The 186,615-nt window shown below is 73.2% G+C and carries 178 protein-coding genes, 5 pseudogenes and 1 riboswitch; of the genes and pseudogenes, 78 read left to right on the top strand and 105 right to left on the bottom strand.

Annotated features, from left to right (window positions below; translation table 11 throughout):
- The coding region (locus ACWDAS_RS22995; RefSeq protein ID WP_450393894.1) for an aldo/keto reductase at positions 1-1,082 on the bottom strand (1,082 nt) is incomplete at its 3' end.
- 634 nt (positions 1,083-1,716) lie between these two features.
- Positions 1,717-1,907, top strand: a riboswitch (cyclic di-AMP (ydaO/yuaA leader).
- Between the two features lie 2 nt (positions 1,908-1,909).
- Between ACWDAS_RS22995 and ACWDAS_RS22990 the strand changes: the two genes are divergently transcribed.
- The 3 genes from ACWDAS_RS22990 (at position 1,910) to ACWDAS_RS22980 (ending at position 6,251) form a co-directional block, all read left to right on the top strand.
- Positions 1,910-3,076, top strand: a complete 1,167-nt coding sequence (locus ACWDAS_RS22990) for a transglycosylase family protein (protein ID WP_450393891.1) — start codon at positions 1,910-1,912, stop codon at positions 3,074-3,076.
- 206 nt (positions 3,077-3,282) lie between these two features.
- Positions 3,283-4,098 carry an SAM-dependent methyltransferase gene (locus tag ACWDAS_RS22985; protein WP_450393888.1) on the top strand — a complete coding sequence of 272 codons (816 nt, stop codon included), beginning with the start codon at positions 3,283-3,285 and terminating at the stop codon, positions 4,096-4,098.
- Entirely contained in the window at positions 4,095-6,251 is a 2,157-nt protein-coding gene (locus ACWDAS_RS22980) for a putative bifunctional diguanylate cyclase/phosphodiesterase (RefSeq protein WP_450393886.1), read from the top strand. Before ACWDAS_RS22985 ends, ACWDAS_RS22980 begins: the two co-directional genes overlap by 4 nt.
- Positions 6,252-6,312: 61 nt before the next feature.
- On the opposite strand, the gene ACWDAS_RS22975 is transcribed toward ACWDAS_RS22980, so the two are convergent.
- Together ACWDAS_RS22975 and ACWDAS_RS22970 are read right to left on the bottom strand one after the other, a co-directional pair.
- Complete coding sequence (locus ACWDAS_RS22975) at positions 6,313-7,905, bottom strand: alpha/beta hydrolase (protein ID WP_450393884.1); 1,593 nt, start codon at positions 7,903-7,905, stop codon at positions 6,313-6,315.
- 91 nt (positions 7,906-7,996) lie between these two features.
- The gene (locus ACWDAS_RS22970) at positions 7,997-8,803 is read right to left on the bottom strand and encodes an alpha/beta fold hydrolase (protein ID WP_450393881.1); all 807 of its coding nucleotides are present in this window, start codon (positions 8,801-8,803) and stop codon (positions 7,997-7,999) included.
- Positions 8,804-8,938: 135 nt separating this feature from the next.
- Here ACWDAS_RS22970 and ACWDAS_RS22965 point away from each other — a divergent pair, with 135 nt between their 5' ends.
- The 5 genes from ACWDAS_RS22965 (at position 8,939) to ACWDAS_RS22945 (ending at position 12,709) form a co-directional block, all read left to right on the top strand.
- Positions 8,939-10,279, top strand: a complete 1,341-nt coding sequence (locus tag ACWDAS_RS22965; protein WP_450393878.1) for an aminotransferase-like domain-containing protein — start codon at positions 8,939-8,941, stop codon at positions 10,277-10,279.
- Between the two features lie 135 nt (positions 10,280-10,414).
- Complete coding sequence (locus ACWDAS_RS22960; protein WP_450393876.1) at positions 10,415-10,798, top strand: hypothetical protein; 384 nt, start codon at positions 10,415-10,417, stop codon at positions 10,796-10,798.
- Complete coding sequence (locus ACWDAS_RS22955) at positions 10,795-11,745, top strand: transcriptional regulator (protein WP_450393873.1); 951 nt, start codon at positions 10,795-10,797, stop codon at positions 11,743-11,745. Before ACWDAS_RS22960 ends, ACWDAS_RS22955 begins: the two co-directional genes overlap by 4 nt.
- A gap of 80 nt (positions 11,746-11,825) precedes the next feature.
- Entirely contained in the window at positions 11,826-12,218 is a 393-nt protein-coding gene (locus ACWDAS_RS22950; protein WP_450393870.1) for a roadblock/LC7 domain-containing protein, read from the top strand.
- Positions 12,219-12,334: 116 nt separating this feature from the next.
- The gene (locus ACWDAS_RS22945; protein WP_450393867.1) at positions 12,335-12,709 is read left to right on the top strand and encodes a hypothetical protein; all 375 of its coding nucleotides are present in this window, start codon (positions 12,335-12,337) and stop codon (positions 12,707-12,709) included.
- An 87-nt stretch (positions 12,710-12,796) separates the two neighbouring features.
- On the opposite strand, the gene ACWDAS_RS22940 is transcribed toward ACWDAS_RS22945, so the two are convergent.
- A complete protein-coding gene (locus ACWDAS_RS22940) occupies positions 12,797-13,390 on the bottom strand; it encodes a snapalysin family zinc-dependent metalloprotease (RefSeq protein ID WP_450393865.1) in 594 nt (197 codons plus the stop codon).
- Between the two features lie 180 nt (positions 13,391-13,570).
- Positions 13,571-14,002, bottom strand: a complete 432-nt coding sequence (locus ACWDAS_RS22935) for a hypothetical protein (RefSeq protein WP_450393862.1) — start codon at positions 14,000-14,002, stop codon at positions 13,571-13,573.
- A gap of 343 nt (positions 14,003-14,345) precedes the next feature.
- Between ACWDAS_RS22935 and ACWDAS_RS22930 the strand changes: the two genes are divergently transcribed.
- Entirely contained in the window at positions 14,346-15,524 is a 1,179-nt protein-coding gene (locus ACWDAS_RS22930; RefSeq protein ID WP_450393859.1) for an acyl-CoA dehydrogenase family protein, read from the top strand.
- Positions 15,525-15,583: 59 nt separating this feature from the next.
- Here ACWDAS_RS22930 and ACWDAS_RS22925 read toward each other — a convergent pair whose 3' ends face one another.
- Together ACWDAS_RS22925 and ACWDAS_RS22920 are read right to left on the bottom strand one after the other, a co-directional pair.
- Positions 15,584-16,021 carry a hypothetical protein gene (locus ACWDAS_RS22925; RefSeq protein ID WP_450393858.1) on the bottom strand — a complete coding sequence of 146 codons (438 nt, stop codon included), beginning with the start codon at positions 16,019-16,021 and terminating at the stop codon, positions 15,584-15,586.
- 227 nt (positions 16,022-16,248) lie between these two features.
- Positions 16,249-17,298, bottom strand: a complete 1,050-nt coding sequence (locus tag ACWDAS_RS22920; RefSeq protein ID WP_450393856.1) for a LacI family DNA-binding transcriptional regulator — start codon at positions 17,296-17,298, stop codon at positions 16,249-16,251.
- 140 nt (positions 17,299-17,438) lie between these two features.
- On the opposite strand from ACWDAS_RS22920, the gene ACWDAS_RS22915 reads away from it, so the two are divergent.
- The 7 genes from ACWDAS_RS22915 (at position 17,439) to ACWDAS_RS22885 (ending at position 26,930) form a co-directional block, all read left to right on the top strand.
- On the top strand, positions 17,439-18,743 hold the full coding sequence (locus ACWDAS_RS22915; RefSeq protein WP_450393854.1) for an ABC transporter substrate-binding protein: 1,305 nt from the start codon (positions 17,439-17,441) through the stop codon (positions 18,741-18,743).
- A 14-nt stretch (positions 18,744-18,757) separates the two neighbouring features.
- Positions 18,758-19,687 (top strand): carbohydrate ABC transporter permease, encoded by a 930-nt coding sequence (locus ACWDAS_RS22910; protein ID WP_450393851.1) that lies wholly within the window; start codon positions 18,758-18,760, stop codon positions 19,685-19,687.
- Positions 19,687-20,505 carry a carbohydrate ABC transporter permease gene (locus ACWDAS_RS22905; RefSeq protein ID WP_450393849.1) on the top strand — a complete coding sequence of 273 codons (819 nt, stop codon included), beginning with the start codon at positions 19,687-19,689 and terminating at the stop codon, positions 20,503-20,505. Before ACWDAS_RS22910 ends, ACWDAS_RS22905 begins: the two co-directional genes overlap by 1 nt.
- A gap of 47 nt (positions 20,506-20,552) precedes the next feature.
- A complete protein-coding gene (locus ACWDAS_RS22900) occupies positions 20,553-22,850 on the top strand; it encodes a beta-xylosidase/alpha-l-arabinosidase (RefSeq protein WP_450393904.1) in 2,298 nt (765 codons plus the stop codon).
- Positions 22,847-24,451 (top strand): glycoside hydrolase family 43 protein, encoded by a 1,605-nt coding sequence (locus ACWDAS_RS22895; RefSeq protein WP_450393847.1) that lies wholly within the window; start codon positions 22,847-22,849, stop codon positions 24,449-24,451. Before ACWDAS_RS22900 ends, ACWDAS_RS22895 begins: the two co-directional genes overlap by 4 nt.
- A 14-nt stretch (positions 24,452-24,465) precedes the next feature.
- Positions 24,466-25,437 carry an acetylxylan esterase gene (locus tag ACWDAS_RS22890; RefSeq protein ID WP_450393846.1) on the top strand — a complete coding sequence of 324 codons (972 nt, stop codon included), beginning with the start codon at positions 24,466-24,468 and terminating at the stop codon, positions 25,435-25,437.
- A gap of 149 nt (positions 25,438-25,586) precedes the next feature.
- A complete protein-coding gene (locus tag ACWDAS_RS22885; protein ID WP_450393843.1) occupies positions 25,587-26,930 on the top strand; it encodes a hypothetical protein in 1,344 nt (447 codons plus the stop codon).
- A gap of 71 nt (positions 26,931-27,001) precedes the next feature.
- Here the strand turns inward: ACWDAS_RS22885 and ACWDAS_RS22880 are convergent, their stop codons facing one another.
- From ACWDAS_RS22880 to paaI, 3 genes are all read right to left on the bottom strand, one after another.
- On the bottom strand, positions 27,002-27,799 hold the full coding sequence (locus ACWDAS_RS22880; protein WP_450393841.1) for an ArsR/SmtB family transcription factor: 798 nt from the start codon (positions 27,797-27,799) through the stop codon (positions 27,002-27,004).
- 121 nt (positions 27,800-27,920) lie between these two features.
- Positions 27,921-29,267 (bottom strand): phenylacetate--CoA ligase PaaK, encoded by a 1,347-nt coding sequence (paaK, locus tag ACWDAS_RS22875; RefSeq protein WP_450393838.1) that lies wholly within the window; start codon positions 29,265-29,267, stop codon positions 27,921-27,923.
- A complete protein-coding gene (gene paaI / locus ACWDAS_RS22870) occupies positions 29,267-29,677 on the bottom strand; it encodes a hydroxyphenylacetyl-CoA thioesterase PaaI (protein WP_450393901.1) in 411 nt (136 codons plus the stop codon). The genes paaK and paaI overlap by 1 nt, the downstream gene beginning before the upstream one ends.
- Before the next feature lie 110 nt (positions 29,678-29,787).
- Between paaI and ACWDAS_RS22865 the strand changes: the two genes are divergently transcribed.
- From ACWDAS_RS22865 to ACWDAS_RS22835, 7 genes are all read left to right on the top strand, one after another.
- A complete protein-coding gene (locus ACWDAS_RS22865; RefSeq protein WP_450393835.1) occupies positions 29,788-30,993 on the top strand; it encodes a thiolase family protein in 1,206 nt (401 codons plus the stop codon).
- Between the two features lie 110 nt (positions 30,994-31,103).
- Complete coding sequence (paaA, locus tag ACWDAS_RS22860; protein WP_450393832.1) at positions 31,104-32,087, top strand: 1,2-phenylacetyl-CoA epoxidase subunit PaaA; 984 nt, start codon at positions 31,104-31,106, stop codon at positions 32,085-32,087.
- Positions 32,084-32,392, top strand: a complete 309-nt coding sequence (gene paaB / locus ACWDAS_RS22855; RefSeq protein ID WP_450393830.1) for a 1,2-phenylacetyl-CoA epoxidase subunit PaaB — start codon at positions 32,084-32,086, stop codon at positions 32,390-32,392. Before paaA ends, paaB begins: the two co-directional genes overlap by 4 nt.
- A gap of 9 nt (positions 32,393-32,401) precedes the next feature.
- Positions 32,402-33,259: a 1,2-phenylacetyl-CoA epoxidase subunit PaaC gene (gene paaC, locus ACWDAS_RS22850; protein WP_450393827.1), complete on the top strand. Its 858-nt coding sequence runs from the start codon at positions 32,402-32,404 to the stop codon at positions 33,257-33,259.
- A complete protein-coding gene (gene paaD, locus ACWDAS_RS22845) occupies positions 33,256-33,777 on the top strand; it encodes a 1,2-phenylacetyl-CoA epoxidase subunit PaaD (RefSeq protein WP_450393824.1) in 522 nt (173 codons plus the stop codon). Before paaC ends, paaD begins: the two co-directional genes overlap by 4 nt.
- Positions 33,777-34,886 carry a 1,2-phenylacetyl-CoA epoxidase subunit PaaE gene (gene paaE / locus ACWDAS_RS22840; RefSeq protein ID WP_450393822.1) on the top strand — a complete coding sequence of 370 codons (1,110 nt, stop codon included), beginning with the start codon at positions 33,777-33,779 and terminating at the stop codon, positions 34,884-34,886. The genes paaD and paaE overlap by 1 nt, the downstream gene beginning before the upstream one ends.
- Positions 34,887-34,955: 69 nt before the next feature.
- Positions 34,956-35,897: an anti-sigma factor RsbA family regulatory protein gene (locus ACWDAS_RS22835; protein WP_450393819.1), complete on the top strand. Its 942-nt coding sequence runs from the start codon at positions 34,956-34,958 to the stop codon at positions 35,895-35,897.
- A 65-nt stretch (positions 35,898-35,962) separates the two neighbouring features.
- Here the strand turns inward: ACWDAS_RS22835 and ACWDAS_RS22830 are convergent, their stop codons facing one another.
- From ACWDAS_RS22830 to ACWDAS_RS22815, 4 genes are all read right to left on the bottom strand, one after another.
- Positions 35,963-36,148 (bottom strand): CsbD family protein, encoded by a 186-nt coding sequence (locus tag ACWDAS_RS22830; RefSeq protein ID WP_450393816.1) that lies wholly within the window; start codon positions 36,146-36,148, stop codon positions 35,963-35,965.
- A 53-nt stretch (positions 36,149-36,201) separates the two neighbouring features.
- Complete coding sequence (locus ACWDAS_RS22825; RefSeq protein ID WP_450393814.1) at positions 36,202-37,014, bottom strand: ribonuclease BN; 813 nt, start codon at positions 37,012-37,014, stop codon at positions 36,202-36,204.
- A gap of 8 nt (positions 37,015-37,022) precedes the next feature.
- Complete coding sequence (locus ACWDAS_RS22820; protein WP_450393811.1) at positions 37,023-37,283, bottom strand: hypothetical protein; 261 nt, start codon at positions 37,281-37,283, stop codon at positions 37,023-37,025.
- Between the two features lie 289 nt (positions 37,284-37,572).
- Positions 37,573-38,034, bottom strand: a complete 462-nt coding sequence (locus tag ACWDAS_RS22815; protein ID WP_450393809.1) for an SRPBCC family protein — start codon at positions 38,032-38,034, stop codon at positions 37,573-37,575.
- Positions 38,035-38,259: 225 nt separating this feature from the next.
- On the opposite strand from ACWDAS_RS22815, the gene ACWDAS_RS22810 reads away from it, so the two are divergent.
- From ACWDAS_RS22810 to fxsA, 6 genes are all read left to right on the top strand, one after another.
- The gene (locus tag ACWDAS_RS22810) at positions 38,260-40,665 is read left to right on the top strand and encodes a SpoIIE family protein phosphatase (protein ID WP_450393807.1); all 2,406 of its coding nucleotides are present in this window, start codon (positions 38,260-38,262) and stop codon (positions 40,663-40,665) included.
- A gap of 75 nt (positions 40,666-40,740) precedes the next feature.
- Positions 40,741-41,181 (top strand): Lrp/AsnC family transcriptional regulator, encoded by a 441-nt coding sequence (locus ACWDAS_RS22805; protein WP_431963055.1) that lies wholly within the window; start codon positions 40,741-40,743, stop codon positions 41,179-41,181.
- A gap of 95 nt (positions 41,182-41,276) precedes the next feature.
- Positions 41,277-42,935 (top strand): amidohydrolase, encoded by a 1,659-nt coding sequence (locus ACWDAS_RS22800; protein ID WP_450393803.1) that lies wholly within the window; start codon positions 41,277-41,279, stop codon positions 42,933-42,935.
- Positions 42,936-43,568: 633 nt separating this feature from the next.
- Positions 43,569-45,227 carry an apolipoprotein N-acyltransferase gene (gene lnt / locus ACWDAS_RS22795; protein ID WP_450393802.1) on the top strand — a complete coding sequence of 553 codons (1,659 nt, stop codon included), beginning with the start codon at positions 43,569-43,571 and terminating at the stop codon, positions 45,225-45,227.
- Positions 45,224-46,018, top strand: coding sequence for a polyprenol monophosphomannose synthase (locus ACWDAS_RS22790; RefSeq protein WP_450393799.1), 795 nt, complete (start codon positions 45,224-45,226; stop codon positions 46,016-46,018). Before lnt ends, ACWDAS_RS22790 begins: the two co-directional genes overlap by 4 nt.
- Positions 46,019-46,062: 44 nt before the next feature.
- Positions 46,063-46,701, top strand: coding sequence for an FxsA family membrane protein (gene fxsA / locus ACWDAS_RS22785; RefSeq protein WP_450393796.1), 639 nt, complete (start codon positions 46,063-46,065; stop codon positions 46,699-46,701).
- A 63-nt stretch (positions 46,702-46,764) separates the two neighbouring features.
- On the opposite strand, the gene ACWDAS_RS22780 is transcribed toward fxsA, so the two are convergent.
- From ACWDAS_RS22780 to ACWDAS_RS22765, 4 genes are all read right to left on the bottom strand, one after another.
- The gene (locus ACWDAS_RS22780) at positions 46,765-47,139 is read right to left on the bottom strand and encodes an RNA polymerase-binding protein RbpA (RefSeq protein ID WP_450393793.1); all 375 of its coding nucleotides are present in this window, start codon (positions 47,137-47,139) and stop codon (positions 46,765-46,767) included.
- A 255-nt stretch (positions 47,140-47,394) separates the two neighbouring features.
- Positions 47,395-48,783: an MFS transporter gene (locus ACWDAS_RS22775; protein WP_450393790.1), complete on the bottom strand. Its 1,389-nt coding sequence runs from the start codon at positions 48,781-48,783 to the stop codon at positions 47,395-47,397.
- Between the two features lie 223 nt (positions 48,784-49,006).
- The gene (locus ACWDAS_RS22770) at positions 49,007-50,197 is read right to left on the bottom strand and encodes a hypothetical protein (RefSeq protein WP_450393787.1); all 1,191 of its coding nucleotides are present in this window, start codon (positions 50,195-50,197) and stop codon (positions 49,007-49,009) included.
- Between the two features lie 290 nt (positions 50,198-50,487).
- Entirely contained in the window at positions 50,488-52,287 is a 1,800-nt protein-coding gene (locus ACWDAS_RS22765) for an acyltransferase family protein (protein ID WP_450393785.1), read from the bottom strand.
- Positions 52,288-52,490: 203 nt separating this feature from the next.
- Here ACWDAS_RS22765 and ACWDAS_RS22760 point away from each other — a divergent pair, with 203 nt between their 5' ends.
- Positions 52,491-53,756: a class F sortase gene (locus ACWDAS_RS22760; RefSeq protein WP_450393782.1), complete on the top strand. Its 1,266-nt coding sequence runs from the start codon at positions 52,491-52,493 to the stop codon at positions 53,754-53,756.
- Between the two features lie 22 nt (positions 53,757-53,778).
- On the opposite strand, the gene ACWDAS_RS22755 is transcribed toward ACWDAS_RS22760, so the two are convergent.
- Together ACWDAS_RS22755 and yczE are read right to left on the bottom strand one after the other, a co-directional pair.
- Positions 53,779-54,567 carry a glycerophosphodiester phosphodiesterase gene (locus ACWDAS_RS22755; protein WP_450393779.1) on the bottom strand — a complete coding sequence of 263 codons (789 nt, stop codon included), beginning with the start codon at positions 54,565-54,567 and terminating at the stop codon, positions 53,779-53,781.
- Entirely contained in the window at positions 54,564-55,244 is a 681-nt protein-coding gene (yczE, locus tag ACWDAS_RS22750; RefSeq protein WP_450393776.1) for a membrane protein YczE, read from the bottom strand. Before yczE ends, ACWDAS_RS22755 begins: the two co-directional genes overlap by 4 nt.
- Before the next feature lie 98 nt (positions 55,245-55,342).
- Here yczE and yczR point away from each other — a divergent pair, with 98 nt between their 5' ends.
- A complete protein-coding gene (gene yczR, locus ACWDAS_RS22745; RefSeq protein ID WP_450393773.1) occupies positions 55,343-56,833 on the top strand; it encodes a MocR-like transcription factor YczR in 1,491 nt (496 codons plus the stop codon).
- Positions 56,834-56,955: 122 nt separating this feature from the next.
- Here yczR and ACWDAS_RS22740 read toward each other — a convergent pair whose 3' ends face one another.
- From ACWDAS_RS22740 to ACWDAS_RS22720, 5 genes are all read right to left on the bottom strand, one after another.
- On the bottom strand, positions 56,956-57,342 hold the full coding sequence (locus tag ACWDAS_RS22740; protein ID WP_450393770.1) for a hypothetical protein: 387 nt from the start codon (positions 57,340-57,342) through the stop codon (positions 56,956-56,958).
- A gap of 124 nt (positions 57,343-57,466) precedes the next feature.
- Entirely contained in the window at positions 57,467-57,601 is a 135-nt protein-coding gene (locus tag ACWDAS_RS22735) for a hypothetical protein (RefSeq protein WP_450393767.1), read from the bottom strand.
- A 59-nt stretch (positions 57,602-57,660) separates the two neighbouring features.
- Positions 57,661-58,293: a hypothetical protein gene (locus tag ACWDAS_RS22730; protein ID WP_450393764.1), complete on the bottom strand. Its 633-nt coding sequence runs from the start codon at positions 58,291-58,293 to the stop codon at positions 57,661-57,663.
- A gap of 52 nt (positions 58,294-58,345) precedes the next feature.
- Positions 58,346-58,804: a MarR family winged helix-turn-helix transcriptional regulator gene (locus ACWDAS_RS22725; protein ID WP_450393761.1), complete on the bottom strand. Its 459-nt coding sequence runs from the start codon at positions 58,802-58,804 to the stop codon at positions 58,346-58,348.
- A gap of 162 nt (positions 58,805-58,966) precedes the next feature.
- Positions 58,967-60,286: a M28 family metallopeptidase gene (locus ACWDAS_RS22720; protein ID WP_450393760.1), complete on the bottom strand. Its 1,320-nt coding sequence runs from the start codon at positions 60,284-60,286 to the stop codon at positions 58,967-58,969.
- Positions 60,287-60,453: 167 nt separating this feature from the next.
- Between ACWDAS_RS22720 and ACWDAS_RS22715 the strand changes: the two genes are divergently transcribed.
- Complete coding sequence (locus ACWDAS_RS22715) at positions 60,454-60,831, top strand: RNA-binding S4 domain-containing protein (RefSeq protein ID WP_450393758.1); 378 nt, start codon at positions 60,454-60,456, stop codon at positions 60,829-60,831.
- A 159-nt stretch (positions 60,832-60,990) separates the two neighbouring features.
- Here the strand turns inward: ACWDAS_RS22715 and ACWDAS_RS22710 are convergent, their stop codons facing one another.
- The 3 genes from ACWDAS_RS22710 to ACWDAS_RS22700 form a co-directional block, all read right to left on the bottom strand.
- On the bottom strand, positions 60,991-61,131 hold the full coding sequence (locus tag ACWDAS_RS22710; protein WP_450393755.1) for a hypothetical protein: 141 nt from the start codon (positions 61,129-61,131) through the stop codon (positions 60,991-60,993).
- 187 nt (positions 61,132-61,318) lie between these two features.
- On the bottom strand, positions 61,319-63,631 hold the full coding sequence (locus ACWDAS_RS22705) for an ABC transporter permease (RefSeq protein ID WP_450393753.1): 2,313 nt from the start codon (positions 63,629-63,631) through the stop codon (positions 61,319-61,321).
- Positions 63,628-64,335 (bottom strand): ABC transporter ATP-binding protein, encoded by a 708-nt coding sequence (locus ACWDAS_RS22700; RefSeq protein ID WP_450393750.1) that lies wholly within the window; start codon positions 64,333-64,335, stop codon positions 63,628-63,630. Before ACWDAS_RS22700 ends, ACWDAS_RS22705 begins: the two co-directional genes overlap by 4 nt.
- Before the next feature lie 140 nt (positions 64,336-64,475).
- Here ACWDAS_RS22700 and ACWDAS_RS22695 point away from each other — a divergent pair, with 140 nt between their 5' ends.
- Positions 64,476-65,357, top strand: coding sequence for a sensor histidine kinase (locus ACWDAS_RS22695; RefSeq protein ID WP_450393748.1), 882 nt, complete (start codon positions 64,476-64,478; stop codon positions 65,355-65,357).
- Complete coding sequence (locus ACWDAS_RS22690) at positions 65,354-66,058, top strand: response regulator (protein ID WP_450393745.1); 705 nt, start codon at positions 65,354-65,356, stop codon at positions 66,056-66,058. Before ACWDAS_RS22695 ends, ACWDAS_RS22690 begins: the two co-directional genes overlap by 4 nt.
- 239 nt (positions 66,059-66,297) lie before the next feature.
- Here ACWDAS_RS22690 and ACWDAS_RS22685 read toward each other — a convergent pair whose 3' ends face one another.
- Positions 66,298-66,741 carry a YchJ family protein gene (locus ACWDAS_RS22685; RefSeq protein WP_450393743.1) on the bottom strand — a complete coding sequence of 148 codons (444 nt, stop codon included), beginning with the start codon at positions 66,739-66,741 and terminating at the stop codon, positions 66,298-66,300.
- A 117-nt stretch (positions 66,742-66,858) separates the two neighbouring features.
- On the opposite strand from ACWDAS_RS22685, the gene ACWDAS_RS22680 reads away from it, so the two are divergent.
- Positions 66,859-67,734 carry an ATP-grasp domain-containing protein gene (locus ACWDAS_RS22680; RefSeq protein ID WP_450393741.1) on the top strand — a complete coding sequence of 292 codons (876 nt, stop codon included), beginning with the start codon at positions 66,859-66,861 and terminating at the stop codon, positions 67,732-67,734.
- Between the two features lie 3 nt (positions 67,735-67,737).
- Here the strand turns inward: ACWDAS_RS22680 and ACWDAS_RS22675 are convergent, their stop codons facing one another.
- The 6 genes from ACWDAS_RS22675 to ACWDAS_RS22650 form a co-directional block, all read right to left on the bottom strand.
- Positions 67,738-68,508: a uracil-DNA glycosylase gene (locus ACWDAS_RS22675; RefSeq protein WP_450393738.1), complete on the bottom strand. Its 771-nt coding sequence runs from the start codon at positions 68,506-68,508 to the stop codon at positions 67,738-67,740.
- A 149-nt stretch (positions 68,509-68,657) separates the two neighbouring features.
- A complete protein-coding gene (locus tag ACWDAS_RS22670) occupies positions 68,658-68,807 on the bottom strand; it encodes a hypothetical protein (RefSeq protein WP_450393736.1) in 150 nt (49 codons plus the stop codon).
- Between the two features lie 8 nt (positions 68,808-68,815).
- Positions 68,816-69,619: a DUF3152 domain-containing protein gene (locus ACWDAS_RS22665; RefSeq protein WP_450393733.1), complete on the bottom strand. Its 804-nt coding sequence runs from the start codon at positions 69,617-69,619 to the stop codon at positions 68,816-68,818.
- Positions 69,620-69,719: 100 nt separating this feature from the next.
- A complete protein-coding gene (locus tag ACWDAS_RS22660) occupies positions 69,720-70,877 on the bottom strand; it encodes a sensor histidine kinase (protein ID WP_450393730.1) in 1,158 nt (385 codons plus the stop codon).
- Positions 70,874-71,530 (bottom strand): response regulator transcription factor, encoded by a 657-nt coding sequence (locus tag ACWDAS_RS22655; protein WP_450393727.1) that lies wholly within the window; start codon positions 71,528-71,530, stop codon positions 70,874-70,876. Before ACWDAS_RS22655 ends, ACWDAS_RS22660 begins: the two co-directional genes overlap by 4 nt.
- Before the next feature lie 155 nt (positions 71,531-71,685).
- Entirely contained in the window at positions 71,686-72,396 is a 711-nt protein-coding gene (locus ACWDAS_RS22650) for a TetR/AcrR family transcriptional regulator (protein ID WP_450393724.1), read from the bottom strand.
- Positions 72,397-72,512: 116 nt separating this feature from the next.
- Between ACWDAS_RS22650 and ACWDAS_RS22645 the strand changes: the two genes are divergently transcribed.
- A complete protein-coding gene (locus tag ACWDAS_RS22645; RefSeq protein WP_450393721.1) occupies positions 72,513-73,742 on the top strand; it encodes a saccharopine dehydrogenase family protein in 1,230 nt (409 codons plus the stop codon).
- On the opposite strand, the gene tgmB is transcribed toward ACWDAS_RS22645, so the two are convergent.
- The 3 genes from tgmB to ACWDAS_RS22630 all read right to left on the bottom strand — a co-directional run bounded on the left by tgmB (position 73,709) and on the right by ACWDAS_RS22630 (position 76,602).
- Complete coding sequence (gene tgmB, locus ACWDAS_RS22640) at positions 73,709-74,665, bottom strand: ATP-grasp ribosomal peptide maturase (protein WP_450393718.1); 957 nt, start codon at positions 74,663-74,665, stop codon at positions 73,709-73,711. The two genes, ACWDAS_RS22645 and tgmB, sit on opposite strands and share 34 nt — an antisense overlap.
- 14 nt (positions 74,666-74,679) lie before the next feature.
- A complete protein-coding gene (tgmA, locus tag ACWDAS_RS22635) occupies positions 74,680-74,871 on the bottom strand; it encodes a putative ATP-grasp-modified RiPP (RefSeq protein WP_450393715.1) in 192 nt (63 codons plus the stop codon).
- Between the two features lie 243 nt (positions 74,872-75,114).
- Positions 75,115-76,602 carry a cryptochrome/photolyase family protein gene (locus tag ACWDAS_RS22630; protein WP_450393712.1) on the bottom strand — a complete coding sequence of 496 codons (1,488 nt, stop codon included), beginning with the start codon at positions 76,600-76,602 and terminating at the stop codon, positions 75,115-75,117.
- Between the two features lie 180 nt (positions 76,603-76,782).
- Here ACWDAS_RS22630 and ACWDAS_RS22625 point away from each other — a divergent pair, with 180 nt between their 5' ends.
- Positions 76,783-77,274, top strand: coding sequence for a DUF427 domain-containing protein (locus tag ACWDAS_RS22625; protein WP_450393710.1), 492 nt, complete (start codon positions 76,783-76,785; stop codon positions 77,272-77,274).
- 281 nt (positions 77,275-77,555) lie between these two features.
- On the opposite strand, the pseudogene ACWDAS_RS22620 reads toward ACWDAS_RS22625, so the two are convergent.
- Together ACWDAS_RS22620 and ACWDAS_RS22615 are read right to left on the bottom strand one after the other, a co-directional pair.
- Positions 77,556-78,050: pseudogene (locus tag ACWDAS_RS22620) on the bottom strand (GNAT family N-acetyltransferase); the annotation flags it as partial.
- Between the two features lie 53 nt (positions 78,051-78,103).
- Positions 78,104-79,009, bottom strand: a complete 906-nt coding sequence (locus ACWDAS_RS22615; RefSeq protein WP_450393708.1) for an amidohydrolase family protein — start codon at positions 79,007-79,009, stop codon at positions 78,104-78,106.
- Positions 79,010-79,149: 140 nt separating this feature from the next.
- On the opposite strand from ACWDAS_RS22615, the gene ACWDAS_RS22610 reads away from it, so the two are divergent.
- From ACWDAS_RS22610 to ACWDAS_RS22595, 4 genes are read left to right on the top strand one after another with little or no spacing between them, the layout of a single operon-like run.
- A complete protein-coding gene (locus ACWDAS_RS22610) occupies positions 79,150-80,349 on the top strand; it encodes a CaiB/BaiF CoA transferase family protein (RefSeq protein ID WP_450393705.1) in 1,200 nt (399 codons plus the stop codon).
- A gap of 30 nt (positions 80,350-80,379) precedes the next feature.
- Positions 80,380-81,522, top strand: a complete 1,143-nt coding sequence (locus ACWDAS_RS22605) for an acyl-CoA dehydrogenase family protein (RefSeq protein WP_450393702.1) — start codon at positions 80,380-80,382, stop codon at positions 81,520-81,522.
- Between the two features lie 52 nt (positions 81,523-81,574).
- A complete protein-coding gene (locus ACWDAS_RS22600; protein ID WP_450393699.1) occupies positions 81,575-82,789 on the top strand; it encodes an acetyl-CoA C-acetyltransferase in 1,215 nt (404 codons plus the stop codon).
- A 54-nt stretch (positions 82,790-82,843) separates the two neighbouring features.
- Positions 82,844-85,027, top strand: a complete 2,184-nt coding sequence (locus ACWDAS_RS22595) for a 3-hydroxyacyl-CoA dehydrogenase NAD-binding domain-containing protein (protein ID WP_450393696.1) — start codon at positions 82,844-82,846, stop codon at positions 85,025-85,027.
- Positions 85,028-85,089: 62 nt separating this feature from the next.
- Here the strand turns inward: ACWDAS_RS22595 and ACWDAS_RS22590 are convergent, their stop codons facing one another.
- The 5 genes from ACWDAS_RS22590 to ACWDAS_RS22570 all read right to left on the bottom strand — a co-directional run bounded on the left by ACWDAS_RS22590 (position 85,090) and on the right by ACWDAS_RS22570 (position 90,532).
- Complete coding sequence (locus tag ACWDAS_RS22590; protein ID WP_450393693.1) at positions 85,090-85,866, bottom strand: MerR family transcriptional regulator; 777 nt, start codon at positions 85,864-85,866, stop codon at positions 85,090-85,092.
- Between the two features lie 221 nt (positions 85,867-86,087).
- A complete protein-coding gene (locus tag ACWDAS_RS22585) occupies positions 86,088-86,462 on the bottom strand; it encodes an STAS domain-containing protein (protein WP_450393690.1) in 375 nt (124 codons plus the stop codon).
- A complete protein-coding gene (locus tag ACWDAS_RS22580) occupies positions 86,459-87,556 on the bottom strand; it encodes a cobalamin B12-binding domain-containing protein (RefSeq protein ID WP_450393687.1) in 1,098 nt (365 codons plus the stop codon). The genes ACWDAS_RS22585 and ACWDAS_RS22580 overlap by 4 nt, the downstream gene beginning before the upstream one ends.
- Positions 87,553-89,145, bottom strand: coding sequence for a SpoIIE family protein phosphatase (locus ACWDAS_RS22575; RefSeq protein WP_450393683.1), 1,593 nt, complete (start codon positions 89,143-89,145; stop codon positions 87,553-87,555). The genes ACWDAS_RS22580 and ACWDAS_RS22575 overlap by 4 nt, the downstream gene beginning before the upstream one ends.
- A gap of 229 nt (positions 89,146-89,374) precedes the next feature.
- A complete protein-coding gene (locus ACWDAS_RS22570; RefSeq protein WP_450393680.1) occupies positions 89,375-90,532 on the bottom strand; it encodes a PP2C family protein-serine/threonine phosphatase in 1,158 nt (385 codons plus the stop codon).
- A 138-nt stretch (positions 90,533-90,670) separates the two neighbouring features.
- Here ACWDAS_RS22570 and ACWDAS_RS22565 point away from each other — a divergent pair, with 138 nt between their 5' ends.
- The 4 genes and pseudogenes from ACWDAS_RS22565 (at position 90,671) to ACWDAS_RS22550 (ending at position 93,275) form a co-directional block, all read left to right on the top strand.
- Entirely contained in the window at positions 90,671-91,165 is a 495-nt protein-coding gene (locus ACWDAS_RS22565; protein WP_450393677.1) for a MarR family winged helix-turn-helix transcriptional regulator, read from the top strand.
- A 214-nt stretch (positions 91,166-91,379) separates the two neighbouring features.
- On the top strand, positions 91,380-92,582 hold the full coding sequence (locus tag ACWDAS_RS22560; RefSeq protein ID WP_450393899.1) for a PP2C family protein-serine/threonine phosphatase: 1,203 nt from the start codon (positions 91,380-91,382) through the stop codon (positions 92,580-92,582).
- Between the two features lie 67 nt (positions 92,583-92,649).
- Positions 92,650-92,835: pseudogene (locus ACWDAS_RS22555) on the top strand (ATP-binding protein); the annotation flags it as partial.
- Complete coding sequence (locus tag ACWDAS_RS22550; RefSeq protein WP_450393674.1) at positions 92,832-93,275, top strand: response regulator; 444 nt, start codon at positions 92,832-92,834, stop codon at positions 93,273-93,275. The pseudogene ACWDAS_RS22555 and the gene ACWDAS_RS22550, both read left to right, overlap by 4 nt.
- Positions 93,276-93,306: 31 nt before the next feature.
- On the opposite strand, the gene ACWDAS_RS22545 is transcribed toward ACWDAS_RS22550, so the two are convergent.
- The gene (locus ACWDAS_RS22545) at positions 93,307-94,134 is read right to left on the bottom strand and encodes a DUF1206 domain-containing protein (protein WP_450393671.1); all 828 of its coding nucleotides are present in this window, start codon (positions 94,132-94,134) and stop codon (positions 93,307-93,309) included.
- A gap of 173 nt (positions 94,135-94,307) precedes the next feature.
- On the opposite strand from ACWDAS_RS22545, the gene ACWDAS_RS22540 reads away from it, so the two are divergent.
- The gene (locus ACWDAS_RS22540) at positions 94,308-94,571 is read left to right on the top strand and encodes a GlsB/YeaQ/YmgE family stress response membrane protein (RefSeq protein ID WP_450393668.1); all 264 of its coding nucleotides are present in this window, start codon (positions 94,308-94,310) and stop codon (positions 94,569-94,571) included.
- A gap of 311 nt (positions 94,572-94,882) precedes the next feature.
- Positions 94,883-95,389, top strand: coding sequence for a DUF6328 family protein (locus ACWDAS_RS22535; protein ID WP_450393665.1), 507 nt, complete (start codon positions 94,883-94,885; stop codon positions 95,387-95,389).
- 76 nt (positions 95,390-95,465) lie between these two features.
- Here ACWDAS_RS22535 and ACWDAS_RS22530 read toward each other — a convergent pair whose 3' ends face one another.
- From ACWDAS_RS22530 to ACWDAS_RS22520, 3 genes are all read right to left on the bottom strand, one after another.
- On the bottom strand, positions 95,466-96,137 hold the full coding sequence (locus ACWDAS_RS22530) for a hypothetical protein (RefSeq protein WP_450393663.1): 672 nt from the start codon (positions 96,135-96,137) through the stop codon (positions 95,466-95,468).
- Positions 96,134-96,778 carry a hypothetical protein gene (locus ACWDAS_RS22525; protein WP_450393661.1) on the bottom strand — a complete coding sequence of 215 codons (645 nt, stop codon included), beginning with the start codon at positions 96,776-96,778 and terminating at the stop codon, positions 96,134-96,136. The genes ACWDAS_RS22530 and ACWDAS_RS22525 overlap by 4 nt, the downstream gene beginning before the upstream one ends.
- 132 nt (positions 96,779-96,910) lie before the next feature.
- Complete coding sequence (locus tag ACWDAS_RS22520; RefSeq protein ID WP_450393659.1) at positions 96,911-97,318, bottom strand: ATP-binding protein; 408 nt, start codon at positions 97,316-97,318, stop codon at positions 96,911-96,913.
- Between the two features lie 175 nt (positions 97,319-97,493).
- Here ACWDAS_RS22520 and ACWDAS_RS22515 point away from each other — a divergent pair, with 175 nt between their 5' ends.
- From ACWDAS_RS22515 to ACWDAS_RS22505, 3 genes are all read left to right on the top strand, one after another.
- The gene (locus ACWDAS_RS22515) at positions 97,494-98,363 is read left to right on the top strand and encodes an RNA polymerase sigma factor SigF (protein ID WP_450393657.1); all 870 of its coding nucleotides are present in this window, start codon (positions 97,494-97,496) and stop codon (positions 98,361-98,363) included.
- 77 nt (positions 98,364-98,440) lie between these two features.
- Entirely contained in the window at positions 98,441-99,634 is a 1,194-nt protein-coding gene (locus ACWDAS_RS22510; RefSeq protein ID WP_450393654.1) for a low temperature requirement protein A, read from the top strand.
- Positions 99,635-99,984: 350 nt separating this feature from the next.
- Complete coding sequence (locus tag ACWDAS_RS22505) at positions 99,985-100,437, top strand: hypothetical protein (protein WP_450393651.1); 453 nt, start codon at positions 99,985-99,987, stop codon at positions 100,435-100,437.
- Here ACWDAS_RS22505 and ACWDAS_RS22500 read toward each other — a convergent pair.
- Positions 100,385-101,965: a hypothetical protein gene (locus ACWDAS_RS22500; RefSeq protein ID WP_450393649.1), complete on the bottom strand. Its 1,581-nt coding sequence runs from the start codon at positions 101,963-101,965 to the stop codon at positions 100,385-100,387. The genes ACWDAS_RS22505 and ACWDAS_RS22500 overlap by 53 nt on opposite strands.
- Positions 101,966-102,049: 84 nt before the next feature.
- Between ACWDAS_RS22500 and ACWDAS_RS22495 the strand changes: the two genes are divergently transcribed.
- Positions 102,050-102,379 carry a YkvA family protein gene (locus ACWDAS_RS22495; RefSeq protein ID WP_450393646.1) on the top strand — a complete coding sequence of 110 codons (330 nt, stop codon included), beginning with the start codon at positions 102,050-102,052 and terminating at the stop codon, positions 102,377-102,379.
- Between the two features lie 15 nt (positions 102,380-102,394).
- Here ACWDAS_RS22495 and ACWDAS_RS22490 read toward each other — a convergent pair whose 3' ends face one another.
- The 3 genes from ACWDAS_RS22490 to ACWDAS_RS22480 form a co-directional block, all read right to left on the bottom strand.
- Positions 102,395-103,852 carry an ATP-binding protein gene (locus ACWDAS_RS22490; RefSeq protein WP_450393643.1) on the bottom strand — a complete coding sequence of 486 codons (1,458 nt, stop codon included), beginning with the start codon at positions 103,850-103,852 and terminating at the stop codon, positions 102,395-102,397.
- On the bottom strand, positions 103,849-105,507 hold the full coding sequence (locus ACWDAS_RS22485) for an FAD-dependent oxidoreductase (RefSeq protein WP_450393640.1): 1,659 nt from the start codon (positions 105,505-105,507) through the stop codon (positions 103,849-103,851). The genes ACWDAS_RS22490 and ACWDAS_RS22485 overlap by 4 nt, the downstream gene beginning before the upstream one ends.
- 122 nt (positions 105,508-105,629) lie before the next feature.
- Positions 105,630-105,986 (bottom strand): DUF427 domain-containing protein, encoded by a 357-nt coding sequence (locus tag ACWDAS_RS22480; RefSeq protein ID WP_450393637.1) that lies wholly within the window; start codon positions 105,984-105,986, stop codon positions 105,630-105,632.
- Positions 105,987-106,146: 160 nt separating this feature from the next.
- Here ACWDAS_RS22480 and ACWDAS_RS22475 point away from each other — a divergent pair, with 160 nt between their 5' ends.
- The gene (locus tag ACWDAS_RS22475; protein WP_450393634.1) at positions 106,147-106,536 is read left to right on the top strand and encodes a helix-turn-helix domain-containing protein; all 390 of its coding nucleotides are present in this window, start codon (positions 106,147-106,149) and stop codon (positions 106,534-106,536) included.
- A gap of 15 nt (positions 106,537-106,551) precedes the next feature.
- Here the strand turns inward: ACWDAS_RS22475 and ACWDAS_RS22470 are convergent, their stop codons facing one another.
- The 4 genes from ACWDAS_RS22470 to ACWDAS_RS22455 all read right to left on the bottom strand — a co-directional run bounded on the left by ACWDAS_RS22470 (position 106,552) and on the right by ACWDAS_RS22455 (position 108,957).
- Positions 106,552-106,935 (bottom strand): GNAT family N-acetyltransferase, encoded by a 384-nt coding sequence (locus ACWDAS_RS22470; protein ID WP_450393632.1) that lies wholly within the window; start codon positions 106,933-106,935, stop codon positions 106,552-106,554.
- A gap of 161 nt (positions 106,936-107,096) precedes the next feature.
- Entirely contained in the window at positions 107,097-107,924 is an 828-nt protein-coding gene (locus ACWDAS_RS22465) for an endo alpha-1,4 polygalactosaminidase (protein ID WP_450393630.1), read from the bottom strand.
- Positions 107,925-108,022: 98 nt separating this feature from the next.
- Entirely contained in the window at positions 108,023-108,289 is a 267-nt protein-coding gene (locus ACWDAS_RS22460) for a hypothetical protein (RefSeq protein ID WP_450393627.1), read from the bottom strand.
- Positions 108,290-108,384: 95 nt separating this feature from the next.
- On the bottom strand, positions 108,385-108,957 hold the full coding sequence (locus ACWDAS_RS22455) for a TetR family transcriptional regulator (protein WP_450393625.1): 573 nt from the start codon (positions 108,955-108,957) through the stop codon (positions 108,385-108,387).
- Between the two features lie 191 nt (positions 108,958-109,148).
- On the opposite strand from ACWDAS_RS22455, the gene ACWDAS_RS22450 reads away from it, so the two are divergent.
- Positions 109,149-109,979, top strand: a complete 831-nt coding sequence (locus tag ACWDAS_RS22450) for an oxidoreductase (protein ID WP_450393623.1) — start codon at positions 109,149-109,151, stop codon at positions 109,977-109,979.
- A 57-nt stretch (positions 109,980-110,036) separates the two neighbouring features.
- Here the strand turns inward: ACWDAS_RS22450 and ACWDAS_RS22445 are convergent, their stop codons facing one another.
- The 3 genes from ACWDAS_RS22445 to ACWDAS_RS22435 all read right to left on the bottom strand — a co-directional run bounded on the left by ACWDAS_RS22445 (position 110,037) and on the right by ACWDAS_RS22435 (position 112,864).
- On the bottom strand, positions 110,037-110,189 hold the full coding sequence (locus tag ACWDAS_RS22445; RefSeq protein WP_450393620.1) for an MFS transporter small subunit: 153 nt from the start codon (positions 110,187-110,189) through the stop codon (positions 110,037-110,039).
- Positions 110,186-111,577, bottom strand: coding sequence for an L-lactate MFS transporter (locus ACWDAS_RS22440; RefSeq protein ID WP_450393618.1), 1,392 nt, complete (start codon positions 111,575-111,577; stop codon positions 110,186-110,188). The genes ACWDAS_RS22445 and ACWDAS_RS22440 overlap by 4 nt, the downstream gene beginning before the upstream one ends.
- A 423-nt stretch (positions 111,578-112,000) precedes the next feature.
- Complete coding sequence (locus ACWDAS_RS22435) at positions 112,001-112,864, bottom strand: chitosanase (RefSeq protein ID WP_450393615.1); 864 nt, start codon at positions 112,862-112,864, stop codon at positions 112,001-112,003.
- 240 nt (positions 112,865-113,104) lie between these two features.
- Between ACWDAS_RS22435 and ACWDAS_RS22430 the strand changes: the two genes are divergently transcribed.
- A complete protein-coding gene (locus ACWDAS_RS22430) occupies positions 113,105-115,255 on the top strand; it encodes a SpoIIE family protein phosphatase (protein ID WP_450393612.1) in 2,151 nt (716 codons plus the stop codon).
- Positions 115,256-115,273: 18 nt separating this feature from the next.
- Positions 115,274-115,384, top strand: a pseudogene (locus ACWDAS_RS22425) (DUF1348 family protein); the annotation flags it as partial.
- A 34-nt stretch (positions 115,385-115,418) separates the two neighbouring features.
- Here ACWDAS_RS22425 and ykgO read toward each other — a convergent pair.
- Complete coding sequence (gene ykgO, locus ACWDAS_RS22420; RefSeq protein WP_319140616.1) at positions 115,419-115,541, bottom strand: type B 50S ribosomal protein L36; 123 nt, start codon at positions 115,539-115,541, stop codon at positions 115,419-115,421.
- A 131-nt stretch (positions 115,542-115,672) separates the two neighbouring features.
- Here ykgO and ACWDAS_RS22415 point away from each other — a divergent pair, with 131 nt between their 5' ends.
- Complete coding sequence (locus ACWDAS_RS22415) at positions 115,673-116,179, top strand: DUF1003 domain-containing protein (RefSeq protein WP_450393609.1); 507 nt, start codon at positions 115,673-115,675, stop codon at positions 116,177-116,179.
- On the opposite strand, the gene ACWDAS_RS22410 is transcribed toward ACWDAS_RS22415, so the two are convergent.
- A complete protein-coding gene (locus ACWDAS_RS22410) occupies positions 116,180-116,449 on the bottom strand; it encodes a hypothetical protein (RefSeq protein ID WP_450393606.1) in 270 nt (89 codons plus the stop codon).
- Between the two features lie 26 nt (positions 116,450-116,475).
- Positions 116,476-116,667 (bottom strand): hypothetical protein, encoded by a 192-nt coding sequence (locus tag ACWDAS_RS22405; protein WP_450393603.1) that lies wholly within the window; start codon positions 116,665-116,667, stop codon positions 116,476-116,478.
- Positions 116,668-116,870: 203 nt separating this feature from the next.
- On the opposite strand from ACWDAS_RS22405, the gene ACWDAS_RS22400 reads away from it, so the two are divergent.
- Positions 116,871-118,637 carry an ABC transporter ATP-binding protein gene (locus ACWDAS_RS22400; protein ID WP_450393600.1) on the top strand — a complete coding sequence of 589 codons (1,767 nt, stop codon included), beginning with the start codon at positions 116,871-116,873 and terminating at the stop codon, positions 118,635-118,637.
- A gap of 87 nt (positions 118,638-118,724) precedes the next feature.
- Here the strand turns inward: ACWDAS_RS22400 and ACWDAS_RS22395 are convergent, their stop codons facing one another.
- On the bottom strand, positions 118,725-118,961 hold the full coding sequence (locus ACWDAS_RS22395) for a hypothetical protein (protein ID WP_450393598.1): 237 nt from the start codon (positions 118,959-118,961) through the stop codon (positions 118,725-118,727).
- A gap of 294 nt (positions 118,962-119,255) precedes the next feature.
- Between ACWDAS_RS22395 and ACWDAS_RS22390 the strand changes: the two genes are divergently transcribed.
- Entirely contained in the window at positions 119,256-120,455 is a 1,200-nt protein-coding gene (locus ACWDAS_RS22390; RefSeq protein WP_450393595.1) for a PP2C family protein-serine/threonine phosphatase, read from the top strand.
- Positions 120,456-120,827: 372 nt separating this feature from the next.
- Complete coding sequence (locus ACWDAS_RS22385) at positions 120,828-120,986, top strand: hypothetical protein (RefSeq protein WP_450393593.1); 159 nt, start codon at positions 120,828-120,830, stop codon at positions 120,984-120,986.
- Here ACWDAS_RS22385 and ACWDAS_RS22380 read toward each other — a convergent pair.
- The 3 genes from ACWDAS_RS22380 to ACWDAS_RS22370 form a co-directional block, all read right to left on the bottom strand.
- Positions 120,970-121,566, bottom strand: a complete 597-nt coding sequence (locus ACWDAS_RS22380) for a DUF5990 family protein (protein WP_450393591.1) — start codon at positions 121,564-121,566, stop codon at positions 120,970-120,972. The two genes, ACWDAS_RS22385 and ACWDAS_RS22380, sit on opposite strands and share 17 nt — an antisense overlap.
- A gap of 2 nt (positions 121,567-121,568) precedes the next feature.
- Positions 121,569-121,940, bottom strand: coding sequence for an ASCH domain-containing protein (locus tag ACWDAS_RS22375; RefSeq protein ID WP_450393588.1), 372 nt, complete (start codon positions 121,938-121,940; stop codon positions 121,569-121,571).
- Between the two features lie 134 nt (positions 121,941-122,074).
- Positions 122,075-122,377, bottom strand: a complete 303-nt coding sequence (locus tag ACWDAS_RS22370) for a PfkB family carbohydrate kinase (protein ID WP_450393586.1) — start codon at positions 122,375-122,377, stop codon at positions 122,075-122,077.
- Between ACWDAS_RS22370 and ACWDAS_RS22365 the strand changes: the two are divergent.
- Positions 122,363-122,962, top strand: a pseudogene (locus ACWDAS_RS22365) (RNA-guided endonuclease TnpB family protein); the annotation flags it as partial. The gene ACWDAS_RS22370 and the pseudogene ACWDAS_RS22365 overlap by 15 nt on opposite strands.
- A 13-nt stretch (positions 122,963-122,975) precedes the next feature.
- Here ACWDAS_RS22365 and ACWDAS_RS22360 read toward each other — a convergent pair.
- From ACWDAS_RS22360 to ACWDAS_RS22330, 7 genes and pseudogenes are all read right to left on the bottom strand, one after another.
- Positions 122,976-123,949, bottom strand: a pseudogene (locus ACWDAS_RS22360) (carbohydrate ABC transporter permease).
- Positions 123,950-124,223: 274 nt separating this feature from the next.
- Complete coding sequence (locus ACWDAS_RS22355; RefSeq protein ID WP_450393583.1) at positions 124,224-125,468, bottom strand: vWA domain-containing protein; 1,245 nt, start codon at positions 125,466-125,468, stop codon at positions 124,224-124,226.
- A complete protein-coding gene (locus tag ACWDAS_RS22350; RefSeq protein WP_450393581.1) occupies positions 125,458-126,360 on the bottom strand; it encodes an AAA family ATPase in 903 nt (300 codons plus the stop codon). The genes ACWDAS_RS22355 and ACWDAS_RS22350 overlap by 11 nt, the downstream gene beginning before the upstream one ends.
- Complete coding sequence (locus ACWDAS_RS22345) at positions 126,357-127,292, bottom strand: XdhC family protein (RefSeq protein ID WP_450393576.1); 936 nt, start codon at positions 127,290-127,292, stop codon at positions 126,357-126,359. The genes ACWDAS_RS22350 and ACWDAS_RS22345 overlap by 4 nt, the downstream gene beginning before the upstream one ends.
- Positions 127,289-129,667, bottom strand: a complete 2,379-nt coding sequence (locus tag ACWDAS_RS22340) for an aerobic carbon-monoxide dehydrogenase large subunit (protein WP_450393574.1) — start codon at positions 129,665-129,667, stop codon at positions 127,289-127,291. Before ACWDAS_RS22340 ends, ACWDAS_RS22345 begins: the two co-directional genes overlap by 4 nt.
- Positions 129,664-130,155, bottom strand: a complete 492-nt coding sequence (locus ACWDAS_RS22335; protein ID WP_450393572.1) for a (2Fe-2S)-binding protein — start codon at positions 130,153-130,155, stop codon at positions 129,664-129,666. The genes ACWDAS_RS22340 and ACWDAS_RS22335 overlap by 4 nt, the downstream gene beginning before the upstream one ends.
- 5 nt (positions 130,156-130,160) lie before the next feature.
- Entirely contained in the window at positions 130,161-131,051 is an 891-nt protein-coding gene (locus ACWDAS_RS22330; RefSeq protein ID WP_450393569.1) for an FAD binding domain-containing protein, read from the bottom strand.
- Between the two features lie 160 nt (positions 131,052-131,211).
- Between ACWDAS_RS22330 and ACWDAS_RS22325 the strand changes: the two genes are divergently transcribed.
- Positions 131,212-132,171: a LysR family transcriptional regulator gene (locus ACWDAS_RS22325; RefSeq protein ID WP_450393567.1), complete on the top strand. Its 960-nt coding sequence runs from the start codon at positions 131,212-131,214 to the stop codon at positions 132,169-132,171.
- Between the two features lie 139 nt (positions 132,172-132,310).
- Entirely contained in the window at positions 132,311-133,114 is an 804-nt protein-coding gene (locus tag ACWDAS_RS22320) for an SRPBCC family protein (RefSeq protein ID WP_450393564.1), read from the top strand.
- A gap of 299 nt (positions 133,115-133,413) precedes the next feature.
- Here ACWDAS_RS22320 and ACWDAS_RS22315 read toward each other — a convergent pair whose 3' ends face one another.
- From ACWDAS_RS22315 to ACWDAS_RS22295, 5 genes are all read right to left on the bottom strand, one after another.
- Complete coding sequence (locus ACWDAS_RS22315; protein WP_450393561.1) at positions 133,414-133,806, bottom strand: hypothetical protein; 393 nt, start codon at positions 133,804-133,806, stop codon at positions 133,414-133,416.
- Positions 133,807-133,839: 33 nt separating this feature from the next.
- Positions 133,840-134,406, bottom strand: a complete 567-nt coding sequence (locus tag ACWDAS_RS22310) for a cysteine hydrolase family protein (protein ID WP_450393559.1) — start codon at positions 134,404-134,406, stop codon at positions 133,840-133,842.
- Positions 134,407-134,506: 100 nt separating this feature from the next.
- A complete protein-coding gene (locus tag ACWDAS_RS22305) occupies positions 134,507-135,706 on the bottom strand; it encodes a glycoside hydrolase family 64 protein (RefSeq protein ID WP_450393556.1) in 1,200 nt (399 codons plus the stop codon).
- Positions 135,707-136,027: 321 nt separating this feature from the next.
- Positions 136,028-136,546 carry a GNAT family N-acetyltransferase gene (locus ACWDAS_RS22300; RefSeq protein ID WP_450393553.1) on the bottom strand — a complete coding sequence of 173 codons (519 nt, stop codon included), beginning with the start codon at positions 136,544-136,546 and terminating at the stop codon, positions 136,028-136,030.
- A 378-nt stretch (positions 136,547-136,924) separates the two neighbouring features.
- Entirely contained in the window at positions 136,925-137,152 is a 228-nt protein-coding gene (locus tag ACWDAS_RS22295; RefSeq protein ID WP_450393550.1) for a DUF5133 domain-containing protein, read from the bottom strand.
- 120 nt (positions 137,153-137,272) lie between these two features.
- Between ACWDAS_RS22295 and ACWDAS_RS22290 the strand changes: the two genes are divergently transcribed.
- A complete protein-coding gene (locus tag ACWDAS_RS22290) occupies positions 137,273-137,599 on the top strand; it encodes a DUF3040 domain-containing protein (RefSeq protein WP_450393547.1) in 327 nt (108 codons plus the stop codon).
- A gap of 390 nt (positions 137,600-137,989) precedes the next feature.
- Here the strand turns inward: ACWDAS_RS22290 and ACWDAS_RS22285 are convergent, their stop codons facing one another.
- Complete coding sequence (locus ACWDAS_RS22285; RefSeq protein ID WP_450393544.1) at positions 137,990-138,229, bottom strand: WhiB family transcriptional regulator; 240 nt, start codon at positions 138,227-138,229, stop codon at positions 137,990-137,992.
- A 698-nt stretch (positions 138,230-138,927) separates the two neighbouring features.
- Here ACWDAS_RS22285 and ACWDAS_RS22280 point away from each other — a divergent pair.
- Entirely contained in the window at positions 138,928-140,124 is a 1,197-nt protein-coding gene (locus tag ACWDAS_RS22280; RefSeq protein WP_450393541.1) for a damage-control phosphatase ARMT1 family protein, read from the top strand.
- Positions 140,125-140,136: 12 nt separating this feature from the next.
- Here the strand turns inward: ACWDAS_RS22280 and ACWDAS_RS22275 are convergent, their stop codons facing one another.
- From ACWDAS_RS22275 to ACWDAS_RS22255, 5 genes are all read right to left on the bottom strand, one after another.
- Positions 140,137-140,427 carry a DUF6295 family protein gene (locus ACWDAS_RS22275; RefSeq protein ID WP_450393539.1) on the bottom strand — a complete coding sequence of 97 codons (291 nt, stop codon included), beginning with the start codon at positions 140,425-140,427 and terminating at the stop codon, positions 140,137-140,139.
- Positions 140,427-141,164, bottom strand: coding sequence for a dienelactone hydrolase family protein (locus tag ACWDAS_RS22270; RefSeq protein ID WP_450393536.1), 738 nt, complete (start codon positions 141,162-141,164; stop codon positions 140,427-140,429). Before ACWDAS_RS22270 ends, ACWDAS_RS22275 begins: the two co-directional genes overlap by 1 nt.
- A gap of 274 nt (positions 141,165-141,438) precedes the next feature.
- Complete coding sequence (locus ACWDAS_RS22265) at positions 141,439-141,594, bottom strand: hypothetical protein (protein ID WP_450393534.1); 156 nt, start codon at positions 141,592-141,594, stop codon at positions 141,439-141,441.
- A 48-nt stretch (positions 141,595-141,642) separates the two neighbouring features.
- Positions 141,643-141,987: a hypothetical protein gene (locus ACWDAS_RS22260; protein ID WP_450393531.1), complete on the bottom strand. Its 345-nt coding sequence runs from the start codon at positions 141,985-141,987 to the stop codon at positions 141,643-141,645.
- Positions 141,984-142,331, bottom strand: coding sequence for an effector-associated constant component EACC1 (locus ACWDAS_RS22255; protein WP_450393528.1), 348 nt, complete (start codon positions 142,329-142,331; stop codon positions 141,984-141,986). Before ACWDAS_RS22255 ends, ACWDAS_RS22260 begins: the two co-directional genes overlap by 4 nt.
- A gap of 154 nt (positions 142,332-142,485) precedes the next feature.
- On the opposite strand from ACWDAS_RS22255, the gene ACWDAS_RS22250 reads away from it, so the two are divergent.
- The 3 genes from ACWDAS_RS22250 (at position 142,486) to ACWDAS_RS22240 (ending at position 146,725) form a co-directional block, all read left to right on the top strand.
- On the top strand, positions 142,486-143,244 hold the full coding sequence (locus ACWDAS_RS22250; protein ID WP_450393526.1) for an IclR family transcriptional regulator: 759 nt from the start codon (positions 142,486-142,488) through the stop codon (positions 143,242-143,244).
- Positions 143,245-143,342: 98 nt separating this feature from the next.
- Positions 143,343-144,479, top strand: a complete 1,137-nt coding sequence (locus tag ACWDAS_RS22245) for a PP2C family protein-serine/threonine phosphatase (RefSeq protein WP_450393523.1) — start codon at positions 143,343-143,345, stop codon at positions 144,477-144,479.
- 116 nt (positions 144,480-144,595) lie between these two features.
- Positions 144,596-146,725 (top strand): protein kinase domain-containing protein, encoded by a 2,130-nt coding sequence (locus ACWDAS_RS22240; protein WP_450393520.1) that lies wholly within the window; start codon positions 144,596-144,598, stop codon positions 146,723-146,725.
- Between the two features lie 473 nt (positions 146,726-147,198).
- On the opposite strand, the gene ACWDAS_RS22235 is transcribed toward ACWDAS_RS22240, so the two are convergent.
- Positions 147,199-149,631, bottom strand: coding sequence for a SpoIIE family protein phosphatase (locus ACWDAS_RS22235; protein ID WP_450393517.1), 2,433 nt, complete (start codon positions 149,629-149,631; stop codon positions 147,199-147,201).
- Between the two features lie 209 nt (positions 149,632-149,840).
- On the opposite strand from ACWDAS_RS22235, the gene ACWDAS_RS22230 reads away from it, so the two are divergent.
- Positions 149,841-150,440: a TIGR03086 family metal-binding protein gene (locus ACWDAS_RS22230; RefSeq protein WP_450393514.1), complete on the top strand. Its 600-nt coding sequence runs from the start codon at positions 149,841-149,843 to the stop codon at positions 150,438-150,440.
- On the opposite strand, the gene ACWDAS_RS22225 is transcribed toward ACWDAS_RS22230, so the two are convergent.
- Positions 150,403-151,284, bottom strand: coding sequence for a methyltransferase domain-containing protein (locus tag ACWDAS_RS22225; RefSeq protein WP_450393512.1), 882 nt, complete (start codon positions 151,282-151,284; stop codon positions 150,403-150,405). The genes ACWDAS_RS22230 and ACWDAS_RS22225 overlap by 38 nt on opposite strands.
- Before the next feature lie 328 nt (positions 151,285-151,612).
- Here ACWDAS_RS22225 and ACWDAS_RS22220 point away from each other — a divergent pair, with 328 nt between their 5' ends.
- The gene (locus ACWDAS_RS22220; protein WP_450393510.1) at positions 151,613-152,080 is read left to right on the top strand and encodes a lamin tail domain-containing protein; all 468 of its coding nucleotides are present in this window, start codon (positions 151,613-151,615) and stop codon (positions 152,078-152,080) included.
- Positions 152,081-152,598: 518 nt separating this feature from the next.
- On the opposite strand, the gene ACWDAS_RS22215 is transcribed toward ACWDAS_RS22220, so the two are convergent.
- Both ACWDAS_RS22215 and ACWDAS_RS22210 read right to left on the bottom strand, forming a co-directional pair.
- The gene (locus tag ACWDAS_RS22215) at positions 152,599-156,897 is read right to left on the bottom strand and encodes a discoidin domain-containing protein (protein ID WP_450393507.1); all 4,299 of its coding nucleotides are present in this window, start codon (positions 156,895-156,897) and stop codon (positions 152,599-152,601) included.
- 242 nt (positions 156,898-157,139) lie between these two features.
- Positions 157,140-158,198, bottom strand: a complete 1,059-nt coding sequence (locus ACWDAS_RS22210) for an AI-2E family transporter (protein WP_450393897.1) — start codon at positions 158,196-158,198, stop codon at positions 157,140-157,142.
- A gap of 254 nt (positions 158,199-158,452) precedes the next feature.
- Here ACWDAS_RS22210 and nagB point away from each other — a divergent pair, with 254 nt between their 5' ends.
- The gene (nagB, locus tag ACWDAS_RS22205; protein WP_450393504.1) at positions 158,453-159,235 is read left to right on the top strand and encodes a glucosamine-6-phosphate deaminase; all 783 of its coding nucleotides are present in this window, start codon (positions 158,453-158,455) and stop codon (positions 159,233-159,235) included.
- A gap of 13 nt (positions 159,236-159,248) precedes the next feature.
- Here nagB and ACWDAS_RS22200 read toward each other — a convergent pair whose 3' ends face one another.
- The gene (locus ACWDAS_RS22200) at positions 159,249-160,406 is read right to left on the bottom strand and encodes a TDT family transporter (RefSeq protein WP_450393501.1); all 1,158 of its coding nucleotides are present in this window, start codon (positions 160,404-160,406) and stop codon (positions 159,249-159,251) included.
- 70 nt (positions 160,407-160,476) lie between these two features.
- On the opposite strand from ACWDAS_RS22200, the gene ACWDAS_RS22195 reads away from it, so the two are divergent.
- Positions 160,477-161,502, top strand: coding sequence for a LysR family transcriptional regulator (locus ACWDAS_RS22195; protein WP_450393498.1), 1,026 nt, complete (start codon positions 160,477-160,479; stop codon positions 161,500-161,502).
- Here ACWDAS_RS22195 and ACWDAS_RS22190 read toward each other — a convergent pair.
- Positions 161,387-162,448: an NAD(+)/NADH kinase gene (locus ACWDAS_RS22190; protein ID WP_450393497.1), complete on the bottom strand. Its 1,062-nt coding sequence runs from the start codon at positions 162,446-162,448 to the stop codon at positions 161,387-161,389. The genes ACWDAS_RS22195 and ACWDAS_RS22190 overlap by 116 nt on opposite strands.
- A gap of 154 nt (positions 162,449-162,602) precedes the next feature.
- Here ACWDAS_RS22190 and ACWDAS_RS22185 point away from each other — a divergent pair, with 154 nt between their 5' ends.
- Both ACWDAS_RS22185 and ACWDAS_RS22180 read left to right on the top strand, forming a co-directional pair.
- On the top strand, positions 162,603-163,100 hold the full coding sequence (locus ACWDAS_RS22185) for a hypothetical protein (RefSeq protein ID WP_450393495.1): 498 nt from the start codon (positions 162,603-162,605) through the stop codon (positions 163,098-163,100).
- A gap of 109 nt (positions 163,101-163,209) precedes the next feature.
- Complete coding sequence (locus ACWDAS_RS22180; protein ID WP_450393492.1) at positions 163,210-163,404, top strand: hypothetical protein; 195 nt, start codon at positions 163,210-163,212, stop codon at positions 163,402-163,404.
- A 193-nt stretch (positions 163,405-163,597) separates the two neighbouring features.
- Here the strand turns inward: ACWDAS_RS22180 and ACWDAS_RS22175 are convergent, their stop codons facing one another.
- Together ACWDAS_RS22175 and ACWDAS_RS22170 are read right to left on the bottom strand one after the other, a co-directional pair.
- A complete protein-coding gene (locus tag ACWDAS_RS22175; RefSeq protein WP_450393490.1) occupies positions 163,598-166,039 on the bottom strand; it encodes a SpoIIE family protein phosphatase in 2,442 nt (813 codons plus the stop codon).
- Between the two features lie 177 nt (positions 166,040-166,216).
- Entirely contained in the window at positions 166,217-168,295 is a 2,079-nt protein-coding gene (locus ACWDAS_RS22170) for a SpoIIE family protein phosphatase (RefSeq protein WP_450393487.1), read from the bottom strand.
- Positions 168,296-168,484: 189 nt separating this feature from the next.
- Between ACWDAS_RS22170 and ACWDAS_RS22165 the strand changes: the two genes are divergently transcribed.
- Both ACWDAS_RS22165 and ACWDAS_RS22160 read left to right on the top strand, forming a co-directional pair.
- Positions 168,485-169,843, top strand: a complete 1,359-nt coding sequence (locus ACWDAS_RS22165) for a hypothetical protein (RefSeq protein WP_450393484.1) — start codon at positions 168,485-168,487, stop codon at positions 169,841-169,843.
- A gap of 67 nt (positions 169,844-169,910) precedes the next feature.
- Positions 169,911-170,864, top strand: coding sequence for a DUF5996 family protein (locus ACWDAS_RS22160; protein ID WP_450393481.1), 954 nt, complete (start codon positions 169,911-169,913; stop codon positions 170,862-170,864).
- Between the two features lie 39 nt (positions 170,865-170,903).
- Here the strand turns inward: ACWDAS_RS22160 and ACWDAS_RS22155 are convergent, their stop codons facing one another.
- Positions 170,904-171,185, bottom strand: a complete 282-nt coding sequence (locus ACWDAS_RS22155) for a helix-turn-helix domain-containing protein (protein ID WP_450393478.1) — start codon at positions 171,183-171,185, stop codon at positions 170,904-170,906.
- A gap of 66 nt (positions 171,186-171,251) precedes the next feature.
- On the opposite strand from ACWDAS_RS22155, the gene map reads away from it, so the two are divergent.
- Positions 171,252-172,019: a type I methionyl aminopeptidase gene (gene map, locus ACWDAS_RS22150; protein ID WP_450393475.1), complete on the top strand. Its 768-nt coding sequence runs from the start codon at positions 171,252-171,254 to the stop codon at positions 172,017-172,019.
- Here map and ACWDAS_RS22145 read toward each other — a convergent pair.
- Positions 172,006-172,920, bottom strand: coding sequence for a helix-turn-helix domain-containing protein (locus tag ACWDAS_RS22145; RefSeq protein WP_450393472.1), 915 nt, complete (start codon positions 172,918-172,920; stop codon positions 172,006-172,008). The two genes, map and ACWDAS_RS22145, sit on opposite strands and share 14 nt — an antisense overlap.
- Positions 172,921-173,016: 96 nt before the next feature.
- Here ACWDAS_RS22145 and ACWDAS_RS22140 point away from each other — a divergent pair, with 96 nt between their 5' ends.
- On the top strand, positions 173,017-174,522 hold the full coding sequence (locus ACWDAS_RS22140; protein WP_450393469.1) for a dienelactone hydrolase family protein: 1,506 nt from the start codon (positions 173,017-173,019) through the stop codon (positions 174,520-174,522).
- Positions 174,523-174,542: 20 nt separating this feature from the next.
- On the opposite strand, the gene ACWDAS_RS22135 is transcribed toward ACWDAS_RS22140, so the two are convergent.
- From ACWDAS_RS22135 to ACWDAS_RS22095, 9 genes are all read right to left on the bottom strand, one after another.
- Positions 174,543-175,061, bottom strand: a complete 519-nt coding sequence (locus ACWDAS_RS22135) for a universal stress protein (RefSeq protein ID WP_450393467.1) — start codon at positions 175,059-175,061, stop codon at positions 174,543-174,545.
- Positions 175,062-175,164: 103 nt separating this feature from the next.
- The gene (locus ACWDAS_RS22130) at positions 175,165-175,698 is read right to left on the bottom strand and encodes a hypothetical protein (protein WP_450393464.1); all 534 of its coding nucleotides are present in this window, start codon (positions 175,696-175,698) and stop codon (positions 175,165-175,167) included.
- Positions 175,699-175,806: 108 nt separating this feature from the next.
- Positions 175,807-177,750 (bottom strand): amino acid transporter, encoded by a 1,944-nt coding sequence (locus tag ACWDAS_RS22125; RefSeq protein ID WP_450393461.1) that lies wholly within the window; start codon positions 177,748-177,750, stop codon positions 175,807-175,809.
- A 162-nt stretch (positions 177,751-177,912) separates the two neighbouring features.
- A complete protein-coding gene (locus ACWDAS_RS22120) occupies positions 177,913-178,980 on the bottom strand; it encodes a zinc-dependent alcohol dehydrogenase family protein (RefSeq protein WP_450393459.1) in 1,068 nt (355 codons plus the stop codon).
- A gap of 86 nt (positions 178,981-179,066) precedes the next feature.
- Positions 179,067-179,714 carry a CBS domain-containing protein gene (locus ACWDAS_RS22115; RefSeq protein WP_450393456.1) on the bottom strand — a complete coding sequence of 216 codons (648 nt, stop codon included), beginning with the start codon at positions 179,712-179,714 and terminating at the stop codon, positions 179,067-179,069.
- 99 nt (positions 179,715-179,813) lie between these two features.
- Positions 179,814-180,734, bottom strand: coding sequence for a GerMN domain-containing protein (locus ACWDAS_RS22110; RefSeq protein ID WP_450393453.1), 921 nt, complete (start codon positions 180,732-180,734; stop codon positions 179,814-179,816).
- Between the two features lie 85 nt (positions 180,735-180,819).
- Positions 180,820-181,572 carry a class I SAM-dependent methyltransferase gene (locus ACWDAS_RS22105; protein WP_450393450.1) on the bottom strand — a complete coding sequence of 251 codons (753 nt, stop codon included), beginning with the start codon at positions 181,570-181,572 and terminating at the stop codon, positions 180,820-180,822.
- 250 nt (positions 181,573-181,822) lie between these two features.
- Entirely contained in the window at positions 181,823-182,632 is an 810-nt protein-coding gene (gene ppk2 / locus ACWDAS_RS22100; protein WP_450393447.1) for a polyphosphate kinase 2, read from the bottom strand.
- A 119-nt stretch (positions 182,633-182,751) separates the two neighbouring features.
- A complete protein-coding gene (locus ACWDAS_RS22095) occupies positions 182,752-183,531 on the bottom strand; it encodes a hypothetical protein (RefSeq protein ID WP_450393444.1) in 780 nt (259 codons plus the stop codon).
- Between the two features lie 394 nt (positions 183,532-183,925).
- Here ACWDAS_RS22095 and ACWDAS_RS22090 point away from each other — a divergent pair, with 394 nt between their 5' ends.
- The gene (locus ACWDAS_RS22090; protein ID WP_450393442.1) at positions 183,926-184,897 is read left to right on the top strand and encodes an aldo/keto reductase; all 972 of its coding nucleotides are present in this window, start codon (positions 183,926-183,928) and stop codon (positions 184,895-184,897) included.
- Between the two features lie 58 nt (positions 184,898-184,955).
- On the opposite strand, the gene ACWDAS_RS22085 is transcribed toward ACWDAS_RS22090, so the two are convergent.
- Positions 184,956-186,326 carry an FAD-binding oxidoreductase gene (locus ACWDAS_RS22085; protein ID WP_450393439.1) on the bottom strand — a complete coding sequence of 457 codons (1,371 nt, stop codon included), beginning with the start codon at positions 186,324-186,326 and terminating at the stop codon, positions 184,956-184,958.
- Between the last annotated feature and the right edge of the window lie 289 nt (positions 186,327-186,615).

Genomic DNA, 186,615 nt, shown 5'->3' with positions numbered 1-186,615 from the left:
CGAGCCGGACCTCGTCCGGTACGGCGTCGATCACCTCGTTGAAGGCCTGCTTGGCCGCCGACATGCGGGACCTGCCGTCGATGTCGTTGGCCCGCCTCCGCCGACAGGCGGTCGATCTCGGCGAGCTCGTCCGCGGTGAGCGGGCCCGCGTCGAGGGCGGCGAGGTTCTGGTCGAGCTGGGCGACGCTGCTCGCCCCGATGAGGACCGAGACGACCCGGGGGTCGCGGAGCACCCAGGCCAGGGCCAGCTGGGCGAGGGTCTGGCCGCGCTCGCCGGCGAGCTTGTTGAGGGCGTGCAGGAAGGTGAGCTTTCGCTCGGTCAGGGCGTCGCGCTTGAGGAAGTGGCCGAGGGCCATCCGCGAGTCACCCGGGACGCCGTCGAGGTAGCGGTCGGTGAGCTGGCCCTGGGCGAGCGGGGAGTACGCGATCAGGGCGGTGCCGGTGTCGCCGACGGCGTCCAGGACGCCGGCCTCCGGGTCGCGCTGGAGCATGTTGTAGGCCGCCTGGTGGATGAGCAGCGGGGTGCCCAGCTCGCGCAGGATCTCCGTGGCGCGGCGGTGCGCCTCGGCGGGGTAGTTGGAGATGCCCGCGTACAGGGCCTTGCCCTGGCGGACCGCGGAGTCCAGGGCGCCCATGGTCTCCTCCAGGGGCGTGTCCGGGTCGAAGCGGTGCGAGTAGAAGACGTCGACGTACTCCAGGCCCATGCGGCCCAGGGACTGGTCGAGGGAGGAGAGCAGGTACTTGCGGCTGCCCCACTCGCCGTAGGGGCCGGGCCACATGTCGTACCCGGCCTTGGTGGCGATGAAGAGCTCGTCCCGGTACGGGCGGAAGTCCTGGGCGAGGAGGGTGCCGAAGTTGGCCTCTGCGGAGCCTGCGGGCGGGCCGTAGTTGTTGGCCAGGTCGATGTGAACCACGCCGCGGTCGACGGCGCGGCGCAGCACCGCGCGCTGGGTCTCCAGCGGCGAGGTGTCGCCGAAGTTGTGCCACAGGCCCAGGGACACGACGGGCAGCAGGACCCCGCTGCGGCCGGTCCGGCGGTATTCCATCGAGGCGTAGCGGTCGTCGGCGGCGAGGTAGGGCACGCGAGGGCTCCTGGGAGATGTAAGAAAATGTGCGGGATTGGGAGGCTACCGTCGCTCAATCGGCCCTGTCACGTCCGCTCTCCGGACGCCGCCGGCCGTCCACGCCCTCTTCTCGCCCCGCCGGAGGGGGGATTGTGGCGCACGCCACACCCCGAGCCGCGCTGCCGGGCCGCCTGCGGGAATCGCCGGCACCCGTCGAGGGTTGGGTCATGGGGGTGTTCCTCCGGGCGGTGGCTCAGGACGCGTTGTCCCGGGGTGGTTTGGGCCGGTGCACGTCATGCCTTATCCGGCATTGAGGGTCCTAACCGGACATATGCGTCCACAGTGCATGCGTAGGGAATCGATGCGTGATGGGCGTCACGTGCCGAACACGGTGCGGAAAGTTTGGGCGACCCTGCGTCCAATTTCTCCCCCGATTTTCACCGGGCGGTATCGCGCGACTACGTCAGGTCAATTTTTCGCCTACGCAGAGCGGACGCTTCTCACGTTAAGTCACGGAAACGGATGATCGACTTGCGGGTTGCCGGAGTGCGTGATTCCGATCCTTGCCCGGGGGCGATTCCGTCGTTTAGCTTCCAGATCTCGCAGGACAAATTCCTGCGAGATTCTTCCGGGTAGAACGCCTAGTCCTGCCGCTGCCCGGACGCCGGATGACAAGACCGCACGGCAGGAGCGGGGGACCCAGGTAAGTGCCGTTCCCGTTGGTCACGGGACGGCTTGGGGTGAAGTCGCTGCGACATGCCTTTATTTGGCGTGCCCAATTGCGGCCGGGCATCTCCAGCCCGAACCCGACAGCTCACCTCGCAGGCGTCGGAGAGGAATTCGGCATGCCCGGTAAGGGAAAGCACCGTCGTCCCCGTAACACTCGCATCACCCGCATCGGCGCGCTCGCCGGTACGACCGGCGCCGCCGTGGCGCTGCCGATCGTCGGTGCCGCCGGTGCCCACGCCGCTCCCGTCAGCGTCTGGGACAAGGTCGCGGCCTGCGAGAGCACCAACAACTGGTCCATCAACACCGGGAACGGTTTCTACGGCGGCCTGCAGTTCACGCAGAGCACCTGGGCCGGTTTCGGCGGTACGAAGTACGCCCCGCGCGCCGACCTCGCCACCAAGGCGCAGCAGATCTCCGTCGCCGAGAAGGTCCTCGCGACCCAGGGCCCGCAGGCCTGGCCGGTGTGCGGTCCCAAGGCCGGCCTGACCAAGGCGATGGCCGACACCTCGGCCACCCCCGCGAGCGTCTCGGGCACCGCCGCGAAGCCCGCCAAGGCCGCCACCGCGGCCCCCGCCAAGAAGGCCGAGGCGCCGAAGGCCGCCTCCGCCGCGTCCAAGAGCGCCGGCGGCGCCTACAAGGTCGCGGGTGGCGACACCCTCTCCAAGATCGCTGACGCCCAGTCGGTCGACGGTGGCTGGCAGAAGCTGTACTCCACCAACAAGTCCGTCATCGGCGGCAACCCGAACCTGATCTACCCGGGCCAGGTCCTGTCCCTGGGTGACAAGGCCGCCGCCGCGCCGAAGGCCGCGCCCAAGGCCGCCGCGAAGGCCGCAGCCCCCGCCGCCAAGCCGGTCGCCGCCAAGGCCGCCGGCACCTCCGGCTACACCGCCCCGCTCGACCACGTCACCCTGGGGACCGCCTACCACCGGGCCGGCGCCATGTGGTCCAAGGGCTACCACACCGGTGTGGACTTCATCGCCTCCACCGGCACCAAGGTGAAGTCGATCGCCTCCGGCACCGTGGTCTCCGCCGGCTGGGGCGGCTCGTACGGCAACCAGGTCGTCATCAAGCACGCCGACGGCCGGTACTCGCAGTACGCCCACCTCTCCTCGCTGTCGGTCTCGGCCGGCCAGACCGTCTCCGCCGGTCAGCAGCTGGGCCTGTCGGGCGCCACCGGCAACGTGACCGGTCCGCACCTGCACTTCGAGGTGCGCACCACCCCCGACTTCGGCTCCGACATGGACCCGCTGGCGTACCTCCGCGCCCACGGTGTCAACGTCTGATCGAACTGATCCACCGTCATCCGGCGGTAGGCTGTGCCCTGTTCCCCGTTCGCGGGGAGCAGGGCACATGCCTTTGGTCTTTGACCGAAAACGGATCGAATATTTCCATTTCTTGTTTCCTCTCGAACGGTCGATCAGTAGCCTCTGACGCACATGGTCGTGTCCACGACCATGCACCCTGATCCCCCGACGAGCTGGAGCCGTTGATGGAGCGTCCTGCCTGGGCCCCCCATGGCATCGATCTGTCCGTGCCGAGCGTGTCCCGCATCTACGACTACTACCTGGGCGGCTCGCACAACTTCGAGGTCGACCGGGAGGCGGGACGGCGGGCGATCGAGGCATTCCCGGGGCTGCCGAAGATCATGCAGGCCAATCGCGCGTTCATGCGCAGGGCTGTGCGCTTCGCCGTGGACCAGGGCATCACGCAGTTCCTCGACATCGGCTCCGGCATCCCCACTTTCGGCAACGTCCACGAGGTCGCCCAGGCCGCCAGCCCCGGCGCACACATCGTCTACGTCGACCACGACCCGGTCGCCGTCGCCCACAGCCGCGTCGTGCTGGAGGGCAACGACGACACCGCCATCGTCGCGGCCGACCTGCGCTCCCCGCGCGACATCCTGGACAGCGCCGAGGTGGGGCGGCTCATCGATCGGGAACGCCCGGTCGCGCTCCTGCTCGTCGCCGTACTGCACTTCCTCGAGGACGCCGACGAGCCGGCGAAGGCAGTGGCCGAGCTCCGCGACGCCCTCGCCCCCGGCAGCCTGCTCGTCGTCACCCACGCCTCGGTCGAGGGCGGACCGCGCCGTCACGAGGAGGGGGAGCGGGTCGAGAACGTCTACCGCAGCGCCAGTTCGCCGCTGATCATGCGCTCGCGGGCCGAGGTGGAGCGCTTCTTCGACGGCTTCGACCTCGTCGAACCCGGCCTGGTCTCCTCGCCGTTGTGGCGTCCCGACGGCACGGACGACGACGAGCCGGACCCCGTCGTCTTCAGCGGGTTCGCGGGCGTCGGCCGCAAGGCGTGATCATGATCAGAGAACCCGGCCCGGAGCCGGAGCCCGTCGACAGCCTGCGGCGCTTCGCGATCATCTGGAGCCGGGCGATCTACCCGGCCACCGCCACCTCCATGACGCGTGGCGAGTTCGAGGAGTACCTGCTCCCGCTCGCGGCGCGTCTCAACGCCACCCTGCGCGCCCAGCCCTTCGACCCCCGCCCCGCCGCGGACGTCGGCGCCGCGCTCGTGGCCGCGCACTGCACCGACCCCGAGGCGCTGTCCCGCATCCTCGACGTCGTCGACGCCTATCTGCTGCTCTACTGCCCGCCCGGTCCCGCACTGACCGCCGAGGGGAGCCGCACCCGCTGCTCCCGCCTGCAGCACTGGATCGCCGCCGGTTACGCCCGCGCCCTCCAGGAGCGCACGCGGACCGAGCAGGAGGCCCTGTCGAAGGCCGCCCTCGCCGCCCGGGCCGCCACCGAGCAGGCCCTGTACGAGAGCGAGGTCCGCTTCCGCGCGGTCTTCCAGGGCGCCTCCATAGGCATCGGCATCGCGGACATGGACGGACGCATCCTGGACGTCAACGACGCCCTCACCACCATGTTCGGCGGCCTGGAACGCCACATCCGCAGCAAGAACGTCTACGACTGGGTGCACCCGGAAGACGCCCCCGAGGTCTGGGAACTGCAGCGGCAGCTCAACCGGGGCGAGCGCGACCACTACCGCATGGAGAAGGCGTACTACCGGCCCGACGGCACCGCCTTGTGGACCAATCTGACGGTCTCCCTGCTGCGCGACCCCGGCGGCACCCCGCAGTACATGCTCGCCCTGATGGAGGACATCACCGAGGAGCGCCTGCTCAGCGAGCGGCTGCGGTACGAGGCCACGCACGACGCGCTCACCGGCCTGGCCAACCGCAACCTCTTCTTCGAGCGTCTGGAGCACGCCCTCAACGGCCCCGACGGCGCGGGCGTCGGCGTCTGCTACATGGATCTGGACGGCTTCAAGGACGTCAACGACAGTCTCGGGCACGCCATCGGCGACCGGCTGCTGATCGCCGTCGCCGAGCGGCTCCAGGCCTGCGTCACCTCACCCGACCAGCTCGTGGCACGCATCGGGGGCGACGAGTTCGCCGCCCTGGTCATCAACCCGGCCAGCCGCGCGGACATCACCGGTCTCGCCGACCTGATCCTGGCCGCGCTCGCCGACCCGATCCGCGTGGACGGCCGCGACCTGTCCGTACGGTGCAGCATCGGCATCGTGGAGGGCAAGGCCGGCACCCTCGGGCCCGCAGAGGTGCTGCGCAGCGCCGACATCACGATGTACCGGGCCAAGGCCGCCGGCGGCAACCGCTTCGAGCTCGCCGACCCCGACTCCGACGCGCGCGCCATCACCCGGCACGGGCTCACCAACAGCCTGCCGACGGCCCTGGAGCGGGGCGAGTTCTTCATCGAGTACCAGCCGCTGGTTCGGCTCGGCGACGGCAGCGTCCGCGGCGCGGAGGCGCTGGTGCGGTGGTGCCACCCGGTGCACGGGATCCTCGGCCCCGACCAGTTCATCCCGCTCGCCGAGAGCACCGGGCTGATCGTGCCGCTCGGCCACTGGGTGCTGCAGCAGGCCGCCTGGCAGGCCCGGGACTGGCAGTTCCCGCGCAGCGACGGCCATCCGCTGCGGATCAACGTCAACCTCTCCCCGGCCCAGCTCGGCCATCCCGGCCTCGTCCCCGAGACCCTCGCGGTGATCAAGGACGCCGGGCTGGAGCCGACCGCGCTGTGCCTGGAGGTCACCGAGAGCGCGTTCATCGGTGCCGACGAGGAACTGCTGCGCCCGCTACGGGAGTTCGCCGAGCTCGGCATGGCGATCGCCCTCGACGACTTCGGAACGGGCTACTCGAACCTGGCCTCGCTGCGCAGGCTGCCGATCAGCACGCTCAAGCTGGACCGCTCCTTCACCCGCGGCATGCAGCAGCAGCCGGCCGACCCCGTCGACGTGAAGATCGTGGAGATCGTCGTCGACCTGGCGCACACGCTCGGGCTGTCGGTCACCGTCGAGGGCGTGGAGACCGGCGCCCAGGCCGAGCACCTGCGGGCGCTGGGCTGCGACACCGCGCAGGGCTGGTACTACGCCAGGCCCGGCCCGCCCGACCGCCTCCACTCGCTCTCGCTGGTCGACACCACGACCTGAGCGGGCGGGGCGGCCGGGCGCCCACCGGGCCACCGGCCCGTTGGCCTACGGGTTCACCGGCTCAGCGCTGCGTGCCGAGCAGGCCGTGCAGCCCGCGGTCGGGGGCCGCCGAGCCGGAGGCCTTCGCCTTCGCCGTGGCCGTCAGCGGCTCCGGGTCGGGCAACCGGTCGCACACCGCGTCGGCGGTGCCGTGGCCCCGCGGCACGGTGCCCTTGTCCAGGTAGGCCGACAGGTAGCCGTCCAGGCAGTCGTTGCCGCTGAGCGTGATGCCGTGGTTGCCGCCGCCCTTCTCGACCACCAGGCTCGAGCGCTTCAGCAGATGGTGCACCGTCACGCCGCCCTCGTACGGGGTCGCGGCGTCGTTCGTCGCCTGGAACAGCAGGACCGGCGGGAGTTCGCTGTTCCTGACGTTGACCGGGTGCTCGGACGCGACCGGCCAGAAGGCGCACGGGGCGTTGTACCAGGCGTTGTTCCAAGCCAGGAACGGGGCCTTGGCGTACACCTTGGCGGTGTCCTTGTGCCAGGTGCGCCAGTCGCGCGGCCAGGAGGCGTCCCGGCACTGCACCGAGGTGTAGATGCTGTAGCCGTTGTCGCCGCCGGCGCCGACGGCCGCGAAGTCCTCGTAGAGCGCGACCAGGGCGTCCTCGTCGCCGTTCTTCGCGTAGGCGGCGAAACCCTCCGCCAGGTAGGGCCAGTAGCCGTTGTAGTAGCCGCCCGGCACGAAGCTGTCCTCGAACTCGCCGGGGCCGACCTTGCCGCCGGCCGGCTTGGTGCGCAGCTTCTCGTGCACGCGGTACCAGAGTGCCTCGATCTTCGCGGGGTCCTTGCCGAGGTGGTACGTCGCGTCGTGCTTCGCCGTCCACGCCATGAAGGCCTTGTGGCGGGCGTCGAAGGCGTAGTCCTGGTTGATGTTGTCCTCGTACCAGACGCCCGTCGGATCGACGATGCTGTCCAGCACCAGGCGGCGGACGCGCTCCGGGAAGAGCTTGGCGTAGACCGCGCCCAGGTAGGTGCCGTAGGAGTACCCGAAGTAGTTGATCTTCTTCGCGTGGAGGGCGGCGCGTATCGCGTCCATGTCGCGCACCGCGCTGACCGTGTCGACGTACTTCAGCAGCGAGCCGTACTTCGTGCCGCACGCCTTGGCGAAGGAAGCGGCGCGCGCGACGTTCGCGGCCTCCTCCTTCGCGCCGTGCGGTACGGGGTCGGGGCGCACCGGGTCGAAGTACCCCGGCGAGCAGTCGAGCGCGGGCTCACTCCTGCCGACGCCGCGCGGGTCAAAGCCGATGACGTCGTACTGCGAGGCCACCGCGGGCGGCAGCGAGGAGGCGACGAAGCCGGCGAGCGTGAGACCGCTGCCGCCCGGGCCGCCGGGGTTGACCAGGAGCGGACCCTGGTAGTGCTTCGCCGTGTGCGGCACACGGGACAGCGCCAGGGTGATCGTGCGCCCGTGCGGACGGGCGTGGTCCAGGGGGACCTTGAGCGTTCCGCACTGGAGCGTGGGGTACGAGGTCGTACCGCAGTCCTTCCAAGCCACCGACGAGACCGCGGGGGCGGCCGCCGGGGCGGCGTCCCTCGCCGTGGCGACGGAGGGTGCGGAGGTCAGCAGGGCGAGCGCTGCCGCGAGCGCGGCGGCGGCCGATGCGGGTCTTTTCACCGGGCCTCCCGAAATGGTGGAACACGGTCGCGCATGACACCGACAGCGCCGATCCTGTCGCAAACCGCCCCGGGATGTGGGGGATTCACCGCTATCCGTACGTCTGACCGAGGAATCGCCGCAGCGCGTCGTTGAACTCGCCGGGCCGCTCCAGGTTCGGCAGATGCCCGGCGCCCTCGATCACCACGAGCCGCGAGCCGGCGACGGCGGCGTGCATCGCCTCGGCCTCGGCGACCGGGGTGTACTCGTCGTCCCGGCCGACGACGATCAGCGACGGCACCCGGACCGCGGTCAGCACGCCCCCGTAGTCCGGCCGTTGGGCACGGCCGCGCAGCGCCGCGGCGGCGCCCTCGGGGGAGGTGCCGCGCATCATGCCCAGGACGTGTGCCGCCACCCCGGGGAGCGCGGTCACGTTGTAGGGCGCGATCATCCGGTCCAGCACCTCGTCCGCGTACCCGGACATCCCCTCGGCCAGCAGCCGGTCCGCCATCGCGTTCCGGGCCCGCCGCCCCTCCTCCGTCTCGGCGCCGGGGAAGGTGTCGGCGAGGAGGAGCCCGGCCACCCGCCCCGGGAACAGCCGCTGGAACTCCATGGCGATCTGACCGCCCATCGACAGCCCGCCCACGACCGCCTCCGGCACGCCCAAGTGGTCGAGCAGGGCGGCGATGTCGCGGGCGAAGACCTCCAGCGGGGTGATGCCGGGGACCACCTCGCTCGCCCCGTAGCCCCGCAGGTCCGGGACGATCACCCGGCGGCCCGCGGCCACCGCGGCGGATACCTGCGGAGCCCACATCGAGCGGTCGAAGGGGTGTCCGTGGACCAGCACCACGGGGGTGCCGTCGCCGCTCCCCTCGTCGTCGTACGCCACCGTGACGCCGTTGACCACTGCCGTTGCCAAGGGGATCTCCTCGCCTCGCACGTGCCCCGTCCCGCAGGGGAGTTGATCGCGATGCTAGGTTCCCCGCCCGGCTCGGTGCAATAAGATCTTTGCTCTCGGTGCAATGCCGGACTTTGCTTCAGGAGGGGAACGACGATGGACGACTACCGCACGGTCGCCGACGCCGTGGCGGCCGACATCGCCGCGGGACGGCTCCGCCCCGGCGACCGGCTCGCCACGCAGCGCGCGTTCGCGCGGCAGCGCGGCATCGCCAACTCCACCGCGATCCGCGTCTACGCCGAACTCGCCCGCCGCGGGCTGGTCGTCGGGGAGGTGGGCCGCGGCACCTTCGTCCGCGCCGCACCGGCCGCCGTGGGACCCGCTCTCGTCGAACCCGCACCCCGGCGCATCGATCTGGAACTCAACTACCCCGTCGCCGAGGGCCAGTCCGAGCTGCTCGCCGCCGGACTCGCCGCCCTGCACCGCCCCGACGTCCTCGGTGCCGCCCTGCGCCCGCTGACGGTCTCCGGCACCCCCGCCGCGCGCGACGCCTTCGCGGACCTTCTCGCCCGCTCCGGCCCGCGCCCCGACCCCGGGCGGCTGCTCTTCGCGGGCAATGGGCGGCAGGCCGTCTCGGCCGCCCTCGCCGCGCTCGTTCCGCCGGGCGGCCGGCTCGCGGTGGAGGCGCTCACCTACCCCGTGGTCAAGGCCCTCGCGGCGCGACTGGGCGTCGGGCTCGTCCCCGTCCCCTGCGACGCGGACGGCATGCGCCCGGACGCCCTCGCCGAGCTCCACCGCGCCGCACCGCTGCACGCCGTCTACGTGCAGCCCACCCTGCACAACCCGCTGGGCGTCACGATGCCCGCCGCCCGCCGGGCCGAACTCGCCGACGTGCTCGGCCGGCTGGACCTGTGCGCCGTGGAGGACGCCGTCTGGGGATTCCTCGCCGCGGACGCCCCGCCCCCGCTGGCCGCCCTCGCCCCGGATCGCGTGGTCCTGGTCGACAGCCTCTCCAAGCGGCTCGCCCCCGGCCTCACCGCGGGCGTCGCCCTCACCCCGCCCGAACTCGCCGCCCCCGTCTCGGCCGCGCTGCGCTCCGCGGGCGCCACCGCCGCCGGCTTCGCGCTGGCCGCCGCCACCCGCTGGATCGCCGACGGCGCCGTGGACGCGGTGGTGGCGGCCAAACGCCGCGACGCGGCCGCCCGGGCCCGCCTCGCCGCCGAGCGCCTCGCCGGGTTCACCGTCACGGCCGATCCGCACGCCTACTTCTGCTGGTGGCGGCTGCCCGAACCCTGGCGGGCCGACACCTTCGTCGCGGCGGCCGCCCGGCACGGCATTGCCGTCACGCCGGCCGCCGCCTTCGCCGCGGGCCGCGGCAGCGCCCCGCACGCCGTGCGTATTGCCCTCGCCTCGCCGTCCCCGCAGGTCCTGGGTCATGCCCTGGGGGTGCTCGCGGGGATCGCCGGGGGCGGTCCGGAGGACATTTGCGCCGACTGATCACAAGGGCCGGCGAATCCTAGCGAGTCACCCGCACATGCCTCCGGAAAATGCCCCAACCCACCTGAATCGCGTACGGGATGGGTAACGTTCCGTGCTGTTCCGTATACCAGAAGTGGCGGCGAAGGGGTGGGCGTGCCCGGCATAGACGAGTGCCTTTCCGAGGCGCTGGCGATTCCCGGCGTGCTCGGTGCGAGCGTGGTCGACTGGGGCAGCGGCCTCCTCCTCGGGGCGGTCGGGCAGGAGCCGGGACACGGTCACGAGGCGGCCGCCGCGGACACCACCGAGGCGGCGCGGGCGGTCGTGGAGGGCGGCACCTTCACCGCGAAGGAGTCCGGACGGGTGCCGGTGGAGGACATCATCATCACGGCACCGGGGAGCTACCACCTGATCCGCTTCCTCGACACCTCCTTCGACAGCGACGTCATCCTCTACCTGTGGCTGGACCGGTCGGTGGCCAACCTCGCCGTCGCCCGGCTCGGTCTGCAGTCCATCGCCGAGCGGCTGGTGCTCGTATGACGGGCACGGAGGCGGGGCGGCCCGCGCTGGCCCTGCGCAGCCTGCCGCGGCGCACTCCGGCGCGCGGTGGCGCGCCCGCCCACGTCCGCGCCGGGGTGGTGGGGGCGTACGCCTTCACCGCGGCCCTGGCCCGGCTCGCGGAGGCGAGGGCCAGCGGGGCGCTGTACGGTTCGGCGGGGGCGGTCTACCTGCGCGACGGGGCGATCGTCCACGCCGAGAGCCCCTGCGCCCCCGACCTCGGGGTACGGCTCATGGCCTGCGGTCTGCTCTCCCCGGACCAGTGGCGCGAGGCGGTCACCACGGCGAGCACCGGCCGCGGGGTCGGCGGGCACCTCGTCGACACCGGCCGGGTGGCCCGCGGCGAACTGGAGCTGTGCCACCTGCTGGCGCTCTTCGACGCCGCCTACTTCACCCTGCTGCCCGACTCGGAGCCCGACCGGTTCCAGCCGGGCGCCACCTCCCGGCTGGGCCCCATATCCCGGCCGGTCCCGGCGCAGCGCGTGGCGCGGGAGGCGCAGCGCCGCCGCGCGCAGCTGGAGCGGGCCTGGCCGTGGGACGACACCGACGCCGGCCCCGTCGTCCCCCGCTCCACGGGGGAGGCGCGGGGCGGCCGGGCCAGGGCCCCCACGCCCGGCCAACTGGCCGTGCTGGAGGCTGCGGACGGATCCCGTACGCCCGTCCAGATCGCCTGGCACCTGGGGCGTTCCGCCTTCGCGACCCTGCTGGACGTACGCCGGCTGGCCGCGATCGGCCGGATCAGCACCCCGGTCCGCGCCGAGGCGACGGTGACCCCGGCCCCCGTGCCGCCCGCCCCGTCCCCGGCGGCCTCCGCTCCGGCGCTGCCGCCGCCCGCCCTCGGCGGACCGCAGCCGGCGGTCCTGCCGTCCTCCGACCCCTCAGTCGCCCTGTTGCTGCGACTTCGTGCCGCCCTGGAGGCCCGCCTGTGAGCGCCCTGCCCACCCGCCCGGCGCCCGCCGAACGACCGTGGAGGAAGGCTCTGCGGCAGCTCGCCGGAAGGAGACAGCTGGTGGCACTCGAAGCCGATGTGCTGGCCGAACTCCGCAGCCTGCGGGCGCGGGTGCCGCACCTGACGGGCGGGCTCGTCGCCAGCGTCGACGGTCTGGTCGTCGCGCACGACCTGAGCGGGCCGGAACCGGAGGGCGTCGCCGCGCTGACCGCCGCGGCACTGGGCGTGGCGGCCCGCATCACGGAGGCCACCGAACGCGGCGGCTTCCGGGAACTGCTCGTCAGGGGGGACAGCGGCTACGTGGCCGCGTACGCCGCCGGCGGTGCCATGGCCCTCGCCCTGGTCGCGGGCCACGACTCCAACGTGGGCCGACTGCACCTCGAGGCCCGCCGTTCCAGTCGACGGATCGAGGATCTCGTCGACCTCGCGCTCCAACGTCAGGAGCGGAAATGACCGTAGGACCCAGCTCGTCAGCCGACAAGCCGTCGGGCACCGGGCGCGGCCGCGCCGCCACCGGACCCAGGCATTCGTCACGTCAGAGAACTCAACGACAAGGAAGCGAGACCGCAATGGCCAACACCGAGACCGCGCTGAAGGATGTCATGACGTCGATCGAGGGCGTCCTGGGCGTCGCTCTCGTGGACTACGGCAGCGGTATGGCCCTGGGCACCCTGGGGGGTTCCAAGGACCTCGACCTGACCGTCGCGGCCGCGGGCAACACCGACGTCGTCCGCGCCAAGATGCGCACGATGGAGATGCTCAACCTCAAGGAGCACATCGAGGACATCCTGATCACGCTCAACACCCAGATCCACATGATCCGGCTGCTGACCGGGCGTTCGGGCAAGGGGCTGTTCCTCTACGTCGCGCTGGACAAGGACCGCGCGAACCTGGCGATGGCCCGCCACCAGCTCAAGCGCATCGAGAGCGACCTGGAGGTCTGACCCCGTCCCCACGCCCGCGGCCGACGGCGGCCCGGCACATCAGGCGCAGGCCGCCGTGTGCCGGGTCTCTCCCCGTCCAGGCCGCGCTCACGCGGGACCGGTACCGGGCTGAAGCGCGCCGAAGATGCGCTCGATCGCGCTTCGCTCGGCCTCATTGGGGCTGAGGTTGTGGCAGGAGGTGCCTGCGGTGCTTTCCGACGTCAGGCTGGTGCAGGGACCCGGTTTGACGTCGTCGAGACCGAGGAGGTGGCCCAGTTCGTGCGTGGTGATCCGCGCCGGGTCGTAACCCTCGGTGACCGCTTCCCGGCCGATGTAGGCGGTGCCTTGGCCGGGCGTGCCCTGCTCCGCGTGGGGCCAGCCGTCGAAGGCGACGAAGCGGATGTCCGTCGTGCGGCCCGGCTCGACGGGCCGCAGATCCACGTTGTCCAGCGACGCGGTCCAAGTGGCGACGGCGGTGGCGACCGAGTCGGTGAACTCCGCCGCCGCCCCGGCGTCGTAGGTCAGGGTCACCGGGCGGGACGCCGCCGCTCCCGGGGTCCTGACGCTCTCCGCGACCGTGGTGCCGTGCGGGGCGGGGTCCGCGACGGCGAAGGCGCCCGGATGTACCAGCGCGCCGGCCGCGCCCGCGGCCGCCGCGGCGGCCAGCAGTGCGTATCGCCGGGTTCGAGAGATGCGGGGCATGGCGGTTCCTTCGTCCGGAGGGGGGAGACGGTTGCCGGTCCTGCCGAGTCACAGGCCGCGCATGCCCTCAGTAAGCCGTGGCCCTTGCCTCACGTCACGCCGCTGATTCTCGGGACTTGACGGGTGGCCGCCGTGGCGCGTCAGCGTCACCGCGGACGGTGACGGGATGCACTCGATCCGTCACTGGCCGGTGGTGGACGCGGGGGCCGAGGGCGCCGCCGAGGAGTGCCCGTGGTGCGCCCCCTCCTCGACCCTGCCGCCCAGCTTCTCCCGCACCGGCTCCAGCGCCTCGGGCTCCGCCTCCACCACCCAGCGGTTCCCGATCAGATACGAGCCGCCGTACGGCTGGGCCTCCTCCAGCCACGACTTCTGGCCGGCCTCGCTGGCGAAGGTGAGCATCACATAGGCACCGCGTGCGGTCGTACACGCCCCCTGGCGCAGCTCCCGCACATCGGTCTGCACCTGCGGGGTGCATCCGACGGCCTCGCCGATCCGCTCCAGGGCGACGGGACCGCCCGCCGCGTCCGTGTCCTGGCCGCCGCAGCCCGTCCCCAGCAGCGCGACAGCCGCCACCGCGGCCACCCTCGGGCCCCAACCACGGGACACGGACACCGGCATCACCTTTCCTCGACTGCTGACGCGGGCCGCACACGCCCCGCACGCGCACCGCGCGCCCGACGACGCTAACCCGAACGGCCCAATGACCCGTACAGCCTTGCGAAAAGTCCCCCCGCGAGCGCGCCGTATGAAAAAATCCGCCGCTCCCCGCTCCGGCGGGCCGGGCACCCCGTGACTCCGGCGCCTCCGATCGGGCATACTCCAACGCGCCGAAGCCGCAGGTCGGACCACGCCGTGACCCGGCGGGAGACCATTGGTTGACGGTCGACAATCCGGTAGCGCCGCCACACCCTGAGCGGACGCCGCCGCAGCGCCCGACAGGGAGGAGAGTGCCGCCATGTCCCACGACGGCCTTCAGCCGGTGGACCGACAGCTTCCCACCGAGGAGGCCCGCGACCTGCTCGCGCTCGTGCGCGAAATGGCCCAGCGGGAGATCAAACCGAGGGCGGCCGAGGAAGAGGACGCGGGTGTCTTCCCACGCGAGGTCTTCCGCCTCATCGGCGAGGCGGGGCTGCTCGGACTGCCCTATCCGGAGGAGTACGGCGGCGGCGGCCAGCCGTACGAGGTCTATCTGCAGGTGCTGGAGGAGCTCGCGGCGGCCCGGCTCACCGTGGGCCTCGGGGTCAGCGTACACACCCTGGCCTGCCACGCGGTCGCCCAGTACGGCGGCAAGGAGCAGCGCAGCGAGCACCTGCCCGCCATGCTCGGCGGCGCGCTGCTCGGCGCCTACTGCCTGTCCGAGCCCGCGGCCGGTTCCGACGCCGCCTCCCTGCGTACCCGGGCCACCCGGGAGGGCGACGCGTGGCGCATCGACGGCACCAAGGCGTGGATCACCCACGGCGGTGTCGCGGACTTCTACACCGTGCTCGCCCGCAGCGGCGCCGAGGGTGCGCGCGGCATCACCGCGTACCTCGTGCCCGGCGACGCGGCGGGCCTCACGGCCGCGGTCCCCGAGAAGAAGATGGGCATGAAGGGCTCGCCGACGGCCCAGGTCCACTTCGACGGGGTGACCGTGCCGGACAGCAGCCGGGTCGGCGACGAGGGCCAGGGCTTCTCCATCGCGCTGGCCGCCCTCGACTCGGGCCGGCTCGGCATCGCCGCCTGCGCCATCGGCGTCGCCCAGGCCGCCCTCGACGAGGCGCTCGCGTACGGGATGACCCGGCAGCAGTTCGGCCGTCCCGTGGTGGACTTCCAGGGGCTGCGCTTCATGATCGCCGACATGGCCACCAAGATCGAGGCCGGCCGCGCCCTGTACCTCGCGGCGGCCCGGCTGCGGGACGCGGGGCGGCCGTTCTCCCGGCAGGCCGCCATGGCCAAGCTGTTCTGCACCGATGCCGCGATGCAGGTCACCACCGACGCCGTCCAGCTCCTCGGGGGCTACGGCTACACCGCCGACTTCCCCGTCGAGCGGTACATGCGCGAGGCCAAGGTGCTGCAGATCGTCGAGGGCACCAACCAGATCCAGCGCATGGTCATCGCCCGCAGCCTGGCCGGACCGGAGAGCAAGGAGCGCTGACACGACGGTGCCGCGCCGCCCCTCCCGGGCGGCGCGGCACGGTTCCTCCGATGCGCGGGTCAGGCCGCGCGCTGGAACGGCACCCGGATCGGCCGCGAGCCGGGCCCGCCCACGTGGGAGAACGGCTGCGTACGCCAGTCCAGCCCGGCGGGCAGCGTCAGCAGCGCGCCCCACTCCGGGTCGTCGGCGACACCGTCACCGGCGGTGGGCGAGGCCTCCGTGGCGGCACGTCCGGAGCCAGGGCAGACCGTCAGCCCGAACGGGTTCCACGGCGAGGCGCACAGGGCGTGCTGCGGCAGGACGTCCTCGTCGGCGAGGAGGGCGATCGGGCGGGCGCAGTCGGGGCAGTGCACCCGGAAGATCTCATGGCCCTCGTCGTCGAAGGCGTCGTCGGCGTCGTCCGCCGTCAGCAGCTCGAACGTCTCGCGGCGTTCGTGCTCCTCCTCGACCGCGGCCAGCGTACGTTCGCCGCGGCTGTGTCGTGCGTGGGTGCGCATGGGTGCATCTCCCCCTCAGAAGAACGCCCACCAGCGGGGCAGACCGGGCTCTTGGCCTCGGCCATAGCGAGCATTTCCCGCCACCCGCCCCTGGTAATCGCCGCCACTCCGAAGACCGTTGACATCGGGTGTGGCCTTCGTCACACAGCTGTCCGAGAAGGTGTCCCGCGCCCCCTCGGACGCTGCCGTGCGACCGCTCCGCGCCCTGCCCGGAGCCGCCCCGGGACTCAGCCCTCCCGCGCCGCGCCGGTGTCCCGCGGCGGCGCCGTGCTCTTCCTGACGACCAGTCTGACGCCCAACTCCATACGGGTGTTGCTCTTGTCGCCCGCATCATCGGGCTGCGACAGCCGCAGCAGCATCCGGGCGGCCTCCTCGGCCATCTCGACCAGCGGCTGGTTGACCGTCGTGAGCGACGGGCTCGCCCACTGGGCGAGCGGGATGTCGTCGTACCCCACCACGGACAGGTCGCGGGGCACCTGCAGGCCCTTCACGCGGGCCGCCTCCAGGACGCCGAGCGCCTGCAGGTCGCTGCCCGCGAAGATCGCGGTCGGCGGGTCGGGTTGCTCCAGCAGGCTGATGGCACTGTCGTGGCCGCCCTGGACGTGGAAGTCCCCGTACCGGATCAGATCGGGGTCGACGGTGAGCCCCGCCATGCCCATCGCCGAGCGGAAGCCGTCGAGGCGGGCGAGGGAGCACAGCATGTCGTCGGGCCCGGTGATGATCCCGATGCGGCGGTGGCCGAGGTCGATGAGGTGCCGGGTGGCGGCGACACCGCCGGCCCAGTTCGCCGATCCCACCGACGGGACGTCGGGTTCGGGGTCGCCCGCCGGGTCGATGATGACGAAGTTGATGGCCCGCGAGCGCAGCTTGCGCTTGATGTCGTCGGGAAGCGAGGAGAAGACCAGCACCACTCCGAGCGGACGGCGGCGCAGCACGCCCTCGATCCACTCCGGTCCGGGGGCGTGGCGGGTGCCGCTCTCGGTGAGCACCACGCTCATGTTGCGGCTCTTGGCGATGTTCTCCACGCCCCGGATGAGCTCCATCGCCCAGACGCTCTCGAGTTCGTGGAAGACGATCTCGATCAGCCGCGCCTCGGGCTGGGTCGGGGCGGGGCGCTGGTAGCCGTTCGCCTCCAGCAGCCGTTCGACCTTGCTCCGGGTCGGCGCGGCCACATCGGGACGTCCGTTGAGCACCTTCGAAACTGTCGAAAGTGAAACGCCCGCTTTCGAAGCCACGTCGGCCAGGGTGATCCGGCCCTCGGTCTCATCATCACGCATGCCGCACAGGATAGAGCACGGTCCTTCGGTAACGGTTTGGTCGCGTCAATTCCACCCTGTTGACCGGAGCCGAGGGGAAGCCTACGGTCCCTCGTCAGGCGAATTTCGGCAAAGTAGCCGAAACTTTCGAGAGGTCAATCATGAAGAAGCGTGCGTGGTTCCCTCGTGCCGTCGCCGGCGGCGCGGCATTGGCACTGGGACTGACCCTGACTGCCTGCGGCAGCGGTGACGCCTCCGCGGGAGGTGATTCCGGGACGATTCACGTCCTCGTGTACGGCGACTCCGCGAACAAGGTGGAGAGGGCGCTCGTCGCCGAGTTCAACAAGACCTCGAAGGTCAAGGCCGTCCTCGACACGGTCCCCGGGGCGGACTACCAGCAGAAGCTGCAGACCGTCATCAACACCAAGCAGGCCCCCGACGTCTTCTTCAACTGGGGTGGCGGCAGTATCCAGCCGTTCGTGAAGGCCGGCCTGCTCCTGCCGCTCGACGACTTCATCCAGAAGGACCCGGGCCTGAAGGCCAACTTCCTGTCCTCGGTCTTCAACACGGCGGTCGTCGACGGGAAGTCCTACGGCGTGCCGATGCGCGGCACCCAGCCCGTGCTGCTGTTCAACAACAAGAAGGTCCTCGCGGACGCGGGCGTCCAGCCCCCGCAGACCTGGGACCAGCTCCTCGACACGGTCAAGAAGCTCAAGTCCAAGGGCGTCACCCCGATCGCGCTCGGCGGCGGCGACCAGTGGCCGACCCTGATGTGGTTCGAGTACCTCTACGACCGCATCGCCGGCCCGGAGCTGTTCACCAAGGCGCTCGGCGGCGACAAGAGCGCCTGGGAGAGCGCGGACAGCAAGAAGGCGCTGAGCATGCTCAAGCAGCTCATCGACGCCGGTGCCTTCGGCACCAACTACGACTCCGTGAAGTTCACCGACGGCGGCTCGCCCCAGCTCCTCGCCAGCGGCAAGGCCGGCTTCGAGCTCATGGGCTCCTGGGAGTACTCGACCCAGCAGGACGCCAGCCCGGACTTCGCCAAGAACGACCTCGGCTACACCAACTTCCCGACCGTGACGGGCGGCAAGGGCGACAGCGCCGACGTCGTCGGCAACACCAACAACTTCTACTCGGTGCTGAAGAAGACCAAGTACCCGGACGCGGTCGCGGACTTCCTCAAGCTCATGTACTCCGACGACTTCGTGAAGCAGCAGCTGGCCATCGGCAACCTGCCGACCACGACGAACACCACCAAGTTCCTCGACTCGGCCGACAACCCGGACTACCTGAAGTACCAGTTCGACCTGGTCCAGAAGGCGCCCTCGTTCCAGCTGTCGTGGGACCAGGCGTACCCGCCGTCGGGCATCACGCCGATCCACCAGGCCGTCCAGCAGTTCTTCAACGGCCAGCTCGACGCCGACGGCTTCATCAAGGCCATGCAGGCCCTGCCCACCTCCTGAGAGCGACGTCCCGCATGGTCTCCCTGACTGCCACCGTGACGGGCAAGCGGCAGACGCAGCGCCCGGCCGGCCGTACCATCGGCCGGCCGGGCCTGGCCTGGGCGCTCCCCGCCACGATCTTCTTCGCCCTGTTCGCCATCGTGCCCCTGGTGCTGGTGGCGGTCCTGTCCTTCACCACCTGGAGCGGACTGGGCTCACCCGAGTACACGGGCTTCGACAACTGGATCCGGCTCTTCCACGACCCGGTGATGATCAAAAGCCTCTGGCTGAGCGTGCTGCTCACCGTGCTGGGCGTCGTCGTCCAGACCCCGCTGAGCATCCTGCTCGGCGTCTGGGCCGCCGGCCCCCAGCGCAACCGGGCCGTCCTGTCGGCGATCTTCTTCGTGCCGCTGCTGCTCTCCGCGACAGCGGTCTCGGTGCTGTGGCGCGCCCTGCTCGACCCGAACTTCGGCGTGCCCTCGCAGGCGCGCTGGCTCTTCGGCGACGGCAACCTCTTCGGTACGCAGACCGCCGCGATCGGCGTGCTGGTCTTCGTCAGCACCTGGCAGTTCACCCCGTTCCACGCCCTGATCTACCAGGGCGCGACCCGGGCGATCCCGCAGGTGCTCTACCAGGCCGCGCAGATCGACGGCGCGGGCACCGTACGGCAGTTCTTCCACATCACGCTGCCGCAGCTGCGCAACTCGATCATCACCTCGATGATCCTCATGATCGTCGGTGGTCTCACCACCTTCGACACCGTGCTGATCCTCACCCAGGGCGGTCCCGGCACCGACACCACGATCAGCGCCTACTACATGTACGACAAGGCCTTCAAGGGCTTCGACTTCGGCGCCGGCGCAGCGATCGCCCTGATGCTGGTCGTCGTGGCCACCGTGATCTCGCTGGTTGTGGTCCGCGTCTCCGGCTACGACAAGATGGCCGGCACCAAGGAAGGGCTCTGATGAGGCGCCGCCCCAACTACCTGGCGGGCCTCGGCGCCCTGCTGTGGCTCGCGCTGGTGGGCCTGCCGCTGTACGTCATGCTCGGCGCGACCGTCCAGACGCGCGCCGAGTACAGCGCGAACGGCCCGCTGGCCCTCCCGCGCTCCTTCACCCTGGACAACTACATCCAGGACTTCAGCAACGGCTTCGGGCAGTACTTCCTCAACACGGTCGTCGTGACGGTCAGCGTGGTGGTCATCGTGCTGCTGCTCGTGCCGCCGCTGGCGTTCACCATCGTCCGCAACCGGGGCCGCGGCACCTCAGGGGTGTTCCGGCTCTTCCTGCTGGGCCTGGCCATCCCCGCCCAGGCGGTGATCGTCCCGATGTTCTACGTCATCAGCAAGGCCGGGCTCTACGACAACCTCATCGGCGTCATCCTGCCCACGGCGGCGTTCTGCCTGCCGGTCTGCACGCTGATCCTTACCGGCACCATGCGCGACATCACCTCCGAGCTCTTCGAGGCGATGGCCATGGACGGGGCCTCCGTCCGGCGGACCTTCTTCCAGCTCGTGCTGCCGCTGTCCGGGAGCGGGCTGTCGACGATCGTCGTCTTCTCCGCCCTGCAGGCCTGGAACGGCTTCCTGTTCCCCCTGGTGCTCACCCAGTCCGAGGAGACCAAGGTGATCACCCTGGGGCTCTACAACTTCCGGACCCAGTACGGCATCAACATCCCCGGCCTGCTGGCCGCCGTGGTGCTGTCCACGATTCCCGTCCTGCTCGTCTACCTGTTCGCCCGTCGTGCCCTCGTGCAGGGGCTGATGGGCGTCGGAGGAAAGTGAACGACAACGTGACCGCCGACTCCCGCGTCGAGGCGCTCATCCGCGACATGACCCTGGACGAGAAGATCGCCCAGCTCTACGGCGTCTGGGTCGGCGCCTCCAACGAGGGCGCCGAAGTCGCCCCCCACCAGCACGACATGGACGAGCCGCCGAGCCTGGACGACCTCCTGCCGGACGGCCTCGGACAGCTCACCCGGCCCTTCGGCACCGTCCCGGTCGACCCCGCCCTCGGCGCCCTGTCCCTGATGCGCACCCAGGAACGGATCGCCGCCGCCAACCGGTTCGGCATCCCGGCCATGGCCCACGAGGAGTGCCTCGCGGGCTTCGCGGCCTGGGGCGCCACCACCTACCCCGTCCCGCTTTCCTGGGGCGCCTCGTTCGACCCCGAGCTGGTGCGGGTGATGGCCGCGGCCATCGGCCGCGACATGCGCTCGGTCGGCGTGCACCAGGGCCTCGCCCCCGTCCTCGACGTCGTGCGCGACGCGCGCTGGGGCCGGGTCGAGGAGACCATCGGTGAGGACCCCTACCTCGTCGGCACCATCGCCACCGCCTACATCCAGGGCCTGGAGTCCGCGGGCATCGTGGCCACCCTGAAGCACTTCGCCGGCTACTCGGCCTCCCGCGCCGGCCGCAACCTGGCCCCGGTCAGCATGGGCCCGCGCGAGCGCGCCGACGTCGTCCTGCCGCCCTTCGAGATGGCGGTCAGGGAGAGCGGCGTCCGCTCCGTGATGCACGCGTACACCGACACCGACGGCGTGCCCTCGGCCGCCGACGAGGAACTCCTGACCGGGCTGCTCCGCGACACCTGGGGCTTCGACGGGACGGTGGTCGCGGACTACTTCGGGATCGCCTTCCTCAAGACGCTCCACGGCGTCGCCGCCGACTGGGCGGACGCCGCCCGCACCGCCCTCACCGCGGGCGTCGACGTGGAGCTGCCCACCGTCAAGACCTTCGGGCAGCCCCTGCGGGACGCCGTCGCCGCGGGCCTGGTCGACGAGAAGCTCGTCGACCGCGCGCTGCGCCGGGTACTGACCCAGAAGGCGCAGCTCGGCCTGCTCGACCCGGACTGGAGCCCGGTGCCGCCCGCGCTCGCCGGTGCCGACCTCGGCGACCCGCAGGGCCTGCGCGGCACGGTCGACCTCAACTCCGCCGCCCACCGCGAACTGTCGCGGCGCCTGGCCGAGCAGTCCGCCGTCCTGCTGAGCAACGACGGCACTCTGCCGCTGGACCGGCCCACCCGCATCGCGCTGATCGGCCCCCAGGCCGAGACCCCGACCGCGGTCCTGGGCTGCTACTCCTTCCCCGTGCACGTCGGGGCGCAGCACCCGGACACCCCGGTCGGCATCGAACTGCCCACGCTGCGCCAGGCCCTGGTGGCCGAGTTTCCCGGCGCCGAGATCGTCACCGTCGCCGGCTGCGGCATCGATGACAGCGATGTCTCCGGCCTCGCGGCGGCCGTACGCGCGGCCCGCGACGCCGACGTGGTCATCGCCGCGCTCGGCGACCGGGCCGGCCTCTTCGGGCGCGGTACCAGTGGCGAGGGCTGCGACGCGGAGTCGCTCACCCTTCCCGGTGTGCAGCAGCGGCTCCTCGACGCGCTCCTGGACGCGGGCACGCCGGTCGTGCTCACCCTGCTGGCGGGACGCCCGTACGCCCTCGGGCGTGCCGTCACGGAGGCCGCCGCCATCGTGCAGTCCTTCTTCCCCGGGCAGGAGGGCACCCCGGCGCTCGCCGGAGTGCTGAGCGGGCGGATCAACCCGTCCGGGCGGCTGCCCGTCAGCGTGCCCCGGCACCCGGGCGTGCAGCCCTCCACCTACCTGGCGGCACCGCTGGCGCGGGCGAGCGACGTCTCCAACATCGACCCGGCCGCGGCCTTCGGCTTCGGCCACGGGCTGACGTACACGGCCTTCGAGTGGTCCGCGCCGCAGGTGCACGGCGCCGCCGACGGCCGTGCCGTCACCGGCACCGACGGCGAGGTCGAGCTGTCCTTCACCGTCCGCAACGCCGGCGCGCGCGCGGGCAGCGAGGTCGTCCAGGTCTATCTGCACGACCCGATCGCCTCGGTCGTGCAGCCGGTGCAGCGGCTCGTCGGCTATCTGCGGGTCCCGCTGGAGGCGGGCGAGGCGCGCCGCATCGGCGTCACCGTCCCCGCCGACGTCGCGGCCTTCACCGGCCGGGACGGCCGGCGTGTCGTGGAACCGGGGGAACTGGAACTGCGGCTGGCCGCCTCCAGCACCGAGGTCCGGTTCACCGTACGGGCCGAACTGACCGGCGCGGCACGGCAGGTGGACCACACCCGGCGGCTGCACGCCGTCCTCACCTCCGCCCCGGAGGAGTCCCGGTGATCCTGCCCGAAGGGACGGGGGAGGCGGCGCGGTCCGTCGCCAACCCCGTCCTGCCGGGCTGCCATCCCGATCCGAGCGTCTGCCGGGTCGGGGCCGACCACTACCTGATCACCTCGACGTTCGAGTACTTCCCGGGCATCCCGGTCTTCCACAGCCGGGACCTCGTCCACTGGCGGCGGATCGGGCACGTCCTGGACCGGCCCTCCCAGGTCGACCTGGGTTCCGTCGCGTCCTCCGAGGGGATCTTCGCCGCGACGATCCGCCACCACGCCGGCCGCTTCTACGTCATCACGACGCTGGTCGGCGGCACGGGCCGGGGCGGCACCTTCGTCGTCACCGCCACCGACCCCGCCGGGCCCTGGAGCGACCCGGTCTGGCTGGACGACGCTCCGGGCATCGACCCCTCCCTCTTCTTCGACGACGACGGCCGCGCCTGGTGCACCGGCACGCGCCTCGCCGAGCCGGGGGAGTGGGAGGGGCAGACCGACGTCTGGCTCCGGGAGTTCGACGTCGAGGCGATGGCGTTGACCGGTCCGGAGCACCTGCTGTGGCGCGGGGCGCTGCACGGCGCGGTGTGGGCGGAGGGACCCCACCTCTACAAGGTGGACGGCCGGTACTACCTGCTGGCGGCCGAGGGCGGGACCGAGCACCGGCACGCCGTCAGCGCCGCCCGCGCCGACCACGTCACCGGCCCCTACACCGGCAATCCGGCCAACCCGGTGTTCACCCACCGGCACCTGGGCCGCGACTTCCCCGTCGTCGGCGTCGGCCACGCCGACCTGGTGCGGACCGCGGCGGGGGAGTGGTGGGCGGTACTGCTCGGCAGCCGCCCGTACGGCGGCTACCACCCCAACCTCGGGCGGGAGACCTTCCTCGTCCCCGTGAGCTGGGAGGACGGCTGGCCGCTCTTCGCACCCGGCGCGGGCACGACGCTCGGGCCCTTCCGGCCGCCGGTGACCGGCGGTCCCGCCGACGAGCCCCACCCGGAGCCGGTCAGGGACGACTTCGACGGCCCCGAGCTGCGCACGCACTGGAACCAGGTGCGCACCGGGGAGCCGTTCTGGTCGCTGACCGAGCGCCCCGGCTCGCTCCGGCTGCCCCTCGGCCCGGCGACGCTCGCCGACGTCGGCACCCCCTGCTTCCTCGGCCGGCGGCAGCAGCACCAGGACGTCAGCGTCTCGGCGATCCTCGACGTGGCACCCCGGGAGCCGCAGGAGTGGGCGGGGCTCGCGGTCCGCCAGTCCGAGGCGGACCACCTGGTGCTGGCGGTCGCCGGGGACGGTCACGGCGGCCGCCGTGTGCTCGCCGCACGCCGGGCCGGGGGCAGGCAACGGATCGTCGCGGAGGCGCCGTTGCCCCCGGGGCCGGTGGTCCTGCGCATCCACGCCGAGGGCCAGCGCTACGGGCTGCGCTACCTCCCGGCCGGCGCCGCCGACACCGCGGAGCTCGAACTGGCCGCTGTGGACGGCGGATTCCTCAGCTCACCCCGCGCCGGCGGCTTCCTCGGCGTATGGCTCGGCCCGTACGCCACCGCCCACGGCGCCCACTCCACCACCGTCGCCGGCGTCGACTGGTTCGACTACCGGCCCCTCACCCCCTGATCCCGGAACGGACGATGTTCACCGATCTCCCCGAGGCCGAACTGCGGGACTACCGCAGCGGCCAGACCGCGCCGGACGACTTCGACGAGTTCTGGCGCACCACGCTCGCCGAGTCGCGCGCCGCCGGAGCCGGAGCCGGAGCCGTCACGGTCACGCCGGCGGCCGGTCCGCGGTTGCGCACCGTGGACGTCTTCGACGTCACCTTTCCCGGGTACGGGGGCGAGCCCGTACGGGCCTGGCTGCGGCTGCCGCACGGCGCCGAGGGGCCGCTTCCGGCGGTCGTCCAGTACGTCGGTTACGGCGGCGGCCGGGGCCACGCCCTGGACAACCTGCTGTGGGCGTCCGCGGGCTTCGCCCACTTCCACATGGACACCCGGGGCCAGGGCTCGGGCTGGAGCCGGGGCGACACCCCCGATTCCGGCACCACGGGCCCGCAGGCACCCGGGATGATGACCCGCGGCATCGACGACCCGCACACGTACTACTACCGCCGCCTCTTCACGGACGCCGTGCGCGCCGTGGACGCGGTCCGCGCGCTGCCCTCCGTGGATCCCGCACGCGTCGCCGTGCTCGGGGCGAGTCAGGGGGGCGGCACCGCGCTGGCGGTGGCCGCGCTCGCGCCGGAGGTCCACGCGCTGGTCGCGCACGTCCCGTTCCTCTGCGACTTCCCCCGGGCGACGGTGATCACGGACGCGGACCCGTACCGGGAGATCGGCCGCTACCTCGCCGTGCACCGCGCCGACGCCGGCCGGGTCCATCGCACCCTGTCCTACTTCGACGGCGTCAATTTCGCGGCCCGCGCCCGCGTACCGGCCCGCTTCTCGGCGGCCCTGATGGACGACATCACGCCGCCCTCGACGGTGTTCGCCGCGTACAACGCGTACGCGGGCCCGAAGGAGATGGCCGTCTGGCCCTGGAACGGCCACGAGGGCGGCGCGATCGACGACGACGAGGAGGCGTTGGCCTTTCTCCGCGCGCGGCTGTGACGGACGGGCGCGCTGCATGGCTCAAAACTGCACCTGGGAGCGGTAGTCGGAGCACAAGGCGTACAACCTTGACCCGTCCTTGATCGTCCAACGGGTGCGCCGGAGACCCCGGTGCCCCACTCATGTGGCCCTACCCTTTGGGGAAAGTCATGCGATCTGACTCCGTCGGGCGCTCGCTGCGCCTCGGAGCCTCCGCCGTCGCGGCGGCCGGCCTGTTCGTGGCCGGTCTCGCCGTGCCCGCGCACGCCGCCGCCCAGGAGACCGACCAGCTGTGGATCAACGCGCCGTACGAGCAGTCGCTGCTGCTCGGCACGGGCGGCGGCGAACCGCAGTCCCGCACGCTCGACATCGGCGTCTACCACGACAACGACCACTTCACGGTCACCGACGGCAAGGTCACCGTGGACGTCACGGGGCTCGCGGGCGTCGCGGAGGTGACCTGGCCGGCGAACTGCGCGCCCAGCGGGACCACCGCGGTCTGCGACGTACCCGAGGTGCCCGTGATCGGGCCCGACTACGGCAGCCAGATCCACCTCTCGGTCCGCGCGGCGGACGGTGCGGCCGCGGGGGCGCAGGGCCGGATCACCTACGGGGCGACGGCCACCGGCGGCCCCGACGGTACCCTCACCGCGCCGCAGGACAGCTTCGACACCACGCTCACCGTCGCCTCCGGGCCCGACCTGGGGATCGCGGACATCGCCCCGATCGAGCACGCCGCCCCCGGCGACACCAGGAAGCTCCCCTTCAGGCTGACCAACAACGGCAACGAGAGCGCGCAGGGCTTCACGCTGAAGTTCACGGCCTCGCACGGCATCCAGAGGCTGACCAAGTACAAGCGGTGCACGTACACGGCGTCGAACGACGGTGAGTACGCCCCGATGACGTACGCGACCTGCACCTTCGGCCGGGTGCTGGCACCGGGTGAGTCCTTCGAGCTGCCCAAGCCGCTGAAGGTGGCGCTGGCCCCGTACGCGCTGAACGAGCGGCTGGACATCAGCGTCGAGCCCGGCGGGGGCGCCGAGGACATCGAGAGCCGCGACAACTACGTGGCGGTGGGGATCGGCGCCGACAACACCGCGGACTTCTCGGTGACGGGCGACTCGGTCACCGGCGCGGCGGGCGAGACGGCGACGGCCCGCCTCACGTTCAGGAACAACGGTCCGGCCTGGTTCGGCAACCTCGGCTCCGGGGACCCGGTCGCCAAGGTCCGGCTGATCGTCCCCGCGGGCACCAAGGTCACCGGTGTCCCGTCCGGCTGCGCCCCGCACACCCTCTCCGGCGGCTACTACCCGCAGCAGACGGGGGCGCCGCGCTATGACTGCGCCCTTCCGTACTGGGTGCTGGAGAACACCGAGCGCTCGTACGACTTCTCGCTGAGGATCGACACCGTGGTCCCCGGCACGACGGGTGCCGTGAGCATTCACCCCGAGTTCGGCGAGTTCCCGTTCGATCCGGACGCCACGAACAACACGGCGGTCCTGGCGGTCAACTGACGTGACGTGACCTGAACCTGGCGCGTGGTGCGGGCCCTCCCGCACCACGCGCCCCGGCGCCGATGGGCGGCTCAGCGGCCCTTCGGCTCGGGCAGCGGCTCGCCGGTCTCCAGCAGCGTCTTGAGGCCGGACATCAGTGCCGGCCAGCCCTGGGAGACCATCCCCAGCACCGTGCTGCCCGGGGCGTGGGCCTCGTGCACGACGGTCAACCTGACCGTCTCGCCGAGCGGTTCGATCTCGAACGTCACCTGGGAGCGGCGTTCATCGGCGAGCCGGGCGCGCACCTCCTCGCTCACCCCGGCCTTCGCGGCCCACTCGGCGGTGAAGGTGTGCCAGGTGTAGGACAGCCGGCGCGGCGGGTCGGACTCCAGCACGACCTGGGCCGGATCCGCGGTGCGCGCGCCGCCCTCCTCCCAGACCATGGCCGATCCGGCCGCCCAGTCCGTCTCGAAGGTCACTCCCCAGTAGCGGCGCGTGAACGCCGGGTCGGTGAGCGCCTGCCAGAGGCGGTCCGGTGTGGTGCGGATGTAGGTCGTGTAGACGAATGCGGTCTCGCTCATGGGTGCCTGCTCCAATGCCCTCTGCAGGTCGGCGAGTGCCTGCGCGCGCTCGCGGTCGTACCGGTTGATCCATCGCTCGGCGATGGCGTTGATCGGAGCGGCGTTGAGGTAGTGCAGTTTCTCCCGGCCCCGCCGGACCGTGGTGACCAGGCCGGCCTCCTCCAGCACGGCCAGGTGCTTGCTGACCGACTGCCGGGCCATGTCCAGCCCCGCGCACAGTTCGCGCAGTGTCTGCCCGTTGCGCGCGTTGAGGCTGTCGAGCAGTCGCCGGCGGCTGGCGTCGGCCAGCGCCTTGAACACCTCGTCCATTCCGCTCTCTCGCCGTCCCCGAAAAGGCAGCCGGGTGGCTGCCTTTTCAAGATAGGCAGCCATCCGGCTGCATGTCAACGCGATGCGGCCAGGGTGCGGTGTCCTCGTGCGGTCGCGGCGGCTACTGCGCCCGCAGGTCCCGTACGCGGCGGATCTTGCCGACCGAGCGCTCGACGGTGTCCGGGTCGACGACCGTCACCTCGACGCTGATGCCCACACCGTCCTTGACGCCCGCGGCGATCGACCGGGCCGCCTCCTCGCGCCGCTCGGCCCCCGCGTCGGGGCGGGCCTCGACGACGACCTGCATGTGGTCCATGCGGCCGCGCTTGGTGAGCCGGATCTGGAAGTGCGGGGCCACGCCGGGCGTGCGCAGCACGATCTCCTCGATCTGGCTGGGGAAGACGTTCACCCCGCGCAGGATGATCATGTCGTCGGAGCGCCCGGTGATCTTCTGGATGCGGCGGAAGGCGGGGCGCGCGGTGCCGGGCAGCAGCCGGGTCAGGTCGCGGGTGCGGTAGCGGATGATCGGCAGCGCCTCCTTGGTGAGGGACGTGAAGACCAGCTCGCCCTCCTCGCCCTCAGCCACCGGCTCACCGGAGATCGGGTCGACGATCTCGGGGTAGAAGTGGTCCTCCCACACGTGCAGGCCGTCCTTGGTCTCCACGCACTCCTGGGCGACGCCCGGACCGATCACCTCCGACAGGCCGTAGATGTCCACGGCGTGGATGTCCATGCGCTCCTCGATCTCCCGGCGCATCTCCTCCGTCCACGGCTCCGCGCCGAAGATGCCCACCCGGAGCGAGGTGCCGCGCGGGTCCACGCCCTGGCGCTCGAACTCGTCGAGCAGGGTGAGCATGTACGAGGGGGTCACCATGATGATCTCGGGCTCGAAGTCCTGGATGATCTGCACCTGGCGGGCCGTCATGCCACCGGAGGCGGGGATCACCGTGCACCCGGCGCGCTCGGCGCCGTAGTGCGCGCCAAGGCCTCCGGTGAACAGGCCGTAGCCGTAGGAGACGTGCACCTTGTGGCCGGGACGGCCGCCGGCGGCGCGTATTGAGCGGGCCACCACGTCGGACCACATGGACAGGTCGTTCTCGGTGTAGCCCACCACGGTGGGCAGGCCGGTCGTGCCGCTGGAGGCGTGGACGCGGCGCACCTGGTCCATGGGGACGGCGAACATGCCGAAGGGGTAGTTGTCGCGCAGGTCGGCCTTGGTGGTGAAGGGGAAGCGCGTCAGGTCTTCCAGGCTCGCGCAGTCATCGGGCTTGAGCCCCGCCTCGTCGAACTTCTTCCGGTAGGCCTCGACGTTCTCGTACGCGTGGCGCAGCGTCGTCCGCAGCCGGGTGAGCTGGAGCTCCCGCAGCTCCTCGAGGGTCAGCTTCTCGGCGGCGTCCAGCAAGCCGTGGGGGAGCGGCTCTCCCAGGCGCGCCACCGAGGCGGCCCGGTCCGTCGACTCGCTGCTCATCAGTTCTCCTTCGTGCGTCCGATGCTGCGGCTGCGCCCGCGGAACTCCGCGATCACTTCGTCGCCCCGCAGGATGCTCACGTCGTAGATGCCGCTGCGGCCGAAGCGGGTGCGCTCGTGCGCGGTGGCCAGCAGTTCGTCGCCCTCGTGGGCGGGGGCGACGAAGGTGATGTCGGCCCCGGCCGCCACCGTCACCGGTCCGTGGCTGTTGCAGGCGCAGGCGAAGGCGGTGTCGGCGAACAGGAAGAGATAGCCGCCGTGGGCGATCCCGTGCCCGTTGACCATCGCGGGCGCGACGGTCATGCGGAGCACGGCGGTCCCCTCGCCCGTCTCCAGCAGCTCGATGCCCAGGCTCCGCGAAGCCTCGTCCGCGGCGAACATGCTCGCCGCCGGGCCCTGCGTCGCGTCCATGGCCTGCCTCACGATCGTCACCACCCTTGTGAACCGACCGAACATTCGGTTAGCGTGCGGCACGCCCAAGGTAATCCAGCATCCGAACTGCCTGTCAAGAGGTGGAACGCATGTCCCAGCACCTCCCCCCGCGCCCCGCCGGCGAGGTCTTCCTGATCGACGGCGCCCGCACCCCGCAGGGCCGCTACGGCGGCGCCCTCGCCTCCGTGCGCCCCGACGACCTGGCGGCCCTGGTGGTCGGCGAGGCCGTGCGCCGCGCCGGCATCCCGGCCGAGGCCGTGGACGAGGTGATCCTCGGCGCCGCCAACCAGGCCGGCGAGGACAACCGCGACGTCGCCCGGATGGCCGTACTGCTGGCCGGTCTGCCGCACACGGTGCCCGGCTACACCGTCAACCGGCTGTGCGCGTCCGGGCTCACCGCAGTCGCCTCGGCGGCGCAGGCGATCCGGGCAGGCGAGGCGGACCTCGTCGTCGCCGGCGGCGTGGAGTCCATGACCCGCGCGCCCTGGGTGATGGCCAAGCCCGGCACGCCCTGGGCCAAGCCGGGCGAGGTGCACGACACCTCCCTGGGCTGGCGCTTCACCAACCCGCGCTTCACCCCCATGGACACCCTGTCCATGGGGGAGACCGCGGAGGAGGTCGCCGCGCTCGACGGCGTCACCCGCGCCGACTCCGACGCCTTCGCGCTCCGCAGCCACCGGCGGGCCGTCGCCGCCCAGGAGGCCGGCCGCTTCGACCGGGAGATCGTGCCCGTCGCGGTCAAGGACGGCGAGGTCACCCGTGACGAGGGCCCGCGCCCGTCCACCACCCTGGAGAAGCTGGGAACCCTGCGCACGATCTTCCGCAAGGACGGCATCGTCACCGCGGGCTCCTCGTCGCCGCTGTCCGACGGCGCGGCCGCCCTGGTCGTGGCGAGCGGCGCGGCCGTCGAGCGCTACGGCCTCACCCCCCGCGCCCGCATCGTCACCACCGCCACGGCGGGCGTCGAACCCCACCTGATGGGCCTCGGGCCCGTTCCCGCCACCGAGAAGGCCCTCGCCCGCGCCGGATGGCAGACCGGCGACCTCGACGCCGTCGAGCTCAACGAGGCCTTCGCCGCCCAGGCCCTCGCCGTCGTCCGCCGCCTGAAGCTGGACGAGGAGCGGGTCAACGCCGACGGCGGCGCCATCGCCCTCGGCCACCCGCTCGGCTGCTCCGGCGCCCGCATCCTGCTCACCCTCCTCGGCCGGCTGGAGCGCGAGGACGCCCGCCGCGGCCTCGCCACCCTCTGCGTCGGTGTCGGCCAGGGCGTCGCGATGCTGGTGGAGCGGGTGTGAGCGGGGCGCCCCGCGGCCCGCGCGCAACCGTCGTCCACAGGGCTTGCCGGGCGCGGGAAACTTCGTCAGACTGTAACCGAACGAATGGTCGGTAGGGGAAGCTGGTATCGATGACCACACCGAACGCCGCCGTGCCGGCGGAGGGCGCGCAGGCGCCGCTCCAGGAGCACTTCGACGCCACGATCGCGCGGGACCAGCGGATCGAGCCGCGGGACTGGATGCCCGACGGCTATCGCAAGACGCTGATCCGGCAGATCGCGCAGCACGCGCACTCGGAGATCATCGGCATGCAGCCCGAGGGCGAGTGGATCACCCGTGCCCCGTCGCTGCGCCGCAAGGCCATCCTGTTCGCGAAGGTCCAGGACGAGGCCGGGCACGGCCTCTATCTGTACTCGGCCGCCGAGACCCTCGGCGCCGATCGCGCGGACCTCACGCAGCGCCTGATCGAGGGCCGCCAGAAGTACTCCTCGATCTTCAACTACCCCACCCTCAGCTTCGCCGACGTCGGCGTCATCGGCTGGTTCGTCGACGGCGCGGCCATCTGCAACCAGGTGCCGCTGTGCCGCTCCTCCTACGGGCCGTACGCGCGGGCCATGGTGCGCATCTGCAAGGAGGAGTCCTTCCACCAGCGCCAGGGCTACGAGCTGCTGATGACGATGATGCGCGGCACCGAAGCCCAGCGGGCGATGGTGCAGGACGCGGTCGACCGCTGGTGGTGGCCGTCCCTGATGATGTTCGGCCCGCCCGACGGCGACTCGCCCAACTCGGCCGCCTCGATGGCCTGGAAGATCAAGCGACACAGCAACGACGAGCTGCGCCAGCGGTTCGTCGACATGACCGTCCCGCAGGCCGACAAGCTCGGTGTCACCCTGCCCGACCCCGAGCTGCGCTGGAACGAGGAGCGCGGCCGGCACGACTTCGGCACCCCCGACTGGTCGGAACTGCAGCGCGTCATCAGCGGCGACGGGCCGTGCAACAGCGAGCGGGTGGCACGCCGCCGCTCCGCACACGAGGAAGGCGCCTGGGTGCGCGAGGCCGCGACCGCCCACGCCGCCAAGCAGGCGGCACGGGCAGAGGAAGGAGCCGTGGCATGAGCACCACCGGCGACAGCACGACCCGGGGCGAGTGGCCCCTCTACGAGGTGTTCGTCCGCGGCAAGCGCGGCCTGAACCATGTCCACGTCGGCTCCCTGCACGCCGCCGACGACCGCATGGCGCTCACCCACGCCCGTGATCTGTACACACGGCGCAACGAGGGCGTGAGCATCTGGGTGGTGCGCTCGGAGCACATCGCCGCGTCGACGCGGGACGAGAAGGACCCCTTCTTCGCCCCCAGCGCCGACAAGGTCTACCGGCACCCCACCTTCTACGACATCCCCGAAGACGTCCCCCACATCTAGGAGCAGGGCATGAGTGACGAGCACGTCTACCTGTCCCTGGCCGAGGGACACGACGACGGCGACGCCCGCTGGGCCTTCGGCACCGGCTTCGAGGACCCGCTGCACGGTGTGGACACCGCCGTCCCCGAAGGCGTGGACGCCGCGGAGCTGGCCGCCCGATGCCTTGCGCTCGGCGACGACGCCCTGGTCGGCGCCCAGCGCCTGGCCGAGTGGTGCACCCGGGCGCCCGAGCTGGAGGAGGAGGTGGCCCTCGCCAACATCGGGCTCGACCTGCTCGGCCAGGCCCGCCTGCTCTACTCCCGCGCCGGCCAGGTGGACGGCACGGGACGCGACGAGGACGCCTACGCCTACCTCCGGGACGCCGCCGACTTCCGCAACGTCCGCCTCGCCGAACTGCCCGGCGGCGACTTCGCCTTCTCCATGGCCCGGCTGCTCGTCCTTTCCTGCTGGCGGCTGGCGCTCTTCGAGCGCCTCGCCCGCACCGCTCAGGACCCGGTGCTCGCCGCCATCGCCGCCAAGGGCGTCAACGAGCTGACCTACCACCGGCAGTACGCCGCCGAGTGGACGGTACGGCTCGGCGACGGCACGCAGGAGTCGCACCGCCGGATGCGGGCCGGCCTGGAGCAGGTCGCCCCGTACGTCGACGAGCTCTTCGCGGCCACGGCGGCGTCCGGGGTCGACCGGGCCGAGGTGGAGGAAGAGGTGACCGCCGCGCTGCGCCAGGTCACCGAGGCCGCCGGCCTGCCGCCGGTCGTTGCCGAGCCGCTGCCCGGCCACGGACGCCGGGGCGACCGCACCGAACACCTGGCCCCGCTCCTCGCCGAGCTGCAGGGCGTCGCCCGTGCCCACCCCGGAGCGGTCTGGTGAGCGCCGTGACCACGCTCACCGACGCGCACCGGGCGGCCCGCGTCGCCGCCCAGGTGCCGGACCCCGAGCTGCCCATGCTCACCCTGGCCGACCTCGGCGTCCTGCGCGATGTCGAGGTCGCCCCGGACGGCACGGTCGTCGCCAGCCTCACCCCCACCTACTCGGGCTGCCCCGCCATGGCCGAGATGCGCGCCGACGTGGCCGCCCGGCTGCGCGCGGCCGGTTTCCACCGGGTCGAGATCCGCACCGTCCTTGACCCGCCGTGGACCACCGACTGGATCACCCCCGCGGGCCGTCGCAAGCTCGCCGAGCACGGCATCGCACCCCCCGGCCCCGCCCCCCGGCGCGCCGCCGGGCCGGTGCCGCTGGTGCTCACCCCCACCCGGCGCGCCGTGGCCTGCCCCCGCTGCGGCTCGGCCGACACCGAGGAGACCTCGCGCTTCGCCGCCACCTCCTGCAAGGCCCTGTGGCGCTGCCGCGCGTGCCTGGAGCCGTTCGAGTACGTCAAGGAGATCTGATGGCCCCGACCACCCCCGCCCCGCAGGCGCCGGCTCCGCGCGTCCGCCGCCGCCCGGTCTTCCACGCCCTGCGGGTCGCCGCGGTCGAGCCGCTGTGCGAGGACGCCGCCGCCGTCAGCTTCGACATACCGGACGAGCTGGCCCAGGAGTTCGCCTTCGCGCCCGGTCAGTCGCTCACCCTGCGCCGCGAGATCGACGGCCGGGACGAGCGCCGCTCGTACTCCATCTGCTCTCCCGCCGGCGCCACCCCGCGCATCGGCGTGCGCGTCGTCCCCGGCGGCCTGTTCTCCTCGTGGCTGGTGCACGAGGTCCGTCCCGGCGACACCGTCGAGGTCATGGGGCCGACCGGCGCCTTCACACCCGATCTCACCGGGCCCGGGCACCATGTGCTCATCGCCGCGGGGTCGGGCATCACCCCGATGCTCTCCATCGCCGAGTCGGTCCTCGCCGCCGACCTCGGGTCCCGGGTCACCCTCTTCTACGGCAACCGGCGTACCGACACGGTCATGTTCGCCGATGAACTCGCCGAGCTGAAGGACCTCCACCCGGCACGGTTCCAGCTCGCCCACGTGCTCTCCCGCGAGCCACGCGAGGCCGAGCTGCTCTCCGGCCGTCTCGACGCCGAGCGGCTCGCCGCCCTCGTCGAGGGCCTGGTCGACGTCCCGGCCGCCGACCACTGGTGGCTGTGCGGCCCGCACGGCATGGTCGTCGACGCCCAGCGGGTCCTCTCCGGTCTCGGCGTGCCCGAGGGCCGGGTGCACCAGGAGCTGTTCTACGCCGAGGACGAGCCGGTGACCCCGGTGCACCATGAGGACGCCGTGGCCGAGGGCCCGGTCAGCCAGGTCACCATCACCCTGGACGGCCGCACCACCACCGCCGCGCTGCCGCGCGACCGCAGCGTCCTCGACGGCGCCCAGCGCACCCGCCCCGACCTGCCCTTCGCCTGCAAGGGCGGCGTCTGCGGCACCTGCCGCGCGCTCGTCACCGACGGCAAGGCCGACATGCGGCGCAACTTCGCCCTCGAAGCCTCCGAGGTCGACGCGGGTTATGTGCTGACCTGTCAGAGCTATCCCGTGTCCGACAGCCTGACGGTCGACTTCGACAGCTGACGCCTCGTCGGCACCCCCCACCCTCGGAAGCCGGTTGATAGGGTCGGTCCGGGGGTGGGAGGTGACGACGTGCTGAGCGAGGTCGGCGAGATCTCCGACGCCGGTCCGTTCGTGCATCCCGCGCTGTTCTACCGGAACACACGGGAGTACACGGCCGGGACGGTGCCGTTCCTGCTGGAGGCACTGGACGCGGGGGAGCCGGTCGCTGCCGCCGTGCCGTCGGGCAATCTCGCCCTGCTGCGTGCCGAGTTGGGCCCGCGCGGCGCCGGCGTGCGCTGGATCGACATGGAGCAGGCCGGGCGCAACCCCGGCCGCATCATCCCCGGCGTCCTGCGTGACTTCGCCGACGCCCACCCTTCGGGCCGCGTACGGATCATCGGGGAGCCGGTCTGGCCGGGACGGACGGCCCTGGAGTACCCGGCGTGCGCCCAGCACGAGGCGCTGATCAATCTGGCGTTCGCCGGACGTGCCGTGACGATCCTCTGCCCCTATGACGCGGCCCGGCTGGACGCAGCGGTGCTGGCGGAGGCCCGTGCCACGCATCCCGTGGTGGTCGCCGGCGGCCGGGAGGAACGCAGCTGCGACTACGCGCCACGCCGGGTCATCGCCACTCACAACCGCCTGCCGGTGCATCCGTCCGGCGCCTTCGCCTTCGGCTTCGCGGAGCCCGGACTCGCCGACGCGCGGCACCTCGCGACGGACGAGGCCCGCCGGCTGGGCCTGCACGCCGAGCGGCTCGCCGAGTTCTCGATAGCCGCGGGGGAACTGATCACGAACAGCGTGGTGCACGGCGGCGGTTCGGGTGTCATTCGCGTCTGGGCCGAGAACGGGCACGTGGTCGGCGAAGTCCACGACCGCGGCCGGCTTGCCGACCCGCTCGCCGGCCGCAGGCCCGCGTCCAGGGATCTGCCCCACGGCAGGGGCCTGCTGATGGTGCACCGCCTCGCCGATCTCGTACGGCAGCGTACGGGCGGTGACGGCACCACCATCCGCTTCTACCTGCGCCCGTGACCGCGGGACCGGCGGGCGCACTGCGCTCCGCCGGTCCCGCGGTTCGTGTTCATGAGGGGTCGGCGTCAGCGGCCGAAGGCGTCCTTCCCCGCGTCCTTGCCCTTCTCCACGACCTGCTTGACGTCGCCCCCGACCTGATCCGCCTTGCCCTTCCTGCGCAGGCTCTCATCGCCGGTCAGCTTGCCCGTGGCCTCCTCGGCTTTGCCCTTCATCTTCTGGCCGGCGTGCTTGGCCTTCTTCTCCGCACCCATGGGGCTCTCCTTCCGGGGCTCCGATCAACGCTCCCCTCCGCCTGCCCGGAAGGTCATGGATGAAACCTTTTGTGCGGGTCCTGCAGGTGCCGGCCCAGCAGGGCGCCCCCGAACACCACGAAGCCCACACCGATCAGCCAGCACTGCACGACAAGTACGGTGCCGACGGCCCCGTACGACACGGCATTGGTAACGATCAGCGGGGAGAACACCAGGGAGGAGAAGATCCGCAGCCCGATGAGGCCGGCCATGGTGGCGACGGCCCCGGGCACCAGCGCCGCCCACGGCACCTGCCCGGCCAGCAGGAAGTACTGCCCCCACCAGAAGAAGAGGAAGCCCAGCGCGACGGCCGTGCCGCCGCGGAGCACCGTGTCCGGCCACCCGTGTCCCAGCACGGCCCCGCTCTGCGCCTCCGCGAACAGGTACGCCGTCAGCGCCGCGAGCCACACCGCCCGCCGCCACGCGTGGTGCCACGGATTGGGCGGCACCTCCCAGATCCGGGTGTAGCCGACCTCGACGCACGCCGCGAAGGACAGCCCGAACAGCGCCAGCGCCAGCAGGCTCAGCCCGCTCGTACTGCTGATCACGTTGCGCGGCGCGGCGAACAGCCTGCGTACGGCCTCCGCCGGCGCCGCCGACAGCCCCATGCCGTCCACGACCCACTCCGCGAAGCCGTAGCCGTGGAAGGGGACAGCCGCGGCGACCACGATCAGCAGCGGCACGAGCGTCACCAGGCCGAGAGCCGCGAAACCCATGGAGCGCTGCAGCAGTTCCAGCTCCCCGCCCTGGTGCCACATACGGCCCGCCCGCGAGTCCCGCCACGCCAGGTACGGATGCCGAAGCCACCGGGCCACCCCGCCGGCCATCGCACACCTCAGCGCAAGGCGGCGCGGGCCGCCGCGCGGCGTACCGTCTCCCCCCGGTCCCCCCGGTCCCACGTACGCTCCGGCAGGTTCTTCAGCAGCTTCTGCGTCATCCACCCGGAGTACACCTTGTACCGCCGTGCCGCCACTCCGAGGGCGTCCCTCGGCCCGGGCATGCTCCGCCGGCCCTCGACGTTCCCTGCGGCGAGGCGACCGGGGGTCGTACCGGCCGCGTGGTCGTCGGGATGGGTCCCCAGGGCTTTGGAGCGCATGGTCCGTTCTCCTTGTTCAGCCGGCCCGACCGCGCGCCCACCGGCAGGGGAACTCGTGGGGCGGTCCGCCGGTACGACGTCCTCGAGGCGCGATCCTGCCGCCGCCCGAGCGGTACGGCGGCGGTCAGGTGAGGGGGCGGGAGCTTGCTCCGACAGCTGCTCGGGCCTCATGAAGGGCGACTTTCCGGATACGTCCAGGACAAACCGTGGAGCGGCGGCCGGGCGGGCGCGATGCCCACGCACCCGGCCCGCCCCGGCGGTCACCGCCAGGTCCCGGCGGCGCCGACGGTCATCCGCCCGGCGCGACCCGGCCGCGCCAGGCCCCGGTCTCGCTGCCCCGCTCCTCGATGAAGTGCTTGAAGCGCCGCAGGTCGCCCCTCGCCCGCCGGTCCACGACGCCGAGCGCGTCAGCGGCTTTCTCCGCGAGGCCGGAGGTCTCGAGCTCCATGGCCAGGTTGACCCGGGTGTGCGACGCGTCCAGCTCCTGGAACGTCACGACGCCGCGCTGGCGGACGTCACCGGTGATGGTGCGCCACGCGACCCTTTCGTCCGGCAGCTGGTCGATGATTTCCGTGTCGAATTCCCGGCGGGCACCGGCGACATTCGTCACCCAGTGGTTGTGCCGGTCGTCGACCTGGCTCACCTGCTCCACGCCCTCCATGAAGTTCGGGAATTCCTCGAATTGCGTCCACTGGTTGTATGCCGTGTGCAGCGGAACGTCGACGTCGACGGATTCGCTGATCGTGCCCATGAGTTCTCTCCTTTCGAGGAAACGTCGGTGGGTCGGCTTCCCGGTGCGCAGGTGCCTAACCGCCCCGATCCGGTAGTGGGACCGCAGGCGACCGGAATTGCCGCGGGAATCCGGCCGCGGAAGAAGGAAACGAACCCGTGTGCGAGGAGAACCGGCGCCGCCCCGTGCCGCACAGCGCCCCCGCCGGGCGCCTCTCCCGTGAGGGGATTGTGCGATGCTCACAGAGTGAGCCACGACGGAGCCGTTTCCGCGTCCGGTGGCCGGCCGGAAGAGCGATCCGCGGCCGACCAGCTGGCTCGCACCGTGGCCAGGCTGCGGGCCGAACTGGACGAGCAGCGGCTCGCCGCACCTGGCCGGACCGCCGTGGAACGGGCCAAGGGCGTGCTCATGGAACGCCTCGCGCTGGCGCCAGGCGCCGCGCACGAGGAACTGGAGCGGCGCGCGAACCGTGCCGGGCGCACCGTGCTGGAGGAGGCATGGGCGCTGCTCGGTGACATCCACGCCTCCGGCGCGCTGCGCCCCGCACCGCGCGTGGAGCCGGAGGCCGAGGCAGATGCCGCACCCGGGGCACGGGACGGTGACCTCCGCTCCGTCTTCACCTCGTCCCGGTACATGTCCCGGCACGGCAGTGCCGCACCCGGCCCGCGGGGACTGGGCGGCGTGCTCGCCGCAGTGGGTACGGCGGAGGAACTGGCCGGGCTGCTGGTGGAGCAGCTGGGGGAGACGGCGGGCGTCGACGCCGTCCTGCTCTACGCAGGCGCACCGGCGGGCGGACTGGACCTGGTCGCCCACGCCGGCGTCGACGCGGGCACCGCCTCCGCGTGGGGCCACGTGCCGCCGCTGTCCGGGCTGGCGCCCGTGGAGGCCGCCCGGCTGGGCCGGGCGGTCTGGCTCTCCGGCCTCGACAAGGACGGCGCCGACCGCGCGCTTCTCGGCGACCGCCCCGGCACGTGGGCCTCTCGCGCGTGGCTGCCGCTGAACCGGGGCCACGACGTCGTCGGCGTTGCCGGTTTCCTGCGCGAGCGCCCCGACGACTTCGGCGCCGCCGACCGTGCCCTGCTGACGGCCACCGCGCGGGCGTGTGCCGGCTGCCTGCCACCCGCGCCCGCCGCCGCGTGGTCGGCGACCGTACAGGCCGTCTTCGACACGCTGTACGAGGCGGCCGTCCTGCTGGTCCCCGTACGCGGCCTGGAGGGCGAGGTCACCGACTTCCGCATCGAGGCGGCGGCGCCGGCCTCGGTGGACGTGGCGGGCCGTACCGGGCGCGAGCTGGCCGGGCTGCGCGTGCTGGAGTGCTACCCGACCGTGGCGGGCACCCCGCTGTGGCAGGGGTACCTCGACGCGCTCGCCACCGGCGAGCCCTACGAGAGCGAGCCCTTCGAGTACCACGAGGTCGCGGCAGGCGTCCCGCGCAGCTCGACGTACTCCGTGAACGCGGCACGCCTCGGCGACGCCCTGGTCGTCTCCTGGGTCCGGCACGACACCGCGGACCGCGAGGCGGAGCGGCTGCGCCGGCTGCAGCACCTCGGCAACCTCGGATGGGCCGACTGGGACCTGGTCGGCGGCACCCTGTCCTGGTCACCGCAGGTGTACACGGTCTTCGACCGGGACCCGGAGCTCGGGCCGATGCCGCTCGACGAGCTGCCGCAGCACCTCTTCCCCGACGACCTGCCCGTGGTCGGCACCGCCGTACGGGCGCTGCTGGGCGAGGGCAGGTCCGTGGACGTGCCGTTCCGGATCCGCACCGAACACGGCACCCGCCACCTGAGGATGGTCGGCGAGGCCGTCACGGACGCCGAGGGCACCCCGGTGATGGTGCACGGCTTCTTCCAGGACCTGACGGCCCTGCGCCACGGCCAGATCGCGCTGGACGAGGCCCAGCGGGCCTTCAGCTCGCAGCAGCGGACCCTCAACGCGGAGCACATCCTCGCGCGGCGGCTGCAGCGCGCCCTGCTGCCCGTCCCCGAGGAGCCCTTCGAGCTGGACGGCGGCGTGAGCTGCGACATCTCCTACCTCCCGGCCGAGAGCACGATCCAGATCGGCGGCGACTGGTTCACCGCGGCCGAACTCCCCGACGACTCGGTGCTGCTCGGCGTGGGCGACGTCGCCGGCCACGGCGTCGAGGCGGTCGCGACGATGGCCGAGCTCCGCTACGGGGCCGAGGCCATGGCCCTGAGCGGCACGCCCCCGCACCGCGTGCTGGAGCGCCTCAACCAGGTGCTCATGAACACCGGGTCCGCCACCGCCACCATGGTCCTGGCCCACTACCGGCCCGGCGACCGCGTCCTCACCTGGGCGCAGGCCGGGCACCCGCCCATACTCCACCTGCGCGACGGCCGCGCCGAGTACCTGGAGCGGCCCCAGGGGCGGATCCTCGGCGCCGGCCGCGACAGCGTGTACGCCCTGTCCGAGACCCGGCTGGGCCCCGGGGACCGGCTCTTCCTCTTCACCGACGGCCTCATCGAGCGCCGCGGCCAGGACCTGGACTCCGGCCTCGCCAACCTCGCCCGTGTCGCCGAGCGGGTCGCCACCGAGGACTGCACGACGGTGGCCGCCGTGCTCACCCACGCCCTCGGCCCGGCCAACCCGCGCGACGACACCTGCCTGCTCTGCATCCGCATCTGCGCCTGACCGGCACGGCGCCGTTGGCCCTGAGCGGACGGCCGGATACCGCCCACGACTGCGGACCCTGTAGGTTCTTGCGCTGTGGAGGAGCTGGACAGGCAGATCGTGGAACTTCTCGTGGCCGACGGGCGCATGAGCTACACCGACCTGGGCAAGGCCACCGGCCTGTCCACCTCCGCGGTGCACCAGCGCGTCCGCCGCCTGGAGCAGCGCGGTGTGATCCGCGGGTACGCGGCGCTCGTGGACCCGGAGTCGGTGGGGCTGTCGCTGACCGCGTTCATCTCGGTCAAGCCCTTCGACCCGAGCGCCCCGGACGACATCGCCGACCGGCTCGCCGAGGTGCCCGAGATCGAGGCCTGCCACAGTGTGGCGGGCGAGGAGAACTACATCCTCAAGGTCCGGGTGGCCACCCCGATCGAGCTGGAGCACCTGCTCGCGAAGATCCGCACCCTGGCCGGGGTCTCCACCCGCACCACGGTGGTCCTCTCCACGCCGTACGAGGCGCGCCCACCGCGCGTCTGAGGCCCCCCGCGGCCTCGACCCACCGCACCATCCCGTCCCCTCGCCCCCACCGGGGCCCAGGGCGGACCCAACATCACATCGCGAGGCGAAACCCAGTGCCGCACACCACGAACGAGCCCACCACCAGCGGATCCGGCGCGAGCCGCACCGTGCTGCTGCGCGGCGGCAACGTCTACAGCCCCGCCGACCCCTTCGCCACGGCCATGGTCGTCGACGGCGGCACGGTCGCCTGGGTCGGTTCCGAGGGCGCCGCGGACTCCTTCGCGGCGGGCGTCGACGAGGTGATCGACCTCGCCGGGGCGCTGGTCACCCCCGCCTTCACCGACGCCCACGTGCACACCACCGCGACCGGCCTGGCCCTCACCGGCCTCGACCTGGCCCCCGCCCGGGACCTCGCCGACGCCCTCGCCCGCGTCACCGCGTACGCGCACGCCAACCCCGGCCACCGGGTGCTGCTCGGCCACGGCTGGGACGAGAGCCGCTGGCCCGGGCAGCGCCCGCCGACCCGCGCCGAGCTGGACGCGGCGACCGGCGGCCGCCCCCTGTACCTGACCCGCGCCGACGTCCACTCCGCGGCCGTCACCACCGCCCTGCTGGCGCTGGTCCCCGGCGTCGAGGCGATGGCCGGCCACCACCCCGACGGGCCGCTCACCCGCGACGCCCACCACGCGGTCCGGCGCGCCGCCTACGCCGCCGTCACCCCCGAGCAGCGCGCTGCCGCCCAGCGGGCCGCGCTCGCCCACGCCGCCTCCCTGGGCATCGGCGCCGTCCACGAGTGCGCGGGCCCGGACATCTCCTCCGAGGACGACCTCACCGCGCTGCTGCGGCTCGCCGAGGCGGAGCCGGGGCCGCGGGTCTTCGGTTACTGGGCGGAGGCCGTGACCGGCCCCGAGGACCTCGACCGGATCCGGGACCTGGGCGCCGTCGGCGCCGGCGGCGACCTCTTCGTCGACGGCTCCATCGGCTCCCGTACGGCCTGCCTGCACGCCCCGTACACCGACGCCCCCGGCAGCACCGGTACGGCCTACCTGGACGCGGCCGCGATCGCCGACCACGTGGCCCTGTGCACCGAGGCCGGTGTCCAGGCCGGCTTCCACGCCATCGGCGACGCCGCCGTGGCCGCGGTCGCCGACGGGGTGCGCGAGGCCTCCCGCCGGGTGGGACTGGACCGGGTGCGCGCGCTGCGGCACCGCGTCGAGCACGCCGAGATGATGACCGAGGACACCGTCGCCGCCTTCGCCGAGCTGGGCCTGGTCGCCTCCGTGCAGCCCGCCTTCGACGCCGCCTGGGGCGGCGAGGACGGCATGTACGCCCAGCGGCTCGGCGCCGAGCGGGCCCGCACCCTCAACCCGTTCGCCGCCATGACCCGGGCCGGTGTGCCCCTCGCCCTCGGCTCCGACAGCCCGGTCACTCCGCTCGACCCCTGGGGCACGGTGCGGGCCGCCGCGTTCCACCGCACCCTGGACCACCGCATCTCCGTGCGCGGCGCGTTCAACGCCCACACCCGCGGCGGCTGGCGTGCCGTCGGCCGCGACGAGGCGGGCGTCCTCGTCCCCGGCGCCCCCGCCGACTACGTGCTGTGGCGGGCCGGTGACCTGGTCGTCCAGGCCCCCGACGAGCGGGTCGCCAACTGGTCCACCGACCCGCGCTCCGGCACCCCCGGTCTGCCCGAGCTCACCCCCGGGCTCCCGCTGCCGACGGCACTGCGCACGGTGGTCGGCGGCCGTACGGTCTTCGCACGGCCGAACGAGTGACGGGTCAACGGCTGATGCCCCGAACGGTTCTCCGTCGGGATGGCGTGGAACTTTCCACGGCCTCGCGTTGACCTGCTGATTTGGTCAATCCGCGCAGGTCAAGCGGCTGTTGACAGGCGATGGTCGGGGGCGAGTAGGTTCGGCCGGGTCCACCACCGGACGTCCGACCGGATTTCCGTGCGCCGACGGCCGCAGCTGGGCCAGGGGGCGTCGCGCCACAGGCGCGCGCCACTGGAAGCCAGGTCCAGCGCTCGCGGCACGGAACGCGGTCCGCCTCGTCGTGAGGCTCCGCCCGGTCGGCAGGTGTGACCCGGGAGGGGCCCGGACGCCCAGTAGACAACGGCCTTGTCGCCGATCCGCAGCCAGCGGGTCCCAGGTCGGCCCGAAGGGCGTTCCGGGCCCCGAGCAGTCCCCCGCCATCCGACCGGGACCGCCCGCCGCGAAGGCCGGCGCACCCGCGTCCGGGCAGCACCGGCACGAGCCCTCCCCGGCGCACGAGCGGCCCCGTCCGAGGCGTATCCGCCCGGCGGGAGGTTCCACCGTCGGAGGCTTTGCCCGCCCGGGGTCCGCAGGTGGGGCCGTTAGGGGTACGGTCACTCTCACACAGTGACCACCTGCAGGAAGGCCGCAACCTTGCGACCGCGCTCCGACGCCGCACCGGCCCCGGCCGCTCCGCCGGCGACGTCAGAAGAACCGCTGCCGCCCCCCGCCCCGGCGCCCGGCCGTGCGGTCCGCATGGCGCGCGCCGTACGCCGGCACGCGCGGCGGTCGGCGCTCGCCGCGCTGTGCGGCCTGGCGCTGGCGGCCGCCTTCCCCCCGTACGGGGTGTGGCCGCTGTCGATCGCGGCCGTGGCCGGGCTGGCACTGCTGACGCGGGGCCGTACCGCCGGGCAGGGCGCGTGGCTGGGCTTCGCCTTCGGGCTGCCGTTCTTCGTGTGGCTGCTGCTGTGGCTGCGGGTCATCGGCTGGGACGCGGTCGTGGGCCTGTCGGCGATCGAGGCGGCGTTCATCGCCGTGCTCGGCGCGGGCCTGGCCGTCACGTCGCGGCTGCGCGCCTGGCCGCTGTGGGGCGCCTGCCTGTGGGTGGCGGAGGAACTCGCCCGGGACCGGCTGCCGTTCGGCGGCTTCCCCTGGGGCCGGCTGGCGTTCGCGAACACCACCACCCCCTTCACGCCCCTCGCGGCGCTGGGCGGCGCGCCCCTGGTGACCTTCGCCGTCGCGCTGTGCGGCTCGCTGCTGGCCGCGGCCGCCGTCGCCGTGTGGCTGCTGCGCACCGGCCCGGTCGTCTTCGGCCGGCGCCGCTTCGCGCCCGCCGCGGGGGCGGCGGTCCTCGCCGTCGCGACCTTCGCCGCGGGCTACGCGGTGCCGGTGCCGACCAAGGCCGACGACACCGTCCGGGTCGCCATCGTGCAGGGCAACGTCCAGCAGCCGGGGATGCACTTCCTCGGCCGGCCGCTGAAGATCCTCAGCAACCACGTCGAGGCGACGCTCAAGCTCGCCGAGGACGTGAAGGCGGGCCGCACCCCCAAGCCGGATCTGGTGATCTGGCCGGAGAACTCCTCCGACATGGACCCGTTCGCCGAGCCACAGGCCTACGCGCTGATCACCAAGGCCGTCCGCGCCGTGGGCGTCCCCGTCCTCGTCGGCGCCCTCGTCGACGGCCCGGACGCGGAGCACGTCCAGAACGAGGGCATCGTCTGGGACCCGGAGACCGGCCCCGGCGCCCACTACACCAAGCAGCACCCGGTGCCCTTCGGCGAGTACGTGCCCTTCCGCAAGCAGCTCACGAGGGTCATCAAGCGGCTCGACCAGGTCCCGCGCGACTTCTACCCCGGCACGGGCAGCGGCGTCCTGCGGATCGGCCCGGCGAAGCTCGGTGACGTCATCTGCTTCGAGGTCGCCTACGACGGGATCGTCCACGACACCGTCACCGCCGGCGCCCGCGCCCTGATCATCCAGACCAACAACGCGACCTACGGCCGGACCGGCCAGCCCGAGCAGCAGCTGGCCATGTCGCAGCTGCGGGCGGTCGAGCACGGCCGTGCGGTGGTGACGGCCGCGACGAGCGGCATCACCGCCGTCGTCGCCCCGGACGGCCGGATCGAGCAGCGCACCGAGGAGTTCACGCAGGACGTGCTCAGCGCGCGGCTGCCCCTGCGCGACGATCTGACGGTCGCGGACCGCGTCGGCTCCGCTCCCGAATGGACCCTCGCTATGGTGGGCCTCCTGTCCTGTGCCGCGGCGATCGTGCTCGGCAGGCGGGGACGTACAGAGACGAAGGAGCAGCAGTGAGCGATGGCGGTGGGGTCACCCATGGTGCAGCCCAGGGGAGGACATTCGGGCCGCTCGGCACGGTTCTCGTGATCATCCCGACGTACAACGAGGCCGACAACGTCAAGCCGATCGTCGCCCGGGTCCGGGCGTCCGTGCCCGAGGCTCACATCCTCGTCGCCGACGACAACAGCCCCGACGGGACCGGCAAGCTCGCCGACGAGCTGGCCGCCTCCGACGACCACGTCCACGTGCTGCACCGCAAGGGCAAGGAGGGTCTGGGCGCCGCCTACCTGGCGGGCTTCCGCTGGGGCATCGAGCAGGGCTACGGCGTGCTCGTCGAGATGGACGCCGACGGCTCGCACCAGCCCGAGGAGCTGCCGCGGCTGCTGACCGCGCTCAAGGGCGCCGACGTGGTGCTGGGCTCGCGCTGGATCCCCGGCGGCCGGGTGGTCAACTGGCCCAAGTCCCGGGAGTTCCTGTCCCGTGGCGGCAGCACCTACTCGCGTCTGCTGCTCGACGTGCCGCTGCGCGACGTCACCGGCGGCTACCGGGCGTTCCGCAAGGAGACCCTGCAGGGCCTGGGCATGGACGAGGTGGCCTCGCAGGGGTACTGCTTCCAGGTCGACCTGGCGTGGCGCGCGGTGAAGTCGGGCTTCCATGTCGTCGAGGTCCCGATCACCTTCGTCGAGCGGGAGCGCGGCGACAGCAAGATGAGCCGCGAGATCGTCGTGGAGGCGCTGTGGCGGGTCACCGCCTGGGGCGTCGGCTCGCGCGTGAAGCGGCTGGCGGCCGGGCGGCGCCGGGACTGACCGGCCCCTCCGGGCCCCGGCGGGGAGCAGGCACAATGGTCCGTATGACGATCAGCTCCCCGCCGCCGGCCGGTCCGCGGCAACCGGGCGGCTCACGCCCGAGCCCGCGTCGGCGCCCGCGCGCCGGGACGTGGATACCGCTGGGCGTGGCCGCCTACGCGCTGCTGGAGATCTGGCTGCTCATGCTCGTGGCCGAGGCCGCCGGCGGGCTGACCGTCCTCCTGCTGCTCGTGGCGGGTTTCGTGTGCGGGGCGCTGGCCGTACGGCACGCCGGTCGCAGCGCCTGGCGGGCGCTGAACGCCGCGATGCGCTCCGGGGGCCCGGAGCGGGAGCCGGAGCGGGGCGGTTCCGGCGGGGGGAGCGCCAAGAACGGCGGGAGCGGCGCGGCGCCGATCATGGTCGGCGGACTGCTGCTGATGGTGCCCGGGCTGATCTCCGACGTGATCGGGCTGCTGTTCCTCTTCCCCCCGACCCGGTCGCTGCTGACCAGGGCGGGCGGCCGGGCGCTGAACCGCCGGGCGGCGGCCACGCACGAGCAGGGTTCGTTGGGGGACCTCTTCGCCCAGGCGCGCGCCGCCGACCAGCAGATGCGGATCCACCGTCCGGACGGCAAGGTCATCCAGGGCGAGGTCGTCGACCGCGACCCGGAACGGGACAACGAAAACCCCGGGCCGCGGCACTGAGGCCACGCTCGCCCGGGGCGCACGTATGACCGGGCCCGCCCCTCACGGGCCCGCTTCCTTCTGTCAGGCGGTCTTGCGGTTGTCGCGCGGGTGCACCGCGATGTTCATGGCGCCGGAGCGCAGGACGGCCAGCCGCTCGGCCAGCACTTCCTCCAGCTCCTCGACCGTGCGCCGCTCCATGAGCATGTCCCAGTGCGTGCGCGCGGGTTTGGTCGTCTTCTCCTCCGGGCCCTCTCCGTCGACCAGGAGCGCGATCTGGCCGCAGGCGCGGCACTCCCACTCCGGCGGAATCTCGGCCTCCACCGAGAACGGCATCTCGAATCGATGTCCGTTCCGGCATGCGTACTCAACGGTCTGGCGCGGTGCCAGATCGATGCCGCGGTCGGTCTCGTAGCTTGTCGCCCCGAGTCGCGTGCCGCGGAGAGCTCGCTCACTCATGAATCGTGCCTCCCGGGCTGTGTCGCCCACAGGACAGGTGTCGCTGTCGTCGTCATCCGGTCAACGTCCGGTCGGCGGTGAAGATTCCCGTATCGGGAGGTGCGTCGCCCGTCGTGCCGCCACTTTTTGTACCCATCGACGCCCGTTTTGTCACATCTAGCGGGAGATGTCACCCTGCGTTCTGCTATCTTTGGCGCGCAGTAACGGTCCGTCCGACGGCCAACGGCGTACACTACCGCGCCGCACCCACCTGCACTAAATCGTCTCGGGGACCGGATTGCCCGCGGCCGCCACCGCCCGCCGCATCGGCACCCGCGCCAGCAGCACGAAGCCGATCACGAAGAACGCCACCAGCGAGACGATCGCGTCGCGGTAGCTCCCGCTCAGCTGGTACGTGAGGCCGAACAGCAGCGGCCCCAGCCAACTGGTTCCCCGGTCGCTGACCTCGTACACCGAGTAGTACTCGGCTTCCTTGCCCCGCGGGATGAGGTGCGAGAAGAGCGAGCGCGACAGGGCCTGGCTGCCGCCGAGGACCATGCCGATGGCCGCGGCCAGACAGTAGAAGGCCGCCGGATCGCCGGCCGGAAGGAAGAAGCCGGCCCCGATCGTCAGCGTCCACGCCACCAGGGAGCCCAGCACCGTGCGGCGCGCACCGTACCGTGCGGCCAGCCGGCCCAGCAGCAGCGCGCCGAACACGGCGAGCACCTGCACCAGCAGGATCGCGCCGATCAGTGCCGTCTCGTCCAGCTTCAATTCCTCGGAGCCGTAGAGGGAGGCCTGGGAGATCACGGTCTGGATGCCGTCGTTGTAGATGAGGTACGCCAACAGGAAGGCCAGGGTGAGCGGATGGCGGCGCATGTCCCTGAGGGTGTCCGCGAGCTGCCGCCAGCCCTGGCGGAGCGAGCCCCCGCCCTTGGCGGCGCGCCCGGCCGACGCCGCGCCCGGCGCGGTGTCGCGCAGGCGCATCAGCGGGACGAGCGTGAAGGCGGCCCACCACACGCCGGCCGAGGCCAGGCATATCCGCACCGCCATGCCCTTGGAGACACCGACCGCGTCATGGCCGAGGAACAGCGCCAGGTTGGCCACCAGCATCAGCGCGCCGGCCGCGTAGCCGAACGCCCAGCCGCGCGAGGAGACCGCGTCCCGCTCGTGGGGCTCGGCGATCTCCGGGAGGAAGGCGTTGTAGAGGACCATGGACGCCGCGAAGGCGACATTGGCGAGGATCAGCAGCGCGCCGCCGAGGAGGTAGCGGTCCCCGGTCACGAGGAACATCGCCGTCGTCGCCGCGGCGCCGAGGTAGGCGAACGCCCCCAGCAGCGCCTTCTTGCGCCCCGTCCGGTCGGCGATCGCCCCGGCCAGCGGCATCACCAGCACCGACAGCAGCACGGAGGCGGAGACCACGTACGCGAAGTACGCCCCGGCCCGGACCGGGATCCCGAGCGGGTGGACGTAGCCGTCCGGACCCGCGGCGGTCTCGGCGATGTCGGTGAGGTACGGCCCCAGGAAGACCGTGATCACGCTGGTGGAGAAGACCGAGTTGGCCCAGTCGTAGAAGTACCAGCCGCGCTGCGCGCGCCGCCTGTCGTGGGCCGGGCCGGCGGTACCGCCGTGCACCGCCGTGTCCTGCGCCTCGCCCGTGGTCACCCGTGGTTCCCGCCGTTCCGTGTCCGTGCGCCGTGCCGATGTGATCGGTCATGATGCCATCCACGGCCGGGGTGGGGGAGAGGGATCATCCGCTTCGTGCGTCCGTTCACCGGGCGGACGCCTCCCGTCCGCCTCCCGCCTCCGCTGACGGGGCTGCCCCCGGGCGCCGCGCGGGCGGCCCGGGGGCAGGAGGGTGTTCCCGTGTCGCGGAGGTCCGCGACGATCAGGCGTTGCCGCCGTTCATCCGACGACGGCGCAGCAGGTACACACCGCCACCCGCGGCGGCGGCCAGGAGCGAGGCGCCGACCAGGGTCTCCGGGGTGTTCATGCCCATCGAACCACCGAAGCCGGTGTCGGGGCCGCCACCGTTGCCGCCGCCACCGCCACCGCCGCCGCCGTTGCCGCCGCCGTAACCGCCGCCGCCGTAACCGCCGCCACCACCGTGACCGCCGCCCTTGCAGCCCTTGTTGCCGTGACCGCGGCCGTAGCCGCCGCCGTTGTCGCCGCCCTTGCCGCCCCACGAGTCGTCCATGTTGCGGCCGTCGTCGGACGAGGTGTCGAAGCTCTGCGTCGTCAGGTCCTGGCCGCCGCTGCGGTCGCTGTTGTCGCCGTTCCCGTTGCCGCGGTTGCCGTTCTCGCCTCCGTTGCCGTTGCCGCGGTTGTTGCCGCCGCCGTTCTCGTCGTTGCCGTTGTCGCCGCCACGGCCGTTGTCGCCGCCACGGCCGCCGTTGTCGCCGCCACGGCCCTCGTCGTCGCCACCGCGACCGCCGCCGTAACCGCCGCCGCCGCCGCGGCCGTAGTCGTCGTCGCCCTTCTCGCCCCACCACGACTCGCACCGGTCGTCACCCCGGCCGTAACCGCCGTAGCCGCCGTGGCCGCCGCCGTGGCCGCGCCCGTAGCCGCCGTGCTCGTCGTCGTCGCCGCGGCCGTGGTCGTCGTCGCCGCGGCCGTGGTCGTCGTCGTTGCCGCGGCCCTCTCCGTCACGGCCCTCTTCTCCGTCACGGCCGTTGCTTGCCGAGCTCGGGCTCGGCGAGGCGCCGACGGCACCGACAACGAGGTTCGTGCTAGCGGTGGCGCCGTTGGTGCCCTCGCAAGAGAGCCTGATGTTGTAGGTGCCGGAGGGAGTGCCCAGAGGAACGGTCAGGTTGTAGCGCAGCCGGGCCGGGTTCGTCTGGGTGGTCTCGGTCAGTTCGACACCCGGCGTCGGCACCCCCAGTTCGGGCGCACTGAGGAACACGCCCACGCCGCTGGGGCAACTGTCGGACGCGGTAGTGACGGTGACGACTTGCCCCGGAATCGCGGCGACGCCGGGCGGAATGGTCTGCGGGTCAGGAACGGCGAACGCAGTTGATGCTGGCAGGACGACGGCCGCGACCGTCATCGTCGCCGCTGCGAGAATGCGTGAACCACGCATGGGGTGAACCTCCTTGCGGGACGGGGCAGGAGGGATTGGCTTTCCCTCGACACGAACTGCGACCGCGTCCTTGAGATCCATGGCACGAGGGCGGGGATCTTCACGCACCTCGGAAACGGCACACGCCTTCGGCCGGACGGGGCATCAGGAATTCGGCCGGAACAGCGTTGTCCCAGGTGGAAGGCGTACCCGGGGCGACGTCAGAAAAATGTGAAGAGCTCGTCAAACGGGTGACGGGAAGTCAGAGGATCTCGACGGTCGCAGTCGCTCGAGGCGGCGCCGGCCGACGCTCAGTCAGGTGACGCTGTACCAGGCGACACGCCGTCAGGAATGGCGCCCAGGGTGGCGGCGATCGTGTCCGCGTACAGCTCCGCCCCTTCGGGGCGCGGGTGGATGCGGTCGCCCCAGAGCAGTTCGGCGTGCCCGGAGACGGTCGCCCGCCAATTCACCAGAATGGCCCCGGGGTGTTCGCGCACACCCCGTGCGAGGGCGGCGTTCACCCGGGGCTCCCATGATCTGGGGGCCTGGACGTCCACGAACGCGACCCTCCGCTGCGGGCCTGCGATGCGCACGATCCGGTCGAGGGTCTCGCCGGTGAAGTCGCCGTTCGTGCCGAGTCCCACCACGACCACGCGGCGCAGCCGGCCGGAGTCCCGCAGACCCTCCAGGACGCCGGGGGCCGCGTTCATCTGGCGGCCCACCACCGCGTCCACCGCGATCCCCGGCAGCCGCCGCCGTAGCGCGTCGGCCGCGGCGAGCATCACGGAGTCGCCCACGGCGGTGATCTGGGCGCCCGTTGCGACCCGCGACTCCTGCGGCCGTTCCACGACCGGGGCCGCCGCGACCGCCCGCTCGCCCGAGGCGATCTGCGCCTGCAGTCCGCCGCCGGAGGGGGCCCGCAGCACGCCCACCCAGGCGACGCAGGCCGCGGCCGCGCCCGCCAGCGATGCCGCCGCGACCACGCGGGGACGCAGCCGCCACGCCCGGCGCAGGCGCTCGTTGCACAGCTCCGCGTAGCCCCGTACGCCGAGCCGCAGCAGGGGCTCCTCCAGGAACCGGAACGACAGCGCCGCCAGCGCCACCGGCAGCACGAGGCAGGCGACCCGGGCGACCGGTGAACCCAGCGCCTCCGGGGCGGCGTTGACCAGGCACGCGAGCACGGGCCAGTGCCACAGGTAGACGCCGTACGAGCGCCGCCCCAGCCACGGCAGGGGCCCGCGGGACAGGGCGCCCGCCACCCGTCCCGGGCCGCACGCCGCGACGGTCAGCGCCGCCGCGGCCAGGCACACCGGCACGAGCCCGCCCCGGTACACGAACGGCCCCGTGCCCGACGCGAGCAGGGCCGCGGCGGCGAGCAGGGCCAGCCCGGCCGCCCCCAGCGCGTCGACCGCCCGGACGTATCCCGCCCGGCGCAGCGTCCCGGCCCGGGACAGCGGGAGGGCCAGCGCCACCGCGGCGCCCAGCAGCAGCCCGCCGCCGTGCGTGTCGGTGCCGTAGTACACCCGGGAGGGATCCGTGCCCGGCACGTACAGCAGCGCCATGGCCGTGAAGGACGCCGCGGCCGGCACCGCGGCGCACGCCGTCTGCCACCGCTGCCGGCGCAGCACCGCCATCACCGCCCACAGCAGCAGCGGCCACGCCACGTAGAACTGCTCCTCCACCGCCAGCGACCACAGATGGCGCAGTGGCGGTTCGGCCCCGACCCGGGCGAAGTACATGTCGTGCCGGTCCAGCTGCCACCAGTTGCTGCGGTAGGTGAGGGCGGCGGTGACCGCTCCCCGCAGATCCCGGCGGCCGTCCCCGCCGACGACCGTCGCGGCGCATGCGGTCGCCGCGAGTACCAGCCACAGGGCCGGCAGCAGCCGCAGTGCCCGCCGCTTCCAGAACACGCGGAGCCGCAGCCTCCCGCCCCGCCAGCGGTCGGCGGCGAGCACGCTCGTGATCAGGTAACCGCTGATCACGAAGAAGAGGTCGACGCCCAGGAAGCCGCCCGGCAGCCACGCGTCGTGCACGTGGTACACGACGACGGCTGTGACGGCCAGTGCGCGCAGACCGTCGAGGCCCGGCGCGCGCGGGTGGTGGGCGTTCATCAGGCCACGGTCGGCATCATCGGCGCTTCCGGCGGCAACGCAGCGCCGGATTGCCCCCGCTGCCGCATCGGCTCCACCTGATCGGGTGAGGAGTAAATTGCCCTGTTGGCGCTCATCCGATCGCGTATGTCGCATACTTCCGTTTAACATCATTTATGACGGACTGTCACCTATGACTGACCGGTCGGAGCTGAAGGATTGCGATGCTGCGAAATCCCGGGGAGCACACCACCCCCGTGCCCTGGTACGGACACCCCGACGCCTGGTACGGGCAGCCCGACCCCTGGTTCGGCCAGCCGTTCGTGCCCGGGCACACCGCCGACGCGGCACGAGCGGCGGGCCGGCCCGGCCGTACGCCGCAGCCGCCGGCCCGGGCCCGGCCCGTTCACCCGGCCACGCCGCAGGCCGGGGCGGCGCCCAAGGCGAAGCCGAAGAGGAAGGGGAAGCCCGCTCAGCAGGGGCAGGCCGTCGCGAAGAGCCCGGCGACGGCTCAGGCGAAGACCCCGGCGACACCCGCGGCGAAGGCCGCGCCGAAGAGCCCGGCGACGGCTCAGGCGAAGACCTCGGCGACACCCGCGGCGAAGGCCGCGCCGAAGAGCCCGGCGACGGCTGAGGCGAAGACCTCGGCGACACCCGCGGCGAAGGCCGCGCCGAAGGCGCCGGCACGGCCCGCGGCCAAGGGGGCCCGCCCGGCCGCCGGTACGGCCCAGGCCCAGGTCCGGGCGGGCGGGGCCGCGGCGCAGGCAGGGCGTCCGCCGGTGCGCCGGCCCGCAGGTCCGGGCACCGGAGGCGCCGTCCGCCGCGCCGCGGGACGCCCGGGGCAGCTGCGGCTCACGCGGCGCGGCCGTGGTGCCGTCGGGGTGGTCGTGTGCTCCGTCCTCGTCACGGGAGTGGTGCTGACCTTCGACGGCTTCGCCGGGAAGGACGGGCCTCCCCAGCCGTCCGCCGCCTCCGCGGCGCTCCCCGACGGGGCCGGGACCATCAAGGTGCCGCCACCGCTGCCGCCCGCCCAGCCGACGCGCATCCGCATCCGCTCGGTGAGCATCGACGCGCCGATCATGAACGTGGGCCTGGACAGCCGCGGCATCATCGCGGCGCCCCCGCCCGAGAAGGCGAGCGAGGCCGCCTGGTTCAAGGATTCGGTCAGCCCGGGTGCCCGGGGCTCCTCGGTCATCGTCGGGCACGTCGACAACGAGAGCGGCCCGGCGGTCTTCTACAGCCTAGGGGCCCTGAAGAAGGGCTCGACCATCGACGTCGCCCGCGACGACGGCACCACGGCGACCTTCACCATCTACGGGATCGAGGTGTTCACCAAGGCCGAGTTCCCCGCCAAGCGCGTGTACGGGGACACCAAGGACCCCGAGCTGCGCGTCATCACCTGCGGCGGCACCTACAGCAAGGCCTCCGGATACTCCGGCAACGTCGTCGTCTTCGCCCGCCTGTCCAAGACCAAGGCGGCCAAGGTGTGAGGAAGGGGGCGGTGACCGGCCGTCAGGTCCAGGCTCCGCGCTCGGTGTACACCGAGCGCAGGGCCTCCAGCCGGTCGGTCATGATCCCGTCCACGCCGAGGTCCAGCAGGGCGTGCATCCGGGACTCGTCGTTGATCGTCCACACGTGCACCTGCATGCCCAGCCGGTGTGCCGCCGCGAGGAACGCGGAGTCGACGACCCGGATGCCGTACGCCCGCTCGGGGACCTGCACGCACACCGCGCCGCGCCGCCGCGCCGCGGCGAGGAGCAGCCGTTCCGCGGCGCGGCCGCCGCGTGACAGCAGCCGCAGATCCGCCACGCCCCGGGTGCCCAGGGAACTCGCCAGCCGCGGCCCGCCCAGCGCGCGGGCCCGGACCAGCCTGGCCTCGGAGAACGAGCCCACGCACACCCGGTCCCAGGCGCCGGCCCTGCGCACCGCCTCCACCAGCGGCCCGACCGCCGCGTCCGCCTTGGCGTCGACGTTCCAGCGGGCCTCGGGGAAGGTCTCCAGCAGTTCCTCGAACAGCGGCACCGGTTCCCGGCCGGCCACCCGGGCCCGGCTCACCTCGCGCCACGGCAGGTCCGCGATCCGCCCGCGGGCGTCGGTGACCCGGTCCAGGGACCCGTCGTGAAAGGCCACCAGCACGCCGTCCGAGGTCAGGTGGACGTCGGTCTCCAGATAGCGGTATCCGAGGTCGACGGCCCGCCGGAATGCCCAGGCGGTGTTCTCCAGTCCGTCCGCCGTGCCGCCGCGGTGGGCGAAGGCGATCGGGGCCGGGCTGTCCAGGTAGGGATGGCGTGTGGCGCTCACTCCGGCAGTATGGCGCGCCCGTCCGTGGTGTCCGCCACCGGCTGCCCCCCACGGGCCACGACCACCGAGTCGTCCTCCGGCAGCGGCTGCGGCAGCTCGAAGAAGCGCAGGAAGAACTGGGCCAGCGGGCCGATCGACACCGCGTACACGACCGTACCGATCCCGACGCTGCCGCCGAGCACGAAGCCGACCGCCAGCACGGTCACCTCGATCACGGTGCGCACGAGGCGGATGGAGCGGCCCGTACGGCGGTGCAGGCCCGTCATCAGGCCGTCGCGCGGGCCGGGCCCGTAGCGGGCCGTGATGTAGAGGCCGGTCGCCACGCCGTTGAGCACCACGCCCGCCACCAGAAGCGGGATCCGCACCCCGAGGCCGTGCGGCTGGGGGAGCAGGGTGAGCGTCGCGTCCATCGACAGGCCGACGACGAAGACATTGGAGACCGTGCCCGGGCCGGGGCGCTGGCGCAGCGGCCACCACAGCAGCAGGACGAGCGCCCCCACGGCGACCGACACCAGGCCTATGCTGACGCCGGTGTGCCGCGAGATGCCCTGGTGGAGGACGTCCCAGGGGTCGAGGCCCAACGCGGCGCGTACCTGCAGGGCGGCGCTCGCCCCGTAGAGGGCCAGTCCCGTGTACAGATGCAACAGGCGGCGTGCGGTGGTGGATTGGCCCTCCACGGGACCCCCCTCTGGCCATGACGAGTGAATGCGCCACACTATGTGGCATGGTCTAGGGAGAATTCCATGGCCAATATGCGGAAGGTGGACCGGAAACCATGTCGCAGTGGACCGCAACGGTAGGGGTCACCCATCTCGCGCGGCTTCTGGAGCCCCGGCCGCAGCGCGCCACCGGCCGCCGCGTCCCGGCCTACCGGGGTCTGGCGGACAGCATCCGGGTCCTGGTGCTGGAGGGCCGCGTGCCCGTGGCCGCGCGGCTCCCCGCGGAGCGCGAACTGGCGCTCGCGCTTGCCGTCAGCCGCACCACCGTCGCCGCCGCGTACGAGGCGCTGCGCGCCGAGGGCTTCGCCCGCTCGCGGCGCGGGGCGGGCACGTGGACCGCCGTCCCCGAGGGCCACGCCCTGCCCACCCGCGGCCTGGAGCCGCTGCCCCCGGACGCCGCGGGCACCGTGATCGACCTCGGCTGCGCGGCGCTGCCCGCGCCCGAACCCTGGCTGTCGCGCGCCGTCGAGGGCGCCCTGGCCGACCTGCCCTCCTACTCGGCCACCCACGGCGACTTCCCCGCCGGGCTGCCCGTCCTGCGCGAGGCCATCGCGGCGCGCTACACCGCGCGCGGCATCCCCACCCTCCCCGAGCAGATCATGGTGACCACCGGCGCCATGGGGGCCATCGCTGCCGCCGTACGCCGCCTCGGCGCGCCCGGTGAGCGCGTCGCCGTCGAGTCGCCCAGCTACGCCAACGTGCTGGAACTGCTGCGGGAGAGCGGCGCCCGGCTCGTCCCGGTCGCCATGCGCGAGGGCCTCGGCGGCTGGGACCTCGACGGCTGGAAGCGGGTGCTGCGCGACGCGGCCCCGCGCATGGCCTACGTCATGCCCGACTTCCACAACCCCACCGGCACCCTCGTCCCCGACGACCAGCGCCGCGCCCTCGTCGAGGCCGCCCGGGCCGCCGGCACCGTGCTGGTCGCCGACGAGACCATGGCCGAGCTGTCCCTCGACGGTTCCGCCGGCACCGCGCCGCGCCCGATGGCCGCCTTCGACCGCGGCGGCAGCGTCATCACCGTCGGCTCCGCCAGCAAGGCGATCTGGGCCGGTCTGCGCATCGGGTGGGTCCGTGCCGCGCCCGACGTCGTACGCCGCCTGGTCAGCGCCCGCGCCTACCTCGACCTGGGCTCGCCCGTCGTCGACCAGCTCGCCGTGGCCTGGCTGCTGCGCACCGGGGCCTGGGACGACGCCGTCGCCGCCCGCCGGGAACGCGCGCGCGCCCATCGCGACGACCTCGTCGCCGCGCTCCGCGACCGCCTGCCGGACTGGGAGTTCGCCGTCCCCGCGGGCGGTATGACCATGTGGGTGCGCACCGCCGACGTCTCCGGCTCGCGACTGGCCGTCGCGGGCGAGCGCCTCGGCGTACGCGTCCCCTCAGGCCCGCGCTTCGGCGTCGACGGCGCCTTCGAGGGCTACATCCGCCTGCCGTTCACCGTCGGCGGCCCCGTCGCGCGCGACGCCGTCGACCGCCTGGCCGCGGCCGCCCAGACCGTCCGCGACGGCGGTGGCTCCGAGGGCGAGGGCGCGGGGCTGTTCGTGGCCTGAGCTCGTGGCCTTGCCCACCGGGTACGAGGTGTCCGCCCGCCCTCCGCCAGGGCGCGTACGGGTGGACAGGCGCCGGGACGGCCTGCCGGGCAAGCCGTCCCTGGCGTCATGACGCCGTCCGCTCAGCGGCCGCCGGGGAGCTCCGTGAGGCGGAGCCGGAGTTCGACTTCCTGGTCGCCGGAGACCGAGCCCTGCTCCTCGAGGCGGAAGGAGTCGCTGAGCACCTTCTTGACCTCGCGCACGTGGCGGGGGCCGCCGGAGAGGTCCGCGGTCAGGGCGCCGTCGAGGTGGACGGGTCCCAGCTCGTGACCGTGGCTGCGGGTGTCGACGGAGGCGGCCCACACGGTCGGGTGGGCGGAGCCGGGGCGGGGCTCGACGGCCTCGGTGAGCGATTCGCCGGGCCGCGTCGGGAAAGCCGCCTCCAGGGCGCCGAGCACGGCTCCGGCGTCCGTCCGCTCGCAGTCGGTGAGGAGGACGTCGACGTGGGAATTGGTGTGATGACTGCTCATCAGCGGTTCTCCTCTCGGGAGAGGCCCGGCTCGGTGCGGTGCCACCGCAAGCCGCGCCCCTTTTCAGCGTAGGCCGGTGGCCGTGCGCCCGCAGCGGGCGCACGTGAGTCGAGGAGCGCCCGGGTCACGGGGACAGGACGCCCGCGACGATCGCCAGCGGCATCAGGCCCGCGCTGTCCCCGCCCAGCAGCAGCGCCGCGAGCAGCACGGCCGACACCGGCAGCCGGAAGCACGCGGTGACCGCGGCCGCCAGGCCCACCGCGAGGGCGGGCGCGGGTCCGGGACCCGGCAGTCCCGCGCACGCGACGCCGGCGGCGCCTAGGAGGAGCGAGGGAAGATCGGGCCGCCGCGGAGGCTGCCGAGGCAGATGCTCCAGCCCAGCCCCTTGAACAGCACGAGCAGCAGCAGCGCGGCGACCGGCCAGGCCCCCAGGTCCGTGGATCGGCCGTCGCGGACTGCCCCGACAGCGCCGCCTCCGCGGGGAGCGCCCGGAGGTCGGCGCGTACGCGGAGAGGCACACACCGACGGCCACGGCGCACACGGCGGTGCGCGGCAGGGTGTGTGCCGCCCCGTCCGGTCGGCGACGCGCCGGCCCAGGGCCATGACGGCGGTCACGCCGTACCCGATGAGAACGGCGAGCGGCATGCCCCGCAGGAAGTGGGCGGCGTCGGGGATCCCCGCGGCCGGGACCGAGGGCAGGGACAGGGCGCCGGTCGCGAGGCCGGTCCGGTGGCCGGCCGAAGCCGGTGAAGACCAGCACGCCGACCCCGCTGGCGAGCAGGCACGGCAGAGCGTGGTGAATACGAAGGCCGCGAGTGAGAAGGGGATGCCGAACAGCGCGGCGAGCAGCAGCGTCCCCGCGTAGCCGCGATCGCGCAGCATCCGGGGCAGCGAGGGCTGGGGCACGTCCTGCGGTGGCACCTGGGCGTCCCCCTCGGCAAGGGCGGACACGCCTCACTATCCGACGGGCCACGGCACGTGCCCGGTGGCGCCGCCTGACGGGCTACGCCGGGGTGTGCACCGCTTCGAGCGCGTCCACCAGGGGCGCGAGCCCGGGCTCCGCCGACGCCTTGGCCAGCGCCTCGCGCAGCGCGCGGTCGTTGGTGGGCCGGGCCTCGGCGAGCAGCGCGAGCCCCGCCTCGCTGACGTCGGTGTAGATGCCCCGGCGGTCGGTCACGCACAGATAGCGGGTGAGCAGGCCGCGGTCCTCCAGGCGCGTGACGAGCCGGGTGGTGGCGCTCTGGCTCAGTACGACGGCGTCGGCGACCTGGTTCATGCGCAGATGGCCGCCCTCGCCGGCGTGCTGCCGGCTGAGCACCTCCAGCAGCGAGAACTCCCGCACGCTCAGAGCGTGCCCGCTCTGCAGGGCGCGCTCGATGTGGCCCTCGATCCTGTTGTGCAGTCGTGACAGGGCGCACCACTTCTGGGCGAGTTCGACGGGTGCGGTGTCCTTGGTGCTCATGGCGCAAGGATAGGCCACGGCGAGGGTTGTTCGCGTATGCAATATGTGGCGCCTGCAATGATTGGGGGTCGGGGGCTGCGTTTCGCGAGGTGGGTGCCGGCGGCCGGTGACGGCCCCCGCGCCGGGGTGGGGGCCCGGGGCGGTGCCGTCACCGGCGGGGGGTCAGAAGGTCAGGTTCCAGCTGTTGATGTAGCCGGTGTCCTGGGCGGCGACGTCCTGCACGCGCAGCTTCCAGGTCCCGTTGGCGACCTCGGCCGAGGCGTTGACCGTGTAGGTGGTGATGACGTTGTCCGCGGAGTCGCTGCTGCTCGAGTTCTTCAGCCGGTAGCTGCTCCCGTCCGGGGCGACGAGGTCGACGACGAGGTCGCCGCGCCAGGTGTGCCGGATGTCGACGCCGACCGCGAGGGCCGCGGGGGCGTTTCCGGCGATGCCGCTGACGGTGACCGAGGACGTCACGGCCGCGCCGTTGTCGGGGATGCTGACGTCGGCGGTGTTCTCGAAGACCGTGCCGGGCGGGGGAACCGCGGCGGTGCTCAGGGTCCAGATCGCGTTGGCGATCGCGTCGCTGTCGTTGTCCAGCGCGGCGTCGTTGATGTTCGACGCCGTGTCGCAGGAGGAGTGGTAGCAGCGGTCGAAGGCCTGCCCCGCCGTGCCGCCCCACTTCCGCGCCTGGGCGGAGGTCTTGATGTAGTCGGCGCCGGAGAACAGCCCGCCGACCGGGACGCCCGAGTTCTTGAAGGGCGCGTGGTCGGAGCGGCCGTCGCCCTCGGTCTCGATCTCGGTGGCGATGCCCTTGGCGGTGAACCAGTCCTTGAAGACCTTCTCCAGCGCGGCGTTGTCGTCGTAGACGAAGTAGCCGGGGTTGGGTGAGCCGATCATGTCGAAGTTCAGATAGCCGTCGATCTTGGCCCGGTCGGTGGTGGCCAGGCCGTTGACGTACGCCTTGGAGCCGACCATGCCCAGCTCCTCCGCGCCCCACCAGCCGAAGCGCAGGTGCTTGGTGGGCTGCAGGTTCTCACGCGCGACGGCGAGCGCGGTCTCCAGGACCGCCGCGGAGCCGGAGCCGTTGTCGTTGATGCCGGGCCCCGCGGTGACCGAGTCGAGGTGCGCTCCCGCCATGATCACGTGGTTGGTGTCACCGCCGGGCCAGTCGGCGATCAGATTCCAGCCGGTGGCGCCGCTCGAGGTGAACTGCTGCAGCACGGTGGTGTAGCCGGCGGCGTCCAGCTTGGCCTTCACGTAGTCGATCGAGGCCCTGTAGCCGGTCCTGCCGTGGGCGCGGTTGCCGCCGTTGGCGGTGGCGATCGACTGCAGCTGGCTCAGGTGCGCCTTGACGTTCGCCACCGGGATGTCGGGAGCGGCGGCGAGGGCGGCGGGCCGCGCGGCGGCGGGTCTCGCTGACGCGGGTGTCGCGGAGGCGGTGAGCAGGGCCGCGGCGAGCGCGGTGGCGGCCCCGGCCGCGACGATCTTGAATGCGGGCACAGGTCACTCCGGTGTGTGGGGGATGGAGTTGCGTGGGACTGTGCGGGCGGTACGGCGGCATGTTTGACGTGTGCATGCCTGGGCGCATCCTGTGGCTCGCGGGGCTTCCCGTCAAGAGCGCATACCGGACGCCGCGTTCCGGGAACCGGGCGCGCTAGGGTCGTGACATGGCTGACGACGAAGGCCCCGTGCGGGTCGACGCCTGGATCTGGTCCGTACGGCTCACGAAGACGCGCTCCACGGCCGCCACCGCCTGCCGCGCCGGGCACGTGCGGGTCAACGGCGAGCGCGTCAAGCCCGCGCACGCGGTCCGCCCCGGCGACGAGGTGCGGCTGCGCGGCGTCGGCCGCGAGCGGATCGTCGTCGTCACGCGCCTGGTGCGGAAGCGGGTCGGGGCCGCCGTCGCCGCCGAGTGCTTCGTCGACAACAGCCCTCCGCCGCCCACGCCCGAGGAGGTGCCGGCGCCCGTCGTCCGCGACCGCGGTACGGGGCGGCCGACGAAGCGGGACCGGCGGGACATGGAGCGGCTGCGCGGCGCGCGCTGAGACGGGTTCGGCGGCGCGGCGTGGGGTGACGGCGTCACGTCTGCGTGTGCGGTGAAGGTCTTCGGGACGCCCCCTGGGTGCGGCGGTGGTCGGTGCCGTGCCCTGGGGAGGTGCCGGCGTCCGCCATCCGCGGCCGCGGCCGCGGTACGGGGCGGCCGGTCAGCCGGTACCGGCGGGGAACCCGAGTGCGGCGAGCCGGGCGCGCACCTCGTTGAGCTGCGGCCGGCCGCCCGCCCCCGCCAGCAGTGCCTCGCCGGACCGCTGCAGCCCGGCCGCGCCTTCGGGGTCACGGGGCGACACGGGGATTGACGTTGTTCTTGGCTGGTTGTCGCCAGGGCACCGTGCGCGGCCGACGGGCGGGCGTGGGCTGGGCGATGCCGGCCGGAACCCGCCATCCGGGCTTCCGGCGGCCCCACGCCGGGTGCCCCTGCCGCCGGGCGGGGCAGGGGCACGCGGTGTGGGGCGAAGGGGGCCCGCGGGCGCGCCGTCACTCGTTGTGGAGGACCTGCGCGATGGTCAGGCGGGCCGCGCGGCGGGCGGGGAGGTAGGCGCCGAGGACCGCGATGGCGATGCCCGTCAGGGCGAGGACGGTCAGGGCCGCGGGGTGCCATACGTCCGTCATGTACGGGGGCAGCGTGAGGTCCACCGCGTCCGCCATCCGCGGGACCACCAGGTGGTAGCCCCAGATGCCCAGGGGAACGCCGAACACGGAGCCGAGGGCGCCGAGGGCGGTCATCGAGGTCGTCATCATCGTCGTGACCTGCCGCGGGGTCATCCCGATGGACTTGAGCATGCCCAGGTCCCGGCGCCGGTCGCGGGTGTTGAGGACGACCGTGTTGAAGACGCCGAGCGACGCGACGGCGGCCAGCATCGCGGTGAGCACCGACGCGGAGCCGACGACGGTCTGGGTGATGGCGTTCGGGCCCGTGATCGCCGGGCTGACGCCCGGGTCGGCGGCCGCGGCCGCGCGGGCGTAGGCCGCGCGGTCCGCGTCGTCGCGGAGCGCGACGTGGTAGGCGATGGGCCTCTCGCCCGGGGCGAGCGCCGTCAGCGTCGACCAGTCGGCGGCGACGAGCGTCGCGTTGCTCTCCATGTACGCGCCGACGATCGTCGTGTCCTCCCGCCGGTCGCCCTTCTCCAGCCGGAGGCGGTCGCCGACGTGCAGGCCGTTCTGCCGGAGGAAGGCCGTTCCCGCGACGACCTCGCCGGATCGGCGCATCCAGCGGCCCTCGGTGAGCACGCCGCCCAGCCCGGGCCGATCGCCCCGGCGGCCCTCCAGCATCGCCTTCCGCGCGGAGCCGGCGACGGTCACATCCACGTCCGACCTGGCCGTGATCCCGGTGACGCCGGGCAACGAGGCCAGCAGCGACTGGAGTTCGCGGTCGTCGTGCTCCGGCTCGATCAACTCGCCGTGCCGTACGTTGGACGCGTACACGGTGACTTGGTACGCGTCCCGGCCCGCCGCGCCGAACCGGGTCATCGTCGTGGCCAGACCGGTCGCGAACGTCACCGTGGTCACGCCCAGGACCACCGCGGCCAGCGTGAGGGCGCTGCGACCAGGCCGGGCGAACGGCAGTCCCATCCCCAGGCTCACCGAGCGCGGCAGCCTGCTCCCGGCCAGGCGCCGCTGCACGCCCGGCGCCCGCCCGGCCACCGGGGCGGCGCCCGCGCTGATCGCCCGCGCCGCGGGCAGCCGGTGCGCGCGCACCGCCGGGGCGAGCGCCGCGAGGACACAGACGGCCGGCATGCCGAGGAGGGCGAGCGCGTCCACCCAGGGCGCGATGCCGACGCTGTCGTGGAACACGCCCGCGTCGGGCCCCGTGAACGTGAATCGGAAGAACGGTCCCGCCAGTGCGTTGCCGATGACGACGCCGAGCGCGCAGCCGAGGACCGCGGGCGCGGAGACCATCACGAGATAGACGGCGAGCACCTGACCCGGTGTGAACCCCAGGGCCTTGAGGATGCCGATGTGCCGGAATCCGGAGATGACGGCGCCGCTGACCACGTTGGCGACGATCAGCACCGACACCACGATGCCGAGGACGCCGAAGGCCATGAGATACGGGGCGTACGCCCGCGCCGCACTCCCGATCCGGTGCTTGAGCGTGAGGTACGACCGCGATCCGGTCAGCGCGCCCTTCGGAAGTCCCTCGGTCGCTGTGCCCAGTTGCGCCCGGAGCCGGGCGTCCGACGACGCGTCTTTGAAGCGGAGGAGCATCTGGGTGGAGGCCGGGTGCAGGGCGCTGATCTGGGAGGGCGCGACCCAGGCGTCCGCGGTGCGGCTCAGGTCGAAGGCGAATCCGACGATGGTGAGAGTGGGACCCGAGGGGACCGGAATGCGCTTGCCCAGGTCGTCGTCCGTCCAGTCGGACTGCCGGTTGAGGACGACCTCGCCCGGCCGGGTCGGCCAGCGGCCCGCCCATAGGTCCAGCCGGTCCACCGGGCCACCGGGGCCGGGCCGGCCCACGATCGTGACCTCGCCGAAGACGCCGTACTTCGCGGTGTCCCACGGCAGGTCGACCGTGGCCTGGGGGAACGGCCCGGCGGCGGCCTCGACGCCGGGTCGCCCGGCCGCCTGCGCGAGTTGCGCGTCCGAGGCCTTGGAGCGGTCGAACACGGCGATGACATGGGGGCCGTGCTGCTCGCCGAAGGCCTTGTCGAACGGGGCGGAGGCCGCATCGACCAGACCGAGCGCGACGACGATGGCCCCGGTCGAGGTGAGCGTGACCAGTGCGATGACGAGGGTCTGGAGCCTGCGCCGCCGTACGGCCGCCCGCGCGGCCCGCCACACCGCCCTCATGCGGACCGCTCCAGGGCGTGCTCGCCGGTCACGCGGCCGTCGGCGAGGGTGATCAGGCGGCTCGCGCAGCGCCGCGCGAGGTGCTCGTCGTGCGTCACCAGGACGAGCGTCTGGCCGATCTGGTTGAGGTCGAGGAGCAGATCCATCACCTGTTCGCCCGCGCGGCTGTCCAGGGCGCCGGTCGGCTCGTCGGCCAGCAGCAGCGCCGGGCGGTTCATCAGCGCACGGGCCACGGCGACGCGTTGCCGTTCACCGCCGCTCAGCACCGCCGGGTACGCGTTGGCGCGGTCCGCGATGCCGAGTTCCTCGAAGAGCTCCAGGGCGCGGCGGCGGGCCGGGCGGGCGGGGGTGCCGGTCAGCTGGGCGGCGAGCGCCACGTTGTCCAGCGCGGACAGGTCGTCGACGAGGTTGAAGAACTGGAAGATCATGCCGATGCGGCGCCGCCGGTACAGGGCGAGGCCCTTCTCGCTCAACCGCCCCACGTTCTCGCCGTGCACCAGCACCGTGCCGCCCGTCGGCCGGTCCAGTCCGGCGATCATGTTGAGCAGTGTGGACTTGCCGCACCCAGAGGGTCCCATCACCGCGACCGCCTCCCCGGCCCGTATCTCCAGCGACACCCCGTCGAGCGCCGTCGTCCCGCCGTATTCCTTGCGCACGCCGTCGAGCCGTACGACGGCCTTTCCGGTGCTGTCATCAGTGACCATGCACAGGACGCTAAGGGCGGAGCGCGGCCCGGACATCCCTCCCCGGACGGCACCTCGGCTTCTGCCTCATCCTGGGGATGCAGAATCCCTGCATCCACGGGCTGATGTGCCCGGGGTGATCGTCTGCGAAGCTGAACCCCGTGGGCACGTGGGAGCCTTGGGCACTGGTTGCGGCGCTGGGGGTGGCGTGCGCGCTCGCCGCGTGCCTCGCGGTGGCGCTGGTGCGCACCCGGCGCCGCTGGCAGGCGGCCGTGGGGGAGCGCGGCTGGTTGCTGGAGCGGGAGCGGGAGAGCGCCGGCCGCGCCGCGGTGGCGGCCGAACGGGACCGTATCGCAAGGGAGTTGCACGACATCGTCAGCCACAACGTCAGCCTGATGGTGGTCCAGGCCGGGGCGGCGCGTGAGGTGCTGGGCACCATGCCGGACGAGGCCACCGCCGCGCTCCGGGCCGTCGAGGACGCGGGGCGCGGCGCGATGACCGACCTGAGGCACCTGCTGGGACTGCTGGCGCCGTCGCAGAACGGCGAGGACGCGGAGCGGGAGCCGGGCGGGCCCGGCGACGGGGGAGGCGAGGTGCCGGCACCGCAGCCCGGCCTCGACCGGCTGGGGGCGCTCGTCGACCGGGTCTCCTTCGCCGGGCTGCCCGTCGAGGTGCGCGTCTCCGGCGAACCGCGCCCCCTGCCGCAGGGCATCGACGTGACCGCGTACCGCATCATCCAGGAGGCGCTGACCAACGCGCTCCGGCACGGCGACGGCGGCAAGGCGGAGGTGACGGTGCGGTACGCGGAGCGCGCGCTGCGCGTGGAGGTGCTCAACTCCGGCCCCAGCGTGCTGAACGGAGCCGGGGCCGGGGCCGCGCAGCCCGCGGCGGCCCGCAACGCGGCGCGCCGCCGTGAGGGCACCGGCCGCGGTCTGCTGGGCCTGCGCGAACGCGTCGCGGTGTACGGCGGGGACCTGGACGCCCGGCGCCGCCTCGGCGGCGGTTACCGGGTCAGGGCGCGCATCCCGCTGGACCGGCCGTGACGGCGGCCGCGGACGGGGCGGCCCCCCGCGTGCTCATCGCCGACGACCAGACCCTCATCAGGACGGGCTTCCGGCTCATCCTCACCGCGCGCGGCATCACGGTGGTCGGCGAGGCCGCGGACGGCGCGGAGGCGGTCGCCGAGGCACGCCGGCTGCGTCCGGACGTCGTGCTGATGGACATCCGCATGCCGGCCATGGACGGCCTGGAGGCCACCCGCCGCATCCTGGTGCAGAACCCGGAGTGCCGGGTACTCATCCTCACCACCTTCGACCTGGACCGCTACGTGTACACGGCGCTGTCGGTGGGGGCGAGCGGCTTCCTGCTCAAGGACGTCACGCCGGAGCACCTGGCGGCGGCCGTACGGCTGGTCGACACCGGAGACGCCCTGCTGGCCCCGTCGATCACGCGGCGGCTGGTGGAGCGCTTCGCCTCGGAGCCCGCCCGCGCACCCTCCGTGCACGCCGACCTCGCCGCGCTGACCCCCCGCGAGCGGGAGGTCCTGACGCTGCTCGGCCGGGGCCTGTCCAACCTCGAACTGGCCGCGGAACTGACCCTGAGCGAGGCGACGGTGAAGTCACACGTCGCCCGCATCTTCGCCAAGCTGGCGCTGCGCGACCGCGCCCAGGCCGTCGTCATCGCCTACGAGACCGGCCTGGTCACGCCGGGCGACTTCGGGGCGACCGGGTCCCCGGGTCGCTGAACCGGGCCGATCGGCGGGTCGGACGCCAGGCCGGCCGCGGACAGGGCCGACACCTGCGCCGGGCTGCTGTGCAGCACCCTGACGGCGATGAGCGGGGAGGCGTCGAGCGCGAGCCACGTCCCGACCGTTCTCCCGGAGTACGCCGCCCGCAACCACCCGAACTCGCGTCCCGGCACGGCCGCCCTTGCCCCACCACGGCCCGCCGCTCGTCCCGGACCGTCATCCGTCGAAGGACGGGCTCAGGGCAGGGGCGCCACGTAGACCCACGCGCCGTCGTGGCGGACGAAGCGGCTGTGCTCCTCCATCGTGTCGTGCTCGCCGTGCAGGCTGTAGTGCGCGCGGAAGGCGATCGTGCCCTCGCTGTGGAAGGCGCTGCCGTCGGTCGTGGAGAGGATCTCCAGCCGCTCCCAGCGCAGGTGGTGGTCGAGGTCCAGTTCGGCGGGCCGGGTGTCCGGGTGCCAGGTGCGCAGCACATACGCCGCGTCGCGCACCGCGTAGGCGCTGTAGCGGGAGCGCATCAGGGCCTCGGCGGTGGGGGCGGCGGCGTGGCCCGCGTGGTAGCGGCCGCAGCAGTCGCCGTACGCGGCGGGCAGCCCGCAGGGGCAGGGCGCGCCGGGGGAGTGCGGCACGGGACGGGTGTGGGGGCGCGGGGCGGAACGGCGGCCGGGGCGGGACTTGGGCATGCCGCCATTGTGCACGCCCGCCGCCGGAGCACCGGGAGGCCCGGTGCTCCGGCGGCGATTCCGCCCGATAGCCTGCCGGGACTCGAGTCCTCCCCCGCACCACCCCGAGGAGCCCCCGTGCCGCAGCCGAGGATCGCCCTGGTGACGACCGCGAACCTCCCGGAGGGCGCCGTCGACCGCGACCTGCCGCTGCTGCGGGACGCCGTAGCCGAGGCGGGCGCGGAGCCCGCGGTCGTGCACTGGGACGACCCGGCCGTCGACTGGGCGGCCTTCGACCTGGCGGTCATCCGCTCCACCTGGGACTACACCTGGCGCTCGGAGGAGTTCCTGGCCTGGGCCGACCGCTGCGGTGCCGTCACCACGCTGCTCAATCCTGCGGGGGTCGTGCGCTGGAACTCCGACAAGCGCTACCTCGGCGAGCTCGCCTCCCTCGGCGTCCCCGCGGTGACCACCCGCTATCTGCCGCCGGGCCGCACGGACGAGCTCCCCGGCGACCACGAGTACGTGATCAAGCCCGCCGCGGGTGCCGGTGCCCGCTATGCCGCGCGCTACCGCCCCGAGCAGCACGAGGAGGCGCGGGCGCACGTCGCGCGGATGCACGGTGAGGGCCTCACCGCGATGGTCCAGCCGTACATGCCGCGCATCGACACCACCGGCGAGCGGGCCCTGGTCTTCCTCGGCGGCCGCTTCCTGCACGCCATCGCCAAGAACGCCGTGCTGTCTCCCGGCACGCGCTACGACCAGCGCAAGGTCGCCCACCCCGGGGTACGCCCCTGGACCCCGACCGATGCGGAACTGGCCGCCGCCGAGCGGGCACTGGCCGCCGTGCCGGGCACGCCTGAACTGCTGTACGCCCGGGTGGACCTGGTCGACGACGAGGACGGCACCCCCCGCGTGATGGAACTGGAGCTCATCGAGCCCAATCTGTTCCTGACGGACCACCCGGACTCGCTGCCCGCGGTCGCCGGCGCGATCGTGCGCGCCGCGCGCTGATCCTCAGCGGACCGCCGGCAGCCCGGCCCGGGCGGCGGCCGCGGCCAGGACCTCGCGCAGCATGGCGGGGGTGAGCCGGCCGGTGAAGGTGTTCTGCTGGCTGACGTGGTAGCAGCCGTACAGGTGCAGCGGCGGCCCGCCCTCCGCCGGGGCCGCCAGCTCCACGTGCGCGCTGTGCCCGAACCGGGGCAGCGGGCGCGGGAGCCGGTACCCCGCGCCGTCGAGCACGGGCAGCAGCGCCTGCCAGCCGAACGCGCCGAGGACGACGATCGCCCGCAGCGTGGGTTGCAGCAGCTCCAGTTCCCGGACGAGCCACGGACGGCAGTTCAGCCGCTCCTGCGGGGTGGGCTTGTTGGCGGGCGGGGCGCAGTGGACGGGTGCGGTCACCCGCACCCCGTACAGTTCCAGGCCGTCGCCGCGCTCGGTGGAGGCGGGCTGGGAGGCCAGACCGACGGCGTGCAGCGCCTCGAACAGCACGTCGCCCGAGCGGTCCCCGGTGAACATCCGGCCGGTGCGGTTGCCGCCGTGCGCGGCGGGTGCCAGCCCGACGAGGGCCAGCGCGGCGTCGGGCGGGCCGAAACCCGGCACGGGGCGGGCCCAGTACTCCCACCCGGCGTAGGCGCGGCGCCGGACCCGTGCGGTCTCCTCACGCCAGGCGACCAGCCGCGGGCAGGCCCGGCATCCGGTCAGCCGCTCGTCCAGCGCCGCCAGGTCCCGTGCGCCGGGCGCGGCGCGGGCGGGGAAGTCCGCCGAGTCCGGCGATTCCTGCTGCACCGTGTGCCGTCCCTTCGCGGGCCGTACGGGTGTCGTACGGGCCGGGGCCCACGCTACTCAGACGCCGGCCCCGCCGCAGAACGCGGCGGGGCCGGTGGGCCGACGGGGCGGCGGGCCGGGTGGCCGGTCGCGCGGAAGGGCGTGGCGGGTCAGGCGCGCGTCTGCTCCGGTTCCGGCGCCGGGCCGGACCGCTCCTCCTCCTCCTCCTCCTCCTCCTCCTCGCCCGCGCTCTCGGCACCCTGTTCCAGGGCGTGCAGCCCCTCACCCTCGACGTCCATGGCGCCGAAGAGTTGCGCCACCCGCCCGGTCACCGGAGCGCCGGGCCGGTGATCAGCCGCCCGTGGGAGTCGTACGGCCAGGCGTTGGGAGTGCAGCCGTGCAGGCCCTTGATCTGCTGCATCATCGCGGGGGCGGGCCGCCCCGGGCCGGGGCAGCCCCGGTGGCCGCGGCCGAGGCGGTGGCCCACCTCGTGGTTGACGATCAGCGCGTGGTATTCGGCCGGCCGGCCCTCGTAGTACGGGCTCAGCAGCACCCAGCGCTTGAGGTTGACCACGACGTCCTTGCCCCCGCTGCAGTTGACCTCGCCACCGGTGTCCAGGCCGTACACGGCGCACAGCGCGTCCGTGGTGTCCGGTGTCGCCAGCCGTACGAGGAAGTCGAAGGGCGGTTCGGCCACGCGGCGGAAGGCGGCCCCGCTCCTCGTCCAGCCGCGCTCGCCGGCGAGTATGCGGTCGACCTCCGCGGCCACGGACGCGGCGCTGTAGCCGGAGCCGTGCTCGACCTCCACGCCGTACCGCAGGGGAGTGCCGTGGCCGATCGTCCGCGAGCCGCCGGGGGCCCTGGTGAACCTGCCGTCGCCGTGCTGCGGCACACGGGTGGGCGCGGGGGACGGGCTGCTGCGCCGCGGCGTCGGCGGTGCGGTGGAGGGCGTCGCCCGCGCGCCGCCGGGTGCCGGGCTCACGGCGCCGGGCGGGGGGCCCGGCGCGGCCGGGGCGGACGGCCCGCGCTCGGCGGACGCGGTGACGGCCTGCTCACGGGCGTTCTGCTGGGCCAGCACCGCGCACAGCCCCCCGGCGCACAACCCGAGGACCACGAGCCGCGGCACGATCACGCGCCACCTGGGTTTCCTCGCCCTGCGCTTGTTCGTCCGACGGTGTTTCATGCGCCGAACTCCACACGGCGGCGCGTGAATCAGCGGTGAGCGCCGGAGCTCACGCTGCCCTCACACCGGTGCGGCCATGCTGGGCGGGCAACGCGACGGTCACCGTCAGCCCGCCCCCGGGACGCGGTTCCGCCGTCACGTCACCCCCGTGCGCCTGCGCCACGGCCCGTACGATCGACAGGCCGAGACCGCTGCCGCGCGCGGAGCCCACGCGGTCGGTGAGCCGGCGGAACGGTTCGAAGAGCACGGGGATCTCGTGCGCGGAGATCACGGCGCCGGTGTTGGCGACGACCACCCGCGGGCCGCGCCGGTCGTGGACGGTGGTGACGCGGACGAGGCCGCCGGTCTCGTTGTAGCGGACGGCGTTGTCGACGAGGTTGCGGACCAGCTGTTCCAGCAGGATCGGGTCGCCGACCGTGGCGGCCGGACCCAACTCGCTCTCCAGCCGCACCTGTTGCCGGTCGGCTTCCGGCCCGGCGGCGGTGACGACGGCCTCGCACACATCGGCCAGGTCGAGCGGGACGCGGTCGGTCAGCGCGTCCTCGGCCCGGGCGAGGGTGAGCAGGGCGTCGATCAGACGCTCGTGGCGGGCGTTGACCGCCAGCAGGTTCTCGCCGAGCCGCAGCAGTTCCGACGGGGCGCCGGGCCGGTTCATGGCGACCTCGACAAGGGTGCGGTTGATCACCAGCGGTGTCTTCAGCTCGTGCGCCGCGTTGGCGATGAACCGTTCCTGACCGGCGAAGGCGCCGTCCAGCCGGTCCAGCATCCGGTCGAAGGAGTCGGCCAGCCGCTTGACCTCGCCGGGCGGCATCTCCAGGGCGATTCGGCGGTGCAGGGTGCGGCCGGCGATGCGCTCGGCGGTGGAGGTGATCCGGTTGAGCGGACGCAGCAGCCGGCCCGCGGCCAGCCACCCGGCCGTCGTGGCGAGGACACCCACCACCAGGACCGTGATCCCGCCCTTGGTCAGCAGGTTCTTCTCCATCGAGTCCATGATGACGGTCTTCGTCATCTCGTTCGATATGGGGAACACGGCGGGGTCGAAGGCGAGGTCGAGGCTGTAGCGCATGCTGTTGCGCACCAGGATCAGCGATCCGGCCAGCACGGCGGTGGCGGCGACGAAGAACAGCAGTCCGAAGACGGCGGTCAGCTGCACACGCAGGCTGCCGCGCCAGACGCGGCCGGACGGGGCGGCGGTCACGGTGCTCATCGGATCCGGTACCCCACTCCCGTGACGGTCTCCACGACCCCCGGATCGCCCAGCTTGCGCCGCAGCCCCCGGATGGTGACCCGGACGATCGTCGTGAACGGGTCGATGTTCTCGTCCCACACCCGCTCCAGCAGCGACTCGGCCGACACCGGGCCGCCCTGGGCGCGCAGCAGTTCCTCCAGCACCGCGAACTCCTTGCGCGACAGCGACACGAAGCGGCCGTCGCGGTAGGTCTCCCGCAGGTGCGGGTCGAGGCGGATCCCCGCGCGCTCCAGCACCGGCGGGGCGGGCGGCCGCACCCGGCGGCCGAGCGCCCGGATCCTGGCCACCAGCTCCGCGAAGGCGAACGGTTTGACCAGGTAGTCGTCCGCGCCGAGGCTCAGCCCGGCCACGCGTTCGGCGACCGTCGTCGACACGGTCAGCATCAGGATCCGCACATCGGCCCCGTCGGCGGCGGTGCGCCGGCACACCTCGTCGCCGTGCAGCTTCGGAAGATCGCGGTCCAGGACCATCACGTCGTACTCGTTGACCGACAGCCGCTCCAGCGCCGCCTCGCCGTCATGGACGACATCGACCGCGAACGCCTCCTGCCGCAGTCCCTCGGCTATCGCGTCCGCAAGCATCTCCTCGTCCTCCACGACCAGCACCCGCACGCCGCATCCACCCCACTCGCATCGTCGTACCAGGACCCGCCCAGGTGACTGGCGGGTCCGCCCCCCAGTATGCGGAGGTCAGGTGAACCCGATGTGAGCGTCCGGGCCCGTGACGGCCCGCGACGCGTCCGGTCGCGGGCAGCGCACGGGGGCCCTCACCCCTCCCGCGCCGCCGCCAGCCGGGCCGAGGCGCTGTCCAGGAGCATGTCCAGGGCGGTGGGGTAGGCGCTGCGGTTCATGCGGGCGACCAGCAGCTCGGCGGTCGCCGCGATGTGCGGGTGGGTCCGCGCCGGCAGCCGCGCGTACGTCTCCCGCCAGACGTCCCGGTCGGCGGCCCGGGCGGCCTCCGGGAGGGCCAGGGTGGCCGCGTCGAGCGCGGCGAAGGCCAGGGCCTGGTCGATGAAGGCCTGGTAGATCGCCACCGCGGCGGGGTCGCGGAAACCGGCCGTGCGCAGGATCCCGAGGACGGCCTCGTCGGCCGCCGTCTCGTGGGCCCGGCCGGAGACCCGGCTGGCGGTGAGCACCGCCGCCTGCGGGTGGGCGAGGTACGCCGTGTGGACGCGCCGCCCCAGGTCGCGCAGGTCGGCGCGCCAGTCGCCGGTGGGCCGCCAGCCGTCCATGGCCCGGCCCATCAGGTCGTCGGCGATCGCCAGGGTCAGGTCGTCCATGCCGCGGAAGTAGCGGTACAGCGTGCTCGGATCGGCGCCGAGCGCCGTGCCCAGCCGCCGTACGGTCAGCCCCGCGGAACCGTGCTCGCGCAGCATCCGCAACGCGGTGTCGACGATCAGCCGGTGCGACAGCACCGCTCCGCTCCTGGTGGGGCGGCGCCGCCGGCGTGCCGCCTCCTGGATGACCTTCTTGGGCACCGCGCCCTCCCTTGCCGTTGCCCGGACCTTATGCCAACACCATTGACCATAAGTCGCGGGGCGGCGTTTCATCCCTGGCAGAGGCGCCACCGTCTCGGAACGGAGAGTTGTCAGCCATGCGTGTACTGCTTGTGGGAGCCGGCGGGGTGGGTACCGCGATCACCCGGATCGCCGCCCGCCGCTCGTTCTTCGAGGCCATGGTCGTCGCCGACTACGACCTCGCCCGCGCCCAGGCGGCCGTCGACGGCGCCGCCGCCGGCGACGAAGGGCGCGGCCGGTTCTCCGCGGCCCGCGTCGACGCCACCGACGAGGCGGCGGTCACCGCGCTGCTCACCGAGCGGCGCTGCGACGTCCTGCTCAACGCCACCGACCCGCGCTTCGTGATGCCGCTGTTCGGCGCCGCCCTCGCGGCCGGGGCCGACTACCTCGACATGGCGATGTCGCTCTCCCACCCGCATCCGGAGCGCCCGTACGAGGAGTGCGGGGTCAAGCTCGGCGACGCCCAGTTCGAGCGGGCCGCCGAGTGGGAGAAGGCCGGACGGCTTGCCCTGGTCGGCATGGGCGTCGAGCCGGGACTGTCCGACGTCTTCGCCCGCTACGCGGCCGACGAGCTGTTCGACGCGATCGAGGAGATCGGGGTGCGCGACGGCGCGAACCTGACCGTCGACGGCTACGACTTTGCCCCGTCGTTCAGCATCTGGACCACGATCGAGGAGTGCCTCAACCCGCCCGTGGTCTACGAGGCCGGGCGCGGCTGGTTCACGACCGCGCCCTTCAGCGAGCCGGAGGTCTTCGACTTCCCCGAGGGCATCGGCCCCGTCAGTTGCGTCAATGTCGAGCACGAGGAGGTGCTGCTGATGCCGCGCTGGGTCGACGCCCGGCGCGTCACCTTCAAGTACGGCCTGGGGGAGGAGTTCATCGGCACCCTCAAGACCCTGCACCAGCTGGGCCTGGACAGAACCGACCCCGTCGCGGTGAGGAGCGACCTGGGCGCGGCCCGGGTCAGCCCGCGCGACGTCGTGGCCGCCTGCCTGCCGGACCCGGCGGCCCTCGGAGAGCGCATGCACGGCAAGACCTGCGCCGGGACGTGGGTGAAGGGCACCAAGGACGGCCGGCCGCGCGAGGTGTACCTGTACCACGTCGTCGACAACCAGTGGTCGATGCGCGAGTACGGTTCGCAGGCCGTCGTCTGGCAGACCGCCGTCAACCCCGTGGTGGCCCTTGAGCTGATGGCCGCCGGCACCTGGACGGGCAGCGGCGTCCTCGGCCCCGAGGCCTTCGCACCGCGCCCCTTCCTCGACCTGCTGACCTCCTACGGCTCCCCGTGGGGCGTCCGCGAGTCCTGACCGCCGGCCAGCCAGCCCGCGATGGCCGCGGTGATGGGCTGGCCCGTCGCCAGCTCGATGAAGCCGAACTGCCCGCCCTGGTTGCACTCCAGGAACCACCACGCGCCGTCGTCGTCCTCGGCGAAGTCGAAGGCCCCGTAGGCGAGTCCGGCCGCGGCCATGTACGACCGCACGGAGCGGGCGATGCGGGCAGGCGGCTCGACGGGCTCCCAGTCGGCGTCCTCGGGGCTGCCGAACCGCCCGTCGACCTGGCCGGGGCCCGACTTCTTGCGGGCCGCGAACAGTGCCGTCCCCACGCAGGTGAGCCGGATGTCCGCGGTCTTGCGTATGTACTGCTGCAGCAGCGTCGGCCCGGCGGCCACCGCGGAGAAGTCGGCGTCCGGGGCGACCAGCGTGGTCGGCAGTGCCATCGGCGGATCTCCCGGGTGCATGCCGGAGACGGACTTGACGACCAGCTGCGGATGCTGCTCGGCGAACTCCCGCGCCGCCTGCGGAAATGTGGTGATCAACGTGGCGGGCACCGCGAACCCGGAGTGGTGCGCGGTGAACAACTGCCATGGTTTGTAACGGGCCTGCGCCGCGGCGGCCGGGTGGTTCATCCAGCGTGCCCGCACGCAGCGCAGCGCCCCGTACAGTGCCCCGCCGGCCTCGGCGGTCAGCCACGCGGACTGCTCCGAGGCTCCCGCGCCGGGTGTGCCGGGTCTTCGGATCCAGATCGAGCGCAGGCCGTCCATGCTCACCATGCGCTCCTGGACCGACAGATATCCGTGCACGTCGCCGCGCACGTACTCGGCCGACATGGACACCTCGCCGGGGAGGTCCGCCGGGTCCAGGCGCACCACCGGCGTCCCGAGGTCGTGCAGCGCCGCCACCACCAGGTCGGCTGTCACGTCCTCGGGGGAGGTGAGGATCAGGACGGTCATGGGGCTCGCGGTGCTCAGTCGTCGAAGTGCGTCTTGGAGCCGGCGGTGGAGACGGTGGCGGCCGTCGCGAGCAGCAGTGCGCGGTCGCTGATGACGGGGCGTCCGTCGGGGAGGACATTCAGCTGCAGGGCGGAATCGTAGGTGTACGGCGCGACAAATGTTTCGGGTGTGGCCGGCCGGGCATGAATCAGCGCGAACGGTCGCATGGCTTCTCCTCACTACTCCTGCGCGTCGGGCGGCAACCAGCTCCAGCGCCCAACTGCGGCCCTACGTATGAGACTCACGTGGTGCCCCGAACCGTTCCCTGTTACTGGTGTGACGCAGGTAACTATACGTGCCTGAAGTGCATTGAGTTCGCTACTCAGAGTGACATGGTGACTCTCGTTCGTAGGTGTCGCCAGGGGGCATCTGAATTCGGGTACCCCCTGCACGGCCGAGGTTGCACACCGTCACGGAGGTCGCCGCCCGCGCTCCTTCTCCCGCGCCAGGACCTCGGGCAGGTTCCCGAGCCGTTCCAGTCCCCGAACCGCCCTCGCCGTACGGTGGTTGGCCGCCAGCAGGGTCCGGTGCCGGTGCACGAAGGACCAGTAGCCGGTCGTGTAGGGACAGGCGCGCTCGCCCGTGCGTTCGGCGGGCCGGTACGCACAGCCGTCGCACAGGTCGCTCATGCGGTGGATGTAGGCGCCCGCCGAGGTGTACGGCTTGGTCGTCATCAATCCGCCGTCCGCGTACTGGGACATGCCGATGACGTTCGGCGCCATCACCCAGTCGTGGCCGTCGACGAAGCAGCGGTGGAACCAGTCCGTCAACTCGTCCGGATCCCAGCCGCGTTGGAGTGCGTGGCTGCCCAGCACCATAAGCCGCGGGATGTGGTGGGTCCAGCCCGTGTCCCGGACCTGGGCCAGCACCGTCGACAGGCAGCGCGCCCGCACCGCGTCCGCGTCGAGCTCCAGGAACCAGCGCGGCAGCGGGGCGTGGTGGCGCAGTTCGTTGCGGTGGCGGTAGTCCGCGCCGAAGTGCCAGTACAACTGCTGTACGTACTCGCGCCATCCGGCGATCTGCCGGACGAAGCCCTCCACGCTGTTCAGCGGCGCGTCGGCGGACCGCAGCGCGCGCTCCGCCCGCTCGACGCACTCGGCGGGATGCAGCAGGCCCAGGTTGAGGGGGGCGGACAGCAGGCTGTGGCTCATGACCGGATCGCCGGCGAGCATCGCGTCCTCGTAACGCCCGAACTCCGGCAGCCGGTGGGCGACGAAGGCGCGCAGCGCCGACAGCGCCTCCCGCCGGGTCGCCGCGAACAGTCGCGGGCCGTCGCGTCCCACGAAGCGCATCCGCCCCTCGCGCTCCCAGCGGTCCAGGTCGCACCGCACCTCCTCGTCGATCCCGTCCTCGCGCGGCCGCCACGGCGGCGGTACGCCGAGCGAGTCCCGGCCGCGGGGCGGCGGCTCCCGGTTGTCGTGGTCCAGGTTCCAGCGGCCGCCGGCCGGCTCGTCGCCGTCCATCAGCAGGTCGTGGGAGCGGCGCACCCAGCGGTAGAAGTCCTCCAGCCGCAGGCGTCCGCCGGTGCGGCCCTCCAGCCAGGAGCCGAATTCCGCGCGTGACACGAGGAATCCGCGATCGGGCAGCACCTCGACCTGGTCCAGCGCCCCGACGAGCCGCAGCGCGGCCCGTGACGTCGGACGGCAGACCGTGACACGGGCGGTTCCGACGGCCTCGCGCAGCCCCTCGCGATACGTCTCCGCCCGCACGTAGCGCACACGGTCACCGAGCTCCGCCGCGCGGTGCCGCATCGCGGACAGCACGAGATGCGCCTTGGCCCGGTGGAACCGGCGCCGCGCGAACACCGAGCGCGCCTCGATCATCACCACGGGAACACCGGGGTCGAGGAAGTGCGGCCCCAGTTGGTCACCGAAGAGCCAGTGCGGACGTGGCGCCATGCGGGCGTACCTCCGGGGGACGTGCGGCGGGACGTACGGGGATGTTCCGGGCGGTGACATCCTTCATCACGGTGGGGGCCGGTGCCCGCAACGACGCCCTTGGCGGTTCGTCGGTGTCGTCGTACCGGAGTACAACGGGAAGCGGGGGGTGCCCGTCCGCCCGCGTCCGAGGAGTGCCCGGTGTCCGCAGCCTCAGCCGGTGGCGTGCCGCGCGAGTCCGTCTGGGACTACCCGAGGCCGCCCGCCGTCGAGTCCGTCGGCGACCACGTGGTCGTCGAGTACGAGGGCGTGGTCGTGGCCGACACCCGCGAGGCGTTCCGCGTGCTGGAGACCAGCCACCCGCCGGTCTACTACCTGCCGCCGTCGGCGGTCGACACTGCCCTGCTGCGGCCCTCCGCGCGGCGGACGCTGTGCGAATGGAAGGGCCAGGCCGTCCACTGGGACCTCGTCGTCGCGGGCCTGACCTCGCGCGACGCCGCCTGGAGCTATCCCCGCCCGCGCCCCGGCTACGAGGACATCGCCGGGTACCTCGCCTTCTACCCCTCACGCGTCGGCCGGTGCACGGTCGACGGCGAGGTCGTCCTGCCCCAGCCCGGCGACTTCTACGGCGGCTGGATCACCTCCCGCGTCACCGGCCCGTTCAAGGGCGGCCCGGGCACGGCGGGCTGGTGAGGCGGACGCCACGGGCGGGGCCGCGTGCCGGTGCGGGAGCGCCGGCGCCGCAACCGCCTGCCGCGGTGACCGCTCCTCGCGGTTCTCGGCGGTGTGCCTTGGGCGGCGCCCGGGCGTACCGCGCGGGCGGGACCACACGCCGGGACGGCAGTCCCCACCGTGACCTGCCCCTCCGGGGTGGTCCGGGGAGGGCCCGGCCGGGGCCGGCGGCCCGTCACCTGTCTTGCGGGGCCGGCCGCTCCCGGTGCGCCGCACGAGCCCGGTCGCTTCGCCGGGGCGGATCAGCCCCGTGAGGCGTCGGAGGCCGCCGCGATGTCCCGCTGCCAGCGGGTCTCGCCGTCGACGACGGCGGACGTGGGGGTGAGCCCGGCGGCCGCGGCGACGGACCGGGACGCCAGGTGCGCGGGGTGGACGTGGGCGATGACACGGTCGACGGGGAGCGCGGCGAGCCAGGTGACGAGGGCGACGGCCGCCTCCGTGGCGATGCCGCGGCCCTGCCAGGGGGTGCCGACCACCCAGGCGACCTCCGCGACCGTGCCCTCCGCCGCTCCCCACGCCACCGTCGCCTGGACGGTGCCCGCGAGCCGGTCCTCCGCGCGGACCCGGATCACCCAGTTCCACCAGGAGACGGCAGGGTCGCCGGACCCGGCGACGAGGCGCGCGTAGCGGGCCCGCAGGCCCGGGACGTCGTCCGGCGACCCGCCGGTGAACTCGTGGAGCCGCGGGTCGGCGAGCACGGCGGCCATCTCGTCGGCGTGCTCCACCGCCAGCGGCTCCAGCACGAGCCGCTGGGTGAGGAGGATCCCGGGTTCCGCGGGCGGCACGGCGGTCACCCCGCGAGCCCGAAGAGCCGGACCGCGTTGCCGTGCAGGACACCGCGCATCCAGTCGTCCCCCAGGTCCAGCCGTGTGAGCGCCTCCAGGGCGTGCGGATAGGAGTACGGGATGTTCGGGAAGTCGCTGCCGAACAGGACGCGCTCCCCGAGGTCCGCCAGCCGCTTCCGCTCGGGGACCGGGAAGGGCGCGTCGGCCTCGCAGAAGTCCGTGCACGCCATCGTCGTGTCCAGGTGCACGCCCTCGTACCGCTCGGCGAGGTCCAGGAAGGCCCCGTACTCGGGCATGCCCATGTGGGCGACGATCAGCCGCAGCCGCGGATGCCGGGCGAGCAGCCGTGCGACGGGTGCGGGGCCGGTGTGGCGGCCGGGGACCGGGCCCGAGCCGCAGTGCGTGACGACGGGGACGCCGGACTCGGCGAGCAGCCCCCAGACGGAGTCGAGCAGCGGGTCGTTGGGATCGAAGGCCCCGACCTGGATGTGGCACTTGAAGACCCGCGCGCCCGCCTCCACCGCCTGCCGGGTGTATGCCGCGGCCTCCGGCTCGGGGTAGAAGGTCGCCGTGTGCAGGCACTCCGGCGTCCGGGCGGCGAAGCCGGCGGCCCAGGAGTTCAGCCAGGCGGCCATCGCCGGCTTGTGCGGGTAGAGCATCGAGGTGAAGGCGCGCACCCCGAACGCCCGCAGCGTGGCCACGCGCCCGTCCTCGTCGGTCCGGTACGCGATGGGCCACGGCCGGCCCGTGAGCGGCCCGGCGGAGTCGAAGTACGCCCAGACCTTGGCCAGCACGCGGTCCGGCATGAAATGCGTGTGCGCGTCCACGATCCCGGGCAGGCCGAGCCCCTGCCAGAGCTCGCGCACCCGTATGCCGTCGTCCGGCGGCGCCACGTCCGTCACCTCTGCCACTGTGCCTCCTCCATGGCGGTGAACCTCACACGAACCGCGGCCCGCGGACCCTGCGGCCCTTGTCAACGGCATCGCGCATCCATAGCATCGCCAGTGTTACAGCAATACTGTCATGCTCGTTGCGAAGCCGGAGGCCCCCGATGACCGAGGCGGGAACGCGACCAGGGGAACCGGCCCCCGCCACCGGGCCGCTCGCCGGTGTGCGCGTGGTGGAGCTGGCCGGGATCGGCCCGGCCCCCTTCGCCGCCATGCTCCTCGCGGACCTCGGCGCCGACGTCGTCCGTGTCGACCGGCCCGGCGGCTCCCCGCTCGGCATCGACCCGGCGGGCGACGTCACCAACCGCAACAAGCGCTCCGTGGTCATCGACCTCAAGAGCGCCGAGGGCGCCGGGCTCGTGCTGGACCTCGCCGCACGCGCGGACATCCTGCTGGAGGGCAACCGCCCCGGCGTCACCGAGCGCCTCGGCGTCGGGCCGGCCGACTGCCACGCCCGCAACCCCCGTCTGGTCTACGGCCGGATGACCGGCTGGGGCCAGGACGGGCCGCTCGCCCCGCGCGCCGGTCACGACATCGACTACATCGCCGTCGCCGGGGCCCTCGGCATGATCGGCCCGGGAGACGGGCCGCCCGCGATCCCGGCCAATCTGCTCGGCGACTACGCCGGCGGCTCCCTCTACCTGGTGACCGGCGTCCTCGCCGCCCTGCACCACGCCCGCGCCACCGGCACCGGCCAGGTCGTCGACGCGGCCATCGTCGACGGCGTCGCCCACCTCGGCGCGATGATCCGAGGCATGGCCGCCGCGGGCGGCTGGCAGGACCGGCGCGGCGCCAACCTCCTGGACGGCGGCTGCCCCTACTACGCGGTGTACGAGACCGCGGACGGCGGCTGGATGGCCGTCGGCGCCCTGGAACCCGCCTTCTACGCGGAGTTCGCCCGGCTGCTCGGCCTCCCCGGCGACGCGCCGGACCGGGGCGACCTCGGGCGCTGGGACGAACTGCGCGCCCTGATCGCCGCGTGCTTCAAGTCCCGTACCCGCAAGGAGTGGACCGAGGTCTTCGAGGGCAGCGACGCCTGCACGGCGCCGGTGCTGTCCCTGGCCGAGGCCGCGGCCCACCCCCACCTGGCCGCCCGCGCCACCTTCACCGACACCGGCGGCATCACCCAGCCCGCTCCGGCACCGCGCTTCTCCACCACTCCCGGCACGCTCCGCCGGCCGCCCGCCCTCCCCGGGGCGCACACCGCGGAGGTCGCCCGGGACTGGGACGTGCCCGCGCTCGCCCCCCGGGCCACGGCGCCCACCCCCACCCCCGTCGAGCAGACCGGGAACCGGCTCCCGTAGCCGGGCCACCGGCGGAAGGCAGGCAGAAGCATGCAGCGCGACCTCTTCGCGGCCGAGCACGAGGCGTTCCGGGAGACCGTCAGGACCTTCCTCGCCAAGGAGGTGCTGCCGCACCACGAGCGCTGGGAGAAGGCCGGGATCGTCGACCGGGAGGCCTGGCTGGCCGCCGGCCGCCAGGGCCTGCTGGGCCCCGCCGTGCCCGAGGAGTACGGCGGCGGGGGCGCCGGGGACTTCCGCTACGCGGCCGTCCTGGCCGAGGAGTTCGCCCGCGCCGGGGCGCACGGGCTCGCGCTCGGCCTGCACAACGACATCATCGGCCCGTACCTGACGGGACTGGCCACCGAGGAGCAGAAGCGCCGCTGGCTGCCGGGCTTCTGCAGCGGCGAGATCATCACGGCCATCGCCATGACCGAGCCCGGCGCGGGCTCGGATCTCCAGGGCATCCGCACCACCGCCACCGACGCGGGCGACCACTGGCTCCTCAACGGCTCCAAGACCTTCATCTCCAACGGGATCCTCGCCGACCTCGTCGTGGTCGTCGCCCGGACCACCCCCGAGGGCGGCGCGCGCGGCCTGAGCCTGCTCGTGGTCGAGCGCGGCATGCCCGGCTTCGAACGCGGCCGCAACCTCGACAAGATCGGCCAGAAGGCCCAGGACACCGCCGAGCTCTTCTTCAACGACGTACGGGTGCCCAAGGAGAACCTGCTCGGCACCGAGAACCAGGCCTTCTTCCACCTCATGGCCAACCTCGCCCAGGAGCGGCTCACGATCGCCGTCGCCGCGGCGGCGGCCGCTGAGCACCTGCTGGACCTCACCACCACCTACGTCAAGGAGCGCGAGGCCTTCGGGCGCCCGCTCGCCCGGCTCCAGCACATAAGGTTCGAGATCGCCGAGATGGCCACCGAGTGCGCCGTCACGCGCACCTTCGTCGACCGCTGCGTCACCGAGCACGCGGCGGGCCGGCTCGACGCGGTGCACGCGTCGATGGCCAAATGGTGGGCGACAGAGCTGCAGAAGCGGGTCACCGACCGGTGCCTGCAACTGCACGGCGGCTACGGCTACATGACCGAGTTCCCGATCGCGAAGGCCTTCGCCGACGGACGCATCCAGACTATCTACGGCGGTACCACCGAGATCATGAAGGAGATCATCGGCCGTTCACTGCTCGGCTGATCCCGTCCCGCCCGTCACCCGCAGCCACACCCTCATCGAAAGGCACACGACGTTGAGCACCGACGCCTACGTCTACGAGGCCATCCGCACCCCGCGCGGGCGCGGCAAGGCCAACGGCTCCCTGCACGGCACCAAGCCCGTCGACCTGGTCACCGGGCTCATCGACGAGCTGCGCCGCCGTCTGCCCGGCCTCGACCCGGCCGCGATCGACGACATCGTGCTCGGCGTCGTGACCCCGATCGGCGACCAGGGCTCCGACATCGCCAAGACCGCCGCCATCGCCGCCGGACTGCCCGAGACCGTGGCCGGCGTCCAGGAGAACCGCTTCTGCGCCTCCGGCCTCGAGGCCGTCAACATGGCCGCCGCCAAGGTCCGTTCCGGCTGGGAGGACCTGGTGCTCGCGGGCGGCGTCGAGTCGATGTCCCGAGTTCCCATGGGCTCCGACGGCGGCGCCTGGGCGATGGACCCGATGACCAGCTACACCACCGGCTTCGTCCCCCAGGGCGTCGGCGCCGACCTCATCGCCACCATCGAGGGCTTCACCCGCCACGACGTGGACTCCTACGCCGCCGAGTCGCAGGCCCGCGCCGTCGAGGCCTGGAAGGAGGGCCGCTTCGACCGCTCCGTCGTCCCCGTCCTCGACCGCAACGGCCTGGTCGTCCTCGACCGCGACGAGCACATCCGCCCCGGCACCACCGCCGAGAGCCTGGCCGGGCTCAAGCCGTCCTTCGCCACGATCGGCGAGGCGGGCGGCTTCGACGCCGTCGCCCTGCAGAAGTACCACTGGGTCGAGAAGATCGACCACGTCCACCACGCGGGCAACTCCTCCGGCATCGTGGACGGCGCCGCCCTGGTGGCCATCGGCAGCCGCGAGACCGGCGAGCGCTTCGGCCTGACCCCGCGCGCCCGCATCGTCTCCGCCGCGGTGTCCGGCTCCGACCCCACCATCATGCTCACCGGCCCCGCCCCCGCCTGCCGCAAGGCGCTCGCCAAGGCCGGGCTGACCATCGACGACATCGACCTCGTCGAGATCAACGAGGCCTTCGCCGCCGTCGTGCTGCGCTTCATGCGCGACATGGGCCTGAGCCACGACAAGGTCAACGTCAACGGCGGCGCCATCGCGCTCGGCCACCCCCTCGGCGCCACCGGCGCCATGATCCTGGGCACCCTGATCGACGAACTGGAGCGCCGCGACCAGCGGTACGGACTCGCCACGCTGTGCGTCGGCGGCGGCATGGGCATCGCCACCGTCGTCGAGCGCCTCTGACCGGCCTCGCTGTCAGTCCCCGTCCCGATCATCCCGCAACGGAGCCGACCGAACATGACCGTTCTTCCGACGAACACCACCATCCGCTGGGAACAGGGCGAGACCGGGGTCGTCACCCTCGTCCTCGACGACCCCAACCAGTCCGCCAACACCATGAACCAGGCCTTCAGGGACTCCCTGCGGGCCGTCGCCGACCGCCTCGAGGCCGAGCGCGAATCCGTCCGCGGCGTCATCGTCACCTCCGCCAAGAAGACCTTCTTCGCCGGCGGCGACCTCAAGGACATGATCAAGGCCGGGCCCGAGGACGCCCCGCAGATCTTCGAGGCCGGCATGGCGATCAAGCGCGACCTGCGCCGCATCGAGACCCTCGGCAAGCCCGTCGTCGCCGCCATCAACGGCGCCGCGCTGGGCGGCGGTTACGAGATCGCCCTGGCCTGCCACCACCGGGTCGCGCTCGACGCGCCCGGCTCCAGGATCGGCCTGCCCGAGGCGACGCTCGGCCTGCTGCCGGGCGGTGGGGGAGTGGTCCGCACCGTGCGGCTGCTCGGCATCACCGACGCGCTCCTCAAGGTGCTCCTCCAGGGCACGCAGTACGACCCGAAGCGGGCGCTGGAGAACGGTCTGGTCCACGAAGTGGCCGCCGACCGCGACGAGATGCTCGCCAAGGCGCGTGCCTTCATCGACGCGCACCCCGAGTCCGCGCAGCCCTGGGACACCAAGGGCCACCGCATCCCCGGCGGCACCCCCAGCACCCCCGCCTTCGCCGCGAACCTGCCGGCGTTCCCCGCCAACCTGAAGAAGCAGCTCGCCGGCGCCCCCTACCCGGCGCAGCGCAACATCCTGGCCACCGCCGTGGAGAGCGCCCAGGTGGACATCGACACCGCGTTCACCATCGAGGCCCGCTACTTCACCGAGTTGGTGACCGGCCCGATCGCGAAGAACATGATCCAGGCGTTCTTCTTCGACATGCAGGCCGTCAACTCCGGTGCCAGCCGCCCGAAGGACATTCCCGCGCGCACCGTCACCAAGGTCGCCGTCCTCGGCGCCGGCATGATGGGCGCCGGCATCGCCTACTCCTGCGCCAGGGCCGGCATCGACGTCGTCCTCAAGGACGTCACCGCCGAGGCGGCCGAGCGCGGCAAGGCGTACTCCGCCGGTCTCCTCGACAAGGCCCTGGCCAGGGGCCGTACGACGCAGGAGAAGCGGGACGCGCTGCTCGCCCGGATCCACCCCACCGCCGACCCTCAGGACCTGGCGGGCTGCGACGCCGTCATCGAGGCGGTCTTCGAGGACCCGGCACTGAAGCACAAGGTGTTCCAGGAGATCGAGGGCATCGTCGCCCCCGACGCGCTGCTGTGCTCCAACACCTCCACCCTCCCCATCACCGTGCTCGCCGAGGGCGTCCAGCGCCGCGAGGACTTCATCGGCCTGCACTTCTTCTCGCCGGTCGACAAGATGCCGCTGGTCGAGATCATCAAGGGCGCCCGCACCGGCGACGAGGCGCTGGCCCGCGCCTTCGACCTGGTCCGCCAGATCCGCAAGACGCCGATCGTCGTCAACGACTCGCGCGGCTTCTTCACCTCGCGCGTCATCGGGCACTTCATCAACGAGGGCGTCGCCATGGTCGGCGAGGGCATCGACCCCGCCACCGTCGAGCAGGCCGCAGCCCAGGCCGGCTACCCGGCCAAGGTGCTCTCCCTGATGGACGAGCTGACCCTCACCCTGCCCCGCAAGATCCGCAACGAGTCGCGGCGCGCGGTGGAGGAGGCCGGCGGCACCTGGCAGCCGCACCCCGCCGACACCGTCATCGACCGCATGGTCGAGGAGTTCGGCCGCCCCGGCCGCAGCGGCGGCGCCGGCTTCTACGACTACGCCGACGGCAGGCGGGCGGGCCTGTGGCCCGGACTGCGCGAGCACTTCACCAGGCCCGAGGCGGCGGCCGTCCCGTTCGAGGACCTCAAGGAGCGCATGCTCTTCGCCGAGGCCCTGGACTCCGTCCGCTGTCTGGAGGAGAACGTCCTGACCTCTGTCGCCGACGCCAACATCGGCTCCATCCTCGGCATCGGCTTCCCCGCCTGGACCGGCGGCGTCCTGCAGTACATCAACGGCTACCCCGGCGGCCCGGCCGGCTTCCTCGCCCGCGCCGAGGAGCTGAGGGCCGCGTACGGCGAGCGCTTCGCGGCGCCGGAGCTGCTCGTGCGGAAGGCCGAACGCGGCGAGACCTTCAGCGACGGCTGACCCGTACGCCCACCACGCCGCGGTCCCCGGGCACCCGGGGGCCGCGGCGTCGTCGTGCCGCCTCAGTCCTCCCCGCGTGCCCGGTCGCCGAGCCCGGCGGCGGTGGCCCGCAGCTCCTCGGCGAGCGACCGCTGGAATGCGGTGACCAGGGCCTGGACGACCATCGGCTGGAGGTCGTCGGTGAGCCTGCGCATCCGCGCGCGCTCCTCGGGCGCGGGGCGCCCGGCCACGTACGGCTGCCACACCTCCTGCTGGAACAGCCGGTGCAGCTCGTGGGCGACCGCGCGGGCGTGCTTGAGCACGATCTCCCGGGTGGCGAGCAGCGTCTCCAGCGGGATCGGCACGTCCAGCAGACGTACGCCCAGGTGCAGCAGCGCCGGGTTCACCAGGAGGACGCCGGGCTCGGCCGTGGGATGCAGGACGCCCATGGCGGCGAGCCGGTCCAGGTCGTGGCCGCTCAGCGGACGACCCGCCCGCTGCTCCAGCCTGTCGCGGGCCACCTCCTCCGCGGCGTCCGGCATCCATGTCGCCACCAGCGCCCGGTGCAGCGCGAGGTCCTCGGGCGTGATGTCGGCGGGCAGCTGGTCGAGGTAGCGGCCGATCGCGGCCAGCGTCAGCCCCTGCCGCTGCAACTCCTCGATCAGGGCCAGCCGTGCGAGGTGGTCCGGCCCGTACAGCCCGACCCGCCGGGTCCCCAGTTCCGGCGGCGGCAGCAGCCCCTTGGCGCTGTAGAAGCGGATGGTGCGGACCGTCGTTCCGGACCGTGCCGCGAGCTCGTCCACCGTCAGGCGCGGCTCGTCGGCCGCCGGCGCGGTCTGCCGGGCGGGGGACTGCGTCATGCGCCGGATCTCGCTCTCTGCCTCGCCGCGCTGGTCATGCCACCAGTATGACCGGTCACGGTCCGCAGCCGGAGCGGACGGCGGACAAGATCGGCCACCGCACCCGTCGACGGCCCGGTGGGCGCTCCGGCCGAGGGCGGTGATCCGGACGGGCCGCGGACGCCCGGGCGGCGCGCCCCGTGCCCGCAACAGGCGGGTACCGGGGGGAGGTTCCGCCGATGTCACGAACCGGCCGGGCGGCGCGAGTCCGGGCCCGAGCCCAGGGCGTCCGCGAAGTGGTCCTCCAGCCCCGTCACCTTGATGACCCGCAGCAGCGGGGGCGGCAGGGAGACGAGCCGCAGGGCCGTGCCGGCGGCCGTCGTCCTGCGGAGGGCGACGATCAGTGCCGACAGCCCCGAGGAGTCGCACACGCAGACGCCCGACAGGTCCAGGACCACGTCGGGGGGCGGGCCGCCCTCGGCCAGTACGTCCGTCACGGCGTCCAGCAGGTCCGGCGCGGTCTCGTGGTCGAGGTCGCCGGTGACATGGAGGACCACCGTGCCGGTGCCGGGGCGGTCGACGCTCAGGTGCAGGGGCGGAAGGTGCGGCTGCGTCATGCGGTGTTCGCCGGTCGCTCCGGACCGGTCGCCTCCTGTGTTCGTCGGATCGCCGTGACGCCCGACGCGAGCAGCGCGAGCGCCCTGGGGAAGTCGCGCAGCGTCGTGGCCATCAGCTCCAGGCTCACGGTCAGCGCCGCCGCGGGAACGCCGCGGGCGGTGAGGATCCGCGCGGTCCAGACAAGGAAGTCGGTGAAGAGATCCGCGTCGTCGACGTACAGGGCGGCCGACAGGTGGTCGGCGATGTGGCCCAGGTCCTCGGCGGTGTGGTCCAGTTGGCGCTGCGTGTACGAACGGCTCGCCGGGACGACGCCGGGAAGCGCCGCCATGGTCTCGGCGACGAGCCGCGATCTCGCCCTCCCCACCAGGGTGTACTCGTCGTCCGCGGGACGGGTCGCCCACTCGTGCGGCTGCCGAACCACGGGCGGCCAGCTCCGGGACAGCCGATCGGCCGCGGCCGAGGCGTCCGCCGCCCAGGCGTCCGCGCCCAGTTGCAGCGCGTACCGGCCGTCGGGGCCGAAGCCCCGGCCGCCGGCGAGCACCGCCACGCCCGCCGCCTGGCACGCGGTGATCGTGGCGTGCGCCCTGGGCAGCCGTACGGTGAGCGACGAGCTCAGCGCCACGGCGTCGGGCCCGGTCGCGTGCAGATGCGCCACCAGATGCTGCGCCGGGACGTGGGCGCCGAGGAAGTCGACGTGCCAGCCGCGCAGCCGCAGGGTCTCCGCGACCAGCCGCGCGGGCATCGTGTGCCACTCGCCGTCCACGCAGGCGACCACCACGCGCCCCACCGGCGGCGAGGAACGCCGGTCGGCCGGGGCGCCGGTGAGCGCGGCGATGGCACGTTCGCTGATCGCGGTCGCCGCGTGCTCCTGCCCCACGGTGATCCGGCCCGCCGCCCACTCCCCGCCGATCCGCCGCTGCGCGGGCGCGATGACCTCCTGCAGTATGCGTTCCGGAGGGACGCCGTCGCGCACGGCGGCATCGACCAGGGCCACGGCCGCGTACTCGTCGCCGCTCGCGATGGCGGTGAACAGGGCGTCCGCGCGCTCCTCCGCCGAACCGGCCGGTGACGGGCGGGTGCTCAGGGTGCTCATCCGGTGAACCTGCCCCGTCCCTGGCCGTCCACCGCACTCAGATGGGTGCCGCGGGGGGCGGCCACGCCGACCAGCGCGATGTCGTCGTGGGGGCGGTCGCCGAGCCATTCGGTGGTGCGCATCTCCACGTGCTCGACGAGCGCCTCCACCGGCATGCCGACACAGCCGGCCATCGTCAGCTTCAGGCGTTCGGAGCCGAAGAACTCACGGCCCGACACCCCGCCGCGGGCCTCGGTGACGCCGTCCGAGTAGAGCAGGCAGCTCTCGCCGGGCTGCAGCACCGTGGTGAAGGTGGTGGCCCGCACGACGGGGACCGCCCCGATCAGCGTGCCGGACGTCTCGGCCTCCTCCACCTCGCCGGAGGCCCGCAGGATGAGCGGCGCCGGATGACCGCCCGCGGTGAGCCGCAGCCGCACCTGGCCGTGGCCCATCGGGGTGACGCCGGCCAGCACCATGGTGGCGAAGCGGGCGTGGGAGGTGTTGAGCAGCGCGTGGTTGAGCAGCGTCAGCAGCCGCACGTGGTCGGTCTCGACCAGGCGCAGCGCACTGAGGGTGTTGCGGATCTTGCCGGTGAGGACGGCGGCCTCCAGACCCTTGCCGCACACGTCACCCAGCACCACGGTGCTCTCCCCGTCGGAGTCCCGCGCCGGGTAGGCGTCGTAGAAGTCCCCGCCGATGCGCAGCGTCTCGCGGGCCGGCCGGTAGGAGCCCGCGACCTCCGTGCCCCCGATGGGCTCGAGGCGCGGCGGCAGCAGGTCCTCCTGGAGCAGGGCGGCGCTGCGCGCCTGTTCGGTGTAGAGGACGGAGGCCGAGATGGCGGCGCCGGCCCGGGCGGCGAAGACCCGGGCGAAGGTCTCCTCCTCCACGGTGAAGGGGTCTCCGTCGCGCCGCATCAGGATGAGCGCCCCCGCCGGGACCCCGTTGCCCGGCAGCGGCGTCACCAGCAGCGACACCGGTGCGCCGAAGTCCTCGGGGACCACCCACTGCGGGGCCTGCGCGGGGTCGATCCAGCGGGACGGCACGGGAGGGAATCCGGACAGTGCCTCCACCAGCCCGGGCACCTCGGCCGGGTCGGCGGACAGGGCGCACTCCTCCACACCCGGGCGTCCGGCGACGGCACGGGTCAGCCGCAGCCGGCGCCGGTCGGGCGGGGTGACGACCACCGCGGCGTCCGCGAGCCGCGACGCGGCCAGTTCTGCCGCGGCGGCCACGCACTTGCGCAGGTTGAGCGAGGAGAGCAGCCGGGCGGAGGCCTCGGCGAGGAACTCCGTACGGCCGTGCGCCAGCCGCAGTTCGCGGTCCGCGCTGCGGGCGTCCGTCACGTCGGTGAGGTACCAGGCGTGGTGCCCGCCCGGCAGATCCGCGCGGCGTGCCGTCACCTGACGGCATCCGACGCCGCCGTGCGCGGTGGGCTCGCCGGCGGCGTCCGCCGCCGACAGCCATCCGGGGGCGGCGTCGGCGAGCCGGAGGCCCGCGGCCAACTCCGGTGCCCAGGAGGTGATGACGGCGTTCACCGCCCTGATCACCCCCGCGCGGTCGCACACCACCACGGCGGTCTCGGTCAGCGACTCGACCAGCGCGCGCAGCACCCGCTGCCCGATCCGGGTGGAGGTGCCCGAGCCCTGCGTTCGAGCGACCGGTGAGCGTGGAGGCGGGAGAGACGTCACAATGCGGTAGGAGCGAGGCCGAGGCCCTGTGGGACCGCGTGGCCCGCTCCGGTCACCCTCTCGTACCTGGACGACGGCTGGCGGGGAAACAGTTGCTGTGCGGCAAGAGTCTTCCCCATCTCCGGTCAGCGGGCAAGCCACCCCCCGCGGTTCAACGCCAGTCCAGGCACACCGCCAGCGCGTCGTCCGCGGCCTCCGGCAGTACGCGGTGGCCCGGGAGTTCGCCCAGGACCGCCCGCGGCACGTCAGCGGCCGGAAGCAGCCGGGTGGTCAGCATCGCGCGGGCCAGCGCCCGTTCACCGTACGACTCACCGGTCGGTGAGGCGGTCTCGTACACCCCGTCACTGACCACGAGGAGCCGGTCGCCGGATGCCACCTCGAACCGCTGGGGCACGTACGGGGTGTCCTCGAACATGCCCAGCGGCAGCTGCGCCTCGAAGCCGATCGCCTCCACCGTCGATCCGCGCAGCCGGTACACGCGCGGCGACCCGGCGTCGACCACCTCGACCGCGCCGGTCGCCAGATCGAAGCGCATCAGCAGCACCGATACGTACTGCTCGCCCCGGTACCGGGCGAAGACGGCCTGGTCGGCGAGGGCCGCCTGGTCGGCGAGGGGGATGCCGGCCCGCCGGGCGTTGCGCAGCGCGTTGACGGTGAGGCTCGTGAGCAGGGCGGCCTCGATGCCCTGGCCCATGCCGTTGGTGACGGTCAGTGTGAGATCCCGCTCGGAGGCCGACCAGTCGAAATTGTCGCCGTGGATGTCGTACGCGGGCTCCAGTTGGGCACCGAGCGCGTACTCGTCGCGGGCGCACGCGCGCCCGGGCAGCAACTCCCACTGCATCTCCGCGGCGAGGGTGAGCCGGTCCCGGCGGCGGGCACGCAGGAAGCGGTCGGTGTCGCGGTCGGCCACCAGGATGTGGTGGCCCAGGATCTCCGCGATCTCCGCGAAGTCCCGGACCTCCTCCGGTGACGGCTCACCGGGCAGCGTGACACTCAGCACACCGATCCGGTCGCCGCGCACGCTCACCGGCAGGTGCAGCCGCACGCGGTCACCGGCCGTCGCCTCGGCGAAGGGCTGCTGGGCGCCGAAGGCCCGGCCCTCGGGGGTTCCCGCGACGGGCACGGCCGCGTCGGCGGGCTCCGGCGCGGAGACCGGCTGGAGCACGGCGAGGCCGTAGTCGGCGAGCAGGAGCTCCACGGAGACGGCCGCGCAGTGGGTGCGCAGGACGTCGGTGAGGGCGGCGGGGAGGTCATGGGGCGCCGATCCGCGCAGGGCGCGTTCGGCGGCGAGCGGGGCGTTGGGGTTCACCGGGTCGGGACGGTCCTTCTTTGGGCGAGGGGCTGGGTCGGTTAGCGTGGTGGTGCGCCGTCCGGCGCACCCTGTCCTGTATTCCTCTACCCGCTCGCCGGTGTGACCCCGCGGGCGGCGCGCCGCGAGGAGGTCGCCTTGCCCGCCACCGCCGGATCCCAGCGGGACGCAGCCGTGGCCGCGGCGGCGTCCGTGGTCGAGGCACTGGAGGTGCTGTGGGGCCGCGGCCGCGACGCGGGTGACCCGCCCGTACCGCCCTCGCAGTTGCGCCTGCTGTTCGCGCTGGAGGGCAACGAGGGGATCAACCTGCGGACCCTGTGCGACGCGCTGGGCGCCGCCCCGCCGGCGGTGAGCAGGCTGTGCGACCGCCTGCAGGCGGTGGGGTACCTGACCAGGGACACCAGCCCGACCTCGCGCCGGGAGGTGTGCCTGTGGCTCACACCGCGCGGCGCCGCCTTCCTGGCCGAGCTGCGGGAGCGCAGGGAGCGGGAGCTGGCGACGGTCGTGGCCGCGATGCCCGAACGGGCCCGGCGCGCACTGCTGGAGGGGCTGACCGCGTTCCGCTCCGCCGCGGAGGCGACAGGGCTCGGTGCCGTGCGGCCGCTCCCCGGCGGCCGTACCCACAGCGCCTAGTCGCCCCGGACCCCCTCGGCCTCCGCCGGGGCCCGTTCGCTTCCGGGCCCTCCTCCATGCAATTGTTGCGTTCGAACACTGTTGCCGAACGGCAATGGTCGAGGATGATCGGCACTGTCGCAAAGGGCACCCGGCCAGGGTGCCGTTCGCGTACGATCCCATCGCCCCGCCTGGGGCACCGCAGGGGTGGGGAGACGATGTGGAAGGCAACACCCTGACGCCGCCCGAGGGCGTGATCCCCAGACAGGGCGACGACAGACGCAGACGGCTCGACGTCCTCCTCGTCGAGGACGACGCGGGGGACGCGCTTCTCGTCGAGGAACTCGTCGCCGACAGCGGGGTGCCCGTCGAGCTGCGCTGGGTGCGCACGCTGGCCGAGGCCGGTACCGAACTGGCCGCCCGCCCGGCCGACTGCGTCCTGCTCGACCTGCACCTGCCCGACGGCCAGGGCCTCGACGCCCTCGGCCGGGCGCTGTCGCTCACCGACCGGGCGGCCGTCGTCGTGCTGACCGGTCTGGCCGAGGAGCGGACGGGCCTCGCCGCGCTCTCCGCCGGCGCCCAGGACTACCTGGTCAAGGGCCGCGTCGAGGGCGAACTCCTCGGCCGTGCGCTGCGCTACGCCGTCGAACGCAAGCAGGCCGAACGAGCCGCCGTCGCCCTGCGGGCCAGCCAGATGCGCGCGCAGGAGAACGCCCGTCTGGAGCGCGGCCTGCTCCCGCTGCCCATGCTGCGCACCAAGGACGTCACGGTCACCCCCCGGTACCGCCCGGGGCGGGCCGACTCGCTGCTCGGCGGCGACTTCTACGACGTCGTGGAGACCGCCGAGGGTGTCGTCCACACCCTCATCGGCGACGTCTCGGGGCACGGGCCCGACGAGGCCGCGCTCGGCGTCGGACTGCGCATCGCCTGGCGCACCCTCGTCCTCACCGGGGTCGAGGGCGCGCGGCAGCTCGCCCTGCTGGAACAGGTGCTGGTGGCCGAGCGGGCCGCCCCCGAGATCTTCGCGACCGCCACCATCCTCACCCTCGCCCCCGACCGCCGTACGGCCCGGGTCTGGCGGGCCGGGCACCACGGTCTGCTCAGCCTGGCCCCCGACGGCACCGTCGAGTACACCGAGCCGCCCGGCGGCCCCGCCCTCGGCGTGGTGCCCGGCGTGGGGCAGTGGCCGGAGGGCCGGCTGGAGGTGCGCCCCGGCCAGTCCCTGATGCTCTTCACCGACGGGCTCTTCGAGGGCCGCACCGACCGGGGACGGCTCGGCGAGGACGGCCTCCTCGCGCTGGCCAGGCAGCACGCGACGCTGCCCGCGTCGGAGTTCGTCGACACGCTGATCGCCCGCGCCGAGGCCCTCGCCGCCGACCACGGCGGCCTGGACGACGACGTGGCCGTGGTCCACCTCACCTGGGGCGCCTCCTCATGACCGCCGCCCGCGCGCGGCTGACCGTCCAGGGCTGGATCGTCCTGGTACCGGCCGCCCTCGGGGTGTCCAGCGCCTGCACAGCCGGGACACCTACGGTGGCACCGGTATCGGACTCGCGCTGTGCAAGAAGATCGTCGAGTACCACGGCGGCCGGATCCGGCTCGATCCCGGGCAACCCGAGGGCACCCGCATCCGCTTCAGCCTGCCGGCAGCCGCCGAGCGGGATCCCGCCCCGGAGGAAGGGTCCGCGTGAACCTGCAAGAGTCGGAACCGATCATCGTCCTGCTCGTCGAGGACGACCCCGGCGACGAACTGATGACCCGTGAGGCGTTCCAGGAGAACAAGGTCCGCAACGTCCTGCACGTCGTACGGGACGGCGAGGAGGCCCTGGACTTCCTCAACCGGCGCGGCGCCCACGCCGGCGCGCCGCGCCCCGGGCTGATCCTGCTCGACCTCAACCTGCCGCGGTTCGACGGCCGTCAGGTGCTCGCCGAGATCAAGGCCGACCCCGACCTGTGCACCATCCCGGTCGTCGTCCTCACCACCTCCGAGGCCGAGGAGGACATCCTGCGCAGCTACACGCTGCACGCCAACGCGTATGTGACCAAGCCCGTGGACTTCGAGCGCTTCATCGAGGTGGTCCGGCAGATCGACGACTTCTTCGTCACGGTGGTCAAGCTCCCGGGGCGCTGAGCCGCGCCCGGCGCCCGGCGCGTTCCGGAGGTCACACCCTCCGCCAGCGTGCCATCGCCCAGGAGAACACCCCGAAGAGCGCCAGGCCCGCCGCGATCACCGCCAGCAGCCAGGGTCCGGCCGGGGTTTCGCGGAACGTGCGCAGCGTGTCGTCGAGCCCCTTCGCGCGGTCCGGGTCGAAGCGCACCGCCGCGACGACGGCGAAGCAGCCGGCGGCGGCGAAGACCACGCCCCGGCTGGCCCCTCCGGCCACCCCGAGGAACTCGACCGCCTTGCGGACCCGCGGCGACATCGCGCCGGTCCGCAGATGCTTGCGGAAGCGGCGCAGCAGCGCCCGGACCGCGATCCACACCCCGGCTCCCACCAGGGCGAGCCCGGCCGCCCCCACCAGCCAGCGGCCCATGGGCCACTCCAGGGCGCGGGCGGTGACGTCCTTGGAGGTCCTGTCGCTCGACCCGCCCGCAGAGTGGCCGTTCACCGCGAAGGTCACCACCGAGCCCGTCACGAAGGCGTAGAACACGGCGCGGGCCCCCGACGCCAGCCGCTTGCCGGCCTTGTCCCCGTCCGCACCCGCCGCGCCGAACAGGGCCTCGGACAGACGCCACAGCGTCATGCCGGCGAAGCCCACGGCGAGGGCCCAGACAAGGAACCCGCCGAAGGGCTGCTCCGCCAACCGGGCCACGGCGCCGCCCCGGTCGGCCTGTTCGCCGGACCCGTCGAAGGCGACGCGCAGCGCCAGCACCCCGAGCAGCACGTAGATGACGCCTCGTGCCGTCAGCCCCGCCCGTGCCCCGGCCCGGATCGCCTTCCGCCCCCGTGTTCCGGGCCGTACCGCACCCGCACCCAACGTCGTGTCCACACCGGCCTCCCTGCCCCGACTGCTTCCGGTCCACCGGGTGCCCCGTCCCGGGCAGCGAAAACACCGGGCCGCGGCACGGCGACGCGGCGGCGTGGAGCGTCCGGCCGGGGGTATCCGCGTGGTGCGAACACACTTCCGGCCAGGGGCCGGACGAGGTTGGGGTTGAGGTGGAGATGGAGATCTCGAGCATCATCAGTGCCATCGTGATCGGTCTGATCATCGGTGTGCTGGGGCGCCTGGTGGCGCCCGGCAGGCAGCCGATCGGGCTGCTGTGGACGATCGTCGTCGGCATCGTGGCGGCCTTCATCGGCAGCGCCATCGCCCAGGGAGTGGGCGTCGCGGACACCGACGGCGTCGACTGGATCGAGTGGCTGATACAGATCGGTCTCGCGGCCGTCGGGGTCACCCTGCTGTCCCGGAGCAGGGTGCGGCGGTGAACACCGCGGTCCGGCCGCCCCCGGGTGGGGGCGGCCGGACCGCGCCGCCGAGGCCGAACGCGCGGCCGGGACCGTATCCGGGACGGCGACCGACGTCGTGGCCGAGCCTGTGCCGGTCACGGTCGTGGTCGCCGTTCTCGCCTACCCCCGACCGCCGCACCCGCCGTGGCTCCCGCCGTGACCGTGGCTCCGCAGGGCCCGGGACGTCGCCATCGGCTCGTCGACCTGATCAGATGTCGCATATCGACAGGTAAGCCGCATTATGCGTTTTTGAGGACGCGTCACATAGGGCCGAAGAACGGGAGGACGCCATGTCCAGCGAGGACGAATCCGGCCGGACCGGGCCGGGCGGCGGACGTGACGAGACCGAGGAGGAGCGCGCCGACCGGAAGTGGGGCGAACTCATCCAGGAGGTACGGGTCGCCCAGACGGGCGTGCAGATCCTCTTCGGCTTCCTGCTGACAGTCGTCTTCACGCCGCACTTCCAGCGGCTCGGGTCGACCGACCGCACCATCTACATCGTTACCGTCGTCCTCGGCGCCTGCGCGACCGGGGCGCTGATCGGCCCGGTCTCCTTCCACCGGATCGTCTCCGGCCGCCGCATCAAACCGCAGGCCGTGCGCTGGGCCTCCCGGCTCACCTTCATCGGTCTCGTGCTGCTGCTGGCGACGATGACCGCGGCGCTCCTCCTCGTGCTCCGGGTCGCCACGCACGACGCCTATGTGCCCTGGCTCGTCGCCGCGGTCCTGTTCTGGTACCTGGTCTGCTGGTACGGGCTGCCGTTCTGGGCGAGGTACCGCCACACCGGGAGCCTGTGACCCGCACTCGGGGCATACGACGCCGCGGCCACGAAGCCGGACGCCTCGTGGTCGCGGCGTCACCACCGTGCGGGCCTCAGACGCGGAGGACGCGGTCGACCAGGTCGCGGTAGCCCTGCAGGGCCACCCGCAGCTTCTCGGTGTCGCCCCCACCGTGCTTCCCCTGCTCGCCGCCCTGCCAGTCCGAGCGCAGTTCGCGGCGCCGGCTGCGCAGTTCCTCGATCAACCGGTCGGTGGCCTCGCCGAGGACCTCGTCGGCCTCCTCGACGGAGTGCCGCGGCTCGTCGACGAAGCCGCCGACCGCGTGCTGCAGCCGCTGTTGCAGCTTGTCCGCCGCGCCGTTCACGGCGGGCGGGGCGCCGGGGGCGGGTACCGGCCCGTCCTGCGCCCGGCGCGCGGGCCGCCCGGACGTCCCGGACCGTGCGGAGCGCTCGGCCAGGTCGGGCCGCTCGCGCTGCTCCGACCGTTCCGTGCGCGCGGCGGGGGCCGGCGTCCCGGTTCCCCGGGCCCCCTCGGCCTTCTCGATCCCCTCGGGCCGTGCTGTTCGCTCGCACGGCTCAGGGGCGTCGGCGGTTCCGGGCCGCGACCAGCCGGTGGGCCGGCCCGCGGCGGGCGGTTCGCCCTTCTTCCCGGACGCCTCGGGCTCCGGTGCGGCGGACTTCCGTTCGGCGGAGGCCGCGCGGACGTCGCGTCCGGTGTCGGTCTCGTCGGTTTCGTCGGTTTCGCGGTGCTCGTGAGTGGGATTCATCGGCTGCTCCGGGACGGCATGTGGAGGCGGTGGGAGCCGCGTCGGCCGGAGCCCGTGCCACCGGCGCCGTCCTCGCGCGAGGTGTTCCGGGGCTCCTCGTCCACCGCGATGAGGTCGTCGAACAGCGCGCGGGCGTTCAGCAGCCGCTCGCGCAGATCCTCGGTGTCCGCCGGGGTGCGGTCACCGTCGTGCCCGGGGTGCGCGACTTCGTGCAGGTCGCGGTAGGCCTGGAGATGCCGGGGCCGGTGGACCGACAGGGCGTCGATCTGCTCGCCCGACTTCCGCTCGGGGAATCCCCGGTCGTGCGCCAGCCGGTCCAGCAGCCGCGACGCGTCCTGCACCGCCTGCGCGGGGGAGTCGACGAACCGCTCCTGCAGGGCGCCCCATTCGACGCGGTACTCCTCGGCCTGCCGCGCGCTCAGCGGCTCCGGGGCCAGACCGCCGTGCCGGTCGACGCGCTCCTGCAACTCCCGGTCCGCCGCCTCCGTGTCGCCGTCGTACCGGGCGACCGTGCGTTCGTACTCCGGACCGAAACGGCGCCTGAGCTGTCCCGTGCCGCCGCCGCGTCGCGTCATGGCGACGGCGGCGAGGGCGATCAGGACAACGATGACGACCGCCCCGGTGATGATGCCCGTGGTCATGGTGTGCCTCCTGGGGGACCGTCGTCCGGCCCCGACATTCGAACTGACCTTGGTGCGGGTATGTGTCGTGTCAACGTGCGTCTGTCCGCGATCCGTTCGGCCACACGTATGGGACCGGGTGGTGACGGTGCGTCAGCGCGGCAGGTGCACGTGGATGACCTTGCCGCCCGCCCGGAGCAGCGTCACCCGGATGTCCCGGGCGAGCCGGCGCACCAGGCGCAGGCCGTAGCCACCGGGCAGGAAGCGGTCGGAGGGCTGCGGTGCGACGGGCAGTCGGTCGCTGTGGTCCTGCACCGAGACGTGAATCGCGTCCGGGACCGCCACGACGTCGAGCGCCGCCAGCCCGCCGCCGTAGCGGAAGGCGTTGGTGACCAGTTCGGAGACGACCAGCAGGCAGTCCTCGACCCGCTCCGGATCGACGTTCCCGAGCCGGGCGCGGGCGAAGTCACGCGCCTCACCGATGGTGGTGGGCTGCGGCCGCTCCGCAGCGGCGTGCCGGATGAGTCCTCCGCCGTCTGCCTCTAGGTCAATGCTGTACACGCACGATCACCCCGTCGGCATCATCGGTCCCTCTCTGTCTGCCCGGATCGGCCGGTCCTACGCTGTCCCCGGCGGGAATCACCGGTCTCCGGAAGCGGGGAGGAATGCATCGCGACGGGCGGGGTACCCGAGGGGCAACGTACGGGAACATGACGTAGAGGTGCGAGGAGGAGCTGTGATCACCCACGTGAGCGGGACGAGCGCCGGGGTCGAGAGCCCCGAGGTCGACGGACTGCCGCTGATCACCGACCCGAGCAGTGTCGCGCCGGCGGATGCGCGCGCACTGTCGAAGCTCTTCCTCGGGCGCCTGACGGTGCTCGAGGAGGGCACCCACGGATACCAGTACGCCCGCAACACCCTCATCGAGATGAACATGTCCCTCGTACGCTTCGCGGCCAGGCGCTTCCGCGAGCGCAGCGACGAGATGGAGGACATCGTCCAGGTCGGGACGATCGGGCTGATCAAGGCGATCGACCGGTTCGACATCTCGCGCGAGGTCGAGTTCACGACCTTCGCGGTGCCGTACATCGTCGGCGAGATCAAGCGGTTCTTCCGCGACACCACCTGGGCCGTGCACGTGCCGCGCCGCCTGCAGGAGCGCCGCGTGGAGCTCGCCCGCGCCCGCGACGAGCTGTCCTCCCGGCTCGGCCGCGCCCCGAAGGTGAGCGAACTCGCCGCGCTCATGGACCTGTCCGAGTCCGAGGTCGTCGAGGCTCAGGTGGCCTCCAACGGCTACACCGCCTCCTCCCTCGACGCCGCCATGAACAGCGACGACGGGGACGACGGCGAGACGGTGCTCGCCGACTTCATCGGCGCGGTCGACCCCGCCTTGGAACTCGTCGAGGACCTCGGCTCGCTCGCACCGCTCGTGGTCGCCCTCGACGAGCGCGACCGGCGGCTGCTCCACCTGCGCTACGTCGAGGAGCTGACGCAGGCCCAGATCGGCGAGATCATGGGCTGCACGCAGATGCACGTGTCCCGGCTGCTCTCGCGGACCCTGGCCCGGCTGCGGTCCGGGATGCTCCAGGACGGCTGCACCGGCTGACCCTCCCCGTCCCCCCTCGCGCCCGCGCCCGCGACTGTCGGGCGCGGGCGCGTGCGTGCACGGCCTACGATGCGCGGATGACCCATCACGATCACGCGCCGCCGGATCGCCGCTTCCGTCCTCTGGTCCGGATGACGGCCCGCGACCCGCACGAGCCGCACCGGGTCGCCACGCCGCTGGAGCTGCTGTTCGACCTCTGTTTCGTGGTGGCGGTGGCCCAGGCCGGCGTCCGGCTGGTGCACGCGGTCGCCGAGGGCAGTCCCGGGCACGGGGTCATCGGCTATTGCCTCGTGTTCTTCGCGATCTGGCTGGCGTGGATGAACTTCACGTGGTTCGCCTCGGCCTTCGACACCGACGACGTGCCGTACCGCATCGCCACCTTCGTCCAGATCACCGGCGTCCTGGTACTGGCGGCCGGGGTTCCCCGCGCCTTCGACGCCGACGACTTCACGATCGCCGTGGCCGGCTACATCATCATGCGCATCGCGCTCGCCTTCCAGTGGCTGCGCGCGGCGCGCAACGCGGCCGGTTCGGCGCGGTCCACGGCGCTGCGCTATGCGGCCGGCCTGGTGGCCGTCCAGATGGGATGGATCCTCCTGCTGCTCCTGCCCGGTGGAGTGTGGGACTGGGGCTTCCTGATCCTGGCCGCCGCGGAACTGGCGGTGCCGGCCTGCGCCGAGCGGGCGCAGCGCACCACCTGGCACCCGCACCACATCGCCGAGCGCTACGGCCTCTTCACCATCATCGTGCTCGGTGAGTCGGTGGCCGCCGCGACGGTGGCCGTGCAGTCCGCCGTCGACGAGTTCTCCGTTCTGGGCGAGCTGCTGCCGGTTGCCGCCGGTGGACTGCTCATCGTCTTCTCCGCCTACTGGATCTACTTCGCCATCCCCATCCACGAACACCTCACCAGCACCCCGCGGGCGTTCCTGTGGGGCTACGGGCACTACTTCGTCTTCGGCTCGGCCGCGGCCATCGGCGCGGGGATCGAGGTGGTGGTCGAGCAGGTCGTGCACAAGGCGCACATCTCGCAGACGGCCGCGGCGGCCGCCGTGACGCTGCCCGCCGCGCTGTTCCTGCTGATGGTCTGGCTCATTCATTCCTGGCGGGCCAAGCGCGGTATCGCCGAGCACGCGGTGCTGCCGGTCTGCGCGCTGCTGGTGCTGGCGAGCACCTTCTGCGGCGGCTGGGCGGTGCCGGTGGCCGGGGTGGCCATGGCGGCGGCGGTCGCCGTGGGGGAGGTGCTGCACTCCCGCCGCTGGACGACCGGCTGAGGACGGTGCGGACGGGGCGCCCCTGATGCCGTCAGGGGTACGAGACCCTTGACGAGCGGGCCGGCGGGTACGGCGATCAGGGCGCGCAGGGCGAGCTGTACCGCCGGCAGGGCGATCAGTCCGAGGGGTCTGCGGCGGGCGGCACTGACTTCGAGTCTCATAAGAACTCCCGTGTCATCCTCACGACTTGATTGAGGCCGTGAGTCAAGACGTGGAAGAAGTCGCGACCAAGGCTCCCGGCGGAAGGTGCTTCTGGCGAGTCGACAGCTCGCCGCCGCCGTGGGCGCGCCCGGGCGGAAGGGCCGACTCCACCGGTCCCACCGATGATCTTCACGGGTTACACTCCGCGGGTGTCCGAACTCCGCACACTGGCCGTGGGATTCCGGCAGGCGATCCTCGACTGCCCCGATCCCGGCCTCGTCTCCCTGGAGCGTTTCCCCTACGGTTCCTGCGGCGACGCCTCGATCCTCCTCGGCCAGTACCTGTACGAGAACGGGCTGGGCGTGTGGACCTATGTGAGCGCGTGGGAGAACCGCGCGTCCCACGCCTGGATCGAGAAGAACGGCCTGCGGGTCGACATCACCGCCGACCAGTTCGAGGGCGTCGACGCTCCCGTGATCATCGCCTCGGGAGGCGGATGGCACGACCGGTTCACGGTCGACCCCAACGCCTCCCACGGCGCCCTCATCGATGTCCGCGAGGACTTCGTCCGCCACGAACTGCGCGGCGCCTACCGCAGGCTGACCGCCTTCATCCGGCGACACCGTCCCGGGCGGGAAGGGACGCCACCAGGCGGCGCATGACGGCGGGCTCCAACGCCGGGTTCGCCGCCGCCTCATGGGCCAGTTCCCCGTCGTCGAGCAGTTCCGCCAGCCGGGCCGGCGGGAGGTTCCGGTGACGCGCCATCACCGCCCGGACGCCGGGATCCGGGTCGCCGCTGAGCCGGTCCACCGTCTCCGCGGCGGACCGCGGGTCGCGGGCGGCCAGGGCGCGGACCGCGGGGTCCTCGTGGCCGGCGAAGCGGGCCAGCCCGGCGGTGGGGAAGTGCGGCCGGGTCAGGAGATGGCCGCGCTCGGGGCCGGTGTACTCCAGGAAACCACGCAACAGCACGTCCGCGGGTGCCTCCGGATGGTTCTGCGCGAGCAGGACGCGCACGCCCAGGTCGTCGTCGGCGGCCAGCCGCTCCACCAGGTCGGGCGGCAGGAAGCGGTCCCGGGCGGCCCTGCGACGCCACAGCGGGTGGCCGGACAGGGCGTCCCGCCGCACCTCGGCAGGGTCCCGGGGCAGCAGCGGCTGCGGCCACGGGACGAACGGGTCGTCCATCGGGACCTCGTGGTCGATGGCCTCGCGCTCGGCGTCGGTCAGCGAGCGGTCCATGGACGCCGCGAGCCGCACCCGCGGATCGGGGTCCTCGGCGAACGCCCGCAGCTCGTCGGGGTCGAGGTCGCAGCGGCTCGCGATCCCCTCCCGCACGCCCGGGTCCGGATCGGCTCCCAGCGCCCGGCGCTGCTGCGGTGCCAGCCGGGGGTGGTGGGCAATGCGGTGACGGACCTCGGTGTCCGGATCGGCGGCCAGCAGCGCCACGACGTCGGCGGGGAGGGTGCCGTTGCTCGCGATGGTGGCCCGTTCGTCCTCGGAGGCCGGTGCGGTCAGCACGCTCTCGATGACGTTCCGGCTGAGGGCGCCGTACAGGAGCATGCCGGTGCGGGCGTGACAGCGATGCTCCGGCAGCTCCCGCTCCACGCACGCGGGGTCCTCGTGGCGCAGATGGCGGCGGGCCGCCTCCCGGACCTCGTCGTCGGGATCGGCCAGGAGCGCGTCCCGGAGGTCGTCCGGCACGCCCCGCCAGTGGATTCCCATGCGCCGCACCTTGGGATCCGGATGGCTGTGCGCCGAGCGCATGAGTTCGACGGAGACCTGGCGGTGGAGCCCTTCGCGGAGGATGTCGTCCTCGTATGTGCGGATCATGTGGACGACCGCCCAGTCCGGCAGCGGCGCGGGTGGCACATACCGCGGCATGGCGGGCCCGTCGGCCAGCTGGGCCCGCACGGACCACTCCGGGTCGTCCAGCAGCCGCACCCTCTGGACGGGGTCGACGTGCGGATTTCCGGCGAACCCGCCCCGCACCGACTTGTCCGGGTGGGCGATCACGGCCTCCGTCACGGCGACGGGCAGTGCCCGATGCCGGCACAGTGCCACGCGCGCCACCCTCGGCCCGTGGGCCAGCAGGCGCAGCAGTACGTCGTCCGGGGCCGCGGGATTGAGCGCCAGCCCGGCGAACCTGCGCTCCACGAGGCCCGCGGTCTTCCAGATCCAGTGTGATGTGATCATGCGTGGGGGAGCCTTCAGCGTGGGTCGGGTACCGTTTCCGCACACCCCGCAGGGGTACACGGGATCGAAGGGAAGGAGGCAGGCATGGACCTGGGTGACTGGTCGACGACGGCTCTCGTCATCGCCGCCGTGGCCGTCGTGGTCATGCTCGTGGTGGCTGTGGTGCTCGTGGTGAAGATGGCGCGGGTCCGCGCCCTGCTGCGCAGCGCCGACGTGCCGCGCTCGGGCAAGCTGGCCTTCTGGGCGGCGGTGATCTACCTGGTCTGCCCGGTCGATCTGCTGCCCGACCCGATCCTCATCGACGACATCGGCGTGCTGCTGCTGGCCCTGAGGTCGCTCAAGAGCGCCGCCGACGGGCAGTTGACCGTCGGCCGCGACCGCTCCGGGAACGCCTCCAAGAGCCCGGTGGCCTGAGCGGGGGCGGGTCTCTCAGCCCGTCCGTTCCGCGTTCCCCGGATGCGCCTCGGGCTGGGCGACCGGAAGGCACACGTGGAAGCGTGTGTCACCGGGAACCGACTCCACCCGGATGTCGCCGTGGTGCTTGTTGACCACGATGCGGTACGAGATGTCCAGGCCGAGCCCGGTGCCCTCGCCGACCGGCTTCGTGGTGAAGAACGGCTCGAAGATCCGCGGCCGGATCTCCGGGGAGATGCCGGGCCCGGTGTCGCCGATCTCGACCACCAGCCGGTCCGTGCCGTCCCACGAGGTGTGGATGGTCAGCGTGCCGGAACCCTTCATGGCGTCCAGGGCGTTGACGATGAGGTTGGTCCACACCTGGTTGAGCTCGGCGCCGTAGGCCTGGATCTGCGGCAGGGTGCGGTCGTACTCCCTGACCACCTTCACCGCGCCGGGGATCTTCGCCTGGAGCATGGCCAGCGTCGCGTCGATCAGCGCGTGCACGTCCACCGTCTGCTGCGGGGCGCGGTCGAGCTGCGAGTACTGCTTCGCGGCCCCCACCAGCCCGGAGATCCGGGTGACGGCGTCGTCGATCTCGCCCATCAGCAACTCGGTGTCGAGGGTGTACGAGAGCCAGCGCACCGCCGCCTCCAGCCGGTCCTCGCCGACCGTGTCGACCACCGTGCCGAGCCATTCGGCGTCCACACCGCCGGCGACCAGCGTCGGGGCCAGCTCCCAGGAGCCGTTGACCCCATGGTCGTCGAGCCAGTCCGTCAGCTCGTCCTCGGCGTCGGAGGCGTCCATCGCGGACAGCTCGGGCGCCGACGCCATGCGCTTGATCGCCGCGTCCTGCAGCTCGACCAGTTCGTGCAGCTGACGGGTGTCGAGCCGGCCGTCCGCGATCATCGCCAGCTTGTGCCGCATACCGGCCACCCGGTCGCGCAGTGCCGAAGTGGCCCGGACCGCGGCCGCCGCCGGGTTGTTGAGCTCATGGGTGAGCCCTGCGGACAGCGAGCCCAGGGCCAGCAGCCGCTCGCGCTCGGCGACGATGGTGGTCTGCTTGCGGTAGCCGAAGAACAGCCCCTCCAGCAGGTGCACCGCCATCGGGAACCACCGGTGCATCGCCCCGGCGAACTCGTCGGCCGGGATCACGAAGAACTCGCAGTCGGTGACCGCCCCCAGCGAGTTGGGGTATGTCTGGTCGACGCGGTCCCCGAGGTAGGCCTGGGTGGCTCCGGCGTACACGCCGCGCATGTCCGTCCGGTTGACCTCGACCTGGTCGCCGTGCACCCGGCGTGCGAGCGACACCGTGCCGTGCAGCAGAATGTAGAAGCAGGTCGCCGGCTCGCCCTCCGAGTAGACCGGTGCGCCGGCCGCGACCCGCTCCACCCGGCCCTGCTCGCTCAGCCAGTCCAGTTCCTTCTCGCCGAGCGACTCGAACAGGAACAGGGTCCTCAACTGCTCCGGCCCGAGCCGGTCCGTCGTCGTCACTGCGCCTCCAGATAGCGGTGTACCAGGGATACGGCCATCGCGCCCTCGCCGACGGCGGAGGCCACCCGTTTGACCGAGTCCGCCCGCACGTCGCCCGCGGCGAAGACGCCCGGCACGCTCGCCTCCAGGTGGTACGGATCTCGGGGGAGCGGCCAGCCCGCCGGTCGCCGGCCGCCGGCGATCAGGTCCGGGCCAGTGATCACGAAGCCGCGCCGGTCGCGCTCGACCACGCCCTGCAGCCAGTCCGTACGGGGCTCCGCGCCGATGAAGATGAACAGGAACGAGGCGTCCACGGTGGTCACCGTGCCGGTCTTGGAGTCCCGCAGCAGCAGCTGCTCCAGGTGGTCGCCGCCCTTGCCGCCGACGACCTCGGTGCACGCCCGGACCTCGATGTTGTCGATGGCCGCGATCTGGTCGATCAGGTACTGCGACATCGAGCGGCCCAGGTCCGCGCCGCGGATCAGCAGGTGCACCCTGCGGGCGTTGCGGGAGAAGTAGACGGCCGCCTGCCCGGCCGAGTTGGCCCCGCCGACGATGTACACCTCCTGGCCCGCGCAGTTCATGGCCTCGGTCATCGCCGAGCCGTAGAAGACCCCGGCGCCGGTGAACTCCGCCAGGCCCGGTGCGTCGAGCCGGCGGTAGGACACGCCCGTCGCCAGCACCACCGTGTGCGCCGCGATGGAGGTGCCGTCCCCGAAGGAGAGCACCCGTCCGGTGCCCACCGCCTCCAGGGCCACCACCTCCCGGGTGCTGAGGATCTCCGCCCCGAACTTGGTCGCCTGGCGACGGGCCCGGTCGGTCAGCTGAGCGCCGGAGACGCCGTCCGGGAAGCCGAGGTAGTTCTCGATGCGGCTGCTCTGCCCCGCCTGGCCGCCGGTCGCCCGGCGCTCCACCAGCACCGTCCGCAGGCCCTCGGACGCGCCGTACACCGCCGCGCCCAGCCCCGCGGGGCCGCCCCCGATCACCACCAGGTCGTAGAAGTCGGACGCCGGGACGGTGCTCAGCCCCACGTGCGCGGCGAGCTCGGCCTCGGTGGGCCGTACCAGCGTCGTCCCGTCGTCGGTCACCACCAGCGGCACGTCGGCCGGCGTCAGCCCGGCCGCGGCCAGCAGCTGCTCGGCCTCGGGTTCCTCCGCGGGCAGCCAGCGGTAGGGGACGAGGTTGCGGGTGAGGAAGTCGCGCACCTTGAAGGACGGCGCGGACCAGCGGTGGCCGACCACGCGGGTCTCGGACGCTGTCGGGTCCGGCGTGGCGACCCACGCGTCCAGCAGGGTGTCGATCACCGGGTAGAGGTTCTCCTCCGGCGGGCTCCACGGCTTCAGCAGGTAGTGGTCGAGGTCGACGATGTTGATCGCGTCGATGGCCGCGCCCGTGTCGGCGTACGCCGTGAGCAGCACCCGCCGGGCGAGCGGGAAGAGGTCCATCGCCGCCTCGAGGAACTCCACCCCGTTCATCTTCGGCATGCGGTAGTCGGCGAGCATCACCGCGAGCTGTTCACCGCGGAGTTTGATCTCCCGCAGTGCGCTGAGGGCCTCGTCCCCCGAGGTCGCGCGCACCACGCGGTACCGGTCCCCGTACCTGCGGCGAATGTCCCGGGCCACGGCACGGGAGACTGCGGGATCGTCGTCGACGGTCAGGATCGTCGGATTCGCCATGTGACCATCATTGCTCCCCATCGGCCGTCGTGCGCAGTAAACCGAACAGTCGTGCTCCCGGGTCACGGAACGTGCCCGGAAGCGCACCGTCGGCCGAGGAGGAGCCGGCGCGGGGCGCCCGGTCAGGCGTCCTTGATCGAGACGTTCGCCTTGGTGTCGTAGAAGGAGAGGTGGCCCTTGATCTCCGGCACCGAGGGGAGCGGCTCCTCGTACACCCAGGCCACGTCGGTGTGGTCGCCGTACGACCAGTAGGAGGCGACGCCCTTGAACGGGCAGGTGGTGTTCGTGTCGCTGGTCCGGAAGAGCGTCAGATCGACGTCCTCCTGCGGGATGTAGTAGCGCACCGGCAAACCGGTCTCGTGGACCAGCACCGGGCGCCGGGTCTCGGCCACGACCGTGCCGTCGATCGTGACGGTGACGTGCTGTGTTCCGGGCACCGCGTCGACGCGGTGGCCGCGGCTGCTGTCCGTGGGGGGCATCGCTTTCCCTTCCTCGGGTCCGTCCGCTTCCGGTGCAACGGCATCGGCGCCGCCGCACATTCCCCGGGTGCCCCGGCGTCCCCCGCATGCACGCATCTGCGTGACTCCGGCGGCGGTCCCCCGTTGGCCCTTCAAGATCACAGCGAAGGAGGACCGCCCTATGAGCACCCGGCGTCACCAGAAGGGCCGCAGGCACCGCACGGTCAATCGCACACCGAGGCCCGTCACCCCCGTCCACGCCGCCCCGGCCACCGTGCCGGTTCCCGCCCCGGCCGGCGCCCCCGCCCCGGCTCCGCCCCCGGGGCCCTCCACCACCGCCAACGTCCCGGCTCCCGCCGAGCCGCGCCCCGAGGAGACCGGACTGGCCCGCACGGCGCTCAAGACCCTCCAGCAGCTCCGCGCCGCCGGAACCGACGGGACGACCATCGACGCCCTGAGCGCCAGCGTCGGATACCAGCCCGCGACCATCGCGCGGCACATCGACAGCCTCGCCGCCCACCACCTGGTCCACCAGCGCGAGGGCCGCTGGTACGCCGTGACGACCTCATGACCGCGGGCGTGGCGGTCAGCCGCCTGTGTGCTGCCTGCAGACCGGCAGGTCACGGTCGTCCCAGGAGTCGACGACGGTGAAGCCCAGGCGCCGGTAGAGCCCGATCGCCGTCGTCCGCCACGTCCACACCGACAGCCGCACCGTCCCGGTGCCGGCCCCGGCCGCCTGTGCGAGGGCCGCGCGGACCAGCGCGGCGGCGACACCGCGGCCGCGGCCGGCGGGGTCGGCCCAGAGCCGCTCGATCTCCGACCGCCCCTCGTGCGGCGCGGTGAGCACCAGGCAGCCGACGGCGGCCGCGCCCCCGGTACGGGCCACCAGGACGGTGTGCCCGGCGAACGCGGCACGCGGGTCGAGGACTTCGGCCCGGTACGGCTCGGGGAGGTCCGCCACGCCGGACACGGCGGCACCCTTCTCGGCCTCGGTCCGCAGGTGGTGGCCGCGAGCAGCCGGCTCAGGCCCTCCGGGGAGGGGACGTCGCCGCCGGGGCCCGTTTCGACGGCGAGACCGGGACGGTCGGGCACGGTCACCGCAGGAGTCTCGCACCCCGCGGCCGTTCCCGGTCAGCAGGTGCGGAAGACATGGCCGGGTTCCCCGGCCGGCGCCACGTCGCGGTCGCGGAGGACGACCGAGAGCCGCGCGCCCCAACGGCGGCAGGTGGCCGCGAAGTCGGCGGCGTCGTAGGACACGACGAGGACGCGGTCGTCGTAGGCGGAGGCGTAGCGGCCGCACTCGTCGTACTGGCCGCACTCCTCCGCGAGGGCGAAGTCGAAGCCGATGACGGCGTGGCGGGGGAGGAGTTCGGCGGTGTTCTTCTGGGCGACGGCCAGGCCCGCCGCATGGGCGCGCTCGGTCAGCAGCCGGGCGAACGCGGCGTTGCCGGCGGGGGTGAGCAGCCCGCCGGAGCGCTCGAAGGAGTCGAGGTTGTCCGGCTCGACCGCGTCGAATCCCCGCCGCGCGCAGTCGTCGAACCACGCGCCGACGATCTTCGCGAGCGCGGCCCGCGCGCCGGCGGTGGAGGTGTCCAGCAGTGCCTCGTCCCACTCCTCGTCCATGACGAGGCCGCCGTCCTCCCCGTGGAGCAGCAGGCCGGGATGCTGCTCACGCCACCAGCGCAGTTCGCCCGGCTGGGCCTGGAAGGCGTTGACGTAGCAGACGGAGTACGCGCCCGGGGCGGGCCGGTCGGCGCGGTCGCGCGATACCACGCGGACACCTGGGGGCGGCGGGTAGCCGCCGCCGATCTGGTAGTCGAAGGGCGCCCCGGCCTTCGGGGGCGTCACGCGCGGGCCGCTCGTGGCGCCGTCGCCCGCCCCGCAGCCCGTGACCAGCGCCAGGGCCGCCATGGCGGCCAGGGCCGCGCGCGACGGCGCGGGCAGGTCGGTGAGGGGCACACGTGCTCCTGAGGGGCGGGGCCGGACGGGCGGACACCATCCTCCCGTCCGGCCGCGCGTCGCCCATCGCCGGGTCCGTGTCGCGGATCGGCCCGCGATCACATGAAGCCGCCGCCCGTCCAGTGGGCGCCCGTCAGCCACACGAGGGCGATGAGCGTGTCGATGGCGCCCAGGACGACGGCGATCAGGGGCAGTACCGGCTTGGCGCCCCGGAAGGTGCGGCCCATCGCCAGCCAGCCGCACACGACGGCGGCCGGGCCGAGGATGATGCCGAGAACGAAGAATCCGGCGACCGCGCAGATCAGCCCGACGATGCCCAGGGTGTCGGGGCTCGCGCCGGTACGCGTACGGCTGGTGTGGGGCATGGTTCCTTCCTCCGTGGGTCGGCGCGCGCTCCGCGGCGCGGTGCGCGCGGTTCTCAAGGGATCCGGATACCCCCGTCCCGCCACCTCACCACCCGTCAGTCCGTCGGGCGGGCGCGGGTGGTGAACCCGGGCAGGAAGAGGGTGAGCCAGCGCGTCCGTACGGTCTTGTCCTGGTCGGCGGGCGCGGTACCGAGCAGCAGGAAGAAATCGTCGACCGTCACGTCGGGATGCAGGTCGCCGTCGGCCGTGGCGGCGGCGATGAGCCGGCTCATCGCCTCCCCGCCACGCTCCTCGTAGGGGCGGGCCCGGTCGGCCGCGCCGAGGTCCTGGGCGGCCGCCTTCACGGCACGGTCGTCGGCGGCCGCCTCGACGATGCGGTGGACGAGGGCGGTGATCTCCTCCAGCGCCCCGGCGCCCTCGGCCACCCGGGCGGCGGCGGCCTCGACATCGGCGGCCATGCGCTCGGTGTGCTCGGCGATGACGGCGCCGACGAGGTCGGTCTTGGTGGGGAAGTGGCGGTAGAGGGTGCCCACGGCCACACCGGCGGCCTCGGCGATGGTGTCCATGGGCGCGTCAGGCCCGAGGAGGGTGATCTGTTCGCGTGCCGCGGCCAGGATCCGCGCCCGGTTGCGGACGGCGTCGGCGCGCAGGGGTCGGGCGTGGGTCATCGGCTCCTCCTGCCGGTCGCATCAAATGTGAATGATAATTCACCATCTATCGTGAGCGATGGTTCACATTTCGCACGGAGGGGGCCCGCCGGGCTTGCGGGAACATGAACCCATGTTCATGATGGGTGAACATGAGCCATGGTTCATCTTCGCTGTGGCCCGCTTCCCGCACCCTCACGAAGGATCACCCCATGTCATCCAAGGTCGCCCTGGTCACCGGCGCCTCCTCCGGCATCGGCGAGGCCGCCGCGCTCCGGCTGCGCGCCCTCGGCTTCACCGTCTACGGCGCGGCCCGCCGCGTCGACCGCATGGCCGCCCTCGCCGAGCAGGGCGTACACGTCCTGGCGATGGACGTCACCGACGAGGCGTCCCTGCGGGCCGGCGTCGAACGGGTCGTCGCCGGGTCCGGAACCGTCGACGTCCTGGTCAACAACGCCGGCTACGGCTCCTACGGCGCGGTCGAGGACGTGCCGCTCGATGAGGCCCGCCGCCAGTTCGAGGTGAACGTCTTCGGCGCGGCCCGGCTGACCCAGCTCGTCCTGCCCCACATGCGCGCCCGGCGCAGCGGCCGCGTCATCAACATCAGCTCCATGGGCGGCAAGATCTACACCCCCTTCGGCGCCTGGTACCACGCCACCAAGTTCGCGCTGGAGGGCTTCAGCGACAGCCTGCGCATGGAGCTCAAGCCGTTCGGCATCGACGTCGTCGTGATCGAACCGGGCGGCATCCGCACCGAGTGGAGCGGCATCGCCGCAGACAAGCTCCGCGCGGTCTCCGCACGGGGGCCGTACGCCGAGCAGGCCACCGCGATGGCGGGCATGCTGGCCTCGGAGTCCACCGCCCGGCGCAGTTCGCCGCCCTCGGTCATCGCCGACGCCATCGCCAGGGCCGCCACGGCCCGCCGCCCCCGGACGCGCTACGCCACGGGATTCGCCGCCAAGCCGATGATCGCCGCCCGGCGGGTCCTCCCCGACCGCGCCTTCGACGCCCTGATCCGGCGCGCGAGCGGGGTCACCGCATGACGGGGCCGCCCGGTCCTCGGCGGACCGGGCGGCCGGGGGCGGGGTGCCGCGCCGGAGTCAGCCGGTGAACAACTGCTTTAGTTTCAGGCCGAGTTCGTACACACCGTAGGCGAACGGGGCGCCGACCCACAGCCAGGCGACGACCATCAGCGGCGTCCGTCCGTGCCCGGTGGAGGCTGCGGCGGTGGGCGCGGGGGACGGGGCGGTCATCGGACGGCTCCTTCCGACTCGGGTCCGGTGGTGGCCATCGGCTCCGCGGACGGCCCGTCATGGTGGCGCGGATGGACCGGCCGTACGAGCTCGTTGGCGATGAAGCCGATGACCAGCAGCACCATCATGATGATGAACGACGTGGTGTACAGGTCAGGTCCCGTCCGCCCCGCCGACTTCTCGTGGTCGGCGATCGCGTTCACGATCAGCGGCCCGAGCACGCCGGCGGTGGACCAGGCGGTCAGCAGCCGTCCGTGGATGGCGCCCACCTCGTGGGTCCCGAAGAGGTCCTTGAGGTAGGCCGGGACGGTGGCGAAACCGCCGCCGTAGAAGGACAGGATGACGGCCGCGGCGACGATGAACAGCGGCTTGGAGTCGTCGCCCGCCAGCGCGATGAGGAGGTAGAGCAGCGCCCCCGCCCCCAGGTAGAGGCGGTAGATGTTCTTCCGCCCGACCAGGTCGGAGGTGGAGGACCAGGTGATGCGGCCCAGCATGTTGCCGAGCGACAGCAGGCCGACGAAGCCGGCGGCTGCCGTGGCCGAGACCGGGGTCGAGGTGTTCGCGAAGAAGTCGGTGATCATCGGCGCCGCCTTCTCCAGGATGCCGATGCCCGCCGTCACGTTCATGCAGAGGACCACCCACAGGCACCAGAACTGCGGCGTGCGAAGCGCGTTGCGCGCCGACACCTGGCCGGTGGTGACCAGCGGGCGGGCGGTGTCGGCGGCCGCGTTCCATCCGGCGGGTCGCCAGTCGTCCGCGGGGACCCGGACCAATAGCACTCCGAAGGTCATGAAGACCGCGTAGGCCAGGCCCATCACCAGGAAGGTCTGCGCGATGCCGGAGGAGCCGGCGCCGAAGGAGGACAGCATCTCGGTGGACCAGGGCGACGCGATGAGCGCACCGCCGCCGAAGCCCATGATGGCGATGCCGGTGGCGAGCCCCGGCCGGTCGGGGAACCACTTGATCAGAGTGGAGACGGGCGAGATGTAGCCGATGCCGAGGCCTATGCCGCCGACGAGGCCGTACCCGACGACGATCAGCCAGTACTGGCGCGTCGCGGCGCCGAGGGCCGAGATCAGGAAGCCGGAGGAGAAGCAGAGCGCCGACACGCACATGGCCCACCGCGGCCCGTGGCGCTCGACGAGCGTGCCGCCGAACGCCGCCGACAGTCCGAGCATGACGATCGCCAGCTGGAACGGGAGCGCCGACTGGGTGCCGCTCAGGCCCAGCGAGGACTCCAGCGGCGGCTTGAACACGCTCCAGGCGTACGCCTGGCCGATGGCGAGGTGGACGGACAGCGCGGCCGGCGGTACCAGCCAGCGGCTCCAGCCCGGCGGTGCGACGGTGCGGGCACGGGTGAGGACGTCGGGTACGCCCATTGACGCCATGGCGAGTACCTCCCTGAGGGGACATGACCCCGGGGACCGTACAACTTTCATCCATCTCTGGGTAGGGCGCGGGCCGATGAACTTGCCCGAGGGCTGGGCGAGTTCGCCCCTCCCCGGACGGTGCGGCGCGTCATCCCGTCGTCCCTCGGCCGGGTACCGGCGCGCGACCGGCATCGGCGGCGGCCTGGAGGGGCGGCGGCTGGAGCGACCTGAACATCGTCGAGGGCAGGCGGCAGAGCGCCGCCGACGCTCCGTCGGTGCCCTCCATCCCCTCGGGCAACACCGCCGCCACCGTCCACGTCATCGCCGGGCGCGCGGCGCACCTCCTCCGCCGGTAGCGGCGCCCGCCCGCGCCCGGGCCCCACGACGCAGTTCGGGACGGCCCCGTCCGGGGCCGTCCTGAACGCGTGCGTGCGGGTGCGGTCACTGGTTGATGGTGTAACTGTCCCCGTAGACCTTCCACTTCAGCGGAGGGTTGAGGTCGAAGTTGCCGTTGTTGAGGAAGACGCGCTGCTCGGTGTCGACCCGGCTGGTGTCGCTGTGCGCCTCCTCGGTCTTCATGGCTGCCTTGCGGGCGTCGAGGAAGGCGTTGATGTACGCCTTCTCGTCGCCGCCCTGCGCGGGGCTCTTGGCCTTGGACAGGGCGGTCCTGCGGATGCCGCCGAAGCTGACCTTGTCGTCGCCGGGGCCGTGCATCACGATCGCGTCGTAGTAGGCGAACTGGCCGAGCGCGCGCAGTCCGTCGGCCTTGGCCTGCTTGACCGAGGGGTCGAAGTAGACGCGGTCGCGCTCGTCGTTCTGCGCCTGCTGGAACGCCTGGTCGGCGGCCGCGCTGCGCCAGGCGTTCTCGAAACCGGAGCCGAGCCCGCTGTGCGAGTCGGTGCCGTTGACCCGGCGCAGCGCGGGGAGGTAGCGGGCGAGCGGGTTGTCGGGCTTGCGGTCGGTGTAGAGCTCGACGAGGTCGAGCATGTCGCCGGTGCCGGAGCAGAAGCCGATGATGCCGGCCGTGTAGCCGCGGCCGTCGCCGATGTCCTCGATGTACTTGTACTGGGCCTTCCAGTCCAGTGAGGAGTTCTCGGCGCTGGACACCAGCTGCATGGCGATGTCCTTCTTGTGGGGGTCGTCGAGCCCGGCGCCGGACGTCGCCGCGGCGGGCCGCCCCGGCGCGGCCGAGGCCGGCGAGCCGACCCCGGCGGCCAGGGCGCCGGCGGTCAGCGCGGCGGCCGCGTACAGGGCGAGACGCCGGCGGGGGAGGGCGCGTGCATGACGGTGTGGGGGGATCTGCACGGGGGACTCCGTGGGTCAGAAGTTAGGAAACCTTCCTAACAGCGCCACATTGAAGCACCGCCCCAGGCGAACGCCAAGGGGTTCGAACAAAAACGCCGCGTGTCATCTGTCCCCAAAACCAGGGGAGTTGGCGAACACCCCGGGGCGCGGTGGCGCGGCGGCGGGAGCCGCACGCCTCCCGCATGCGCGGCCCGCCGCCTGGATGCAGGCTGGACGGGAAGAGGCGAGGAGGTGATTCCCGTGCCGGACGGGTCCCCTCCCCGGCCGCCCGACCCCGGCGACGGGCCGAGGGCGGGCGAAGGCCTGCTGGCACCGGCGCTGTTCGCGATGATGGACGGCGTGCGGGCGCACGCAGGCGGGATCTACCTCCTCGCCCCCGGCGAGCCGGTGCTGGAGATGGCCGTGATGGCCGGGCTGCCACGTGCTTTCGCCGCGCCGTGGGAGCGGGTGGGGCTGGGTGCCCCGATCCCCGTGGCGGAGGCGCTGCGCGAGCGCCGGCTGGTCTGGGTCGGCGGCGAGGAGGAGATGGCCCGCCGGTATCCGCGGATCGCGCTCGTCCTGCCGTATCCGTTCACCCTCGCCGCGCTGCCGGTCGCGACCGCCGGCACGGCGTACGGCTCGGTGTTCGTCACGTGGCCGGGCGCCCATCCGCCGGAGCTGGCCGACTGGGAACGCGAGCGCCTGGTCGCCGCCTGCGACCGGCTGGCCCGGGGGCTGGAGGAGGCGGCCGAGGCGGGCCGGCCGGTCCGGCGCGAGCCACAGGTCGTCATGGGGGCCCCGGTGACCGGGGTGTCCTCGGCGGTCGAGGCGGTGCGCATGGTGGGCCGGCTGCCGGACGGGCTGTGCTCCCTCGACCTCGACGGCCGGGTCACCTACGCCAACGGGGCGGCGTCCCGCCGGCTGGGCGTACCGGTGCGCAAGCTGCTCGGGCAGCCGCTGTGGCGGACGCTGCCCTGGCTCGACGACCCGGTGCACCAGGAGCGGCACCGCGCGGCGCTGATCAGTCGGCAGCCCACCTCGTTCACCGCGCTGCGCCCACCGGGCGACTGGCTCACCTTCCAGCTCCATCCCAGCAGCAACGGCGTCAGCGTGCGCATCGCGCCCGCCTGCGCCCCGGTGGCGCAGGCGCCGGTGGTGCCCGGCGGTGCGCGCGGTGCGACGCAGCCCGCGGTCGGACTGGTGACCATCTCCCACCTCGTGAACCTGTCCGGGGCACTCACGGAGGCCGTCAGCGTGCAGGACGTGATCGACCTGGTCGCCGAGGAGATCATGCCCGCGGTCGGCAGCCGGGTGGTGGCCGTGGTCGCCCCGGAGGCCGGGAGGATGCGCGTGCTCGGCCACCGGGGATGCCGGGACCCGTCCGTCGTCGACCGTTACGACGGCATGTCGATGTCCGTGCCGGCACCGGCCACGCAGGTGCTGGCCAGCGGTGCGCCGGCGTTCCTGGAGTCCGAGCAGGAGATGCGGGAGCGCTTCCCCGACCGTCCGCCGGTCGCCGACGGCATGGCGGCGTGGGCCTACCTCCCGCTGATCGCCTCCGGCCGTTCCGTGGGCACCTGCGTGCTGGGGTATCCCGAACCGCACTGCTTCGGGGCCGACGAGCGGGCCCTGCTGACCAGCCTCGGCGGCCTGATCGCCCAGGCGCTGGAGCGGGCGCGGCTCTACGACGCCAAGCACCGGCTGGCCCACGGACTGCAGGCGGCCCTGCTCCCGCGGAATCTGCCGGCGCTGCCCGGCCTGGAGGCGGCCGCGCGCTACCTCGCGGGCACCGAGGGCATGGACATCGGCGGCGACTTCTACGATCTCCTGCGCGTGGGGGACCGGGCGGCCGCCGTGATCGGCGACGTCCAGGGGCACAACGTCACCGCCGCCGGGTTGATGGGCCAGGTGCGCACGGCGGTGCGGGCGTACAGCGCGGTCGGGAAGTCCCCGGGCCAGGTCCTGGAGCGCACCAACCGGCTGCTGGTCGACCTCGACGTCGATCTGCTCGTCAGCTGCGTCTACCTGCACCTCGACCGTGCCGGGCAGCGCGCGCTCGCGGCCGGTGCCGGGCACCCGCATCCCCTGCTGAGGGAACCGGGGGGCCGGGTGCGGGCGCTCGACCTCGCACAGGGGCCGCTGCTGGGGATCGACGCCGACGTGGTCTACCCCACCGTCGAGTTCCCGTTCCCACCGGGCTCGCTGCTCCTGCTCTACACCGACGGCCTGGTCGAGTCCCCGGGGACGGACATCGACGCCGAACTGGCCGACCTGGCGGACTACCTCGCCGTTGCCGGCGACCTGCCGCTGGACCGGGTCGCGGACGGCGTGCTGGCCCACACGGGGGAGCGCCGGCGGCGTACCGACGACATCGCGCTGCTTCTGCTGCGCGGCCTCACGCCGTCCCGCTGACCGGGCGACCGGGTCCGTGCGTACGGCGACGAGAACTGGGAGTCCGACGAGAACGGCCTGATGCGCAGGCGCCACGCCGGCATCAACGACCCCGCCATCGGCGCGGACGAGCGCCGCATCGCCGTCTGAGGACGGCTCGCGGCGCTCGCTCCGGTCGGCGGGTTCAGCCCTGGCGGGCCTTGAAGCGCGGGTCCCTCTTGTTGATCACGTAGACGCGGCCGCGGCGGCGGACGATCTGCGAGCCGGGTGTGTTCTTGAGGGAACGCAGCGAGGCACGAACCTTCACCGGTCGCCTCCTTTCGGGGATGGTCCTTGATCCGCGCATGCCAACGCAGGGGGCGGGCTGTTTCTTCCCGGTGGCGTCGCTCCCGCCTGCCCGGTCCCATGCGCGCGGAGCACCGGGGGCAGGATGTGGCCATGAGTTCCCACCGCGACGGCTCCGCCGTCCCCTCGCTGCCGCACCCCGTCGTCCGCCTGCCGCACGAGCGGGTCGTCTTCGCCCGCGGGCGCGGCGCCCAGGACCGGGTCGCGGACGCGATCACCGCCTTCGCCGGCTCGATGACCTTCGTCTACGTGCACATCGTCTGGTTCGCGGTATGGATCCTGCTGAACGAGGGGCTGGCCGGGCACGGCGCGGTCTTCGACCCGTACCCCTTCGGGCTGCTCACCATGATCGTCAGCCTGGAGGCGATCTTCCTCTCCACCTTCGTCATGGTCAGCCAGAACCGGCAGGCCGCCCGGGACAACATCCGGGCCGACCTCGCCTTCGAGACGAACGTGCGCTCCGAGGTCTGGTCGGCGCACATAGGGCGGGCCCTCGGCCTCGACCCCGAGGAGGTCGAGCGGAACGTCCAGCAGCTCATCGCGCAGAGCCGCGCCCGCATGGAGGACCGGGCCCCGGCGGCGGAGCCTCCGGCCTCGTGATCACTCCTCCTCCGGGTCCGTGCCGCCCATGGGGCCGGGGCCGGTGAAGTCCGGACCGGAGTAGGCGGGGGACTGGAAGCCCGGCCCCTCGGTGACGGCGGACTCGGGTTCCGGCACCTCGTACTCCGGGATCTCCGGGGGCGGTGGCACCAGCCCGCCCTCCCCGGAACCCGCGCCGTCGACGTCGGCGGACGTGGAGAACCCCGGACCGGAGAAGCCCGGACGGTGCTCCGCGACGCCCCCGGACATGTCGTCCCGATGCTCGGTCATGCGTCCTCCCCTTCCCGCGAGGCGGCTCAGCGCCTGCGCCTGCGGTACCCCGACCAGCGGGCGCCCGCACCCGAGCCGACCCCGCCGAGGTGCGCGGCGAGCAGCGCGAGCCCGATCAGCAGCAGGCTCGTCGGGGTGAAGACGTCCTCGGTCGCCGTACCCGTGGCGTTGATGACGAACGCGATCGCGAAGACGACGGCCGCGACTATGGCCAGCATCGGCCCTCCCAGTGGTCCGGGGGCGCGTTCTCGCGCCCTTTCCCCACCCGTCTGCCCCCGGACCGCGTCCTGAGTCGGCCGGGACCGGTCAGGGGCCCCGGCGGCGCCCGTGGGAGCGCTCACAGCCTAGGATTCGGCGATGACCGGACGATGAGCCAGTGCCGTCTCATCACCCCGCGCCCTCGTGCACCCGGAGTCCCCGCATGGCGTCGCCGCACGGCCCGCTCGACCACCGCTACCGCGGTGAACACCCCATCCGCACCCTCGCCTACCTCTTCCGCCACGACCGCGGCCGACTGGCCCTGGCCGTCCTGGCGTTCATGGTCAAGCACACCCCGGTCTGGCTGACCCCGCTGGTCACCGCGCAGGTCATCGACGTCATCGTCCAGCACAAGCCGCTGTCCGGCATGCTGCTCGGCACGGGGGTGCTGCTGCTGATGCTCGTCCTCAACTACCCGTTCCACCTGCTCTACGTGCGGTGCTGGTACGGCAGCGCACGCCGCACCGGCACGCGGCTGCGCTCCGCGCTGTGCCAGCGCATGCAGCAGCTCTCCATCGGGTACCACACGAAGGTCAACTCCGCCGTCCTGCAGACCAAGGTCATCCGGGACGTGGAGGCCATCGAGCAGGCGGTCCAGCAGACCGGCGACATGGGCCTGTCGGCGCTCGCCACGCTGATCGGCGCGCTGGCGGTGATCGCCGTGCAGGCACCCTCCTTCCTCCCGGTCTTCCTGGTGGTGGTGCCCGCGACGTCCGCGCTCGTGATGTGGCTGCGCGGCCGGCTGCGCGAGTCCAACGAGTCGTTCCGCCAGGAGGTGGAGCAACTCTCCACCCGCGTCACCGAGATGACGACCCTCATCCCCATCACCCGGGCCCACGGACTGGAGTCCACCGCGCTGCGCCGCGTCGACGGCACGCTCAGCCAGGTCCTCACCGCAGGGCTGCGCCTGGACCGGCTCAACGGACGCTTCGGCTCGCTCGCCTGGATCGTCCTCAACGTCCTGGGCGCTGGCTGCCTTCTCGGCTCTGCCCTGGCGGCGTACTACGGCTGGCTCGGCGTCACCCCGGGCGACGTCGTCCTGCTCACCACGTACTTCTCCGCTCTCACCGCCGCCGTGACCACGCTGCTCAGCCTCACCCCGGTGGTGAGCAAGGGACTGGAGTCGGTGCGCTCGGTCGGCGAGGTGCTGCAGGCGCCCGACCTCGAGCAGAACGCGGGCAAGACCGAGGTGGCCGCCGTCCGCGGGCGGGTGGACTTCCAGGGGGTCGGCTTCACCTACGACGATGCCGCGGACCACTCGGTGCGCGACTTCACCCTCTCCGTGCGCCCCGGGGAGACCATCGCGCTGGTGGGTACCTCCGGCGCCGGCAAGTCGACCGTCCTCAACCTCGTCATCGGCTTCCTGCGCCCGACCGAGGGCCGGATCCTGCTGGACGGGGCGGACATGGAGAGCCTGGACCTGCGCAGCTACCGCCGTTTCGTCTCGGTCGTGCCCCAGGAGTCCATCCTCTTCGAGGGCACCATCCTGGAGAACGTCGCCTACGGCATGCCGGGCGTCCCGGAGGAGGCCGTACGGGAGGCGCTGCGGGCCGCCAACGCCCTGGAGTTCGTCGAGCGGCTGCCGGCCGGCCTCGGCACGGTCGTCGGGGAGCGCGGCGCCCGTCTGTCCGGCGGGCAGAAGCAGCGTCTGGCCATCGCCCGCGCGCTGATCCGCGACCCCCGCGTGCTCGTCCTGGACGAGGCGACATCCGCCCTCGACTCCCGGTCCGAGGCCCTCGTCCAGCAGGCGCTGGAGCGCCTGGTGCGCAACCGCACCGTCTTCGTGGTGGCCCACCGGCTGTCCACCATCCGCAACGCCGACCGCATCGTGGTCATGGACGGCGGAAGGATCATGGAAGTCGGCTCGCACGAACAACTGCTGCGCGCCGGAGGTCCGTACGCCGCGCTGCGCAGTGCGCAGACCGCCTGACACGCCGGCACACGCGCCCGGGGCCCGGGGCGCCCCCGCTGTCGCGGATGGGCGCCCCGGGCCCCGGTCGTTCCGGTCGGGCCGCGGTCAGCGGCGGTGGTTGTTCTTGAAGAAGTGGTGCTGCATGCGGTGGTGGCGGTGACCGTGCCAGCGGTGGTGGTGACGCTTGTGGTGGCGGCCGTGGTGACCGCGGCCGTGGTCGTCGTGCGTGGCGTGCGTGCCGTGGGTGCGGACGGTCTCCGGCGTGACGGCGCCGGCACTCGCCGCACCGCCCAGGACGACGGCCACGGCCACACCGACCGCGGTCACAAAACGTGGAACCATGGATGACTCCTGTCTCCGCGGGTGCCGGGGCCCCCGTACGGGTGGGTCACGAGAAGCGTCGATCCTCGGCGTGCCCGTTAAGGTGCGGCTCGCCCGTATTGGCACTCGATTTGCTTGAATGTGACGATTCGTGGAACCGGCGCGGGTAGGCAATCCGAGAACCTGTGAAGCCCCTGTGTGTGCCCGCCGCAGTGTGAAGCCGCAGTTCAGGGCCGGTGGGTGTTTCGGTCCCGGCCCCCGGGGCAGGTGCCCCACGTCCCGGCCCCGCGACCGGGGACGGCACGGCGACAGGCGATGGTGACGGTGGACGACACCGGCTTCGGCACCCTGCTGAGCGGGCTCCTGCAGCGCTCGCACGAGGTCGCCCCGGAGGAATGGGGCGCCACCCTCGCGCGTGCCGGGCACCAGGTGGGCCTCGACGACGTCGCGGTCCTGCTCGCCGACGTCCAGCAGGAACGCCTCGTCCCCCTGCCCGGCGACCCGGCGTCCCGCAGCCGCCACCCCGTGGCCATCGACGGCACGCCCGCGGGCGCCGCCTACCGGACGATCTCGCTGCGCCTGAGCGAGCGGGACAACCGGATCACCATGTGGCTGCCCCTCGTCGACGGCGTGGAGCGCATCGGCGTCCTGGAGGTCACCGCCCACCGGATCGACCCGGAGCTGCTCTCCCGCTGCCGTGCCCTCGCCGACGTCACGACCCTGACGATCGTGTCGAAGACGGGGTTCAGCGACGACATGCTGCAGCTCGTCCGCCGCCGCCCGATGAGCGCCGCGGCCGAGCTCGTGTGGGCCTTCCTGCCGCCGCGCACGCTCGGCACCAGCGAGGTGACCTCCAGCGCCGTGCTGGAGCCGGCGTACGAGATCGGCGGCGACGCCTTCGACCACAGCCTCCAGGACGACCACCTGCACCTGGCCGTGGTCGATGCGATGGGCCACGACCTCGCCTCGGGGCTCGCGGCGGCCGTCGTGCTGGCCGGCTGCCGGGCCGCCCGGCGCGGCGGGGCGGACCTGGGCGAGCTCGTCAGGACCGTGGACGAGACCCTCGCCGAGTGGATCCCGGACCGGCTCGCGACGGCGATCTTCGCCGACCTCGACGTCCGCACCGGTCAGCTGGACTGGGCGAACTGCGGCCACCCCGTGCCCCGGCTGATCCGCGCCCGGCACGTCGTCCCCGGCGCCATGGACCGGAGGGCGGACCTGCCCCTCGGCCTGGGCGCCGAGTACTCCGGCGAACCGCGCTCCGTGCACACCGCGCGGCTGGAGCCCGGGGACCGCATCCTCATGCACACCGACGGGGTGACCGAGTCCCGCGCCGAGGGCGGCGACGAGTTCGGCGAGCGGCGCCTGACCGAGTACGTCGGGCACGCCACCGCCCTCGGCGACCCCGCCCCGGAGGTCCTGCGCCGGCTCGTCCACGCCATCCTGGCCCACCGGCACGGCCGCCTCGAGGACGACGCCACGATCGTGCTCGCCGAATGGCATCCCACGCGCTGACCACCGCGCGCACCCGGCCCGGTTTCCCCAGCGGAGTTCCGGGCACGCGCACGATGACGCGTGCGGGCCCGCACCCGCCCGGGATCCGGGCCCTCGCCCGGGGCCCGTCTCCTCGCCCCGGCGCGGCCCCGCCGTCCGGGTCGTCCCGGGAGACCGCTCCCGTCATGGCAGTGCCGCCGCGCCCGCTCGCGCGCCGCCGACGGCCTCCTCCTCACCGCCGCCGACGCGGCGGATGCGGCCTGCCGCGCAGCACGGCCGGCCGGGAAGGCACGCATGGGCGGGGAGGGCATGCCCTGATTCGGAACGTTATGCCGTGTAAGTCACGTTCGAATGGGTATGCGGTTTCGAGTAGACCTGAGGAGGCGCCCAGTCGTGGACACGCGCAACGGCCACCCGACCAGCACCCGGATCCCCCGCGACCAGCAGATACGGACGTGCCGACCTGCTGTCGTGAAGGAGGGCCGTGGCAATCCGCCGCAGCGGGAACCCGAAAGCGGCAAGGAATGGAACATCGTCAGGGGAGATGACTGAGGGGGCCGGGCCCCCCGGAGGTAGCGGTACCACCGCCCGGTGCCGGCGGGAAGACGGAAGCGGCTGTGCCGGCCGCGCGCGCCCACCGGCCGGGCGGTGTGTCCTCGTCCCCGGATCCGCAGGCGCGTACCGGCCGGGCCGTCCGCCGACCAGATGACGTGATGACGACCGGCGGCCGGACGGCGGCGCACAGCGGGCCGCCGCCGTCGTCGGTGAGGCCGAGGCGGCCGGTGAGCAGGCCGGAGCGGGCCGCGGCAGCGAGGGTCGCGGGGTCGACGGCGTCGAGCATCAGCTTGGCGCGGCGGGACATCGTGAAGGCGCCGGGCGCGTCCACGGTCCCCCAGGACGGGTGGACGAAGCGGGCGCCGGGGCCGCCCTGGACGTACGGTCCCGTGAGGTCTCGTCCGGCCGGTGTGGTCCTGGTCGCGCGGTCGAGGGTCCACGTCGCGGCCGGCGCGTCGCCGGGCCGGGGGTCCGGCAGTTCCGCGGGGCGGGCTCGGCGCTGCACGGCGACGTGGGCGCCGACGCGGTCGCCGAAGACGCGGCCCGGCAGATCGCGGGCCTCGATGCGCAGCAGCACGGTCAGCCGTCCGCCGGCACGAGGCGGAAGGCCAGGCACACCACGGGCGTCCCGTCGCCGACGGGGGTGCCCGCGCGCTCCCAGAAACGCCGGTGCCCGGCCCGCCAGTCGTCGAGGGAGGCGTCGCCCTCGCCCTCGGCGGCGGCGTGCTCCCACGTCACGTCCGCGAAGGACGTCACCTCCACGCCCGTGATCTCGATGACGCCGACGCAGTGGCTCTCCCGGTCCAGCAGGGCCAGCCGCTCGCCGACGAACTCCAGACCCTCGGTCTCCTCGACGTACTCGGACAGCAATCCCGTCGTGGCGGTCTTCTTGCCCGCCAGGACCAGGGAGTTCAGCTCGTCCCGCAGCGCGTCGGGCGTGCCGAGCTCCATGGAGCGCATTCCGTCGACCCGCGGCCACATCGTCGTATCGCCCCTCGGTGCGTGGGTGTCCTTTCGGCGGGATCATCACACGGCGGGCGCCACCTCCGCCAGGAACGGCGGGTCCGCGCCCGCCCGTCCGCAGGTCAGAGCCGCGACGCGCGCGGCGAGGTCCAGGGCGGCGGCCACCGCGGACGCAGGTGACCGCCGTGCGCGGCGGCGCGCAGCCGCTCCCGGGCCGCCGCCCCGCCGAGCAGGCCCGCGGACAGGAGACCCGCGAGCAGGCCAGCCATGAAGGCGTCACCGGCGCCGATGGTGTCGGTGACGCGCACCGGATGCGCGGGGACGGAGTGCCGCCCGCCCGGGGCCCAGTGGGCCACGGCGCCCGCTGCGCCCCGGGTGAGGACGACCAGGGAGGGGCCGCCACGCGCCCAGCCAACCCCCGCCATGAGCGCCGCGACCGCGCCCGGCTGGCCCGCGTGCAGCGGGAGCTGTCCCGCAAGGCGAAGGGTTCCAGCAACCGGGCCAAGGCGCGGGTGAAGGTGGCCCGCGTGCACGCCCGGATCGCCGACCGGCGCCGGGACTTCCTGCACAAGCTGTCGACTCGTCTCGTCCGTGAGAACCAAACAGTCGTGATCGAGGACCTGACCGTCCGCAATCTGCTGAAGAACGGCAAGCTCGCGCGCGCCATCTCCGATGCGGCATGGACGGACCTGCGCTTCATGCTGGAGTACAAGTGTGCCTGGTACGGGCGCGAACTCGTCGTGATCGACCGCTGGTTCCCCAGTAGCAAGCCGTGCGGGACCTGCGGCACGGTCGCGGCGAAGCTGCCGCTGAACGTCCGCGAGTGGAGGTGTGACTGCGGCGCCGTGCATGACCGCGACGTGAACGCGGCACGCAACATCCTGGCCGCCGGGCTGGCGGCATCTGCCTGTGGAGACGGTGTAAGACCTCAACGGGAGTCCTCCCGGACGGGGCGGTCGTCGGCGAAGCAGGAACCCCAGCGGGCGACCGCTGGAATCCCCCGCCATTAGGTGGGGGAGGAAGTCAAGAGGACTCCTCCTTCAGCAGCGTCGACACCAGGCGCAGTGCGAGGGTGGCGACGACGATGGTCCCGGCGACCACGACCACGCCGGCCGCCGAGGCACGGCCGTAGTCGTGTGCCTTGTAGAAGGACTCGTAGATCGTGTAGGGCAGATTGGCGGTGCCGAGGCCGCCCGAGGTGAGGGTGAAGACGGCGTCGAAGTTCTGCACGACGTAGATCGAGCCGAGCAGCGCGGCCAGTTCGAGGTAGCGGCGCAGATGCGGCAGTGTCAGATGGCGGAAGACCTGCCAGGCGTTCGCGCCGTCCACCCGGGCCGCCTCCACCGCCTCCGTGGAACGGCTCTGCAGCCCGGCGAGCAGGATCAGCATCATGAACGGCGTCCACTGCCACACGAGCGAGGCCGCGATCGCGCCGAGCGGCATCGAGGTGATCCAGTCCGGCTGCGGCGGGCTGTCGCTGCCGAAGAGCGACCACAGCCAGGTCAGCGCACCGTTGAACAGCCCGTACTCGGGGTTGTAGAGGGCGTGCTTCCATAACAGCGCGGAGGCGACCGGGACCAGCAGGAAGGGCGCGATCAGCAGGGTGCGGACCAGGCCGCGGCCCCGGAAGCGCCGGTCGAGGAGGAGGGCGAGCCCCAGCCCCAGCACGAGGCTGACCAGGACGACACCGCGGTCAGCCAGACGGTGGTCAGGACGGACGCGCGCAGGTCGGCGTCGCCGAACACGTCTGCGTAGTTGGCGAGTCCGGTGAAGCCGCGCCGGTCGGGGTAGAGGGCGTTCCAGTCCATGAGGGAGATCACCAGCGTGGCCACGAAGGGCAGCTGGGTGATGATCACCATGAACACCAGGGCCGGCATGAGGGGCGCGCGCCGGGCCCAGGCGGCGGCCCGGTCCAGGCCCGCGGGCCGGACGGGTACCGGCCGGACCGGTGTCCGGCTACGCACCTTCCCGGAGAAGGTGCTGGACGTACCGGTCATGGCCGAATCACCCGTTCCGGACCGCAGTCCCGACGGCCGCCGTGCCTTCGCCGGGTGGGAGCGGCGCGTCCGCGCGGCCCTCGCGGGCGATGCGGAAGAACCCCTGCTGCGCGCCCTGGCGCACACCGTCGCCCGGCGGCCCGTGCTCCGCTGCTGCGCTGCACGGCGATGACGGCGGTCACGGTGCGGACCGTGTCCGGGGTCGCGGCTGGGGAGTACCGGGGCTGAATGCGGTGGGCGGCGGGACGGATCGGGGCCGGTGCCGGACGGGACGTCATTCCCGGTGGCGTCGCCCCCTTCCGGTCCCGCCGATCGCCTCCGCCACATCGGCGAGCGCGGCGAAGGTGTGGCCGCTGACGAAGTCGTCGCAATGGGGGAGCGCCGCCGCCATGCCGCCCGCGAGCGGGAGATAACCGGGCGCCGCCTTCCGCGGATTGACCCAGACGACGCGGTGGGCGAGCCGGCGCAGCCGGGCGGCCTCGCGTCCCACGGCACCCGGGTCCTCGCCCTCCCATCCGTCGGAGAAGATCACGACGACGGCGCCGCGCGCCATGCCCCTGCGGCCGAAGCGGTTGTTGAACTCGGCCAGCGCGTGCCCGATCCTGGTGCCGCCCGACCAGTCCGACGCGGTGGCCCCCGCCCGGCGCAGCGCGGCGTCCACCCCGTACCGCCCGGAGTGGCGGAGCACCGGGGTGAGCCGGGTCAGGCTGGTGGCGAAGACGAAGACCTCGGCCGCCACACCCACCGCGGCGGCCCGCGGGAAGAGCCTGAGGTAGGCGTGGGCGTACGGTTCCATCGACCCGGAGACGTCGCACAGCAGCACCAGCGGCCTGCGGCGCATCCGGTGGCGCGTCCGGGCCAGGCGCACGGGTTCGAGTCCCGTCGCGCGGATCGACCGCAGCGTGCGGCGCGGGTCCACCCGGGGGCCGTGCGGGTCGGCGTCGCGGCGCCGGGTCCTGCGCAGCGGGGTACGCAGCACGATCAGCTCCATCAGCCGGTCGAGGGAGGCCAGTTCGGCCGGTTCGAGGGCGGCGAAGTCCTTGTGGGCGACCGTCTCGGCCGTGCTGCCCAGCGTCGGCACCGTCCCCGGGGTCCCGTCCGCCTCCCCGGTTCGCGGGGCGGCCGCCACCCGTACCGCCGCCCCCGCAGGACTCGCTCCCGGTGCCGTGCGCGCCCCGGGGGACGGGGCGCGCGCCGCGTCCGGAACGGCGGGCGGCGGTGGTGCGGAAGCACGGTCGCCGCGCTCGGCGGCCCGGCCGCCGAGTCCGCCGAACACGCCCTCGAAGACCCGCTCGAAGGGCGCGATCAGCCCCCGGTCGGTGACGAATGCCAGCCGTGCCGCCCAGTACAGCGCCGCGCGGTCCACCGGGGGCACCAGCCGCAGCGACCGCAGGAACCACACCGTTCGCTCGGGAGCGACCGGCAGGCCCGCGTGCCGCAGCGCCTCGCCGAACCGGCCGCCGAACTCGGCCGTGTCGAACAGGGGGAGCGGCGGCCCGGCCGGCGGCTCAGACGTCACGTCCGCTGCCCACGAGCCAGTCCAGGCCCCGCTCCCGCACCAGCTCCTGGTCCTCCCGGTACTTCAGCAGCGTGCCCAGCGTCGCCCCGGCGGCCTCCGCGGCCAGCCGCCGTACGCCGAGCAGGGCCAGCGCCGCCAGCCAGTCGATGCTCTCGGCGATGCCCGGCGCCTTCTGGATCTCCAGGGTGCGCAGCCGCCCCACCGCCGCCGAGACCGCCTCCGCCAGGTCCCCGGACGTGCCGGGCACGCGGCGGCGGACGATCCGCACCAGGCGGTCGGGCTCGGGGTAGTCGATCCAGTGGTAGAGGCAGCGCCGCTTGAGGGCGTCGTGCAGATCCCGGGTCCGGTTGGAGGTGAGCACCACGACCGGCGGCACCACGGCCCGGATCGTCCCGATCTCCGGGACGGTGACGGCGGACTCCGCCAGCACCTCCAGCAGGAAGGCCTCGAAGTCGTCGTCGGCCCGGTCGATCTCGTCGATCAGCAGCACGGCGGGCTCCGGGCCCGGGTGGGTGAGCGCGGTCAGCACCGGACGCCGCAGCAGGTACTCCTCGGTGAACAGATCGGCCTCGGCGAGCCGTTCACCGCGCGACTCGGCCAGCCGGATGCCGAGCAGCTGGCGCGCGTGGTTCCACTCGTACAGCGCCTCCGCCGCGTCGAGGCCGTCGTAGCACTGCAACCGGACCAGCGGGCCGCCCAGCACGTCGGCCAGGGCCTTCGCAGCCTCCGTCTTGCCGACTCCGGCCTCGCCCTCCAGCAGCAGCGGCTGCGGCAGCCGCAGCGCCAGGAAGAGCGCCGTGACCAGCCCGGGGTCGGCGAGGTAGCCGCGTTCGTCGAGCGCCCCGCGCAGGGCGGCGGTGTCCGGGACCCGCTCCCGCGCGAACGCGCTCACGGCGCCTCCGCGCAGCGGCCGGGGCCGGCCTCGAAGGCCGTGCGGCAGCCCGCGCAGCAGAACCAGCGGCGCTCCCCTCCGGCGTCAGAGTGCGGGGTGCCGGGGACGGCGGCCACGGTCATCCCGCAGACCGGGTCCACCGCCGTGGGTGTGGCGGGCTCCGGCGCCGTGTCCTCCTCCCGGGTCCCGCCCCGTACCGAGGCGACCACTTCGGCGAGGATCGACAACGCGATCTCGCCCGGCGTACGGGCGCCGATCCACAGGCCCGCGGGCGTACGGATGCCCTCCCGCTGTTCCCGCGTCAGGTCCAGGGCGGCGACCACCGCCGTCCCGCGCCCGGGGCTCGCCACGAGCCCGACGTAGGGGACGCCCGCGCGCACCGCGGCCGTCAGCGCCGCCTCCTCGTCCCGCCCGTGCGAGGCCACCACGACCGCGCGGACACCGGTGAGGCACTCCTCGGTGAGCCCGGCGCCGGGCGGCGGCCCCTCGACCTCGTAGCCGAGGGCGGGACCGAAGCCCGCCAGCGCGCGGGCGATGGGCGTGTCGCCCAGCACCAGGACGTGCGGGACGGGGCGCCGGGGCTCCAGGAAGATCTCCAGCTCCCCGCCCGACAGACAGGGATTGCGCAGGCTGAGCGCCCCCTCGTCGGCCTCCGGCTCCCCGGAGGCACTGCCCCGCGCGGCCTCGGGCGAGATCCGCAGCAGCAGCGCCTCACCGCTCGCCAGGGTGCGCAGCGCCTGCGCGCGGACCGTGGCCTCCGCGCAGACGCCGCCGACGAAACCCTCGATCCGGCCGTCCTCCAGGACCACGGCGGTGTCGCCGGCGCGCGCGCTCGCCGGGCGGCGGGCGCGCACCACGGTCGCCCGGACGAACGGGACCCGGCGCGCGGTGAGTTCGGCGATCCGCGCGTCCAGCACCGGGGTGGGGCTCATTGCGGTGCCTCCACCTCGCCGTGCCGCATCGCCTGCCAGACCCGGCCCGGTGTGAGCGGCATGTCGGCGTGGCGTACGCCGATGGCGTCCAGTACCGCGTTGACCACGGCCGGGGGTGAACCGACGGTCGCGGACTCGCCGATGCCCTTGGCCCCGATCGGGTGGTGCGGGGACGGGGTGACCGTGTGGCCCAGCTCCCAGGCCGGCACCTCCAGGGCGGTCGGCAGCAGATAGTCCATGAAGGACCCCGACAGGCAGTTGCCGTCCTCGTCGAAGCCGATGAACTCCATCAGCGCCATGCCGACGCCGTCCGCCAGGCCGCCGTGCACCTGTCCCTCGATGATCATGGGGTTGATGCGTGTCCCGCAGTCGTCGACCGCGATGAAGCGCCGCACCTTCACCGCGCCCGTGCCCGGGTCCACGTCGACCACGCAGATGTACGCACCGAACGGATAGGTCAGATTGGGCGGGTTGTAGACGGTGGTCGCCTCCAGGTGGCCCTCGACGCCCTCGGGCAGCTCCAGCGCGCCGTGCGCGGCCAGGGCGATCTCCTGGATCGTCCGGGTCATCGCCGGGTCGCCCTTGACCGACCAGCGGCCCTTCGTCCACTCCAGGTCGTCCGGCGACACCTCCATCATCGCCCCGGCGATGATCCGCGCCTTGTCCCGCACCTTGCGGGCCACCAGCGCCGCGGCCGCGCCCGAGACCGGGGTGGATCGGGAGCCGTACGTGCCGAGGCCGAACGGCGTCTGGTCGGTGTCGCCGTGCACGACGTCGATGTCCTCGGGCGGGATGCCCAGTTCCTCGGCCACGATCTGCGCGAACGTCGTCTCGTGGCCCTGCCCCTGCGTCTGCACGCTCAGCCGCATTACGGCCTTGCCGGTGGGGTGGACGCGCAGCTCGCAGCCGTCGGCCATGCCCAGGCCCAGGATGTCCATGTGCTTGCGCGGGCCCGCGCCGACGGTCTCGGTGAAGAAGGACAGCCCGATGCCCATGAGCTCGCCGCGTTCGCGCCTCTTCGCCTGCTCGTGGCGGAGTTCCTCGTACCCGGCGAGGTCCATGGCCTTGCGCAGGCACGCCGGGTAGTCGCCGGAGTCGTACTCCCAGCCGGTCTTGTTCCGGTACGGGAACTGCTCCGGCCGCAGCAGATTGCGCATCCGCAACTCCGCCGGATCCGCGCCCAGTTCCGACGCCAGGCAGTCCACCATCCGCTCGATGAGGTACACGGCCTCGGTGACGCGGAAGGAGCAGGCGTAGGCGACACCGCCCGGTGCCTTGTTGGTGTAGACGCCGGTGACCTCGCAGTGCGCGGCCTCGATGTCGTACGAGCCGGTGAAGATGTGGAAGAAGCCCGCCGGGTACTTCGTTGGCTGCGCCGTGGAGTTGAAGGCACCGTGGTCGGCGAGGACCTTCACGCGCACACCCAGGATGCGGCCCTCGCGGGTCGCCGCGATCTGCCCCGTCATGTGGTAGTCGCGGGCGAAGGAGGTGCTCATCAGGTTCTCCGAGCGGTCCTCCACCCACTTGACCGGCTTGCCCGTGACGATCGAGCCGACGACCGCGCACACGTACCCGGGGTAGATGCCGACCTTGTTGCCGAAGCCGCCGCCGATGTCGGGGGAGATGACCCGGATCTTGTGCTCCGGCAGCCCGGCGACCATCGCGTACAGCGTGCGGTGCGCGTGCGGCGCCTGGGTGGTCGTCCAGAGCGTCAGCTTGCCGTCGACCGGGTCCATGGAGGCGACCGCGCCGCAGGTCTCCAGCGGCGCCGGGTGGACGCGCGGGTAGAGCATGGTCTGCTCGACGACGACGTCGGCGCGGGCGAACACCTCGTCCGTAGCCGTCCGGTCGCCGGCCTCCCAGTCGAAGATGTGGTTGTCGGTGCGGCCCTCCAGGTCGTCGCGGATGACCGGCGCGGCGGGGCCGAGGGCACGGCGGGCGTCGATGACGGGGTCGAGCGGCTCGTAGTCCACGTCGATGAGCTCGATGGCGTCGCGGGCCGCGTAGTGGTCCTCGGCGACGACGAAGGCCACCTCCTGCCCCTGGAAGCGCACCTTGTCGGTGGCCAGGACCGCCTGGGTGTCCATCGACAGCGTCGGCATCCACGCCAGCCCGAGCCCGGCCAGCGTCTCGCCGGTGATCACGGCCTTCACCTTCGGGTGCGCCTCGGCGGCGGAGGTGTCGACGGACACGATCCGGGCGTGCGCGAACGGGCTGCGCAGCACCGCGCCGTGCAGCATCCCGGGCAGCTTCACATCGTCCACGTAGCGGCCCTTGCCGCGCACGAAGCGCGGGTCCTCCTTGCGCTTCATCCGGCCGAAGCCGATCGGCCGCTCCTCGGCGGCGGGGACGGCGGGTTCCTCGACGGTGGTCATGCCTGGCTCCCCGCTTGCGCACGGCCGGCGGACTCGTTCGCGGCGGCCCACCGGATGGCCTTGACGATGTTGAGGTAGCCGGTGCACCGGCACAGCTGCCCCGAGATGGCCTCGCGGATCTCGTCCTCGGAAGGGTCGGGGTTGCGGTCGAGCAGCGCCCTGCCGCTGAGCATCATCCCGGGCGTGCAGAAGCCGCACTGCAGCCCGTGCTCCTCGATGAAGCCCTGCTGCACGGGGTCGAGCCGGTCGCCGTCCGCCAGTCCCTCGACGGTGCGGATCCCGTGGCCCTCGGCCATGGCGGCGAGGACCGTGCAGCTCTTGACCGGCTCGCCGTCCATCAGCACCACGCAGGTGCCGCAGTTGCTCGTGTCGCAGCCCCAGTGCGTCCCGGTGAGCTCCAGGTCGTCGCGGAGGAAACGGACCAGCAGATGGCGGGCCTCCACCTCCCGGGTGTGGTCCTCGCCGTTGACGTTCACGGTGATCCGCATGTCCGTCATCCCTCCCTCACGGCCTCGGCCGGCGCGGCGGCCCGGTCGACGGCACGCCGCAGGGCCCTCTTGGTCAGTTCTCCGGCCAGATGCCGCTTGTAGCCGGCCGCCCCGCGGCTGTCGGTGACCGGTGAGCAGCTCGCCGACGCCACGCGCCCGGCCTCCTCGAAGAGCTCCGGCGACGGCTCGCGGCCCTCCAGAAGCTCCTGCACCGCCTCCGCGTGCAGGCCGTCGGCGCCGACCGCCGCCAGACCCACCCCGACGTGCCTCATGCGGCCGTCGTCGAGGGAGAGCGCCACCCCGGCCGCCGCCACCGCCCAGTCACCGGCCTTGCGTTCCAGCTTCTGGTAGGCGCTGCCGGAGTGAGGCCGGACCGGGAAGCGCACCTCGGTGAGCATCTCCCCGGCGCTGACGGCCGTCTCGTACGGGCCGCGGTGGAAGTCGGCCATCGAGACGGTGCGTTCCCCGCCGGCGCCGCGGATCACGGCCACCGCGTGCAGCGCCGCGCACACCGCGGACAGGTCCTCGGAGGGGTCCGCCTGGCACAGGGAGCCGCCGATCGTGCCGCGGTTGCGGACGGGCGGGTCGGCGATCACCCGCTCCGCGTCGTGGATGATCGGGAAGTGCCGGCCGACCAGCGGGGATTCCAGCAGGGTGCGGTGCCGGGTGAGGGCACCGACCCGCAGCTCGCCGCCGGTCGCGTCGATGTGGTCGAGTTCGGTGAGGTCGTTGATGTCGACGAGCACTTCAGGCCCGGCCAGACGCAGCTTCATCATCGGGAGCAGGCTGTGTCCTCCCGCGAGGACCCTGGCCTCCTCGCCGAAGCGCCCCAGCAGTTCCAGGGCCTCCTCCACGCTCTGCGCCCGCTGGTACTCGAACGAAGCGGGTACCTGCACGGCACCCTCCTTCCCTGCCCGGACGGTGGACGGTGTGGGGTCGATGCGGGGTCCATGTGGGGGGAACACTCGTCCCGCGGGCGGGGGCGGTCAACGCCAACTGAAGCGAATGGTTAATCCGGAGTGAGACAGTTGACGCTCGAACAGCTGTAATGTGCTCATGACGCTGACGCAGCTGAGGGCTTTCGTCGCCGTGGCCCGACTGGGATCGGTCAAGGCTGCGGCCGAATCGCTCGGCGTCACCGAGCCCGCGGTCTCCGGGGCCGTCGCGGCGCTCCGCCGCGAACTGGGCGACGTCCTCTTCATCCGCGCCGGGGGCGGCATCAGCCTCACCCCCGGCGGGCAACGCCTCGCCGCGGGGGCCGCCGAGATCGTCGGCCTGGCGGAGGAGACCCGCCACCGGGTGCGGCAGGCCACCGCCGGCACCGTCCAGCTGCGGGTGGCCTCCACCGAGACCGGTGCCGAGCAGGTGCTCCCGGCCCTGCTCGCGGCGTTCGGGCGGCGCCAGCCCGATCTGGACGCCGACACGCTGGCCGTACCGGTGGGCGTCTTCGGCGAACTGCTCAGGGACCGCAGGGCCGACGTCACGATCGGGCCCGCGCCCGCCCCGCACCCCGCGATCGAGTCGGTGCCCTTCCTCCGCTTCCAGCTGGTGGTCGTCGCCGCCCCGGACCACCCGATGCGACAGCAGTCTCGCATCGTCCCCGGCCGGCTCAGCCGCGAGCCCTGGCTCTTCGGCCCCGCGGGCATGGACCCCGACACCCTCGCCGGTGCCTTCCTCGCCCGTATCGGCGTCGACCCGGCCAAGGCCACCGCCTTCCCCAGCGTCACTGCCTCGCTCAACGCCGTCGCCGCCGGGGACGGGGTGACGATGGCCCTGCTGCACGTCGTCCGGGAGGAGCTGCGGCGGTCCAGTCTCGTCGTGCTCGACGTCCTCGGCATGCCGATCAACGGCATGTTCTACGCGAGCACTCTCGCCTCGGACCGCCGCTCCGCCGTCGCCGCGGCCCTGTGCCGTTTCGTCACCACCCCCGCCGCCACGCAGGCGCTGCTGGCCCGCTCCAACGGGGTGCCGCTGACCGATTTCCGGCCGCCCGTACACGTCACGCTCTGGAGCTGACCGGTCCGCGCGGACCCTCCGGCCGGCTCTTAAGCGAACGCTGAACTGCGCGTTGACGACCGGCGACGGCAGGCCCAAGGTGTGGGCACCCGCCCGGGACCGCCGATGACGACACGACCGGAAGAGAGGTCTGCCCTCGATGGACTTCACCAACGAGTTCCGTGTGAGTCTTCCGCCGGACCAGGCGTGGGCGCTGCTCACCGACGTCGAACGGATCGCGCCGTGCATGCCGGGTGCCCAGCTCACCGGCCGGGACGGCGACACGTACAACGGCGCGGTGAAGGTGAGGGTCGGCCCCGTCACCGTCCAGTACAAGGGCACCGCCGCCTTCGAGGAACAGGACGCGGAAAGCCGCACCGCGGTGCTGCGGGCGCGCGGGCGGGACGCCCGGGGCCAGGGCAACGCCGACGCGCGGATCACCGCGCGTCTGGTCGCCCAGGGCGGGGCGACCCTGGTGACGGTGGAGACCCGGCTGACGGTCACCGGCAAGATCGCGCAGTTCGGCAAGGGCATGATCGAGGAGATCAGCAGGAAGCTGCTGGGCCGGTTCGCGGACGCGCTGGAGCGGCAACTGGCCGAGGAGCGGACCCCCGCGGCGGCCGCGGTCGGCGCGGACACGGCTCACGCGGCGCCGGGGGCAGCGGCGGCACCGCAGGTGCCGTCCGCACCGTCGGCGCCTCCTGCGGCGGACGAGGCAGGGGCCTCGGAGGCCGCAGCCGATGCGGCCGCTGCCGACAACGGCAGCGGTGGGGAGGGTGCCACGGAGAGCGCCGCGCCCGAGCCTGCCCCGGCCCCCGCGACCGCCGCCGCCTCCTCGCCCCCGGCGGCGGAGCCCGAACCGATCGACCTCATGGGCGTGGCAAGGGGCGCCGTGCTCAAGCGGGCGATCCCGGCCGCCGTCGCGGTCGTCCTGGTGATCCTGCTCATCGTCCGGCTCGCCTGAGGCACGGCGATGCTTGACCTCATCGGCCCGCTCGGCACCTTGGTACGCCGAGGGCCGCACCATGGAACTCGCCGCCGTCGTCGCCGCATACCGTCGACGCGGCGGAGGAGTGCTACGCCGCGCGCGGCACGGAAGCGCGGTTCCAGATCAGCCCGGGGGCGTGTCCGGACCGGCTCGGCTCCGCTCTGGCGGGTCCCGGCGCTGCGGCTCTACGGGCGGGCCGGGTTAGCCGAGTTGTGCGCCCACCACTACCGGAGCGCGGGGCGAAACCGCTCATCCGGCGGCCCGTGGCGGTCGGTTCACCGCCCTGAGGTCAGGGCGGTCATCGCGGAGACCAGAAGGGCGAACGCCCCGAAGCACGTACAGAACCATCCGGCGACCAGATAGGCGAGGCGCAGCCGCGCGACAGCCTCGGCAGGGCGTCCGATCATGGGGGGTTCCTGCGCGAGTTGCCGACGTCGGTGGAGCAGGTAGAGACCGGGCAGCAGGAAGGTGACCGCGATCCCGAGGAGATGCCCTGGCGAAGGGTTGCCGCTCTGCTGCGCGGCGCTGTACATGCCGATCACTGAGGCCACCCGCCCCTGATCCACCCACCCGGTGGTGATCACCTTATCGGGGCGCAGTCCGGCCGTCTGCTGTCTGCCGTCCTCGACCACGGAGCCGACGCCGTCACGCCCGGCGGCAGCAGCCACCGCCGGGCGGATCGGTCCGTGACCCCGGACGGTTCAGCTCTCCTCGGCCGCCGCGAAGGAGACCTCGGCCGTGTCGACGGTGCCCCCGCGGCGTCCCGGGGCGCTCTGCCACTTCCAGTACAGGTTGGTGTGCGAGATCACCGCTTCCGGGCTGGGCGCGCCGTACGCGCTGAGGTCTTCCGTGGTGTGCGCGTCACCGACGAGCGTCACGTCGTACCCGCGCGTGATGCCCCCGTGCAGGGTCGAGCGGATGCACGCGTCGGTCTGGGCACCGGTGACGACGAGCCGGCCCACTGCGCGGTCCGCGAGCACCGCCTCCAGTTCGGTGTCCTCGAAGGCGTCGCCGTAGAGCTTGTGGATCAGGGGTTCCGACTCATCGCGCACCAGCTCCGGCACGTACTGCCAGCTCTCGCTGCCCTTCTGGAGCTCCTCGTCCGAGTGCTGCACCCAGACCACGGGAACGTCCTCCGCGCGCGCCTTGCCGATCAGGGTGTTGATGTTCGCGATGACGTCGTCGCGGTTGTGGGCCCCGGTCACGACCCCGTTCTGTACGTCGATGACGAGGAGCGCGGAGTTGGGGCGGTCGGGAAGGGTCGTCATGGGAACTTCCAGTCTGTCGTCGCGGATCCTGTGCCGTCCCCACAGTAGGCCGGGCCACTGACAACGGCGCCCAGTGGCCCGGCGGCGGTCGGGGAGGGGGCTAGTCGAACGGGTCCAGCGTGATGTAGGCCTGCTGCGGACTGCCGTCGTTGACCAGCGACTCGTGGTTGCCGACGTCGTCGAAGGCGAAGGCGTACGCCTTGCCGTCGGCCATCTGGGCGTGGATCTTGCGGGCGTAGTGGTTGGTCACCGCGTCCTGGTAGAAGCCGGCCGCGCTCGCGTCCGGCTGGTTGGGGTTCGTCAGCAGGGTGGAGCGGTTGAATCCCGCGCAGAGCGTGCGCGATATCGGGCCGCGCACGATGTCGTTCGGTGCGTCCAGCAGCTTGTAGCAGCCGAAGACGCTGTCCGCGTCGGGCTTCTGGAACGAGGTGACGACGGCGCCGGAGGCGTTGGCGAAGTTCATGACGTTGCCCGAGACCCGGCCGTAGTACTTCGTGCCGGGCTGGTCCCCGAAGGGGGTGACGGTGAGCGTCGAGGTGGAGTACTTCTGCCAGACGCGGTTGACGTAGTCGTCCATGACCGTGCGCGGCAGCGCGCCGGTCTCGATGCCGTGGCCGGGTGCGAGCGCGCGCAGGACGGTGCCGTCCGGGCGGGTCTGGATCAGGTTCGCCCAGCCGCCCGGCTGGCCGCGCACGGCGTTGAAGAACCCGTTGTAGCCGCCCGGCTTGAGGTGCCCGGTGCTCGCGGTGGTGCCGTCGGCACGCTTCACGCCCACGGCGTACGGGGCCGAGAACATGTCCACCTGCGTGCTGTTGATCCACAGGCCCGAGTCGTCGAGCGTGTACTCGGACCAGTTGAAGAGGATGTTCCGGTTGGGGTCGGACGGATTCTGCACCGCGGGTTGGACGAGGCCCCCGGTGGTCAGTTTGAAGACCAGCTTCTGGCCGTACGAGAAGTAGACGCGGCCCGAGAACTTGGGGATCCGGATCGTGACGGACTGCCCGCCGGCGGGACCGGTGATCGACGCGTCGGGCGCCGGGGCCGGCGGGTTGCCCCCGGCCGGCCAGGGATGGAAGGAGCCGTTCGCGTCGGCCCAGCCCTGCCGGCCGGTCGAGAGCTCGGTGCCGAGGTCGTAGATGTAGACGGGTTCGCCGCGGCCCGAGTTGTTGGTGAACGTCAGCGGGATGGTCGCGGGGACGGCGGCCTCGGCGCGGGGGGACGCGGTGCCGAGGCCGGTCAGGCCGAGTGCCGTCAGCAGAGCGGCGAACAGGGCCGCGAGTGACCTTCGTGGGGCGTGCACGTGCTTCCTCCTTGCGTGGGGGGCGGAGGGGTGAGAGCGCTCTCAGAGTCCGGCCGGGAAGAGGAGGTGTCAATCCGTCGTTCTCAACTTGTTTATGGGGGCGGGGTGGTGACGTCGTGACGGTACTGAGCTCGGGCCGGGGATGCCCCGCAGGTCGGGGCGGTGTGAGAGGCGCTGTCGACGGCTCCGCGGCGGAGCCGGATTGGTCCGTACCTAAATGGGCGCGCACTCGTCATACGACTGGGATCGCGATTGCGAGAGCGCTCTCGGTGTCCCGGTGGCACAAGTGACGGTCGACGCGGTGAACCCCGGCCGGTTTCCTCACGCTTGCACGGCCGGTGGGCCCACGTGCCGCAGCCAGACATCGGCGACCGGTTGCGGCGCGTTCCACTCCGCCGCCAGTTCCGCGGGGACCGGGGCGAAGCCGGCAGCGCGGTAGCACCTCAGTGCGCGGTCGTTGCCGGGGTGGACGCGCATGCAGACGTCGCGCAGCCCGGTCTGCCGGGCCCGCACGGTCAGTCGGGCGACGAAGCGCCGCCCGATGCCCCGGCCCCGGGCCGCGGGGGCGACGATGACCCGGGCCAGCTCGACCTCCGACTCCTCCGCGTCGAGCCAGAGTTCGCCGTACGCGACGGGGTCCCGCCCGTCGTGCAGCACGTACGCCTCGACGTCCGCCGCGTCCCGCCAGCCGGCGACCACCTCGCCCGGCACGGGGAAGTCCTTCCGCCCGCACCACATCACCACTTCGGCGGGCGCGACGGGCCAGCCCGCCACGGTCCGGGCGTACCCGCCGTCGAGCCCGTCGGCCCGCAGCAACTCCACGGTTCCTCCGCCTCCCACGCCCGGGCAGCCTACGCGCCCGGGCCCGTCACGGTCTCCCGGGTGCGGCCCGCTCCGTCAGGTGGCCGGCTGGGGACTCGGCCCGGGGCCCGGGAGCGGCCCCGGTTCGGGCCCCGGGCCCGGCGGCGCCGGGTTCGGGGGTACGGGGTCGGGCCCTGGCGGCGGCGGTGCGGGCGGCAGCGGATCGGGGCTGATCGGCGGCGGTACCGGCCCGGGTGCCGGGCCCGGTTCGGGTCCGGTGGGGCCGGGTGAGGGGGTGGGGCTCGGCGGCACCGGATCATTGGGGGGTGTGGCGTTCCTCGTCATGGGTTCCTCCCGTTTCGGGCCTTCCCGCTGAGGGGCGCGTACCCGGCTCCCCGACGGTCACGCGGCCCGGGCTCAGGAACCGGCGACGGAGCCGTCCGCCGTCCGTGCCCCCGGCAGCCTGCGCCGGGCTGCGGCCAGCGCGGCCTCCACGTCCCTCGTGCCGGTGGCCACGCACAGGGTGGAGGCCGCCTCCTCCAGCCGGCGGCGCGCCTCGGGACCGCCGTTCTCCGCGTTCGCGGCACGCAGCGCCTCGTACTGCTCGACCAGCATGTGCAGAACCACGGGATGGGCCATCAACATGATCGGGATCCCTCCGTCACGACACCGGCACATTCTGCGACTCCGCGACCGAGTACCCCTCATCCCTTCGGCCATTCGGGGGTAAGTGTCATGCATGGGCGGGTGGCGGAGGGGGCGGTGATGGAGGGTTCGGGGCTTTCCGAGCGCGAACGGCGGGCGCTGGCGGAGATCGAGGACCTGTTGCGCGGCGACGACGCGCTGGAGCGTCAACTGCGCACGATGCGGCTGGATCCGGGGCCCGGGCCCGTCGACCTGTTGCGGCGGCCGCGCCCCCTGTTCCTGGCGCTGCTTGCGATCATCTGCCTCGGGCTGCTGATCGCCGCGACCGTGACGACCCTGCTCGCCATCGTGTGCGCCTTCGTGCTGACGTGGCTGGTCACCCTCGTCGTGGCCGTGCGCCTGACGGGGACGGTGCGGCGCGGCCGGCGGCGCGGCCGGCGCCGCTGAGTCACCGCCCGTCGCGGTCGCACGAGGACCCGGCGGATCCGATGACCCGCTTCCGGAGCGTCGCGTACGCCTGAGGTGCCTGCGCCTGCGCCTGCGCCAAGCCGGTGCGACGGCAAGCGGTGAGCGCCCTGCCGCGAAACCGCCCACGCCGAGCGGGTCCTCGTCGGTCGGCAGCGGCTGGACCTCGTCGCTCCAACGGTGCTCCGGCCTGTTCCACCCGGGGCCCGGTCCGCTCGCGGAACAGCGTCGTCATCGGCGGCCGGTGATCTGTCATTCCCTCGTACCCGCCCTCTCCGAGAACGTGCCGGCCCGGCCGACCGGGACCGCCCTCCGTCCCGGCGCCCGCGGCGCCGGTGACCGCGCCCGGACCGGGACGGCGAAGGGGGCCGCTCAGCTCCGGCGGGCGGCGCGGCGGTGCATCGCCCGGCGGTCCTCCTCGGAGGTGCCGCCCCAGATCCCGGCGGTCTGCCCGGTGTTCAGTGCCCATTCCAAGCAGTCGCCGATCACCGGGCACGTCTCGCAGACCGCCTTGGCGCGGGCCTCCTGCCCCGCCCCCGGGCCCGACTGGCCGACCGGGAAGAACAGTTCGGGATCCTCTTGCGTGCAAGCGGCGCTTCGCCACCAGCCCATCGTCTCGACTCCTTCCGGAGGAAGCGTTCGGGGGTGCCACGGACATGTCCGTGCTGCGTCGCGTACCCGATGCGCCGGCGGCAATGCCCCCGATCCGGCGCGCGAGAGCCCACGGCTGGAAGGACGACCGGTTGTACGCCGCCGACCGCCGGAGCGTACGACCGGACCGGACCGGGCCGCACCGCACCGGTCCGGAGTCGACGGCCGCCGCGGCCCGCGGCGACGAGGCCGCCCTCGACCGGCCGGTCGCCGCCCACCGGCGTGAGTTGTTCGCCCGCTGCCCCGGCATGCGGGGTTCCGTCCAGACGCCGCGAACGCCCCGTGGCCTACGCACCGGAGGCGCGGAACGACGCCTGGAAGGCCAGCCGCCGGTCGGCATCCGCGGCGATGGGGCCGAGGAACAGTCCCACGCGCTCAGCCCGGTGAGCCGCAACAGTACCCGGACGAGTCCATCGCCCGCGGTCCCACGTCGGTGAGCACGGCCGTGGCCGGCTCGTCGTCGCACACCATCTCGAAGCGCTCCTCGGCCACCCGCACTCCCCGTCGCCCCAGCTGTCCGCCGCGGGACAGGGTGCCCGAACCCGCGCCGGAAGGAAACTCCCGTCCGCCGCGCACGGCCCGGGTGACCCCACTTCCCGGCCGCTTCCTGTGAGAATTCCCGCGACGGCCGCCCCGCCCCGACCGCTGGAGGACGACGCATGGGTGAACACCCGGACGGCACGCCCGGTCCGACGCCCCCGCAGGCACCGCCGATCACCTGCGAGGACCCCGACTCCTTCGCCTGGAGTGTCTTCCAGGTCAGGCACCCCGTGCTGATCCGCCGCATTCTCGACGCCGTCCCGTACGGGCCGGAGCGGCAGCGGGCCTTCACGGCGCTGCTGCAGGAGTCGCGGTACGACGCGGTCGCCCCGCTGCCGCCGGACGCGCCGGACCGCGCGGCGTGGGAGGAGTGGGGCGAGGGGCGGTTCGGGCGGCCCTGGCCGGAACTGCCGTTCCTGTGGGCGGAGTCCTACTTCTACCGACGGCTGCTCGACCCCGCCGGATATCTCGCCGCCGGCGCGTGGCACGGCGTGGACTTCTTCGCCCCGTTCAAGGACGCGGAGCTGGACGCTCCCGGCTTCGCCGCCGACCTCGCCGCGCTGGACGGCCTGCCCGGTCTCGCCCCCGAGGACCGCGAACAGGCCCTGCTGGCCGCCGCCGTGTGGGGCAACCAGGCGGCGGACCTCGGCTTCACGATGGCCGCCGGGGCCGGCGGCCCGGAGGCGGCCGGCACGCTCGTCGCCGACGAGTCGGACCGGCTGTGGTCCCTGCTCGACGGCGGCACGGTCCTCGTGGTCACGGACAACAGCGCCCGCGAGGTCCTCGCCGATCTCGCCCTCGTCGACGGCCTCCTCGCGAGCGGACGCGCCGCCGAGGTCGAACTGCTGGTCAAGCCGCGCCCGTACTACGTCTCCGACGCCACCGCCCAGGACGTCCTGTCCTGCCTGCGCCGGATGACCGCCGCCCCCGGCGAGGCCGCCCGCATCGGCGGACGCCTGCTGGGGGCGCTGCGCGAGGGCCGGCTCACCCTGACCGCCCACCCCTTCGCCTGTGCGCCGCTCGGCTACCGCGACATGCCGGGCGACCTGCGGGAACGCTTCGCCGCCGCGCGGGCGACGCTGATGAAGGGAGACCTCAACTACCGGCGTCTGGTGGACGACCGGTGGTGGCCCCCGACGGTGCCGTTCGCGGACGTCACCGCCTACTTCCCGGGACCGGTGGCCGCCCTGCGCACCCTCAAGTCCGACACCGTCGCCGGCCTCACCCCCGGGACCGTGGCCCGGCTGGACGCCACTGGCACCGCCTGGCGCGTCAGCGCTACGCACGCGCTGATCCAGGTCACGGACCCGGGATGACGGCCCGGTCCGTCACTGCGCCGCCGGTGGGGTCCGCCCCGACGAGGCCAGCCCCGGCGGGGCCGCGGCCAGCGCGGAACGGATCGCGTCGACCAGGGCCAGCGCGGCCTCCTCGGTCAGCTCCACGGCCACCCGGGCCGAGGGCCCGAGCGCCGGGTTGAGGAAGTCGATGTTGACGGTGTGCTCGTACGGCGCGTGCTGCGGGTGGTCGACGTAGACCATGGCCTCGGTCAGCCCGAAGTAGCCCTGGGCGCCCTTGCCGCTGCCGTCGATGCGGATCTTCTCGGTGAGGTACGTGCACATCAGAGGTGCTCCCCGAAGAAGGCCAGGACCTTGGACCAGCCGTCGACGGCCGCCTCGGGCCGGTAGCTCGGCCGGTTCACGGCGAAGAAGGCGTGGCCCGCGTTGTCGTAGGTGTGGAACTCGTACGGTTTGCCCTGGGCCTTGAGCTCCGCCTCCAGCTCGGCGACGTGCTCGGGGGAGGGGTAGCCGTCCTCCGCGCCGAACAGCCCCAGCAGCGGGCCGCGCAGATCCTTCGTCAGGTGCACGATCGGCTCGACCTGGAGGGGGAAGCCCTCCGGCGGCCGGCCCGCGACGAAGGCGCCGTAGCAGTCGACGCCCGCCTGGACGTCCAGGGAGGCCAGCGCGAGGAAGGCCTGGCGCCCGCCGGAGCAGTAGCCGATCACGCCGACCTTGCCGTTCGACGACGACAGGCCCCGCAGGTACTCGGCGGCGCCCGCGGCGTCACCCAGGAACCGCTCGTCGGGCACACCGCCCTGGGCGCGCGCAGCCGCCGCCGCGTCGTCCGGCGACGCGCCGGGCGCCTCACGGCTGTAGAGGTTCGGGCAGACGGCCGCGAAGCCCTCCGCCGCGAACCGCCGGGTGATCTCCTTCGTGGGGGCGTCGTAACCGGGCATGTGGTGGATCACCACGACGCCGCCGCGCGGACCTGGTGCCATGGGCCGGGCGGAGTACGCCTCGATACGGTCGCCGCCGTGACCGGTGATGGTGACGGTCTCGGCGAGAAGTGCGTCATACATGTACGTCGATCCTTCCGGGGGGACGGATGATCAGCACTGTATGCCGCACGGGCTGTCCGCCCGCCGCTGCCCCGCCCTGGACCTGGGCGGCGGGCGGTTCGTGAGGTCGCCCCATGAGGGACCGGCCCGAGGGCGCCGACGAGGCGGAGCCGGGTGACGTGCTGCGGGCGCGTGGAATCGATGTGACGTCGTGGGCGTACACGCCCGTGGGTTTCGGCGACCACCACTGGACGGCGGCCGATGCGCGCGGCCGACGGTGGTTCGTGACCGTCGCCTACCTGACGCCGCCGGGAGGGGCCGGCGCCTGCGTGGACTCCCCGGCCGAGGCCATGGGGCAGGTGCCCTCCGCCACGGCGCCGTCGGCGACGGCCGTCCGTGCCTCGCCCGTCATGCCCAGCGCCCGCCCGCTGTGGCAGCAGTCGACGATCACGATGCGCCGCTCGGCACGGCTGCGTACCAGCTGGCGACGGATCCAGTCCTACGGGATCGAGGTGTCGGGCTCGCCCGCGACCGAGCCGGGCAGGCCGAGCCAGAGCTCGCCCTGGTCGGGGTCGATGAGCCGTCGCCCGGCGCAGTGGACGAGCAGCCTGTCGGAGGCGCTCTCCACGGCGCCGCGCAGCCGCGCGATGGCCTCCGCGGCGCACGCGGGCTCGGCCACCACATGGCAGCGCTCGGCGGGCAGCCCCCACACGGCTGGGCCGCGCAGCTGCGCGGCCAGATCGACGAGCCCGCCGCGGACGGCCGGCAGCGCGGGCAGGTGCGCGTACGCGCCGACACCGATCAGGACGGCGGCGGATCCGGCCGGGACGGCCGCGGCGCTCATCGGTCGCCGGAGCGCAGCGCCTCGAGGACGCGGGTGGCGGTCTCGACGTCCTGCCCGGACAGGGTCACCGTGACGCCGTCGTACTCGAAGGCCATCTGCGGGGCGGCGGGGCGGGCAGCCCGCCAGGCGAGCCAGGCCAGGGCCAGGTTGGCGAGCTGGAAGCCGCTGTCGAGGGCGATCCGGATGCCCTCCAGGGCGCCGCCCGTACGGCCGGGCCCCGGGCGGCGCTCGTCGAGGGCGACCTTGGCGTTGCGCCGCACATAGGAGTCGTCGAGCAGCCAGTTGTGGAAGGAGCGCAGCTCGTCCTCGGAGTCCCGCGCCTGTGTCGTGATGATGAGTTCCATCGGCACCGATTCCCCCGGTGAGCACCCTCGTGTCCGCAACTCTGGCACAGCGGCGCACGGTGACGCAGGCGTCTGTTCAAAACGGTACGAGACGGTACAGCGAGGTGCGGGCCGGTCGCTTGCCGGGGCCGCGTGCCGGGCGCACGCTGGTCGTATGGCTGCTCAGGGCGGGCCGACGCTCATCACGTCCGTCCAGCGGGCCTTCCGCCTGCTGGAAGCCGTGGGCGCGCACGAGGGCGGCGCGCCGGCGAAACAGCTGGCCCGGGAGACCGAACTGCCGCTCGCCACCGCCTACCACCTGCTGCGGACGCTGGCCCACGACGGCTATGTGCGCAAGCTCGACGACGGCGGCTTCGCCCTCGGCGAGAAGATCGAGGCCCTGCACGCCGCGACCCGGCCGCAGATGCCGCTCAGCCGCGTGCGCCCCGCGCTGGTCGCGCTGCGCGACGAGGTGTCGGCCGCCGTCTATCTGACCTTCTACGAGGAAGGCGAGATCCGGGTGGCGGACATCGTCGACGGCCCCCGGACCCCGCGGGTCGACCTCTGGGTCGGTTTCGAGGACGCCGGCCACGCCACCGCCCTCGGCAAGTGCGTCCTGCGCGAGCTGGACGAGGACTCCCGCGAGGACTACCTCTCCCGCCACCCGCTGGCCGATCTGACCCCGCGCACCATCACGCACCGCGCCGAGCTGCTGCGCCGCCTGGAGGACGTGCCCGCCCCTCCGGCCGTCATGGACCTGGAGGAGTACGTCCTCGGCACCGTCTGTGCCGCGGTCCCGGTCTACAGCGGCAGCACTCTGGGCTCGCTCGGCGTGTCGCTGCGCGCGGACCGGCTCGCCGCCCTCGATGAGGCACGGGCCAAGCTGCTCGCCACGGCGAGCCGCGTGACCCGGGGGCTGTCGCTCACTATCTGAAATTCCCGCCCTTGTCGCGAGGGTCCATACACCGCTTAATTGGTTGAAACGGACATCGGAGATGTGACACCTCGCACAGGAAGGGATTGCGGACGAACATGAGTCAAGCCCCGGACCAGCAGAAGCTCAGCCGGCCTACGTGGCATTTCGCCTCGGGAGTGCCCTTGCTGATCATCTGCGGGGTGGCTCTCGTCGCCTTCGTCAGCGGCGGCGGTCCGGACTGGCTGCCGATGCTCGCCGTGGGGCCGGCGCTGGCCGCGGCCATCGGGGGGCCCTGGCGGGTGCTGCGGGTCGGCGTGCTCTCCGTGGCGCTGGCCGCCGTGCTCGGCGCGTACAAGGGCACGCCCGTCGACAAGCTGGCCATCGTGATGGGGGCGCTGACCGCCGTCACGATGGCCAGCGGGCTGGGCGCCGCGGTCCGCAAGCGGCGCGAGCGCGTGCTGGCCGCCGTCCGCTCGGTCGCCGAGGCCGCGCAGCACGCGCTGCTCCTGCCGGTCCCCGAGACCGTCGGACCCTTCCAGGTGGCCGTCCGCTACAGCGCCGCCGCGGCGGAGGCCCGGATCGGCGGTGACCTGTACGCCCTGGTGCCCACGCCGTACGGCGTGCGGCTGATCGTCGGCGATGTCCGCGGCAAGGGGCTGCCGGCGGTCAGCACCGCCGCCCTGGTGCTGGGCGTGTTCCGTGAGGCCGCCTACGACGAGCCCGACCTGCTCGACGTCGTCGACCGGATCGAGCGCAGCCTGGCCCGCAACCTCGGCACCGACGACTTCGTCACCGCCGTGGTCGTCGGGCATCCCCGCCCCGGCCGCATGGAGGTCGTCAACTGCGGCCACGCCCACCCGCTGCTGCTGCGCGGGGGCGATGTGTTCGCAGTCGAGTCGTCCGTCCAGGTGCCGCCCCTGGGGCTGCGCGCCCTGGCCGGGGACGAGCCGGTACTGCAGGTGCTGCCCTTCGCCGAGGGGGACCAGCTGCTGCTGTACACCGACGGCGTCATCGAGGCCCGCGACCACGGCCGCCGCTTCTATCCGCTGGACGAGCGCGTCACGCGCCACCTGACCGACGACCCCGCGCGCACCCTCGCCGCGCTCCACGACGACCTGCTGGACCATGTCGGCGGCAGGCTGCACGACGACGCCGCGCTGCTCCTGCTGCGCAGCACCTCCAGTGCCGCGCCCGTCACGGAGCTGCCCGCGCCGGTAGCGACCGGCGCCGTGTGCAGGGCCGAGGCCGGCTGAGCCGTCCGGCCGGGAAAACCGCCACGAGTTGCGTACTTTTCCGGCGATTTGCTGCACTTCAGGCGATGTGCGATACGTGGAAAGAGGAGCTTTTCCATGCTCGCCGAGGAAGTGCCATGGCAGGAACACACGAGGACGTCGGGCGTGTGATCACCGGACGCTACCGGCTTCTGCGCCGGCTCGGTGTCGGCGGCATGGGACGGGTGTGGCTCGCCTACGACCAGGAACTGGCGTGCGAGGTCGCGCTCAAGGAGATCGTCCTGCCGCCCGGAGTCCCGGAACGGGAGGTGAGCTCCCGGATCGCCAGGGCCCGCGGCGAGGCCCGGCACGCCGCCCGGTTGCGGACCCATCCGCACGTCGTCACGGTGCACGACATCGTGGAGGAGGAGGGCCTGCCGTGGATCGTCATGGAGTTCGTGCCCGGTGCCATGGACCTGGAGGCGGTGGTGCGCGAGCACGGGCCGCTGCCGCCCGCGGAGGTCGCGCGGATCGGGCTGGCGGTCCTGGACGCGCTCCTGGAGGGCCACCGGCTGGGCATCCTGCACCGGGACGTCAAACCGGCCAACATCCTGCTGACCCACCCCGACCCGCAGCCCTCGTACCCGACGGAGGGCGGCGGCCGGGTGATGCTGACCGACTACGGCATCGCCCTGGAGCCGAGCTCCGGTGAGGCCCGGCTGACCGCGACCCTGGAGATCCTCGGGACCCCGCGCTTCATGGCCCCGGAGCGGGCCAACAACCAGCCGCCCACCGCGGCCGCAGACCTGTTCTCGCTCGGCGCCACCCTCTACTTCGCGCTCGAGGGGACCGGCCCCTTCGACCGCCAGACCGCCCTCACCACGCTGAGCGCCCTGCTGTTCGAGCCCCCCGCGCCGCCACGTAGGGAGACGCGGCTGACGCCGGTCCTCGTCGGGCTGCTGGCCAAGGACCCCGCGGACAGGATGGGCGGGGAGGAGGCCGCCCAGCGGCTCTCCTCCGTCGCCGCCCAGCCGTACCAGCTCCACCCGGCCCCTCCGCAGGAACCGGAGATCCCGCCGGAGACTCCACCGCCCGAGCGGTCCCCGGCGCCGAAACCGCCGCGCCCCCAGGCGTCGGCCGCCCCGACGACCGAACTCCCGCCGGCGACCGGGCAGGAGGAACGGGAACTGCCGGGCCCGCCCCCGGGGCCGCTGCCGCCCAGGGCCGGCGAGGCCCCGCCACGGCCCGGTCCGCGGCGGCGCCGGCGCCGGCGGGCCGGGATCATCGCGGGGGCGGTGCTGGCCGCGCTGGCCGTGGCGGGCGGCGGCATCTACCTGGCGCAATCCCGCTCCCCGGGCCCTGACCACACCGCGCCGGCATCCGTGCAATCGATCAAGGTCGGCGAGTCGCCGCACGGGGTGGCGATGTCCCCGGACGGGTCCCGCGGCTACGTGGCCAACTACAGCTCGGGCTCGGTGTCGATGATCGACACCGAGTTGAACCGCACCGTGGGCGATCCCATCCCCGTCGGCCGCTTCCCGAAGGGGGTGGCGGTGTCGCCGGACGGGCGCGAGGTCTACGTGACCAACAATTACGCGGGTTCGGTCTCGGTCATCGACGCCACGAGGAACCGCACGGTGGGCGACCCCATACCCGTCGGCGCCAGCCCGGAGGGGCTGGCGGTGTCGCCTGACGGGAGCCGGGTCTACGTGGCCAACGGCAGCTCGGGCTCGGTGTCGGTGATCGACACGGCGAAGAACCGTACGGTCGGCGATCCCATCCCTGTCAACCTCTTCCCTCAGGAGGTGGCGGTGTCCCCCGACGGGCGCAAGGTCTACGTGACCAGCTTCGGCCCCAACAGGCGCTCGGCTTCGGTGTCGGTGATCGACACCGCGAAGAACCGTACGGTGGGCGATCCCATCCACGTGGCCCGCCGTCCGGAGGGTGTGGCGGTGTCGCCTGACGGGAGCCGGGTCTACGTGGCGAGCCAGGGTTCGGGTTCGGGCTCGGTGTCGGTGATCGACACCGCGAGCAACCGTACGGTGGGCGATCCCATCGCCGTCGGGCCCATCCCGGAGGGGTTGGCGGTGTCCTCGGACGGGAGCCGTGTCTACGTGGCCGACGGGGGTTCGGGTTCGGTGTCGGTGATCGACACCGCGGACAACCGCACGGTGGGCGGTGCCATCCGCGTCGGCTCCAGCCCGAAGGGGTTGGCCGTGTCGCCGGATGAGCGCCGGGTCTACGTGGCCAACGGGACCTCGGACTCGGTGTCGGTGATCACGTTCTAGCGAAGGTCCGAAGTCCGGGACCGCGTCGGCCGGTTCGGGGGAGTGGAGCAATGGCGCCGACAGAACGGGTCCTGTCGTCGCGGTCCATGGGCCTGCCCCGAGTCGCGTCTTATGGCGGGGTGCAGCCCGGCGGGTCCCAAACAGGGTTGCCGTTCGCGTCGTTGTGGTAACCCGTGCAGTCCTGGTTCGGTGCCGCGCGCGACGTTCCCGTCGGGGCCTGCGTCGTCTGAGGGGCGGCCTGGGCGCTCGCCACGCCCACCGTTCCGGCGAGTAGCGCGGCGGCGCACGAAGCACCGATGAGGTGCCTGATTCGTTTCTGGGTGTTTATTCGCATGAATATCCCCTTACGAACTGATATGTCGATCACTTATTAACCAGGGTGGGAGTCCGATCGCGACGGTGTCAACGTCATCGAGGGCGATCCGTCCCGAAGTTACAGAATCGGGAAATTTGTCGGGTTGTGTCGCGGCCGGTCAGCCGCCCTCGGCCTGCGTTGCCGCCGGGAAGGGCTGCTCGGCCCAGATCGTCTTGCCGCGGGCGTGGTAGCGCGTGCCCCAGAGCGACGCGAGCTGCGAGACCAAGTAGAGCCCGCGCCCGCCCTCGTCCGTGTCCAGGGCGCGACGGACGTGCGGGGAGGTGCTGCTGCCGTCGCCGACCTCGCAGATCAGCCGGCGGTCGCGGATCAGCCGCAGCCGCAGCGGTGGCGACCCGTAGCGGATCGCGTTGGTGACAAGCTCGCTGACCAGCAACTCTGTGGTGAACTCCAGCTCCTCCAGGCCCCACTCGGCCAGTTTCGCCGTGACGAGCCCGCGCGCCTGCCCGACCGACTCGGGCTCGGCCGCCAGGTCCCAGGTGGCGTGCCGGTCCGGCGGCAGGCCGTACAGCCGTGCCACCAGAAGCGCCACGTCCTCCCCGGGATGCCCCCCGGGCACGAGCCGGCGCAGCGCCTCCTCGGCGATCTCGCCGGGCTCCCGCCCGTGGCCGAGCCCGGCCAGCGCCTCGCCCAGCAGGGCCGCTCCCTCGCACCCGGACCGCGGGGCGAGCAGTCCCTCGGTGTACAGGGCGATGAGGTCGCCGTCGGCGTGCGCCACCTCGGCGCACTCGAACGGGACGCCGCCGGTGCCGAGGGCCGGGGCCGTCGGCGTGTCGCTCACTGTCACCTCGCCGTCGACGCTCACCCGTGCCGGCATCGGGTGGCCGGCGCTGGCCATCGTGCAGCGCATGGTGATGGGGTCGAAGACCGTGTAGAGGCACGTGGGAGCCGCGGCCCCGGGTGCGGGCCCGCCCTGCTCCTCGTGGAACCGCTTGACCTGGTCGCTCAGGTGGGTCAGCAGCTCCTCCGGTGACATGTCCAGGTCCGCCAGTGTCCGTACGGTCGTCCGCAGCCGTCCCATGGACACCGCCGCGTGCAGCCCGTGCCCGCCCGCGTCACCGATGACCAGCGCGGTGCGCGCGCCGGACAGCGGGATCACGTCGAACCAGGTGCCGCCGGCCCCGGCGCGGCCACCCCGGGGCAGATGGCCCGATGCGGCCTTCACGGTCCGCAGCATCGGCAGCCGCTGCGGCAGGAGACTGCGCTGCAGCGCCACGGCCGTGGCCCGTTCCCGGGTGTAGCGGCTCGCGTTGTCGATGCAGACCGCCGCGCGCGTGACGAACTCCTGGGCGAGCATCACGTCGTCGGCCTCGAACGCGTGGGCCCGGGTGAACCGTACGAAGAGCACCACGCCCAGCGCGGTCCCCCGCGCGAACATGGGCACCAGCAGCCAGGACCTGACACAGAAGTCGCGGAGCATCTCGGCGCGGGCCGGATCGGCGGCCTCGAGCTCGACCATCAGCTCCTCGCCGGTCAGCAGCACGGGCTTGCCGGTCGCCAGCGCCCGGGCGGCGGGGGTGCCGGGCATGGATGCGAAGCCGTCCACCTCGCCCGGCGGGACCACGGTCTGCGCCGGCCCGCCGGCCACCATCGTCGCCGCGGCGCGGCGCAGGGGCACCGCCTCGGCGACGGGGCCGGGCAACGGCTCCTCGCCCCCGAGCACCGAGTCCAGCAGGTCGACGTACGAGAAGTCGGCGAACCGCGGCACGGCGACGTCGGTCAGCTCCTGCGCGGAGTGCAGTACGTCGAGCGTGCTGCCGATCCGCGCGCTGGCCTCGTTGACGAGGTCGAGCCGCTCGCGGGCCCGGGCCTCGGTGGTGAGGTCGAAGACCATGTGCGCCAGCGCGACCACGTCCCCGTCGGCGCCGCGCAGGGGCAGGATCGTCTCCGACCAGACCGTGTCCCGGTCCGGGTCCCGGGGGTCACGGCCACGCACCTCACTGCCGATCATGGCCCTTCCCGAGGTCAGCACCAGGCGCTGACGTGCCTCGAAGGCCTCCGTGTCCAGCAGCCCGGGCGGGGCCACCTCGCGCCAGGTGTGCCCGACGAAATCCTCCCGGAAGCCCGCGGCACGGATCTGCGAGTCGTTGCGGGCCAGGAAGCGCAGCTCCGTGTCGAAGACGTCGATGATGAACGGGGACTCGGTGAACAGCCCGCGCAGCAGCGCGCCGAGCAGATCGTCACGCCGCACCGCCTCCGCGTTCTCCGCCTGCAGGAGCCAGTGCTCCGGTTCGAGCCGATGCGCCCACAGCACCGCCCCGACCGGTCTGTCCTCCCGGTGCCGCAGGAAGACCGGCCCCAGGAAGGCCGACTGCGCCGTACGCAGACGGCGGGCGACGCGGGCACCCTCGGCCGCGGACCACAGCAGCCGCAAGGCGCGCAGCCCGTGGGCCTCGGCCGCCGTGTAGCCGAGCAGCCGCTCCGCTCCCGGGCTCCAGTTCGTCACGCCACCGCGCGCGTCCACGACGGCGAAGGCGTCGCCCCCGGAGCGGGGAAGACCGTCAGGGGCGTCGCCGAACAGCGTGCCGCGCATGTCCACCGGTCACGCCCACCCGGCCCTGACACACCCAAGGGTTCCCACAGCTCAATACTGCCCGCCACCAAGATCTGAGGCACGCGCTGCGTGCCACGGCGCCGGTGACCTGCCCGGACGCACCCGACGTGGCCGTTCCCGCGCGTACCGATGAGTTTCCGGCGCCCGGCCGGTCCCCCTGGTGAAGACACCGACACCAGGGGGTCCCCATGACGCATCATCCCGACCTCGGACCGGCCGCCCGGGACGTGGGCGCACTGCTGGAGCAGGTCAGCGACAAACACCTCGACGCACCCACGCCGTGCCCCGACTACACCGTGGCGCACCTGATCGGGCACATCGCCGGATTCTGCGCCGGCTTCCGCGACGCGGCCCGCAAGGACCTCGGCCCGACCACGGACAGCGACCCCAACGGCTCCGTCCCCGAGCTGCCGGCGGCCTGGCGCGAACTGCTGCCCGTACTGCTGGCGGAGCTGGCCGACGCCTGGCGCGACCCCGGGGCCTGGGAAGGCGAGACGGTGGCGGGCGGGGTCACCCTGCCCGGGGCCCTCGCGGGCCGCTTCGCCCTCAATGAGCTGCTGGTCCACGGCTGGGACCTGGCCCGCGCCACGGGCCTGGACTACCGTCCCGGCGAGCCGGGCCTGGAGGCCGCCATCACGCTGCTGAGCGGCTTCCGGGCGGCCTCCGGGGACTCCCCGGAGGGCTCGGGGCCCTTCGGCCGGGTCGTACCGGTCCGGGATTCCGCGCCGCCGCTCGACCGGCTGGTCGGCCTCACCGGCCGTGATCCGTCGTGGAGCCCGCCGCGCTGAGCGGCCGGCGTCCCCAGGCGGAGATCATCGGGGCGGTGGCCAGGTCGAGCGTGCCGGTGGCGACGTTCGCCAGATGCCGGTCGATCTCCTCGTCGGTGGCGAGACCGGCCGCCACCAGCCGGTCCCGGATGTGCCGCACGGTGGCCGTCTCCAGGACGGCGCACGCCGGTGAGGTGATCGGGAAGTACGCGTCGGCGCGGACGTCCTCCAGCCCGGCCTCCCGGAGCAGGCGCGGCAGCGTCCGCCCGTAGGCCAGGTCGGCGCCCCGTTCCGCCATCAGCGCGCGGAAGCCGGAGCGCAGGCGGTTGGCAAGGCGTTCCGCGGGTCCGGACTCGTCCGGGCAGAGCAGCGGCTGCAGCCCCGGATCGGCGTCCTCCAGCAGCAGCCATCCGCCCGGTCGCAGCGCGCCGATCATCCGCCGCAGTGCCTCGGCGCGATCGGCGAGGTGCACCAGCACCAGGCGGGCGTGGACGAGGTCGAACCCGCCGGGCGGTGGGGGATCGGCGGCGACGTCGTGGCGCAGCACCTCGACCACGCCGCCCGCGGCGTCGCGGGTCCACGACACGTCGATGTCGGTGGCGACCACAGCGCCGCCGGGCCCGACGCGTCCGGCCAGCCCGAGGGGCACGGACGGGCCTCCGGCCCCCACCTCCCAGCAGCGCATCCCGGCCCCGATGCCGAGCGCGTCGACGTGCCGGAACGTCACGGGGTCGAAGAGCTCGGCGAAGGCCTCGAAGCGGGCGCCCGCCTCGGGCCGGCGGTTCTCCAGCAGGTAGCCGTGGTCGTCCCCCCGGCGGTCCGCGGGGCCCGTTTCGTTCGCGTCGTCCGTGTCGCGTGTCGTCATGGCGCGATTCTCCGTTACGGAGGCCCTGCTTCCGGTGCCGGGGGCGCCCGGCCATCGGTGTACTCGTGTGGGTGACACGAGAAGGGCGGCGACGCGGTGCGCGGCGGATGGATGCGTCTCGCACGTAGTCGCTTTTCCGGTCGATACTGACACATGTCGCTTACAGCTAACAGTTACGGATATGTCCGCATTCTGTAACGCGAAGCGAGTGTTCCGGTTCTGCGCGGCACCTGCGGGTCAGAGTTGGGTCATCGGCCGACCGCCGAAGCATCCGCACCGCGTGACCAGCCCGAACGGGCGGGGAACGCACCCTTATTGAGGGGGTCTCATGTCTGCTTCCCGTATCACCCGCCGTGTCATCGCCACCGTCCTCGCCTCCGGAGCGGTCGTGGCCGCCGCCGCCATGCCGGCCACCGCTGCGGACGGCCGCCACGGCCGGTCCTCCGTGGTGATCGGTGACGTCAACACCCGTGACTACGGCCATGGTTACGGCCACAGCCGTGGCCGCGGCAACGACGAATGGATCGAAGTGGTCAACACCGGCCGCGGCCCGGTCAACCTGCGCGGCTGGACCCTGTCGGACAGCGACGGCAACCGCTACCGCTTCGGCAACGTGCGGCTCGCCGGGTACTCGAAGGTGCGCGTCCACTCCGGCTTCGGCCGCGACGGCTGGCGCGACCTGTACCAGGACCGCCGCAACTCCGTCTGGGACCGCCGCGACACCGCGACCCTGTGGAACGACGACGGCCGCGTCGTGGACGTCAAGTCCTGGGGCGGCCGCGGCGGCCACCGCTGACCGGCACCTGATCCGGGCCGTGCCGCCGCAATCCCGTGGCCGGCACGGCCCACCCCCTTCGACCCGTATGGCGTGCCGAGGCGAAAACCAGCCGCGGCACGCCGCTTTGCTGCGCCATGATGGGCGGCATGGACGGACCGGAGAACGAATGGGTGACCCTCTTCAGCTACGAGAACCTTCCGGGCTGCCCCAGGCCGGCCCTGGTCATGGCGCATTGACTGCGTGACCGCGGCATCGACTGGTGGCCGTTCGCCCAGGACGAGCTGGTCGTCGACCTCATGTGCGGGGTCGGGGCGGACGGACACTGGCACGGCACCTTCGCCGTCCGGTTGGACGCGGCCGCCCTGCGCCGGCTCGGACTCCACCCCCGGCAACCGACGTCCGCCCCCGCCGATCCGCCACCCCCGGCGTGGTGGGGACCGTGGACGCGGGCCGCGGGCGGCGGAGAGGACACAACGCCGTGGTCCCGGCCGGAGAACCGGCCGGGACCACGGTGATCCGCTTCCCTCCTCCCCCTGCTAGGGGTTGACGTTGATGGTGAACGTGGACGTGGTGTTCTTGATGTTCTGGTAGTTGTCGCTCATCGTCAGGTTGTCGAAGGTGACGGACCCGACCGCCGGACCCTGGCCCGCCTCCGGCATCTCGTTGGCCCACAGGCCGAAGCCGGACTTGGCGTCGTAGGCGTCACCGCTGCGGTGGGCGCCGGTGATGGACACATTGGTGAGGATCGTGTCCTTGATCGGGTTCTGCGGCTGGCCGCCGACGTAGTTGGTCTGGAACATGATCCCGCTGTAGGTCGGGTCCACGATGTCCACGTCGCTGACGCGGATGCCCTGGAAGACCTTCGAGGCCGAGAAGAGCCAGATGCCCGGGAAGGTCTGACCGCCCCAGAAGTGTCCGCCGGCGCGGACGATGGAGACGTTCTGGATGTTGGTCGGGTCGGTCCCGAAGCCGTTCATCGGGTAGCCGAAGTCCAGGGAGCTGATCGTGACACCGGAGTACACCAGCGTGTCCGCGATGAGGATGTTGCGGAACGTGTTGGCGTAGCCGCCGTAGACCGCGATGCCCGCGGCGCGCCAGGTCAGCAGGGACGTCAGGTTCTCGTATAGGTTGTTCTTCTCGTCCGCGCCGCCCGCGTCGATCGCGGAGAAGAGCGCGAAGCTGTCGTCACCCGTGGCACGGGCCTCGATGTTGTCGAGGTGGTTGTCCGTGCTGCCGTTGGTCATGTTGATGCCGTCGGCGAAGGTGTCGCGGATGCGCGAGTTGGTGATGGTGACGTTGTCGGTGTTGGCGCCCCAGTAGAGGCAGACCGTGTGCTCGTTCCAGACGTTGTCGATGGTGATGTCGGCGACGTTCGCGAAGTCGAAGACCTTGCCGGGGCCGTCGATGCGGGAGGTGTAGTTCCCGAAGAACGCGAAGCCCGAGAAGGACGAGCCGTTGGCCGTGGAGTCGGCGCGGAAGCCCGCGTCGGTGTTGGACTGGCTCGACGGGGTGTGGAAGCGGGTGTACCAGGGGCCGGCGCCGATGATCTTGACGGCCTTGCCGTAGACCTGGAACTTGCTGGAGGTGTCGTAGTCGCCGGCCGGGAGGTAGACACCCTTGATCGTGCCGGTGGTGTCCATCCGCGCCTTGTCCAGGGCGTTCTGCACGTCCTGCTGGCTGAAGCCGGTCGGCGCGGTGTACGCCGCGGGGTCCGGGTTGGCGATCGGCGTGGCCTGCTCGGTGTTGACGAAGTCGATCGCGTAGTTGGTGGTGTTGGCCGCGTCCTTCTGGAGCTTGATCTTGGCGCCGGCCGGCACGGTGGTGCCGAGCAGCATGTTGGCCTCGTCGTAGATGTGGCGCGGGCTGCCGTCGCTGGGGCTGTTGCCCGGGGCGGTCTCGTTGCCGTAGAGCCACGCGTACTTCGAGGTCAGGTCGATGGCCTTGAGGAAGGTACCGTTGACGTAGACGTCGAGCGTGGAGTTGGTGCCCCCGCCGCCCGACGCGTCCGGGATGGAGTAGCGCACGACCAGGGTGTTGGTGCTGGCCTTGGTGGTGAACTCCACGGAGCTGCCGGTGCTGTTCAGCGTGACGGCCTTGCGGCCGGACGCCTCGCCCGCGAGGTCGCCGACGGTGCGGTTCGGGCCGACGACCTGCGCGCCGCCGCCCAGGACGCCGTCCTCGGCCTCGTACATGTCGTACGGCATGTTGGCGCCGCGCCCGACGAACAGGGACTGGGTGCTGGTGTTGTTCTGCTGCTTGACCGCCGGCTCGTTGGCGTCCGCGGCGATCACCGTCTTGACGGAGTACTTGCCGTTCACCGCCGTCCAGGTGCCCAGGTTGACCGGGCTGCTGGTGCTGCCCGCCGCGATGGCACCGCTGTAGGAGCCGGTGAGCGTCTTCACGACGCTGCCGGAGGCTGTGTCGGTGACCGTCACCGTGATGCCGTGGGTGCCGCCCGCGGAGGCCACGGTGCCCTGGTTCTTGATCGCGACCGAGAAGGTCACGGTGTTGCCCTTGCCCGGGTTGCCCGGCGTCCAGCTGGACGGCGCGGCGACCAGGTCGGAGCTGTCGACCGGTTTGACGACCAGCGGACTCGAACTGGTGTAGGCGTTGTTGGTGTCGTTCTGCTCGATGACGTCGTTCGCCTCGTCGACCTTGGCGCCGAGCGGGTAACTGCCCGCGTCACGGGCGCCGATGTTCGCCGACACCGTGATGGAGGCGCCGGCGGCCAGTGCGCCGACCGCAGCGGTGCCGACCTTGGTGGTGCCCAGGTAGAAGTTGACGTTCGTGGCGCCGGACGCCAGCTCGCCGATGTTGCGGACGGTCGCGGAAAGGGTGACCGCGTCGGTCTCCACCGGCGCGCTCGGCGACACCGACATGGCCGAGACCGTCAGGTCCGGATTGGGTGCCGGGGTGCCGATCACCTGGAACTCGGCGACCTGCCCGCCGCCCGCACCGCTGTTGGCGGTGAACGTCAGCCGCACGTCGGCGACGCGCGCGGTGACCGGGATGGTCACCGTGTTGCCGGAGGCCGGGTTGAACGTGTAGTCGGCCGCCGCCTTCAGGCTGGTGAAGCCGCTCGCGCCCTGGTCGCGGCCGAGTACCTGGATGGTCTGGGTGCGGGTGCCCCAGGCGCCGTCGGGGTTGAGCATGAGCACCAGCGAGGTCACGTCGGCGTCGGCGCCGAGCGACACGGTCAGGGTGTTGGGGTAGGTGCCGCCCGCGCCCTCCCAGTACGTCGTCACGTTGTTGTCGTTGGCGTTGGCCGCGACGAAGTTCTGGGTGGTGGAGGAGGCGGTGATCGGCTTGCCGACCGCCATGTTGGAACCGGGGCCGCTGGTCGAGCCGTTGCGGATGACGGTGGCGCTCGCGACGCTGCGGTTGCCCGCGGCGTCCTTGGCCTTGACGTAGTACGCGACGGTCGCCGAGTCGGGCTGGCTGTCGGTGTACGTGAGCGTGCTGCCGGAGACCGTGTCGCGCAGCTGGTCGTTGGCGTACACCTCGTAGCCGGTGACGCCGACGTTGTCGGAGGACGCGGTCCAGGTCAGCTTGATCTGGCCCGACGCGGGCTGGGTGTAGGCGAGGTTGCCGGGCTGTGAGGGCGCCTGCGTGTCGCCGCCGGTGTCGCCGGTGCGGGTGACGGTGTTGCTGTTGCCCGACTGGTTGCCCGCGGCGTCCTTGGCCCGCACGTAGTACGAGACCGTGGCGGTGTCGGGCTGGCTGTCGGTGAAGGTCGTCACGTTGCCCGCGACGCTCGTGCGCAGTGTGCCGTTGGCGTACACGTCGTAGCCGGTCACGCCGACGTTGTCGGTCGACGCGGTCCAGGTGAGCCTGATCTGGCCGGAGGAGGGCTGCGAGAACGCCAGTCCGGTGGGCGCGGACGGCGCGGCCGTGTCACCGGAGGCCGGGCCGTAGATCTCCAGCTCGGACAGCTGGGCGGCGGCCCAGCCGGTGTTGGCCGTGACGTTGACCCGGACGTAGCGCACGGTCGTCGAGGTCAGGTTGATGGTGACCGTGTTGTTGCCGGAGGGGTCGAAGGCGTAGTCGCGGGACGTCACCAGGTCGCTGAAGTTCGACCCGTCGGTGCTGCCGCGCAGCGACAGCGTCTGCGTCCGCGCCTCCCAGCTCGGCGGCAGCTTCAGTACGACCTTGCTGACGCCCACGGAGGAGCCGAGGTCGGCCTGGAGCCACTGCGGGAAGGCGTTGTTGGCGCTCTCCCAGTACGTGGCCTGGTTGCCGTCGTTGGCGTTGGCCGGGATGTAGGGCGCGTTGCCGGCGCTCGCGGTCAGCGTCCGGCCGGCGGCCAGGTTGTCCGTCGAGGAGGCGGCGCCGTGCACCTCGAGCTCGGAGACCTGGGCGGCGGACCAGCCGGTGTTGGCGGAGATGTTCAGCCGCACGTACCGGGTCGTGACGGCCGAGAAGCCGATCGTCACCGTGTTGCCCGAGCCGGGCGCGAAGGTGTGCGCCGCCGAGCCGGAGAGGGTCGAGAAGGTGTTGCCGTCGGTGCTGCCCTGCACCGCGAAGGTCTCGTCGCGCGCGCCCCACGCCGCGGGCAGCTTCACGACCACCTCGTCCATGCTCGTGCCGCTGCCCAGGTCGACCTGGACCCACTGCGGTAATGCGCTGCCCGCGCTCTGCCAGTACGTGTCCTGGCTGCCGTCGGTGATGTTCGCGACCCCGTACTCGGCGTGCGAACTGCTCGCGGTCGCCGCCCTGCCCGCCGCGAGGTTCGGGCCGCCGGCGGCCGCGGCCGGCAGGGCCGACTGGCCGAGCAGCACCAGGCCCGCCGCGATCACCCCCGCCAGCAGCCGCTGGATGAACCGTTTCCTTGGCATGTCGTCCCTGTGCCTCTCGTCAGAGTTGTTGGTGCCATGACACATCGCATGCGATACGGCTGCCACGCCTAGAAAATTGCATCGATTGTTTTGGTAATTGCGCGGCCCGAGCCGATAGTTGCAGAGGTGTTTCCAGGCGTCTATGCCTTCGACCAGGCTTTCAGTTCACCCGACATGAGCTTGCGCTGGAGTGTCGCCCACCCGACAGGGCGTTGCCGAAGCGCCGCAAAATCTTGCGCTTCCTACTCCGCTGTACGCAGCGCCTGATACATCGCCCAGAGGACGGAGACGAGCGGGACCGCGACCACCGCGCCGATCACGCCCGCCGCGATGGCGCCGCCGATGACCGTCAGCGCGACCACCACGGGATGCAGGCGCACCGCCCAGCTCATCACGATCGGGTGCAGCACATGGCCCTCGATCTGACCGATGATCACGATCAGGCAGACGACGATCGCCGCCACGACGGGGCCCTTGGCGGCCAGGGCCACCACGGCGGCGACCGCCAGCGCCACGGGCGAGCCGATCAGCGGCACGAAGGCGGCGAAGAACTCCAGCAGCGACAGCGGCAGTGCCAGCGGCACCTGGAGCAGGGACAGGGCCACCCCCACCAGGATCGCGTTCGTCGCCGCCACCAGCACGATCCCGCGCGTGTAGCCGGTGAAGGTGCGCCATGCCGCGCGGCCCGCCACCGCCACCCGGCCGCGGACCGTCCTCGGCAGCTGTGCGCAGAACCAGGACCACTGCCGGTCCCCCGAGTGCATGAAGAACACCGAGCAGAACAGTGCCAGCGCGAAGACCGTGAGCACCTCCACCAGCCGTCCGGCCCCGCTCAGCGCGGTGCTGATCAGCGTGGACCGGTGGCTGGACAGCCATTGCCCGATCTTCGCCTGCAGATCGGTGAGTGCCGCGGGGTTGAGCCGGAACGGCGGTGCCTGCAACCAGTGCTCGATCCTCGCCAGTCCCGCGCTGAACTCGCGCTGCAGCCCCTCCGTCTCGCCGGCGACCGCCTCGCCGACCAGTGCCAGGATGCCGAGCACCGCCAGGATGCTTCCGATGAGCGCGACGGCCACGGCGAGCGGGCGCGGGATCAGGCGGGCCAGCAGATCGGCCACCGGCCGGAGCATGGCGGTGACGACCAGCCCGAGGAAGACCGCCACCGCGATCTCGTGGAACCGCCCCAGCGTGGCGAAGGCTGCGTAGACCACGGCTCCCACGACCAGCAGCCGCCAGGAGTAGGCGGCGGCCGCGTCCAGGGCGGGGAGCACCCGGACGCCGGCCCGACGGACGGGCCCGCGCACCCCCCGGCGCCCCGCGCGGATCCGGCTCCGCCGTCCTTGGGACACCGTCCGCACCTTCCCGTCGTGCCCGGCCGTACGCCCGCGCCCTGCGCGGCTGTCCCTGCTTGCTACCACCGGCGGCGTGCGGTCCAACGCGTCGGGCGCCGTATTCGCCCGAAGGCACCCCCTGGCCGGAGGTGGATCTCCCGTCGGTACGGCTGCTAAATTGGTCTAAACCAGTTAGCGGGCTCTCTCTCCAGATCGGCGGTCCCGAAGTGGAAGTCGTCATCGTTCCCGACGCCGCGGCGGGCGGCGAACTCATCGCGGGCGCCATGGCGGACCTGCTGCGCCGCAAGCCCGACGCGCTGCTCGGCGTCGCCACCGGATCGACCCCGCTCCCGGTCTACCGGGCGCTCGCGCGCCTGGCGGGCGAGGGCGCCGTCGACGTCTCGCACGCCCGCATCTGCCAGCTGGACGAGTACGTCGGGCTGCCCGCCGGGCACCCGGAGTCCTACCGCTCCGTGGTGCTGCGCGAGGTCGTCGCCCCCCTCGGCCTCGCCGAGGAGTCCTTCATGGGGCCCGACGGCACGGCCGAGGACATCGTCGAGGCGTGCGCGGCGTACGAGCGCACGCTGGCGGAGGCGGGCGGGGTGGACCTGCAACTGCTCGGCATCGGCGCGGACGGCCATATCGGCTTCAACGAGCCGTGCTCCTCGCTGGCCTCGCGGACCCGGATCAAGACGCTGACCCGGCAGACCCGCCAGGACAACGCCCGCTTCTTCGACCACCCCGACGAGGTGCCGCACCACGTCATCACCCAGGGCATCGGCACCATCCTTCAGGCCCGGCACCTGGTGCTGCTCGCCACGGGCGAGGCGAAGGCGGAGGCGGTCGCCCTCGCCGTCGAGGGTCCGCTGTCGGCGGTCGTCCCCGCCTCCGCGCTCCAGTTGCACCCGCACGCCACCGTCGTCGTCGACGAGGCGGCGGCGTCCGGGCTGAAGCTGGCCGACTACTTCCGGGCCACGTACGCGGCCAAGCCGTCCTGGCAGGGCCTGTAGAACCGGATCCGCTTCACGTACGGGGCGCCGGGGCGAGGGGCAGGAACAGCGACCCGCGCGCCCCGGCGCGGACGGTCCGCACGGCGACGACCGCCCACGCCGCGATCAGGCCCCCGTAGAGCACCAGTGCCGCGCCCTGGAACGCGGTGGAGTGCAGGCGGATCGCGAGCGCGCTGGTGCCGGTCACACAGGTGCCCAGCGGGAAGGTGAAGCTCCACCAGGTCAGGGTGAACGGCAGGCCCCGCCGCGCGGTGCGCAGGGTGAGCGCCGCCGCCAGGGCCAGCCACATCATGGCGAAGCCCCAGGTGGGCACGCCGTAGAGGTAGCCGAAGACCTCGGCTCCGGTGGCGTACGGACGGGGCAGGACGGCCGGGGCCGCGTGGCCGAGGAGGTTCGCCGCCGTGACCGACTGGCCCAGCGGGCCGAGGACGATCCACAGGGTCGGCACCATGGCCGCCGGGCCGGTCTTGTGGCGCATCAGCCGGCCCCAGATCTGCGTGATGATCACCAGGCTCGCGATGAGGCTCATGCCGAACATCGCGTAGCAGGCCAGCAGCAGCGTCAGCCGGCCCTGACCGGCCGGGAGGTGCGGGATCAGGGCGGCGCCGGTGGCGGCGGACACCATCGGCGGGACGACGGGCATCAGCCAGCCGCCGAACGCCGAGTCGTCGGCGACGGAGTGGTCGGTCATCGCCCGGTACGGGATCCACACCCACGTGACCAGGCCCAGCAGGGTTCCCGCCGACCAGAGGACCGCATCGACGGTCAGGGCCGTGTGCGGCCCGATCCAGTCCGAACCCAGCGCCAGCGTGCCGGCGCCCACGGTCATCAGCGCCATGGCCGGAGCGCCCCAGAAGTGCGCCATCACCGGGTGGCCCGCGTGCGCCCGCGCGCGGTCGCGGTGCCGGGTCCAGTGCACCGACCACGCCGCGGTGAGCGCGATCAGCCAGACGGCCGCGAGGGCCCATACGACCGTGGCGGCCGTCCGCAGGCCCGGTATGTGCGCGGGCAGTCCGGCCGCGGCGGTGGCGACGATGCCGGTGCCCATCACGGAGGCGTACCAGTTGGGGCCGAGATCGCGGAAGAGCTGGGAGGGGTGGTCCAGCTCCCGCAGCAGCCCGGTGCGCGGGTGGGCGCCGGGCCGCGAGGGGAGAACGAGCGTCGATGGCATGTTCGCAGCCTCCCTCCGCCCGGGCGTGACCGGTAGAGACCAGTTTCGGATGGGGTCATAGACTGGGCTTATGCCCCTGCCCGAGCGAGTGAGCGACCTGGCGGCGTTCGACCTGCTGCTTTCGGTCGCGAACCTCGGCAGCGTCGGCGCCGCGGCCCGCGCGCACGGCGTCAGCCAGCCGGCCGCGAGCTCCCGCCTCCGCCACCTCGAACGCAGGCTGGGGCTGCAGCTGCTGGAGCGGTCCCCGCGCGGCTCGCGGCTCACCGAGCAGGGCGCGCTGGTCGCGGACTGGGCGCGCACCGCCGTCGACGCGGCGGCCTCCCTGGACGCCGGGGTCACCTCGCTGCGCGGCACCGGTGAGAGCCGGCTCCAGGTGGCGGCCAGCATGACCGTGGCCGAGTACCTCCTGCCGCAGTGGCTGGTGGCCCTGCGCGCGGGCGCCCCGCACACCACCGTCGCCCTCACCGCGGGCAACTCCGACGACGTCGCCGCCGCCGTCCTGGCGTGCGAGGCCCACATCGGCTTCGTCGAGGGCCCGGACATCCCGCGCGGTCTGGTCGCGGAGCCCGTCGGACACGACGAGCTGACCGTCATCGTCGCCCCGGCTCACCCCTGGGCCCGCCGCCGGTCCGGCATCGGTGCCGCAGAACTGGCCGCGACGGCGCTGGTCAGCCGCGAGCGGGGCTCCGGGACCCGCCGCTATCTGGAGCAGGCCCTGGCCGACGGGGCCGGGCTCCCGCTCGCCGACCCGCTGCTCGAACTCCCCTCAACCACCGCCATCAAGACCGCCGTCGCCGACGGCCTCGCCCCGGCCGTCCTCAGCTCACTGGCCCTCACCGCGGAACTCGCCAACGGCAGCGTCGTCGCCGTCCCCGTGACCGGCCTGCACCTGACGCGGACACTGCGCGTGGTGCACGCCCGCGGCCGCGACCTCGCCGGGCCGGCGCGGGATCTCGCCGCGATCGCCCGGCAGGGCGGGGTCAGTGCCCGTCGGGCGGCGGGAGCCGCAGACCCCGCAGGTCCGGCGGGACGGGGGCGGTCGGCCGGTACAGCGGCGGAACCTGGCCGTCGGCGGCCGCGGCCGGCGCGTCACTGAGGCGGAAGCGGTCCCGCAGGCGCCCGTAGAAGTCGGTGGGGCCCAGGCGGATGAGGCGCAGCCGGTGCCGGGCCCGGTAGACCCCGACCCAGTCGCCGGGGTCGAGGACGCCCCTGAGCTGGCCGTCGATGCTGACCGCGACCCGGCCCGACCGGGGCAGCACGCGGACCGCGACGGACTCGTCCGGCGCCGCCACCAGGGTGCGGTCGAAGGCCATGTGCGGTGCGACGGGGGTGAACACGATGGCGTCCATGTGCGGCGAGACAACCGGGCCACCGGCGGCGAAGCTGTACGCGGTGGACCCCGTCGGGGTGGCGGCGATCACCGCGTCCGCGGAGTACGAGGCGAACAGACGGCCCGCCAGATAGACGGCGATACTGGCCTGCCGGTCGCGGGAGAGCTTTTCGAAGACCACGTCGTTGACCGCGTTGACGGCCATCGGCACGCCCCAGCCCACGTCCTCGGGATCGCCCGGCCGCACGCGCGGCGGCGGCAGGGCGGGCCCGCGGCCGTACCGCAGCAGCGACTCGATGCCCTCGGGGATCTCCAGCGGCCGGGACGCCCGCAGCGTGAGCGTCATGCGGTCCTCGACGGTCGCCCGGTCCTCGTGCACGCAGTCCAGCGCCCGTTCCACGTCCTCGGTGCACACCTCGGTGAGGAAGCCGACACGCCCCAGGTCCACGCCCAGGACGGCCGCCCCGCACGCGGCGGCCACCCGCGCGCCGCGCAGGAAGGTGCCGTCGCCGCCGAGGGTCACGATCAGGTCCGGGTAGCCGGCCGAGGCCGCCTCCTCCTGGCCGCTGCGCCGGGGCCGGTCCTTGCGCCACACGTCGATCTCCGCGCAGGGCACACCGTTCCGGACGCTCCAGCGGTTCACGGACGCGGCCGCCTCGCTCGCGTCGTCGCGCGCCCCGTGCACGACCATCCCGATCCGGCGTACTGGCATCGCGGCCTCCCCGGTCGTGTCCGCAGCGGCGTCATGCCCCCATGGTCCGCCTCCCCGGCCCGCGCGTCGCGCCGGAGCGGCACCCTCGCCGCCGCGCGCCGGCACCCGCGGCGGAGTAGGATCCGCGTGCTCCACAGGTGCAGGGAGGACGAACGTGGAAACGAAGCCCGCGCCGGGTGTGCTCGCCCAAGTGGCGGATCTGATCGGCCGTACGCCCGTCGGGCAGCGCGGCGCGCTGTGGCGGCTCGGCGCCGACCGGCGCCAGCTCGACGCCAACGTCGTCCGCCTGCCGCCCGGCACCGAGGTCCGGCCGCACGTCGAGGCCGAAGTGGACGTCCTGCTGTACGTCGTCGACGGCGGCGGCCACCTTGGGGGTGACGACGGCGGACGCCAGACGACCCTGGCGCCCGGCGCGCTCGCCTGGCTGCCCCGCGGCACCTGCCGGTCGCTGTCCGCCGGCGCCGCGGGCCTGACCTGCCTCACGGTCCACGCCCGCCGCCCCGGACTCACCATCTCCGGCCTCGCGCCCGCCCCCGAGGCGGGCGACGCCGCCTGCCTGCTGCACCGCGTCTGCGTCTCCTGCGGCCGCCTGGCCGGCGAGCGCGACGCCCTGTACTGCTCCCGCTGCGGCAGCGAACTGCCGCCGCACTGACGTCTGCCGCCGCATCGCGTCCGGGCGCCCCGAGTCGCCCGGACGCATGCGGCAGGACTCCGGCGTCGCTCGGTGCGTGACTGTCACACCCCCGGCCTAGTGTGCGCGTATGGACATGAACGACCCCCAGGACGTCGGCGCGGCCTTCTGGGCGATGAACCTCGGCTTCACGATCAGCGAGGAGCCGCCGCCCCCCGACTCGCCCCTCGGCCGCATACGCGCGTTCACCGCCGAGCACGGCCACGACGCCCTCGGACAGGAGCACTTCGCGGCGGCCATCGAGGGGCGGCCCCTGCTGCCCTGAGGGGCGGCCACGCCGAATGGCGGACGCCGGATGGCCTGCGGGGCGATGCGCGCGAGCCGGGAGGCGGGCCCCGGCGCGCACCCCGCCGCCGTCGGCGAAGATCCGCAACGCGACCACAGGGAGCCGTCCGCCGGGACCCTCGGTGCCGTGGGAGGCGCGTGCGTCATGGCGGGGGAGCGTGCCGCACCGAGGCTCAGAAGGCCGCGTGCAGCGGCTGCTCCGTCCAGATCGTCTTGCCCTCGCGCGTGTAGCGGGTGCCCCACCGCTCGCTGAGCTGAGCCACCAGGAACAGGCCGCGCCCGCCCTCGTCCGTCGTCTGCGCCCGGCGCAGGTGCGGGGAGGTGCTGCTGGTGTCGGAGACCTCGCAGATGAGGTGGCTGTCGCGGATCAGCCGCAGTGTGATGGGCCCGCCGGCGTACCGGTAGGCGTTGGTGACCAGCTCGCTGACGATCAGTTCGGTCACGAAGGCGGCGTCCTCCAGCCCCCACTCGGCGAGCTGGGACTCCGCGAGCGTGCGGGCCTGTCCGGCGGCGGTGGCGTCCGGGGGCAGCTCCCACGTGGCGACCTGCTCCGGCGCGAGCACACGGGTGCGCGCGATGAGGAGGGCGACGTCGTCGGCCGCCTCACCGGCGCGGCGTCCCTTGAGCAGGGTGTCCTCGACGGCGGTGCAGGTCTCCTCCAGGGAACCGGCGGGCGCGGTGAGCGCCCCGCACAGCATCGCCAGGCTGTCGTCCAGGTCGCGGTCGCGGGTGCCGAGGAGGCCGTCGGTGTAGAGCGCGAGCACACTGCCCTCGGCCAGGTCGAGTTCGGCGGCTTCGAAGGGGAGACCGCCGAGGCCGAGCGGCGGGCCCGCGGGGACGTCGACGATGCCCGCCCGGCCGTCCGGGGTGACGAGCGCGGGCGGCGGATGCCCGGCCCGGGCGAGCGAGCAGCGCCGGGAGACCGGGTCGTAGACGGCGTAGAGGCAGGTCGCGCCGACGACGGGAGGGGCGTTGTCCTCGGCCGCGCGCTGTTCCGAGGCCAACCGGTCCACGAGGTCGTCGAGGTGGGAGAGGACCTCGTCCGGGGTGGGGTCCAGGTGGGCCAGGGTGTGCACCGCGGTGCGCAGCCGGCCCATGGTGGCCGCGGCGTGCAGGCCGCGGCCGACGACGTCGCCCACCACGAGGGCGATCCGGAGCCCGGACAGCGGGATGACGTCGAACCAGTCGCCGCCGACGCCGGTCGCGGTGTTGGCGGGCAGGTAGCGATGGGCGACCTCGGCGGCGGGATGCCGGGGCACGTCCCCGGGGAGCAGGCTGTGCTGCAGGGTGAGCGCCGCCTGGTGCTGCTGGGTGTAGCGGCGGGCGTTGTCGATGCTCAGGGCCGCGCGGGAGGCGAACTCCCCGGCGAGGGTGAGGTCGTCGGCCTCGAAGGGCTCACGCCGCTGCGTCCGCCACAGGCTGATCAGCCCGAGCACGAGCCCGCGGGCCACGAGCGGCACCACCATGAGGGAGTGCGCGCCCACGTCGCGGGCGGCGCGGGCCCGCGCGGGGTCGTCCTCCAGCCAGGCGAGCGCCCGGTCCATGTCCGTCTCGAAGACCGGACGGCCCTCGGCGAGCGCTCTCGCCTGCGTCGAACCCGCGGGGATGCGGATCTTGTGGCCCACCGGGTACATCACCTGGGCGGTGTCCGGGAAGACGGACTGGACCGCCGCGCGGCAGACCGATCCGAAGCGGTCCTGGGCGGGCTCGTCGCCCTGGGGCACGGCCTCCAGCAGGTCGACGGAGGCGCTGTCGGCGAGGTCCGGCACGGCCACCTCGGCCAGTTCGCGGGCGGTACGGCCGACGTCGAGCGTGGTGCCGATGCGGGCCCCGGCCTCGCTGAGCAGCGCCAGCCTGCGACGGGCCTGGTAGCGCTGGGTGACGTCCTCGATGGTCTGGGTCACCCCGAGCACATGGCCGTTGGCGTCCTGCATCCGGAACGCCGAGATCGAGACGTACAGTTCGCGCTGCGGATCGCCGCGCAGCCGGCAGGGCTGCTCGGCGAAGATCGAGGCGCGGCCCGTCTCGAGCACCTGCCGCAGCTGGCGGTCGACCGCGTCGGCGTCCGGCTCGTAGAGGAAGTCCCCGGTGCGCAGGCCCTGGTGGGCGTCGGTGGGGACCCCGCTGAACTTGGTGATGGCCCTGTTGACGCGCAGGAAGGTCAGGTCGGGCGCGTACACCGCCAGGCCGATCGGGGAGCGGCGGAAGAGCCCGTCCAGGACCCACCGGTCGGTCTCCCACTGGATCACCTCCCGGGCGGGCGCGACGACCAGGAACCATTCGCGAGCCGAGTCGGGACGGACCATCGCACGGGCCCGGCAGCCCACATCCATGCGGTGCCCGTCTCGGTGCAGCACCGTGAAGACCCCGAACCAGCCGCCGTCCCGGACGCAGGCCGCCGCCGCGTGCGTCACCGCGCGCCGGTCACCAGGGTGGATGAGGAGAGCGGGTGCCGCCTGCCCGAGGACGTCCTCCGCCCGGTGGCCGAGCAGCCTCTCGGCATGCCGGCTCCAGCCGACGATCGTGCCGTCGTCGCCCAGGACCACCGACGCAGAGCGATGCACCGAGAACGGGTCTTCCGGTGAGTCGCTGAACGTCTTGGCCGGAGTGTCCATCGCTACCACCGTCGCACGTGCGGGGAAACCGGGCGAGCGGCGTCACCTGGGGTGGTTCCCCGCCGGGGCTCGGGAGGGGCGCCCATGGGGGCACAGCTCCAGTATCGGCCCGCCCGGCCGATCCCGCGTGCCCCGCCGGCCGCTCCGCAGGCCGCCGTGCCGGCCGCCGTGCCGGGCTCAGTGCGGGTCGCCATGGCGGGCGGAGGGGTGGAGCGGCCGGGCGAGCAGCATCGCCACGTCGTCCTGGGCCCCCCGGGGCAGCAACCGGCCGAGAACGCGGTCGCAGATCCGCGACAGCGGCTGGTCGAGGTCGCGCAGCGCCCGGGCGAGTTGCCGCATCCCCTGGTCGAGGTTGCGGTCGCGGGCCTCGATCAGGCCGTCGGTGTAGAGGACCAGCAGGCTGCCCGGGGGCAGCGGCACCCGTTCGGTCTGGAAGTCCCGCCGGCCCACGCCGAGGGGCGTGCCGCTCGGCCCGTCCAGGAAGGCGACCTCGCCCCCGCCGCCGGCCACGGCGGGCGGCGGATGACCGGCGCGGGCGACCAGGCAGCTGCCGTCCGCCGGATCGTGGACTGCGTAGACGCAGGTCGCCATCTCGTTCTCGCCGACGTCGGCCACGGCGGCGTCCAGCGAGCGGAGCAGCTCGACCGGGGGGATGTCGTGCCGCGCCAGCGTGCGCACGGTCGTCCGCAGTTGCCCCATGACGGCGGCCGCGTGCACCCCGTGGCCCATGACGTCGCCGATGACGAGCCCGGTCCTGTCGCCGGGCAGCGCGATGACGTCGTACCAGTCGCCGCCGACCTCCTGGTCGCTGGCGGGCAGGTAGCGGCCGGCGAGCTGCAGGCCGGGCACCACGGGCAGCGGGGTGTTGGTGAGGCTGCGCTGCAGGGTGAGGGCGGCGCGGCGCTGGGCGGAGTACATGCGGGCGTTGTCGATGCTGAGCGCCGCCCGTGCGGCCAGTTCGTCGATGAGCAGGTTGTCCTGGTCGTCGAAGGGCTCGCGCCTGCGGGAGCGGGTGACCATCACGATGCCCAGTACCGTGCCGCGGGCCACCAGCGGGACCATACGGGCCGACCCGAGGGTGTGCAGATAGTCCCTGAGCCGCTCGTACTCGGGGCCGGGGACCAGTCTGGGTATGTCGGCCCTGGTCAGCCTCAGGGGGCGCCCCTCGATCATGACCTGCCCGTACGCCGACGCGCGGGGGACGTGGTGCGTCATGCCGACGGCCAGCTCCTGTACCGGCGCCGCCGGGTCGGCGAAGGAGACGGCGATGCGGCGCACCATGCCGTGGGCGGACGCGGTCGCTGCCTCGTCCGGGTCGATGACCTCCTCCAGCAGGTGCAGGTCGGCGGAGTCGGCCACCCGGGGCACCAGCACCTGCACGACCTCTTCGGCGGTCTGCCGCAGGTCCAGGGTGGTGCCGATGCGGGTGCCGGCCTCGGCGAGCAGCGCGAGCCGCTGCCTTCCGCGGGTGGCCTGGGCCTGCGCCCGCTCCTCGCGGGTGATGTCGATGAGGGTGGCGATCACGCCCAGGCGGCGGCCGCCGCTGCCCAGGAGCGGCGAGAAGGAGCACGACCACACCCGCTCATCGGGGCCGGCCCCCGTGCGCCCGAGGCCCCGGAAGTCCACGACGGGCTCGCCGCGGGCGAGCACCTGCCGCATCACGGTCTCCAGCGCCATGGTGTTGAGGCCGGGCACCACCTCGCTCACCCGCCTGCCGACGTGCTGGGCCGCGGGGACCCCGTTCATGCGGGCCAGGGCGTCGTTGACCCGTACGTAGCGCAGATCGGGGCCGAGCATGGCCAGGCCGATGGGGGACTGGGTGAACAGGCCCTCCAGCGCCGCCAGGGAGTCGCGCATGCGCAGCACGGCGGAGGTCTCGGCGGCGATGCCGAGCAGGCCGGTGCGGCCCTGCGGGTCCGCGCTGGGGCAGATCCACATCTCCATGGTCACCAGATGACCGTCGCGGTGGCGCACGGGGAGCGTGCCCACGACGGCCTCGCCCGACAGGACCCTGCGCGTCAGCTCGTCGGCCAGCTCCCAGTTCGCCACGGGCACCAGCAGAGGTGTCGCGCTGCGGCCGAGCACTTCCTCCGCCGTGTGACCGAACAGCTCCTGGGCGGCGAGCGACCACTGGGTGATGCGCCCCTCGGAGTCGATCCGCCACATCGCGATGGGCAGCAGGTCGCGGAACACACCTGCCTGCCCCACCGCCGTCTGGGGCTGATCGACACGCTTCGCCGGCTGCTGTATGTCCACCGCGACGACCCATCCCTGGGCATGAGGCGCTGTCCGCCGATCCACCGCTGCCACTCGCCACCCGTCGACGGCACTCGGTCAATATGGATCAATTCTGACAAAACAGCCTAGCGGAGAACCGGGGGATTGCCTGGGGAGCGGCGGTCCGCGCAGCACCGCGCACACCCGATCTGCGTTAGCGTCGTAGCCATGGGGACCGTCCGGCGGATCCTCCGCCTCGCGCCGGTACTCGCCGTGATCTGCGCCGTGCTCTGCCTCGCCCTCGCGACGGGTCCCGGGGCACGTGCGGCCGACGGCCTCGACGCCGCCGCGGCGGCCCTGCGCGGCACTCCCGTGTACGTCGACCCGCGGGCCCGTGACGTACTGCCGCCGGCCGAGGCCGGCACCCTGGCCGGACGCATCGAGAAGGCGGACCGGCCGGTCTTCGTCGCCGTGCTCCCGGCCGGTGCGGACTTCGACTCGGCGACCCTCCTCCGGGACCTGCGCACCAAGGTCGGCATCACCGGCGTGTACGCCGTCGCCCTCGGTGACCGCTTCGACGCCGGCGCGGACTCCGTCGTGATGTCGCACAACGCCGTGGAGAACCTGACCGGCGCCGTGCGGCGTTCCGGCGCCGGCGACCCCGCCGCGATGGTCACCGACTTCGTGGACCAGGCCCTGCCGCAGGCGCGCGGCCACGCCCCGGCGTCCTGGGGCGGCGACTCCGTCGGGGTCGGCACGGGCAGCGGCGGGCCCGCCCTGCTCATCGCGCTCGCCGCTGTGGTCGTCGTCGGAGGCGGCGGCGTCCTCCTGCTGTCCCGGCGCGCCAAGCGGCGCAGGGAGGAGCGGGACAGGGCCCGGCTCGACGAGCTGCGCCCCGTGGTGGACGAGGACATCACCGCCTTCGGCGAGGAGCTGAGCAGGATCGGCTTCGACCCGAACGGCCCGGTGGCCGGCGACGCCATGCGCGAGGACTACACCCGCGCCCTGGACGCCTACGACACCGCGAAGGCCGCGATGGACAGGGCGCGTTCCCCCGGCGACGTCCAGCCCGTCAGCCGGGCCCTGGAGGAGGGACGCTTCGCGCTCGCCACCCTGGAGGCGCGCATCGACGGCAGGCCGCTGCCCGAGCGCCGACCGCCGTGCTTCTTCGATCCCCGGCACGGTCCCTCGCTCAGGGACGTGCCGTGGACCCCCGAGGGCGGCGGGGCCGAGCGGACCGTACCGGTGTGCGCCGCCGACGCCGCCCGGCTCGCCGACGGCCAGGAGCCCATGGTCCGCCGGGTGGCCACGCCCCAGGGCCCTCGTCCGTACTGGGAGGCCGGCCCCGTCTACGGCCCCTGGGCGCACGGCTACTTCGGCGGCGGACTGCTGCCCGGCCTGCTCGTGGGCACCCTCCTCGGCAGCTCCCTCGGCGCTCCGTACGGGTACGGGGACGACTTCGGCGGCGGGCTGCCGGACCAGCAGGGCGGCGACTACTCGGGGGCCGACTTCGACCCGGGCGACTTCGGCGGAGGCGGTTTCGGTGACGGCGGCGGTTTCGGTGACGGCGGCGGTTTCGGCGGCTGAGGCGCCGCAGACCACGACTCGCGGGCCCGTCCGTGCCCGGCCACACTGGGACGGGTGAGGAGGTCGTATGGAGCTCTTCCCGCCGATCCCGTACGAGTCCTGGCGGCCCTGCAAGGAGACGCTGCACCGGTTCGCCCAGATCGTCGGCAAGGTGCGCCTCGCGGCCTCGCCGCGCCGCAACCACTGGTGGAACGTGCCCTTCCACCTCACCGGCCGGGGCATCACCACGCGCCCCATGGGCCTCACCGACGAAGGCGACTTCTTCTGCGTCGACTTCGACCTCGTCGCGCACCGCCTGATCGTCACGACCGGCGAGGGCGCGGAGTACTCCTTCCACCTGCCCGGCCTGTCGGTGGGCGAGTTCCACCGGCGGCTGCGGGGCGCCTTCGACGCGCTGGGCATCGAGGTGGACATCGCCGTCCCGTATCCCTTCGACCTGCCCGACGCGGGGCGCCCGTTCGCCGACGACGAGGAGCACCGCGGCTACGACCCGGCCAACGTCACCCGGTACTGGCAGGTGCTCTCGCAGGTCAACCTGGTGCTCGAGGAGTACGCGGCCCGCTGGTCGGGCAAGACCAGCCCGGTCCACCACTTCTGGCACACCTTCGACATCGCGGTGACCCGGTTCTCCCCGCGGGAGGTCGAGCAACCCGCCTCGGCCGACCCCGTGACCCGCGAGGCCTACTCGCGGGAGGTGATCAGCGCGGGGTTCTGGTTCGGCGATCCGTCGTTCCCCGTACCGGCCTTCTACTCCTACACCGCGCCGGAGCCGGACGGTCTCGCCGGCGAGCCGCTCGAACCGGCCGCGGCGTACTGGCACCCGCGCGCCGGCAGCCATCTGGCGATCCTGGAGTACGACGCCGCCCGCGCCGCCGCCCGCCCCCGGGAGACGGTGCTCGGCTTCCTCGACGGCGCCTTCCAGGCCGGCGCCCGACGCGCCGGCTGGGACGCCGCCAAGGAGGCATGCCCGGGCGGCGTCACCGATCCGCGGCTGGCGGCCGCGTCCCCGGCACCGCATTGAGGTCCGGGGCCCGTGGGGTGACGCGACCCCTCGGGCCGGTCACGCCGACAGGGCCTGCCCGTCTTCCGTGCCGTCGACGTCGGGCACGCAGGCCGCGGCCAGCCCGTCCAGCGAGATGTCGAGCGCCGCGGCCAGCGCGGAGACGGTGAAGAAGGCCGGAGTGGGGGCTCGGCCCGTCTCGATCTTGCGCAGGGTCTCGGCGGAGACGCCGGCCGCCGCGGCGACCTCCACCATGCTGCGGTCGCCGCGGGCCTGCCGCAGCAGTGCACCGAAGCGCTCGCCGCGCTGCCGTTCCCAGGGGGTCAGGGGGGTTCGCACCATGTCCGTGATACTAATACCGGTATAAGAATTGGGTGCACTCAGGGGACCGGACGAGGAGCCACGGACATGGTGGAGATCAAGACGGATGCCGCGCTGGCGGCCATGCGGGAGGCCGGACGCGTCGTGGCCCAGGCGCTCGCCGCCGCCCGCGAGGCGGCGCGCGTCGGCGTGTCGCTGCGGGAACTGGACGAGGCGGCCCGAGCCGTCCTGGACGCGGCGGGCGCGCGGTCGCCGTTCCTCGGCTACCGGCCGTCGTTCGCCCCCACGCCCTTCCCCGCGGTGCTCTGCACCTCCGTCAACGACGCCGTCGTGCACGGCATCCCCACCGCCTACCGGCTGCGGGACGGCGACCTGGTCAGCGTCGACTGCGGCGCCGAACTGGAGGGCTGGACCGGCGACGCCGCGATCAGCTTCACCGTCGGCACGCCCCGCCCCGCGGACGTACGGCTCATCGAGGCCACCCGGCGGGCCCTCGACGCCGGGATCGCCGCGGCCACCGTCGGCAACCGCGTCGGCGACATCTCGCACGCCATCGGCGCCGTCGCCCGCGAGGCCCGGTGCGGCATGCCCGCGGACTTCGGCGGCCACGGCATCGGCCGCCGGATGCACGAGGACCCCCATGTGCCCAACCAGGGTCGGCCCGGCCGTGGTTACCCGCTGCGACACGGGCTCACCCTCGCCATCGAGCCGATGCTGATGGCCGGGGGACGCGCGGGCTACCGCACGGCCCCCGACGGCTGGACGCTGCACACCGAGGACGGCAGCCGCGCCGCCCACTTCGAGCACACCGTCGCCGTCACGGAGGAGGGCCCGCGTATCCTCACCGCGCTGTGACCTGGCCCTCCAGCGCGGAGCGCAACCAGGTGTGGGAGGCGCCCGGGGTCGGCTGTCCGGGGCCCCTCAGCTCGCCCACGAGCTGCCAGTAGCGGTCGATGCGCGGCTCCACGGCGAGCATGCCGCTCAGCCGGCGGCGGAAGTGGGGGGTGTCGCGCGCGCCGAACGATTGCGCGTGGGCGGTGACGAAGCAGTCGAGCGCCTCGCCCGCGCCCGGCGCGCGGCCGGCCAGCACGTCCGGCGCGGCCAGCTCGTAGGCCTCGTAGAGCCCCTCGTACAGGGCGGCCGGACGGGGGCCCGCGTCGGGCCGGTGCGCCGCGAGCCTGCGCACGTCGCCGGGCGGGCAGGAGGCCGAGGTGAAGACGTGCAGCCGGGCGAAGGCCAGCACCTGCGCCGGGCTCGGCTCGTCCGGCGGCTGCGGTACGGCGAGTTCGACGACCCGGCTCAGCACGGGGGCGGGCAGCCGCGCGGGCTGCAGCCAGCGGCGCCAGAAGCGGGCCATCGAGTCGGTGCTCGGCGGTACGGGGACGGCACCGACGAGCTCCAGCCGCTCGGCGCGTTCCTCGGCGGTGCAGTCCTGCAGCAGCCGCAGGGCGGCCTCCCGCCAGCGCAGGGCGGCCAGTTGGGAGCCCAGAGTGCGCAAGTGCCCCGCGACTGCGCCCTCCAGGGCGTCCTCGTGGTCCAGGACGCGGCCCACGTCCGGCACCGGCAGGTCCAGGGCGCGCAGGGAGCGGATCAGGCGCAGCCGGGCGAGCGCCTCGGGGGCGTAGCGGCGGTGGCCGCCCGCGCTGCGGGCGGACTCGGGCAGCAGTCCGCGGTCCGAGTAGAAACGGACGGTCTTGACGGAGACACCGGCCCGCTCGGCGAGCTCCCCGATGCTCAACGTGCTGTCGGCTTCCACCGCTTGAACCTCCCTCAGGGGGAGCTCCTACCGTACCGGCGAGCGCGGACGGGCGGGACGGCCGGTCCGCGGACCATCGCGTGCGGGGAGGCACACATGACCGTGTTCGTACTCGTTCCCGAGGCCCACACGGGCGGCTGGGTGTGGGAGGACGTCGCCGGCCGGCTGCGTGAGGCGGGCGCCGGGGCCCACCCGGTGACCCTCACCGGCATGGGCGACCACCGCCGCCCGGCAGGGCCCGGCACCGACCTGGAGACCCACGTCCAGGACGTGCTGCGGGTCGTCGACGACCTGGACGCGGCGGACGTGGTGCTGGTCGGCCACGGCTACGGCATCCACCCGGTGGCCGCCGCCGCCGACCGGCGGCCCGGCCGCATCGCCCGCGTCGTCCACCTGGACGCGGGCATGCCCCGGGACGGCGACCCGCCGCTGAAGCTGGTGCCCGACCAGGAGCTCCGCGACCGGCTGTCGGGCCCGCCCGGGGAAGGCGACGGCGAGTGGCGCGTCGCCCCGCCGGCGCCCGGCGCGTGGGAGCGCTGGGGCAGTACGGCCGGTGTCCCCGCCGCGGCGCTGGCCCGGCTCGCCGCCGACGCCGCACCGCAGCCGGCCGGGACGCTCACCCGGCCGCTGCGCCTGTCGGGGGCGGCCGCCGCCCTGCCGACGACCGGTGTCCTGTGCACCGGAAACGGATCGAGCATCGCCATGGTGGAGGGGCTGGTGGGCCTCGGGCACCCGGAACTCCAGGCGCTCACGGATCCGCGGGTGACCTTCTTCGAACTCGACACCGGTCACTGGCCGATGCTCTCCGTCCCCGGGGAACTCGCCGAGGTCCTGCTCAAGGCCGCCGCCGGGGAAGGGCACCGGATCGTCGCGACGGGCGAAGCGCCGGCACACCTGCGTCCGTTCCTCCTCGACGTGCCCGAGCGGCCCCGCGAGCGCCACGGACGGGTCGACCTGTACCTCCCGGACGCCGAAGGCCCCCGGCCGGCCGTGCTGTTCGTCCACGGCGGCCCGGTGCCCCGCGGCGCGCAGCCGACGCCCCGCGACTGGTCGGCCTTCGTCGGTTACGGCCGCCTCGCGGCAGCTCTCGGAGCCGTCGGCGTGACGCTCGACCACCGGCTGCACGAACTCGGTGACTTCCCGCGCGCCGCCGAGGACCTCGCGGAAGCGGTGGAGCTCGTCCGCGCCGACCCGAGGGTCGACGCCGACCGGGTCGCGCTGTGGTTCTTCTCCGCCGGTGGGCTGCTGTCCGCGGAGTGGCTGGCGGCGCCCCCGCGGTGGCTGCGCTGCGTCGCGGCCACCTACCCCGTCCTCGCTCCGCTGCCCGCCTGGGGGCTCTCCGGTTCTCGCTTCCGCCCCGCGGCCGCGGTGCGGGGCGCGGGCGGTCAGCCGATCGTGCTCACCCGGGTGGGGCGGGAGCGGCCGGAGATCGCGGCGACGGTGGAGGAGTTCCTCGCCGCCGCCAAGGACGGAGGGGCCGACGTCGAGGTGGTGGACGTCCCCGACGGTACCCACGGCTTCGAGACGACCGACCGCACCGACGAGGCACGCCACGCCGTGGAACGGGCGATGCGCACCGTCCTCGGCCACCTGCGGGGCTGAGGCCCGGAGCCGTCGTCCGCTCAGACCCCGGCGCGCAGCCGGGACGGCGGTACGGCCAGCACCGGGCAGGCCGCGTGCGCGACGCAGTAACGGGCGACCGAACCGCGCAGCGCACGCGGCAGCGGACCGCGCGACCCCGTGCCCACCACGAGCAGGTCATCTCTCCGGCAGGCCGCCTTGACCAGGACGTACCCCGCGGGGCCACGCCCGGTCTCCGCACGGAAGTCGGGCAGGTCGGGGCGGGAGGCGGCGCCGAAGGCGTCGTCCAGGGCCGCGTGCAGCCGCTGCCGCGCCTCCCTCTCCCAGTCGACCGGCCCCGGCGGCAGGGGCACCCGGCGGTACGCGAACTCCTCGGGCGGCGGCTCCCAGGCAAGTACCACCAGCAGCCCCGCGGACCGGGACCGGGCCTCCGCCACCGCCCGGTGCAGCGCGGCGAGACTGCCGAGGGAACCGCTCACCCCGACGACCACCCGCCGGTCCCCGCTCCGCCCGGCGCGCGGTACACCGCGATGCGGCCCATCGATCACGGACTGCCTCATTTCTCGAGGTACGGCAAACGACGACCGGCGGACGACGAACCACTGACCGCCGACCACGGACCGCGGATCACGGACCGCGAACGGGGCCGGCGGGCGCGGGCGGTCACGTCATCCCGGACGCCCGGAGCACGCCGCGCGCCGCGGCGCCGTCGATCCGCTCGCCCAGCCGCCCCAGCACCTCGGCGCCCTCACGCAGCATGCCGTCGCGCCGGGAGCGGCGGGCGTCCGCCTCCAGCCGGTGCCACAGCAGGGGGTTCGCCTCCAGGACCCGGGCATCGAGCTCCAGCCACCGGCCGTCCGCGTCCCACAGGATCAGGTGCCGCGAGACGCCGGGGCTCTGCCGGACCACGGTCAGCGCGTCGGTCCGCACCCGCCGCTTCCGCAGCGGGCCGCGCACCGCCAGCCATCCGTCGCCCGCGGTCACCCGGGAGGGGCAGAGCAGCGCGAGCACGATCACGGCCAGGAGCAGCCACAGCCCCGCGCGTTGCGGGGTGAGCGTGCCGGCGGCCGCGTCGAGCGGCACGGCCAGGCACAGGAAGGCGAGGGCGCAGCCCAGCGCGCGCCGCACATCCGCGCGCCAATGGCGGTCACCGATCGTGCCGCGTCCTGCGGGCCGGGGAGCCGTTCGCCGTTCCATGGGCCGACCGTAGGGCAGCGCCACGCGCGGACCGTGCGGCCCTGACGGCCCTCTGACGAGCGCCCGCCGGGTCTTTGCGCATCCCTGACGCGGGCGCCCGGCGCAGGCTCAGCCGACGTGGACGTGGGGCCTGCGGCTGCGGTCGGGCTCGGCCTCGCGCAGCACCTCGCGCGTGACCGGGGCGACCTCGCCCTGCCCGAAGAGGAAGAAGCGCAGGAAGTTGGCGAACGGGGTGCCCTCGGTCCACTCGAAGTAGATGTGCGGACGCTGCCCGGTGCTGTCGCGGACGTGCAGGAGGAACGCCGCCAGCGCGTTCGGGATGGAGGAGCTCTCCAGGGTCAGGACGCGGTAGCGGTCGTGGAGGACCTCGCCGCGGACCACCAGGCCCGCCTCGAACTCCGACGGGTCGGCGACGGTCACCTCGACGAAGACGAAGTCCTCCTCGGCCGGCAGGTCGTTGTCGGACCGGATCTGTTTGATCTTGTCCCGGTACTCGGCGACGTCCCGCTTGTCGGGCTCGTTGGCGATGAAGCGGATCGTGCGGTGGGCGATGTCCCGCACGAAGCGCTCGGCCATCGCGTCCATGGTGACGCCGGTGACGCGCAGTTCGAAGGCGCGGGCCAGCCGCGACAGCAGGGAGATCAGCATGATGCCGACGATGAAGCAGGCACCGATCTTCACACCGTCCGGGCGCTCGATGACGTTGACGACGGTGGTGTACAGGAAGACGGCGGAGATGACGCCGAAGGCGATCGTCCAGTTGCGCTGCCGGGCCTTGCGGGACGCGATGGTCACCGCGATCGCCGCGGAGGAGATGAGCACCAGGACACCGGTCGCGTACGCGCCGCCCTGGGCGTCGACGTTCGCGTCGAAGATCCATGTGACCAGGAACGCGACGAGGGTGAAGACCAGCACCATCGGCCGCACCGCGCGCGCCCAGTGCGGCGCCATGCCGTAACGCGGCAGGTAGCGCGGCATCAGGTTGAGGAGGCCGGCCATCGCCGAGGCGCCGGCGAACCACAGGATGCAGATCGTGGAGACGTCGTAGACGGTGCCGAAGGCGTTGCCCAGGTACTCGTGCGCCAGATAGGCCAGCGCACGGCCGTTGGCCTGGCCGCCGGCCTTGAACTCGTCGGCGGGGATGAGCAGCGTGGTGATGAAGCTGGTGGTGATCAGGAAGCAGCTCATGATCACGGCGGCCGTGGTGAGCAGCTTCTTCGTGTCGCGGATCCGCCCGGCGGGGCACTCTTCGGTGTCGGAGGGGTCGCCCTTCACATGCGGCATGACGGCCACGCCGGTCTCGAAGCCGGACAGGCCCAGCGCGAGCTTCGGGAAGACCAGCAGCGCCACCCCGACCATCACCAGGACGTTGCCGTGCTGCGCGGTCAGCGCGCTCGACCAGTCGGTGACCACATGGCCGGCGGTGGCCACGTGCCACATGCCGACGATCACGACGACCACGTTGAGTGCCAGGTAGATGCCCACGAGCGCGACCGCGACACCGATCGCCTCCAGGAAGCCCTTCATGAACACCGCGCCGAGCAGCGCGACCAGCAGCAGTGTGATGAGCATCTGCTGCCCTTGCAGCACGCTGTTCAGATGCGGGTTCTCCACCAGGTGGGTGGAGGCGTCGGCGGCCGACAGCGTGATCGTGATCAGGAAGTCCGTGGCCGCGAAGCCCAGCAGCGTCAGCACGAACGCCTTGCCCTGCCAGAACGACAGCAGCCGCTCCAGCATGGCGATCGAACCCTCGCCGTGCGGGCTCTCCTCGGCCACCCGGCGGTAGACCGGCAGGGCGCCGGCCAGCGTGACGATCACCAGAACGATGGTGGCCACCGGCGAGAGCAGGCCCGCGGCCAGCGCCGCGATACCGGGCTGGTAGCCCAGCGTGGAGAAGTAGTCGACACCCGTCAGGCACATCACGCGCCACCAGCGCTGACCGTGGTGACCGCTGTCGGGCGCCGCCTGGCCGCCCTGCTGGTGCTTGGCCATGTCGGACAGGCCCTCGAGCATCCACGCGCGCAGGCGACTCGTAGGGACGGGGGAGGTCATCGATGCTCCTGACGTACTGCCACTGTTTCCCGCCACCACGAGATGGCCTGGTCAGCGTACGCACCGGGCGGCGCCCGAATCCCCGTACCGCCGCTCCGCGCCGTTAAGATTCCGTCAAGAGTGGCGGCGTGGTCCCTGACGTGCCCTTTACGCCCGGTCCGGTCAGATCCTGGGCACGAGGACGTCATGGTGCGGCCCGCCCAGGGCGACCTTGAGCGCGCCGGTGTCGGCGGCCGCCGCGAAGACGTCGTAGGCCTCCGCCATCTCGGGCAGCTCGAAGGTGTGTGTGACGAACGGGGCGGTGGGCAGTTTCCCGGCTTCCAGCAGACGCAGCAGCGTGGGTGTGGAGTAGGTGTCGACCAGTCCCGTGGTGATGGTGACGTTGCGCTGCCACAGCTCCTCCAGATGGAGCGTGACGGGCCGGCCGTGCACGCCCACGTTGGCCACGCGGCCGCCGGGCCGCACCATCCGCGTGCACATCTCGAACGTCTCCGGGAGTCCGACCGCCTCGATCACCACGTCCGCGCCGAGGCCCCCGGTGAGGTCGGCGACCAGTTGCTCGGGCTGTTCGCCCGCCGAGACCACGGCCTCGGCGTCCAGGTTCTTCGCCGCCTGCAGGCGGGCCGCGGCCACGTCGACCGCGATGACGGTGTGCGGGGAGCACAGGTGGGCGGTCGCGATGGCGGCCAGGCCGATGGGGCCGCAGCCGACCACGGCGACCGTGTCCCCCGGCCGCACCCCGCCGTTGAGGATGCCCACCTCGTAGGCGGTGGGGAAGATGTCGGCGAGCAGGACGGCGTCCTGGTCGCTCACGTTGTGCGGCAGCGCGTGCAGCGAGGTGTCGGCGTACGGTACGCGCACGTACTCCGCCTGCGTGCCGTTGATCAGGTGCCCGAGCACCCAGCCGCCGCCCTCCAGGCACTGCCCGTAGGCCTGCTCACGGCAGAAGCGGCAGCGGCCGCAGCCGGAGACGCAGCTGACGAGCACCCGGTCGCCGGGCCGGACGGTGTCGACGCCGTCACCCGTCTCGACGACCTCGCCCACGGCCTCGTGGCCGAGCACCGTACCGGGCGGCACGTCCGGCACGTCGCCCTTGAGGATGTGCAGGTCCGTGCCGCAGATGGCGACCGTGTCGACGCGGACGATCGCGTCCCTCGCGTCCTGGAGGACCGGATCGGCCACCTCCTGCCAGGCGGCCTGTCCCGGACCCTGGAAGACCCATGCCTTCATGGCGTTCCGCTCCTTCGGGCTGTGGTGTGTTCCCCTCCCAGCGTGGGCGCGACCGGCGGACCTCGCATCCGCCGCCGGGCCGCACCTCACACCCGGTCGGGCGTGAGCTCGAAGCGCACGTCCACGACGCCTTCGACGGGCCGCACCAGCCGGTCCGCCACCGGCACCGGCGCGCGGTCCCCGAGCAGGCCGCTCAGGGTGACGACACCGTCGACGAGGTCGACCTCGAAGGACCGCCACGCTCCGGGGAAGAGCCCGACGACGACGTTCTCGCGAATGTCGCGGGCGATGTCCTCGTCGGACCGGAGGAAGACCTTCAGCAGGTCGCCGCGGCTGACCACGCCTGTGAGCATGCCCTCGGCGTCCACCACGGGCAGCCGCTTGACCCGGTGCCGCGCCATGGCGCGAGCCGCCCGGGCGAGTGTCGCCCCGCCCTGCACGGTGACCGCCGGGGTCGTCAACGACTGCTCGGCGGTGACCGCGGACGCCTTGCCGGGCCGGTGCGGCGGGCCCATCGGGGGCGGCTCGTTCTCCCGGTGCTCCTCCTTGCGCCACAGGTCCGCCTCGGAGACGACAGCCACGACGCGCGTGCCGTTCTCCACCACCGGCACCGCGCTGACGTGCCACTGCTCCAGGGCCCGGACGATCTCCTTGAACGACGCGTGACGGGTCACCGCGACGACCCTGCACGTCGTCACGTCGCCCACCGCCGTCGGCTGCCGGGTGGTGTTCATGCCAGCCTCCTGAACCCGGGCCGCGGCGCTCCTGGTTCCAGTCTCGGCCCGTACGACGGCCGGCGCACGGTCCGACCGGCCCCGATTCCGGCCGAACGGTCACCCCGTGAGGGTGAGCGGCACCGTGTCGACGACGACCTGCCGGCCGTCCTCGGCGGAAAGGACGTACGCCGTGAGCGTGCCGGGACCCCGGCCCGCCGCGCGGTAGGGCACGGTCACGTCGAAGGTTCCCCGGGTGCCGCTGCCCGAGGTCGCCGACACGCGCACATCGGCGGACCGGTGACCGGCCCCGTCGGAGATCCGCAGCCGGAACTCGGCCTCGAAGGTGTTGGCGGTGCCGTGGACGCGGAGCGGCGTGCCGACCGTGTCGCCGATGAGCGGCGACTCCACGAGGACGGCGGGGGAGAGGTCCTCGAAGTCGGGGCGGCCGAGCGGACGGCCGGTGTCCACCCCGCCGAGGACGGCCACCGGCCTGCCGTCCAGCCTGAAGCGCACCTTCTCGACGCCGGGGAACCTCGTCGCGGTGAACACCACTTGGGCGAGCCGGGCCTTCACGGACGTGCCGCCGGCCGGGTCGTCGTAGCGGCCCGAGAGATCGACCGTGGCGACGCGGTCGCGCACGGCGAGCGAGCGCAGCGCGGTCCCCGTGGGGATCGCCGTCGCCCGGTCGTGACCGCGCTCGAAGCCGTTCGGTCCCGCGAGCAGGGCCCGCAGCGCCGCGGCGGCGGTGGCCGGGCCGCTGACCGTGCGCGGCGCCGGCGACAGCTTCCCGTGGTGCAGGAAGTACACGGCCGTGCTGATCCGCCGTGGCGGCGCGGCGGTGGACGGGGCCGGGCCCGACGACTCGCCGGCCGGGGTCGTGGCCGCTGCGGTGGTCCTGCCGGAGGCCGTACGGGACGGTGCGGCGGAGGCGTCGCGGCCGGAGCCGCCGCAGGCGGACACCAGCGCGAGGGCCAGCAGCGCGGCGGCGAGCGCTCGCGCGCGACGTGCGGATGCCCGCGCGCCACGTGAGGATGTCAACCGGGCACCGTCCATGTGGATCCTCCCCTCCGGCATGTCGCACAGAGTGCCCGGTCCGGGCCCCGTACGCCATCACCCGGGCGGGTCACCCGCCGGGTACGACCCCGTCGGGACGGCGGAAGAGCGCGGTCCAGAGGAAGTCCGCACCGAAGGACGCGGACTCCGGGGGCTCGTCGCGCATGCGGCGCAGCTCGACCTCCGTCAGGCCGGCGAATATCCAGCGCAGCGCCTCCGGTGTGTAGGCCAGGCCGCCGTGAAGACGGGTCTCGCGGTAGAAGTCCGCGTCGGAGAGCTCGGACCCCATCCCGCCGGCCGCGAAGCAGGTCAGCGCCAGATGACCGCCGGGCGCGAGGACCTCGTCGAGCAGCGCCAGGTAGCTGATGCGCCGGTGCGGCGGCAGATGATGGAAGCAGCCCGAGTCGTGAACCAGGTCGTACGGGCCGCGCAGGACGGTCCCGGCCAGGGCGAATGCGTCGCCGCGGTGGAAGTGGACGTCGCTTCCGGCCTCGCGGGCCCGGTCCTCGGCCCAGGCGATCGCGGCGGGGGAGAGGTCGACGGCGTCCACCGTGAATCCCCGGGCGGCCAGGTGGAGCGCGTTGCGGCCCGGACCGCAGCCGAGGTCCAGGGCGCGGCCGCCCGGCGCGATCAGGCCCCGGTCGAGCCATGCCACGAGGCTCTCGTCCGGCTTGTCCACGAAGAAGGGCACCGGCCGGGACCGGTCGGCGTAGAAGTCGTCCCACCATCCTGCCGCCCCCGCCGTCCAGCGGTCGGCCCCCGGCGCGAACAGGTCGTCCAGGAGCCTCAGCACGTCGTCGACACCCCGAATACGGCGGTCCATCAGATCCCCTTCCTCGATGGGGAGACGCTACGGCCGGCCGAGGTGAAAGCCCAGCTCGGCGGGGGCGGGCGAAAGGCGCGGGCGGCCGCGTGAGCGCCCGGGGCGGGACGTGCGGCGCCCGGCCCCGTGACCTGCTCGCCCGGCCGTCCCCGTCCTCGCCGGGGACCGTCCCGGGGGTGTTTCCGGGCACGCCGGGGACGGTTTCCGGGCGGGTTTCCCGACGGATCCCCGACGCAACGACGAGCGCCGGTCAGCGCAGTCCCGCCGCATGGTCCGGCACATAGGTCTGCAGATCGCGCGGCGGGCGCTGGTAGCCGGTCGACAGGGGTCGCGGGGGCAGTTCGATGGCCGGCAGCGGGACCTCCTCGTACGGGACGCTCGACAGCAGATGGGCGATCATGTTGATGCGCGCCGCGCGCTTGTCGTCGCTCTCCACGACGTACCAGGGCGCCTCGGGGATGTCGGTGTGCACGAACATCTCGTCCTTGGCCCGCGAGTACGCCTCCCAGCGCGTGATGGACTCCAGATCCATCCCCGACAGCTTCCAGCGGCGGGTCGGGTCGTCCAGCCGGGCCCGGAAACGCTGCTCCTGCGCGGCGTCGCTGACGGAGAACCAGTACTTGCGCAGCAGGATGCCGTCCTCGATCAGCAGCCGTTCGAAGATCGGGCACTGGTGCAGGAAGCGCACGTGCTCCTCCGGCGTGCAGAAGCCCATCACGTGCTCGACGCCCGCGCGGTTGTACCAGCTCCGGTCGAACAGCACGATCTCCCCGCCGGCCGGCAGGTGGTCGACGTAGCGCTGGAAGTACCACTGCGTGCGCTCGCGTTCGGTCGGTGCGGGGAGTGCCGCGATACGCGCGATGCGCGGGTTGAGGTGTTCCGTGACCCGCTTGATCGTGCTGCCCTTGCCCGCCGCGTCGCGTCCCTCGAAGACGACGACCAGCCTGCGCCCCTCGGCCCGCACCCATTCCTGCAGCTTGACCAACTCGACCTGCAGCCGCAGCAGTTCCTGCTCGTACACGCCGCGCGGCAGGCGGTCCCGCCGCTTCTTGTCACCCATGCCCCGGTGCCCTCGCTTCCGTAGGACGCCCACGCTACGTGGCACGGTGCGGCCCGGGGCGGCGAAACGGGCCCGACGGCCCGCCGGGGTGGCCCACGCGGGCGACCCCGGCCGGGTTCTCAGCCGACCGGTCCCGCACCTTCGGGGGCGTTTGGAGCGGCGTCCGCGGGCTGCTCGGGAGCGGTCGCCGGGCGGAGGAGCCAGGGCCCGGGGCCCCGGCCGTACGGGTGCGGCACCGCCGCGAACGGGGGCACCTCGAAGTCCACGCGCGGGGGCGCGCTCCTCGGGACGGGCGCGGCCTGGGGCTTCGGCGCTCCGGCGAACGGGGCCGCCGGTGCCTGCGGCGCGTCGGTCGGCGGCGCGGTGGTGGGGGGCGGAGTGGTCGCCGGCTCGGTGGGGTGCGTCGGCGGCGGCGTGGGCGTCGCGGGCGGTGTGGAGGGGGCCGCGGGCGTGGTGGAGTGGGTCGGCCGCGGGGTGGGCGTGCTCGCCGGAGGCTTCGGCTTCGAGGGCTTCTTGGTGGGCTTCGCCGTGTTCTTCGCGGGCTGCGTGGCCTTGGCCGGGGCAGTGCCCTCCGAGGGCGCCTCGGTGTGCGCCGGGGACGACGGGGAGGCCGAGGGCGACGGGCTGGTGCTCTTCTTCGGCTCCGTCTTCGGGGCCGCGCCGCGGTGGCCGCTGTCGGCCTCGATCAGCCCGTGCGGCGGCTGCCCGGACGCGCCGGGCACGATCGAGGTGACGTGGACCTTGGACGAGGCGGACGAGCGGTCCGCCCCGGAGCCGTCCGAGCCGGACTGCTGGAGTGCCCACGCGGTGCCGCCGAACGCGGCGGCGGAGGCGACAGCCGCGGCGGACAGCTTGAGCCGCAGGGAGCGGCCGCGGCGGTGCTTTGCCTGGTTGCGCATGTGTGACGAGGACCCTTTCAGCTAGCCCCCGCCCGGAAAGCCGGCTGCCGCGCTTCGCGGCCGGGGCCGGATACGTCTGGACTCTGCGGGAGCATTCCCGCGGATGCAAGGGCCTGACCTGCGCAGTCGCCGGAAGCGGACCCGGTAATTCCGGAAAGTCGCAGGTCAAAGGCATGGCGAACATCTCAAATCGGGGCATGTGACATCGCACACGCCCCTCGCCGGTCAGACGCTCCGCAGCCGCCCATCGGGCAATGATCCGTAGCAAACCGGATGTAAGGCCCGTTTCGGCCTCCGTTGTGCCGGAATCGTCGTGCGAAGATCCACAAACCCGCATACTCGAAGGCGCCGCTCGGCATCCGGCGCCACCACACCAGCACGCGGAGGCACGAACGTGGAGTACACGAAACTCGGGACCACCGGCCTGGACGTCTCCCGGATCTGCCTGGGCTGCATGAGCTACGGCGCACCCGACCGCGGCAACCACCCCTGGACGCTCGGCGAGGACGCCGCCCGCCCGCTGATCCGTGGCGCCGTCGAAGCGGGCATCACCTTCTTCGACACCGCCAACGTCTACTCCGACGGCACGAGCGAGGAGATCGTGGGCCGCGCCCTGGCCGAGTACGCTCGCCGGGAGGAGATCGTGCTGGCCACCAAGGTGCACGGCCGCATGCGTCCCGGCCCGAACGGCGCCGGCCTGTCCCGCAAGGCCGTCCTCACCGAGATCGACGCGAGCCTGCGCCGCCTCGGGACGGACTACGTGGACCTCTACATCATCCACCGCTGGGACCCGCGCACTCCCGTCGAGGAGACGATGGAGGCCCTGCACGACGTGGTCAAGGCGGGCAAGGCGCGGTACATCGGCGCGTCCTCCATGTACGCCTGGCAGTTCTCCAAGGCCCAGTTCACGGCGGAACGCCACGGCTGGACGAAGTTCGTCAGCATGCAGAACCACTACAACCTCCTCTACCGCGAGGAGGAGCGCGAGATGCTGCCGCTCTGCGCGGACCAGGGCGTCGGGGTCACCCCGTGGAGCCCGCTCGCCCGCGGCCGGCTGACCCGCGACTGGGACGCGGTCAGCGCCCGCCAGGAGACCGACGAGTTCGGCCGGACCCTCTACGACGAGCAGGACCGCGTCATCGTCGAGGCCGTCGCCGACATCGCGGCCCGGCGCGGGGTGCCACGGGCCCGGATCGCCCTGGCATGGCTGCTGCAGAAGCCCGGGATCACGGCGCCGATCGTCGGTGCCGGCAAGGAGCAGCACCTCCTGGACGCCGTCGCCGCACTGGACGTGCGTCTCACCGAGGACGAACTGAAGGCCCTGGAGAGCCCGTACCAGCCGCACGGCGTCGTCGGCTTCGGCTGAGCAGGGGCGTCGGCCGTCCGGGGCGCGTGGACCACGGTTTTGCGCGCCCCGGTCCGGACTACGGCTTGATGTTCTGGTTGAGGTGGAACAGGTTCCCGGGGTCGTACGTCCGCTTGACCTCGACCAGCCGGTCGTAGTTGCCCCTGTAGTTGGCCCGGATCCGCTCCTGGTCGTCGCCGGCCATGAAGTTGATGTAGCCGCCCTCCTCCGAGAGCGGGGCGATGGCCTGGTAGTAGTCGCGCACCCAGGCGATGTTGGCCTCGTTGCCTGCGGGGTCCGGCCACATGCCGGCGATGACGGTGGCGAAGGACGCGTCGCGGTAGGCGAAGGCCGTCGCGTCCGGGGCGACGCGGTGGCAGGCGCCGTCGATCGGGTAGATGTGCACCGTCGAGTTCACGGCGGGGAGCCCGGGGGCGTGCCGGGTGTGCGCCGCGATGGCCTCGTCGGTCAGCTCGCGGACGAAGGTGGCCTTCCAGTAGTGCTGCAGGCCCGGCGGCACGAGGGCGTCGAAGGCTTCGTTGAGCGCCGGGTACGGCATGGGGCCGACGTGCTCGGCGACGACCGGCGCCATGTCGTGGAACGGCCGCAGGGCGCGTTCACCCTCTTCGAGCGGGCCGGCCCAGCAGCTCACGGTGGCGATGTGGACCCTGCCGTGCCGTTCCTCGGGGATGAACGGCAGGGGAGGGGCGATCTGGAACGCGGGGAAGGCGCCCAGTTCCTCCGGGGCGCCGGCGATCAGCTCGCGGTAGGCGTGCAGGACGGCGGGGGCGTCCTTGATGTCGTAGAAGATCGGGCCGCCGTAGATGTCCTTGACCGGGCTGAGCCGGAACTGGAGCGAGGTGACCACGCCGAAGTTGCCGCCGCCGCCGCGCAGGGCCCAGAAGAGGTCGTCGTACTCCTTCTCGCTGGCGACGAGGAACCGCCCGTCCGCGGTCACCACGTCGGCCGAGACGAGGTTGTCGCAGCTCAGGCCGAGCCCGCGGGACAGGTAGCCGATGCCGCCGCCCAGGGTGAGTCCCGAGACGCCGGTGGTGGAGATGATGCCGCCGGTCGTGGCCAGCCCGAAGGCGTACGTCGCGGCGTTGAGGTCGCCCCAGGTGGCGCCGCCCTCCGCGCGGGCGGTCCGCAGACCCGGGTCGACCCGGACCGAGCGCATGGCGGACAGGTCCGCGACGACGCCGTCGTCGCAGGTGCCGAAGCCGGGGACGCTGTGGCCCCCACCGCGTACCGCCAGGTCGAGCCCGTTCTCGCGCGCGTACTCCACCGCCGAGATGACGTCACCGGCGTTGGCGCAGCGCACGATGACGGCGGGCCGCCGGTCGAACATGACGTTGTGGACCCTCCGCGCCTCGTCGTAGCCGTCGCTGTCGGGAGTGATGACCGTGCCGCGTACCCGCTCCCGCAAGTGGTCCATTGAGGGCTTGCCCATGGCCGACGCTCCTCGTGCGCTTGTGACGCAAGCCCGCCCGAGGGCGTGACCCGCCTGGGGCCGGCGGCGCGGCTCGGCGCACACGGATTCGCAGCGGTCCCGCCCGCCACCGGCACTGGCCTCTTTCCACGCTACGCCGACGGTGCCGAGCCTCAACCCGGGGCGGGTCGCCGAACCGCGCCGGGATGTTGGTCCAGAACTTGACAGGTATAGGCCAATCCGGCACGCCCGGGGGGCGCAGGGGGCCGGGTACGGGCCACGGCCCGGACCCGGGCCGCAGGCGGGAGAC

The sequence above is a fragment of the Streptomyces sp. NPDC001070 genome (genome assembly GCF_053598835.1).
The sequence above is the reverse complement of the archived record's forward strand: the minus strand, read 5'-3'. Positions and strand labels throughout refer to the sequence as shown.

Bases quoted from the DNA above. Each gene is read 5' to 3' on its own strand.
- ACWDAS_RS22955 (WP_450393873.1), top strand. From the start codon at position 10,795: ATGACGGGCACGGAGGCGGGGCGGCCCGCGCTGGCCCTGCGCAGCCTG.
- ACWDAS_RS22105 (WP_450393450.1), bottom strand. From the start codon at position 181,572: ATGGACCGCCGTATTCGGGGTGTCGACGACGTGCTGAGGCTCCTGGAC.
- ACWDAS_RS22700 (WP_450393750.1), bottom strand. From the start codon at position 64,335: ATGGTCACTGATGACAGCACCGGAAAGGCCGTCGTACGGCTCGACGGC.
- ACWDAS_RS22685 (WP_450393743.1), bottom strand. From the start codon at position 66,741: ATGCCCAAGTCCCGCCCCGGCCGCCGTTCCGCCCCGCGCCCCCACACC.
- ACWDAS_RS22085 (WP_450393439.1), bottom strand. From the start codon at position 186,326: ATGGGCAAGCCCTCAATGGACCACTTGCGGGAGCGGGTACGCGGCACG.
- ACWDAS_RS22510 (WP_450393654.1), top strand. From the start codon at position 98,441: ATGACCCATCACGATCACGCGCCGCCGGATCGCCGCTTCCGTCCTCTG.
- ACWDAS_RS22390 (WP_450393595.1), top strand. From the start codon at position 119,256: ATGGTGACGGTGGACGACACCGGCTTCGGCACCCTGCTGAGCGGGCTC.
- paaC (WP_450393827.1), top strand. From the start codon at position 32,402: ATGAGTGACGAGCACGTCTACCTGTCCCTGGCCGAGGGACACGACGAC.
- ACWDAS_RS22725 (WP_450393761.1), bottom strand. From the start codon at position 58,804: ATGAGCACCAAGGACACCGCACCCGTCGAACTCGCCCAGAAGTGGTGC.
- ACWDAS_RS22320 (WP_450393564.1), top strand. From the start codon at position 132,311: ATGGACTTCACCAACGAGTTCCGTGTGAGTCTTCCGCCGGACCAGGCG.
- ACWDAS_RS22900 (WP_450393904.1), top strand. From the start codon at position 20,553: ATGACCCTGGACGAGAAGATCGCCCAGCTCTACGGCGTCTGGGTCGGC.
- ACWDAS_RS22135 (WP_450393467.1), bottom strand. From the start codon at position 175,061: ATGAGGCAGTCCGTGATCGATGGGCCGCATCGCGGTGTACCGCGCGCC.
- ACWDAS_RS22525 (WP_450393661.1), bottom strand. From the start codon at position 96,778: ATGACCACGGGCATCATCACCGGGGCGGTCGTCATCGTTGTCCTGATC.
- ACWDAS_RS22455 (WP_450393625.1), bottom strand. From the start codon at position 108,957: ATGACCCACGCCCGACCCCTGCGCGCCGACGCCGTCCGCAACCGGGCG.
- ACWDAS_RS22990 (WP_450393891.1), top strand. From the start codon at position 1,910: ATGCCCGGTAAGGGAAAGCACCGTCGTCCCCGTAACACTCGCATCACC.
- ACWDAS_RS22120 (WP_450393459.1), bottom strand. From the start codon at position 178,980: ATGAAGGCATGGGTCTTCCAGGGTCCGGGACAGGCCGCCTGGCAGGAG.
- ACWDAS_RS22535 (WP_450393665.1), top strand. From the start codon at position 94,883: ATGTCCAGCGAGGACGAATCCGGCCGGACCGGGCCGGGCGGCGGACGT.
- ACWDAS_RS22275 (WP_450393539.1), bottom strand. From the start codon at position 140,427: ATGTGCACGTACCTCACCGAGAAGATCCGCATCGACGGCAGCGGCAAG.
- ACWDAS_RS22190 (WP_450393497.1), bottom strand. From the start codon at position 162,448: ATGCCAGTACGCCGGATCGGGATGGTCGTGCACGGGGCGCGCGACGAC.
- ACWDAS_RS22630 (WP_450393712.1), bottom strand. From the start codon at position 76,602: ATGGCGCCACGTCCGCACTGGCTCTTCGGTGACCAACTGGGGCCGCAC.
- ACWDAS_RS22910 (WP_450393851.1), top strand. From the start codon at position 18,758: ATGGTCTCCCTGACTGCCACCGTGACGGGCAAGCGGCAGACGCAGCGC.
- ACWDAS_RS22285 (WP_450393544.1), bottom strand. From the start codon at position 138,229: ATGGGCTGGTGGCGAAGCGCCGCTTGCACGCAAGAGGATCCCGAACTG.
- ACWDAS_RS22760 (WP_450393782.1), top strand. From the start codon at position 52,491: ATGCTGCGAAATCCCGGGGAGCACACCACCCCCGTGCCCTGGTACGGA.
- ACWDAS_RS22250 (WP_450393526.1), top strand. From the start codon at position 142,486: ATGGCTGCTCAGGGCGGGCCGACGCTCATCACGTCCGTCCAGCGGGCC.
- ACWDAS_RS22440 (WP_450393618.1), bottom strand. From the start codon at position 111,577: ATGGCGTCAATGGGCGTACCCGACGTCCTCACCCGTGCCCGCACCGTC.
- ACWDAS_RS22705 (WP_450393753.1), bottom strand. From the start codon at position 63,631: ATGAGGGCGGTGTGGCGGGCCGCGCGGGCGGCCGTACGGCGGCGCAGG.
- ACWDAS_RS22095 (WP_450393444.1), bottom strand. From the start codon at position 183,531: ATGCGCAACCAGGCAAAGCACCGCCGCGGCCGCTCCCTGCGGCTCAAG.
- ACWDAS_RS22540 (WP_450393668.1), top strand. From the start codon at position 94,308: ATGGAGATCTCGAGCATCATCAGTGCCATCGTGATCGGTCTGATCATC.
- ACWDAS_RS22130 (WP_450393464.1), bottom strand. From the start codon at position 175,698: ATGGAACGGCGAACGGCTCCCCGGCCCGCAGGACGCGGCACGATCGGT.
- ppk2 (WP_450393447.1), bottom strand. From the start codon at position 182,632: ATGGGTGACAAGAAGCGGCGGGACCGCCTGCCGCGCGGCGTGTACGAG.
- ACWDAS_RS22885 (WP_450393843.1), top strand. From the start codon at position 25,587: ATGCGATCTGACTCCGTCGGGCGCTCGCTGCGCCTCGGAGCCTCCGCC.
- ACWDAS_RS22125 (WP_450393461.1), bottom strand. From the start codon at position 177,750: ATGACCTCCCCCGTCCCTACGAGTCGCCTGCGCGCGTGGATGCTCGAG.
- ACWDAS_RS22965 (WP_450393878.1), top strand. From the start codon at position 8,939: ATGGACGACTACCGCACGGTCGCCGACGCCGTGGCGGCCGACATCGCC.
- ACWDAS_RS22495 (WP_450393646.1), top strand. From the start codon at position 102,050: ATGGACCTGGGTGACTGGTCGACGACGGCTCTCGTCATCGCCGCCGTG.
- ACWDAS_RS22940 (WP_450393865.1), bottom strand. From the start codon at position 13,390: ATGCCCCGCATCTCTCGAACCCGGCGATACGCACTGCTGGCCGCCGCG.
- ACWDAS_RS22580 (WP_450393687.1), bottom strand. From the start codon at position 87,556: ATGAGCACCCTGAGCACCCGCCCGTCACCGGCCGGTTCGGCGGAGGAG.
- ACWDAS_RS22200 (WP_450393501.1), bottom strand. From the start codon at position 160,406: ATGCCATCGACGCTCGTTCTCCCCTCGCGGCCCGGCGCCCACCCGCGC.
- ACWDAS_RS22475 (WP_450393634.1), top strand. From the start codon at position 106,147: ATGAGCACCCGGCGTCACCAGAAGGGCCGCAGGCACCGCACGGTCAAT.
- ACWDAS_RS22825 (WP_450393814.1), bottom strand. From the start codon at position 37,014: ATGGCCGGCGGGGTGGCCCGGTGGCTTCGGCATCCGTACCTGGCGTGG.
- ACWDAS_RS22395 (WP_450393598.1), bottom strand. From the start codon at position 118,961: ATGGTTCCACGTTTTGTGACCGCGGTCGGTGTGGCCGTGGCCGTCGTC.
- ACWDAS_RS22450 (WP_450393623.1), top strand. From the start codon at position 109,149: ATGTCATCCAAGGTCGCCCTGGTCACCGGCGCCTCCTCCGGCATCGGC.
- tgmB (WP_450393718.1), bottom strand. From the start codon at position 74,665: ATGACCGTCCTGATCCTCACCTCCCCCGAGGACGTGACAGCCGACCTG.
- ACWDAS_RS22375 (WP_450393588.1), bottom strand. From the start codon at position 121,940: ATGGAGCTCGGCACGCCCGACGCGCTGCGGGACGAGCTGAACTCCCTG.
- fxsA (WP_450393796.1), top strand. From the start codon at position 46,063: ATGACGATCAGCTCCCCGCCGCCGGCCGGTCCGCGGCAACCGGGCGGC.
- ACWDAS_RS22460 (WP_450393627.1), bottom strand. From the start codon at position 108,289: ATGCCCCACACCAGCCGTACGCGTACCGGCGCGAGCCCCGACACCCTG.
- ACWDAS_RS22155 (WP_450393478.1), bottom strand. From the start codon at position 171,185: ATGGTGCGAACCCCCCTGACCCCCTGGGAACGGCAGCGCGGCGAGCGC.
- ACWDAS_RS22830 (WP_450393816.1), bottom strand. From the start codon at position 36,148: ATGGGTGCGGAGAAGAAGGCCAAGCACGCCGGCCAGAAGATGAAGGGC.
- ACWDAS_RS22405 (WP_450393603.1), bottom strand. From the start codon at position 116,667: ATGCTGGCCATAGTCGCGGCCGTCGTCTTCGCGATCGCGTTCGTCATC.
- ACWDAS_RS22820 (WP_450393811.1), bottom strand. From the start codon at position 37,283: ATGCGCTCCAAAGCCCTGGGGACCCATCCCGACGACCACGCGGCCGGT.
- ACWDAS_RS22245 (WP_450393523.1), top strand. From the start codon at position 143,343: ATGAGTCAAGCCCCGGACCAGCAGAAGCTCAGCCGGCCTACGTGGCAT.
- ACWDAS_RS22530 (WP_450393663.1), bottom strand. From the start codon at position 96,137: ATGAATCCCACTCACGAGCACCGCGAAACCGACGAAACCGACGAGACC.
- tgmA (WP_450393715.1), bottom strand. From the start codon at position 74,871: ATGCGACCGTTCGCGCTGATTCATGCCCGGCCGGCCACACCCGAAACA.
- ACWDAS_RS22415 (WP_450393609.1), top strand. From the start codon at position 115,673: ATGAGTTCCCACCGCGACGGCTCCGCCGTCCCCTCGCTGCCGCACCCC.
- ACWDAS_RS22645 (WP_450393721.1), top strand. From the start codon at position 72,513: ATGCGTGTACTGCTTGTGGGAGCCGGCGGGGTGGGTACCGCGATCACC.
- ACWDAS_RS22410 (WP_450393606.1), bottom strand. From the start codon at position 116,449: ATGACCGAGCATCGGGACGACATGTCCGGGGGCGTCGCGGAGCACCGT.
- ACWDAS_RS22255 (WP_450393528.1), bottom strand. From the start codon at position 142,331: ATGGAACTCATCATCACGACACAGGCGCGGGACTCCGAGGACGAGCTG.
- paaE (WP_450393822.1), top strand. From the start codon at position 33,777: ATGGCCCCGACCACCCCCGCCCCGCAGGCGCCGGCTCCGCGCGTCCGC.
- ACWDAS_RS22115 (WP_450393456.1), bottom strand. From the start codon at position 179,714: ATGAACACCACCCGGCAGCCGACGGCGGTGGGCGACGTGACGACGTGC.
- ACWDAS_RS22590 (WP_450393693.1), bottom strand. From the start codon at position 85,866: ATGACGCAGTCCCCCGCCCGGCAGACCGCGCCGGCGGCCGACGAGCCG.
- ACWDAS_RS22865 (WP_450393835.1), top strand. From the start codon at position 29,788: ATGTCCCAGCACCTCCCCCCGCGCCCCGCCGGCGAGGTCTTCCTGATC.
- ACWDAS_RS22660 (WP_450393730.1), bottom strand. From the start codon at position 70,877: ATGAGCACCGTGACCGCCGCCCCGTCCGGCCGCGTCTGGCGCGGCAGC.
- ACWDAS_RS22930 (WP_450393859.1), top strand. From the start codon at position 14,346: ATGTCCCACGACGGCCTTCAGCCGGTGGACCGACAGCTTCCCACCGAG.
- ACWDAS_RS22165 (WP_450393484.1), top strand. From the start codon at position 168,485: ATGGGGACCGTCCGGCGGATCCTCCGCCTCGCGCCGGTACTCGCCGTG.
- ACWDAS_RS22740 (WP_450393770.1), bottom strand. From the start codon at position 57,342: ATGAGCAGTCATCACACCAATTCCCACGTCGACGTCCTCCTCACCGAC.
- ACWDAS_RS22290 (WP_450393547.1), top strand. From the start codon at position 137,273: ATGGAGGGTTCGGGGCTTTCCGAGCGCGAACGGCGGGCGCTGGCGGAG.
- ACWDAS_RS22195 (WP_450393498.1), top strand. From the start codon at position 160,477: ATGCCCCTGCCCGAGCGAGTGAGCGACCTGGCGGCGTTCGACCTGCTG.
- ACWDAS_RS22605 (WP_450393702.1), top strand. From the start codon at position 80,380: ATGCAGCGCGACCTCTTCGCGGCCGAGCACGAGGCGTTCCGGGAGACC.
- paaB (WP_450393830.1), top strand. From the start codon at position 32,084: ATGAGCACCACCGGCGACAGCACGACCCGGGGCGAGTGGCCCCTCTAC.
- ACWDAS_RS22180 (WP_450393492.1), top strand. From the start codon at position 163,210: ATGGACATGAACGACCCCCAGGACGTCGGCGCGGCCTTCTGGGCGATG.
- ACWDAS_RS22480 (WP_450393637.1), bottom strand. From the start codon at position 105,986: ATGCCCCCCACGGACAGCAGCCGCGGCCACCGCGTCGACGCGGTGCCC.
- ACWDAS_RS22915 (WP_450393854.1), top strand. From the start codon at position 17,439: ATGAAGAAGCGTGCGTGGTTCCCTCGTGCCGTCGCCGGCGGCGCGGCA.
- ACWDAS_RS22295 (WP_450393550.1), bottom strand. From the start codon at position 137,152: ATGTTGATGGCCCATCCCGTGGTTCTGCACATGCTGGTCGAGCAGTAC.
- ACWDAS_RS22220 (WP_450393510.1), top strand. From the start codon at position 151,613: ATGTCTGCTTCCCGTATCACCCGCCGTGTCATCGCCACCGTCCTCGCC.
- ACWDAS_RS22400 (WP_450393600.1), top strand. From the start codon at position 116,871: ATGGCGTCGCCGCACGGCCCGCTCGACCACCGCTACCGCGGTGAACAC.
- ACWDAS_RS22485 (WP_450393640.1), bottom strand. From the start codon at position 105,507: ATGGCGAATCCGACGATCCTGACCGTCGACGACGATCCCGCAGTCTCC.
- ACWDAS_RS22780 (WP_450393793.1), bottom strand. From the start codon at position 47,139: ATGAGTGAGCGAGCTCTCCGCGGCACGCGACTCGGGGCGACAAGCTAC.
- ACWDAS_RS22310 (WP_450393559.1), bottom strand. From the start codon at position 134,406: ATGACGACCCTTCCCGACCGCCCCAACTCCGCGCTCCTCGTCATCGAC.
- ACWDAS_RS22585 (WP_450393690.1), bottom strand. From the start codon at position 86,462: ATGACGCAGCCGCACCTTCCGCCCCTGCACCTGAGCGTCGACCGCCCC.
- ACWDAS_RS22610 (WP_450393705.1), top strand. From the start codon at position 79,150: ATGACCGAGGCGGGAACGCGACCAGGGGAACCGGCCCCCGCCACCGGG.
- ACWDAS_RS22905 (WP_450393849.1), top strand. From the start codon at position 19,687: ATGAGGCGCCGCCCCAACTACCTGGCGGGCCTCGGCGCCCTGCTGTGG.
- paaA (WP_450393832.1), top strand. From the start codon at position 31,104: ATGACCACACCGAACGCCGCCGTGCCGGCGGAGGGCGCGCAGGCGCCG.
- ACWDAS_RS22715 (WP_450393758.1), top strand. From the start codon at position 60,454: ATGGCTGACGACGAAGGCCCCGTGCGGGTCGACGCCTGGATCTGGTCC.
- ACWDAS_RS22595 (WP_450393696.1), top strand. From the start codon at position 82,844: ATGACCGTTCTTCCGACGAACACCACCATCCGCTGGGAACAGGGCGAG.
- ACWDAS_RS22815 (WP_450393809.1), bottom strand. From the start codon at position 38,034: ATGGGCACGATCAGCGAATCCGTCGACGTCGACGTTCCGCTGCACACG.
- ACWDAS_RS22765 (WP_450393785.1), bottom strand. From the start codon at position 52,287: ATGAACGCCCACCACCCGCGCGCGCCGGGCCTCGACGGTCTGCGCGCA.
- ACWDAS_RS22340 (WP_450393574.1), bottom strand. From the start codon at position 129,667: ATGACCACCGTCGAGGAACCCGCCGTCCCCGCCGCCGAGGAGCGGCCG.
- ACWDAS_RS22500 (WP_450393649.1), bottom strand. From the start codon at position 101,965: ATGATCACATCACACTGGATCTGGAAGACCGCGGGCCTCGTGGAGCGC.
- ACWDAS_RS22235 (WP_450393517.1), bottom strand. From the start codon at position 149,631: ATGCGCGGCACGCTGTTCGGCGACGCCCCTGACGGTCTTCCCCGCTCC.
- ACWDAS_RS22325 (WP_450393567.1), top strand. From the start codon at position 131,212: ATGACGCTGACGCAGCTGAGGGCTTTCGTCGCCGTGGCCCGACTGGGA.
- ACWDAS_RS22140 (WP_450393469.1), top strand. From the start codon at position 173,017: ATGACCGTGTTCGTACTCGTTCCCGAGGCCCACACGGGCGGCTGGGTG.
- paaI (WP_450393901.1), bottom strand. From the start codon at position 29,677: ATGGACGCGACGCAGGGCCCGGCGGCGAGCATGTTCGCCGCGGACGAG.
- ACWDAS_RS22280 (WP_450393541.1), top strand. From the start codon at position 138,928: ATGGGTGAACACCCGGACGGCACGCCCGGTCCGACGCCCCCGCAGGCA.
- ACWDAS_RS22240 (WP_450393520.1), top strand. From the start codon at position 144,596: ATGGCAGGAACACACGAGGACGTCGGGCGTGTGATCACCGGACGCTAC.
- ACWDAS_RS22770 (WP_450393787.1), bottom strand. From the start codon at position 50,197: ATGCGTGGTTCACGCATTCTCGCAGCGGCGACGATGACGGTCGCGGCC.
- ACWDAS_RS22345 (WP_450393576.1), bottom strand. From the start codon at position 127,292: ATGAGCCCCACCCCGGTGCTGGACGCGCGGATCGCCGAACTCACCGCG.
- ACWDAS_RS22890 (WP_450393846.1), top strand. From the start codon at position 24,466: ATGTTCACCGATCTCCCCGAGGCCGAACTGCGGGACTACCGCAGCGGC.
- ACWDAS_RS22335 (WP_450393572.1), bottom strand. From the start codon at position 130,155: ATGCGGATCACCGTGAACGTCAACGGCGAGGACCACACCCGGGAGGTG.
- ACWDAS_RS22370 (WP_450393586.1), bottom strand. From the start codon at position 122,377: ATGGCGGGGGTTGGCTGGGCGCGTGGCGGCCCCTCCCTGGTCGTCCTC.
- ACWDAS_RS22880 (WP_450393841.1), bottom strand. From the start codon at position 27,799: ATGGACGAGGTGTTCAAGGCGCTGGCCGACGCCAGCCGCCGGCGACTG.
- ACWDAS_RS22260 (WP_450393531.1), bottom strand. From the start codon at position 141,987: ATGAGCGCCGCGGCCGTCCCGGCCGGATCCGCCGCCGTCCTGATCGGT.
- paaK (WP_450393838.1), bottom strand. From the start codon at position 29,267: ATGAGCAGCGAGTCGACGGACCGGGCCGCCTCGGTGGCGCGCCTGGGA.
- ACWDAS_RS22175 (WP_450393490.1), bottom strand. From the start codon at position 166,039: ATGGACACTCCGGCCAAGACGTTCAGCGACTCACCGGAAGACCCGTTC.
- ACWDAS_RS22270 (WP_450393536.1), bottom strand. From the start codon at position 141,164: ATGTATGACGCACTTCTCGCCGAGACCGTCACCATCACCGGTCACGGC.
- yczR (WP_450393773.1), top strand. From the start codon at position 55,343: ATGTCGCAGTGGACCGCAACGGTAGGGGTCACCCATCTCGCGCGGCTT.
- ACWDAS_RS22925 (WP_450393858.1), bottom strand. From the start codon at position 16,021: ATGCGCACCCACGCACGACACAGCCGCGGCGAACGTACGCTGGCCGCG.
- ACWDAS_RS22225 (WP_450393512.1), bottom strand. From the start codon at position 151,284: ATGACGACACGCGACACGGACGACGCGAACGAAACGGGCCCCGCGGAC.
- ACWDAS_RS22160 (WP_450393481.1), top strand. From the start codon at position 169,911: ATGGAGCTCTTCCCGCCGATCCCGTACGAGTCCTGGCGGCCCTGCAAG.
- ACWDAS_RS22445 (WP_450393620.1), bottom strand. From the start codon at position 110,189: ATGACCGCCCCGTCCCCCGCGCCCACCGCCGCAGCCTCCACCGGGCAC.
- ACWDAS_RS22945 (WP_450393867.1), top strand. From the start codon at position 12,335: ATGGCCAACACCGAGACCGCGCTGAAGGATGTCATGACGTCGATCGAG.
- ACWDAS_RS22215 (WP_450393507.1), bottom strand. From the start codon at position 156,897: ATGCCAAGGAAACGGTTCATCCAGCGGCTGCTGGCGGGGGTGATCGCG.
- ACWDAS_RS22985 (WP_450393888.1), top strand. From the start codon at position 3,283: ATGGAGCGTCCTGCCTGGGCCCCCCATGGCATCGATCTGTCCGTGCCG.
- map (WP_450393475.1), top strand. From the start codon at position 171,252: ATGGTGGAGATCAAGACGGATGCCGCGCTGGCGGCCATGCGGGAGGCC.
- ACWDAS_RS22230 (WP_450393514.1), top strand. From the start codon at position 149,841: ATGACGCATCATCCCGACCTCGGACCGGCCGCCCGGGACGTGGGCGCA.
- ACWDAS_RS22920 (WP_450393856.1), bottom strand. From the start codon at position 17,298: ATGCGTGATGATGAGACCGAGGGCCGGATCACCCTGGCCGACGTGGCT.